218 protein-coding genes, 1 tRNA gene and 1 pseudogene (1 of these 220 running past the window's edge) are annotated in these 223985 nt (G+C 62.8%); 113 read left to right on the top strand and 107 right to left on the bottom strand.

The genetic code is table 11. The features are described from left to right. The 5 genes from AC1RT2_RS17425 to vapC all read left to right on the top strand — a co-directional run. A protein-coding gene (locus tag AC1RT2_RS17425) for a DUF2339 domain-containing protein (protein ID WP_493103836.1) crosses the window boundary here: on the top strand, positions 1–1469 show its 3' portion. The gene continues 1420 nt to the left of window position 1, outside the view; 1469 of the gene's 2889 nt are visible here — the last part of the coding sequence; its start codon lies beyond the left edge, outside the window; its stop codon occupies positions 1467–1469. 17 nt (positions 1470–1486) lie between these two features. Continuing rightward, positions 1487–2140 (top strand): HD domain-containing protein, encoded by a 654-nt coding sequence (locus AC1RT2_RS17420; RefSeq protein ID WP_493103834.1) that lies wholly within the window; start codon positions 1487–1489, stop codon positions 2138–2140. 79 nt (positions 2141–2219) lie between these two features. Then, complete coding sequence (locus AC1RT2_RS17415; RefSeq protein WP_493103832.1) at positions 2220–3065, top strand: MOSC domain-containing protein; 846 nt, start codon at positions 2220–2222, stop codon at positions 3063–3065. 81 nt (positions 3066–3146) lie between these two features. Beyond that, on the top strand, positions 3147–3380 hold the full coding sequence (gene vapB, locus AC1RT2_RS17410) for a type II toxin-antitoxin system VapB family antitoxin (protein WP_493103829.1): 234 nt from the start codon (positions 3147–3149) through the stop codon (positions 3378–3380). Next, a complete protein-coding gene (gene vapC, locus AC1RT2_RS17405; RefSeq protein ID WP_069059313.1) occupies positions 3380–3778 on the top strand; it encodes a type II toxin-antitoxin system tRNA(fMet)-specific endonuclease VapC in 399 nt (132 codons plus the stop codon). Before vapB ends, vapC begins: the two co-directional genes overlap by 1 nt. A 35-nt stretch (positions 3779–3813) precedes the next feature. Here the strand turns inward: vapC and AC1RT2_RS17400 are convergent, their stop codons facing one another. After that, the gene (locus tag AC1RT2_RS17400) at positions 3814–4806 is read right to left on the bottom strand and encodes a magnesium transporter CorA family protein (protein ID WP_069059312.1); all 993 of its coding nucleotides are present in this window, start codon (positions 4804–4806) and stop codon (positions 3814–3816) included. A 299-nt stretch (positions 4807–5105) separates the two neighbouring features. Between AC1RT2_RS17400 and AC1RT2_RS17395 the strand changes: the two genes are divergently transcribed. The 5 genes from AC1RT2_RS17395 to AC1RT2_RS17375 all read left to right on the top strand — a co-directional run bounded on the left by AC1RT2_RS17395 (position 5106) and on the right by AC1RT2_RS17375 (position 10809). Continuing rightward, the gene (locus tag AC1RT2_RS17395) at positions 5106–6341 is read left to right on the top strand and encodes an MFS transporter (protein WP_493103826.1); all 1236 of its coding nucleotides are present in this window, start codon (positions 5106–5108) and stop codon (positions 6339–6341) included. Positions 6342–6510: 169 nt separating this feature from the next. Continuing rightward, positions 6511–7590 (top strand): quinolinate synthase NadA, encoded by a 1080-nt coding sequence (gene nadA / locus AC1RT2_RS17390; protein ID WP_493103823.1) that lies wholly within the window; start codon positions 6511–6513, stop codon positions 7588–7590. A gap of 87 nt (positions 7591–7677) precedes the next feature. Then, positions 7678–9276 (top strand): L-aspartate oxidase, encoded by a 1599-nt coding sequence (locus AC1RT2_RS17385; protein WP_493103821.1) that lies wholly within the window; start codon positions 7678–7680, stop codon positions 9274–9276. A gap of 39 nt (positions 9277–9315) precedes the next feature. Further along, positions 9316–10221: a carboxylating nicotinate-nucleotide diphosphorylase gene (nadC, locus tag AC1RT2_RS17380; protein ID WP_493103820.1), complete on the top strand. Its 906-nt coding sequence runs from the start codon at positions 9316–9318 to the stop codon at positions 10219–10221. Positions 10222–10290: 69 nt separating this feature from the next. After that, positions 10291–10809 carry a superoxide dismutase family protein gene (locus AC1RT2_RS17375; protein ID WP_493104022.1) on the top strand — a complete coding sequence of 173 codons (519 nt, stop codon included), beginning with the start codon at positions 10291–10293 and terminating at the stop codon, positions 10807–10809. On the opposite strand, the gene AC1RT2_RS17370 is transcribed toward AC1RT2_RS17375, so the two are convergent. The 5 genes from AC1RT2_RS17370 to ygfZ form a co-directional block, all read right to left on the bottom strand. After that, positions 10810–11652: a mechanosensitive ion channel family protein gene (locus tag AC1RT2_RS17370; RefSeq protein WP_493103818.1), complete on the bottom strand. Its 843-nt coding sequence runs from the start codon at positions 11650–11652 to the stop codon at positions 10810–10812. Between the two features lie 106 nt (positions 11653–11758). After that, on the bottom strand, positions 11759–12736 hold the full coding sequence (locus AC1RT2_RS17365) for an NUDIX hydrolase (protein ID WP_493103815.1): 978 nt from the start codon (positions 12734–12736) through the stop codon (positions 11759–11761). Continuing rightward, positions 12733–13266 (bottom strand): tyrosine phosphatase family protein, encoded by a 534-nt coding sequence (locus AC1RT2_RS17360; protein WP_493103813.1) that lies wholly within the window; start codon positions 13264–13266, stop codon positions 12733–12735. Before AC1RT2_RS17360 ends, AC1RT2_RS17365 begins: the two co-directional genes overlap by 4 nt. 2 nt (positions 13267–13268) lie before the next feature. Further along, entirely contained in the window at positions 13269–13898 is a 630-nt protein-coding gene (locus AC1RT2_RS17355) for a YfbR-like 5'-deoxynucleotidase (RefSeq protein ID WP_493103811.1), read from the bottom strand. Beyond that, on the bottom strand, positions 13895–14740 hold the full coding sequence (ygfZ, locus tag AC1RT2_RS17350) for a CAF17-like 4Fe-4S cluster assembly/insertion protein YgfZ (RefSeq protein ID WP_493103809.1): 846 nt from the start codon (positions 14738–14740) through the stop codon (positions 13895–13897). The genes AC1RT2_RS17355 and ygfZ overlap by 4 nt, the downstream gene beginning before the upstream one ends. 216 nt (positions 14741–14956) lie before the next feature. Between ygfZ and AC1RT2_RS17345 the strand changes: the two genes are divergently transcribed. Next, positions 14957–15559 (top strand): nucleotidyltransferase domain-containing protein, encoded by a 603-nt coding sequence (locus AC1RT2_RS17345; protein WP_493103807.1) that lies wholly within the window; start codon positions 14957–14959, stop codon positions 15557–15559. Between the two features lie 2 nt (positions 15560–15561). On the opposite strand, the gene AC1RT2_RS17340 is transcribed toward AC1RT2_RS17345, so the two are convergent. The 4 genes from AC1RT2_RS17340 to AC1RT2_RS17325 form a co-directional block, all read right to left on the bottom strand. Next, on the bottom strand, positions 15562–16341 hold the full coding sequence (locus AC1RT2_RS17340; protein WP_493104020.1) for a hypothetical protein: 780 nt from the start codon (positions 16339–16341) through the stop codon (positions 15562–15564). A gap of 58 nt (positions 16342–16399) precedes the next feature. Continuing rightward, positions 16400–16669: a hypothetical protein gene (locus AC1RT2_RS17335; RefSeq protein ID WP_150129906.1), complete on the bottom strand. Its 270-nt coding sequence runs from the start codon at positions 16667–16669 to the stop codon at positions 16400–16402. A 92-nt stretch (positions 16670–16761) separates the two neighbouring features. Next, positions 16762–17187, bottom strand: coding sequence for a TIGR02301 family protein (locus AC1RT2_RS17330; RefSeq protein ID WP_493103804.1), 426 nt, complete (start codon positions 17185–17187; stop codon positions 16762–16764). Continuing rightward, a complete protein-coding gene (locus AC1RT2_RS17325) occupies positions 17184–17618 on the bottom strand; it encodes an NUDIX domain-containing protein (RefSeq protein ID WP_069059300.1) in 435 nt (144 codons plus the stop codon). The genes AC1RT2_RS17330 and AC1RT2_RS17325 overlap by 4 nt, the downstream gene beginning before the upstream one ends. A gap of 60 nt (positions 17619–17678) precedes the next feature. On the opposite strand from AC1RT2_RS17325, the gene AC1RT2_RS17320 reads away from it, so the two are divergent. Then, positions 17679–18443: an SOS response-associated peptidase gene (locus AC1RT2_RS17320; RefSeq protein ID WP_493103802.1), complete on the top strand. Its 765-nt coding sequence runs from the start codon at positions 17679–17681 to the stop codon at positions 18441–18443. A 30-nt stretch (positions 18444–18473) separates the two neighbouring features. Here the strand turns inward: AC1RT2_RS17320 and AC1RT2_RS17315 are convergent, their stop codons facing one another. Both AC1RT2_RS17315 and AC1RT2_RS17310 read right to left on the bottom strand, forming a co-directional pair. Further along, positions 18474–18656 carry a hypothetical protein gene (locus tag AC1RT2_RS17315; protein ID WP_069059298.1) on the bottom strand — a complete coding sequence of 61 codons (183 nt, stop codon included), beginning with the start codon at positions 18654–18656 and terminating at the stop codon, positions 18474–18476. A gap of 183 nt (positions 18657–18839) precedes the next feature. After that, positions 18840–18998: a hypothetical protein gene (locus AC1RT2_RS17310; protein ID WP_444797651.1), complete on the bottom strand. Its 159-nt coding sequence runs from the start codon at positions 18996–18998 to the stop codon at positions 18840–18842. A gap of 302 nt (positions 18999–19300) precedes the next feature. Here AC1RT2_RS17310 and cysS point away from each other — a divergent pair, with 302 nt between their 5' ends. From cysS to rarD, 7 genes are all read left to right on the top strand, one after another. Continuing rightward, positions 19301–20734, top strand: coding sequence for a cysteine--tRNA ligase (gene cysS / locus AC1RT2_RS17305; protein WP_493103800.1), 1434 nt, complete (start codon positions 19301–19303; stop codon positions 20732–20734). After that, positions 20731–21213 (top strand): GFA family protein, encoded by a 483-nt coding sequence (locus AC1RT2_RS17300; RefSeq protein ID WP_493103799.1) that lies wholly within the window; start codon positions 20731–20733, stop codon positions 21211–21213. The genes cysS and AC1RT2_RS17300 overlap by 4 nt, the downstream gene beginning before the upstream one ends. Then, a complete protein-coding gene (locus AC1RT2_RS17295; RefSeq protein WP_493103798.1) occupies positions 21210–21701 on the top strand; it encodes a GFA family protein in 492 nt (163 codons plus the stop codon). Before AC1RT2_RS17300 ends, AC1RT2_RS17295 begins: the two co-directional genes overlap by 4 nt. A 2-nt stretch (positions 21702–21703) precedes the next feature. Next, positions 21704–22177, top strand: coding sequence for a GFA family protein (locus tag AC1RT2_RS17290; RefSeq protein WP_493103796.1), 474 nt, complete (start codon positions 21704–21706; stop codon positions 22175–22177). Then, the gene (pip, locus tag AC1RT2_RS17285) at positions 22174–23133 is read left to right on the top strand and encodes a prolyl aminopeptidase (protein WP_493103795.1); all 960 of its coding nucleotides are present in this window, start codon (positions 22174–22176) and stop codon (positions 23131–23133) included. The genes AC1RT2_RS17290 and pip overlap by 4 nt, the downstream gene beginning before the upstream one ends. Positions 23134–23136: 3 nt before the next feature. Beyond that, complete coding sequence (gene cimA / locus AC1RT2_RS17280) at positions 23137–24753, top strand: citramalate synthase (protein ID WP_493103794.1); 1617 nt, start codon at positions 23137–23139, stop codon at positions 24751–24753. Positions 24754–24864: 111 nt separating this feature from the next. After that, positions 24865–25809, top strand: a complete 945-nt coding sequence (gene rarD, locus AC1RT2_RS17275) for an EamA family transporter RarD (protein ID WP_069059291.1) — start codon at positions 24865–24867, stop codon at positions 25807–25809. Positions 25810–25872: 63 nt separating this feature from the next. Here the strand turns inward: rarD and AC1RT2_RS17270 are convergent, their stop codons facing one another. Further along, positions 25873–26493 carry an LOG family protein gene (locus AC1RT2_RS17270; protein ID WP_069059290.1) on the bottom strand — a complete coding sequence of 207 codons (621 nt, stop codon included), beginning with the start codon at positions 26491–26493 and terminating at the stop codon, positions 25873–25875. Between the two features lie 158 nt (positions 26494–26651). Between AC1RT2_RS17270 and AC1RT2_RS17265 the strand changes: the two are divergent. After that, positions 26652–27803 (top strand): annotated as a pseudogene (locus tag AC1RT2_RS17265) (hypothetical protein); the annotation flags it as partial. 1392 nt (positions 27804–29195) lie between these two features. After that, positions 29196–31088, top strand: coding sequence for an ABCB family ABC transporter ATP-binding protein/permease (locus tag AC1RT2_RS17260; RefSeq protein ID WP_493103792.1), 1893 nt, complete (start codon positions 29196–29198; stop codon positions 31086–31088). On the opposite strand, the gene AC1RT2_RS17255 is transcribed toward AC1RT2_RS17260, so the two are convergent. Then, positions 31089–31736 carry a VOC family protein gene (locus AC1RT2_RS17255; RefSeq protein ID WP_493103791.1) on the bottom strand — a complete coding sequence of 216 codons (648 nt, stop codon included), beginning with the start codon at positions 31734–31736 and terminating at the stop codon, positions 31089–31091. A gap of 152 nt (positions 31737–31888) precedes the next feature. Between AC1RT2_RS17255 and AC1RT2_RS17250 the strand changes: the two genes are divergently transcribed. The 6 genes from AC1RT2_RS17250 (at position 31889) to AC1RT2_RS17225 (ending at position 37485) form a co-directional block, all read left to right on the top strand. Beyond that, positions 31889–32398: a hypothetical protein gene (locus AC1RT2_RS17250; RefSeq protein ID WP_493103789.1), complete on the top strand. Its 510-nt coding sequence runs from the start codon at positions 31889–31891 to the stop codon at positions 32396–32398. Positions 32399–32504: 106 nt separating this feature from the next. Further along, complete coding sequence (locus tag AC1RT2_RS17245) at positions 32505–33203, top strand: phosphatidylserine decarboxylase (protein WP_493103787.1); 699 nt, start codon at positions 32505–32507, stop codon at positions 33201–33203. Between the two features lie 111 nt (positions 33204–33314). Beyond that, entirely contained in the window at positions 33315–34166 is an 852-nt protein-coding gene (pssA, locus tag AC1RT2_RS17240; RefSeq protein WP_069059285.1) for a CDP-diacylglycerol--serine O-phosphatidyltransferase, read from the top strand. Positions 34167–34301: 135 nt separating this feature from the next. Next, positions 34302–34757, top strand: coding sequence for a MarR family winged helix-turn-helix transcriptional regulator (locus tag AC1RT2_RS17235; RefSeq protein ID WP_069059284.1), 456 nt, complete (start codon positions 34302–34304; stop codon positions 34755–34757). A gap of 110 nt (positions 34758–34867) precedes the next feature. After that, entirely contained in the window at positions 34868–36442 is a 1575-nt protein-coding gene (locus tag AC1RT2_RS17230) for an MFS transporter (RefSeq protein WP_493104018.1), read from the top strand. Positions 36443–36447: 5 nt separating this feature from the next. Further along, positions 36448–37485: an HlyD family secretion protein gene (locus AC1RT2_RS17225; RefSeq protein ID WP_069059282.1), complete on the top strand. Its 1038-nt coding sequence runs from the start codon at positions 36448–36450 to the stop codon at positions 37483–37485. Between the two features lie 89 nt (positions 37486–37574). Here AC1RT2_RS17225 and AC1RT2_RS17220 read toward each other — a convergent pair whose 3' ends face one another. Further along, a complete protein-coding gene (locus AC1RT2_RS17220) occupies positions 37575–38681 on the bottom strand; it encodes a branched-chain amino acid ABC transporter substrate-binding protein (protein ID WP_493103784.1) in 1107 nt (368 codons plus the stop codon). 302 nt (positions 38682–38983) lie between these two features. Here AC1RT2_RS17220 and AC1RT2_RS17215 point away from each other — a divergent pair, with 302 nt between their 5' ends. Beyond that, the gene (locus AC1RT2_RS17215; protein WP_493103782.1) at positions 38984–39556 is read left to right on the top strand and encodes a transglycosylase SLT domain-containing protein; all 573 of its coding nucleotides are present in this window, start codon (positions 38984–38986) and stop codon (positions 39554–39556) included. A gap of 129 nt (positions 39557–39685) precedes the next feature. Here the strand turns inward: AC1RT2_RS17215 and AC1RT2_RS17210 are convergent, their stop codons facing one another. From AC1RT2_RS17210 to alr, 5 genes are all read right to left on the bottom strand, one after another. Beyond that, positions 39686–40426, bottom strand: coding sequence for an SDR family NAD(P)-dependent oxidoreductase (locus AC1RT2_RS17210; protein ID WP_493103780.1), 741 nt, complete (start codon positions 40424–40426; stop codon positions 39686–39688). An 11-nt stretch (positions 40427–40437) separates the two neighbouring features. Continuing rightward, positions 40438–41931 (bottom strand): amidophosphoribosyltransferase, encoded by a 1494-nt coding sequence (gene purF, locus AC1RT2_RS17205; RefSeq protein ID WP_493103778.1) that lies wholly within the window; start codon positions 41929–41931, stop codon positions 40438–40440. A 188-nt stretch (positions 41932–42119) separates the two neighbouring features. Then, positions 42120–42749 carry a CvpA family protein gene (locus AC1RT2_RS17200; protein ID WP_069059277.1) on the bottom strand — a complete coding sequence of 210 codons (630 nt, stop codon included), beginning with the start codon at positions 42747–42749 and terminating at the stop codon, positions 42120–42122. Between the two features lie 131 nt (positions 42750–42880). After that, on the bottom strand, positions 42881–44284 hold the full coding sequence (gene radA / locus AC1RT2_RS17195) for a DNA repair protein RadA (protein WP_069059276.1): 1404 nt from the start codon (positions 44282–44284) through the stop codon (positions 42881–42883). Positions 44285–44355: 71 nt separating this feature from the next. After that, positions 44356–45525, bottom strand: coding sequence for an alanine racemase (gene alr, locus AC1RT2_RS17190; RefSeq protein WP_493103775.1), 1170 nt, complete (start codon positions 45523–45525; stop codon positions 44356–44358). Between the two features lie 101 nt (positions 45526–45626). Here alr and AC1RT2_RS17185 point away from each other — a divergent pair, with 101 nt between their 5' ends. Then, positions 45627–46229, top strand: coding sequence for a hypothetical protein (locus AC1RT2_RS17185; protein WP_493103773.1), 603 nt, complete (start codon positions 45627–45629; stop codon positions 46227–46229). 194 nt (positions 46230–46423) lie between these two features. On the opposite strand, the gene AC1RT2_RS17180 is transcribed toward AC1RT2_RS17185, so the two are convergent. The 6 genes from AC1RT2_RS17180 to rpsF form a co-directional block, all read right to left on the bottom strand. Beyond that, on the bottom strand, positions 46424–47923 hold the full coding sequence (locus AC1RT2_RS17180; protein WP_069059273.1) for a replicative DNA helicase: 1500 nt from the start codon (positions 47921–47923) through the stop codon (positions 46424–46426). A gap of 186 nt (positions 47924–48109) precedes the next feature. Next, positions 48110–49396 (bottom strand): cyclopropane fatty acid synthase, encoded by a 1287-nt coding sequence (locus tag AC1RT2_RS17175; protein ID WP_493103771.1) that lies wholly within the window; start codon positions 49394–49396, stop codon positions 48110–48112. Positions 49397–49604: 208 nt separating this feature from the next. Next, positions 49605–50180, bottom strand: a complete 576-nt coding sequence (gene rplI, locus AC1RT2_RS17170; protein ID WP_069059271.1) for a 50S ribosomal protein L9 — start codon at positions 50178–50180, stop codon at positions 49605–49607. Between the two features lie 22 nt (positions 50181–50202). Further along, on the bottom strand, positions 50203–51177 hold the full coding sequence (locus tag AC1RT2_RS17165) for a YybS family protein (RefSeq protein WP_493103769.1): 975 nt from the start codon (positions 51175–51177) through the stop codon (positions 50203–50205). 209 nt (positions 51178–51386) lie between these two features. Beyond that, positions 51387–51635 (bottom strand): 30S ribosomal protein S18, encoded by a 249-nt coding sequence (gene rpsR / locus AC1RT2_RS17160; protein ID WP_069059269.1) that lies wholly within the window; start codon positions 51633–51635, stop codon positions 51387–51389. A gap of 24 nt (positions 51636–51659) precedes the next feature. After that, entirely contained in the window at positions 51660–52121 is a 462-nt protein-coding gene (rpsF, locus tag AC1RT2_RS17155; protein WP_069059268.1) for a 30S ribosomal protein S6, read from the bottom strand. A 345-nt stretch (positions 52122–52466) separates the two neighbouring features. Between rpsF and AC1RT2_RS17150 the strand changes: the two genes are divergently transcribed. After that, positions 52467–52832 carry a hypothetical protein gene (locus AC1RT2_RS17150; RefSeq protein WP_493103766.1) on the top strand — a complete coding sequence of 122 codons (366 nt, stop codon included), beginning with the start codon at positions 52467–52469 and terminating at the stop codon, positions 52830–52832. A 294-nt stretch (positions 52833–53126) separates the two neighbouring features. After that, complete coding sequence (locus tag AC1RT2_RS17145) at positions 53127–54515, top strand: nucleobase:cation symporter-2 family protein (protein ID WP_493103764.1); 1389 nt, start codon at positions 53127–53129, stop codon at positions 54513–54515. 42 nt (positions 54516–54557) lie between these two features. Here AC1RT2_RS17145 and AC1RT2_RS17140 read toward each other — a convergent pair whose 3' ends face one another. Further along, positions 54558–55601 (bottom strand): aldo/keto reductase, encoded by a 1044-nt coding sequence (locus AC1RT2_RS17140; RefSeq protein ID WP_493103762.1) that lies wholly within the window; start codon positions 55599–55601, stop codon positions 54558–54560. 192 nt (positions 55602–55793) lie between these two features. Between AC1RT2_RS17140 and fabD the strand changes: the two genes are divergently transcribed. The 10 genes from fabD (at position 55794) to gmk (ending at position 66080) form a co-directional block, all read left to right on the top strand. Further along, positions 55794–56738, top strand: coding sequence for an ACP S-malonyltransferase (gene fabD / locus AC1RT2_RS17135; protein ID WP_493103760.1), 945 nt, complete (start codon positions 55794–55796; stop codon positions 56736–56738). A gap of 25 nt (positions 56739–56763) precedes the next feature. After that, positions 56764–57501 carry a 3-oxoacyl-[acyl-carrier-protein] reductase gene (fabG, locus tag AC1RT2_RS17130; protein WP_069059262.1) on the top strand — a complete coding sequence of 246 codons (738 nt, stop codon included), beginning with the start codon at positions 56764–56766 and terminating at the stop codon, positions 57499–57501. A gap of 283 nt (positions 57502–57784) precedes the next feature. After that, on the top strand, positions 57785–58021 hold the full coding sequence (locus AC1RT2_RS17125) for an acyl carrier protein (protein ID WP_018327362.1): 237 nt from the start codon (positions 57785–57787) through the stop codon (positions 58019–58021). Between the two features lie 112 nt (positions 58022–58133). Next, positions 58134–59393 (top strand): beta-ketoacyl-ACP synthase II, encoded by a 1260-nt coding sequence (fabF, locus tag AC1RT2_RS17120; protein WP_069059261.1) that lies wholly within the window; start codon positions 58134–58136, stop codon positions 59391–59393. Between the two features lie 224 nt (positions 59394–59617). Further along, positions 59618–60799 (top strand): endolytic transglycosylase MltG, encoded by a 1182-nt coding sequence (gene mltG, locus AC1RT2_RS17115; protein ID WP_493103757.1) that lies wholly within the window; start codon positions 59618–59620, stop codon positions 60797–60799. Between the two features lie 235 nt (positions 60800–61034). Further along, positions 61035–62618, top strand: coding sequence for an amino acid adenylation domain-containing protein (locus tag AC1RT2_RS17110; protein WP_493103755.1), 1584 nt, complete (start codon positions 61035–61037; stop codon positions 62616–62618). Beyond that, the gene (locus tag AC1RT2_RS17105; RefSeq protein ID WP_493103753.1) at positions 62615–64099 is read left to right on the top strand and encodes a hypothetical protein; all 1485 of its coding nucleotides are present in this window, start codon (positions 62615–62617) and stop codon (positions 64097–64099) included. Before AC1RT2_RS17110 ends, AC1RT2_RS17105 begins: the two co-directional genes overlap by 4 nt. A 1-nt stretch (position 64100) precedes the next feature. Beyond that, complete coding sequence (locus AC1RT2_RS17100) at positions 64101–64352, top strand: phosphopantetheine-binding protein (protein ID WP_493103751.1); 252 nt, start codon at positions 64101–64103, stop codon at positions 64350–64352. Between the two features lie 177 nt (positions 64353–64529). Next, on the top strand, positions 64530–65417 hold the full coding sequence (locus tag AC1RT2_RS17095; RefSeq protein WP_493103749.1) for a YicC/YloC family endoribonuclease: 888 nt from the start codon (positions 64530–64532) through the stop codon (positions 65415–65417). Between the two features lie 3 nt (positions 65418–65420). After that, the gene (gene gmk, locus AC1RT2_RS17090; RefSeq protein WP_493103747.1) at positions 65421–66080 is read left to right on the top strand and encodes a guanylate kinase; all 660 of its coding nucleotides are present in this window, start codon (positions 65421–65423) and stop codon (positions 66078–66080) included. A gap of 23 nt (positions 66081–66103) precedes the next feature. On the opposite strand, the gene rsmA is transcribed toward gmk, so the two are convergent. The 6 genes from rsmA to lptF form a co-directional block, all read right to left on the bottom strand. Continuing rightward, positions 66104–66931, bottom strand: coding sequence for a 16S rRNA (adenine(1518)-N(6)/adenine(1519)-N(6))-dimethyltransferase RsmA (gene rsmA / locus AC1RT2_RS17085; protein ID WP_493103745.1), 828 nt, complete (start codon positions 66929–66931; stop codon positions 66104–66106). Continuing rightward, positions 66931–67965 (bottom strand): 4-hydroxythreonine-4-phosphate dehydrogenase PdxA, encoded by a 1035-nt coding sequence (gene pdxA / locus AC1RT2_RS17080; protein WP_493103743.1) that lies wholly within the window; start codon positions 67963–67965, stop codon positions 66931–66933. The genes rsmA and pdxA overlap by 1 nt, the downstream gene beginning before the upstream one ends. Positions 67966–68023: 58 nt before the next feature. Then, the gene (locus AC1RT2_RS17075) at positions 68024–68962 is read right to left on the bottom strand and encodes a peptidylprolyl isomerase (protein ID WP_493103741.1); all 939 of its coding nucleotides are present in this window, start codon (positions 68960–68962) and stop codon (positions 68024–68026) included. 136 nt (positions 68963–69098) lie between these two features. Beyond that, positions 69099–71450: an LPS-assembly protein LptD gene (locus AC1RT2_RS17070; RefSeq protein ID WP_493103739.1), complete on the bottom strand. Its 2352-nt coding sequence runs from the start codon at positions 71448–71450 to the stop codon at positions 69099–69101. Next, positions 71450–72529, bottom strand: coding sequence for an LPS export ABC transporter permease LptG (gene lptG / locus AC1RT2_RS17065; RefSeq protein ID WP_069059250.1), 1080 nt, complete (start codon positions 72527–72529; stop codon positions 71450–71452). Before lptG ends, AC1RT2_RS17070 begins: the two co-directional genes overlap by 1 nt. Then, a complete protein-coding gene (gene lptF, locus AC1RT2_RS17060; RefSeq protein WP_493103736.1) occupies positions 72526–73707 on the bottom strand; it encodes an LPS export ABC transporter permease LptF in 1182 nt (393 codons plus the stop codon). Before lptF ends, lptG begins: the two co-directional genes overlap by 4 nt. A gap of 267 nt (positions 73708–73974) precedes the next feature. On the opposite strand from lptF, the gene AC1RT2_RS17055 reads away from it, so the two are divergent. Then, positions 73975–75465 carry a leucyl aminopeptidase gene (locus AC1RT2_RS17055; RefSeq protein ID WP_493103734.1) on the top strand — a complete coding sequence of 497 codons (1491 nt, stop codon included), beginning with the start codon at positions 73975–73977 and terminating at the stop codon, positions 75463–75465. A gap of 16 nt (positions 75466–75481) precedes the next feature. Here the strand turns inward: AC1RT2_RS17055 and AC1RT2_RS17050 are convergent, their stop codons facing one another. Together AC1RT2_RS17050 and AC1RT2_RS17045 are read right to left on the bottom strand one after the other, a co-directional pair. Beyond that, the gene (locus AC1RT2_RS17050) at positions 75482–76144 is read right to left on the bottom strand and encodes a hypothetical protein (protein WP_493103733.1); all 663 of its coding nucleotides are present in this window, start codon (positions 76142–76144) and stop codon (positions 75482–75484) included. Continuing rightward, positions 76145–76444 carry a hypothetical protein gene (locus AC1RT2_RS17045; RefSeq protein WP_493103732.1) on the bottom strand — a complete coding sequence of 100 codons (300 nt, stop codon included), beginning with the start codon at positions 76442–76444 and terminating at the stop codon, positions 76145–76147. A gap of 113 nt (positions 76445–76557) precedes the next feature. On the opposite strand from AC1RT2_RS17045, the gene AC1RT2_RS17040 reads away from it, so the two are divergent. Beyond that, positions 76558–77007, top strand: a complete 450-nt coding sequence (locus tag AC1RT2_RS17040; RefSeq protein WP_493103730.1) for a DNA polymerase III subunit chi — start codon at positions 76558–76560, stop codon at positions 77005–77007. A 132-nt stretch (positions 77008–77139) separates the two neighbouring features. Continuing rightward, complete coding sequence (locus AC1RT2_RS17035; RefSeq protein WP_493103728.1) at positions 77140–77877, top strand: hypothetical protein; 738 nt, start codon at positions 77140–77142, stop codon at positions 77875–77877. Here the strand turns inward: AC1RT2_RS17035 and AC1RT2_RS17030 are convergent. Further along, positions 77847–78170, bottom strand: coding sequence for a hypothetical protein (locus AC1RT2_RS17030; protein ID WP_493103726.1), 324 nt, complete (start codon positions 78168–78170; stop codon positions 77847–77849). The genes AC1RT2_RS17035 and AC1RT2_RS17030 overlap by 31 nt on opposite strands. A 131-nt stretch (positions 78171–78301) precedes the next feature. Between AC1RT2_RS17030 and AC1RT2_RS17025 the strand changes: the two genes are divergently transcribed. Beyond that, a complete protein-coding gene (locus tag AC1RT2_RS17025; protein WP_493103724.1) occupies positions 78302–78745 on the top strand; it encodes a DUF4826 family protein in 444 nt (147 codons plus the stop codon). Positions 78746–78780: 35 nt separating this feature from the next. Next, positions 78781–79614 carry a DUF2199 domain-containing protein gene (locus AC1RT2_RS17020; RefSeq protein ID WP_493103721.1) on the top strand — a complete coding sequence of 278 codons (834 nt, stop codon included), beginning with the start codon at positions 78781–78783 and terminating at the stop codon, positions 79612–79614. A gap of 16 nt (positions 79615–79630) precedes the next feature. On the opposite strand, the gene AC1RT2_RS17015 is transcribed toward AC1RT2_RS17020, so the two are convergent. From AC1RT2_RS17015 to AC1RT2_RS16985, 7 genes are all read right to left on the bottom strand, one after another. Continuing rightward, entirely contained in the window at positions 79631–80557 is a 927-nt protein-coding gene (locus AC1RT2_RS17015) for a Gfo/Idh/MocA family protein (protein ID WP_493103719.1), read from the bottom strand. Positions 80558–80652: 95 nt separating this feature from the next. Continuing rightward, positions 80653–82101: a TRAP transporter large permease gene (locus tag AC1RT2_RS17010; protein ID WP_493103716.1), complete on the bottom strand. Its 1449-nt coding sequence runs from the start codon at positions 82099–82101 to the stop codon at positions 80653–80655. Next, positions 82098–82706, bottom strand: a complete 609-nt coding sequence (locus tag AC1RT2_RS17005; RefSeq protein WP_069059240.1) for a TRAP transporter small permease subunit — start codon at positions 82704–82706, stop codon at positions 82098–82100. Before AC1RT2_RS17005 ends, AC1RT2_RS17010 begins: the two co-directional genes overlap by 4 nt. A 158-nt stretch (positions 82707–82864) precedes the next feature. Continuing rightward, complete coding sequence (locus AC1RT2_RS17000; protein WP_069059239.1) at positions 82865–83974, bottom strand: TRAP transporter substrate-binding protein; 1110 nt, start codon at positions 83972–83974, stop codon at positions 82865–82867. A gap of 228 nt (positions 83975–84202) precedes the next feature. Further along, the gene (locus AC1RT2_RS16995) at positions 84203–86092 is read right to left on the bottom strand and encodes an ABC-F family ATP-binding cassette domain-containing protein (protein ID WP_069059238.1); all 1890 of its coding nucleotides are present in this window, start codon (positions 86090–86092) and stop codon (positions 84203–84205) included. Positions 86093–86191: 99 nt separating this feature from the next. Continuing rightward, positions 86192–87271: a GGDEF domain-containing protein gene (locus tag AC1RT2_RS16990; protein WP_493103713.1), complete on the bottom strand. Its 1080-nt coding sequence runs from the start codon at positions 87269–87271 to the stop codon at positions 86192–86194. 185 nt (positions 87272–87456) lie between these two features. Beyond that, complete coding sequence (locus AC1RT2_RS16985) at positions 87457–87753, bottom strand: hypothetical protein (RefSeq protein ID WP_069059236.1); 297 nt, start codon at positions 87751–87753, stop codon at positions 87457–87459. Between the two features lie 397 nt (positions 87754–88150). Here AC1RT2_RS16985 and AC1RT2_RS16980 point away from each other — a divergent pair, with 397 nt between their 5' ends. Further along, on the top strand, positions 88151–88387 hold the full coding sequence (locus AC1RT2_RS16980; RefSeq protein ID WP_069059235.1) for a hypothetical protein: 237 nt from the start codon (positions 88151–88153) through the stop codon (positions 88385–88387). Positions 88388–88424: 37 nt separating this feature from the next. On the opposite strand, the gene AC1RT2_RS16975 is transcribed toward AC1RT2_RS16980, so the two are convergent. Then, positions 88425–88937 (bottom strand): DinB family protein, encoded by a 513-nt coding sequence (locus tag AC1RT2_RS16975; RefSeq protein ID WP_069061449.1) that lies wholly within the window; start codon positions 88935–88937, stop codon positions 88425–88427. Positions 88938–89068: 131 nt separating this feature from the next. On the opposite strand from AC1RT2_RS16975, the gene AC1RT2_RS16970 reads away from it, so the two are divergent. Beyond that, a complete protein-coding gene (locus AC1RT2_RS16970; protein ID WP_069059234.1) occupies positions 89069–89758 on the top strand; it encodes a glutathione S-transferase family protein in 690 nt (229 codons plus the stop codon). Between the two features lie 106 nt (positions 89759–89864). Next, positions 89865–90287, top strand: coding sequence for a nucleoside-diphosphate kinase (gene ndk / locus AC1RT2_RS16965; RefSeq protein ID WP_069059233.1), 423 nt, complete (start codon positions 89865–89867; stop codon positions 90285–90287). Positions 90288–90358: 71 nt separating this feature from the next. Here the strand turns inward: ndk and AC1RT2_RS16960 are convergent, their stop codons facing one another. From AC1RT2_RS16960 to AC1RT2_RS16950, 3 genes are all read right to left on the bottom strand, one after another. Further along, on the bottom strand, positions 90359–91774 hold the full coding sequence (locus AC1RT2_RS16960) for a hypothetical protein (protein WP_493103709.1): 1416 nt from the start codon (positions 91772–91774) through the stop codon (positions 90359–90361). A 77-nt stretch (positions 91775–91851) separates the two neighbouring features. Further along, the gene (locus tag AC1RT2_RS16955) at positions 91852–92355 is read right to left on the bottom strand and encodes a hypothetical protein (RefSeq protein WP_493103707.1); all 504 of its coding nucleotides are present in this window, start codon (positions 92353–92355) and stop codon (positions 91852–91854) included. Next, complete coding sequence (locus tag AC1RT2_RS16950) at positions 92352–92906, bottom strand: CGNR zinc finger domain-containing protein (RefSeq protein ID WP_493103705.1); 555 nt, start codon at positions 92904–92906, stop codon at positions 92352–92354. The genes AC1RT2_RS16955 and AC1RT2_RS16950 overlap by 4 nt, the downstream gene beginning before the upstream one ends. Positions 92907–93019: 113 nt before the next feature. On the opposite strand from AC1RT2_RS16950, the gene AC1RT2_RS16945 reads away from it, so the two are divergent. Further along, a complete protein-coding gene (locus AC1RT2_RS16945; RefSeq protein ID WP_493103704.1) occupies positions 93020–93916 on the top strand; it encodes a branched-chain amino acid ABC transporter permease in 897 nt (298 codons plus the stop codon). A gap of 4 nt (positions 93917–93920) precedes the next feature. Here AC1RT2_RS16945 and AC1RT2_RS16940 read toward each other — a convergent pair whose 3' ends face one another. The 5 genes from AC1RT2_RS16940 to AC1RT2_RS16920 all read right to left on the bottom strand — a co-directional run bounded on the left by AC1RT2_RS16940 (position 93921) and on the right by AC1RT2_RS16920 (position 98149). Continuing rightward, positions 93921–94388: a molybdenum cofactor biosynthesis protein MoaE gene (locus AC1RT2_RS16940; RefSeq protein WP_493103702.1), complete on the bottom strand. Its 468-nt coding sequence runs from the start codon at positions 94386–94388 to the stop codon at positions 93921–93923. Between the two features lie 3 nt (positions 94389–94391). Next, on the bottom strand, positions 94392–94646 hold the full coding sequence (moaD, locus tag AC1RT2_RS16935) for a molybdopterin converting factor subunit 1 (protein ID WP_444797714.1): 255 nt from the start codon (positions 94644–94646) through the stop codon (positions 94392–94394). 1 nt (position 94647) lies between these two features. Then, a complete protein-coding gene (pgsA, locus tag AC1RT2_RS16930) occupies positions 94648–95232 on the bottom strand; it encodes a CDP-diacylglycerol--glycerol-3-phosphate 3-phosphatidyltransferase (RefSeq protein WP_069059227.1) in 585 nt (194 codons plus the stop codon). 104 nt (positions 95233–95336) lie between these two features. Further along, positions 95337–97388: an excinuclease ABC subunit UvrC gene (gene uvrC / locus AC1RT2_RS16925; protein WP_493103699.1), complete on the bottom strand. Its 2052-nt coding sequence runs from the start codon at positions 97386–97388 to the stop codon at positions 95337–95339. Further along, entirely contained in the window at positions 97385–98149 is a 765-nt protein-coding gene (locus AC1RT2_RS16920) for an SDR family oxidoreductase (RefSeq protein ID WP_493103697.1), read from the bottom strand. The genes uvrC and AC1RT2_RS16920 overlap by 4 nt, the downstream gene beginning before the upstream one ends. Positions 98150–98508: 359 nt before the next feature. Here AC1RT2_RS16920 and AC1RT2_RS16915 point away from each other — a divergent pair, with 359 nt between their 5' ends. Then, positions 98509–99150 (top strand): outer membrane protein, encoded by a 642-nt coding sequence (locus AC1RT2_RS16915; protein ID WP_493103695.1) that lies wholly within the window; start codon positions 98509–98511, stop codon positions 99148–99150. Between the two features lie 55 nt (positions 99151–99205). Here the strand turns inward: AC1RT2_RS16915 and AC1RT2_RS16910 are convergent, their stop codons facing one another. Genes AC1RT2_RS16910 through AC1RT2_RS16895 form a run of 4 tightly spaced genes read right to left on the bottom strand, consistent with a single transcriptional unit; the run spans position 99206 to position 101885 of the window. After that, the gene (locus AC1RT2_RS16910) at positions 99206–99796 is read right to left on the bottom strand and encodes a glutathione S-transferase family protein (RefSeq protein ID WP_493103693.1); all 591 of its coding nucleotides are present in this window, start codon (positions 99794–99796) and stop codon (positions 99206–99208) included. Between the two features lie 37 nt (positions 99797–99833). After that, positions 99834–100511: a ribonuclease T2 family protein gene (locus AC1RT2_RS16905; protein WP_493103691.1), complete on the bottom strand. Its 678-nt coding sequence runs from the start codon at positions 100509–100511 to the stop codon at positions 99834–99836. A gap of 60 nt (positions 100512–100571) precedes the next feature. Continuing rightward, positions 100572–100976 carry a hypothetical protein gene (locus AC1RT2_RS16900; RefSeq protein ID WP_493103689.1) on the bottom strand — a complete coding sequence of 135 codons (405 nt, stop codon included), beginning with the start codon at positions 100974–100976 and terminating at the stop codon, positions 100572–100574. A gap of 48 nt (positions 100977–101024) precedes the next feature. Continuing rightward, the gene (locus tag AC1RT2_RS16895; protein ID WP_493103687.1) at positions 101025–101885 is read right to left on the bottom strand and encodes a 23S rRNA (adenine(2030)-N(6))-methyltransferase RlmJ; all 861 of its coding nucleotides are present in this window, start codon (positions 101883–101885) and stop codon (positions 101025–101027) included. A gap of 85 nt (positions 101886–101970) precedes the next feature. On the opposite strand from AC1RT2_RS16895, the gene AC1RT2_RS16890 reads away from it, so the two are divergent. Together AC1RT2_RS16890 and AC1RT2_RS16885 are read left to right on the top strand one after the other, a co-directional pair. Next, positions 101971–104103, top strand: a complete 2133-nt coding sequence (locus tag AC1RT2_RS16890; RefSeq protein ID WP_493104014.1) for a molybdopterin-containing oxidoreductase family protein — start codon at positions 101971–101973, stop codon at positions 104101–104103. A 16-nt stretch (positions 104104–104119) separates the two neighbouring features. Next, positions 104120–104719 carry an NUDIX domain-containing protein gene (locus AC1RT2_RS16885; protein WP_493103685.1) on the top strand — a complete coding sequence of 200 codons (600 nt, stop codon included), beginning with the start codon at positions 104120–104122 and terminating at the stop codon, positions 104717–104719. Between the two features lie 78 nt (positions 104720–104797). Here the strand turns inward: AC1RT2_RS16885 and purN are convergent, their stop codons facing one another. Together purN and purM are read right to left on the bottom strand one after the other, a co-directional pair. Then, positions 104798–105466, bottom strand: coding sequence for a phosphoribosylglycinamide formyltransferase (gene purN, locus AC1RT2_RS16880; RefSeq protein ID WP_493103683.1), 669 nt, complete (start codon positions 105464–105466; stop codon positions 104798–104800). Then, complete coding sequence (gene purM / locus AC1RT2_RS16875) at positions 105463–106536, bottom strand: phosphoribosylformylglycinamidine cyclo-ligase (protein WP_493103681.1); 1074 nt, start codon at positions 106534–106536, stop codon at positions 105463–105465. Before purM ends, purN begins: the two co-directional genes overlap by 4 nt. 315 nt (positions 106537–106851) lie before the next feature. On the opposite strand from purM, the gene AC1RT2_RS16870 reads away from it, so the two are divergent. The 7 genes from AC1RT2_RS16870 (at position 106852) to AC1RT2_RS16840 (ending at position 115583) form a co-directional block, all read left to right on the top strand. Next, entirely contained in the window at positions 106852–107973 is a 1122-nt protein-coding gene (locus tag AC1RT2_RS16870) for an AI-2E family transporter (RefSeq protein WP_069059217.1), read from the top strand. 83 nt (positions 107974–108056) lie between these two features. After that, positions 108057–108752 (top strand): DnaA regulatory inactivator HdaA, encoded by a 696-nt coding sequence (hdaA, locus tag AC1RT2_RS16865; protein ID WP_069059216.1) that lies wholly within the window; start codon positions 108057–108059, stop codon positions 108750–108752. 190 nt (positions 108753–108942) lie between these two features. After that, entirely contained in the window at positions 108943–111105 is a 2163-nt protein-coding gene (locus tag AC1RT2_RS16860) for an RNA degradosome polyphosphate kinase (protein ID WP_493104012.1), read from the top strand. A gap of 12 nt (positions 111106–111117) precedes the next feature. Next, positions 111118–112638, top strand: coding sequence for a Ppx/GppA family phosphatase (locus AC1RT2_RS16855; protein ID WP_493103678.1), 1521 nt, complete (start codon positions 111118–111120; stop codon positions 112636–112638). A 5-nt stretch (positions 112639–112643) separates the two neighbouring features. Continuing rightward, positions 112644–113231 carry a DUF922 domain-containing Zn-dependent protease gene (locus AC1RT2_RS16850; RefSeq protein ID WP_493103676.1) on the top strand — a complete coding sequence of 196 codons (588 nt, stop codon included), beginning with the start codon at positions 112644–112646 and terminating at the stop codon, positions 113229–113231. A gap of 113 nt (positions 113232–113344) precedes the next feature. Beyond that, positions 113345–114466: a calcium-binding protein gene (locus AC1RT2_RS16845; protein WP_493103674.1), complete on the top strand. Its 1122-nt coding sequence runs from the start codon at positions 113345–113347 to the stop codon at positions 114464–114466. A 289-nt stretch (positions 114467–114755) separates the two neighbouring features. Further along, on the top strand, positions 114756–115583 hold the full coding sequence (locus AC1RT2_RS16840) for a calcium-binding protein (protein WP_493103672.1): 828 nt from the start codon (positions 114756–114758) through the stop codon (positions 115581–115583). 62 nt (positions 115584–115645) lie between these two features. Here the strand turns inward: AC1RT2_RS16840 and AC1RT2_RS16835 are convergent, their stop codons facing one another. Next, positions 115646–117004, bottom strand: coding sequence for an esterase-like activity of phytase family protein (locus AC1RT2_RS16835; protein WP_493103670.1), 1359 nt, complete (start codon positions 117002–117004; stop codon positions 115646–115648). Positions 117005–117098: 94 nt separating this feature from the next. After that, positions 117099–118001: an AraC family transcriptional regulator gene (locus tag AC1RT2_RS16830; RefSeq protein ID WP_493103668.1), complete on the bottom strand. Its 903-nt coding sequence runs from the start codon at positions 117999–118001 to the stop codon at positions 117099–117101. Between AC1RT2_RS16830 and AC1RT2_RS16825 the strand changes: the two genes are divergently transcribed. Both AC1RT2_RS16825 and AC1RT2_RS16820 read left to right on the top strand, forming a co-directional pair. Next, complete coding sequence (locus AC1RT2_RS16825) at positions 118000–118407, top strand: DUF2000 family protein (RefSeq protein WP_493103666.1); 408 nt, start codon at positions 118000–118002, stop codon at positions 118405–118407. The genes AC1RT2_RS16830 and AC1RT2_RS16825 overlap by 2 nt on opposite strands. 230 nt (positions 118408–118637) lie before the next feature. Then, positions 118638–119819 (top strand): M10 family metallopeptidase C-terminal domain-containing protein, encoded by a 1182-nt coding sequence (locus AC1RT2_RS16820; protein WP_493103665.1) that lies wholly within the window; start codon positions 118638–118640, stop codon positions 119817–119819. A gap of 38 nt (positions 119820–119857) precedes the next feature. Here AC1RT2_RS16820 and rnd read toward each other — a convergent pair whose 3' ends face one another. From rnd to gcvA, 4 genes are all read right to left on the bottom strand, one after another. Next, positions 119858–121003, bottom strand: coding sequence for a ribonuclease D (gene rnd, locus AC1RT2_RS16815; protein ID WP_493104010.1), 1146 nt, complete (start codon positions 121001–121003; stop codon positions 119858–119860). 96 nt (positions 121004–121099) lie between these two features. Beyond that, positions 121100–122485: a multicopper oxidase family protein gene (locus tag AC1RT2_RS16810; RefSeq protein WP_493103663.1), complete on the bottom strand. Its 1386-nt coding sequence runs from the start codon at positions 122483–122485 to the stop codon at positions 121100–121102. 85 nt (positions 122486–122570) lie between these two features. Continuing rightward, positions 122571–123812 (bottom strand): MFS transporter, encoded by a 1242-nt coding sequence (locus AC1RT2_RS16805; protein ID WP_493103661.1) that lies wholly within the window; start codon positions 123810–123812, stop codon positions 122571–122573. A 162-nt stretch (positions 123813–123974) separates the two neighbouring features. Beyond that, positions 123975–124898: a transcriptional regulator GcvA gene (gcvA, locus tag AC1RT2_RS16800; RefSeq protein WP_493103659.1), complete on the bottom strand. Its 924-nt coding sequence runs from the start codon at positions 124896–124898 to the stop codon at positions 123975–123977. 81 nt (positions 124899–124979) lie between these two features. Here gcvA and AC1RT2_RS16795 point away from each other — a divergent pair, with 81 nt between their 5' ends. From AC1RT2_RS16795 to creD, 4 genes are all read left to right on the top strand, one after another. Continuing rightward, entirely contained in the window at positions 124980–126224 is a 1245-nt protein-coding gene (locus AC1RT2_RS16795; RefSeq protein WP_493103657.1) for an MFS transporter, read from the top strand. 247 nt (positions 126225–126471) lie between these two features. Beyond that, positions 126472–128262 (top strand): aspartate--tRNA ligase, encoded by a 1791-nt coding sequence (gene aspS / locus AC1RT2_RS16790; protein ID WP_069061444.1) that lies wholly within the window; start codon positions 126472–126474, stop codon positions 128260–128262. A 95-nt stretch (positions 128263–128357) separates the two neighbouring features. Continuing rightward, positions 128358–128684 carry a DUF1236 domain-containing protein gene (locus AC1RT2_RS16785; protein WP_069059202.1) on the top strand — a complete coding sequence of 109 codons (327 nt, stop codon included), beginning with the start codon at positions 128358–128360 and terminating at the stop codon, positions 128682–128684. Between the two features lie 189 nt (positions 128685–128873). Continuing rightward, a complete protein-coding gene (creD, locus tag AC1RT2_RS16780; RefSeq protein WP_493103654.1) occupies positions 128874–130310 on the top strand; it encodes a cell envelope integrity protein CreD in 1437 nt (478 codons plus the stop codon). A gap of 75 nt (positions 130311–130385) precedes the next feature. Here creD and AC1RT2_RS16775 read toward each other — a convergent pair whose 3' ends face one another. Continuing rightward, positions 130386–131582 (bottom strand): aq_1923 C-terminal domain, encoded by a 1197-nt coding sequence (locus AC1RT2_RS16775; protein ID WP_069059200.1) that lies wholly within the window; start codon positions 131580–131582, stop codon positions 130386–130388. Positions 131583–131793: 211 nt separating this feature from the next. Between AC1RT2_RS16775 and parC the strand changes: the two genes are divergently transcribed. Further along, positions 131794–134046 (top strand): DNA topoisomerase IV subunit A, encoded by a 2253-nt coding sequence (gene parC / locus AC1RT2_RS16770; RefSeq protein WP_493103652.1) that lies wholly within the window; start codon positions 131794–131796, stop codon positions 134044–134046. On the opposite strand, the gene AC1RT2_RS16765 is transcribed toward parC, so the two are convergent. From AC1RT2_RS16765 to hemB, 6 genes are all read right to left on the bottom strand, one after another. Continuing rightward, positions 134047–134436, bottom strand: a complete 390-nt coding sequence (locus AC1RT2_RS16765) for a type II toxin-antitoxin system death-on-curing family toxin (protein ID WP_493103650.1) — start codon at positions 134434–134436, stop codon at positions 134047–134049. Further along, positions 134433–134654: an AbrB/MazE/SpoVT family DNA-binding domain-containing protein gene (locus AC1RT2_RS16760; protein ID WP_493103648.1), complete on the bottom strand. Its 222-nt coding sequence runs from the start codon at positions 134652–134654 to the stop codon at positions 134433–134435. The genes AC1RT2_RS16765 and AC1RT2_RS16760 overlap by 4 nt, the downstream gene beginning before the upstream one ends. A gap of 55 nt (positions 134655–134709) precedes the next feature. Then, entirely contained in the window at positions 134710–135627 is a 918-nt protein-coding gene (locus tag AC1RT2_RS16755) for a DMT family transporter (RefSeq protein WP_493103646.1), read from the bottom strand. Positions 135628–135641: 14 nt separating this feature from the next. After that, on the bottom strand, positions 135642–136412 hold the full coding sequence (locus AC1RT2_RS16750; RefSeq protein WP_069059195.1) for an arginyltransferase: 771 nt from the start codon (positions 136410–136412) through the stop codon (positions 135642–135644). A 103-nt stretch (positions 136413–136515) separates the two neighbouring features. Further along, a complete protein-coding gene (locus tag AC1RT2_RS16745) occupies positions 136516–136980 on the bottom strand; it encodes an RDD family protein (protein WP_069059194.1) in 465 nt (154 codons plus the stop codon). Positions 136981–137117: 137 nt separating this feature from the next. Continuing rightward, on the bottom strand, positions 137118–138131 hold the full coding sequence (hemB, locus tag AC1RT2_RS16740) for a porphobilinogen synthase (RefSeq protein ID WP_493103643.1): 1014 nt from the start codon (positions 138129–138131) through the stop codon (positions 137118–137120). Positions 138132–138303: 172 nt separating this feature from the next. Between hemB and AC1RT2_RS16735 the strand changes: the two genes are divergently transcribed. From AC1RT2_RS16735 to AC1RT2_RS16700, 8 genes are all read left to right on the top strand, one after another. Further along, positions 138304–138774, top strand: coding sequence for a DUF6163 family protein (locus AC1RT2_RS16735; RefSeq protein ID WP_353652372.1), 471 nt, complete (start codon positions 138304–138306; stop codon positions 138772–138774). A 130-nt stretch (positions 138775–138904) separates the two neighbouring features. Next, entirely contained in the window at positions 138905–139417 is a 513-nt protein-coding gene (gene ldtR, locus AC1RT2_RS16730) for a transcriptional regulator LdtR (protein WP_069059192.1), read from the top strand. Between the two features lie 289 nt (positions 139418–139706). Then, entirely contained in the window at positions 139707–141029 is a 1323-nt protein-coding gene (locus AC1RT2_RS16725; protein WP_069059191.1) for a L,D-transpeptidase family protein, read from the top strand. Positions 141030–141221: 192 nt separating this feature from the next. Continuing rightward, positions 141222–142520, top strand: coding sequence for a serine hydroxymethyltransferase (glyA, locus tag AC1RT2_RS16720; RefSeq protein WP_069059190.1), 1299 nt, complete (start codon positions 141222–141224; stop codon positions 142518–142520). Positions 142521–142529: 9 nt separating this feature from the next. Further along, complete coding sequence (nrdR, locus tag AC1RT2_RS16715) at positions 142530–143009, top strand: transcriptional regulator NrdR (RefSeq protein ID WP_069059189.1); 480 nt, start codon at positions 142530–142532, stop codon at positions 143007–143009. Beyond that, positions 143010–144107 carry a bifunctional diaminohydroxyphosphoribosylaminopyrimidine deaminase/5-amino-6-(5-phosphoribosylamino)uracil reductase RibD gene (gene ribD, locus AC1RT2_RS16710; protein ID WP_493103640.1) on the top strand — a complete coding sequence of 366 codons (1098 nt, stop codon included), beginning with the start codon at positions 143010–143012 and terminating at the stop codon, positions 144105–144107. Continuing rightward, positions 144107–144724, top strand: coding sequence for a riboflavin synthase (locus AC1RT2_RS16705; RefSeq protein WP_493103639.1), 618 nt, complete (start codon positions 144107–144109; stop codon positions 144722–144724). The genes ribD and AC1RT2_RS16705 overlap by 1 nt, the downstream gene beginning before the upstream one ends. 133 nt (positions 144725–144857) lie before the next feature. Then, positions 144858–145994, top strand: a complete 1137-nt coding sequence (locus AC1RT2_RS16700) for a GGDEF domain-containing protein (protein WP_493103637.1) — start codon at positions 144858–144860, stop codon at positions 145992–145994. A 6-nt stretch (positions 145995–146000) separates the two neighbouring features. Here AC1RT2_RS16700 and AC1RT2_RS16695 read toward each other — a convergent pair whose 3' ends face one another. After that, positions 146001–146504: a cupin domain-containing protein gene (locus AC1RT2_RS16695; RefSeq protein ID WP_493103635.1), complete on the bottom strand. Its 504-nt coding sequence runs from the start codon at positions 146502–146504 to the stop codon at positions 146001–146003. A 199-nt stretch (positions 146505–146703) separates the two neighbouring features. Between AC1RT2_RS16695 and ribH the strand changes: the two genes are divergently transcribed. The 4 genes from ribH (at position 146704) to AC1RT2_RS16675 (ending at position 151214) form a co-directional block, all read left to right on the top strand. Beyond that, the gene (ribH, locus tag AC1RT2_RS16690; protein ID WP_069059184.1) at positions 146704–147165 is read left to right on the top strand and encodes a 6,7-dimethyl-8-ribityllumazine synthase; all 462 of its coding nucleotides are present in this window, start codon (positions 146704–146706) and stop codon (positions 147163–147165) included. Then, positions 147162–147644: a transcription antitermination factor NusB gene (gene nusB, locus AC1RT2_RS16685; protein ID WP_069059183.1), complete on the top strand. Its 483-nt coding sequence runs from the start codon at positions 147162–147164 to the stop codon at positions 147642–147644. The genes ribH and nusB overlap by 4 nt, the downstream gene beginning before the upstream one ends. A 14-nt stretch (positions 147645–147658) precedes the next feature. Continuing rightward, complete coding sequence (locus AC1RT2_RS16680; protein WP_493103632.1) at positions 147659–148885, top strand: MFS transporter; 1227 nt, start codon at positions 147659–147661, stop codon at positions 148883–148885. Between the two features lie 193 nt (positions 148886–149078). After that, positions 149079–151214, top strand: coding sequence for a sodium-translocating pyrophosphatase (locus AC1RT2_RS16675; RefSeq protein WP_493103630.1), 2136 nt, complete (start codon positions 149079–149081; stop codon positions 151212–151214). Positions 151215–151286: 72 nt separating this feature from the next. Here AC1RT2_RS16675 and AC1RT2_RS16670 read toward each other — a convergent pair whose 3' ends face one another. After that, positions 151287–151790, bottom strand: a complete 504-nt coding sequence (locus tag AC1RT2_RS16670) for an outer membrane protein assembly factor BamE (protein WP_493103628.1) — start codon at positions 151788–151790, stop codon at positions 151287–151289. Between the two features lie 126 nt (positions 151791–151916). Here AC1RT2_RS16670 and AC1RT2_RS16665 point away from each other — a divergent pair, with 126 nt between their 5' ends. From AC1RT2_RS16665 to AC1RT2_RS16640, 6 genes are all read left to right on the top strand, one after another. After that, complete coding sequence (locus tag AC1RT2_RS16665) at positions 151917–152471, top strand: ubiquinol-cytochrome C chaperone family protein (RefSeq protein ID WP_493104008.1); 555 nt, start codon at positions 151917–151919, stop codon at positions 152469–152471. 19 nt (positions 152472–152490) lie between these two features. Next, positions 152491–153045, top strand: coding sequence for a YceD family protein (locus tag AC1RT2_RS16660; protein ID WP_493103626.1), 555 nt, complete (start codon positions 152491–152493; stop codon positions 153043–153045). A gap of 118 nt (positions 153046–153163) precedes the next feature. Next, positions 153164–154222 (top strand): phosphate acyltransferase PlsX, encoded by a 1059-nt coding sequence (plsX, locus tag AC1RT2_RS16655; RefSeq protein ID WP_069059179.1) that lies wholly within the window; start codon positions 153164–153166, stop codon positions 154220–154222. Position 154223: 1 nt separating this feature from the next. Then, positions 154224–155195 carry a beta-ketoacyl-ACP synthase III gene (locus AC1RT2_RS16650; RefSeq protein WP_493103623.1) on the top strand — a complete coding sequence of 324 codons (972 nt, stop codon included), beginning with the start codon at positions 154224–154226 and terminating at the stop codon, positions 155193–155195. A 216-nt stretch (positions 155196–155411) separates the two neighbouring features. Beyond that, a complete protein-coding gene (locus AC1RT2_RS16645) occupies positions 155412–155750 on the top strand; it encodes an integration host factor subunit alpha (RefSeq protein WP_023513396.1) in 339 nt (112 codons plus the stop codon). A 129-nt stretch (positions 155751–155879) separates the two neighbouring features. Then, positions 155880–156410: a MerR family transcriptional regulator gene (locus tag AC1RT2_RS16640; RefSeq protein ID WP_069059177.1), complete on the top strand. Its 531-nt coding sequence runs from the start codon at positions 155880–155882 to the stop codon at positions 156408–156410. 151 nt (positions 156411–156561) lie between these two features. Here AC1RT2_RS16640 and AC1RT2_RS16635 read toward each other — a convergent pair whose 3' ends face one another. Beyond that, positions 156562–156780 (bottom strand): hypothetical protein, encoded by a 219-nt coding sequence (locus AC1RT2_RS16635; protein ID WP_493103621.1) that lies wholly within the window; start codon positions 156778–156780, stop codon positions 156562–156564. Positions 156781–157413: 633 nt separating this feature from the next. Here AC1RT2_RS16635 and AC1RT2_RS16630 point away from each other — a divergent pair. From AC1RT2_RS16630 to AC1RT2_RS16620, 3 genes are all read left to right on the top strand, one after another. Further along, on the top strand, positions 157414–157626 hold the full coding sequence (locus tag AC1RT2_RS16630) for a hypothetical protein (RefSeq protein ID WP_069059175.1): 213 nt from the start codon (positions 157414–157416) through the stop codon (positions 157624–157626). Positions 157627–158188: 562 nt separating this feature from the next. Beyond that, positions 158189–158265 (top strand) — tRNA-Pro (locus tag AC1RT2_RS16625). Between the two features lie 115 nt (positions 158266–158380). Continuing rightward, the gene (locus tag AC1RT2_RS16620; RefSeq protein ID WP_069059173.1) at positions 158381–158632 is read left to right on the top strand and encodes a GlsB/YeaQ/YmgE family stress response membrane protein; all 252 of its coding nucleotides are present in this window, start codon (positions 158381–158383) and stop codon (positions 158630–158632) included. Positions 158633–158686: 54 nt separating this feature from the next. Here AC1RT2_RS16620 and AC1RT2_RS16615 read toward each other — a convergent pair whose 3' ends face one another. The 5 genes from AC1RT2_RS16615 to AC1RT2_RS16595 form a co-directional block, all read right to left on the bottom strand. Further along, complete coding sequence (locus AC1RT2_RS16615) at positions 158687–159808, bottom strand: glycosyltransferase (RefSeq protein ID WP_493103618.1); 1122 nt, start codon at positions 159806–159808, stop codon at positions 158687–158689. A gap of 29 nt (positions 159809–159837) precedes the next feature. After that, positions 159838–161085, bottom strand: a complete 1248-nt coding sequence (locus tag AC1RT2_RS16610) for an O-antigen ligase family protein (RefSeq protein ID WP_493103616.1) — start codon at positions 161083–161085, stop codon at positions 159838–159840. Then, a complete protein-coding gene (locus AC1RT2_RS16605) occupies positions 161082–162656 on the bottom strand; it encodes an undecaprenyl-phosphate glucose phosphotransferase (protein ID WP_493103614.1) in 1575 nt (524 codons plus the stop codon). Before AC1RT2_RS16605 ends, AC1RT2_RS16610 begins: the two co-directional genes overlap by 4 nt. A gap of 79 nt (positions 162657–162735) precedes the next feature. Further along, entirely contained in the window at positions 162736–163902 is a 1167-nt protein-coding gene (locus AC1RT2_RS16600; RefSeq protein WP_493103612.1) for a glycosyltransferase family 4 protein, read from the bottom strand. 5 nt (positions 163903–163907) lie between these two features. Then, entirely contained in the window at positions 163908–164456 is a 549-nt protein-coding gene (locus tag AC1RT2_RS16595) for a polysaccharide biosynthesis/export family protein (protein WP_493104006.1), read from the bottom strand. A gap of 241 nt (positions 164457–164697) precedes the next feature. Here AC1RT2_RS16595 and AC1RT2_RS16590 point away from each other — a divergent pair, with 241 nt between their 5' ends. Then, entirely contained in the window at positions 164698–166941 is a 2244-nt protein-coding gene (locus AC1RT2_RS16590) for a GumC family protein (protein ID WP_493103610.1), read from the top strand. Positions 166942–166945: 4 nt separating this feature from the next. Here the strand turns inward: AC1RT2_RS16590 and AC1RT2_RS16585 are convergent, their stop codons facing one another. Continuing rightward, entirely contained in the window at positions 166946–168211 is a 1266-nt protein-coding gene (locus tag AC1RT2_RS16585; RefSeq protein ID WP_493103608.1) for a GNAT family N-acetyltransferase, read from the bottom strand. A gap of 179 nt (positions 168212–168390) precedes the next feature. Here AC1RT2_RS16585 and AC1RT2_RS16580 point away from each other — a divergent pair, with 179 nt between their 5' ends. Continuing rightward, on the top strand, positions 168391–168843 hold the full coding sequence (locus tag AC1RT2_RS16580) for an NUDIX hydrolase (protein ID WP_493103606.1): 453 nt from the start codon (positions 168391–168393) through the stop codon (positions 168841–168843). Positions 168844–168849: 6 nt separating this feature from the next. Here the strand turns inward: AC1RT2_RS16580 and AC1RT2_RS16575 are convergent, their stop codons facing one another. Together AC1RT2_RS16575 and AC1RT2_RS16570 are read right to left on the bottom strand one after the other, a co-directional pair. Then, positions 168850–169590, bottom strand: a complete 741-nt coding sequence (locus AC1RT2_RS16575) for a metallophosphoesterase family protein (protein ID WP_493103604.1) — start codon at positions 169588–169590, stop codon at positions 168850–168852. A gap of 5 nt (positions 169591–169595) precedes the next feature. After that, a complete protein-coding gene (locus tag AC1RT2_RS16570; RefSeq protein ID WP_069059164.1) occupies positions 169596–169814 on the bottom strand; it encodes a DUF2842 domain-containing protein in 219 nt (72 codons plus the stop codon). A 260-nt stretch (positions 169815–170074) separates the two neighbouring features. On the opposite strand from AC1RT2_RS16570, the gene AC1RT2_RS16565 reads away from it, so the two are divergent. Further along, complete coding sequence (locus AC1RT2_RS16565) at positions 170075–171166, top strand: COX15/CtaA family protein (protein ID WP_493103602.1); 1092 nt, start codon at positions 170075–170077, stop codon at positions 171164–171166. Positions 171167–171172: 6 nt separating this feature from the next. On the opposite strand, the gene AC1RT2_RS16560 is transcribed toward AC1RT2_RS16565, so the two are convergent. From AC1RT2_RS16560 to AC1RT2_RS16545, 4 genes are all read right to left on the bottom strand, one after another. Beyond that, on the bottom strand, positions 171173–172015 hold the full coding sequence (locus tag AC1RT2_RS16560) for an aminoglycoside phosphotransferase family protein (protein WP_493103600.1): 843 nt from the start codon (positions 172013–172015) through the stop codon (positions 171173–171175). Continuing rightward, positions 172012–172944: an N-acetyl-gamma-glutamyl-phosphate reductase gene (gene argC / locus AC1RT2_RS16555; RefSeq protein WP_493103598.1), complete on the bottom strand. Its 933-nt coding sequence runs from the start codon at positions 172942–172944 to the stop codon at positions 172012–172014. The genes AC1RT2_RS16560 and argC overlap by 4 nt, the downstream gene beginning before the upstream one ends. A gap of 131 nt (positions 172945–173075) precedes the next feature. Continuing rightward, entirely contained in the window at positions 173076–174029 is a 954-nt protein-coding gene (gene speB, locus AC1RT2_RS16550) for an agmatinase (RefSeq protein WP_493103596.1), read from the bottom strand. Between the two features lie 105 nt (positions 174030–174134). Continuing rightward, positions 174135–174614 (bottom strand): Lrp/AsnC family transcriptional regulator, encoded by a 480-nt coding sequence (locus tag AC1RT2_RS16545; protein WP_493103594.1) that lies wholly within the window; start codon positions 174612–174614, stop codon positions 174135–174137. An 85-nt stretch (positions 174615–174699) separates the two neighbouring features. Between AC1RT2_RS16545 and AC1RT2_RS16540 the strand changes: the two genes are divergently transcribed. Then, positions 174700–175617, top strand: a complete 918-nt coding sequence (locus AC1RT2_RS16540; protein WP_493103592.1) for a DMT family transporter — start codon at positions 174700–174702, stop codon at positions 175615–175617. 77 nt (positions 175618–175694) lie between these two features. On the opposite strand, the gene rpsI is transcribed toward AC1RT2_RS16540, so the two are convergent. The 3 genes from rpsI to AC1RT2_RS16525 form a co-directional block, all read right to left on the bottom strand. Then, on the bottom strand, positions 175695–176171 hold the full coding sequence (rpsI, locus tag AC1RT2_RS16535) for a 30S ribosomal protein S9 (protein ID WP_069059157.1): 477 nt from the start codon (positions 176169–176171) through the stop codon (positions 175695–175697). Positions 176172–176173: 2 nt separating this feature from the next. Next, positions 176174–176638 carry a 50S ribosomal protein L13 gene (gene rplM / locus AC1RT2_RS16530; RefSeq protein ID WP_069059156.1) on the bottom strand — a complete coding sequence of 155 codons (465 nt, stop codon included), beginning with the start codon at positions 176636–176638 and terminating at the stop codon, positions 176174–176176. Between the two features lie 230 nt (positions 176639–176868). Continuing rightward, positions 176869–177300: a PaaI family thioesterase gene (locus tag AC1RT2_RS16525; RefSeq protein ID WP_493103589.1), complete on the bottom strand. Its 432-nt coding sequence runs from the start codon at positions 177298–177300 to the stop codon at positions 176869–176871. A gap of 140 nt (positions 177301–177440) precedes the next feature. Between AC1RT2_RS16525 and AC1RT2_RS16520 the strand changes: the two genes are divergently transcribed. Together AC1RT2_RS16520 and AC1RT2_RS16515 are read left to right on the top strand one after the other, a co-directional pair. Next, entirely contained in the window at positions 177441–178262 is an 822-nt protein-coding gene (locus AC1RT2_RS16520; protein ID WP_493103586.1) for an enoyl-CoA hydratase, read from the top strand. A 32-nt stretch (positions 178263–178294) separates the two neighbouring features. After that, entirely contained in the window at positions 178295–178495 is a 201-nt protein-coding gene (locus tag AC1RT2_RS16515) for a methionyl-tRNA formyltransferase (RefSeq protein ID WP_493103585.1), read from the top strand. 4 nt (positions 178496–178499) lie between these two features. Here AC1RT2_RS16515 and AC1RT2_RS16510 read toward each other — a convergent pair whose 3' ends face one another. After that, positions 178500–179336 (bottom strand): EamA family transporter, encoded by an 837-nt coding sequence (locus AC1RT2_RS16510; RefSeq protein ID WP_493103584.1) that lies wholly within the window; start codon positions 179334–179336, stop codon positions 178500–178502. Between the two features lie 248 nt (positions 179337–179584). Here AC1RT2_RS16510 and AC1RT2_RS16505 point away from each other — a divergent pair, with 248 nt between their 5' ends. The 4 genes from AC1RT2_RS16505 to AC1RT2_RS16490 all read left to right on the top strand — a co-directional run bounded on the left by AC1RT2_RS16505 (position 179585) and on the right by AC1RT2_RS16490 (position 182319). Then, positions 179585–180022 carry a CoA-binding protein gene (locus AC1RT2_RS16505; protein ID WP_069059152.1) on the top strand — a complete coding sequence of 146 codons (438 nt, stop codon included), beginning with the start codon at positions 179585–179587 and terminating at the stop codon, positions 180020–180022. A gap of 65 nt (positions 180023–180087) precedes the next feature. Further along, positions 180088–180516, top strand: coding sequence for a CoA-binding protein (locus AC1RT2_RS16500; protein WP_493103583.1), 429 nt, complete (start codon positions 180088–180090; stop codon positions 180514–180516). A 115-nt stretch (positions 180517–180631) separates the two neighbouring features. Then, positions 180632–181915 (top strand): O-acetylhomoserine aminocarboxypropyltransferase, encoded by a 1284-nt coding sequence (locus tag AC1RT2_RS16495; RefSeq protein ID WP_493103582.1) that lies wholly within the window; start codon positions 180632–180634, stop codon positions 181913–181915. A 59-nt stretch (positions 181916–181974) separates the two neighbouring features. After that, positions 181975–182319: a cupin domain-containing protein gene (locus AC1RT2_RS16490; RefSeq protein WP_261001534.1), complete on the top strand. Its 345-nt coding sequence runs from the start codon at positions 181975–181977 to the stop codon at positions 182317–182319. On the opposite strand, the gene AC1RT2_RS16485 is transcribed toward AC1RT2_RS16490, so the two are convergent. Beyond that, a complete protein-coding gene (locus AC1RT2_RS16485; RefSeq protein ID WP_493103581.1) occupies positions 182316–182795 on the bottom strand; it encodes a MarR family winged helix-turn-helix transcriptional regulator in 480 nt (159 codons plus the stop codon). The genes AC1RT2_RS16490 and AC1RT2_RS16485 overlap by 4 nt on opposite strands. Before the next feature lie 109 nt (positions 182796–182904). Between AC1RT2_RS16485 and AC1RT2_RS16480 the strand changes: the two genes are divergently transcribed. Beyond that, complete coding sequence (locus AC1RT2_RS16480; RefSeq protein WP_493103580.1) at positions 182905–183705, top strand: SDR family NAD(P)-dependent oxidoreductase; 801 nt, start codon at positions 182905–182907, stop codon at positions 183703–183705. A 3-nt stretch (positions 183706–183708) separates the two neighbouring features. Here AC1RT2_RS16480 and AC1RT2_RS16475 read toward each other — a convergent pair whose 3' ends face one another. Together AC1RT2_RS16475 and ggt are read right to left on the bottom strand one after the other, a co-directional pair. Continuing rightward, entirely contained in the window at positions 183709–184959 is a 1251-nt protein-coding gene (locus AC1RT2_RS16475; protein ID WP_493103578.1) for a cytochrome P450, read from the bottom strand. Positions 184960–185023: 64 nt separating this feature from the next. Next, entirely contained in the window at positions 185024–186778 is a 1755-nt protein-coding gene (ggt, locus tag AC1RT2_RS16470; protein WP_493103576.1) for a gamma-glutamyltransferase, read from the bottom strand. A gap of 275 nt (positions 186779–187053) precedes the next feature. Here ggt and AC1RT2_RS16465 point away from each other — a divergent pair, with 275 nt between their 5' ends. The 6 genes from AC1RT2_RS16465 to AC1RT2_RS16440 all read left to right on the top strand — a co-directional run bounded on the left by AC1RT2_RS16465 (position 187054) and on the right by AC1RT2_RS16440 (position 195425). Next, positions 187054–187686, top strand: a complete 633-nt coding sequence (locus tag AC1RT2_RS16465; protein WP_069059146.1) for an ATP-dependent Clp protease proteolytic subunit — start codon at positions 187054–187056, stop codon at positions 187684–187686. Positions 187687–187726: 40 nt separating this feature from the next. Then, a complete protein-coding gene (locus tag AC1RT2_RS16460) occupies positions 187727–188092 on the top strand; it encodes an MmcQ/YjbR family DNA-binding protein (RefSeq protein WP_493103573.1) in 366 nt (121 codons plus the stop codon). A 266-nt stretch (positions 188093–188358) separates the two neighbouring features. After that, positions 188359–189636 (top strand): ATP-dependent Clp protease ATP-binding subunit ClpX, encoded by a 1278-nt coding sequence (gene clpX / locus AC1RT2_RS16455; RefSeq protein WP_069059145.1) that lies wholly within the window; start codon positions 188359–188361, stop codon positions 189634–189636. Between the two features lie 417 nt (positions 189637–190053). Continuing rightward, complete coding sequence (gene lon, locus AC1RT2_RS16450) at positions 190054–192477, top strand: endopeptidase La (RefSeq protein ID WP_069059144.1); 2424 nt, start codon at positions 190054–190056, stop codon at positions 192475–192477. A gap of 205 nt (positions 192478–192682) precedes the next feature. After that, positions 192683–192958 (top strand): DNA-binding protein HupB, encoded by a 276-nt coding sequence (gene hupB, locus AC1RT2_RS16445; RefSeq protein ID WP_069059143.1) that lies wholly within the window; start codon positions 192683–192685, stop codon positions 192956–192958. Positions 192959–193229: 271 nt separating this feature from the next. Further along, positions 193230–195425 (top strand): esterase-like activity of phytase family protein, encoded by a 2196-nt coding sequence (locus tag AC1RT2_RS16440; RefSeq protein ID WP_493103570.1) that lies wholly within the window; start codon positions 193230–193232, stop codon positions 195423–195425. Positions 195426–195545: 120 nt separating this feature from the next. Here the strand turns inward: AC1RT2_RS16440 and AC1RT2_RS16435 are convergent, their stop codons facing one another. Then, complete coding sequence (locus tag AC1RT2_RS16435; protein ID WP_069059141.1) at positions 195546–196040, bottom strand: MarR family winged helix-turn-helix transcriptional regulator; 495 nt, start codon at positions 196038–196040, stop codon at positions 195546–195548. 229 nt (positions 196041–196269) lie between these two features. On the opposite strand from AC1RT2_RS16435, the gene AC1RT2_RS16430 reads away from it, so the two are divergent. The 4 genes from AC1RT2_RS16430 (at position 196270) to secD (ending at position 204204) form a co-directional block, all read left to right on the top strand. Further along, entirely contained in the window at positions 196270–197538 is a 1269-nt protein-coding gene (locus AC1RT2_RS16430; RefSeq protein ID WP_493103568.1) for a metallophosphoesterase family protein, read from the top strand. Between the two features lie 5 nt (positions 197539–197543). Continuing rightward, positions 197544–201014 carry an AAA family ATPase gene (locus tag AC1RT2_RS16425; RefSeq protein WP_493103566.1) on the top strand — a complete coding sequence of 1157 codons (3471 nt, stop codon included), beginning with the start codon at positions 197544–197546 and terminating at the stop codon, positions 201012–201014. A gap of 146 nt (positions 201015–201160) precedes the next feature. Continuing rightward, positions 201161–201574 carry a hypothetical protein gene (locus AC1RT2_RS16420; protein WP_493103564.1) on the top strand — a complete coding sequence of 138 codons (414 nt, stop codon included), beginning with the start codon at positions 201161–201163 and terminating at the stop codon, positions 201572–201574. Positions 201575–201678: 104 nt separating this feature from the next. After that, positions 201679–204204, top strand: coding sequence for a protein translocase subunit SecD (gene secD / locus AC1RT2_RS16415; protein WP_493103562.1), 2526 nt, complete (start codon positions 201679–201681; stop codon positions 204202–204204). A gap of 36 nt (positions 204205–204240) precedes the next feature. Here the strand turns inward: secD and AC1RT2_RS16410 are convergent, their stop codons facing one another. From AC1RT2_RS16410 to hutI, 9 genes are all read right to left on the bottom strand, one after another. Further along, the gene (locus AC1RT2_RS16410; protein WP_493103560.1) at positions 204241–205365 is read right to left on the bottom strand and encodes an NAD(P)/FAD-dependent oxidoreductase; all 1125 of its coding nucleotides are present in this window, start codon (positions 205363–205365) and stop codon (positions 204241–204243) included. Positions 205366–205440: 75 nt separating this feature from the next. Then, entirely contained in the window at positions 205441–206397 is a 957-nt protein-coding gene (locus tag AC1RT2_RS16405) for a LysR family transcriptional regulator (protein WP_493103558.1), read from the bottom strand. A gap of 401 nt (positions 206398–206798) precedes the next feature. Beyond that, positions 206799–207575: an ABC transporter substrate-binding protein gene (locus AC1RT2_RS16400; protein ID WP_493103556.1), complete on the bottom strand. Its 777-nt coding sequence runs from the start codon at positions 207573–207575 to the stop codon at positions 206799–206801. Between the two features lie 122 nt (positions 207576–207697). Next, positions 207698–208684 (bottom strand): aldo/keto reductase, encoded by a 987-nt coding sequence (locus AC1RT2_RS16395; RefSeq protein WP_493103554.1) that lies wholly within the window; start codon positions 208682–208684, stop codon positions 207698–207700. Positions 208685–208766: 82 nt separating this feature from the next. After that, a complete protein-coding gene (locus tag AC1RT2_RS16390) occupies positions 208767–209342 on the bottom strand; it encodes a HutD/Ves family protein (RefSeq protein WP_493103552.1) in 576 nt (191 codons plus the stop codon). Between the two features lie 2 nt (positions 209343–209344). Continuing rightward, complete coding sequence (hutU, locus tag AC1RT2_RS16385; protein ID WP_493103550.1) at positions 209345–211021, bottom strand: urocanate hydratase; 1677 nt, start codon at positions 211019–211021, stop codon at positions 209345–209347. Between the two features lie 17 nt (positions 211022–211038). Next, a complete protein-coding gene (gene hutG, locus AC1RT2_RS16380; RefSeq protein WP_493103548.1) occupies positions 211039–211839 on the bottom strand; it encodes an N-formylglutamate deformylase in 801 nt (266 codons plus the stop codon). Position 211840: 1 nt separating this feature from the next. Next, positions 211841–213376 carry a histidine ammonia-lyase gene (gene hutH / locus AC1RT2_RS16375; protein WP_493103546.1) on the bottom strand — a complete coding sequence of 512 codons (1536 nt, stop codon included), beginning with the start codon at positions 213374–213376 and terminating at the stop codon, positions 211841–211843. 89 nt (positions 213377–213465) lie between these two features. After that, complete coding sequence (gene hutI, locus AC1RT2_RS16370) at positions 213466–214689, bottom strand: imidazolonepropionase (RefSeq protein ID WP_493103543.1); 1224 nt, start codon at positions 214687–214689, stop codon at positions 213466–213468. Between the two features lie 112 nt (positions 214690–214801). Here hutI and AC1RT2_RS16365 point away from each other — a divergent pair, with 112 nt between their 5' ends. After that, positions 214802–216145 (top strand): formimidoylglutamate deiminase, encoded by a 1344-nt coding sequence (locus AC1RT2_RS16365; protein ID WP_493103541.1) that lies wholly within the window; start codon positions 214802–214804, stop codon positions 216143–216145. Positions 216146–216300: 155 nt separating this feature from the next. Further along, the gene (gene hutC / locus AC1RT2_RS16360; protein ID WP_493103539.1) at positions 216301–216987 is read left to right on the top strand and encodes a histidine utilization transcriptional repressor HutC; all 687 of its coding nucleotides are present in this window, start codon (positions 216301–216303) and stop codon (positions 216985–216987) included. Between the two features lie 166 nt (positions 216988–217153). Here the strand turns inward: hutC and AC1RT2_RS16355 are convergent, their stop codons facing one another. Together AC1RT2_RS16355 and AC1RT2_RS16350 are read right to left on the bottom strand one after the other, a co-directional pair. Next, positions 217154–217975 (bottom strand): calcium-binding protein, encoded by an 822-nt coding sequence (locus AC1RT2_RS16355; protein WP_493103537.1) that lies wholly within the window; start codon positions 217973–217975, stop codon positions 217154–217156. Between the two features lie 194 nt (positions 217976–218169). Further along, positions 218170–220137 carry a CHASE2 domain-containing protein gene (locus AC1RT2_RS16350; RefSeq protein ID WP_493103535.1) on the bottom strand — a complete coding sequence of 656 codons (1968 nt, stop codon included), beginning with the start codon at positions 220135–220137 and terminating at the stop codon, positions 218170–218172. 196 nt (positions 220138–220333) lie between these two features. Between AC1RT2_RS16350 and AC1RT2_RS16345 the strand changes: the two genes are divergently transcribed. Next, entirely contained in the window at positions 220334–220600 is a 267-nt protein-coding gene (locus tag AC1RT2_RS16345) for a hypothetical protein (RefSeq protein ID WP_493103533.1), read from the top strand. 463 nt (positions 220601–221063) lie between these two features. On the opposite strand, the gene AC1RT2_RS16340 is transcribed toward AC1RT2_RS16345, so the two are convergent. Beyond that, positions 221064–221801, bottom strand: coding sequence for a class I SAM-dependent methyltransferase (locus AC1RT2_RS16340; RefSeq protein ID WP_493103531.1), 738 nt, complete (start codon positions 221799–221801; stop codon positions 221064–221066). Positions 221802–222513: 712 nt separating this feature from the next. On the opposite strand from AC1RT2_RS16340, the gene AC1RT2_RS16335 reads away from it, so the two are divergent. After that, complete coding sequence (locus AC1RT2_RS16335; RefSeq protein WP_493103529.1) at positions 222514–223077, top strand: hypothetical protein; 564 nt, start codon at positions 222514–222516, stop codon at positions 223075–223077. A 417-nt stretch (positions 223078–223494) separates the two neighbouring features. Here AC1RT2_RS16335 and AC1RT2_RS16330 read toward each other — a convergent pair whose 3' ends face one another. Then, on the bottom strand, positions 223495–223770 hold the full coding sequence (locus tag AC1RT2_RS16330; protein ID WP_493103527.1) for a hypothetical protein: 276 nt from the start codon (positions 223768–223770) through the stop codon (positions 223495–223497). Positions 223771–223985 lie beyond the last annotated feature (215 nt).

The raw sequence follows: 223985 nt of genomic DNA, 5'->3' as shown, positions 1-223985 counted from the left end.
ACGGCGTCATTCCCGCGCCGCCGATGGCGGAGGGCACCCTGCCTGTACCGGTCCTCGGTCCGGTGCCGGTCAACCTGCTGCTGGTTCTCGCGGTCGCCTATGCCGCCGTCGCTCTTGCGGGAGTGCGCCTGCGCATGGCGGGCTCAAGCCCTTTCGCGGCGCTCTGGAGCCTGCTGGCCCCCGCCGTGCCCTTCGCGATCCTCGCCATCAGCTTCCTCAATTTCGGCAATCTCTCCTTCGACCTGAAGCATGGCCTGCTGGCCACTTTGCTTGGCCTCGTCTTCTTCGCCGCAGCGGAGGTCTTTTCGCGCGAACGAGGGGAGGAGGATGGTCTCTTCATTCCGCAATGGGCGCTGGCCGCCGGCGGCTTCGCCTTCCTCGTCCTGGCGCTGCATGCGCTGACGGATGGCCTCGCCACGACACTCGGCCTCATGGTGCTCGGCACGGCCGCCGTCTTCGCAACGCGTGTGCGTGCCTGGCCGGTCCTGCCGTGGCTCATGGCGGGCGCTGCCGCCGTCGTCGCCGGTCGTATCGCTTGGGAACCAACCATCGTCGGTGCGGCGAACCTGTCGAAGACGCCGGTCTTCAACCAGCTTCTCGCCGGCTACGGCATTCCTGCAGTGCTTCTCACAATCTCTGCCTTCGAGCTTCGTCGCTGGCCGGGCGAGCGCATCCGCAACCTCATCCAGGCACTCGCCAGCCTCTTCGTGCTGCTGACCGCGGCGATCCTCGTGCGCCATGGCATGAATGGTGGCGTGCTCGATAGTTCCGTGCCAACGCTCGGCGAACAGGCGACCTACACGCTGCTGGTCATCGGCGCCTCGGCGATCATGATGTCGCTCGATCTGAAGTCGCCAAGCCCCGTTTTCCGCTACGGCTCGATGGTGGTCGGCGGGCTGTCGGTCCTGTCGGTGCTGAGCGCCCATTTCATCGGCCTCAATCCGTATTTCACCGGCGAACTGCTCGGCAAATGGCCGGTCCTCGATCTGCTGCTGATCGGCTACCTGCTGCCCGGCGTGGCCTATGGCGGCCTTGCCTGGTATGCGCGCAACCGCCGTCCGCTGCCCTATGTCATCATGCTGGCGCTGACCGGCGTTGCGCTCGTCTTCGCCTGGGTTACGCTCTGCGTCCGCCGCTACTGGCACGGCGAGGGTATTGCCGACTGGAAGGGGTTTCTCCAGCCGGAGACCTACACCTATTCCGTCGTCTGGCTGCTGCTCGGCGTGCTGCTTTTGGTGGTCGGGTCCAAGGTCGATTCCAAGAGCATCCGCCTGGCCTCCGCAGGCCTCGTGCTGATCGCCGTGGTCAAGGTCTTCCTCATCGACATGGCGAACCTCGAAGGCATCCTGCGGGCCCTGTCGTTCATCGGCCTCGGCGCGGTGCTGATCGGCATCGGCCTGTTCTATCAAAAGATCCTCTCCGGAAAGTCCGGGACGGACGAAAAGGCGGAATTGAACGCAGAGACGTGACGGGTTAGGTGTGGCTTATGTCCTTCACCTGCCTCGCCGCCGCCTTCCAGCCTCTCGGGGGCCTTGCCGAACGCCTTCTGCCGCAGGCCTTTGCCGCCGATGACGGTTCGCACGATGCCGCCCATCTCATCCGCGTGTGGAAGAGCGCCCGCCGAATCCAGGCCGAGGAGGGGGGCGACCTGCGTCTGCTCGCCGCTTCCGTGCTGCTGCATGACTGCGTGGCGGTCGAAAAGAATTCGCCTCACCGGGCCGACGCCTCGCGCCTCGCCGCCGAAAAGGCTTCCGGCCTGCTGGCCGCCGAAGACTGGAGCGACGCGGACGTGGCAGCCGTCGCCCACGCCATCCTCACGCACAGTTTTTCCGCCAACATTGCACCGGAAACCCTGGAGGCGAAGATCGTGCAGGATGCCGACCGACTCGATGCCATCGGCATGGTGGGTGCTGCACGCTGCTTCTACATTGCCGGACGCATGGGCAGCGGTCTGTACGACCCCATGGACCCGCTGGCCGAAAACCGCCCGCTCGACGACAAGGCCTTCGCCATCGACCATTTCGAAGTGAAGCTGTTCAAGCTGGCGGATGGTTTCCAGACGGCGACGGGCGCGCGCATGGCCGGGGAGCGCACGCAGCGCCTGCGGGTGATCCGCGACATGCTGCTGGATGAAATCTGAAGAAAAACATGCTTTTGTTCCGCCGGATTGAATCGGTTCGGCAGCGCGTTGAATCGAAATTTCAGGAAAGGTCGCTGCAATGAAGGTCGAAGGCCTCAACATCCATCCGCTGAAGAGCGGCCGCGCCATCCCGGTCGAAAGCGCGAGCGTCCGCCTCGACGGTCTTGCCGGCGACCGGCGCTACATGATCGTCGAGCCCGACGGCCGCTTCATCACCCAGCGCGAACTCCAGGCGCTTGCCCGCGTCGAGGCGACGGCGGTGGGGGAAAGCCTGCACCTCGAAATGGAGGGCCGCCAGCTCTTTGCCAGCTTCGAGCCGGACGACCGCCTCGACGTGACCATCTGGGACAGCCCGGTGAGTGCTGCCGTCGCCGACGAAGCCGTCAACGAGACGCTCTCGGAGTGGTTCGTTCGTCCCGTCAAACTCGTGCACATGGATGCGGTGGCGAGGCGCGCCGAAGGCGAGGACTGGGCCGGCGAGCCGGCGCCGGTCGGTTTTGCCGATGGTTTTCCCGTCCTCGTCACGACGACCGGGTCGCTCGCCGATCTCAACAGGACGCTCGCCGCCAAGGCTCAGGAGCCCGTCGGCATGGACCGCTTCCGCACCAACATCCTCGTCACCTGCGATGAGCCCTGGGCGGAAGATCTGTGGGAGGCGATCGAGATCAACGGCATCGTCTTCGACTTCGTCAAACCCTGCGCCCGCTGCATCATGACCACGCAGGACCAGCTGACCGGCGAACGCATCGGCGGCAACCCCATCCAGGGCCTCGCCGAAAAGCGCATGTCCGCCGACCGCCGTGTGCCCGGCGTGCTCTTTGGCTGGAACGCCGTGCCGCGCGGTGAAGGCGAAATCCGGCTGGGTGATGCGGTGCGCGTGACGAAGACGCGCACAGAGCGCTGGCCGATGAAAATCAGGGCTTAACTTCCAGAGGACGTCTGTTCTTGCGTTTTTCGCCTCCGGCTCCTATGTATATCCCAATGGGATATCACAGGGAGAGGGCGCATGGCCAATTCGACCGTTTTCACCAGCAATCGCAGCCAGGCCGTGCGTCTTCCCAAGGCCGTCGCCTTTCCGGAAGATGTGCATCTGGTTGACGTCTTCAAGATCGGCCGCAGCCGCGTCATCGTTCCGCAGGGCCAGAGGTGGGACGACCTCTTCCTGAATGGGCCGCGCGTCAGCGACGATTTCATGAGCGAACGGGAGCAGCCGGCAGCGGAAGAGCGCGAAGCCTTCTGATGCTGACCTATATGCTCGACACCAACATCTGCATCTACGTGATGAAGACCTACCCGCCGGCGGTGCGCGAAAAATTCAACGCGCTCGCCGAGCAGCTCTGCATATCGAGCATTACGCTTGGAGAACTGCACTACGGCGCAGAGAAGTCCGCCCGCCGCGCTGAAAACCTTGTGGCGATCGAGCACTTCGTGGCGCGGCTGGAGATCCTGCCGTTTGCCGACAAGGCTGCGGCACATTACGGCCAGGTTCGTGCCGAACTGGAACGAGCCGGCACGCCCTGCGGTCCCCACGACATGCAGATCGGTGGCCACGCCCGCAGCGAGGGGTTGATCGTCGTCACCAACAATCTGCGGGAGTTTGTCCGTATGCCGGGTGTCAGGGTCGAAAACTGGCTGTAATCGACCCTGACACGCAGGACATGCTCTTTAAGGCGCTAAACCCAGCCGCGCCGTTTGAAATACAAGAACGGGATCAGCGCGGAGATGATCATCAGGCCGACCGCGTAGGGATAGCCGAAGTGCCATTGCAGCTCGGGCATCAGCTCGAAGTTCATGCCATAGGCGGACGCGACCAGCGTCGGCGGCAGGAAGATCACCGAGGCGACAGTGAAGATCTTGATGATCTGGTTCTGCTCGAGATTGATCAGGCCGAGCGTCGCGTCGAGCAGGAAGTTGATCTTGCCTGACAGGAACGCGGCGTGGTCGCCGAGCGAGACGGCATCACGCTGCACGAGCTTGACGACCTGCCGGATTTCCTTGGAAGGCCGGCGTGTCGGGGTTTCCAGCGCAGCATGATAGGCGACGAGGCGCGAGATGCTGACGAGGCTTTCGCGCACGCCGCTCAAAAAATCACCCTTGCGGCCGAGCTGTTCGATCAGCGCTTCCAGGTCCCGCGTCTTCTTGCGCGACGGGCCCTTCTTGCTGCGGAATACTTCGCGCGAAATGCCGTCGATCTCGTTGCCGAGCCGTTCCAGCACGTCCGCCATGCGGTCGATGACAGCCTCGATGACGCCGAGCATGACATCCTCGCCGGTCTCGTAGCTGTGGCCATTGCCGCGCAGTGCCCGGTTGCAGAAGGTGACGAAGGGCTTTGCCTCGGCATGGCGCACCGTCACCAGCGTCGGACCGCGAAGGATGAAGGTCACCGGCATCTTGGTCGGCTCGTCACCGTCGAGATTGGTCAGTGCCGTCATCGTCATGAAGGCCGCGCCATCCTCCTGGTAGAGGCGGGCGGACAGTTCGATGTCCTCCATTTCTTCCCGCGTCGGCATGGAGATGCGCAGGGCCGCCTCGACGTCCTTCACTTCTTCATTTGTCGGGCTGAGCAGGTCATACCAGAGGGCAGGGGCGATCGCCTGCTCGATGGCGGGGTTGGAGATTTCGCGCAGGCAAAAGCGGTCAGCCTTGCGGGCATAGATTTGCAGCATGTTTCGCTCCTCTGAGGGCATTCTCGCCATCCGGAGCAAGGCCGTAGCCTCCTACCGGATAGGTCGCTCGATCGCTCTCGATAGTCGACTGTCGGGGTCCATTGATCTTATCCGGGTTTAATTGGCGTCCTATGACACCGGCGGTGCACATGCGCCCAAAATGCTGTCTCGTCAAGCACATCGCGCCATCGGCGGAATCAGATTGTTTCATCAATCCGGCTGATTGCTTAGTCAATTAAATTCGCTTTTGTTAATTGATGGCTGGACATAGATTCCGGGTCCATATTTCGGAGAAGCCTATGTCCGCCCCATCCATCGCTGCGGCCCCCGCCGCAAGCCGGCCGATGCCCTGGCCCATCATCATTGCCGGCTCGTTGATCGCCGTGCTGACCTTCGGCCCACGCTCGGCCATGGGCTTCTTCCAGCTGCCGATGTTGCAGGATACCGGCTGGGACCGCACGACGTTCGGCCTCGCCATGGCGTTCCAGAACCTTGCTTGGGGCGTCAGCCAGCCGTTCTTCGGCGCCATCGCCGACAAGTTCGGTACCTGGCGCGTGCTGCTGGTCTCCGGCCTCGTCTATGCGCTCGGCCTGTTCCTGATGTCGCTCGGCACCTCGCCCCTCTGGCTACATATCGGCGGCGGCGTTTTGGTGGGGCTCGGCGTCGGTTCCGGTTCCTTCGGCATCCTGCTGTCCGCCTTCGCACGCAACGTCACGCCCGAGCAGCGCTCCATGGCCTTCGGCATCTGCACGGCGGCGGGCTCCGCCGGCATGTTCCTGTTCGCGCCGCTGTCGCAGGGCCTCATCAGCGCCTATGGCTGGTCGGACAGCCTCGTCTATCTCGGCATCCTGATGCTTCTCGTGCCGCTGATCGCCATTCCGCTGCGCGGCAATTCCTCCTCCGGCATTACGTCTGCCACGGAATACAAGCAGACGATCGGCGAGGCGCTGAAGGAAGCGCTCGGCCATCGCAGCTACCTGCTGCTCGTCGCCGGCTTCTTCGTCTGCGGCTACCAGGTCGCCTTCATCACCGCGCATTTCCCGGCCTATCTCGGTGATCTCGGCATCGATGCGCGTTATGCGGTGATTGCGCTGGCGCTGATCGGCTTCTTCAACATCATCGGCTCGCTTGCCGCCGGCGTCATCGGCCAGCGCTATTCGAAGCCGTATTTCCTGGCCTATATCTACATCGCCCGCTCGGTGGCGGTGTCGGCCTTCATCCTGCTGCCGAAGTCGCCGGCCTCCGTCATCATCTTCGCCATCGTCATGGGCCTGCTCTGGCTCTCCACCGTGCCGCCGACCAATGCGCTCGTCGCCATCATGTTCGGCACCAAGCATCTCGGCCTGCTCGGCGGCATCGTTTTCCTGTCGCACCAGGTCGGCTCGTTCCTCGGCGTCTGGATGGGTGGTTATCTCTACGACCATTTCGGCACCTATGATCCGGTGTGGTGGCTCGGCGTGGCGCTCGGCATCTTTGCCGCGATCGTGCATTGGCCGATCCAGGAAAAGAGCGTCCTGCGCCCGGCAATGGCCTGAAAAAAATGATGCCGCCGCCCGAAAGGAATTCGGGCGGCGCTTCTTGCAAACCGTCATAAAAGTTTCTAAATCTGAACCACCGGCCCATGCCGGTTTTGTTTTACAGCTATTATGCTCAGATTGAGCAAAATGGCGAGGCCGCGGGAAGGCGGCGGAAAGGGAGGGTTTCATGACCACTCTGGCCCAGAATGCGGCAGGAGCCGAAGTCGTTCGTCCGCTGACTGCTGCGGAACGCTTCGGTGTGCTCGAAAAGCCGGATCTCACCTTCACGCCGGAAATCGCCCGCGAGACAGAGCACCTGTACGAGAAGGTGAAGCAGTTCATCCCCGCCTTCGAATGGCCGATCTATGCGCCCTATGTCGCCGCCATCAACCGGCTGAAGCGCGAGCGCGGAGCCGTCATCCTGGCGCACAATTACCAGACGCCGGAAATCTTCCATTGCGTCGCCGATATCGTCGGGGATTCGCTGCAGCTTGCCCGCGACGCCGGCAAGGTCGATGCCGAGATTATCATCCAGTGCGGCGTGCACTTCATGGCCGAGACCTCGAAGCTCCTGAATCCGGAAAAGACCGTGCTCATCCCGGATTCGCGCGCCGGCTGCTCGCTGTCGGAATCGATTACCGGTGAGGACGTGCGCCTGCTGAAACAGCGTTATCCCGGCGTGCCGGTGGTGACCTATGTCAACACGTCGGCAGACGTGAAGGCGGAGACGGACATCTGCTGCACCTCGTCCAACGTGCTCGCCGTCATCGAGAGCCTGGAGAGCGACACCGTACTCTGCATTCCCGATGAATATCTGGCGATGAATGTCGCCAAGCAGACCAACAAGAAGATCCTGACCTGGAAGGGCCATTGCGAGGTGCATGAGCGCTTCACGGCGGCCGAACTGCTGTCCTACAAGGAAGCCCATCCCGGCATCGAGATCATCGGCCATCCGGAATGCCACCCGGACGTCATCGCCGTCTGCGATTTCGCCGGCTCCACTTCGGGCATGATCAACTACGTGAAGGACAACCGCCCGTCGCGCGTGCTGCTGGTCACGGAATGCTCCATGGCCTCCAACATCCAGGCGGAACTGCCGGGCGTCGATTTCATCAAGCCGTGCAATCTCTGTCCGCACATGAAGCGCATCACGCTGCCGAAGATCCTCGACAGTCTGGTGAACATGACGGAAGAGGTTCTGGTCGACCCGGCAATCGCCGATCGCGCCCGCCTCGCCGTCGAGCGGATGGTGAACCTGAAGCAGTAGGCCGCCCTCGATCTGGAGGAGGGGCCTCAATGCCCCACGGCTAGCCTCTCGGAAGGGAGGCTGGGCGGCGCGTCGGAGGAGTAAGACATGCCTATTGAAAGTTTCCGCCCGCAATCCTGGAACGGCATCGACGATATCGTTATCGTCGGTGGCGGCCTTGCCGGCCTGTTCTGCGCGCTCAAACTTGCGCCGCGTCCCGTCACCATTCTTGCTGCGGCGCCGATCGGGCAGGGCGCATCCTCTGCCTGGGCGCAGGGCGGCATTGCCGCGGCGATGAGCCCGGGTGACACGTTCGACAAACATGTTGCCGATACGCTGGAAGCCGGTGCCGGCATCGTCGACGAGAAGATGGCGCGCTTCATGGTCTCGGAAGGACCGGCGCGCATCCATGACCTGCTCGATTATGGCGTGCCCTTCGATCGCGATCTCGAGGGCAAACTCATGCTCTCCCGCGAGGCCGCTCATTCCGAGCGCCGCATCGTGCGCGTGAAGGGCGACATGGCCGGCAAGGCCATCATGGAGGCGCTCATCGCCGCCGTGCGCAACACGCCGTCCATCCGCGTGCTGGAAGGCTATGTCGTCGAGGAACTGGTGCGCGAGGGACGCTTCATCTCCGGCGTCGTGGCGCGGCCGGATGCCGGCCAGGCGAAGAACCGCGTGCATTTCCCGGCGCGCGCCGTGGTGCTGTGCTCGGGCGGCGTCGGCCATCTCTTCGCCGTCACCACCAATCCGTGGGAAGCCTGCGGTCAGGGTGTGGGCATGGCGGCACGCGCCGGTGCGATCATCGCCGATCCGGAATTCGTGCAGTTCCACCCGACCGCCATCAATATCGGCCGCGACCCCGCACCGCTCGCCACCGAGGCGCTGCGCGGCGATGGCGCCCATCTCATCAATTCCGCCGGCCACCGCTTCATGCTGGATATCCACGAGGACGCCGAACTCGCCCCGCGCGACATCGTCTCCCGCGGCGTCTTCGCAGAAGTCCAGGCCGGTCGCGGCGCGTTCCTCGATTGCACCAAGGCGGTCGGCAGCCACTTCCCTGACATGTTCCCGACGGTCTACGCCTCCTGCAAGGCCGCCGGCATCGACCCGGTGACGCAGCCAATCCCCGTCGTACCCGCCGTGCATTACCACATGGGCGGTGTACTTACGGATGCGGAAGGCCGCACCTCGATCGACGGCCTGTGGGCGGCCGGCGAGGTCACTTCCACTGGCGTGCACGGCGCAAATCGCCTCGCCTCGAACTCGCTGCTCGAAGCCGTCGTCTTTGCCGCGCGCATTGCCGAAAACATCAAGGGCATGCTGCCGGAGCCGAAGATCAACGACTGGGGCAAGAACGCCGGCGAAAGCGACGACCTCGTGACCATCGAGGACAGCTCGGCGCTGACGCGCCTGCGCCGCATCATGAGCGACCATGTCGGCGTCATCCGCACCCGCGATGGCCTCAGGGCGGCGATCCGCGAGATCGCCACGCTGGAGCGCGAAAACAGCCGCATGCGCTTCCACAACATCGTCACCACCGCAAAACTCATCGCGGCGGGTGCCTATCTGCGCGAAGAAAGCCGCGGCGGCCATTTTCGCTCGGACTTTCCCGAGCAGAAGGCAAACTGGAAGCACCGCACCTTCCTCACGCTTGCAGAGGCGGAAAAGGTGGTTGCAGAGCTTTCGGAAACGGCGGCGGCGTAACGGCGCCATTGCGATCAAACAACGAAGCAGGATAAGCCCATGACCACCCCCTATCTTCCCGTCCTCTCGCCGCTGATGTTGGAGGATCAGGTGCGTGCCGCTTTGTTGGAAGACCTTGGCCGGGCGGGTGACATCACCAGCCAGGCGACGATTGCGCCGGATGTCGTGGCGAGGGCGGAATTGAATGCGCGCGAGGATGGCGTCGTTGCGGGGCTCGATCTTGCCCGTGCGGCCTTTCGGTTGATGGATCCCGCGATCCACTTCGAGGCCTTTGTGAAGGATGGCGACCGGCTTGCTCCCGGCGCGGTGATCGCCCGGGTTTCCGGTCCCGCGCGAGCCGTGCTGTCGGCGGAGCGCGTGGCGCTCAATTTCCTCATGCATCTCTGCGGTGTCGCCACGCATACGGCGCGGTTTGCCGACGAGATCGCGCATACGGCGGCGAAGGTCTGCTGCACGCGCAAGACCATTCCTGGCCTTCGGGCGCTGGAGAAATATGCCGTTCGCATGGGCGGTGGCTCGTCGCATCGTTATGGCCTCGATGACGCGATCCTAATCAAGGACAACCACATCGCGGTCTCCCATGGGGTTGCCGGTGCCATCCGCGCCGCCCGCGCCTTCGCTGGCCACCTCGTCAAGGTCGAGGTCGAGGTGACGACGCTGGAGGAACTGGAGGAAGCGCTGGAGGCGCAGCCGGACGTCATCCTGCTCGACAATATGGGACCGGAACTGCTGCGTCGTGCCGTTGAGATCAACCGCGATTGCGCCGGCCTGACCGACGCGACCTATGCCGCCGATCCGCGTCGCGTGAAGCTTGAAGCCTCGGGCAATGTGAACCTGAAGACGATCCGCGCCATTGCCGAAACGGGCGTCGACTATATCTCGACCTCCAAGATCACCATGGCAGCACCGACACTCGACATCGGCCTTGACGTCGTTGTGAGGTGATCGGGCGGAACACGCCACGGCACGATGCGTTCCCGCTCCGTAGGAAATCAATCGGAAGGACGCATCATGTTGAAGATCGTTGCGCTCGCCGCCGCGGCGAGCACCTTTGCGGCACTGGGCGCACCCGCTTTCGCCCAGCAGGCGAAGAACACCGCGCAGGCCAATTTCGTCGACCAGTCCGGCAAGGAGGCCGGCCGTGCGCATCTGACTGCCGGAAATGACGGCGTCCTGTTCGAGGTGGAGGTTTCCGGTCTGGAGCCGCGCAAATGGGTGGCGCTTCATGTCCACGAGACCGGCACGTGCGATCATGCCGATGGTCATAAGTCAGCCGGAGGTCATTTCAATCCGGATAAGAAGGACCACGGCTTTGCATCCGCAACCGGGGCGCATGCCGGCGACCTGCCAAACCAGTATGTTTCCGAAGATGGCGTGATGCGCGCGCAAATCTACACCACCATGGTGCGCCTCGACGATGCCGAGCGCGGAATCCGCGGCCGCGCGCTGATCGTGCACGCCGGTTCGGACGACTATCGGACCAACCCGGCAGGCGGCGCAGGCGATCGGCTCGCCTGCGCCGTGATCGAATAACTACTCGGCCGGAGCCTGCATCGTGTCAGGCTCCGGTTCGCTGGCGGCAAGGCGCTGGCCGAAGGCAATGCGCACGCGGCGGTTCATCTCCTTGGTCGTCTTGAACCACTGCCGCGTCGCAACCCAGTAGCGCAGGGTCAGCACCGCGGAACTTTCTTCCAAACTGTCAACAAAGACCTGCGGCGGCGGCACGGATTCGATTGTTGGATCGTCGCTTGCAATGGCCAAGAGGCGGTCGATCTCGTCATCGATATCCAGGGCGTTCGGCACCACGACCTTGAGGTCATGTTTTCGGGTACGCTCGCGGCTATAGTTGGTAACGGGCGTGTTCCAGAGCGTCGAGTTCGGCGCAAGGCGGTAGAGACCGTCGCCGGTCTTGAGTTCGGTGGCAAAAAGCCCGACCTCGGTGATCGTGCCGGACACGTCCTTCGTCTCGATATATTCGCCCACCCGGAACGGTCGCAGCACAAGCAGCATGATGCCGGCTGCGATGTTCTGCAACGTACCCTGCAGGGCAAGGCCGATGGCAAGACCGGCAGCACCGAGTGCCGCGATGATCGAAGCCGTCTGCACGCCGAATTGGCCGAGAACGGTGACGAAGACAAGGATGAGCAGCGCATAACGCAGGATGTTGGCGAAGAAATGCGCCAGCGTGATATCGATACCACGCACGCGCGAAAGCCCGCTCAGCGCCCAGCGATGCAGCAGCCGCGAGAGAAACCAGCCGAGCACGAGCAGCAAGAGCGCGCCCAGGATAGAGAAGGAATATTGCACGGCGAGTGCGCTCGCCTGTGCCAGCGCCGCGCGTGTCGCGACGATGATGTCGGTTGCCTGATGTTCCATGGATCCTTTCCCCAATCGTTGATGCCGGTAGGGGAATGGCAGGGGCGTGGAGAAGTTCCGATTTAAGCAATGCCGATAAAAGCGCGAAGCGGTTTTGCGCCGCCCATCAGCGCATGCCGACCTTGAGGCCGGGCGCCGGGCGTTCTTCGAAAATTCGGCGCCGGAAGCGGAAAAGGGCGGCAGGGCGGCCGCCGGTGGCGGCGGTGGAGCCGCCGGTCGGCTCAACGAGTTCGGCGCCCTCCACCAGGCGGCGGAAATTCTGCTTGTGCAGATGACGACCGGAGATCGCCTCCACAGTCGCCTGCAATTCGGTGAGCGTGAATTCCGGCGCCATCAACTCGAAGATCACCGGGCGGTATTTGATCTTGCCGCGCAGGCGCGCCATGGCGGTTGCAAGAATTCGGCGATGATCGTGCCGCATGGCAATGCCGGGTGCGGTGCCGCACGATTGGGCACGGCCGTCCGTCACAGCCTCTTCGGCAAGGCCAGCCTCGTAGAGCAGTTCATAGCGCTCGAGGACGCGTTCTTCGTCCCATGGGAAATCCTCCAGGCCGAAGGCGAGGCGCATCCGGTTGCGCGGCGAAGGCAGGGGGGGAACACGTTGCGTATTGATCAGTTCGGAAGCCCAATTTTTCAGCGCCGGCAGGATCAACTGGTCGATGACCGGCGGTCGCCCCTGCCGCCAGTCCTCCCAGGGCAGATACGTGTACCAGTCGCGCCATGCCGCGCCGGTTTCGGCCAGGCGTTCGTTGGCCTCGGCGTCGGTGCGGGTGAGCGCGAGATAACCGACCGAGACCATGTGCGTGCCGGCTTCGTCCGGCAGTTTCTGGCGGCCGCGGTCGCCGAATGTGTAAAGCTGCTCGATATAGCCGAGCTTCAGCGCCGTCTGCGCCTCGACGCTGGCGCGCAGGCTCGTCTCGAAGGTGCGGTGCTGCTGCGGATCGAACGGGCCGAAGGGCAGGGCGTCGCGACCATCCGTGCCGTCGCGGCCGATCGCGAGGATGCACGGGCTGCGGCCGGAAATCGCGACGACCGCCGCATTGAGGCCGATTTCGACTGGCGGGCGGACACTGTTCTCCGTCATCGCACGACCGCCTCCGGCACCGCGGAGAAGACGAACGGGCTGTCGCCGACATAGTTCGCGCCACGGCCGATCGCCTTGACGGCGGCAATCAGCCTGCCACCGCGCGAAAGCACATGGTCGCCGATCTCGATCAGCCGGGCATTCGGCGTCGCCTGCACGGAGGCGCGGCGCAGGCGCTGTGCGAGTTCATGCTCGTCCTGATCCGGTTCCACGGCCAGCGCGGCGAGCAGCGCTGCGGCCGGCGAACGGGAGACCCCCATCATGCAATGGACCAGCAGCGGCGCCCGTCGGTCCCAGCCGCGGGCAAAGCCGACGATCGCGGTGACATGCTCTTCACCAGGCGCGACGAGGTTTCCCGTGCCGGCAAAGGCGATGTCGTTGACGCCAAGGATCATGTGGCGCTCGGCGACGATGACGGCCGGCCGGTGAAAGCCCTGTTTCGGGGCGACAAGGCTCAGCATTTCACGACAGCGGTGGCGGACGGCGAGTTCTGCAATTTTTCCAAGCGGTGCGACGACGATCGTGTCCATGGTCACACCGTCGCGGGTAGGGGGCCGCGCCCGCGGTCCAGGGCCTCGAAGCGCTCGACAAAACGGCGCTGCGCGTCGATGGCGGGAAGGGGCGCAACGTCGATCATATCGAGCGTGATGCCGCGTGGCGCGCCGAAGAATTTGACGGCCTCGGCATGGGAAAAGCCTGCCAGTTCCGTTGCCTCGAAGAAGGCGGCGACCTGGTCGGCCTTCTTGATCTTTGCCTTCAGCGCGGCGGGCGTTGATGATGGCAGGCCGAAGCGCAAATGGACGGCTGCCTCCAGCCGCTTTTCCACCGTCTTGTAGCCACCGCCGACGACGGCCTTGAAGGGTGAAATCATGTCGCCGATGACATATTCCGGCGCATCGTGCAGCAGAGCGATGAGGCATTCGCCGGCATCGCAGCGGTTCTGCTGGCGGAAGATCGTTTCCACGACAAGCGAATGCTGCGCCACGGAAAAGGCATGGTCGCCGTTGGTCTGGCCGTTCCAGCGTGCGACGCGGGCAAGGCCATGCGCGATGTCGGACAATTCTATGTCGAGTGGCGAGGGATTGAGCAGGTCGAGGCGGCGGCCGGACAGCATGCGCTGCCAGGCGCGCGGCTCCGTCTTGACGCGCGTCGCTCCGCTCATTGCGCAGGCACCTCCGAAGCCTCTTGCGGGAAGGCAAGGCCGGTCCAGGCGGGGAGTTCGAGGGTCACGGGCGCACCGTCGGCGATGATCGGCGTACCGCTCTGCATGGCGTCGGCCGCGCGGTCGATGCGCACAATGGCAAGGCCGAGCGCGCCGGAGACGCTGCCGAGCGTGCCGATCGGCTTGCCGCCGGCGAAAAGTTCGGTGCCGGTTTCGGGAAGGGCGACATCACCTTTGACGATGACGGGCCGGCGCCGGGCGGTGCCGCGATGCTGCATGCGCGAGACCACTTCCTGCCCGACATAGCAGCCCTTGCGGAAGGACAGGCCGCCGGTGAGGTCCAGGATGATATCGTGCGGGAAGGCATCGGAAAGCGCATAGTCGCGGCCGGATTCCACAACGCCTGCGCTGATGCGCAGCGTGTCGTAAAGCGCCGGATCGTGGCTTCCGCCGGCGCCCGAGCGGCGCGAGACAGCGCGGCCGGCCCCGGCGAACCGGGCGTCGCGTGGTGCGTCGGCTTCAACCTCGTCCCAGGTGATCGTCACATCGCCATCGCCGACGATGGCGAGATCGACCGCGGCGCGCAGCTTGTACATGGTGAGCCGCTTCAAAAGTGCATCCCGCTGGTCTTCGGTCGTCTCGATCAGCAAGGCGTCCGCGCCGTCGCGGCGGATCAGGAAATCGAACAGGATCTTTCCCTGCGGCGTCAGCAGCGCGCCGGGGCGGACCTCGCCGTCGGGCAGGTCGGGCAGGTTGGTGGTGATGAGTGCTTGCAGGAAGGTCTCGGCATCCTTGCCGGAAAGGCGGAGAAAGGCGCGGCCGGAAAGCGTGACGGAAGGCATGATTCGATCCAGATTTTTCGCGCACCGGCGCCAGCCGGCGGCAGGCGGTGCACCATCGCACCCGTTGAGACAGAAGTAGAATGGCCGGGCGGCTTTCGCAAGGTCACGGCGCTCTTGCCACAGCGACGGTGCCCTGCTGGTCATCTGCCCTATTCTCTTGTCCGGAACCTTGGGATGGTTATGAAGGGAGCCCCACCAGAGCGAGGCAGAGACATCATGACACCAGCGCCCCTGCCACACGACGCCTGGTCCGCCTGGCATCCGGCGGAACTCGCGCGCCGGCTTGCCGGTAGCGCGCGGCCGTGGTGCGTCGTCGGCGGCTGGGCGCTCGATCTCTGGCATGGCGTCGAGACGCGGCCGCATGAGGATCTGGAATTCACCATCCTGCGCGATGACTTTGAGCTGTTTCGCACGGCCCTGTCAGGGCTGCGTTTCCATGCGGTGGGCGATGGCCATGTCGAGCCGCTTGCTGCACAGGCGCTGCCGCCTGCCGACATCGCACAGATCTGGTGCGAGGATGTTGCAGCGCGCCGCTGGCGCGTCGACATGATGCTGGAGGACGGCACGCGGGATATCTGGGTCTATAAGCGCGATGCCTCGATCCGGCGTCCACGCAGCGAGATGGTGCAGACCAGCAGCGACGGCATTCCCTACCTCGCGCCGGAGGCGATCCTGCTTTTCAAGGCTAAATACCAGCGGGAGAAGGATGAGGCCGATTTTGCGCTCGCGCTGCCGAAGCTCGACACGGCGCAACGGCACTGGCTGAGAGCCGCAATCGCAAAGGCTCATCCAGATCACGCATGGCTGGACGTACTATAGCGTCACTCGCCGGTGACGAAGAATTTCCATTGGCCGTCCGGCGTAATACCGACGCGATAGAAATTGTAGCTGCCGAATTCCTGCATTTCGGCAAAATCGCCGGCCGTCACGATGCGCAGCAGCTCCACCTTTTCCGGCGGCGTCAGGCCGGCGAGGGGCTTTTCGGTGAAATAGGGCCAGACATACATTTCCTCCGGCGTGCCCGCGCCGACATGGGCAAAACCGGTCGCCAGCACATCGAGCAGGATTGCCAGGACCTCGATGCCTTCCGGATCGCCGGACTGGCCCTTCAGCGTCTCGACCGGGCCCTCCTCGGTCTCGACCATCGAGACCTGCGTCTCGGTCATGCCCTTGCCGAGCAGGGGGCGCAGGCGCTCGATATCGCCGGAGGCGGCAGCCTCGACGATCAGTTCGCGCATGCGGCGCACGGGTTCCGGCGCCTTGCTGATGTCGTAGATCAACTCGGCCGGCACATCCGGCTCTTCGACGGTCTTGTCGTCGATGGCGGGGTCATTGTCCGCCGGCTCGGTCACCGCCTGGTTTCGGCGAATCAGCGGGTCGGGCATCGGGAGTTCGAGCGGGCCGGTCTCTTCTTTTTCCTCGGTCTCGACCGGGGGCGCTTTTTCCCCTTCGGCCGGCTTCTGCGGCACCTGGCCCTGTTCGTCCTTCAGTTCGCTGAGGGCAAAGGCCGGGCGCGCGGTCGCGGTCAGCGCCGTCGTTCCAGAAAGCACCGACAATACGATGAGGCCGCTGTAAAACAGCTTGTTGCCGTCAGCCGACATCTGCATGACCTGTCTTCCCAGCCTGGAGCATTTTAAACGCAATTCCGCTGGAATTGCTCTATTGCAGGATGCGCTCGGGGGAGAATTCTCCGGCCAGCATGCGATCGCGCAGCGAATCAAGCATGGCTTCCGCGCCGCGTTCGCCCTGCGTGCGGATCGTCTCGCGCAGCGCAAGCGCGATGGCCGCATCGGCGATGATTTCCGGTTCGATACCGTCCGCCATGCCGTCAGCCCAGGCTTCGTTCTGGTATTCCAGAGCGGCCTGCATCTTCTCGTGTACGATCATCTCGTCGATATCGTTGAGAGTAGGTTCCATTGATCGGTCCATGCGCGGCATTCAGTTCTTACTCGACTGTTAACGACCTTAGCAGCCTTTTCCCAAAACGGCACTGGCTGCTGAAGAAAGAGGTTAATTAACCGCTAATTTCCAAATCGCGCGGTAATTTCTGTGGCAAGTGTTGCACCTTCGTTACGGTATCTCTCTTCTGCGACAACCGCCGAGTCGGTGCAAGCGGTATAGATGGCGGCAAAGGAACGGTATCCACGATTAAAGGCGGCGGTCAGTTTTTCCTGCCGCTTCGGCTCGTTTGCCGCTTCCATGTCGATCAGCCGTTGCACGGATGCCCGCCAATTGTCCTCCGCCTTGTCCATGCACAGATTGCGCAGGTAGTGGACCGCGCCGATGATTTCGGAAAGCCGCTCCAGCCGCTCGTCATAGGGCGTGGGCTTTTCCTCGACGGGGGCAGTGCTCGGCGTTTCCTTGGCTTTGTCACCGGCCGCCTGCTGGGCGAAAACCGGCGCTCCGAAGAGAAGACTGAAGAGGAGAACAAGGCGAATCACCGTCATGCACTCCGCTTCGCCCGCTCGGCTTCCAGTCGGCTGATGCACTCGCGCACGCTGTCGGGCGCGGGTAGGTTTTGGATCTCCTCTGCCGAATACCAGCCAACGCTTGCCGCATCGTCGGAGGCGACGGCGACCGCCGTCTCGTCGGCCTTCACCTTGAAGACCGAGAGGAAGAAGGACGGGCTGCCGGGGCCGTCTTCATGGCCGGGCAGGTCATAGGTCGCGAAAAGCATGGGTTTTTCGGCGCGAATGCCGGTTTCCTCATGGAGTTCGCGCAGCGCCGTTTCGGCCGGCGTCTCGCCGTCTTCGCCGCGTCCGCCGGGAAAAGCGTACATGGCGTCCGATGGCGGCTTGCTGCGCAGCACGAGCAGATAGCGCCCGTCACGCTCGATGATGGCGGAGGAGGCGGGCTGGGGCTTCTTCGATTTCTTCATCGCGGTCCGGTTCGCTTGCGCTTCATTGACCCCTTATAGGCAAAGTGCGATGACGACGCCATGTGTGGACGATTTGCATTGCTGGCCAAGGCCGATCTCATGCGCGAGTTCCTCAATGTCGTGAACATGGAGGACCCGCCGCCGCGCTACAATATCGCGCCGACGCAACCGGTGCTGATCGTCGTCGCCAGCGACAAGCACGAGCCCGGCAGCAACCTGCCGGAGCGCAAGGCGATGCTGGTGCGCTGGGGCTTCATGCCGGGCTGGGTGAAGGATCCGCGCGATTTTCCTCTGCTCATCAATGCCCGCGCCGAAACGGCGATCGACAAGGCCTCGTTCCGCGCCGCCATGCGCCACCGTCGCATTCTTATGCCTGCCTCCGGCTTTTTCGAATGGCGCCGGCCGGCGGAGAAGGGGGCGAAGTCGCAGGCCTACTTTATCCGCCCGAAGAAGGGCGAGGTCGTTGCTTTTGCCGGCCTCATGGAAACCTGGTCCTCGGCCGACGGTTCGGAAGTCGATACCGGCGCGATCCTGACGACGGCCGCGAACAACGACATCGCCCGCGTTCACGACCGCATGCCGGTCGTCATCCGTCCGGAAGACTTTTCACGCTGGCTCGATTGCAAGACCCAGGAGCCGCGGGACGTCGTGGATCTCATGAAGCCGATCGACGAAGGATTCTTCGAGGCGATCCCGGTGTCCGACAGCGTCAACAAGGTCGCCAATATGGGGCCGGATATCCTGCTTCCGGTCGAGGAAATGCCGCCGGAAACGAAAAAGGGCGCACAAGCGCCCCCACCGTCAGATCAGCTTTCGCTATTCTAGGATCAAGAAGTCCTGCTGCCTCGAAGCGGCTCAGTCGTAGAGCGGCTGAAGCACGGCCGGAATGTCATGCCCGCGGCGCTTGTCCTTGGGCTTCTGTTCAGGCTTGCACTGCGTGGCCGCCACGACGGCGCGCAGGCCGAGCGGCTTGTAGCGCTTCTGAAGGTTCTCTTTGGCTTCGGTATTCTGCACTGTTTCAGTGCGTGCGGTAGACATTGTCACTCTCCTGAAGTGTCTTTCATCGGGCGGCCCATTCGAACTTCCCCTGGTCGCGGCCCCAATGACCTATGCATTTACGGGACCTGTTCGGCCAAATTCTGCTCAAATCTTGATCGCTCTGCGGCGAATGGTCGAAAAGGGCGGGTTTTTGCGATCAACAATTGTGACTGCTGATAACATTCATTTGCGTGGCGTCTGGCGCACGCGCCCCTGAAGGAAGGCGGTGATGATGGCGCGCAGGCTGAACGGGTTTTCCTGCTTCTCGCCGGACGGCGGCCGCTCCTCGCAGCGTTCGGAATTTTCACATGTCTTGGCATCCTCGCATTTCGTATTCCTCATGGCGTTCCCCTGGTTTTCCGGCGCTTCCGGGCCGGTTCGATGGCTCCTTTCTCTCATGCGGACAGAGGGCGCCGTGTCACCGCGGTAACAGGCGGAAGCGCACAGGATTTTCGTCGGGAAAGCCATTCGCCCGCTTGACCGGACGCGTGCATGGCGCGATAAAGCAGGCCATGAAAACGGTACTCTGCATCCGCCGGAGCATTATTCGCTAGCGCACGCGCTGGCCCGGCCGTTTTCGTCCCCCAAAATCCCTGGATGACAACGACCCGGCCAGCCGGGTTTACGCCTTTTGGGAGATTTCTATGGCCGAAAAACCGGTCCTGACGCTGTACAACACGCTCACGCGGTCGAAGGAGCCCTTTGCGCCCATCGATCCAGACAACGTGCGCATGTATGTCTGCGGCCCGACGGTCTATGACTTCGCCCATATCGGCAATGCCCGCCCGGTCATCGTCTTCGACGTGCTGTTCCGGCTGCTCCGCCATGTCTATGGCGAAAACCACGTCACCTATGCCCGCAACATCACGGACGTCGACGACAAGATCAACGCCCGGGCGCTGCGCGATTTCGGCGGTGAGATCGCCAGCGGCGCACTGTCGCTCAACGCGGCGATCCGGCGCGTGACGGAGAAGACGGCGAACCAGTTCCATGCCGATATCGAAGCGCTCGGCGCCATGCTGCCGACGCACGAGCCGCGCGCCACCGAATTCGTGCAGCCGCGCAAAGACGGCAAGTCGGACATGGTCACGCTGATCGAACGGCTCATCGAGCGCGGTCACGCCTATCAGGCGGGCGGCGAGGTGCTGTTCGACACGCATTCCATGGCCGACTACGGCGACCTGTCGAAACGCAACCTCGACGAACAGCAGGCCGGCGCCCGTGTCGCGGTCGATGCGCACAAGAAGAACCCCGGCGATTTCGTGCTGTGGAAGCTCTCCTCGCCGGAAGAGCCCGGCTGGGACTCTCCGTGGGGCCGCGGTCGCCCGGGCTGGCATATTGAGTGCTCAGCCATGGCTGCCGCCTATCTCGGCGAGACCTTCGACATTCACGGCGGCGGGCTCGACCTGATCTTCCCGCATCACGAGAACGAGATTGCCCAGTCGCGTTGCGCGCATGGCACCAAGGTCATGTCGAATGTCTGGATGCACAACGGCTTCCTGCAGGTCGAAGGCCGCAAGATGTCGAAGTCCGAGGGCAACTTCTTCACGATCTCGGAACTGCTGGACGAGGAAAAGTTCGGCGGCCGCAAATGGCCGGGCGAGGTGCTGCGTCTTGCCATGCTGATGACGCACTACCGCGAGCCGATCGATTTCAGCGTGAAGCGTCTGGAGGAGGCCGAGCGCCTCCTCGCCAAGTGGCCGGCCGGCGGAAACCCGGCCGACGGTCGCGTGGATGAAAGCGTGTTGGCGCCACTGCGTGACGACCTCAACACCGTCGCGGCGGTGCAGGCGCTGCACGCGCTTGCCCAATGCGCCAACAGCGATCCGCTGATGCTCCCCGTCTTCGCCGCCAGCGCCGAGCTTCTCGGCATCGCGCCGAAGAAGGCCGAGGTGTCCAAGGCGCTGGAGGAGAGTATCGGTTCGATCATCCAGCTTCGTCTCGAAATGCTGAAGGCGAAGAACTTCGCCGAGGCCGACAAGATCCGAGACGACCTCGCCGCCAAGGGCGTCCAGCTCAAGGACAGCAAGGATCCGGAAACGGGCGAGCGCGTGACGACGTGGGAGGTGAAGAGGTGACCACGCCCTTCTACACCGGCGGATGCCAGTGCGGCTCTGTGCGCTTCCATGTCGAGGGCGCGCTCGGGGATGCATCGGTCTGTCATTGCCGGATGTGCCAGAAGGCGAGCGGCAATTTTTACCTGCCGCTGGTTTCCGTCCGGGCCGCCAAGCTGACCTGGACGCGCGGCGAGCCGAAGCGGTTCCAGTCGTCGAACCATGGTTATCGCGGCTTCTGCGTCGATTGCGGAACGCCGCTGACCTATGAGGCGCCGGACGGCGTGGCGCTCACCATCGCGTCGTTCGACGATCCGGCCGAGATCGCCCCTCGCATCCAGTGGGGCATCGAGGCGAAGTTGCCCTATGTGGATGCGATCCACGACCTGCCGGGCGAGGACACGATGGCGGACCAGGATGCCGCTTCCTTCCTCGCCGACCTCGTCTCCTATCAGCACCCGGACCATGACACCGACGACTGGTCGCCGGAGCGTAAGCCATGAGCATTTCGCGCATCTATACCGGCGGCTGCCAATGCGGCGCGGTGCGCTACCGCGTCGAGGGCACGCTCGGCGATCCGCATCTGTGCCATTGCCGCATGTGCCAGAAGGCGGCCGGCAACTATTTCCTGCCGCTCGCCAATGCGCCGCGGGAGCGTTTTTCGATGACACGCGGCGAGCCCGGCTGGTTCCAGTCATCCGAGATCGTGCGCCGCGGCTTCTGCCGGGATTGCGGCACGCCGCTGTTCTATGACGGCCTCGCCTCGGCCCATATCAACGTGACACTCGGTTCTCTCGACGATCCGGACGACGTGCGCCCGATCGCGCAATCCGGTGTCGAATCGCGCGTCGTCTGGTTTTCCCAGCTGCCGAAACTTGCCGAAAGCGAAAGCAACGAGGGCGAGGGTGGGGCGGAGCGCCACCTCACGATCCGCGACTCGAACCGTCAGCATCCCGACTACGACACCGATCACTGGCCGCCGGAGGAATAGACATGACCGAGACCGTTCGTACCGGAGGCTGCCAGTGCGGCGCCGTCCGTTTCCGCATCAAGGGTGAGCTCGGCCGTCCGTCGATCTGTCATTGCCGTATGTGCCAGAAGCAGTTCGGCGGCTTCTTCGGTCCGCTCGTCACCGCCAAGGGCGAGACGGAATGGACGCGCGAGGAGCCGACCTATTTCCAGTCCTCGATCAACATCGCCCGCGGCTTCTGCAGGCATTGCGGCACGCCGCTGACCTACAAACATCCCGGCGGGCTGGAGATCGCGATTGGCGCCTTCGACGACCGCAGCGATCTCGCGCCGCAGATCCAGGTCAATTACGGCTCGCGCCTTCCCTGGGTCGAGGCGATTTTCGCTGCACCCGTGCATGACGACCCGAACTATTACAGCCAGCAGGAGCAGATCATCTCCTTCCAGCACCCCGACCACGAGACTGAAAACTGGCCTGCCCACGGATTGAAATTATGAGTGAAGCCTTGCGGACCCTCTATCCCGAAATCGAACCCTATGCTTCTGGCCGTCTCGACGTCGGCGACGGGCACGTCATCTACTGGGAGCGTGCCGGCACGCCGGGCGCAAAGCCCGCGGTCTTCCTACATGGCGGCCCCGGCGGCACGATCTCGCCCAACCATCGCCGGCTGTTCGATCCGGCGCTCTACGACGTGACGCTGTTCGACCAGCGCGGCTGCGGCAAGTCCACGCCGCACGCGGAACTGGAGGCCAACACGACCTGGCACCTCGTCGCCGATATAGAGCGGCTGCGCGAAATGGCGGGTGCGGAAAAGTGGCTCGTCTTCGGCGGCTCCTGGGGCTCGACGCTGGCGCTCGCCTATGCGGAAAAGTATCCGGAGCGCGTCTCCGAACTCGTCGTGCGTGGCATCTATACGCTGACCAAGGGCGAACTCGACTGGTACTATCAGTTCGGGGTCTCTGAAATGTTTCCGGACAAGTGGGAGCGCTTCATTGCCCCCATCCCACCCGAAGAGCGCCACGAGATGATGCTCGCCTACCACCGCCGCCTGACAAGCGACGACAAGGCGACGCGCATCGCCGCCGCCAAGGCCTGGAGCCTGTGGGAAGGCGAGACGATCACGCTTCTGCCGGAGCCGTCGACGAGCGACAAGTTCGGCGAGGACGAGTTTGCCCACGCCTTCGCCCGCATCGAAAACCATTTCTTCGTCAATGCCGGTTGGCTGGATGAGGGGCAGCTCCTGCGCGACGCGCACAGGCTAACCGGCATTCCCGGCGTCATCGTGCATGGCCGCTATGACATGCCGTGCCCGGCCAAATACGCCTGGCAGCTGCATAAGGCCTGGCCGGAGGCGGAGTTCTACCTCGTCGAAGGCTCGGGCCACGCCTATTCCGAGCCCGGCATCCTCGACCGCCTGATCTACGCGACCGACACGTTCGCGGGGAAAGTCTGAAACATGCGCAAACACCGTATCTACCTTTTCGACACCACGCTGCGCGATGGCCAGCAGACGCCCGGCATCGACTTTTCCGTCGAGGACAAGATTGCGATTGCCGGCATGCTGGACGAGTTCGGCCTGGATTACGTCGAGGGCGGCTATCCGGGCGCCAACCCGACGGATACGGCTTTCTTCGCGAAGAAACGCACCGGCCGCGCCAAGTTCGTCGCTTTCGGCATGACGAAGCGCGCCGGCATTTCCGCTTCCAACGATCCGGGTCTTGCAGCGCTCCTCGATTCGAAGAGCGATGCAATCTGTCTTGTCGCCAAGAGCTGGGACTACCACGTGCGCGTCGCGCTCGGCTGTTCCAACGAGGAGAACCTCGAAAGCATCGCCGAATCGGTGAGGGCCGTCGTGGCCTCCGGGCGTGAGGCCATGGTCGATTGCGAGCACTTCTTCGATGGCTACAAGGCGAACCCGGGCTATGCGCTCGCCTGCGCCACCACGGCTTTCGCCTCCGGCGCCCGCTGGGTGGTGCTCTGCGACACCAATGGCGGCACGCAGCCGTCGGAAGTGCAGGCGATCGTGAAAACCGTCATCGCCGCCGGCGTGCCGGGCGAAAACCTCGGCATTCACGCGCACAATGACACGGGCCAGGCCGTCGCCAATTCACTGGCCGCGGTCGAGGCGGGCGTGCGCCAGATCCAGGGCACGCTGAACGGCATCGGTGAGCGTTGCGGCAATGCCAATCTCATAACGCTCATCCCGACGCTGGCGCTGAAGGAAGCCTATAGTGCGCGCTTCGAGATCGGCATCGATACGGAAAAACTGACCGGCCTCACCAAGCTGGCGCACACCTTCGACGAATTGCTCAACCGCTCGCCGGACCATCAGGCGCCCTATGTCGGCGCTTCCGCCTTCGCCACGAAGGCCGGCATCCATGCCTCGGCGCTGCTCAAGGATCCGCGCACCTACGAACACATTACGCCGGAGAGCGTCGGCAACCTGCGCAAGGTCATGGTGTCCGACCAGGGCGGCAAGGCGAACTTCATCAATGCCCTGAAGCTGCGCGGCATCACGGTCGGCAAGGATGACCCGAAGCTCGACCGCCTGATCCAGATCGTCAAGGATCGCGAGGCGACCGGCTATGCCTATGAGGGTGCGGATGCGAGTTTCGCGCTGCTTGCCTCCCGCACGCTCGGCACGGTGCCGGATTTCTTCCATGTCGAGAGTTTTCGCGTGATGGTCGAGCGCCGCTACGATGCGAACGGCCAGCTCAAGACAGTGTCCGAAGCCGTCGTGCGCGTCATCGTCGATGGCGAGACGATGATGTCGGTTGCCGAGGGCCACGGCCCGGTCAACGCGCTCGACCTCGCGCTGCGGAAGGACCTCGGCAAGTACCAGGCCGAGATCGCCGATCTGGAACTGGCAGACTACAAGGTGCGTATCCTCAACGGCGGCACCGAGGCGATCACCCGCGTGCTGATCGAATCGACGGATGGCACCGGCGCGCGCTGGTGGACGGTCGGCGTCTCCGACAACATCATCGACGCCTCCTTCCAGGCGCTGATGGACTCCATCGTCTACAAGCTCCTGAAGAACCGCGGGGATGCTGGCCGGGTGGCTGCGGAGTAGGGGAGCGAGGTTCAGCGTCGCTCATCCTCCCTTCACCGGAATGAATTGGTGTATTCACGTCTATTGGAGTATTTCCCTCGGAAATTCCATAAATCGACGGGAAATGACACCATGGCCGACGCGAATTCCTCTAGCGGCCTCCAAACCGGCGATTCGCCCCGCGGTTTTGCCTTTGCCCTGACCGCCTATGTGCTGTGGGGCTTCCTGCCCTTCTTCATGAAGGCCGTCGCCCACATTCCGGCTTCGGAAGTGGTGGCGCACCGCATCGTCTGGTCGGTGCCGCTGGCCGGCCTCGTGCTGATCTGGCTCGGCCGCACGGGGGATATCAAGGCGGCACTGCGCTCGCCGCGCATGCTCGCCATGGCGACGCTGACGGCCACGCTGATCACCGTCAACTGGGGCATCTATGTCTGGGCGATCGGCGCCGGCCGCACCATCGAGACGGCGCTCGGCTACTATATCAATCCGCTCTTCTCGATCTTCCTAGGCGCGGTCCTGCTGAAGGAAAAGCCGGACCCGGCGCAGATGGTGGCGATCGGGCTTGCTGCCTGCGCGGTGGCGATCCTCGCCTTCGATGCGGGCGGCCTGCCATGGGTGTCGCTCGGCCTCTGCCTGTCCTGGGGTTTTTACGCCTTCTTCCGCAAGACATTGCCGATCGGACCGAACCAGGGCTTCTTCCTCGAGGTGCTGCTGCTCAGCGTGCCGGCGACCGGCTATATCATCTGGCTGGAATCGACGGGGCAGGGCCATTTCGGCGATACCGGCATGACGGACGTGCTCTGGTTGCTCGCCACCGGCGTCATCACTGCGATTCCGCTGATGATCTACGCCAATGGTGCCAAGCTGTTGCGCCTCTCCACCATCGGCATCATGCAGTATATCGCCCCGACGATGATCTTCATCATCGCCGTCTTCGTCTTCGGCGAACCCTTCGGCACCACCAAGCTGATCGCCTTCGTGCTGATCTGGGCAGCCCTGTTCCTCTATTCCGGCTCGATGCTGCGCTCTGCGCGGGCAAGGCGTGCCGCGGCGGCGGAATTGAAGCCGGCGGAGTGACGGGCAAACAGAAAGCCGAAGGTTGCGGACCTTCGGCTTTTTACAATGCTTTAGCAGAACGCTTCAGAGGCGCGCGATAATGTCAGCTTCGCCGTCGCGGTCGACCTGTCCCGCCCAATGATCGACGAGCGCTGCGACGATCTCTTCCGGATCGTCGATGACGAGCGGCTGGACGAGATGGGCGGTATGGATGAAGCCTTCGTCCGCCATGTGACGGATGAGCTTCAGCATCGGATCCCAGAAGCCGCCGATATTGGCAAAGACCATCGGCTTGCGGTGGCGGCCGAGCTGCGCCCAGGTCATCACCTCGACGATTTCTTCCAGCGTGCCGATGCCGCCCGGCAGCGCCACGAAGGCGTCGGCGCGGTCGAACATCTTGTGTTTGCGCTCGTGCATGTCGGGCGTGATGATCAATTCGCTGAGCTGGCCCAGTGAATGACGGGTGGCCTCCATATCCACGAGGAATTGCGGTATAATGCCCGTGACGCGGCCGCCATGCGAGAGCACGCCGCTGGCGACCGCCCCCATGATGCCCTTCGTGCCGCCGCCATAGACGAGGCGCAGATGGTTTTCGGCCATCGCCTGGCCCAGACGTCGCCCGGCGGCGATATAGGACGAATCACGGCCCGGCTGGGAGCCGCAGTAAACGCAGACGGATCGAATCGGCAAGGTTTGTTCACTCATGAGGTGATTCAGCCACCCCGCCGGGAGCCCGTCAAGGATAATGACGAAAAAGCACGGGGCCGAAGCCCCGGATTGCCCCCTGAACCTTGTGTAAAACACTGCGAATCGATAGCAATTTCAGGAGGGGACCCCGGGAAACCGGGACAGAAAGAGAGTTGATGATGAAGAACAAGACGGGTCTGGTGGCCTTGATCGTGCTGGCGGCGGCAACGCTGCTCATGGTTTTCTTCGTGCTGCCCAATATGAACAAGGACAAGCCGGTGGAAACGACCGTCGCAAACCTGGTCGACAAGCCGGCCGAGGGTGGCGGTGAGACCACGACGGCCGAGGGCAAGCAGTCCCGCCCGGAGACGGCCGAAACCGCGACCAGCGGCGAGGTGACGACCGAGGTCGAGAAGCCGGCTGCCGGCACCGCAACCGGGACGGAGACCGCGACCCAGGAAACGGCCAAGGCCGAGACGACGCCGGCCGACCCCACAACCGGCTGGGTCACGCCCGCCTTCGATCTGCTGCGTGTCGAGCCGGACGGCTCCACGGTGATCGCCGGTCGCGGCCAGCCGAACACCAAGCTGGAAATCAAGAATGGCGAAACCGTCGTCGCGACGGCCGATATCGGCCCGTCCGGCGATTTCGCCGCCGTCTTCGACCAGCCGCTCGCGGCGGGGGATTACCAGCTGACCCTCAACACCAAGGACGACAAGGGCGTTGCCAAGACCTCCGAAGAGGTTGCAACCGTCTCCGTGCCGACGAACAGCAGCGGCGAGCTGCTCGCCATGGTCTCCAAGCCAGGCGAGGCAAGCCGTCTGATCACCGTGCCGGAAGCAGCCGAGAAGGCTGTTGGCGAGGCCGCCGGGGTGGCCCAGAAGTCTGTCGAACAGGCGGCCGGCGAAACGGCATCGGCCGTAGGCGAGGCTGCGACGAACCCTGAAGAGAAGGCCGCAGCTGCGACCGCTACCGATGGGCAAGCCGCGGGCACGCAAACCGCCCTTGCAACGGGCGAAGGCACCCAACCGTCCGGCGAGGCCGCGACGGCCGATACGGCCGCCACTGCGGTGGACTCCACCGACGCCGCCACGAAGGCGCAGGCCCGTGTTTCGGCCGTCGAGCTGGAGGGTGAGCGCATGTTCATCGCCGGCACGGCCAAGCCCGGTGCGCTCGTGCGCATCTATGCCGACGACACGCTTGTCGGCGAGGCGAAGGCCGACGAAGCCGGCCGCTACGTGGCCGATGGCGCGATCAACCTTTCGGTCGGCCGCCACACGGTCCGCGCCGATGTGATGAGCCCGGACGGCAGCAAGGTCGATTTCCGCGCCTCCGTTCCGTTCGACCGGCCGGAGGGTGAGCAGGTCGCCGTGGTGGCGCAGGACGATGCAACGGGCAACACCAGCCCGGCGCTCGGCCTCATCGGCGGCGGCATGTTCGACAAGCTGCGCAGTGAAGCCGACAAGGCGATCGCGCTGTTGAAGGGCTTGTACGCCAACAACAAGATGCCGACCGCCGAAGAGCTGGCTGCCGCCCGCTCTGCAACGGAAATCGCCTTGAAATCGCTGTCCGAGTTCAAGCCTGGCGCAGAAGAGGGCGAAGCGGCGCGCGAGATGGCCGCCAAGGCCTCCGCCGCGGCAACCTCTGCGCTTGCCCGCCTCCAGGCCCTGCCGAGCGATGCCTCTGCCGTCGGCGCCGCCCTGGGGTCGATCGAGACGGCCGTTGCCGATGCATTGGCACCGGCCATCGAGAAGGCTGAAACCGTGGTCAAGGCCGCGTCATCCGCTGCCGATACCTCCATCGAGGGCATGGCCGCGCAGGTGACCGTCCTGCAGCAGCAGTTCGTCACGCTGTTCTCCGAGGGCCGCAATGCGGCGCCGGCGGAGATTCAGACCGCCCGCACGGCGCTCGAAGCTGCACTCAAGGGCATCACCGGCTTTGCGCCGCCGGCCGGCGCGGCCGCGGATGTGACGGCCGCCATCGCGAAGCTGAAGGGCTGGGCCTCGACGGCACTCGATCGCCTCGCTGCCGTACCGGCCGGCGCTGGCAAGGAAGCTTATCAGCAGGCGCTTGCCGCCCTCGAAGGCATGCCCGCGCTCACCGCCGCAACGGCGAATGCCGTGGCGACCGCAACCGAAGGCGTCGGCGGCGCGCCAGTCGCCGAAACCACGACCCCGGCAGAGGACACGACGACGGCCGGCGGCACTGCGTCCGCGACCGGGAGCGAGACCGGCACGGCCGCCAGTGGCACTGGCACCGGCACTGCGGCGGGCAGCGGCGAAGCGGTTGCGGAAGAGCCCGAAACCGTCGAGCAGGCGCCGCTTCAAGCCAGCAAGACCTCGGTCATCATCCGTCGCGGCGATACGCTGTGGCAGATCTCCCGCCGCATCTACGGCAAGGGTGTGCGCTACACGACGATCTACCTCGCCAACGAGGCCCAGATCACCGATCCGGACCGCATCATTCCCGGCCAGGTCTTCGGCGTGCCGGACAAGGCGATGGAAACCGACGCGGAAGCCGAGAAGATGCACCGCAAGCACGTGCGCGGTAATTGATCCACGGCAATTTCCTGCCGGCTGTTGCGAAGCGGCCGGCAAGGACCTATCTCATGGATGCGGCGCCCAGCGGGCGCCGCATTTTCATTCGAGCAGTCCTGGAGCACCCGAAACAACCGGGACCGGGACTCTATGGGGCCGGGCAGCCGTCCCGCGGAGGCCAGCGTGGCGACGACGAAAAAGACGGTTTCGGCCGATAGCAGCAACCCCTTTCACACGCTGGTGAACCTCTGGCCCTACATGTGGCCCTCCGACCGGCCGGACCTGAAGATGCGCGTCGTCTGGGCCTCGGTCTTTCTGCTGCTGTCGAAGATCGTGCTGCTGCTGGTGCCCTATTTCTTCAAATGGGCGACCGATGCGCTGAACGGCAAGGCGGATGCCGTGGCCTTACTGCCGACCTTCCTGCTCGGCGCGGTGATGCTGGTGCTTGCCTATAACGGCGCACGCATCCTGCAGGCCGGTCTCAACCAGCTGCGCGACGCGCTGTTTGCCAGCGTCGGTCAATATGCCGTGCGCCAGCTTGCCTACCGCACCTTCGTGCACCTGCACCGCCTGTCTTTGCGCTTCCATCTGGAACGGCGCACCGGCGGCCTGTCGCGCGTCATCGAGCGCGGCACCAAGGGCATCGAGACGATCGTGCGTTTCACGATCCTCAACAGCGTGCCGACCTTCATCGAATTCCTGATGACCGCCGCCATCTTCTGGTGGGGCTACGGGCTGCAATACTTGCTCGTCACCGCCGTCACCGTTTGGCTCTACATCTGGTTCACCGTTAGGGCGAGCGACTGGCGCATCTCCATCCGCCGTTCGATGAACGACAGCGACACCGAGGCGAACACCAAGGCGATCGACTCGCTGCTGAACTTCGAGACAGTCAAGTATTTCGGCAACGAGGACATGGAAGCGCGCCGCTTCGATCAATCCATGGAGCGCTACGAAAAGGCGGCGACCCAGGTCTGGACCTCGCTTGGCTGGCTGAACTTCGGCCAGGCGCTGATCTTCGGCGTCGGCATGGCGATCATGATGGGCATGTCGGCGCTTGCCGTGCAGCGCGGCGAGCAGTCGCTCGGCGATTTCGTCTTCATCAATGCCATGCTGATCCAGCTCGCCATCCCGCTCAACTTCATCGGGTTCGTCTACCGCGAAATCCGCCAGGGCCTGACGGATATCGAGCAGATGTTCGACCTGCTCGAGGTGGAACAGGAGGTACAGGACAAGCCGGGTGCCACCGAACTCGCCGTCTCCGACGGGGCGATCTCCTTCAAGGACGTGCATTTCGCCTATGATCCGGCACGGCCTATTCTCAAGGGTATTTCCTTCGACGTGCCGGCGGGGAAAACCGTCGCCGTCGTCGGCCCTTCCGGTGCCGGCAAGTCGACGCTCTCGAGGCTGCTCTATCGGTTCTACGACGTGCAGGAAGGCGCGGTCACCATCGACGGACAGGATGTGCGCGACGTGACGCAGAAAAGCCTGCGCTCGGTGATCGGCATGGTGCCGCAGGACACCGTGCTGTTCAACGACACGATCGCCTACAATATTCGCTACGGCCGGCCGGGTGCCAGCGACGCGGACATCATGGCTGCCGCCGAGGCCGCCCAGATCGGCCCCTTCATCCGCCACCTGCCGGAAGGGTTCAAGGCGATGGTCGGCGAGCGCGGCCTAAAACTCTCCGGCGGCGAGAAGCAGCGCGTCGCCATCGCCCGGACGATCCTGAAAAGCCCGCCGATCCTCATCCTCGACGAGGCGACCTCGGCGCTCGACACCCGCACTGAGCAGGAAATCCAGGCAGCACTCGACGTGGTCTCGAAGAACCGCACCACGCTTGTCATTGCGCACCGCCTCTCCACCGTCATCTCGGCCGACGAGATCATCGTGCTGAAGGACGGCGTGATCGCCGAGCGCGGCACGCATGGCGAGTTGATGCAGCGCGACGATGGCCTCTATGCCTCCATGTGGAACCGCCAGCGCGAGGCGGTCCAGGCTGAAGAGCGGCTGAAGCAGGTGCGCGAGAGCGATGATCTCGGCATCATCGTGCGTGGTGTGCCGGCGGCCGAGTGATCAGTCGCCGGGGCCGGCAAACAGGATCAGGTTGCCGTCCGGATCGAGCACGATGAAAGTGCGCGTGCCCCAGGGCTGTGTCTTCAACGTCGCGTGGAAGGCGACGCCCGCCGCCTGATAGTCGAGGAAGAGTTGCTTGATGGCGGCTGCGCTGTCGAGCGTGATCGATGCCGACAACAGTTCCTCACGTGCGCGGATATCGCCGACGAAGACCGGTTCCGTGACCTGCCGCAGGCACAGCCGCGCGTGGTCGCGTTCGACAACGCCGTAGAAGGGCGGTTCGCCATAGGCGAAATCGACGGCGAAGCCGAGCTTCTCCGTGAAGAAGGCGAGGGCGGTGGCGAAATCGCGCACATAGAGGACCGGTTCGGCGCCACTGAGCGCGGGGCGTTCCTGTGAGGTTGCGGTGGGGTTGCTCATGCTCTGGGCTCCTGCCTTGAGCGCCGGCCAATCCGCAAAACCGTTCTGGAGAGCAACAAGCGTCTGTGCATCGGCAAGCGAGAACGGCGCATCCAGCACATTCCGGTCGGCGAGATCCTGGAACTGGGGCAGGGTGGCGCGGATGACCGCGGCCACCGGATGGTGCCGTTCACGATGCCAGCGCACATATTGCTTGGCTTGTTTCCTGAGGTTTTCGAGGTTCGGCATGGGCGCAGCTACGGTTTCGGTCGTAGGTGGGCATTGCCCCTTCGGCCTCGCCGATGCGCCCTACAGCAACGGGCAAATTGTGCCTCCGTTGATCAAATCTTGTCAACACCGCGTTAGAGGGATGTGGCACATGAGAGATGTGGAGGTCGGTGATGGACAGAATCGGAGAGGATGGCCTGTTTCGGCACCGCGTGCCGGTGCCTCTTGCCCTGCGCATCTTTCTCGTCGCTGCCGGTCTCTTCGTCATCATCATCGCGACCTGGGAGCTTTATCGCGGCGTCTGGCCGTTTAACTTCGCGAGCCCTTTCTTTCTCTTCCTCATTCTCGGCGCCTGGTCGGTTGGCGGGCCGGTCGCCTGGGCAGGCCTGAATGGTGCTTCCGGGGTCTGGATCGTCGGACCTGGCCGCATCATGATTGAGCGCAAACGCCCGTTCCTCAAGCTCCAGCAGGACGTTTTCAGGGAGGACGATGGCATGCGCCTCGACGTGGTCGAAATGGAGGCCATGGAAGGGGATTCGACCTGGTCCGTGGTACTGGTCGCCGCGGATGGCCGGCATTTCGAGACGCGTGAGCTGCGCACGCGCGCCGCTGCTGAACGGCTACGCGATCGCATCGAATCGGCGTTCACATCGACGGAACCTTTGAAGCCAACGCAGGATTGAGGGGACAGAAGCGGGCTCTCGCTGGGGGCTATTCGCCACGCCGCATTGCTCCCGCCCGGTTTTCACGCTAGGTCCATGGCGTGAAATTGTCAGGAGATGTCGGAAGATGAGTTTGGTCGATACGATACGCAGCACCCTGGTGCCGATCCATCGGGAGGGCTGGAAGTTCGTGGCCGGCTTCTTCGTCGTCTCGCTGCTGCTCGGTGCGGCCTGGGAGCCGCTGATGTGGATCGGCTTCGTGCTCACCGCCTGGTGCGCCTACTTCTTCCGCGATCCCGAACGCATGACGCCGCAGGACGACGATCTCGTAATCAGCCCGGCCGACGGCCGCGTCTCGGCGGTTGCCCTGGTGACGCCGCCGGCCGAGCTCGAACTCGGCGACGAGCCGATGATGCGCATCTCCGTCTTCATGAACGTCTTCAACTGCCACGTGAACCGCGCGCCGATGCGCGGCCGCGTCTCGCGCGTCGCCTACCGTGCCGGCAAATTTCTGAATGCAGATCTCGACAAGGCAAGCCAGGAGAACGAGCGCAACGGCCTCGTCATCGAGAGCGCGCGTGGCCCGATCGGCGTCGTGCAGATTGCCGGCCTCGTTGCGCGCCGCATCCTGTGCTGGACCTCGATGAACGACAGCCTGGAGGCCGGAGAGCGTTTTGGTCTCATCCGCTTCGGCTCGCGTCTCGACGTGTTCTTGCCGGCGGGCGTCCAGCCGCGCGTCAGCGTCGGCCAGATGGCCATTGCCGGCGAGACGGTGCTGGCGGAATTTGGTTCGGACAAGGGCCCGGTCATCAGCCGTCGGGGGTAGAGGCTTGGGCGCGGACTGCGAATAGAGCAGGTCTGAGGATGCGAACGCCTCTTCTCTATTCGCCAGCCGCTACTAATTGTTCACTCACTAAAACGAGCGAAGCGAAAAGACATGGACACTCCGTTTCCGCCCTATGAGCCGAATGGCCCGAACGACGAGGCCCGGGGACCGCGCCTGCGCGAAATCCCGTTCCGCATCATCATTCCCAATCTCATCACGGTTCTTGCCATCTGCGCGGGCCTCACCGGCATCCGGCTGGCCTTCGAGAACCGCTACGAGCTGGCCGTCGGCATGGTGCTGCTCGCGGCCTTCCTCGACGGCATCGACGGGCGTGTCGCACGCCTTCTGAAGGCAACGTCGAAATTCGGCGGCCAGATGGACTCGCTTGCCGACATCGTCAATTTCGGCGTAGCGCCCGCACTCGTGCTCTACGTCTTCATTCTCGACCAGGCGCGCTCCTTCGGCTGGATCGCGGCGCTGATCTACGCCATCGCGGCGGGCCTGCGTCTCGCCCGCTTCAATGTCATGGCGGAGCGTGAGACCAAGGCGAAGTGGCAGTCGGAATATTTTGTCGGCGTGCCGGCGCCGGCAGGCGCCATGCTGGTGCTGCTGCCGGTCTATCTCGGTTTTCTCGGCATCACTCCAAGCCCGCTCTTCGGCTTCCTGGCGTCCGGCTACACGGTTTTGATCGGCTTCCTGCTGGTGAGCCGCCTGCCGGTCTGGTCGGGCAAGTCGGAAGGCAGCCGCGTGCGCCGCGATCTCGTCTTGCCGATCATTCTGCTCGTCGTGCTCTATGTCGCCACCCTGATGAGCTTCACCTGGGAAACCATGGTGATCACCGTCGTCGCCTATCTTGCCACCCTGCCGTTCGGCGCCCGCTCCTGGCAGCGCAAGTATGGCGGCTGGAGCGCACCGACCACCCACGGCGCGAGCGAATTCCCCGAGGAGCCGGACGGCTCCTAATCGCCCGATAATCACATCCGCGTGAGCCTGACAAAAGCCCTGTCCACAGTCCGTGGGCAGGGCTTGATTTTTTATTGCATGTCGACTAATTAGTGAGAAAATAGATAGTAAGCTAATAATATTTGGACTAGCAAGATGAACGCTACCGATCCGCGCGAACGCCTCCTCGATGATCTGTCCCGCGTCCAGCGCAAGATGCGCGCTTTGTTCGACGCGCGGGTGAAGGAGAGGGGGCTGACGCTTCCCCGTGCCCGTGCGCTTTTGATCCTGGGCCGTGGCGCCGAGCTGAACCAGCGGGAACTTGCCGAGGAACTCGATATCGAGACGCCGACGCTCGTGCGCCTGCTGGACGGCATGGAAAAGCAGGGCTTCATCGAGCGCCGATCGGTCGAGGGCGACCGCCGTGCCAAGCAGATCGCCATGACGCCGCGCGGCGCCAAGGTTGCCGAAGAGGTGCTGGATCTCGCCAGGTCGCTGCGCGCCGACGTTTTGAAGAGCATCCCGACCGGCGACATGTCGACCACCGTCAAGGTGTTTGCCGTCATGTCGGAAAACATCGCCAAGAGCTGTCGCGAGAGCGTCGAGGCATGAGCACCGTTCCCGCCAACGAGCCGCGCGGGACGGAGGACGAGGCGTCAGAACCGATCGAGAGGGAGCCGGTCGAGGACAAACCGGCAGCCCCACCGCCGGCTCCACCCCAGATGGCGCCGCCCCGCGCGGCCGCCTACATGGCGGCGTCGACGCTGCTCGCCATGACGCAGGGTTTCGGCCTGAATCTCGTCGCCGCCAACATTCCGCAGCTTCAGGGGCCGTTCGGCGCGACGAGCGCCGAGGCGGTCTGGCTGATGGCCGCCTATATGGCGCTCAACGCCTCGCTGTCGATCATGCTCATTAAAATCCGAAACCAGTATGGCCTGCGCCCCTTCGCCGAACTCGGCATTGCGGTCTTCCTTGTCGTATCGGTGCTGCACATTTTCATCACGGACCTCCAGTCCGCCATCGTACTGCGCTTCTTCGCCGGCATCGCCGCCGCCCCGCTGTCCTCGCTCGGTTTCCTTTACATGCTGGAAGCCTTTTCGCCGGCGCGAAAACTGACGGTCGGCATTTCGCTGGCGTTGACCAATATCGGCCTTGCCGCCCCGCTGACGCGCCTGATCTCGCCAACGCTCATCGAACTCGGCGGGGTGAGGGCGCTCCTCCATTTCGAGATCGCGCTGGCCATGCTTTCCTTCTCGGCGATCTACCTTCTGCCCTTGACGCCGCCGCCGCGGGTCAAGGTCATCGAGAAGCTCGATATCCTGAGCTACCTCTTCATCGCCGTGGGGTTCGGGGCAGGCGCCGTCATCCTGGTGACGGGGCGAACCTACTGGTGGCTGGAAGCGCAGTGGATCGGCGAGCTGCTGGTGGTCATGGCCGGTGCGCTCACTATCGCTGCCGTGATCGAGCTCAATCGCAAGACGCCACTCATCGACCTGCGCTGGCTGTTCAGCCGCGAAATGCTGCATTTCACCGCCGTCTTGATTCTTTTCCGGCTGATGCTTGCCGAACAGACCGCCGTCGCGGGCAATTTCTTCCAGATCACCGGGCTGTCGAACGACCAACTGACCGGCCTCTATGGTTTCGTGGCGCTGGCGACGGCTGCGGGCGGTCTCGTCTGCGCGGCGATCATGAAGCCCGGCCGCGAGCCCGGCCTGCACATGGTCGCGCTGCTCCTGATCGGCTGGGGCGCCTTTCTCGACAGCCATGCGACGAACGTGACGCGACCGGAACAGATGTATCTGAGCCAGGCGATGATCGCGGCCGGCGGGAGCCTGTTCCTGCCGCCGGCCATCGCCTCCGGCTTCACGCTGGCGCTGCGCAAGGGGCCGCAATACATCCTGAGCTTCATCGTCGTCTTCCTGGTGACGCAGAGCCTCGGTGGCCTTGCCGGTTCCGCGATCTTCGGCTCCTTCATCACGCTGCGCGAAAAGTTCCATTCGAATATTCTTGCCCAGACGATGACGCTCGCCGATCCGCTGGTCGCCGCCCGCGTCTCGCAGCTTTCCGCCGCCTATGGCCACACGATCATTGATCCCGCCGTGCTCAAGGCGGAGGGCGTGGCGCTGCTCACCCAGCAGGTAACGCGGGAGGCCAATGTGCTCGCCCACAATGACGCATTCTTCGTCATCGCGCTCCTAGCGGTGGGGGCAGCCACCGCCCTTGCCATCCACAGGATTATCGTTCGTATCAGAGAGGCCAGCACCCGCATCGGCGGCGAAGCGGCCGTTGAAGGTTGACTGCCATGAAGACATATATCCGTCACACCGCCACCACGCTCGCCGTGCTCCTCGGGCTCGCCGGCATCGTTGCAGTGCTCTACGCCTGGCACCTGCCGCCCTTTTCCAGCGAGGTCCAGACGACTGACAATGCCTATGTGCGCGGATACGTAACGCTGATCAGCCCGCAACTGAGCGGTTATGTCACGGATGTACCGGTGAAGGATTACGAGACCGTCAAGGCGGGCGCCGTGCTGGCGCGCCTTGACGATCGGATCTACCGCCAAAAGGTCGAGCAGGCGAACGCCACGCTCGCCAGCCAGAAGGCGGCGCTGGCCAACTCCGAGCAGCAGGAAAATGCCGCCAACGCCCGCATCGGCGCGAGCAACGCCGCCCTCGACAGCGCCAGATATGCCAGGCGCCGGGCGGAGGAAAACTGGAACCGTATCGAGGAGCTTTCCAAAAAGGGCATCGCCACCCAAAGCGACCGCGAACAGAGCCGCACCACGTTCGACCAGGCGGAGGCCGCGGTGTCGCAGGCCGAGGCAAACCTCGAAGTCTCGCGGCAGGATCTCCAGACGATCATCGTCGGCCGCGATTCGCTGCGGGCAGCCGTCGCCGGTGCCGAGGCTTCCGTCGAGCTTGCCAAGATCGACCTCTCTAACACGGTGATCACTGCGCCGCGCGATGGTGCCGTCGGCGAGGTGGGCGTCAAGCTCGGCCAGTATGTCGCCGCCGGCACGCAACTGATGGCCGTCGTGCCGCATGACACCTGGGTCATCGCCAATTTCAAGGAAACCCAGCTTGCCTATATCCAGCCCGGCCAGAAGGTCGAGGTGAGCGTCGATGCGTTAAAGCATGCGACGCTCACCGGCCGTGTCGAACGTTTCTCCCCCGCCGCCGGTTCCGAATTCAGCGTCATCAAGCCGGACAACGCCACCGGCAACTTCACCAAGGTCGCCCAGCGCGTGCCGGTGCGCATCGCCATCGATGAAGGGCAGGACCTGGCAAAACACCTCGCACCCGGCCTTTCGGTCGTGGTGAGGACGGTGGTGGACGAGTAGGGCAATTCCAGCAAAAGCGCGTAGCGGATCTACACAAACAAAAACGCCGGGGCAAAACCCCGGCGTTCGCATTCCAGTCGCTAAAAAGCTTACTCGGCGGCGACGATCTTGCCGTCTTCCCACTTGAACAGCGAGAAGCTCTGCGAGGTCAGGTCGCCGTTTTCACCGTAGGTGAGCTTGCCGATGGCGGTCGGGACCGCTTCGCCGGACTTCAGCGCGGTGGCGACGGCAGCAGCGTCTTCCGCGCTGCCAGCCTTCTCGATGCCGGCCTTCAGCACTTCGACGGCGGCATAGGCGTTAAGCGTGAAGGCTTCCGGCGGAATGCCCTTTTCCTTCAGCACGGCGACGGCGGCCTGGGAATCGGGGCTCTTCAGCGCGTCGGACGCGTTGGTGAAGAGCGTACCGGCAGCAGCTTCGTTGCCGATTGCCCAGTATTCGCTGTTCGACAGGCCTTCGCCGCCGATGATCGTTGCGTTGACCGAAAGGTCCTTCAACTGGCGAGCGAGCAGGCCGCCTTCCGGATGGTAGCCGCCGAAATAGATGACTTCGACGCCGTCAGCCTTGAGGCGGGTCAGGAGTGCGCTGAAATCCTTCTCACCGGGGGTAACCGAATCATAGAGCGCTTCGGTGATGCCGCCCTTGTTGATCGCGGCCTTGAATGCGTCAGCCAGGCCCTTGCCGTAGGCGCCCTTGTCATGGATCACGGCGACCTTCTTGTCCTTGAACTTGGCAAGAACGTAGGCAGCGGCGACATCCGCCTGCTGGTCGTCACGGCCGCAGGTGCGCAGCACGTTGGTGAGGCCACGGGCCGTCAGGTCCGGTGCGGTTGCCGTCGGGGTAACCATCAGGATGCCGTTTTCAGCCAGCACGTCGGAGGCCGGGATGGCAACGCCGGACGTGACCGGGCCGACGACGAAGCGGATGCCTTCGCCGACGATCTGGTTGGCGGCCGAAACGCCCTGCTTGGGTTCGCCGCCGTCATCCGCCAGCTTCAGCACGACCTGTTCGCCGAGGATGCCGCCGTTCTTGTTGATCTGGGCAACGGCAGCTTCCGCGCCGTTCTTGACCTGGTCGCCATAGGCGGCGACCGGGCCGGTGAGCGGCGCAATGAGGCCGATGACGATGTCTGCGTGGGCGAGTGGCGCGAAGGCGACGGAAGCCGCGAGCAGGGCTCCGGCGAAAATTGGCTTCTTCATGATCTCTCTCCTGAGCTTGGGCCTTGGGGAAAGGCCCGGTCGCAAACGCTCACGCGCCCGGACGGCGCTGCCGTATTCCGATGCGGAGCGGGTTCTTTCACGGTCCGGAACAATCATGCGCGAAGGCCCGGCGTGCTGCAGATTGATTAGGCCGTAAGGCCAAAAAGCGCAACAAAATAATGCATTTGCATATTTGATGGGCGGATCACCGGCGTGAATGAGAGGCGCTATCCGGCATTTGAATCAAAACGGATTGTTAAGATTTACGATTTATAAATATTCGCGAATTCTGAGGAACTGCGATGCGTTGCGTATTGATCGTCGTCCTCCTGCTGCTCGCCGGATGTGCGTCCGTGCCCCGCCAGACGCGGGACGCCTGTGCCATCTTCGAGCAGCGCGACGGCCTATTCGATAATTGGCGGCGAGCCGCCAACCGTGCCGAGCGGGAATACGGCGTGCCCGTTGCCGTGCTTATGGCGACGATCTACACGGAGTCCGGCTTCCGGCATAACGCGCGCCCGCCGCGCACAAAACTCTTCGGCTTCATTCCGTGGAAACGCCAATCGACGGCGCTGGGCTTCTCCCAGGCGCTGGACGGCACCTGGGCGCGCTACAAGCGCGAGACGGGCCGCTGGATGGCCAAACGCACCGATTTCGGCGATGCGATCCGCTTCATCGGCTGGTACCACAGCGAGAGCCACCGCAAGAACGGGATAGCCCTTAACGACACCTACCGGCTCTACATCGCCTATTATCACGGCCATGCCGGCTACAAGCGCGGCAACTGGAGCGGCACGGCGAAAACGGGCGGGAAGCGGGCGGCGGATATGGCCGCCTTGTATACGCGCCAGCTCAAGAACTGCGGTTCCTGGTAAGGTCAGGCACCCGCATCGTCGTTCGGCGACTGCGAAGGCGGATGGAAAATCCCGTAAACCAAAGAGGCCTGGCTCGATTTCCCGAGCCAGGCCTTTTTGGTTTATGAGTGAGGGGTCGCGCGCTGTCGGTCACTCCGGCAGGCGGTAATCCAACAGGCGGCCCTGTCGCATGTCGAAGAGCTTGCCGGTCTCGGCATAATCCGCGGCGACGAGCGGCAGAATGGCTTTCGCCACATCCGACGGATGCTGCACCGTTGTCGGGTCTTCACCGGGCACGGCCTGCGCGCGCATGGCGGTGCGGGTGGCGCCGGGATCGACCGAGGTGATGCGCAGTGCCGTGCGCTGCGTCTCGCTGGCCCAGGTGCGGGCCAGAGCCTCGACGGCCGCCTTGGAGGCGGAGTAGGGGCCCCAGAAGGGCTTGCATTTGTGCGCGGCGCTCGACGACAGGATGACGGCGCGGCCGGCGTCGGATTTCATGAGCAGCGGCTCGACCGAGCGGATCAGCCGCCACGTCGCGGTGACGTTGATGGTCATCACCTTCTCGAAAACCTTCGCCTCGACATGGCCGATCGGCGAGATCGTGCCGAGCACGCCGGCATTGGCGACCAGGATGTCGAGCTTGCCCCAGCGCTCGAAGATCGAGCCGCCGAGCTTGTCGATCGCTGCCATGTCGGCGAGGTCGAAAGGCACCAGCGTCGCGGAGCCGCCGACGGCCTTGATCGCATCGTCCAGTTCTTCAAGTCCACCCACGGTGCGGGCGCAGGCGACGACATGAGCGCCGGCCTTGGCCAGTTCGAGGGCAGTGAAATAGCCGATCCCGCGCGACGCGCCGGTGACCAGCGCGATGCGGTCTGTGAGGTCGATGCTCATGCTGCTGTCAATTATCCGTTGCTTGCCATTACCGAAATCTTCCGTCCCATCGTCTCGCCTTCCTTGTCAAGGAGGCGCGTCGGATAGTCGCCGGTGAAGTAGTGGTCGGTAAACTGCGGACGGGCGTTGTTGCGGTCTTCGCCGCCGACGGCGCGGTAGAGGCCGTCGATGGAGATGAACTCCAGCGAATCCGCACCGATATGCTTCGCCATCGCCTTGACGTCGTTGTACTGGTTGGCCAGCAGCTTGTCGCGGTCCGGCGTGTCGATGCCGTAGAAGTCCGGGTAGAAGATCATCGGACTGGCGACGCGGATATGCACTTCCTTGGCGCCTGCATCGCGGATCATCTGCACGATCTTCAGCGACGTCGTGCCGCGCACGATGGAATCGTCGACGAGGATGACGCGCTTGCCGTCGATCATCGCACGGTTGGCGGAGTGCTTCAGCTTCACGCCGAAGGCGCGGATCTGCTGCGTAGGCTCGATGAAGGTGCGGCCGACATAATGGTTGCGGATGATGCCGTATTCGAACGGGATGCCGCTCTGCTGGGCATAGCCGAGCGCTGCCGGTGTACCGCCATCCGGAACCGGCACGACGACGTCGCCGTCGACCGGATGCTCCTTGGCGAGGTTGATGCCCATGTTCTTGCGCGCGACATAAACGCTGCGGCCGCCGACGACCGAATCGGGACGGGCGAAATAGACATATTCGAAAAGGCAGAGCCGTTCCGGCTGCGCATTGCCCGACTTCTTCGCCTCGATGGTGATCGAGCCGTCCGACTGGATTTCGCAGACGATGATCTCGCCGTTCTCGACGTCGCGGATGTATTTCGCGCCGATGATGTCGAGCGCGCAGGTTTCCGAAGCGAAGATCGGCTTGCCGTCGAGTTCGCCCATGACGAGCGGGCGGATGCCCGTGGGATCGCGGGCGGCGATCAGCTTGGTGCGGGTGATGCCGAGCATCGAATAGCCGCCTTCCATCTGGCGGATCGCATCGATGAAGCGGTCCGTCGTGGAGGTGTAGCGCGAGCGGGCGATGAGGTGGAGCACGACTTCCGTGTCGGAGGTCGACTGACAGATGGCGCCGCCGGCAATGAGCTGGCGCCGCAGCGTCAGGCCGTTGGTGAAGTTGCCGTTATGGGCGACGGCAATGCCGCCGACTTCCAGTTCCGCAAACAACGGCTGCACATTGCGCAGCGCGACTTCGCCGGTGGTGGAGTAGCGCGTGTGGCCGATCGCCATGTTGCCGGGCAGCTTCGCGAGCGTTGCCGGGTTGGTATAGTGGTCGCCCACGAGACCCATATGCTTTTCGGTGTGGAACTGCTTGCCGTCGAAACAGACGATGCCGGCTGCCTCCTGGCCGCGATGCTGCAGCGCGTGCAGGCCGAGCGCCGTCAGCGTCGCGGCTTCCGGATGGCCGAGAATGCCGAAGACGCCGCACTCTTCATGAAGCGTGTCGCCGTCGAGATCGTCGTCGTGGCGGCCGGGAAACAGGAAATCGCTCATTGCTGCAAGCCTTTGCTCGGGACCATAGGAGGTTGCACGGTCTTCGTTGGGTCCGGCCACGCCCATATGGGTATTGCCGAAAGCATTTGCCACCGAGGCCCGGAAGCGTCAGTGGCTGATATCTCATCCTACCAAAAAATCGGGGAGCCTGCCTTCATCAATTCTCGTGAGGCGGCTCCCCTGATCACTTATCCGTTCGTTGCCGGAACCTCTTCGGCCGGCGTCTGGCCCGTACCTTGGCCCGTGCCGCCGGTGGCTGCATCCGGATCTTCCGCGCCGCCCTCGGCCGGCGCTCCTTCGGCCGGTTTGCCGCGCAGGCGATCGATGATCGTCGCATCGGCATCCTCCGGCAGGAGCGCCACGAGGCGCGAGCCGAGATTGTCGAGCAGCGGCTTCGATTTCGCCGTGGTGACCCAGCCCGGCTGCTGCTGCGGTGCCACCAGCCAGTTGAAGAACAGCATGGCGACGACGACAAGCAGGATGCCGCGGGCGGCACCGAACAGGAAGCCGAGCGTGCGGTCGAGCGCGCCGATGCGGCTGTCGATGATGAAGTCCGCGATGCGCATGGTGATGAACGAGATCACGATGAGCGCAACCAGGAAGACGGCGGCGGCGGAGCCGACCATCGCGACCGTGTCACTCGTCGTGTAGTCCTTCGCGTAGGGCAGCAGGACCGGATAGAGGAAATAGGCGGCTGCCGCGGCACCCACCCAGCTTGCGACGGAAAGCACTTCGCGCGAGAAACCGCGCACCATCGCCAGCACCGCCGAGAACAGCGCGACACCGATGACGATACCGTCGAGAATTGTGATGGGCATATTCGTCCTACTCCAAACCCGAAATGTCGCCGGGCCCCATATCCGGGTCGGGGCACCTTAGCGGAAGGCGTGTTCACCGTCTCAGTTCGGCACGCGTTTCCCACAGGGCTTTGTCCACGCGCCGGAGGGCGTCAAACGTCCTCGTCTTCCCGCTGGAGGGCGCGCTTCGATCCGGCAATGCGCGCCACCAGATCCGGCAGGCTGTCGATCTCGTTCCAGCGGCCGCCAGCGCCTTTCGGCAGATCGGCGGAACCGGCGGGGAGCACGGCCTGCGAAAACCCCAGTTTTTCCGCCTCCTTGAGGCGCTGGGCGGTGTGCGCCACCGGGCGAATGGCACCCGACAGGCTGACTTCGCCGAAATAGACGCAATCGGCGGGAAGGGCAAGACCGGCGAGCGACGAAACGAGCGCAGACGCAACGGCAAGGTCCGCCGCCGGCTCCGAAATGCGATAACCGCCGGCCACATTGAGGTAAACATCGTGTTGCCCGAGCCGGACGCCGCAATGCGCCTCCAGCACCGCCAGGATCATCGACAGCCTTGCCGAATCCCAGCCGACGATGGCGCGGCGCGGCGTGCCGAGCGAGGTGGGGGCGACCAGCGCCTGCACCTCGACAAGAACGGGACGCGTGCCCTCCATGCCGGCGAAGACGGCGGCACCCGGCGACTTCGCATTACGCTCGCCGAGGAAGAGTTCCGATGGATTGGAGACTTCGCGAAGCCCCTTGTCGGACATTTCGAAGACGCCGATCTCGTCCGTCGGGCCGAAGCGGTTCTTGACGGTGCGCAGGATGCGGTAGTGATGGCCGCGGTCGCCTTCGAAATAGAGCACGGCATCGACCATGTGCTCGACGACGCGGGGGCCTGCTATCTGGCCGTCCTTGGTGACATGGCCGACGAGCACCATGGCCGCACCCGTCTGCTTGGCGAAGCGGATCATCGCCTGCACGCCGGTGCGCACCTGCGTCACCGTGCCGGGCGCTGCCTCCGCCGTGTCGCTCCACAGCGTCTGGATCGAATCGATGATGACGAGGTCCGGCCGCTTGCCTTCGCCGATGGTGGCGAGAATGTCCTCGACATTGGTTTCGGCGGCGAGCAGCACGTCGGTCTCGGCTGCTTGCAGGCGTTGCGCGCGCAGGCGCACCTGCGCGACGGCCTCTTCGCCCGAGACATAGATGACGCGGTGGCCACCACGGGAGAGGGCGGCCGCGGCCTGCATCAGGAGCGTCGACTTGCCGATGCCCGGATCGCCGCCGATCAGCACCGCCGAGCCGCGCACGAAGCCACCGCCGGTCGCCCGGTCGAGTTCGGAAATGCGGGTGTGGATGCGCGGCGCTTCCTCAATTTCGCCCGACAGTGCCGTCAACGCGACCGGCCGGCCCTTCTTCGGCACCTTGCCGGGTCCGGAGCCGATGCCACCCATCGGGTCTTCCTCGACGACGGTGTTCCACTCGCCACACCCCTCGCACTTTCCGACCCAACGGGAATGCGCGGTGCCACAGTTCTGGCAGATGAATTGCGTGCGGGCTTTCGCCATCAGGTCTTGCTTTCCGGAACACGTCTCAGGGATTCGTTCCGGAAGCCATTAGCACAAAGAGGGAACATGTCCTACTTTTTCGCCGTCTCGTAGCGTCGTTCGTAACGTCCGCCCAGACTGGTCAAGAGCTCGTAGTCGATGGTGCCGCCAGCGCGCGCCACATCGGCAATCGGCATGTGGTTTCCGAAAAGCTCGATGAAGTCGCCGGCGCGCACACTTCCAGCCGGCAGGTCCGTCACGTCGAAATGGGTGAGGTCCATGGTAACGCGGCCGATCAACGGCACGGGGCGGCCATGCAGCACGCCGCTGGCGCCCGGAATGTTCGCGGTGCGCAGCGGCACGCCGGAGCCCGAAAGACTGCGCATGTAGCCGTCCGCATAGCCGATCGCCGCGACCGCGATGCGAGTGTCACGGGTAAACACCATCGAAGCGCCGTAGCTGACGCTTTCGCCGGCCTTCGCCTCGCGCACCTGAAGGATGCGCGCCTCGGCGGTGACGACCGGTTTCATCGGGTTCGGCACGTCGTTGACGGCAGCACCACCGTAGAGCGCAATGCCGGGACGGGTGAGGGTGAAGTGATAATCCTCGCCGAGGAAAATGCCGGCCGAGTTGGCGAGCGTCGCATCGATATCGTCGAAGGCCTCGACGACGCTGCGGAAGCGCTGGAGCTGCTGACGGTTCAGAGGATGGCTCGGGTCGTCGCCGCAGGCCAGATGGCTGAGCAGCATGATCGGCGAGAAGCTGGCCGGCCGCGCGGTGTCGCTGGCCAGCGCCAGCGCATCCTCGACGCGCAGGCCGAGCCGGCTCATGCCAGTATCGACATGCAGAACGCAGGGCAGGTCGCCGCCATCGGCGACGGCCGACATGAAGACGACGAGCTGCTCTTCCGAGACGATGACCGGCACCAGGTCGAATTCGAAGAACAGCCGCTCGGAGCCTGCCCACATGCCGGACAGCACATAGATGCGGACATCCGGCAGCACGCCGCGCAGCGCTGCCCCCTCGGCAGGCGTGGCGACGAAGAAATCGCGCGCACCGGCCTGATGGAAGCTCCGCGCCGCCGGTTCCAGACCGATGCCATAGGCGTCGGCCTTCAGCACTGCCGCCGTGCGGGCAGCACCCGAGCGTCGGGCCATGGCGCGCCAGTTGTCGGCGAGCGCCGAAAGGTCGATCGTCAGGCGGGCGTGATCCTCGCCGGCGACGGGCAGGGAGGAACGGGTGGAGGTATGGTGCGTGCTCATGGCTCTTGAGATACAGCCTGTGGACTATGGCGGCAATACGCTCGTCCGTCGCATTGCCGCCGGAAGGGGGCATCTCTATGGTGCGGAAAAAAGGAAAGACCATGCGGCGCGCAGTAGCAGCGACCATTGGGGCGATGGTGCTCGTCCTGGCCAGCAAGGCCGCAACTGCCGCGCATGACCTGCCGACGGATGCCGAGATGCGCGCGGCGCACGCCGTGCTGCTCGGCCTTGCCCAGGATGGTGCCGAGCCGGAGCGCGACAAGGGCGGCGACGTCTACTACTCGATCGTCGAAAACCCCAATGCGCCGCGGCTGGTGACGCGGCTCGAAGTCTCCGGCGCACCCTGTCGCGCACGCACGACCTCTGCCCTGCAATTTCCGGAACAGTGGGCGACACTGACGCTCGGCCTCGTCGATTTGAGCCGGGTCGCCACGGTCGCCGCTTATGCATCGGTCGACGACATGATTGCCGAGACGAACCCGGTCCCCTTCGATTCGCCAGAGGCGGAGCAGATCGTCCTGACGGGCGAGGGCCTTTATTGTTCGAGCCGCATGTCGCTGTCCGGCCAGAGCAATGCGTCGGACGATATGTGCGCCGACAGGCTCGACCTGCCGATGATGGACGAGGCACAGCGGTCGCGTGCACAGCGTGCGCTCGCCATCGTGGCACACTTCTGCAAGGCCCCGGCATTTGTGAAGAAGTAAGATCGGCACTGGCTCGGTTGCCGAAAAATCGAAGCTTTAAGTATCCCCCTCATCCGGCTGCCGGCACCTTCTCTCCGTCAGGGAGAAGGGGAAAACGAGACGTCACAATCCTTCCCTTCTCCCCAGCGGGGAGAAGGTGCCGGCAGGCGGATGAGGGGGGCCTTGCCTGGCAAGCTTGAGCAGGTGAACCCTGCCTAGTGCTCGTACTGCGTGAACGACGGGTCGGCGAGGTCGGTGAAGCGGGTGAATTCCGACTGGAAGGCGAGTTTTACCGTGCCGGTCGGTCCGTGACGCTGCTTGGCGATGATGACATCAGCCGTGCCCTTCACCGCTTCGAACTTCATCTTCCACTCTTCGTATTTCGGGTCGAACTCGTCGCGCGGCTCCATGTTCTTCACATAGTATTCCTCGCGGAACACGAAGAGCACGACGTCGGCGTCCTGCTCGATCGAGCCCGATTCGCGAAGGTCGGAGAGCTGCGGGCGCTTGTCCTCGCGGCTTTCCACCTGACGGGAGAGCTGGGAAAGCGCGATGATCGGTACGTTCAGTTCCTTGCCGAGCGCCTTCAGGCCCGTAGTAATCTGGGTGATTTCCTGCACGCGGTTATCGCTGGATTTGCCCGAGCCGGTCATCAGCTGGATATAGTCCACCACGAGGCAATCGAGGCCGCGCTGGCGCTTGAGGCGGCGTGCACGGGCGGATAGCTGGGCAATCGAGATACCACCGGTCTGGTCGATGTAGAGCGGCACTTTCTGCATCATCTGGCTGCAGGCGACGAGCTTTTCGAAGTCGGTCTCGGAAATGTCACCGCGGCGGATCTTCGACGAGGAGACTTCCGTCTGCTCGGAGATGATACGGGTGGCGAGCTGTTCGGAGGACATTTCGAGCGAGTAGAAGCCGACGACGCCGCCGTTCTTCGCCTTATAGGACCCGTCCGCCTGGATTTCCGGTTCGTAGGAGGCGGCGATGTTGTAGGCGATGTTGGTGGCAAGCGAGGTCTTGCCCATGCCGGGGCGTCCGGCAAGCACGATCAAGTCGGAGCGCTGCAAACCGCCCATGCGGCCATCGAGCGAGTGGATGCCGGTGGAAATGCCGGACAGCGAGCCGTCGCGCTCAAATGCCTGGCCGGCCATGTCGATTGCCAGCGCCACCGCGTCGTTGAACGACTGGAAGCCGCCGTCGTAGCGGCCGGTTTCGGCCAGCTCGAAGAGGCGGCGCTCGGCGTCTTCGATCTGGGTCTGCGGCGGCATGTCGAGTGGCGCGTCATAGGCGATGTTGACCATGTCCTCGCCGATATTGATCAGCGAGCGGCGCAGCGCCAGGTCATAGATCGCGCGGCCGTAGTCTTCCGCGTTGATAATCGTCACGGCCTCGGCGGCAAGGCGCGCGAGATATTGCGGGATCGTCAGGTCGCCGACCTTGCTGTCGGTGGGCAGGTGCGTCTTCAGCGTGATCGTGGTGGCGATCTTGCCCATGCGGATCGTATCGCCGGCAAGCTCGTAGATCTTGCGATGCAGCGGCTCGTTGAAGTGGATCGGCTTCAAGAAATCCGAGACGCGGTAATAGGCGTCGTTGTTGACGAGAATGGCGCCGAGAAGAGCCTGTTCGGCCTCGACGTTGTTCGGTGCCTCGCGGTGGTGCAGCTCCGCATTCTCGCGACCGGCCTGGTTGAGCTTGCGCACGGCGTCGTTCATCGTCCCGAATCTCCCGTCCCTGTTTTAGAAGGTCGCTGGTGTCGTTCCTTTGCTGTCGGGGGTCAAGCGCTTCCGGCCCTGGCCATGCTTTAGGCCCAGTCTTAGACTTTTCCACAGGCGGCCAGGACACGGCAAGCCCGGATTCCGCCGGGCCTGCTCGCTTTCGGTTGACTCATGCGCCGAATCTCACAGCGACGCCTCCTGCGGGAACTGGCGCGCGCCGCGCCGATCGCCCTTCGGGTTGCCCTCATGCGCCCTGAGGCAATCCTCGCCGCGCCCGATATATTCGCGCGTCAACGGCACAGCCTCCTGATCATGTGCGAGCTGGAGCTGGAAGACGACGAGGTTCTGCCAGCGGAAGGCGCTTTCGGATGCGGCGAGGTAGAACTCCCAGATCCGGCAGAACTTTTCGTCGTACAGCGCCTTGGCCTCCTCGCGCCTTGCCATGAAACGTTCGCGCCAGTGGCGCAGCGTCTCGGCATAGTGCAGCCGCAGGATCTCCACGTCCGTTACCGCAAGTCCGCTCTTTTCAACCGCCTGCATGACCTCGGAAAGGGCAGGGATGTAGCCACCGGGAAAGATGTATTTCTCGATGAACGGGTTGTTGGCCGAGGGCTGGTCGGTGCGGCCGATCGTGTGCAGCAACATCACGCCGTCGCGTTTCAACAGCGACGCGCTCTTCTTGAAGAAGGTGAGGTAGTTCGGCCGGCCGACATGCTCGAACATGCCGACCGAGACGATACGGTCGAACGGGCCTTCCGTGTTGCGATAGTCCTGCAGCAGGAATTTCACCGCATCGGAAAGTCCGGCCTCGTTCGCCCGCTTTACCGAAAGCGCGTGCTGTTCGTCGGAGAGTGTCACGCCCGTCACCTTGGCGCCGAGCTGGCGCGCAAGATAGAGCGCCATGCCGCCCCAGCCGCTGCCGATATCGAGCACGCTTTGGCCCGGCCGGTTGATGTTGAGCTTGGCGGCGATGTGCCGCTTCTTGGCAAGCTGCGCCTCGTCCAGCGTCTGGTCCGGCTGCTCGAAATAGGCGCAGGAATACTGGCGGTCCCGATCGAGGAAGAGATCGTAGAGCGCGCCGGTGAGATCATAGTGGTGCTGCACGTTCCTGCGCGAACGCATGACGCTGTTCTGTTCGCGCGCCCAGCGGAAGAGATAACGCACCCGCTCCAGAAGGTGGTTCCAGCGGGAATCGTAGTATTTGAAATCCGGGTTGCCGGTAAAGACGGTTTTCAAGAGGCCGTACATGTCGCCCTCGATGATATCGATATCGCCGGTGCCGTAGTGATGCCCGAGATAGTAGGCGGGATCGAGTGCGATGCCCCAGACCGCTTTGCGGGTGTTGAGGCGCATATGGATGGGATTGCCGGTGCCATCGCCAAAAGCCTGGATGGATCCGTCCGGGTAAGTGATCTTCAGATTTCCGGTCTCGACGAGGCGGGAAACGAGAGCCTGTACAATGAACTTCATTCGCTAAACTCCGTCGCGCTTTAAAAAGCGGCGGAACGGGTCGTGGTCGGAAACCGGCCTGGGAAGCGGCCCGACCGCCAATCCAGTCTAACGACATATAAATATTGATGCGAAAAACCGGATTTCAAGATGTGCTTTTTAGCCCTTGAAACGGCAACGGGCCGGCAGAGCCGGCCCGTCGTAGACGTTATTTGCTTAGAAGCCGATATCAGGCGTCTTCGTCTTCGCCTTCAGCTTCCGGATCGAAGAAGTCTTCCGGCTTCAGGGCGTCTTCGTCAACGCCGTAGATGGCGTCGGCCGACGTCAGGCTTTCGCCCTTCGTCTGGCGCTCGGCTTCATCGGCGGAGCGGGCAACGTTGACGACGATGCTGATCTCGACTTCGGCATGCAGGTGCAGCACGACCTTGTGCAGGCCAATGGCCTTGATCGGCGTGTTGAGCTCGACCTGGTTGCGGCCGACGTTGAAGCCTTCCGAAGACAGCGCCTCGATGATGTCGCGGGCGGCGACCGAACCGTAGAGCTGGCCGGTTTCGCCGGCGGAGCGGACGATGACGAAAGTCTTGCCGTCGAGCTTTTCGGCAACCGACTGGGCTTCCGACTTGCGCTCGAGGTTGCGGGCTTCGAGCGTCGAACGCTCGGATTCGAAGCGCTTCTTGTTGGCTTCGTTGGCGCGCAGCGCCTTGCCGAGCGGCAGCAGGTAGTTACGGGCAAAGCCGTCGCGAACCTTGACGATTTCGCCCATCTGGCCGAGCTTGGCGATGCGTTCGAGGAGAATGACGTTCATTTTCGAGTTCCTTTCTTGACGTTCAGGTATTCTGGTTTTTCTTCTCGGCCGGGCTGGCGGGTGTCAGCGCGATAGTGCGCCGCGTGTCCATCATGCCCAGTATGAGGATGGCGAAAATCGGTATCGTGAGAAGCAATACCGAGAGATAGGCGAACCACAGGGCAAAAAGCCGCCACGGCTTGCCGCGCGTCCTGAAATGCAGGCTCGCGAAGCCGGCAAGCACGAAACCGGCCCCGAAGGTGCCGCAGACGAGCGCGCCGATGATCGCCGGCACGCCGCCCAGGAAGGTGCTGACGAGACCGGCGAGAAAGATGAAGATCGCATTGCGGTGCATGCGCAGCGTCGACGGCATGTCTTCGCGCGGGCGAAGGCCCTTGCCAGACAGGCGGACGATGAAGCTTGCAATGTAGTAGGCGGCAAACAGCAGGAACACCCAGAGCGCGCCCTGCACGAGTGGCAGCGCCAGCGCAAAAATGGTCTTCATCTGCGCGATCGACGCCGCATCCGGATTGTAGAGCGGCTCCTGCGCCTTCAGCGTCTGGATGACGATATCGACGAGCTGGCTGGCCATCGCGCTGTCGTAGCCGACGATCGCGCCGACCGCGATCATGCCGAGCGTCACCATGAGCGCGAGATGGACGAGGATGTTGGACAGCGGGTACCAGGCGAGCGCGCCTTCCGGGCCGCCGAGTTCGGAGGCGGGGCGCGCGAGGTTGGCCAGATTGCTGAGCCAGCCGGCCGGAATGAGCGTGATGATGACGATCATCAGCGCGAAATAGGAGGAGACCAGAGCGGACGCGACGGCGCCACCGGCAACGACGGCAATCAGCGCGCTGGCATTGCCCCAGCCGAGGCCTGCAATGAGAATGGGAAGCGCGGACGCAGCGTAAAGCACGATTGCAAACGACGACTGTGCGTTCGCGCTCAGCGAAAGCAGAGCGGCGGTCACACCGGCAATCAGGCCGGTCGCAATCGATGTCGGCGTCAAGGTCTTCACGGTTCGCTGTCCTGTCTGTTCAGACAGTTAGAGGAGTTTCCTGACACAGTGATTCAGGACCGTCTCCCCAACATGGGATTTTGGTCTCCAGGAGACCGGCGGCTCCGATCCGCGCCCAACGCGGAAGGGAAATGGGGAAGGCGGCAAACCGTCTTCCCCGGAGTCAGGTGTCTCGGCCCGACGTCGAGTCAGGCCGCAGAGTCACTTGCTTACGCTACGACGTAGGGCAGCAGGCCGAGGAAGCGGGCGCGCTTGATCGCCTTGGCGAGTTCGCGCTGCTTCTTCTGGGAAACGGCCGTGATGCGGGACGGAACGATCTTGCCGCGCTCGGAGATGTAACGCGACAGAAGACGGACATCCTTGTAGTCGATCTTCGGAGCGTTTGCGCCCGAGAAGGGGCAGGTCTTGCGGCGGCGGTGGAACGGACGGCGTGCCGGAGCGGAGGAAGTATCAGCCATTGTCTTAGTCTCCTTCTGCTTCGATTACGCGCGGTCTTCGCGGGCCGGGCGGTCGCCGTCACGGCGCGGCGGACGATCGCCGAAGTCGCGGCGCGGGCCACGATCGCCGAAATCGCGGCGCGGGCCGCGGTCGTCGCCATCACGACGCGGACGGTCGTCACGGTCGCGCTTCTGCATCATTGCCGACGGGCCTTCTTCGTGGGCTTCGACAGCGATGGTCATGTAACGAAGAACGTCTTCGTTGATGCGCATCTGGCGTTCCATCTCGTGGATGGCAGCAGCCGGGGCATCGATGTCCATCAGGGCATAATGCGCCTTGCGGTTCTTCTTGATGCGGTAGGTCAGGGACTTGAGGCCCCAGTTTTCGATACGGCCGACCTTGCCGCCGAGCGATTCGATCACACCCTTGTACTGTTCGACGAGAGCGTCGACCTGCTGGGCGGACACGTCCTGGCGGGCCAGGAATACATGTTCGTAGAGAGCCATGTGGCTTTGCCTTTCTTGCGTTTACACCCGAAACCGGCGCCAAGCCTCAACGACAGTTCTTAAAGGCGCCAGGCCCGAAGCAAGAAAAGCGTTAATCCAGACGGTCGAGAGCGGAGACACGGGAGGCTGGAGCCCTTGGCTCCAAACGGCGTTCCTACAGGATCACCGGCCCTCCGTTCAGCCACCAGCCGATTGACCGGGTGTGTTGAACAGCGCGCTTATACGGATTTTTCGCCGGAACGCAAGGGCGGCCGGCAAATGCGCCTGCCTCATAATGCAACAGCGTTGGAACCAAACGGCAAAAGCCGCGTTCTTCTGTCGATCCAACCATATGGAGTGACCGACATGCAAGACCCGAACCTTGTCAATCGTCCCCCGGAAGATCGTTATACGCCTCCGGTGGATGATCGTGGCCCGACCGTCGTCAATCAGACGACCGGCGGCAGTGGCACCGGCGGCTGGGCCGTCGCCGTGATCCTCGCTGTGCTCGTCGCCGTGGGCATCTTCTATTTCGTCGGCAGCGGAACGCCGGGTGACGGCGTCGATCCGAACGCCAATACATCGGCGATCGGCACGACCGATACGGCTCCGGCCGGTGGCGCCGCCACCGATGGCCAGACGGGCGGCGCGACTGGCGGCGCGCAGCCGCTGGAAGTCCAGCCGAATGGCGGCCAGACCGAAGGCGGTGGCGCAACCACGACCACCCCGTAACCATCGTCACCCAGCATGGGGCCCTGAGAAACCCGCCGTTTCGGCGGGTTTCTTTTTGCGTCAAGCCAAGCGCCAAACCCTTGCTATCGAGCGAAACTCTTTCGGGATTTTTTGAAGAAACCCCGGCGGCGAACTCGGCTAGCTTCTCCTCCCCGAAGTGGAGGCTTCGGATCGCCGCGTTCAAGCGGCATCAACCACGCCGGGAGGAGAAGCCATGGCAAACCATAGCGTTCGTGCGCAGGCACGACGGAGCGCGGCTGCGCTTAAAAGCGAAAACCGGATCGAGGCGCGCGCATGAACGCCCATACGCATCCGGATTTGCCGACCTCAACGACAAACGACCTGGTTTTCGCGCTGGAGGACAAGCCGAAGCCGCCAATCGCTCTGTTGGCCGCGATCCAGCACCTGCTCGCCATCATCGTCCCGATCGTCACGCCGGGGCTTCTGATCTGTCAGGCGCTCGGGGTTTCGGCACGCGACACCAACATGATCGTTTCCATGTCGCTGGTCATTTCAGGCATCGCGACCTTCGTGCAGTGCCGGCGGTTCGGCCCGCTGGGTGCCGGCCTGCTGATCGTCCAGGGCACCAGCTTCAACTTCGTCGGCCCGCTCATTGCGGGTGGCGCGCTCATGGTGCAGCAGGGCACGCCCGTCGAGGCGGTCATGGCCTGCATCTTCGGGGTGGTGATTGCCGGCTCGTTCATCGAGATGGGGCTTTCCCGTATCCTGCCCTTCGTCAGGAAGCTCATCACGCCGCTGGTGACGGGGATCGTCGTTCTGATGATCGGCCTTACGCTGATCAAGGTCGGGCTCATCAGTATGGGCGGCGGCTTCGGCGCGATGAAGACCGGCACGTTTGCAAACGGCGAAAACCTCCTGCTGTCTGGCACCGTGCTCGCCCTGATCATCGGCCTCAACCGTGTCCAGATCGTCTGGGTGAGAAGTGCCGCGATCATCATCGCGCTTGGCGTCGGTTATGCGCTTGCCGCCGCGCTCGGCCGTCTCGATTTCGCGGGCGTTCATGAGGCCGCCTGGTTCCAGGTGCCGACGCCGCTGCATTTCGGGCTCGATTTCTCCTGGTCGCTGTTCGCGCCGATGGTGGTGATCTATCTGGTGACGTCGCTCGAAGCGATCGGCGACATCACCGCCACCAGCAAGATTTCGCGCCAGCCGGTCGAAGGCCCGGTCTGGATGGAGCGGGTCAAGGGTGGCGTGCTGGTCAACGGGGCGAATTCGTTCCTCGCCGGCATCTTCAACACCTTCCCGAGTTCGGTCTTCGCGCAGAACAACGGCATCATCCAGCTGACCGGCGTCGCAAGCCGCCATGTCGGCGTCTATATTGCAGGTGTGCTCGTGCTGCTCGGCCTGTTCCCGACCACGGCCGGCATCATCCAGGCGGTGCCGGAACCGGTTCTCGGTGGCGCAGTGATCGTGATGTTCGGCGCCGTTGCCGCTTCCGGCATCAACATCCTCGCCGGCATCCAGCTTGACCGGCGGGCATTGCTGATCATCGCGATCTCGCTGGCCCTCGGTCTTGGCGTGTCGCAGGTGCCGGAATTCGTTTCGCACATGCCGCGCTTCCTGAAGGACGTGCTGGAATCGGGCGTTGCGACGGGCGGCCTTTGCGCCTTGCTGCTGAACTGGCTGCTGCCGGAAACGCAGGAGCCCAAACCCGTCCATTGATCGACAGTCCGGGCGGCCGAATGCTCGGCCGCCCGGCTTGGCTTACATCGGCGCCGGATAGAGCCGGTGAATGCGGCGAATGCCGTTCATCACGTCGGCCGAGAGCGTGAGATCCGCCGCCCCGATATCCGTCTTCAACTGCTCCATCGACGTTGCGCCGATGATGGCGGAGGCCATGAAGGGCCGCGTCAGGCAGAAGGCGATGGCCATTTGCGCGGGGTCGATCCCGTGTTCCTTTGCAAGTTCCACATAGGCGCGCACCGCCGGCTCCTGAAGCGGCTGGTAGCGGCCGCCGAGGTCGCCGTTCTTCATCAGGCGCGAGCCTTCCGGCTTGGCGCCATCGAGATACTTTCCGGTCAGAAGACCGGCAGCGAGCGGCGAATAGGCCAGCAGCCCGATATCCTCGTGGTGCGACAGTTCTGCGAGATCGAGGTCAAAGGTCCGGTAGAGCAGGTTGTACTCGTTCTGGAGCGACGCGACGCGCGGCAGGCCCTTGTCCTCGGCGAGCTTCAGCATGCGCATCGTGCCCCAGGCCGTGTCGTTGGAAAGGCCAAGCGCCCGCACCTTGCCGGTCTTCACGATATCGCCGATGGTTTCGAGGATTTCCGCAAGCTCCGCGGTGACCTTCTCGCGATCCTGCTTCGATGGCTCGTAGCTCCAGGCGTTGCGGAAATGGTAGTGACCGCGGTTCGGCCAATGCAACTGGTAGAGGTCGAGATAGTCGGTCTTGAGGCGCGACAGGCTGTTGTCGATCGCTTCGAGAATGCCGGCGCGGCTGATCGGAGCGCCATCACGTATATAAGGACGGCCGGGGCCGGCGACCTTGGTGGCGAGCACGACCTTGTCGCGGTTGCCGCGGGCCTTCATCCAGCTGCCGATGAAGCGTTCGGTGTCGCCGTAGGTTTCGGGGGAGAGAGGGGTGGTTGGATAGAGTTCGGCCGTATCGATAAAGTTGACGCCCTGGGAGAAGGCGTAGTCGAGCTGGTCGTGCGCGTCCTGCTCGCTGTTCTGCGAGCCCCAGGTCATGGTGCCGAGGCAGATTTCCGACACGCTGATGCCGGTCCTGCCGAGCGGATGATATTTCATGGGAGGAAAAATCCTGTTGTGGGAACGGCGCGAATGTAGGCTAGCCGTCGTGAAGTGCAAGACGGAATAGGGCGATTCCCTGTGCGAAGGCCTTGGAAATGGCTGTTCTGGCGACGTTGGGTCTGGTTCAGTGCCTTGACTCGGCCGACCGGAATGTGAATGGAAAAGAAAACAGAAGATGGGAGACCCCCTATGAGCGTAGCATTCACCTTTCCCGGCCAGGGCAGCCAGGCCGTCGGCATGGGCAAGGATCTCGCGGAAGCCTTCCCGGAAGCGCGCGCCGTTTTCGCGGAAGTCGACGAGGCCCTCGGCCAGAAACTGTCCGACATCATGTTCGAAGGCCCGGAAGAGACGTTGACGCTGACGGCGAACGCCCAGCCGGCGCTGATGGCGGTGTCGATCGCCGTGATGCGCGTGCTCGAAGCGCGCGGCCTGTCGCTGAAGGATCAGGTCTCCTACGTTGCCGGTCACTCGCTCGGTGAATATTCGGCGCTCTGCGCCGCCGGCACCTTCTCGCTTTCCGATACCGCGCGGCTCCTGCGCATCCGCGGCAATGCCATGCAGTCGGCCGTGCCGGTCGGCGCAGGCGCCATGGCCGCAATCATCGGCCTGGAGCAGGCGGATGTAGAAGCCATCTGCCAGGAAGCCTCCAGCGGCGGTTCGTGCCAGACCGCCAACGACAATGGCGGCGGCCAGCTGGTCATATCCGGCTCCAAGCCGGCCGTCGAAGTGGCCGCCCGGCTGGCGACGGAAAAGGGTGCCAAGCGTGCGCTGATGCTTTCCGTCTCCGCCCCCTTCCATTCCGCCCTGATGGGCCCGGCGGCCGATGCCATGCGCGAGGCACTGGCCGGTGTCACGGCGAAGACGCCTGTCGTTCCGCTCATTGCCAATGTGCGCGCAGCACCCGTCACCGATCCGCAGGAAATCGTACGCCTGCTCGTCGAGCAGGTCACCGGCCAGGTGCGCTGGCGCGAGACGGTGGAATGGTTCGCAAAGAACGATGTCACCACGCTTTATGAAGTGGGATCCGGCAAGGTGCTGACCGGCCTTGCTCGCCGCATCGACAAGTCCGTCACCGGCATCGCCATCAACACGCCCGCCGATATCGACAGCGCGCTCGCTGCGCTCATCGGCTGATTTCTTTCACCAAAGGAACGGAACCATGCTTGATCTTACCGGCCGCAAGGCCCTCGTTACCGGCGCTTCCGGCGGCATTGGCGAAGAGATCGCCCGCATCCTCCATGCCCAGGGCGCCATTGTCGGCCTGCACGGCACGCGCGTCGAAAAGCTGGAAACGCTTGCCAACGAACTTGGCGAACGCGTCCATATCTTCCCGGCCAACCTCTCCGACCGTGCCGAAGTGAAGGCACTCGGCGAGAAGGCGGAAGCCGAGCTTGGCGGCGTCGACATCCTTGTCAACAATGCCGGCATCACCAAGGACGGCCTGTTCGTGCGCATGAGCGATGACGACTGGGATGCGGTCCTGGAAGTCAACCTGACGGCCGTCTTCCGCCTGACGCGCGAACTGACGCATCCGATGATGCGCCGCCGCTACGGCCGCATCATCAACATCACCTCCATCGTCGGCGTTACCGGCAATCCGGGCCAGGCGAACTACTGCGCCTCCAAGGCCGGCATGATCGGTTTCACCAAGTCGCTGGCGCAGGAAATCGCCACCCGCAACGTAACCGTCAACTGCGTAGCACCGGGTTTCATCGAAAGCGCGATGACCGGCAAGCTGAACGACAAGCAGAAGGACGCCATCATGGGCGCCATTCCCATGAAGCGCATGGGCACCGGCGCGGAAGTTGCATCGGCCGTCGCATACCTCGCTTCGTCGGAAGCCGCCTACATGACGGGCCAGACGCTGCACGTGAATGGCGGCATGGCGATGATCTGAGGATGGGCCAAGTGCCCGACGGAACGGCATGAATTGCATGTTGACCGCTGGAGCACCGGCCATTTTCACACTTTGCGACAGACTTAAACCGTGTTAATCGGGCCATGACTGTCAGCAGTCGGCCGGCAAAGGCCTGAGCGATCAGGCGGTACGGGAACCGTATCGCCGTTGCCGCATTGCCGGTTGAAGGGTTTGCCGGATGTGTTCTTGAGGCACATCGGGCGCGTTGAGTGTCCGGTGCCGTGACAGGCACCGATCAAAAACAAAGGTCGAGGAATCCGACATGAGCGACGTAGCAGAACGCGTAAAGAAAATTGTCATTGATCATCTGGGCGTTGACGCCGAAAAAGTCAGCGAAGGCGCAAGTTTCATCGATGATCTTGGCGCGGACTCGCTCGACACCGTCGAACTGGTCATGGCGTTCGAAGAAGAGTTCGGCGTCGAGATCCCGGACGATGCCGCTGACTCGATCCTGACGGTCGGCGACGCCGTCAAGTTCATCGAGAAGGCCCAGGCCTAATCATTGATGCCGGGATGGGCTGCTTTTCAGCGGCCCGTCCCAGCCTCCCCTCCAGGAGGCCTATCTCCTCATGGAGAAACGACATAGAATTCTATAGGGTGGATTACGAACGATGAGGCGTGTCGTTATCACTGGTACCGGCATGGTATCTCCGCTTGGCTGTGGCACCGAAGTGACCTGGAGCCGGCTTCTCGAAGGCCGAAGCGGCGCCGCCAGGGTCACCACCTTCGAGGTCGACGATCTCCCCGCAAAGATTGCCTGTTCCATTCCGCTCGGCGACGGTTCCGATGGCACCTACAATGCCGACCAGTGGATGGAACCCAAGGAACAGCGCAAGGTCGATCCGTTCATCGTTTATGCGGTGGCCGCTGCCGACATGGCGCTTGCCGATGCAGGCTGGCATCCGAAGACCAATGACGACCAGATCGCGACCGGCGTGCTTATCGGCTCCGGTATCGGCGGTCTCGATGGCATCGTCGAAGCCGGCTATACGCTGCGCGACAAGGGTCCCCGCCGCGTTTCGCCCTTTTTCATTCCCGGCCGTCTGATCAACCTGGCCTCCGGCCATGTCTCGATCAAGCACAAGCTGCGCGGACCCAACCATTCGGTCGTCACGGCCTGTTCGACGGGCGCGCACGCCATTGGCGATGCCAGCCGCCTGATTGCGCTGGGCGACGCCGACGTCATGGTGGCGGGTGGTGCCGAATCGCCGATCTGCCGCATCGCGCTTGCCGGTTTTGCCGCCTGCAAGGCGCTGTCGACCGACCGCAACGACGACCCGACCGCAGCCTCGCGCCCCTATGACAGGGACCGCGACGGCTTCGTCATGGGCGAGGGCGCCGGCATCGTCATTCTGGAAGAACTGGAACACGCCAAGGCCCGCGGCGCGAAGATCTATGCCGAAGTCGTCGGCTACGGTCTCTCCGGCGATGCCTTCCACATCACCGCGCCGTCCGAAGATGGCGACGGCGCGTATCGCTGCATGCAGATGGCGCTGAAGCGCGCCGGCATTCCGGCCAGCGAACTCGACTACATCAATGCGCACGGCACCTCCACCATGGCCGATACGATCGAGCTTGGTGCGGTGGAACGGCTTGTCGGCGATGCGGCTTCGCGCGTTTCGATGTCATCCACCAAGTCGGCGATCGGCCATCTGCTTGGTGCTGCCGGTGCCGTCGAGGCGATCTTTGCAGCCCTTGCGATCCGTGACAATATCGCGCCGCCGACGCTGAACCTCGACAATCCCGCCGTCGAGACGGCGATCGACCTGGTGCCGCACAAGGCCCGCAAGCGCGAAATCAACGTGGCGCTGTCCAATTCGTTCGGTTTCGGCGGAACGAATGCATCGCTGGTTCTCAAGCGCTACGCTTGACCTGGTCCGGGGCTTTGGCCCCGGCGCGCAGCACACACCCAAGCGAGAAGAGCGGGTTCATCCTGCTTTTGCCGTATTGCTCTGCTGAGAGACGACGACAGCGCCGCGTTATTCGTGACGCGCAAGACACGCTGTAGCATTTTAAATTTCTGCCGAATTCGTTAAACCGGTGTCGATTTAACGCGTTATGCAGGGGCAATGCCCGAACATGATGAGGACAGTCCGTGAGCGACACGAACGATTCCGGCGAGACGCAGTTTGGCCGCGGTGAGACATCCGGCCAGCCGCGCATCATCCCCAAGTCCGCCAACGAGGCCCTTCGGCCGGAACAGGTGCCGCAGCCGCCGAGCCGCCGCCGCTCGCGCAAGGCACGCAGCCAGCTCGTCATCTTCCTGAATTTCGTCATGACGGTGGTCGTCTTTGCAACGATCATCGGCGTCGGCATCTTCTACTACGGCGTCAAGAGCTACGAAGAGCAGGGGCCGCTGACCGCCAACACGAACTTCATCGTGCGCGCCGGCGCCGGCACCAACGAGATCGCCGCCAATCTCGAGCGCAACAACATCATCACCGACAGCCGCGTCTTCCGCGTGCTGTCACGCGTCTATCTCGACGGCCAGACGCTGAAGGCCGGTGAATACGAGATCAAGTCCGGCGCCACGATGCGCGACATCGTCGAACTGCTGAAGTCCGGCAAGTCGATCCTCTACAGTGTTTCCGTACCGGAAGGCCTGACCGTCAAGCAGATCTTCAAGCGCCTCAAGGACGATCCGGTTCTCGAAGGCGACCTGCCGGTCGATCTGCCGGTCGAGGGTACATTGATGCCCGATACCTACAAGTTCTCGCGCGGCACCAAGCGCGCCGATATCCTGCATCAGATGCAGGATGCGCAGAAGGCGCTGATCGACCAGATCTGGGAGCGCCGCGACGACGATCTGCCGATCGCGACGCGCGAAGAGTTCGTCACGCTGGCCTCGATCGTCGAGAAGGAGACGGGCAGGGCCGATGAGCGCTCGCGTGTCGCCTCGGTCTTCCTGAACCGTCTCGACAAGGGCATGCGCCTGCAGTCCGACCCGACGATCATCTACGGCATCTTTGGTGGCGACGGCAAACCGGCCGAGCGGCCGATCTACCAGTCGGACCTCGAAAAGCAGACGCCCTTCAACACCTATGTCATCAAGGGCCTGCCGCCGACGCCGATCGCCAATCCGGGCCGCGCGGCACTCGAAGCCGTCGCAAACCCTTCGCGCACCACCGACCTCTACTTCGTTGCCGACGGTACGGGCGGCCACGTCTTTGCCGAGACGCTCGACGAGCACAACCAGAACGTCCGCCGCTGGCGCAAGCTGGAAGCGGAGAAGGCTGCCGAGGCTGCAAAAGCAACGGGAGCCACCGGTTCGCAGTAACGGGCTCTCCGGCAGCGGATTGATCTCATAAGCCTCACGCATCGCAAAACATGGCACACGGCCCTGGCGAAAACCGCCGGGGCCGTTTCGTTATCAGCGGCGTTAAAGAGTTGGAAAGCCTGATGCGAAGCTGATCCTGAACAGGGCTGGATTTCGGGTGTTTTGGGAGGCGAATGTAAAGAAATAAGGCCTACAACCGGCGGATGCGATCAATCGACGGGGTTCGAAATACCCGATGCCTGCTGCGATGAACATTGCCAGCCACGTCTTCCGGCACAGCCATGCGTGTCCGAATGCGCTCGCGCTTTCCGTGGCGGGCGTGGACCTATCCTATGAGGCGCTCGCGGCCCTGTCCCGTCGCATCGCTGGCTGCCTTGCGCCCGCCCGGCGTACCGGCCGCGTCGGCATCCTGGCCTCCCGCAGCCTCGCGGCCTGCTCCGGCATTCTGGGCACGGCCTGGTCCGGCGGCACCTATGTTCCGCTCAATCTGAAACTCCCGGAAGAACGGCTCGTCCAGCTTCTCGACACGCTCGATCTTGATGCGCTGGTGGTGGATGCGCGCGGCGCGGCGATGCTGACGCCGGGTGTGGAGGAACACCTTCCGGCAACGATCCTGCTTGCGGCGGATGCCCGTCTGCCCGCTGCCCCGGACGGCCGAACCGTCCTCCGCCTCGACGCCCTGCCGGATGGCGGACCGGCCGAGCCGGTGAACATTCCCGACGACCACCTTGCCTATATCGAGTTCACCTCCGGCACGACGGGCGTTCCGAAGGGCGTCATGGTGCCGTCGAGCGCCGTCAACCACTACCTCGCGGTCATGCAGGCCTGGTTCGGCTTCACGCCGGAGGATCGAGCGGCGGAAACCTGCGACATCACCTTCGACCTCTCGGTGCACAACATGTTCCTCGCCTGGCAGGCAGGCGCCTCGCTGCATGTGATGACGCCGCTCCAGATGGTGGCACCGGCGCGCTTCATCCGCGATCGGCAGATCACCACCTGGCTTTCCGTGCCGTCGGTCATCGCAATGATGCGGCAGAACCGGACGCTCCAGCCAGCCTCGCTGACGAGCCTGCGCATCTCGATGTTCTGCGGCGAGCCGCTGCCGGTGGGCGCTGCGCGCGCCTGGGCGGAGGCAGCACCCAACAGCATCGTCGAGAACATCTATGGTCCGACCGAAGCCACCATCGCCTGCCTGCGCCAGCCGGTCGTCGAACCCGTCGTCGTGACGCCCACACGCGAGATCGTGGCGATCGGCTACGCCTATCCCGGCATGCGGGCCGCGATCCTCGACGCAGGCCTGAAGCCGGTCGCAATGGGGACTGCCGGGGAAATCGCGCTTTCCGGCAAGCAGCTTGCGCACGGTTATTTCGGGCAGGAAGAGCTGACCGCAGCGCGCTTCCCGCTCATCGATGGCGAACGCTGGTATCTGACCGGCGATCTCGGCATGGAGGCAGAGGACGGCACGTTCCACCATCTCGGCCGCATCGACAATCAGGTGAAGGTCATGGGCAACCGTGTCGAGCTGGAGGAGGTGGAAATGCATCTGCGCACCGCCTCCGGGTCGGATCACGTCGCCGCCGTCGCCTGGCCCGCGAGTGCCGGCTCGGCCAGCGGCATCGTCGGCTTCGCTGTCGGCGCGGCGCTGGAAGGGCCTGCGATCCGTGACGCCCTGCGGGCGAAACTCCCGGCCTACATGGTTCCCTCCGCGATCCACCTCATCGAAGCCCTGCCGCTGAACAGCAATGGCAAGGTCGACCGCAAGGCACTCTTCGCCGACCTCGACGCGGGCCGCTTTGCCACGCGGGAGGACGCGGCATGAGCGAGACCGCGTCGTCGCAGGGTCACGTCCGCCCCGGTACTCTCGGGCAGGCGCTGGCGCTGCGTGCCGCCTGGCTCGGCATGGACAAGGCGCCCGCGGCCATCGCCTTCGCGACGAGCATGAAGGGCATCGTGCTGCTGCATGTCGCGGTCTTTCTGGTGTTCTGCACCACGCGGCCCGGCCCCGGCAGCATGCTGATCGTCGCCCTCGGCCTTGCCGGTTGCGCTGCCTTTCCGGCCCGGCGCACGCTGGTCATCGGCCTCACGACGCTGTTTTTCATCATGCTGCGGCCGACGCGCTCGGAGGAGCTCAGCGATTTCCTGCGCCGGGAGATGGATCTGGTCGGAACCATCGACCAGCGCATCCTCATTGCCGGCGCGGGCATTGCCTTCCTCGCCTTCGGCATCGCGGCGCTGCGCCTGCAATCGACCTTTCGCACGACGGCGCCGGGCCGCCATCCCGTCCTGACGATGATGCTCGTCTTCTTCGCTATCCTGGCGGTGCCGCTCTCCGGTCTTCTGCCCGTGAAGTTCGCGGCGGAGGTCTGGCTGTTCCTGGCGGCGCTCGCCTCCGGCTTCTGGTGCATCGCCTATGCGCTGGCCGACCAGAAGGTGAAGCAGACCACCAATCCGCTTCCGCGCGTCGCCTTCTTCCGGCCGTTCTGGGAGGGACCGACGCTGCCGATCGGCAAGGGTGCCGGTTTCCTCGCGAAATTCGAGGCGAAGGACGAGACCGCACTCGCCGTTACCCGCCTCAAGGGGCTGAAGCTTATCGTCTGGGGCGCGCTGCTGGCCGGCGCCGATGTCGCGGCCCGCAACGTTCTGAACACAGAAGCCGGCGTGCCGGTCCTGGCCGATGCCATGGCCGCCGCCGCCAAGGGCGCGCCGCTTCCGGCCGCCCTGTCCTGGGCCGCGCTCGTGGTGCACTATCTCCTCGATATCCTGCACCTTGCAGCCTGGGGCCATATCGTCGTGGCGCTTATCCGCGTCGCCGGCTACGGCATTCCCCGCAATACCGTGCGCCCGCTCGCCGCGCGCAGCCTGGCGGAGTTCTGGAACCGCTACTACTTCTATTTCAAGGAACTGCTGGTCGATTTCTTCTTCTATCCGGCCTTCCTGCGCTGGTTCAAGAAATACCCGCGCCTGCGTGTCGCTTTCGCCACCTTCTGCGCGGCGTGCTTCGGCAACTGGCTTTTCCATTTCATGGGCCGCATCGACATCCTCGCGGTAAACGGGATTCTGCCGGGCCTGCGGGCCTTCGAAAGCTATCTTCTCTACTGCGTCGTACTGGCCGGCGGGCTGATCGTGTCACAGCTTCGCAACCGGCGGCCGAAGCCGGAAGACGGATTTCTGCGCTACGATGTCCTGCCCCGTCTTCAGGTCGGCCTGTTCTTCTGCCTGCTCACCATCTTCAACGAACCCATCGACGCGTTCACCATCGGCGAACGCTTCGCCTTCCTTTTCAGCCTGTTCGGAGCCTGACATGAGCCTTTCCACCGTGGAACGACTTCGCACCGCCGTCACCGGCCTGCTCGCAGCCCGCGGCGACCGCGATCCTGTGCGCGACGACGAATCCCTGTTCATCACCGGACGGCTGGATTCGCTGGCGGCGACCGAAATGATCATGCTGCTGGAACAGGATTTCGAGCTGGATCTCGCCAGCGCCGATTTCGACGTCTCCGCCCTCGACACGATCACCGACATCACCGATCTCATTTCCCGCGCCCGCAATTGACGCCGCGGCGGCTGGCAGCGTCGCTTTGATGTGGATCGCTGTCGTTCCGTCGGTTCTTGCCGTTTCCAACCCCGCGAAAGTGCTTCACTTTGGGGGATGAATTCGCGCATCGCGCGTTCCGGCTGACCCATTTCCGATTTGATTCATACCGCGGTGGGGCGCCGACTGGAGGATGACATGACATTACAATCGATGACCGGCTTCGCACGGGTCGAGGGAACGAGCGGACGCAGCCGCTGGGCGTGGGAGCTGCGCTCGGTCAATGGCAAGGGCCTCGATCTTCGACTTCGCCTTCCCCCCGGCCTCGAAGCGCTGGAGGCCGATGTGCGCCGGCTTGCCGGCGAAGCCTTTTCGCGCGGCAACGTGCAGATCGGCCTTGCGACGAGCGTCAGCGAAGCACAGGTCGAGGCCGTGGTGAACCAGGGTGCGCTTGCCGCCGTGCTGGCATTGCGCGACCAGCTTGCCGGCATCGTGGATCCGGCGCCGCTGAAGCTCGACACGCTGCTCGCCGTTCGCGGCATCGTCGATTTCCGCGAGGCGGAGGAAAGCGAAACGGAGCGGGCCGCGCGCGACAAGGATATCAAGGCAGGCCTTGCCGAAGCGATCCGCTGTCTTGCCGACATGCGTGGCAAGGAAGGCGCCGCACTCGCCGAGGTCCTGCTGGGTCAGGTTGCGCGCATCGAGGCGCTGACGCAGACCGTCGAGGCTGATCCTTCGCGCAGCGTGGCGGCGATCGCCGAGCGGCTTTCTGCGCAAGTGGCGGTGCTCATGCAGGGCACGACGGCGCTTGATCGTGACCGGCTGCACCAGGAGGCGGCGCTGCTCGCCACCAAGGCGGACCTGCGCGAGGAGGTCGATCGGCTGAAGGCGCATGTCGCGGCCGCGCGCGAACTCATCGCGGAAGGCGGGCCGATCGGGCGCAAGCTCGATTTTCTCGCACAGGAATTTAACCGGGAATCGAATACGATCTGTTCCAAGTCGAACGCTGCTGCTGTAACGGCTGCAGGTATCGAGCTGAAGGTCGTCATCGACCAGTTCAGGGAACAGGTCCAGAATCTGGAGTAGGCCATGGCCGAGCCGTCGAAACATATCCAAATCGAACGTCGCGGGCTCATGCTCGTCATCTCTTCGCCGTCCGGGGCCGGCAAGTCGACAATCGCCCGCAACTTGCTGGAGGCAGATCCGGGCCTCAGCCTCTCGGTGAGCGTGACGACGCGCCAGCGCCGCGCCAGCGAGATCGCCGGCCGCCACTACCATTTCATCAACCATCGCGAATTCGAGCGCCTACGCGATTCCGAGGCGCTGCTGGAATTTGCAGAGGTGCACGGCAACTTCTACGGCACACCGCGCGAGCCGGTCGAGGAGGCCATGTCCACCGGCCGCGACATGCTCTTCGACATCGATTGGCAGGGCGCTCAGCAGCTGCAGGAAAAGATGCCGGCGGACGTCGTCTCCATCTTCATCCTGCCGCCGTCGATGACCGAACTGCAATCGCGCCTGCATCGCCGCGCCGAGGATACGGAAGAGGTCATCCAGACGCGCCTTGCCAATTCCTGCGCCGAAATCGAGCATTGGCGGGAATATGACTATGTCATCCTCAACGACGACCTCTCGGTGGCCTTCGACGCCGTGCAAAGCATCGTCAAGGCCGAACGCCTGCGCCGCGACCGTCGCCACGGGCTCTTCGAGTTCGTGACCAAGCTGGTGACGGAAAAGCCTGTTCTATAGGTGAGGAGAGGCGGGCGCCTCGTTCAGAGCGCGTTCGCCAGCCGCACGAATTCTTCCACGTTCAGCGTTTCGGCCCGCCGCTGGGGGTCGATATCGGCGCGTGCAAGCAGCGCCTCGCCGCCGAGCGATTTTACGCTTTGGCGCAGCATCTTGCGGCGTTGGCCGAAGGCGGCGTGGGTGACGCGTTCCAGCGCGCTGACATCGCAGGCCAGGGGATTGGCAATGGGCTCCAGGTGCACGACGGAGGAGGTCACCTTCGGCGGCGGCGTGAAGGCCTGCGGCGGTACGTCGAAGGCCATGCGTGCGTCTGTACGCCAGCCGCAGAGCACGCCGAGGCGGCCATAATGGTCGTCATTGTCCTCAGCGACGATGCGAAGGCCGACCTCGCGCTGGAACATCAGCGTCAGTGAGTCCCAGAAGGGTGGCCAGGTCTTCGGCAACAGCCAGTTGACCAGCAACTGCGTGCCGACATTGTAGGGCAGGTTGGCAATGATGCGTACGGGCTCGCCCGGCGCCAGCACCTCGAAGTCCGTCTTCAGAGCATCGCCTTCGATGACCGTCAGGCGACCGGGATAGTGGTCCGAGATTTCCGCGAGCGCCGGCAGGCAGCGGGCATCGCGCTCTATAGCGATCACCCGCTTGGCGCCGAGCGCAAGGATCGCGCGTGTCAGACCACCGGGGCCGGGGCCGACCTCGATGACGGTATGGTTTTCGATGGGGCCGGCCGTGCGGGCGATCTTCTGCGTCAGATTGAGATCGAGCAGAAAGTTCTGCCCGAGCGCCTTCTTCGCGTCGAGTCCATGGCGCTGGATGACATCGCGTAGCGGCGGCAGTCCATCGAGTGCGGCCATTATGCGCGTTCCCTTGTCGTCCGCTCGTGGGTGCCAAGCGCGTGGGCGAGCCGGATGGCGGCCAGCAGGCTGTCCGGCTTGGCAATACCCTTGCCGGCGATCGCGAAGGCGGTGCCGTGGTCCGGCGAGGTGCGGATGAAGGGCAGGCCCAGCGTCGCATTGACGGAATCGTCGAAGCCGAGCGCCTTAGCCGGGATCAGCGCCTGATCGTGATACATGCAGATCGCAACGTCATAGGTCGCGCGGGCGGCATCGTGGAACATCGTGTCGGCGGGCAGGGGGCCGACTACGTCGATGCCGGCAGTCTTCAGCCGCTCGACGGCCGGGCGTACGATTGCCTCGTCTTCCAGCCCGATGGTTCCGGTTTCTCCGGCATGCGGATTGAGTCCTGCAATGGCGAGCCGCGGGCGGGCAATGCCGAAACGCTGGCGCAGGTCCCGCTCGGTGATCGTCGCGGTTTCGACGATCAGTTCCTGTGTCAGGGCCATCGGGACGTCCTTCAGCGGGATGTGAATGGTAACGGGCACGCTACGCAGTTTTGGTCCGGCCAGCAGCATGACGGGAAGCGCCGCCTTGCCGGTCGCCTTCGCCGCGAGATCGGCCAGGAATTCGGTATGGCCGGGAAAGCCGAAGCCGGCGTCATAGAGCACGGCCTTGGCAATCGGGTTGGTCACGATTGCGGCCGTGCGGCCGGCGAGCGTCAGCGCGACTGCCGTTTCGATGGCGCCTGTAATGGCCGCCGCATTGCGGGAATCCGGTCTGCCCGGTGTGACGGCTTCGCTGCAATCGCAAGAAAGGACAGGCAGCGCGTCGGAAAACAGCCGGATGGCCTCTTCCGGCGTTGCGCTCGCGACAGTGATGTCGAGACCGAGCGCTGTGGCGCGCTCACGCAGCACCTGCGCATCACCGACGAAGAGAAAGGGCGGCAGCGAGAGGGCATGACGGTTCGACCAGAGGGCGAGCATGATATCCGGTCCGATCCCCGCCGGATCGCCCATGGTGAGCGCCAGCGGAGGCATGTTCGTCATCGTCATGGGACCTTGCCGTCAAGCGGTTGCGAGGGGCGGCGGGTGGCCGCCCGTCAAGTCGGGATCAACGTTCGGTGATGGTCGCCTTCTTGCGCAGGTCGGCGAGGTATTTTTTGCTGTTTGCGTCTTCTTCGCCGCTTTTCTCTTTGCCGATGTCCTCGGCGCGGAAGACCATTTCGGCAGCCACGTCGTCATTGACCTCCCGCTTCTTGCAGATCGCGAGATATTCGACGCCACGTTCCGTAACGCGGGTGCCGGTCGTCATGCCGTCGGTCTTTTCGATGAGCGGCTTCCAGTCGGCGGGCATTTCAGGTGCCAGAACGCGGCCGAGGTCACGGATCGAAACATCCCGCATCGTTGCGGCAAAAACCTTGGCCTGGTCGCAGCCCGGGAATTTTGAACGTGAGGCTTCCGCCTCCTGCTTGCGCTTGCCGAGAATGGCGTTGCGCTTCTTCTCCGGCACGACGAAGATCACCTGCTTGAGGAAGTACTCGGTAGTGACAGGCTTCTTGCCGCCATTTTCCTGCATGCGCTGCATCAGCGTCTTGCTGTCGGCGCCGGAGCCGTAGCGGGCATTGACCAGGCGCGGCCAGCTCATCTGCACGGCGATATATTGCTTGAAATGGTCGACGCCGACGCCAGCCTGATTGAGGATCTTCGCCATCTGCTCCGGCGACATCTTGTTGGAGGCCGCAAAACGCGCGAAGGCGGTGTCCACGTCGCTGGTGCTGACGGAGGCCTTCGCACGCAGAATTTCACCGCGCTTCAGAGCGTCGTCGATCATCTGCTCGCGGGCCAATGCACGCACATTGCCCTTGGTACGTTGCAACTTCAGAAAGTTGGCGCGGCTTTCGACGTCGCCGGAGGTGATCGGCGTGTTGTTGACGACTGCGACGACCGAGCTTGCGGCCTGGACGGTGCCGGCCGGAAGCGTCAGCGTCACGGCAGCGGCCAAGGCCACGCCCATCATCATGGAACGTACCAGAGATTGTCTGCCCATCATGCCAGTCCCTTTCCCAAACCCGTTTCCACAGCCGTCGGTCTGCGTCCGCTCTGCACGCGCACGTTTTCCCGGCAGTGACTCTCCCGGATGTGCATAATACATGCGGCCAAACGATGACAAGAGCGGAGCGATGCTCTCACTCGAAGCCGGTCAGCGTCGTATCGCCGACATGGATGTCACCCAGTGTGCGGAACATCAGGCGCGCGCCGATCGACCAGTCGTTTGCCGTGCTGCTGGATTTATCGCGTGTCTGCTCGTAGACGATCGAGAAAACGGTGTCCCGGTCGTCATAGGAAAAGCCGATGCCATTGCGCGACAGGCTCTTGCTCTTGAGGTCATAGGTGAGCGAGCCGAATACCGACCAGTAGTCCTTGAATTTGAAGGCCGCAGCGCTCTGAAGTTCGCTGGCGTTCTTCGCCAGGCCGTAGTCCGGCTGTGCGGCGATTCGCGTATAGGTGAGCTCGGTCTCGAAGCGGGCACCATCGAAGCGCAGCGACGTATCGGACCGGCGCACCGACAGGTCGTCCTTGTCAAGCCGCGCGCTGGATGCAACCGAAAGGCCGTTCGGCAGGTCGATACCGGCCATGCTGACATAGTCGGACGTGTCGGTTTCGAGGCCGGAATTCGCGCCGGCATTCACCAGGTCGTCGGTTGCGAACGAGTTCACGCCGCCGAGATGGAAGGACTGGCCGATGATGCTGCGCAGGCGCACGCCATTGTCGAATGTGCCGGTGTAGCGCAGGCCAAGATTGGCGCGCGATCCACCCTCGATACGGTCGAAGCCGGAGAACTTGTCGCGCTCGAACAGATTGGTGGCGTCGAAGACGAAGCTCTGCGAGTCCTCGTTCGGAAGCGCCCCGGCAAGGTCTTCGTCCGGTCGAGCATAGATCTGAGCGATCGGCTCGAAGAGATGCGTGCTGTAGTCAGTCGTCGCCAGGATCGGGTAGCGTGCTTCGAGGCCGGCGGTCAGCATAGCGCGGGTCGCGCTGTTGTCGCCTTCGTAGTCGCCGGAGTAACCCTTGGGCGACGTCATATCGAGGCGCAGCATATCTCCCCGCGCCGCCAGCATCGGGGTCAGCACGAGGCCGCCGGGCACGATAAACTGACGCTTCCATTCCACTTCGCTGCTTAGCCGCGTCGTACCGCCGGCAAGCCCGCGGAACCGATCGCTGCCAGGTTTGCTATCGGTTTTGCCCACGTTGTAGAAATCTTCGAGATCGCGCTGAACGTTGGTGATGTTGGTCGTAATGCTGAGTTCACCGCCAAGCACTGACTGCGGCACGATATATTCGTGGTCCAGCGTCTGGGCAATCGCCTGCTTGCGCTCCAGCTTGTCCACTGGATCCGCATCCTGCACGTCGAAATAGAAGGCGCGCAGGTCGAAGCTGTTGCGGCTGCCGAGACCGGACAGGTAGAACTGGTTGGTGTGGATACGATCGTCCAGGCCATCCAGGTCATAGGTGCGCGAGAAATTGTTGTCGGTCTGCACCATCACATCCCAGCCGAACGCCCAGCGGGGATTGATCTTGAAGTTGCCCTGCGAGGCGACCATGCCGCGGAAGTCTTCGTACCGGTCGCTCGTACCACCCGTAAAAACGCTGGGGTTCGTTTGCTGGATGCCGGCGGCGCGCAAAGTCACCTGGCCGTTGTGAAAACGCTTGCGGAATTCGCCTTCGAGCAGAAAACCCTGGCGGGTCAGCACGGTGGGCGAGAGCGTCGCATCCATGTCCGGTGCGATGGCGAAGTAGTAGGGTGTCGTAACGCCGAAACCGAGCTTCTGCTCATAGCCGAACTGCGGAAACAGGAAGCCGCTCTTCCGCTTGACCGTATGGTCCGGCACTTCCAGCACCGGAATATAGGCGATCGGCCTGCCGAACATCTCGAAGCGGGCACGCTCGAGCCGGATCGTCTTGGTCCGGCCGTTCTGCACGACGCGCTCGGCCTTGATTTGCCAGAGCGAGCGATGCGTCGGGTTCGTGGCGCAGGGCGTGCATGCGGTATAGACGGCATGGTTGAGGATCATTTCCTCGCCGTTGACGCGCTCGCCGCTGGTCGCCGCAAGTTTGGTGAGGTCGGTCGTCTCGATGCGCAACGCATTGACGAAGCCATTGGCGAAATCGTCCGACAGGTCCATCTCATCGCCATAAATCCGGTTGCCGGTCGGTTCGATGAGTTCGATATTGCCGTGTGCCGTCAAGCGGCCGGTGTTCTGATTGTATTCGACCTGGCGGGCGACGAGCCTGTAGCCGCCATAGTTGATCTGCACCGCGCCGCGGGCGATCACCTTTTCCGTATCGTTATTATAGACGAGTTCGTTGGCAGCCAGGATGAGCTTGGCGTCATCCGGAATGTTCGGTTCCATCGTCCGGATGTCGGGTGCCTGGGCCTGCGCGGGCAGGACAACGGCGGACACGAAGGCGCCCATGGCCGCACCTGCAAGCAGGGCGGCTTTCGACCACCAATTCGTTTTGCGGGCGCCTGCCGCCACTAGCCGTCCTCCTGATGCAGAAGAATAGTCGCACCCAACGACATTGCGACGACCACTGGGAGCCAGGCCGCAACAAACGGAGGAACAACACCGCTGCTTCCAAATGCCTTCACAAGCACGGTGACGACATAAAGCATGAAGCCAGACAGGATTCCACCCAGAATCACCGCACGCGATTGATTAAACCGGCTAAATTTCAATGACACACAGGCCGCGATCAGCGTCATCGCAACCAGGAGAAGCGGCAGCGACAGCATGGAGTGGAACTGCGTTTCCATGGCGTTTGTGGGGAAACCGAACGACTTCGCCGCCTCGATCTTCCGTCCAAGGCTCAAAAATGGAATGGATTCAGGCTTTTCGAGGCTTTCCTGAACGAATTCCCGTTTCAGGTTGGTACGAAGTTGCGCCTCCTTGAGACGGACCGGCAATTCTCCGATCCGCGTTTCGTTGACGTTGTTAAGCAGCCAGTAACCATCTTCCAAGGTTGCCGATTCGGCATCCTGGCGAAGTGCGATGCGGCCATCGGTATCGAAGTGGATGACGGTGACGTTCAAAAGCCGCGTGCCGTCGTCGAGCAGCGCCTTGGCGCCGATGATCGCCTGGTCGTCGCCGTAGATCTGGCGGATCCACGGCACGGCGTTTTCCGTGCGCGAGACGGTGGCGCCCCAGCTTGCCTCCACTTCCTGTGCCTTCTTGCTGCCCCAGGCGGCGATCGGACTGATGATCAGCACCGCCAACACCCCGAACAGGAAGGCGCCGACGACGAAGGGACGCAGGAACTGCCAGACGGAAATGCCGGCAGCGCGCGTGACGACCAGTTCGTAGCGCCGGTTCAGCGAGATCAGCGCCGCCATGCCGGCAAAGAGCGCCACGAAGGGCACGGTCTGCATCAGGATCATCGGAATGCGCAGCGCCGTGACGAGCAGGCCGCTGGTCAGCGTATAGCCCGGCAGCGAGCCGATGCGGTTCGACAATTCGCTGAAATCGATGATGAAGATCAGCGAGAAGATGCCGAGCAGGAACCAGATGGTGGTCACGATGTAGCGGCGGAAGAAGTAGAGGCCGAGGGTCGGGATCATGGCTGGCCGCCTCCGGTGGGTGTTGAGCCCGCCCGCGTGAAGCGCGCCAGCACCCGGTCGCGCATGTCCGTGAGCCGTTCGCCCAGCGTCATCGGGATGTCGAGGCTCTTGTTGCGGCCAAGGAAGCGGATCGCCAACGCCGCGGTGACGATTGGAATGAGATACATGATGGGTATGAAATAGACGGACTCTTCGGCGTTGTTGGATGCGTAGAAGCTCAGCCAGCGCACGAAGAGTGCCGTCAACAACGCCGTGAGCATCGGATGCACCCGCGCCTCGCGATGCGAGCGGGCATCGGCGCTGACGACGAGCGCGATCAGGCCGAAGACGGCGGGCAGGAGCCATTCCGTGAAGCGGCGATGCAGCTCGGCGGTAAAGGCGCCCGGATTCTTCTCGAATTGCGGATCCTTCGGATCTGGATCCAGCAGGTAAAACAGGTCGCGATCCTTGGCGCGGATGTTCGATTTGCCGAGGCTCTGCGTAAGGTCGGTGAGGTCGAAGGCATAGGAATCGAACTTGATGATCGAGACATCGCCGTCCGGCAGCTTGCGATGCACCTCGCCGTCCTTCATGACGAGCGCCGAGCTGTTTTCGTCCACCGCACCTTCGCGGGCATAGTAGACGAGTTCGAAGCGCGGATCACGGGTATCGGCAACGAAGAGGCCGCGCAGCACGCCGCCGTTGCGGCGCTCCGCCACCTGCACATAGAGGCCGTCGGCAACCTTGCGGAAGGTATTTTCCTGCACGACGGCGGAGAGCATGTCGGCATGGGCTGTGGCGATCATCTTGCGCACAGCGACACGCGAATAGGGTTCGGCGAAGTTGTCGACGGCGAAGGACACGAAGCTCATCGCGATTGCGAGGATCATGACGGGGCGGATGATGGTGACGCGCGAGGCACCGGCCGAATTCAGCACCGTCAATTCCGAATCGGAATTCATCACGGTCAGCGTCTGCGACACGCCGATGACGAGCGCGAAGGGCAGGATGATCGGGATGACCGAGGGAATGATCAGCGTCGCGAGCTTCAGGAAGGCGAAGATCGACTGGCCGCTGTCCGTAACGAGGTTGACGCTGGCCAGCGCCTGCGTGACCCAGACGATTCCGAGCAAGGGCACGAGCGTGGCGACGAACATGAGCGACGCCCGCCGCAGGATATAGCGCTCGATCAATTTCATCGTTTCGTCCGCGTTTCCGACAAGCGGCTCCGGTGTCGTGCTAGGGCACCCGTCGGAACAGCCATGGGCATATAAGCTTTCTTCAGCCGGATGCTATAGCCAGGAGTCTCCACTCCGATGGAAAATTTATGGCGAACAAGCATGCTTAACCTTCTGTAAACAAGGTGACGCATCTTGCCAAGCGCCGCAAAAGCGACAAGGAATTGATGCGATTTGCGGGCTCCCAGGCGGGATGACAGACCCGCCGGCTGACATTCGGAGTAAGTCATGGCTTCCAGGTTCGACATCGGTTTCGCAAAGACGGCACGCGCTTCGGGCGGCCTCGCGATTCTTCTGCAGATTGCCGGCGGTGAGGCGGCCGGTGTCGGTGAGGTCGACCCGGAAGGTGTTGTCGCGCGCGCTGCAGCGGTCGCGAAGTTCACCGGCAAGGCGCTGAAAAGCCTCGACGTGTTGGCGCCGCATGGTGCGCCGGTGGATCGTATCCGCATCCTCGGCCTCGGCGAGGCCGACAAGCTCATTGCCCATGACTGGCTGAAAGCCGGCGGAGCCGCGGCTGCCAAGATCGCCGGTGTGGACAAGGCGGTGATCTACCTCGATGCGCCCGGTATCACCGTAACGGCGAAGAATGCCGCCGACTTTGCCCTCGGCATGCAGCTCGGCGCCTACAGCTTCGATATCTACAAGACGAAAAAGGGCGAGGACGACGAGGTAAAAGCCGGCAAAGCGACCAAGGTGACGATCGTCACCGCTACCGCCGCGGCCGCAAAGAAAGCGAACGACATTTCCGATGCCATTGCGGAGGGCGTGATTCTCGCGCGTAATCTCGTCAACGAGCCCGCCAACGTGCTCGGTCCGGTCGAGTTCGCCGACAAAGCCAAGGCTCTGGAAAAGCTTGGTGTCGAGGTGGATATTCTCACCGAGCGCGAAATGAAGAAGCTCGGCATGGCGGCATTGCTCGGCGTCGCGCAGGGCTCCGTGCGCCCGCCGCGCCTCGCGGTCATGCACTGGAAGGGCGGCAAGGAGAAGGACCGCCCGATCGCCTTCATCGGCAAGGGCGTCGTCTTCGACACCGGCGGCATTTCCATCAAGCCGGCGGCCGGTATGGAGGACATGAAGGGCGACATGGGCGGTGCCGCCGCGGTCATCGGCCTGATGCACACGCTCGCCGCCCGCAAGGCAAAAGCGAATGTCGTCGGCATCCTCGGTCTTGTGGAAAACATGCCGGATGGTAATGCGCAGCGCCCCGGCGACATCGTCAAATCCATGTCCGGCCAGACCATCGAGGTGATCAACACGGATGCCGAAGGCCGTCTCGTGCTCTGCGATGCACTTTGGTACTGCAACGAGACCTTCAAGCCGCAGTTCATGGTCAACCTCGCGACCTTGACCGGCGCGATCACCGTGGCGCTCGGCAGCCACCATGCCGGCCTGTTCTCCAACGACGACACGCTCTCCGCGCGCCTCACCGCCGCCGGCCTTGCCACGCACGAGCGCCTGTGGCGCATGCCGCTCGGCCGCGAATACGACAAGATGATCGACAGCAAATTCGCCGATATGAAGAACACCGGCGGCCGTCTTGCCGGCTCGATCACCGCTGCGCAATTCCTGCACCGTTTCGTCAAGGACACGCCCTGGGCCCATCTCGACATTGCCGGCACCGCCATGGGCTCGCCGACCGACGAGATCAACCAGTCCTGGGGCTCCGGCTTCGGCGTGCGCCTGCTCGACGAACTGGTGCGCGCGAATTACGAGGGGTAGGTCACGAGAAACCGACCTACTCGGCCGGTTTCTCCTCTTCCTTGGGTTTGCCGCTGTCCGCTTCCCCGCCCTTAAGGGGAAGACCTGCCTTTTTGCGCAGGATGTCTGCGTTGATCGGCAGTTCTATTTTCTCGTAGGCAAGCAGCCACTCCTGGTATTTGCGGTCGTTCTCCTCGGCGACCGCACGGATCGAGGAGCCGAAGAATGCGCCACCGCCGCTTGCCAGCGTCAGGGCGAGGATACCGGCCGGAATGAACTGAACCCGGCCGAGAATATCGTTCAGCGCTTTCTGCTTGGCTTTTGTGATCTTGGGGTTGTTCTCGTCCGTGAGGGAACGCAACAGGTCTTCTCCACGGGCCTGCGCTTCCTTGCTCGGCTTTTCCTTGGCGTAGAGATAGGCCAGAAAGGTCGAGACGAGTGTCAGCAAGGCTGGGAGCGCGACGTGGGTGATCGGCGACCGGGAGGATCCGATCATCAGGCCCGCCGTGGCGCCGACGACGGCAAAGGCGATGATGGCCCGTCGGTCGACGATGCCGGCATTGCCGGCCGCAAACCGGATGGCGAGCCATCCGATGGGTAGTCCGATCACGGCGATCGGCAACAGGCCGAAGAAGAGGCTCGACATCAGGTGATGCCCGAAGCCCATGGCCATTTCGATAATACTGGTCAGGGCGCCCATCTATTTCGCCTGCATTTTCGTTGCCGCGTCCAGGCCTTCCTGGCCCTTCTGCCGATCGGGCAGGTCGTCTCTGTTCGTTGGTGTCGGGTCACCGCCAATGCGGTCCGGCTTCCGGCATTTGATCAACCCCTCGGCCGTCATCTCGCATGTGACCTCGCCATCCGCCGACCGGGCTGGCATTGCATGAGATAAGAAGAGACACGCAGTGGTGAGGAAAAGGACGATTGGTCCGGGACGGACGGCGCCCGACAGGTCTCGGCGCATGCAGGGTTGCGATGTTCTCGGCACGACGTCGATCATGGCGCACCTCTTGGTGGAGTATGGATCATCCTGCAACTTTGCTGAAAAGGAAAGGGTATTCTCGCAGGCGCAGGCGATGACGTGCCCCGGGAAATCCCCTATAGAACAGCACTATGAGTGAAGTCCTCTTCTACCACCTGACCGAATCGAAGCTCGAGGACGCGTTGCCGCCGCTCCTCGACAAGAGCCTCGAGCGCGGCTGGCGCGTCGTCGTCCAGGCGGGCGACGCGGAGCGGCGCGATGCGCTCGACACGCATCTGTGGACCTTTCGCGAGGACAGTTTTCTGCCGCACGGCACGGACGAGCAGGCCTTTCCCGCCGACCAGCCCGTGCTGCTGACGACAACGCCGGACAATGCCAATGCGGCCAATGTCCGCTTCCTGATCGCCGGCGCCGAACCGCCGCCGCTCGATGCCTATGAACGCGTCATCTTCATGTTCGACGGCTACGACCAGGCTGAAGTGGAGAGGGCGCGCGAACACTGGAAACGCCTGAAAGGCGAGGGGCATCAGCTGACCTATTGGCAGCAGAACAGCGACGGCCGCTGGGTCAAGAAGGCCTGAGACCCTGCGACCGGCAGTGCAGGCAATTGGCGCTCCTCCCTATTTTTCCGGCAAGCCGGGACGCGCCCCATCCGCAAAATTAACCCGTTTTCGCTAACTACGGTGCCTTCGGGAGTGATGAGGTGATCGCCAATGGCGGAATACCGGATCGCGGATGCGTGTGAACAACTAAGCCTGACCATAAAGGCCGAAAGCGACGCCAGACTGCGCATGCGCCAGTGCCGGCAGGCGCTTGGGCTGGGCAGGCAGGCGGTTCCGGGCGCCGCGCGCCTCACGGATGCGGACATACAGGCCCTCCAATCGGTGCTTCGCCTTGCCCGGCGCGCGAGCAACGGTTTTTGCGACACCAATACCCTCATGACGCAACTCGCAGCGATCCGCATGGATCGGCTTAGCTTTTCCAAGCTTCCCGTCATCGGGGAGACGAAGGCGAAACGTGTGCGAACCGAAACCGCGTCGCTTGCCGTTGCCGACGGGGCGTTGCCAGAAGGCTGGTGGGACATGCAAGCCGCCCTCGATGCTGCCAATGCGGGCCGCTATCTCATCGCGGGAACCGGCACTGATGGGCCCTGTTCCGTGGCCTTGCGGCACCTGGATTGCGACGAACCTTTCCTGGTTCCGCAGGAGTACAAAAGGGTCATGGAGACGCTGCCGCCTTTCCGGTTGACGGTCGCCACGGGGCGCGTCCTTTTCGGCGCGGCGGACAACCTCGGCGCTGGGGTGACGTTGCCGATCGGGAACGGGACCTATCTTGGTCAGCTCGTTTCGCTGCGGTCGGGCGGCGGCCTGAAAATTGTCGCGACATTCGTCCGCGACAGCGGCCCGGTCGATCCGTTTCATCAACTGCCGGAATTTCGGGAGGTGTCGTGATGCCCCCGGCGCAAAAACCCGTGCAGGCGCAATCGGCCTATCTGCATCCCTATGCCTGCTTTTCCTGTCGCGTGAGCTTCAAGCGATCCAGTAAAGCTGCCGCCGTTCTGCCTTGTCCAAGTTGCGGCGGCCCAAGCATAGGGCTCGCCCGCAAGTTCAGGCCGCCCAAGCGGTCCGATGTCGGGCAGTGGGCCAAGGTCGAAGCCCTGGTCGGCCACGGCTTCCTGTTTTGGAGCCTGGGCGAGCCCTATCCGGAAACGTTGAAGGATGTTGCGGCATTCGCCGACAGGCATGCGGACTTCCTGCGTCGCGAGCGTGAGTGCGCGCCCGAAGCATTCGCCGAGATCGATGCGGCCCTCAAGGCTTCCGTCGAGAAAAAGATAGGCATTCGACCCGCGGGGCGGAAGGATCGAAGAGGGTCGGGATGGATGAGGACGAGCAGAAGTTCGAGCTTTGGTGTGACAGCCAGCGAAGAGGCGTGCTCGACTATCTGGGTCGCCAACGCCTCGCACACGGCGAGGTCGGCGAATGGCCGGCATGGGACGTTTATCCGCACGCCGCGCTGTGGGCGGTGGAGAGCCTCAAGCGACCAGGCTTCGTCGGCTGGTGGGCGATATCCGGCGACGACGTGCCGAACGACTACGTTACCTGCGGGCCGCAGCGCCACCCGCGCGAAGCGTTGCGCGACATCGGCAACCGCTGGCTGGCCGCCGCCGTGACCCTGCTCGACGGACGACAGCCGGAGAGCTTCACCCTGGGCTTGCCCGACGCTCTCCCGAAAGCCGACCTTGCCGCGCTTCTCTCGTTGAGGGGCGGGATGCTGCTGTCCTTCGCCGATGATGACGATATGTGGCGCGAGGAGCCGTGATGCGACCTGCCCCCTGTCTTTCTAGGAGCGATGAGATGAGCGGCCATTTTGTTTGCGCCACCTGCGGGCAGTCCCACGACGGGCTTCCGACGGATTGGGCGTTCAAGCTTCCCGACGATGTCTGGGCGATACCAGCGCCCCGGCGCGAAGAGACAGCCCGCTTCACGGATGACTTGTGCCAGTATGGCGAACGGCATTTCATTCGTGGGCTGTTATCGGTGCCGTTGCCGGACATGGGGAGCGATTTCGGCTGGGGTGTCTGGGCCGAGGTCGATGTCGCGGTCTTCCAGCGCTATCTCGAATTTTTTGATGCTGACGGTTCGTCTGAACCGCAATACTCAGGAACGCTGGCCAACAGCTTGCCCGGCTATGTCTCGTCGCTGCACGCGCCGGTCGACATCCAGTTTCGCAACGCGACGCAGCGCCCGCTCTTCAGGCTTTCGGAGCGCGACCAGAGCACGCTCGCGATCGAGCAGCGCAGCGGCATCGGCAGTGCCCGATACCACCAGATTCTGGATGCGTTGCCAGCGTATGATGCGGCGTCCCGCCTCGGGGAGCAGGAGGAGCGGGAAGGTGCTGCGCCGGACCGAAGCACCCTGTGCATTTCCTGCAGGCATGTCGTTGAGGATGGCGACAGCGTGCTGGTCGTGTCTCGCAGCGGCGGCGATTGGGTTTTGCTGTGTGGCCATACGGATCACAGCCACGATGAAGACGACGAGGCGCTGCGCATCCTGCACTGGCGGCATCTCGTGGACCGCGATCCCTCCCTCGAGGACGTCATTCCGGCCCTCGAGGTCGATTACTCCGCCGAGCGAACTGCGGTTGGTGGGGAATGGCGCAAATTCTTCGATCCGGATACGGATGATTGAACGTGCGCGCCCGACCTCAATCGTGAAATGCCTCGACGAACTTGCGCCGTCCCAGCATGAAGGCATCGGCGACATGGCGCAGCGGCGCGAGGTCGACGTCGGATTTACCGGCCTTCACGATTTCGGCGAAGCGCTTGTAGAGCATGGGATATTCTTGCTCCGGCTCCTCGTGCACCAGCTTGCCGTCGATGGAGAGTTTCGCGCCGCCTTCGGACAGCACCATCTCGCCCGCTTCGGTCTGGGCGACGATGTCCCAGCTCTGCTTGCCCGTCTGGCGCCAGTCGAAATCTGCCTTGAGGTCGAGGCCCTTGGCATCGGCGAAGGTGATCGAGGCGGCGATCGGCGCGTCGCGGTTTTCCGGGAATTCCAGCGTGGCGGCGGTGATGAAGGCCGGGCGCGGCAGGATGTGGGTGACGATCGACAGCGCATTGATGCCCGGATCGAACACGCCGAGACCGCCGGCCTGCCAGATCCATTCTTGGTTCGGGTGCCAGTGGCGCACGTCTTCCTTCCAGATCACCTGCATGGCGCGGATCGTCGTGCCGGCAAGGAAGGTTTTGGCGGCCTCCACGGCCGGTGCGTAGCGTGAATGCCAGCTCGCGAAGAGCGAGAGCCCCTTCGAATCAGCAAGCGCTTCGAGATCGGCGACTTCGGAGAGGGTCGCGCCGGGCGGCTTTTCGAGGAAGACATGTTTTCCGGCGGAAAGCGCCTTCTCGGCGGCTTCATAGCGATATTGCGGCGGCATGCAGAGCGATACGGCCTCGATATCAGGCACCGCTGCCAGCATCTCGTCGATCGACTTGAAATTGTCGATGCCATCGACCGTGCCGTGGCGGCTCGCCGCGGCGATCAGCCTGTAGTCGCTGTTCTTTGCGACGGCCGGAAGATGCTGGTCGCGCACGATCTTGCCGACGCCGACGATTGCGAGATTGATCGGGGACATGGCTCCACCCTCATTTGTATGATGATTTACTCCTCTAGCACAAACGGCGCCGCTGGCAAGCGGCGCCGTTTGTCTGGGGCGCGGGGTGAGGGGCGTTACTGCCCGAACTGCGGCGGTGAATCGAGGCCGAAGCTCGGAGCGCTGTCGAGCCCGTTGCCGCCTTCCGTGCCCGGCACCAGGATCTGGATGCTGTCGAGATCCTGCACCACGTCCTTGTCGAGGAAGTAGGTCACCATTTCCGGGAAGGCGATCAGCAGACCGACGAGGATGAGCTGCAGGATCAGCCAGGGGATAGCCCCCATATAGATATCCCGCGTCTTCACCGTCTTCGGCGCGATGCCCCGCAGGTAGAACAAGGCAAAGCCGAAGGGCGGGTGCATGAAGCTCGTCTGCATGTTGGCGCAGATCATCACGCCGAGCCAGATCAGGTCGATGCCGAGCGCCTGCGCGGCGGGCGCAATCAGCGGCACGATGATGAAAGCGATCTCGAAGAAATCGAGGAAGAAGGCGATGATGAAGATGAAGATGTTGACGAAGATCAGGAAGCCGACGACGCCGCCCGGAAGCGAGGTCAGCATTTCCTCGATCCAGTGGCTGCCGCCGACACCCTGGAAGACGAGCGAGAAGACGCGCGCGCCGAGCAGGATGAAGACCACCATGGCGGTGAGCCGCATCGTCATGTCCATGCCCTGGTAGATGAGCTTCCAAGTCAGGCGCCCATTCATCCAGGCGAGCAGCATCGCGCCGACGACGCCCATGGCGCCGGCTTCCGTCGGCGTGGCAAGCCCCATGAAGATGGTGCCGAGCACGATGAAGATCAGCGCCAGCGACGGCACCATGCCGCGGATGCACTTCCAGTAGAGCGGCCAGCCGCGCAGCGTGCGGGCTTCCGGCGGAAGGGCCGGAACATAGTGCGGCCGGAAGATGCTGAGGATGAAAACCCAGCCCATGAACAGCAGCACCTGCACGATGCTGGCCCCGGTCGCACCGATATACATGTCGCCCGGCGAGCGCTGGAGCTGGTCGGCAAGAACGATCAGCACGAGCGAGGGTGGGATGAGCTGCGTGATGGTACCCGAGGCCGCGATGACGCCGGTGGCGTGGCGGATGTTGTAGCCGTAGCGCGTCATCACCGGCAACGAGATGAGGCCCATGGCGATGACGGAGGCGGCAACCGTGCCGGTGATGGCGCCGAGCACGGCGCCAACGAGGATGACGGCATAGGAAAGGCCGCCGCGCACGCCGCCGAAGAGCTGGCCGAAGCCGTCGAGCAGGTCCTCCGCCAGCCCGCACCGCTCCAGGATCACACCCATGAAGGTGAAGAACGGGATGGCGAGCAGCAGGTCGTTCGAAAGCACCGAGAACAGCTGGTAGGTGAGGTTGCCGAGGAAGTCCGGCGCGATCACCCCGAGTTCGATCGCGACGAGGCCGAAGAACAGGCCGACCGCCGCGAGCGAGAAGGCCGCCGGATAACCGATGACCATGAAGAAGATCAGGCCCACGAACATCATGGGCGCCATGTAGTGGATGATGAACTGGATCATTGCAGCGGCTTCTCGTAGGCGAATTCGCGGACGTAGCCGTGCGTGAACACGAGAACGCATTTGATGATTTCGGCGACACCTTGCAGGCCGACGAGAGCGAAGCCGAGCGGGATCATCAGCTTGGCCGGCCAGCGCGGCAGGCCGCCGGCATTGTTGGAGCCTTCGTTGGTCACCCACGAATCGACGAACCACGGCCAGGTGAAGTAGATCATCAGCGCGCACATCGGCAGCAGGAAGAAGACGCCGCCGAGCAGGTCGATCCAGGTGCGCGTGCGCTCGCTGACCGAACCGTAGACCAGGTCGACGCGCACATGCTCGTTGACCTTCAGCGTCCACGCGCCGCCGAGCATGACCATGCCGGCGAACATGTACCACTGTGCTTCCGACAACGTATTGGAGTTGTTGCGGTAGAGGTTGAGCATGAATTCGAAAATGCCGACGCCGCCGACATTGCGCTCCATCCAGAGGATGCCGTCGGTGGAATAGCGGAAGATTGCGTTGAAGGCCGCAGTCAATGACGAAAACAGCACGAGCCAGATCGCGATGATCGAAACCCGCCGGCTCAGTTCGTCGATGACGCCGGTGATACGTAAAGCGAGAGCCAAGTTCCCCTCCCTCCGTTTTCAATGAACGGATTGTCCGGTGCCGGAGCCTGCAGCGCTTCGCGTCCTTGATGCGCGACAGTCGCTGCAGAATGATGCATTTTTGCTCCGGATGAAACGAAGACGGCGGGATCATGGATCCCGCCGTCTGGAATGCCAGCTCAGCCGAGCTTGCCGGCGCGCTGTAGCTGCATCATGAAGGTGTCGTTGGTGTACTCCGCCACCTGCTGCCACAGGAAGGTTTCCTTGCGGAAGGCCTTGATGGAATCCCAGATCTTCTTGAAGTTGGCGTTGCTGCCTTCGATCTCGGCATAGGTCTTTTCCGACTGCTCGAAGCAGGCGGTCAGGATTTCCGGGGTGAAGGGGCGCAGTTGTGCGCCCGAGGCGACGAGCTTCTTGATCGCCGTCGGGTTCAGGTAGTCGTACTTCTGGAGCATGTTGGCGTCGGTCGCCTGCGCCGCCGTGCGCATCAGCGACTGGTAGTGCTTCGGCAGCTCGTCGTACTTCGCCTTGTTGAACATCAGGTGCACGGTCGGGCCGCCTTCCCAGAAGCCCGGATAGTAGTAGTAGGGCGCGACCTTCTGGAAGCCGAGCTTCTCGTCGTCATAGGGACCGACCCATTCGGCGGCGTCGATCGTGCCCTTTTCCAGCGCCTGGTAGATTTCGCCGCCGGCGATCTGCTGCGGGATGACGCCGAGCTTGGCGACGATTGCACCGGCAAAGCCCCCGATGCGCATCTTGAGGCCCTTGAGGTCTTCGACGGTCTTGATTTCCTTGCGGAACCAGCCGCCCATCTGCACGCCGGTATTGCCGCCGGGCAGGGCGTAGATGTTCTGCGTGGCGAAGAATTCGTTGCAGAGGTCGATGCCGCCGCCATGGTAGTGCCAGGCGTTCATGCCGCGCGCATTGAGCGCGAAGGGAACAGCGGCTGCGAGCGCCCAGGTGGGGTCCTTGCCCCAGTAATAGTAGGCGACGGTGTGGCAGGCCTCGACCGTGCCGGCGGAGACGGCGTCGGCGGCCTGAAGGCCGGGCACCAGTTCACCGGCCGCAAAGGGCTGGATCTCGAAATTACCGTCGGTCGCTTCGGAAAGGTATTTCGCGAAGGTCACCGCGCCGCCATAGATCGTGTCGAGCCCCTTGGGGAACGACGAGGTCAGGCGCCAGGTGATCTTCGGATTGGTCTGCGCAATTGCCGGCGCTGCAAGTATGGTCGCGGCTGCACCGCCCACGCCGGCAACACCGGCCTTCTTGATGAATGAACGACGATCCATAGATTTCCTCCCAATGGCGAGCAGGGCTCCTCTCCCTGCTCTCGTGTCATCACGCGGGAGCTAATCATGTCGGGTTAGGGGTTTCAAGCCAAGGAGGGAAAGAACGGGCAAAGCCTTCCCTACGACTTTCGTCTTAGGGAGCGTTTTCAGCTATCTGCCTGTTTTTTGTGCGTTTCTTGAATTGGAGCGACGGGTTTCGCTGCCGCGATAGCGCCTGGCCGAGATTTGTTACCCGGCCATCGCCTCTTCGTATTCGGCCGACAGCTCCAGCCATTGCTCCTCGGCGTCGTTCAGCTTGTCGACGGCCATGGCGCGAAGTTTTGCCTTCTCGGCGGCCTTCGCCGGGCTCTTTTCGTAGAGCACCGGGTCCGCAAGTTCTGCGTCAAGAAGCTGAATCTGCTTGTGCAGTTTTGCCGTCAGCGATTCGATTTCGTTGATCTTTTTCTTGAGCGGCGCGAACTGGGCGCGGCGATCCGCATTGGCCTTGCGCTGGTCCGCCTTGTTGGCCGTATCGCCGCCGTTGGAGGCTGCCTTGTCCTTGTCGTCCTTCTTGCCCGACTGGACGATGATGCTGCGATACTCCTCCATGTCGCCATCGAAGGTCTTCACGGTGCCGTTGTTGACCAGCCACAGCCGGTCGACGGTCGCCTCGATGAGGTGGCGGTCATGCGAGATCAGGATGACGGCGCCTTCGTAGTCGTTCAGCGCCTCGATCAGCGCGCGGCGGCTGTCGATGTCGAGATGGTTCGTCGGTTCGTCGAGGATCAACAGGTTCGGCGCGTCGAAGGCGGCAAGGCCCATCAGCAGGCGCGCCTTTTCGCCACCGGAAAGGTCCTTGGCGGGCGTGGACATCTTTTCCGTTGCAAGACCCATCTGCGCGACGCGGGCGCGCACCTTGGCCTCCGGCGCCTCCGGCATCAGCCGGCGCACATGTTCGACAGGCGACTGCTCGGGCACGAGGTCGTCGAGCTGGTGCTGCGCGAAGAAGCCGATCTTGAGGCTTGGTGCGCGCTTGACAGTGCCCGATTCGGCCTCCAGCCGGCCCGAGATGAACTTGGCGAAGGTCGACTTGCCGTTGCCGTTCGAGCCGAGCAGCGCGATGCGGTCGTCATTGTCGATGCGCAGGTTGATCTGCTTGAGGATCGGCTGGCCCGGCGTGTAGCCGACGGCACCGCCTTCGATGGCGACGATCGGCGATGCGGGCTGCTTTTCCGGTTCCGGAAAGGTGATCGGCTGCACATGCGTCTCGATGACGGCGGCAACCGTGCCCATGCGTTCCAGCGCCTTGACGCGGCTCTGCGCCTGCTTGGCCTTGGTGGCCTTCGCCTTGAAGCGGTCGATGAAGCTTTGCAGGTGTTTGCGCGCGGCCTCGTTCTTGGCCTTCGCCTTCATCTGCAGCTCGTCGTTCTCGGCCTTCTGCCGCTCGAACTGGTCGTAGGAGCCACGATAGAAGGTCAGCTTCTGCTGGTCGAGATGAACGATGGCGTTGACAGCGGTGTTGAGCAGGTCGCGGTCATGGCTGATGATGATGACGGTGTGCGGATAGCGCCGCACATAGTCTTCCAGCCACAGCGTGCCTTCGAGGTCGAGATAGTTGGTCGGTTCGTCGAGAAGCAGCAGGTCCGGCTCGGAAAACAGCACGGCCGCCAGCGCCACGCGCATGCGCCAGCCACCCGAAAAGCTCTTGGCCGCGCGCTGCTGCGCCTCGTGGTCGAAACCGAGGCCGGCAAGGATGCTTGCGGCCCGCGATTCGGCCGAATGGGCGCCGATATCGGTGAGCCGCGTCTGGATTTCGGCAATGCGGTGCGGGTCGGTCGCGGTTTCCGCTTCCTTCAGCAGGGCGGCGCGCTCCTTGTCGGCGGCCAGCACGATCTCGATCAGCGATTCGTCCGTGCCCGGCGCTTCCTGTGCCACCTGGCCGATGCGCGCATTCTTCGGCAGCGAGATGCTGCCGGCCTCGGAGGCAAGCTGGCCGGTGATGATGCGAAACAGCGTGGACTTGCCGGTGCCGTTGCGCCCGACGAGACCCACCTTCACGCCGCTCGGCAGCGAAAGGGATGCGTTATCGATGAGGAGCCGCCCGGCAATGCGGGCGGTGAGGCCGGAAATCGTGATCATGCCGGGTCTATAGAGCAATTCCTGCAAAAGTGCGAAGCGGTTTTGTGCCCGCAATCGCGTCAAAAAGGCTGGGGTCGGGTGGCCCCCGAAGGCAAGCCTTCAGGCGGCGGAATTGCGATAGCCGCGACCAGCCCGGTCTGCCACCTCTGCGGAATAGATGCGCAGCGCAATATCCGTCTCCGCGGCATAGGCGAGCGCCTGGTCGGCCTGATCGTAGAACATCATCGGTGAATTGGCCGAATCGCTCATGGAAATGCCGGCCGTCAGCGTCAGGAAGCCAGCAGGCAACTCGCGGTTCATGAAGGGAAACGGCTTTTCCGCAACGCTGCCCGCGATGCGCCGTGCGATGGTGACCGCAATCTCGCGGCTGACATCGGAAAGCAAAAGACAGAACAGGTCCGGCCCGGTGCGGGCGACGAAATCGTCCTTCTTGACGGAGCGGCGGAAAATGGCGGCAAGCCGCTTCAACGTCTTTTCAGCGGCACCCGCCGGGTGCGTCTCGCCGAATTCCCGCAATTGCTCGACGCGGAACAGGAGGAGGGCAGACGTGCCGTCGGCGGCTTCCGCCTGGAAAAACACCTTCAGCCGCCCGAGCAGCGCGGCGTGGTTGGCAAGGCCCGTCACCGGATCGTGCGTCAGCGCCTCGCGGCTGACGGCGAGGCCGGAACGCAGGCCGTCGAGATGGGCTTGCAGGTCTTCGATCCGCGTCGCGGCGGAGCGGTCGGTGCCCAGAATATCGCGCAGGATGGACAGCAGGCGGACCGTGTCGCTGGCGAAATCCGAAATACCAAGCACGGGATCCTTGCCCATGCGCGCAGCGATCTCTTCCAGTTCCTGCATGGCGGCCGCGCGCTGCCGGCGGCTCGACTCGGTGGTTTCCGCGACTTCGGAGAGCACCCGCACGGCCTCGCCCGCGGCCTGGCCGGCGGCGAGCACATTGTGGCTCGGCAACGAATGGCGCAGCGCAATCGAATCGAGCGCAGCCTGCTCCGGCGCCTTGCCGAGTGCCGCGATCTCGCGTGCGACGCCGGCGTTGCCGCTCAGCGCCTCGAACAGCAGTTCATAATTCCGCGGCAGCCCGGCAATGCCGAGATTGGCCATGACATGCGCAATGCGCGCCGTGATCGGCGGAACGGTCGCCTGCGGATCTTTCGGGGCGGAGGTGGGTTTGCTGCTCATGAAACGCCGTTACATGGAGCGCAGCGGTGGGTGCGTGCGCTCGGGTTGTGTCAATCGGCGTAACTATCGGATTGCGCGGTTAATTTTGCGTGTGCTGAAAGAAGATTGAGCCGGAGTGGACAAAGCGCAAGGCGCCTGTCGCTCCGGCGTGCGGCGGCGCGCATCCCTGCCGCCGCCAGAATTGGTCAGGCCGTCCGGCGGGCGAGCGGGATGACCCGCATCATCTGCCCGATCATCGTTGCGCGCGCAGGCTCCCGGGCAGGCTCCTTGGTGCGCGGCGCGCGGTTCTGCTGAAGCTCGCGCATGGCGGCCGCATAGCCCTCGGCGCGCGCCTCCTTCAGCGCCACCTCGAAGGTCTTCTCGATTACCGGATAGCACTCCTCCGGCAGATAGGCATTCGGGGCATCGGTGCCGTAGACCCGTGCCATCTTGCAAAGCGTACTGCCGAGCAGGGCTGCCCACTCTTCGGTCGTTCTTGCCATTGTTTTTCCTCTCTCAGGTGAGGCCGGCGCCGTTCGGCGTTAGCCCCAATGGCAGCGACTATCTCATCACCGATCGCCCGTGCCTGTCACTTTGGTAACAGGACGAAGCAGCCCCCAAGATCGATGCCGAGCGCTTCCATATCATGCGACTGTATCACTCCTATTGCAGGAACCGGAAGTACCACTCGCCCTAAAATTTAGGGGGTGTTGTACTTTCGGTTGCGCGCGAAGAATCATCGGCGCGCGGTGCAGGGTGGCCGCAATCACGGCTTTTTCACCGTCTGGAGGCGGAAGTTCCGTCTTTGTTCGTGGTTGGGGCGAGAGATTGAGGGTTTTGGCCCTATCTACCCGGCCCACATTGGAGTAGCACGACGGAAACATCACTGGAGAGCGACCCATGACCCCCGACGAGAAGAACCAGATCATCGTCAATGCTTTCCACAATCCGCGCTACGGAATTTCCCCGACTGCCACGCGCGGTGCCGTCGAAAGCCATTCCAAGAAGCACGGCCTTGCCGGCCAGGAATACAAGGACGCCCTGGCCGCCGCCATGGAAGCCGGGCTGATTGCCCAGATGGCCGACTCGGCCCTGTCCATCCGCAATGCCGGTCGCGCCATGCTGCCGAGACGATAGTCGACAGACGCGACAGCATACGACCTTTCGGCTGGTCCTATTTCAGGAAAGCCGCGCCCTCGGTGCGGGCGAAATAGATCAGGTCCAGCGTAATGCTTGGCCCGCCGACCGCCGTCAGCATGCCATGACACTGACCCCGATGGTGGGTCTGGTGGTTGAAGAGATGCGCCAGCGCCGGGCCGAGCGGATGGCGAACGATCGCCGGGTTGGTGAGCGGGCTGTAGGTGAAATCGGCCGCGATCCTTTCCTCCGTCAGCGAATCGGCAAAGGCTGACAGCCGCGCATCCTCCACCTGCCGCGCCGCCTGCAGGCCCGCGAAATCCTCGTGCAGGATGGTGTCGAGGCTGCTGGGCGCATCGCCTTCCCCGGTAAAACGCTTCATCCAGATACGGTCTGCGGTCAGCAGATGGTTCAGCGTACGGTGCAGCGAGCCGAAGAACGCGCCGAGATTCTGGCGATAGGCGGCATCGTCGAGCTTGCCGACTTCTTCGTAGAGGACGCGGTTGGCCCAGGCATTGTAGGCGGCAAGCAGGCGGTAGTGGTCGCGCATTGAGGTCTCCCTGATCGCTGGACCATAGCGGAAACCCGCATCGGCGGCGTGAATGTCATCCATGAAATTATCTGATTTGCACAGTCGGCCGCGCTGCTTTTCAATAGACGAAAGCAAATGAAGAGGCCCTGATGACCCGACTGCTCTATGCGCTCTCCGGCGCCGACAGGACACGCCAGTTTTCACCCCATGTCTGGAAGACGGTGATGTCGCTTGCGCACAAGGGCCTCGACTACGAGACAGTGCCGGTCTGCTTCACCGAGATCCCGGCCATCGAGGGCGGCGGCGCGGCGACGGTGCCGCTGCTGCGCGACGGCGAGCGGCTGGTACACGACAGTTTTGCCATCGCGCTCTATCTCGACGAGGCCTATCCCGACCGGCCGTCGCTGTTCGGCGGTGAAGGCGGCAAGGCGATGGCCCGTTTCATCGAGAACTGGTCGCAATCGACCCTGCACATGGCCATCACCCGCATCGCCATCCTCGACATCCACAATCTGCTCGGCCCGACGGACCAGGCGTACTTCCGTCGGAGCCGGGAGGAGCGCCTTGGCGCCTCGCTCGAGGACATCGCCGCTGCCGGCAAGGCGGAGATCGCGGATTTTGCCAAAAAACTCCAACCATTGCGCAACATGCTGAAGATCCAGCCCTTCATCGGTGGCGAAAGCCCGCTTTTCCCGGACTACATCGTCTTTGGCGCGCTGCAATGGCTGCGCACCACGGCAGGCACCAGCGTGCTCGCCGAGGATGACCCGGTGGCGGACTGGTTCCGCCGCTGCCTCGATCTGCACGATGGCGTCGGCCATCGTGTGACGGCTGCGTGAAACTTTACCCCTGACATTGCCAATCACCGCTCCCCCCTTGTTTTGCCGGGCGTTGGCGGCTATGGAACCGCCACTTTCACCGGACAAAACCAAGGGAAATGTGAAAATGGCGATTGAACGCACCTTTTCGATGATCAAGCCGGACGCAACGAAGCGCAACCTGACCGGCGCCATCACCAAGATGCTCGAAGATGCAGGCCTCCGCGTCGTTGCTTCCAAGCGCGTCTGGATGAGCACGCGCGAAGCCGAAGGTTTCTACGCCGTTCACAAGGAACGCCCGTTCTTCGGCGAACTGGTTGAAGGCATGACCTCCGGCCCGACGATCGTCCAGGTTCTCGAAGGCGAGAACGCGATCCTCAAGAACCGCGAAATCATGGGCGCCACCAACCCGGCCAACGCCGACGAAGGCACGATCCGCAAGACGCATGCGCTGTCGATCGGCGAAAACTCGGTTCACGGTTCCGACGCTCCGGAAACCGCTGCCCAGGAAATCAAGTACTGGTTCTCCGACACCGAAATCGTCGGCTGAATCGGATTGTCCGGCCACGGTCGGAACGCATTGAAATGATTCTGGAGCCGGGGCCGCAAGGCTCCGGTTTTTCATTGTGCGGGATCGAACTTGAAGATCGGTTGGCCGGACAGCAGCATCGCCTCCGCCGGATGATGCAGGACGCTCGCGCAGGTTCGATCGAGCCGCATGGCAAGATCCGTTGCCAACGCCAGCCTGATCTCCACCGGCTCCGTGGTGAGAACGAAATCGGCAAGCCGCGCAGGATCGCCGGCTGCAAACAGCAGTTCGGCGACGACGGGCGCCTTGCCGGCGTCCTTTGCGAAAGCTGCCAGCGGTGCGGTTTTCAAGGCCCCGGCCAGTTCCAGCCAGAGTGGCCATTCCGTTCGAAATTTCGCGCTCAGCTCTGCCGGCATATCCGGTACGGCGTCGGCGTCACCCTTTACAAAGGGGGTGAGCGTCTCGATCGCAATCAGCCGGTCGATCATGTCACGCACCGAAACATCACCGGACGGACGCTGGGAGCGCACGCCATAAAAGGGGATGCTCGCGAGCCCCTCATCGAGCGCGTCGGTGTTTTCCGAGGCTGCCCGGAGTGCGCGGTATGCCGTCAGCCAGGCCGCATCGAGCGTGTCGTCCGGCTTGATGCGCCCGGTATCGATGTCCGCGATAAGAGCTTGTGCCGCTTTCACCGTGGCGGCGACGTCGCCGGACTGGTTGAGATGGGTCATGAGGAAATCGCGTTCCGGTTCCCGGGCCGCGGCAATCGATACGATATGGATGTTTCGCCGCATGGCCTCGGATGCGGCATCCAGCACCGGAACGCGCGGCAAGGCCATGTTACCCACCAGGGCAGGCGCCCAGCTCCATACCTGCGTCAGATCCCGCAATTTCGTCGGTTGCGCGAAGCCGGCCACGAAGGTGGACCAGGCGGTGCGGTCGCGCTGCATCGCAACGAGCCCGGCCTGGAGGAAGAACAGGCCATGGCGACCCGCCGATGCGGCAAGGGCGGCCTTCTGTTCATCCGGCCAGTCCACGATCGCCGGTACGATCGGCTGGCTGATGCGGATTTGCCTCTCGGGTGGCAGGGCGGCGATCATGGCAAGCAGTTTCTCCCCGTCGCCATGCAGGAGGATCGCGCGCAGGGTGGAGATCTGCGCGCCGAGTTGGGCGGGGTCGCCGGCATCCTTCGAGACCGCATCGAAACCGCCCCGCACGGCATCGATTGCGCCGGCGAGATCGACCGCCTCGCGCACACCGGCATCGTTGAGGTCATGGGCGAGTTTGGCTGCGGCGTCCATGGCAAGGCCGCCATAGCGGATCTTGAGGTAGGCTGCCTCGGCCCCCACGCCTCGTGCTTTCAGCCGCGACAGTTTCTGCCGGTCGGTGAGCACCGTGTCCGCAAGCGTCAGGATCGCGGCTCTTGCCGGGCAGGCGGGCGGTTCTTCGGCCCGGACCGCCAGTGGCAGCAAGAAGAGACCGATCGCCAGAGCAGGCAGCAACCTCATGCGCGTATCCTCCCGGTCGGAACCGTTTCAGACGGGACGCGTGAGCTTTGCCGAATATTCGTCAGGCCCAATATTCATTAGGTTGGGCAGGTCGCCATTTCAAAATGCTCTGGCGCCTTGCCGTCCTTGAAGACCTCCGGATTTTTCTCGTAGCCGGGGCCGATGACGAGCGCTTTGGCCGGCAGGATGCTCTGGTCGGCGCTGGAGGTCACCTGTGTCTCCAGCGATTGCAGCCTGCCGCCGTCGGGACCGATAACGGCGATAGTGACCTTGTAGGGCTGGCCTTTTTTCACACAGGTGATGTCCGGGCTTTCCAGTACGACCCTTGGCAGGTTGGGGAAAATCTTGCGCTCCAGCGTCAGCGGTGCACCGCCGGCCGGGTTCTCGAATTCGGCCTTCACGACGGAGCCTTTCGGCAGGGGCTCGGTCTGTTCCAGCGTGACGAGATAAGTCGCATAGGCGAGACGGTAGTTGAAGACGAACATCTTTCCGGTGAGCTTCAGCGGATCCTGCCCCGTCTCGCGCTGGCAGGCAGCGAGAAGAAGAACGAGCGGCAGCGCGATCAGCAAAGACGTCCTCATGACCGTGGCTCCTCGCGGGTGCGGTGATAATGGCGGCTGGCCTTCGCGCGGTTGCCGCAGACCGCCATGTCGCACCAGGCGCGCGAACGGTTGCGGCTGCGGTCGAGAAAGAGCCATTGGCAGTTCGGGCAGATTTTCAGCCGCTCCGGCTCCGGGCGCGCGACCAGCAGGAGCGCGGAGCGGGCGGTCGCGGTGTCGAGCGCCTGCGGGCGCATGCCGGATAGCCGCAGCGACGCCGAAATGGCGTCCAGCAGGTCGGCAAGCAATGTGGGCATACCGGTCCCCAGGATTTCGGCGCGAAAATGCCGGTCGATCGCTTCGCGCAGGTCGATCAGCCCCGTGCGGGCGGGCGCGCTGACCGGCTCAAGCGCGCCGAAGACATCACGCTCACCCCCATGCCTGTTTGCCCCGGCGGGAAAGGCGTCCATCACGACGGGGTCGGCGAAGCGATCGATCCGCCGCTCGGGATCGGCGCGCAGCACGACAGAGTTCGCCACATCCAGCGCAAGTGCGCCGCCGGAAAAACGATGCGGGGTCCAGGAAAAGGTCATAAGCATATTCTAACTGGTAAAAGACGTTTTGTCAGTTATATATTCAGCGCACGAAAGAGATGCAAAGATCGCTCTCTGCGAAGTTGCGTGAACGCGGAAGGCATCCGGACCCGATGGCCTATTTCCTGCAGCAGATCGCCAATGCGGTGCCGGTCGCCGCGCTCTATGCGACGCTTGCCTTCGGCTACTCGATCGCCTTTGCGGTGACGCGCCGGGCGGATATCGCCTACGGTGCGCTCTTCGCTTTTGCCGCGCAGATGTTCGTGCTGTTTGCCGGTTTCGGCTGGACGCAGCTCTGGCTGGTTTTGCCCGCCGCGCTGGCCTTTGGTGCCGCGGTCGCCTTGTTTTACGGTGTCGGCGCCGGCCTTGTCATCGGGCGTCACGTCATGCGGCCGCTTGCCTTTTCTTCCGACAACACTGTTGTGGTGGCGGCGCTTGGCGTCGTACTGGTGCTGTTGGAGACGGCGCGGCTCGCCTCCGACACACGCAGCCTCTGGCTGCCTCCGCTGCTTAGCACGCCGGTGGTGTTCTGGAACGATCCCGCTTTTCCGGTCGTCTTGACCGTGTTGCAGCTGGCAAACACGCTGGCCATGGTGGCAATCGTCATCATCGGCCACGCGTTTCTCGCCCGCTCCGCCTGGGGCCGCCGCTGGCGGGCGGTCTCGGAAGACCGGCTGGCGGCAGAGCTGTGTGGCGTCGATGCCGCCGGCGTCTATCTCTCCGCCTATGCGGGAGCGGCGCTGATCGCCAGTCTCACCGGCATTCTCGCCGTCTCCTATTACGGCAACATGGATTTCGGCGCCGGTCTGGTCTTTGGCGTGAAAGTGCTGTTCATCGCCGCGATCGGCGGGGCAGGGGCGCCGCTCTTGTCAGCGCTTGGCGGTGCGGCGATGGGGCTCGCGGAAACGCTGTGGGGCGCTTATGGAGATTTTCTCTGGCGGGACCTAGTGATCTTTTCCGCGCTCGTGCTGCTGCTGGTGATCTTTCGGCGCGAAAGGCCGGTACCGTAAGGTCCTACGACCACTTCGCCAGCGCCCGGTCGTCGCTGTCCTTGGCGTCGACCCAGCTGCCGGTGCGACCGTCGGCAAAATGCTCTTTCTTCCAGAACGGCGCAGACGTCTTCAGGTAATCCATGACGAAGGATGCGCCGTCGAAGGCAGCGTGGCGATGGGGGGCAAGCGCGATGACGAGCACGATGTTTTCGCCAGGCTGGATCTTGCCGACCCGGTGGATGGCGGTGAGCCCGAGAAGTGAAAAACGCGCCACGGCCTCTTGGCAGATCTGGCCGATCTCGGCCTCGGCCATGCCCGGATAGTGCTCCAATTCCAGTGCCGCAAGCCGGCCGCCTTCGTCGCGGCAAAGCCCGGTGAAGGTCACGATAGCACCGGCATCCGCCCGACCGACGGTGAGATGCGCGGTTTCAGCCGCCACGTCGAAATCCTCCTGCTGAACGCGGACGATGACCGGTGCCGCGGTGGCCACGGGTTAGCCCCCCGTCATCGGTGGGAAGAGGGCGATCTCGCGCGCACCAACGATCGGCTCGTCGTGCTCGACATGCTCCTGGTTGATCGCAATGCGGATGACGTTCTCATGCTCCAGCGCATGGGCATAGTCGTCGCCGAGCGTCTTCAGGTGCCGGAGAAGATCGCTGCCGGTCTTGACGGAGGCCGGCAGGTCGATCTCTTCCTCGCCCTTGCCGATCCGTTCCCGCACCCAGGCGAAATAGACGAGCTTCGTCATCTCAGTCGTCCACGATGTGCTTCAGGCCGGCGCGGAAATAGTCATAGCCGGTATACATGGTGATGAGTGCCGCGATCCACAGCATGCCGATGCCGATTTCGGTCGTGTAGGGCAGCACCTTGTCGCCGGCGGGGCCGGCAAGCAGGAAGCCGATCGCCAGCATCTGGATCGTCGTCTTCCACTTGGCGATGCGCGTCACCGGCACGCTGACCTTCAGGTCGGCGAGATATTCGCGCAGGCCCGAAACGAGAATCTCGCGGCACAGGATGATGATCGCAGCCCAGATCGTCCAGCCGGCAATCGTGCCATCGGCGGCCACCAGCAGCAGCACGGAAGCGACCAGCAGCTTGTCGGCGATCGGGTCGAGCATGCGGCCGATATTCGACGTCTGGTTCCAGATCCGGGCGAGATAGCCGTCGAGGTAATCCGTGATCGACGCCACGGCGAACAGGCCAAGCGCCGTCCAGCGCGCAAAGTCCGACGATTGCAGCCGGCCTTCGATGAAGAAGCAGAGCACGATCAGCGGAACCGCCAGGATACGGGCGTAAGTGAGGAGATTCGGGATGTTGTATGCGCGGGAGGCCATGGATTCTTCAGTCTCGACTGTGTTGCCGGCTAGATGAGGTCTTTGTGACAGCGCCGTCAACCTTGTTTCCGGCAATTCTTGGCGAATTTACGGTGGCGGCCTTACTATCCCGCCGCATCGTCGTGGAAGTGGTTGTAGACGAGGCGGGCGACGCTTTCGGAAATGCCTTCGACGGCCATCATATCCGTCATCGCGGCGCGTGAAACGGCCTTGGCGGTGCCGAAGTGCTGGAGCAGGGCGCGCTTGCGTGTCGGGCCGATGCCGGCGATCTCGTCGAGCGGGTTTTTCACCATTTCCTTCTTGCGCCGTGCGCGATGCGAGCCGATGGCGAAGCGGTGCGCCTCGTCGCGCAGGCGCTGCACGAAATAGAGCACGGGATCACGCGGCGGCAGCGAGAAATCCGGGGTGCCGCGCATGAAGAAGCGCTCGCGCCCGGCCTCGCGGTCAGCGCCCTTGGCGACGCCGATGGCCACCACCTGGTCGGTGATGCCGAGGTCTTCGAGGATGGCGCGCACCGCCGTCATCTGGCCCTGGCCGCCGTCGATGAGGATGACGTCCGGCCATGCGGGAAAGGGCAGGTCCGCGGCTTCCGCGCCGGTATCGGTAGCGCTGCGGTCCGGCAGGCCCTCTTCCTTTATCAGGCGGGCGAAGCGCCGGGTCATCACTTCCTTCATCATGCCGAAATCGTCGCCGGGCGTGATGTCGGTCGATTTGATGTTGAATTTTCGGTATTGCCCCTTCACGAAGCCTTCCGGCCCCGCCACGACCATGCCGCCGACGGCATTGGTGCCCATGATGTGCGAGTTGTCGTAGATCTCGATGCGGCGCGGCACGGTGGGCAGCTTGAAGGTTGCGGCAAAGCCTTCCAGCAGGCGCGACTGCGAGGCGGTCTCCGCCAGCTTGCGGCCATGCGCCTCGCGGGCATTGGCCACCACATGGTCGACGAGGTCCTTCTTCTCGCCGCGCTGCGGCACGGAGATCGTCACCTTGTAGTTGGAGCGCTCGGAGAGCGCCTGTGCCAGCAGGTCCATTTCCTCGACCGTCTCCGACAGCAGGATCTGCCGGGGACAGGGCTTGTCGTCATAGAACTGCGCGAGGAAGGCGTTGAGCACTTCGGCGCCCGTCAACTGCGGGTCGGCCTTCGGGAAATAGGCGCGGTTGCCCCAGTTCTGCCCGGTGCGGAAGAAGAACACCTGGATGCAGGATACGCCACCCTCATGATGGATGGCGAAGATGTCCGCCTCCTCGACGCCCGCGGGATTGATGCCCTGGTGGCTCTGCACGTGGCTGAGTGCGGCCAGACGGTCGCGATAGACGGCGGCGCGTTCAAAATCGAGGTCCTCGGCGGCAGCGTTCATGGCCTCCGCCATATGCGCCTTGACCTTCTGGCTCTTGCCGGAAAGAAAGTCCTTCGCCTCCTGCACCAGTTCGCCATAGTCCGCGTCGCGGATCTCGTGCGTGCAGGGACCGGAACAGCGTTTGATCTGGTAGAGCAGGCAGGGGCGCGTGCGGCTTTCGAAGACGCTGTCGGTGCAGGTGCGCAGCAGGAAGGCGCGTTGCAGCGAGTTGATCGTGCGCCCCACCGCACCGGCGGAGGCGAAGGGACCGAAATAATCGCCCTTGCGGCTGCGCGCGCCGCGATGTTTGAAGATCGCCGGTGCCCGGCTGTCGCCGGTGAGAAGAATATAGGGAAACGACTTGTCGTCGCGCAGAAGCACGTTGAAGCGCGGGCGCAGGCGCTTGATGAGGTTGGCTTCGAGCAGCAGCGCCTCGGTTTCGGTGCGCGTGGTGACGAACTCCATGTTCGCCGTCTGGCGCACCATCTGGGCGATGCGGTTGGAATGGACGCGGCCCTGCGCATAGTTCGTCACGCGCTTCTTCAGGCTGCGCGCCTTGCCGACATAGAGCACGTCGCCGTCGGCATTGAACATGCGGTAGACGCCGGGGCTGTTCGGCAGGCGCTTGACGAAAAACTCGATCAGCTCGGCGCCGAGAACACCTTCCGGCACGTCGCCGCCTTCGTTCCAGTCGATGCCCGGGGTGGCGATGACGGGCGCGACGGCAGCTGCCGCCGGGCTTTCTAGAAGCTCGTCCTCGTCGTCTGTTTCGGTCTCGTCATAGAGGATGCCGCCATCCTCCACCTTCCGGCCAGTCATTCCGCGATCTCCGCGACATCGGGGGTTTCCCAGGCGAGATGCTGCCCGCCATCGAGGGCTATCATTTGCCCCGTTATGGATGGCGTGTCGAACAAAAAGCGAACTGTGCGGCCGAATTCCGAGAGATTCGGCCCGCGGCGCAGAATGAGGCCCTCCACCTGCGCCTGGAAATCGGCGTCGTCCTGGCGCTCGTTGGGGAGGGAAGGGCCAGGACCGATGGCGTTGACGCGCACGCGCGGCGCAAAGCTCTGCGCCATGGTGCGCGTCGCCATCCACAGCGCCGATTTGGAAAGCGTATAGGAATAGTAGCGCGGCGTCGGGTTCCAGACCCGCTGGTCGATGATGTTGACGATCGAGCCGGCCATGCCCTCCGGAAGCTGGCGCACGAAGTCGCGCGCAAGGATCGACGGCGCCTTCACATGCACGGCGAAATGCCGGTCCCACAGTGCGTCGTCGAAGGCCGTGACCGTATCGGGCTTGAAGAGGGAGGCATTGTTGACGAGAAGGTCGAGCGGGCCGATTGCTGCAATGGCCGCCGCAATAAGCCTGCCCGTTGCCGCGCCGTCCGAAAGGTCGCATTGCACGACAGCGGTCGTCACGCCCTGCGCGCGCAGGTTGCGGGCCAGTGCCTCGGCGTCCTCGAGGGATTCGTTTGCATGGATGGCGACGGCAAAACCGTTCGCCGCCAGATCGTCCACGATGGCTTTGCCGATGCGTTTTGCGCCGCCCGTCACCAGGGCCGTCTTCAAGGGCTTTTTCAACAAAAATCCATCCTGCCGATTCATTTGATTAACCGGCCAAAGATATAGCCATCCTTGCGCAGGCTTAAACTCCCCCGGACAATTGATTGCGGAAAAATTAACCGCAAAGGCGACTTCAAAGTAATTTGAAGTACATTTTACTGAATTTCCGACTAGTTGAAATCATGGTTAACGAATGCCCTGTTGTGCAAATGGCACATCCAAATTGTGCCGCGGCCATGCCACAATGATTTCACATTTTGGCTCTTTCAATTCCTCAATCTTTATTCAATTTCACCTCAACCGGGCGGGACTGAATTAGAAATGACGATGCCCGAACGCCTCCCAAGGGAGGGCGTCGTTTAGTATAGGAGAATATCATGCGTACACTCATCGCCACCCTCATTGCTTCGACCGTTTCGATGGTCGCTTTCCAGGCCGCTCACGCTGCTGATGCCATCGACGATATTCCGCAGGCTCCGGCTGCTGAATATTCCGAGCCGGTTGCAACCGGCAACTGGGCCGGCGCCTATGCCGGTGGTACGGCCAGCTGGCAGCGCGGTGACTTCAACCACCAGGGCAAGGCCAAGGCCAACGGTTTTGGCGGCGGCGTCTATGGCGGCTACAACATGCAGCAGGGCCAGCTGGTTTACGGCGGCGAAGCCGACCTGAACTATTCGGGTGTTGACTCCAAGCACGGCGGCACGACTGCCAAGCAGGGCGCCAACGGTTCGATCCGCGCTCGCGTCGGTATCGACCTGAACCCGGTCCTGCTCTACGGCACCGCCGGTATTGCCGGCACGAATGCCGAGATGAAGAACGCTGCCGGCAAGGACGACCGCAGCATGGTTGGCTGGACGGCCGGCGTCGGTGCCGAAGCCTTCGTGACCAACAACATCACGGCACGCGTCGAATACCGCTACAGCGACTACCAGAAGAAGAACTTCAACCTCGGCGGTACCAAGGTGAAGTCCGGCTTCGAAGACCAGAGCGTCCGCGTCGGTCTCGGCGTGAAGTTCTAAGCCAGACAGCTTTGAAATTGGAAAGGCCGGGCGAAAACCCGGCCTTTTTTTGTGATCAGTCCTTGAACTGCGCGTAGTCCGGAAACACCGCTTCGAAGCGTGCGAGATAGCGCTTCAGCTTCGGGCGGCCACGCTGCCACTTTCCGGCAAAACGCAGTTCGATGTAGCGCAGCAGGGCGGCAAGGGCGAAGTGGCCGGCATTCGGCTTCTTGCCGAGCCGTGGCATGTTGGCTTCCAGGTGATCGAGCCCGCGCTCCGCCTTCTGCCACTGCCGGTCGATCCACGGCTGATGGACCTTTTCTTCCGGCCGCGAGCGCCGCTCATAGACGATGGCGAGCAGGCAGTCGCAGATACCGTCCGCCGCCGCCTCCAGCACATCCACCTCGGTACGCTTGGCGGCATTGCGCGGATAGAGCGTGCCGCGCGTCTGGCGGTCGATGTAGTTCATGATCGCCCGGCTGTCATAGACTGCAAGTCCATCATCCGTCAGCAGCGCCGGGATCTTTCCGAGCGGGTTGGCGGCCAGCAGTTCGGCCGGGTCCGCGTTGGTGTCGACGGCCACCAGTTCCGCGGGCAATCCGGCAAAGTGCGCGGCCATGCGCACCTTGGTGGAGTAGGGCGACGTGGTGGAATAGAAAATCTTCATGGCATGGTCCTGTGTTCTTTGGATTTAAGGGGTCACGCTAGCGGATGGGCGGTTGTTCGATGGACTTGGCGCGGCAGGATGCGCGGTCGACTTCGGGGCAGGGGCGGAGCGACAGGTCCGGGTTCATGCAGATGCGGACCTCTTCGAGCCGCCCGTCCTCGCAGGTGACGGCAATGCCCTTGCGCTCGAGGCCCGGATTGGCCGCGATGAAGGCCTGTTCCACCGCATCGGGTGTGAGGCGGTTACCGTCTCGGCGGGACTCCAGTTCGGCCGGAACCGTAATGCGCTGCCGGGCTGCACGAACGACAGCGAAATAGTCCTTCTGGCTGAGACCCGAACAACTGCCGTGTTTACGCCACTGGTGGCCGATCAGGCCCATCGACGGGATGATGTCGAGCACGGTGCGGCCAAGCCCTTCGGGCACGCGGTCAGGCTCGCGGGTCGGACAGAAGTCCGGGTAGCCCCGGTCGTTCTGCGGCCAGAGACCGTGCACGATGAAACCGTTGTTTTCGCCCCGGCGGCATTGCTGCGTCCGCCCGCCGGCATCGTTTCCGGCACACCAGGTCGGCGACCAGGAGAGGGAGAGCACGTAGAAATCAAAACCCTTGCCGAGCGGAATGTGCGCCGGCGTCTCCGGCACCTTGCTGCTGGCTTCCGTCCTGCTTTTTTCCGCTGGCTTGTCGTCGCTGCAGCCGGCGACAGCCAGCGCCGCCATCCCGGCGCAGAGTAGCGCTAACGTTCGAAGTCGCGAGGGTTTTGCGGAGGGCATCATCGCTCAACGCAGCGAGCGGCAGTCGGCGCCATAGACATGCCAGGGGTCAAGGCCGGAAATGCAGAAGTCGATCTTGTAGCCGCTGCCGGCAAATCCCAGGCCCCATTGCACGACATACCAGAGATCGCGCTGCTGGCCGTCGGTCAGCGAGACCTTGGCGTGGCAATATTCCCGCTCGACGGAGGAGATATCCGCGGTGCGCGGCTGGTAGCGGCTCATGCGCGTGCTGTGGATCCTGGCGATGTCCGCATCGGTCTGCAGGAAGGGCGCCGTCTTGTCCCGGAAGGTCTTGGTGATGTGGTTCAAGGTCGAGGGGCGCCGGCAGGCATCATGCGGGCTTGCCGCGGCATGGCCGGCCAGCAGCGCCGAAAACGTCACCCCGAGCGCGACTGCGAGAAAAGGCTTCATCATGGTCTCCCGATTCCCGGCGAGATTGTTGTCGCCGGCAGGCAAAGGTCAAGGGGTCTTCGCTTCGCCGGAAAGCCAGAAAGCGCGTGCCGAGGCGAACCGGTCCTGCGCCAGCCGCTCCTTCAGGAAGGGCAAGAGCACGTCGAGTTCCTGCTTCAGCGTGAAGGGCGGATTGACGACGATGAGGCCGGAGCCGGTCAGGCCTGTCGTTTCCCGGTCGCTCCGGACCGTGAGTTCCGCACAGAGCATTTTCGGGATTCCCGTCTCCTTCAGCGCCTTGTGGAAGGCCGCGATGGGGGCGTTCTTCTTCAACGGATACCAAAGGCAATAGACCCCGCCGGCAAAACGCCGCACGGCCTTTTCCAACCCGTCCACCAGCCGCTCATATTCGCCCTCGATCTCGTAGGGCGGATCGACCAGCACGATGCCGCGCTTTTCCTTCGGCGGCAGGTGTGCGCCGAGCGATAGCCAGCCGTCGAGATGGGTGATGCGGCTCTGGAAATCGCCGTCGAACAGGCGATGCAGCGTCTCGTAATCGTCCGGGTGCAGCTCCATCGCGGACAAGCGGTCCTGCGGGCGAAACAGCATGCGCGCCAGTTTTGGCGAGCCGGGATAATAGGTTAGCCCGCCATGTGGATTCAATTCGTGAACGGCCTTCAGGTAAGGCGCGAGGATGTCGGCGACCGCAGGCGGCATGTCGGTGTCGAGCAGCCGGCCGATGCCATCAAGCCATTCGCCGGTCTTCTGCGCCTCTTCGCTGGAAAGATCGTAGAGCCCGATGCCGGCATGGGTGTCGAGCACGCGGAACGCCTTGTCCTTCGCCTGCATGTAGGTGACGAGGCGGGCGAGCACGGCGTGTTTCAGCACGTCTGCGAAATTGCCGGCATGGTAGATGTGGCGATAGTTCATGCGGGTCCCCGCGGCGATCAAACGCCCTGATGCGACGATGAATTGTTGCGATGATAGAATGATTTGCCTTTAGGCCATCCAAGCTCTGCAATATAGAAAAGCCATGAACGTTGCGACCCCCCATCTCGGAAAACCGCGCATCGGCCATTCGGCCTGTCCGCATGACTGTCCCTCCACCTGCGCGCTCGATGTCGAGATCGGCGCCGACGGCCGCATCGGCCGCGTCAAGGGGAGCGCGGACAACAGCTATACGGCCGGCGTCATCTGCGCCAAGGTCGCGCGTTATGCCGAGCGTCTCTATCATCCCGACCGGCTGATGAAGCCATTGGTGCGTAAAGGCGAAAAGGGCAGCGGGGAGTGGACCGACATTTCCTGGGATGCCGCGCTCGACACCATCGCGGAAAACTTCGTTAAGGCCGAACAGGCGCATGGCGTCGAAGCCGTCTGGCCCTACTATTATGCCGGCACGATGGGCCTCGTGCAGCGCGATTCCATCGAACGCCTGCGCCACGCGAAACGCTATTCCGGCTTCTTCGATTCCATCTGCACCAATCCGGCGTGGACCGGCTTCACCATGGGCGCCGGCACCTTGCGCGGTCCCGATCCACGCGAAATGGCGAAGTCAGACTGCGTGGTCATCTGGGGCACCAATGCGGTCTCCACGCAGGTCAACGTGATGACCCACGCGGTCAAGGCCCGCAAGGAGCGCGGCGCCAAGATCGTCGTCATCGACATCTACGACAACCCGACGATGAAGCAGGCGGACCTCGCGCTGAAGCTCAGGCCCGGCACCGACGCGGCCCTTGCCTGCGCCATCATGCATGTCGCCTTTCGCGATGGTTACGCCGACCGCGCCTATATGACGAAATTCGCCGACGATCCGGCTGGTCTCGAAGCCCATCTGGCGACCCGCACGCCGCACTGGGCTGCCGATATCACCGGCCTTACCGTCGAGGAGATCGAGACCTTCGCTGCCCTCGTCGGGCGCACGAAAAAGAGCTACTTCCGTCTCGGCTACGGCTTTACTCGCAGCCGCAACGGCGCGGTGTCCATGCACGCCGCGCTCTCCATCGCCACGGTGCTCGGCTCCTGGCAATATGAAGGCGGCGGCGCGTTCCACAGCAATTCCGGCATCTTCCACCTGCGCAAGAGCGAGTTGATGGGCATGAAGCTCATCGATCCGGATATTCGCATGCTCGACCAGTCGCAGATCGGCCGGATTCTCACCGGCGATGCCGTGGCATTGCGCGATCGCGGCCCCGTCACGGCCATGCTCATCCAGAACACAAACCCGGTCAACGTCGCGCCGGAACAGCGCCTCGTGAAACAGGGTTTTCTCCGCGATGATCTGTTCGTCGCCGTGCACGAGCAGTTCATGACCGACACGGCGAAGCTCGCCGATATCTTGCTGCCGGCCACCATGTTCGTCGAGCACGACGACGTCTATCGCGGCGGCGGACACCAGCACATCCTGCTTGGTCCGAAACTCGTCGAGCCGCCGGCTACGGTGCGAACCAACCTCTTCGTCATCGAGGAACTGGCAAAGCGTCTCGGTGTCGCCGACCTGCCGGGCTTCGGCCTGTCGGAGCAGGAGCACATCACCCGCATGCTGCCCTATTACGACACGGACTTCGACGGTCTGAAGGAAAACAAGTGGATCGATTGCCAGCCGGATTTCGACACGGCGCACTTCTCGAAAGGTTTTGGTTTCCCGGACGGAAAATTCCGCTTCAGCCCGAACTGGACGAACACGCCCGCGCCCAACAAGCCGCCGAAAGTGCTCGGCGCCTTCGGCCCGCATGAGGCGCTGCCGGCCTTCCCGGATCATGTCGACATCATCGAGGCGGCGGATGAGGAGCACCCGTTCCGGCTCGCCACGTCACCGGCTCGCATGTTCCTCAATTCGACCTTCACCGAGACAAAAGGCTCGCGCGACCGCGAGGGCCGGCCGGAAGTGATGATCCATCCGCAGGATGCGGCGGCCAACGGGCTTGAGGAAGGCGATATCGTTCGCCTCGGCAATGTCCGCGGCGATATCCGCCTGCATGCAAAGATCACCGACAGCGTGAAGCCCGGCGTGCTGATCGCCGAAGGCATCTGGCCGAATTCCGCCCATCTCGACGGCGAGGGCATCAATGTCCTGACGGGGGCCGACCCCGTCGCCCCCTATGGCGGCGCCGCCTTCCACGACAACCACGTCTGGCTGCGCAAGGCCTGACGCCGAAGGATTTTTCATGCTTGCAGAAGCCCCGTCGCCCATCCGCATCGTCGACCAGACCACGGTGTGGAAGCGTTTCATCCACCTGCGCACGCTCGTCGTCGAGCAGACCCGCGCAGACGGCCGTGTCGAGCGGCTCGACCGCGAGGTGCACGACCACGGTGCCGCCGCGACCGTGCTGCTCGTCGATCCCGTCCGGCAGTCCGTCATTCTCGTGCGCCAGTTCCGCCCCGGCGCCTTCCTCGGCGGCCACCCGGACGGTTTTCTGCTCGAAGTTCCGGCCGGTCTGCTCGACGACGACAGCCCGGAAGAGGCCGTCAGCCGCGAGGCGATGGAGGAAACCGGCTACACGGTCCGCGACGTCCGCCACCTTTTCGACATGTATTCCAGCCCCGGCACCCTGACCGAACGCGTCAGCTGCTTCGCCGCCCATATCGACGCCTCCAAACGCGATGGCAACGGCGGCGGCGTGGAAGGCGAGGGGGAGGACATCGAGATCATCGAAATGCCGATCGACGAAGCCTACGGCCTGATCGCCACCGGCGGCATCGTCGATGGCAAGACAATCATGCTGCTGCAATGGCTGATGCTGAACAGGGCCGCGTTCGGCGGTTGATCGTCGCTCTGTGGGTCGCGACGACGAATGCACCACGGATGCCGGCGCAAGGCCGGCATAGCGGGCGAAAAGGCTGCTTTAGATCGCAGCAGGCGAAATCAGGTGCGCGCCGTTCAACTGTGGCAGGTCGCCGGCGGAAATGGTCTTTCCACCCTCCATCCGCACCTTGCCTTCCGCGACAAGCCGCAGCGCCAGCGGATAACTCCGATGCTCCACCGTCAAAACACGGGTCGCCAGCGTGTCGCTGGTATCGCCCGGCACGACGGGCACCGCGGCCTGTACCACGACCGGTCCCTCATCCATGCCCTCGGTCACGAAATGCACCGTGCAGCCGGCAATGCGCATGCCGGCGTCGATGGCGCGCTGGTGCGTGTGCAGGCCGGGGAAGAGCGGCAGCAGGGAAGGGTGGATGTTGAGGATGCGGCCTTCATAGCGGTTGATGAAGGTGCCGGAGAGCAGGCGCATGTAGCCGGCAAGGCAGAGAAGGTCGGGGGCAAGCACATCGAGCGCGTCGAGGATTGCGGCCTCGTGCGCGTTCTTGCTGGCAAAATCCTTGCGCAGGAAGCTGCGGGTCGGAATGCCAAGCGCTTCGGCCTTGGCAAGCCCGCGGGCATCCGCCTTGTCGGAGAAGACCGCGACGATTTCTGCCGGGAAATCCGGTGCTTCGCAGGCCTTCGCCAGTGCCAGCATGTTGGAGCCGCCGCCGGAGATGAAGGCGACGACGCGCTTGCGTCCAGATTGGCTCATAGGGCGAGCGTACCCTTGTAGATCGTGCCGGCGGCGCCTTCGTCGCGGGCGACCATGCGGCCGAGGCGGAAGGCGGTCTCGCCTTCACGCGACAGAACCGCAATAACCGCATCGGCCTTGTCGGCCGGTACGACCGCGATCATGCCGACGCCGCAGTTGAAGGTGCGCAGCATTTCCTTGGCTTCCACACCGCCGCTGCGGGCGAGCCAGGAGAACACGGCCGGCGCCTTGACGGCATCGAGGTCGATTTCGGCGGCGAGATGTTTTGGCAGCACGCGCGGAATGTTTTCCGGAAAACCGCCGCCGGTGATGTGGGCGAGTGCCTTGATCGAACCCGTTTCGCGGATCGCCTTCAAGAGCGGCTTCACGTAGATCTTGGTCGGCGTCAGCAGCGCTTCGCCGAGGCTTTTTGCAGCGTCGAACGGTGCTTCGGCATCCCAGGCGAGGCCGGAGAGCGAAACGATCTTGCGCACCAGCGAATAGCCGTTGGAATGCACGCCGGAGGAGGCGAGGCCGAGGATGACGTCGCCTTCCGCAAGGTCGCCGGCCGGCAGCAGTTCTCCACGCTCGGCGGCACCGACGGCAAAGCCCGCGAGGTCATAATCGCCATGCGAATACATACCGGGCATTTCGGCGGTCTCGCCGCCGATCAGCGCGCAACCGGCCTGGCGGCAGCCTTCGGCAATGCCTTCGACGATGGCCGCACCCTGATCCGGATCGAGCTTGCCGGTGGCGAAATAGTCGAGGAAGAAGAGCGGTTCGGCGCCCTGCACCACGAGATCGTTGACGCACATGGCGACGAGGTCGATGCCGACCGTGTCGTGGCGGTTGGCGTCGATGGCGATCTTGAGCTTGGTGCCGACGCCGTCATTGGCGGCGACCAGCACCGGATCGGTGAAGCCTGCGGCCTTAAGGTCGAAGAGGCCGCCGAAGCCGCCGATCTCGCCATCCGCGCCCGGGCGGCGCGTCGAGCGCACGGCCGGCTTGATCTTCTCGACCATCAGATTGCCTGCGTCGATGTCGACGCCCGCATCGCTGTAGGTCAGGCCGTTCTTTTCCGACTGGCTCATGCTCTCGTCTCCGGCGTTAGAGCATCTTGCAGGCAGGTGGGTTCCCCTGCCGTCGCACAAATGCGGCAAAACAAATAGGCAGAGCAGATGAGCGAACGAATATGAGCCCATATGCTCTACGCTGATCGCGCCCGATTGGCATGCCGGGGCGGCAAGTGCAAGACGAATGCCGGAAAAGCCGGGGTTTTTTCACCGATTTACCCGTGATGCCTGCGCACGGGCCCGTCGAGCCTTGACCTTTCTCTGCCACGCATCCTATCTCCATCGGGTAACGGCGGCGGCCCTTCTTCGGGTCAGAACACGGGAAAGAGCACGATGGCAGCCCATATCAGTGGTGCGGGATTGAAGCGGCAGGTGGTCTTCTGGCTCATCGCGCTCGTCTTCTTCGTGCTCTTCCTCATGGTGTTCAGCGATATCCTGCTGCCCTTCATCGCCGGCATGGCGCTGGCCTATTTCCTCGATCCGGTGGCTGACCGGCTGGAGCGCTGGGGCTTGAGCCGCATGATGGCGACGGTGGTGATCCTGATCGCCTTCGTCATCCTCTTCGCGCTCTCGCTGATGATCGTCATTCCGCTGCTAGCCACCCAGGCCGCGGATTTCCTGCAAAAGCTGCCGGGCTACGTCACGCAGCTCCAGGAACTGGTGGCAAACTTCAACCCGAACCTGCTGCCGACCTGGATCAGCAGCCAGATGGGCACGATCAAACAGAGCTTCTCGACCATTCTTGCCGAGGGGGCGGGCTTCCTCGGCACAGTGTTCAAGCAGGTCTGGAACTCCGGCATGGCGTTGGTCAACATCGTCTCGCTGTTCGTCATCACGCCGGTCGTCGCCTTCTACCTGCTGCTCGACTGGGACCGCATGATCGCCAAGGTAGACAGCTGGGTGCCGCGCGACCACGTCGCCAATGTCCGTCAGATCGCCGCGGAAATGGATGCGGCGATTGCCGGCTTCGTGCGCGGGCAGGGCTCGATCTGCATCATCCTCGGCCTGTTCTACGGCATCGGGCTGTCCTTTGCCGGCCTGAATTTCGGCCTGCTGATCGGCCTTTTCGCCGGACTTATCAGCTTCATTCCCTATGTCGGCTCGCTGGTTGGGCTGGTGCTCGCCGTCGGCGTGGCGATCGTGCAGTTCTGGCCGGAATACTGGATGGTCGTGCTCATCGCCGCCATCTTCTTCGCCGGCCAGTTCGTCGAGGGCAACATTCTGCAGCCGAAGCTTGTCGGCTCGCGCGTCGGCCTGCATCCGGTCTGGCTGATGTTTGCGCTGGTCGCCTTCGGTGCGCTGTTCGGTTTCGTCGGTCTGATGATCGCGGTGCCGGCAGCGGCAGCGGTTGGCGTCCTTGCCCGCTTCGGCATCAAGCGGTATCTTGATAGCGACCTGTATTACGGGGCGAGCAAGCCCGTTCTGCTCGAAGAGAGCACGCCGAACGACGAATAGACGGCGGTGCAATTCCAGGAAGAACGTGCGCGGTTTTCCGTTCGGAATTGCGTTAAACGAAGAGATAGTACCTGAGTAAAAACATGACATCGCGCAAGACCGCCGAACAGCTGCCGCTGGCCTTCGGGCACGACCCCGCGACGGGACGCGACGACCTTTTGCTCGCGGAACCTGTCAATGCCGCGGTCGCGATGATCGACGCCTGGCCGCATTGGCCGTCGCCCGTGGTCATTATCGCGGGGCCGGTCGGTTCGGGAAAGTCGCACCTCGCGGCCATCTGGCGTGAGAAGGCTGCTGCCGAGACAATCGAGGCGAAGGCGGGGCAGGGCGCGGAAGAGGCCGCCGAACACGGTCCCGTGCTCATCGAGGACGCGGACCGCAACGGTTTCGACGACCGCACGCTCTTCCACATCATCAACAACGTCCGTCAGAACGGCCATACGTTGCTCATCACCAGCCGGCTCTGGCCGATGTCGTGGCCGGTCGACCTGCCGGACCTGCGTTCGCGTCTCAAGGCGGCCACCGTGGTCGAGATTGGCGAACCGGACGACGAACTGCTGTCACAGGTCATCGTTAAGCTCTTCGCCGATCGCCAGCTTTTCGTGGATGATCGGCTGGTCGCCTACATCGTGGCGCGCATGGAGCGTTCGCTGGAAGCGGCGCAGACGCTTGTCGAGCGTCTCGACCGTCTGGCGCTCGCCCGCGGCAGCCGCATCACGCGGGCGCTGGCGCAGGAGGTGCTTGGCGAAATGGTCGGCGGGGACGATTCCGCCAGCTAGTTTTGCCGCAAGGATTGACTGTCACAGTTCTGTCGTCAAACTAGGCTAAGCGCTTCGAGGAAAAGTGAAAATCGGTTTTCCGTTCGGGCCAGCGTCAGGCATGCGGCCGATCCGGCGACAAAGTGGGGCGGACTATCCAATGGATACAGCGACTTCGGACCTTTCTCAGGAAAAACCAGTCGAGACCGCGCTGCCCGAGGGGGCGACGGTCAATGTCGAAGCTCTGATGGCGAGCCCGGAACGTTTCATCAATCGCGAATTTTCCTGGCTCCAGTTCAATCGCCGCGTGCTGGAAGAGACGCTGAACACCGCCCACCCTCTGCTTGAGCGTGTGCGCTTCCTGTCGATTTCGGCAGCGAACCTCGACGAGTTCTTCATGGTGCGTGTCGCCGGCCTCGAAGGCCAGGTGCGCCAGGGCGTCGGCATCCGCAGCCCGGACGGCAAGACCTCTGCCGAGCAGCTCAACGACATCCTGAAGGAGATCGACAATCTCCAGATGGAGCAGCAGGCCTCGCTTGCCGTGCTCCAGCAATATCTCGCCAAGGAAGACATCGTCATCATCCGCCCCTCGGCCCTGTCGAGCAATGACAAGGTCTGGCTGCAGCAGGAATTCACCCAGTCGATCTTCCCGGTGCTGACGCCGCTTTCCATCGACCCGGCGCATCCGTTCCCGTTCATCCCGAACCTCGGCTTCTCGATCGGCCTTCAGCTCGACAGCACGCTGGGTAAGGAGCCGATGACGGCGCTGCTCCGCCTGCCGGTGGCGCTCGACCGTTTCATCCGCCTGCCGGATGCCGATGGCACGATCCGCTACATCACGCTGGAAGACGCGGTCGGCCTGTTCATCGGCAAGCTTTTCCCGGGCTACATCGTGCGCGGCTCGGGCACGTTCCGCATCATCCGAGACAGCGATATCGAAGTGGAGGAAGAGGCCGAAGATCTGGTTCGCTTCTTCGAGACCGCGCTGAAGCGCCGCCGCCGCGGTTCGGTGATCCGCATCGAGACCGATTCGGAAATGCCGGAATCGCTGCGCCGCTTCGTCGTCGGCGAACTGGGCGTACCGGATAACCGCGTCGCCATCCTGCCGGGCCTGCTCGCGCTCAACATGCTCTCCGAGATTACAAAGGCGCCCCGCGACGACCTGCGGTTCGAGCCGTACAATGCGCGATTTCCCGAACGCGTTCGCGAACACGCCGGCGACTGCTTCGCCGCCATCCGCGAAAAGGACATGGTCGTCCACCATCCGTACGAAAGCTTCGACGTGGTGGTCCAGTTTCTTCTCCAGGCTGCGCGCGATCCTGACGTTCTGGCGATAAAGCAGACGCTCTACCGCACCTCGAACGACAGCCCGATCGTGCGTGCGCTCATCGACGCGGCCGAGGCCGGCAAGTCGGTGACGGCGCTGGTCGAACTCAAGGCCCGCTTTGACGAAGAGGCCAACATTCGCTGGGCGCGCGACCTGGAGCGCGCCGGCGTGCAGGTCGTCTTCGGCTTCATCGAATTGAAGACCCACGCCAAGATGTCGATGGTGGTGCGTCGCGAGGAGGGCAGACTTCGCACCTATTGCCACCTCGGCACCGGCAACTACCACCCGATCACCGCGAAGATCTACACCGACCTGTCCTTCTTCACCTGCAACCCGACGATCGCCAGCGACATGGCGAACATCTTCAACTTCATCACCGGCTACGGCGAACCGGAAGCAGGCATGAAGCTCGCCTTCTCGCCCTACACGATGCGCCCGCGAATCATCCGCCACATCGAGGAGGAGATCGCGCATGCCAAGAACGGCGCGCCGGGCGCGATCTGGATGAAGATGAACTCGCTCGTCGATCCGGACATCATCGACGCGCTCTACCGCGCCAGCCAGGCCGGCGTGGAGGTCGATCTTGTGGTGCGCGGCATCTGCTGCCTGCGCCCGCAGGTGCCGGGCCTGTCCGACAATATCCACGTCAAGTCGATCGTCGGCCGCTTCCTCGAGCACTCCCGCATCTTCTGTTTCGGCAATGGCCACGGGCTTCCATCCGACAAGGCGCTGGTCTATATAGGCTCCGCGGATCTGATGCCGCGAAACCTGGACCGGCGGGTCGAGACACTTGTGCCTCTGATCAACCGGACTGTGCATGAGCAGGTTCTCTCGCAGATCATGTTGGGCAATCTCATCGATAACCAGCAGAGCTACGAGATTCTTGCGGACGGAACGTCCCGGCGCATGGAAGTGCAGCCCGGTGCCGAGCCGTTCAACGCTCAGCACTACTTCATGACCAACCCCAGCCTGTCCGGCCGGGGCGAAGCCCTGAAGTCCAGCGCACCGAAGGCGATCGCCGGCTGGCAAGGCCGCCGGAAGAAGTAAAACTGGATATGCATGGTTGAATCTGAAGCCCAGGGGCGTTTGCCTGGAATTGCCCCGGTGTCAGTCGTGGATATCGGTTCGAACTCGATTCGCCTCGTCATCTACGAGGGAATGAGCCGTTCGCCGGCCATGCTGTTCAACGAGAAGGTCATGTGCGGTCTCGGCAAGGGGCTCGCCAGGACCGGCCGCATGGACCAGGCGAGCGTCGATCGCGCGCTCGCATCGCTCCATCGTTTCAAGGCCCTTTCCAAACAGGCCCGCGCCTCCACCATGTTCGCGCTCGCGACGGCGGCTGCGCGCGAAGCGGAAAACGGTCCCGATTTCATCCACCAGGCGGAAATGATCCTCGGCCAGAAGGTCCGGGTGCTGACCGGCGAGGAGGAAGCCTATTTCTCCGCACTCGGCATCGTCAGCGGCTTTCATGATCCCGACGGCATCGTCGGTGACCTCGGCGGCGGCTCGCTCGAACTGATCGACGTGGCCGGCGGCATGATCGGCAAGGGTATTACGCTGCCGCTCGGCGGCATCCGCCTGTCGGAAGCCTCCGGTGGTTCCGCCGCACAGGCCCGCATCGTCGCCCGCAAGTACCTGCGCACCGCCAACCTCCTGAAAAACGGCACCGGCCGCGCCTTCTACGCCGTCGGCGGCACCTGGCGCTCCATCGGCAAGCTGCACATGGAAGTGCAGAACTATCCGCTGCACATGATGCAGGGCTACGAACTCGGCTTCGCCGACGCGATGGATTTCCTCACCGATATCGTCACGGCCAAGGACCCGAAGGATCCGGCCTATGCGGCGATCTCCAAGGGCCGTCGCAACCTCTTGCCCTTCGGCGCCGTCGCCATGCAGGAGACGATCGCCATCATGAAACCCTCGCGGGTCTTCTTCTCCGCGCAGGGTGTGCGCGAAGGCTATCTCTATTCCCTGCTGCCCGACCGGGAAAAGGCGCGCGACCCGCTGCTCGCTGCGGCCAGCGAACTCGCCATCCTGCGCGCCCGTTCGCCGGAGCACGCCCGCGAGCTTGCCGAATGGACCGGCCGCATGATGCCGCTGTTCGGCATTACCGAAAACGACGAGGAGCGCCGCTACCGTGAAGCTGCCTGCCTGCTGGCCGATATCAGCTGGCGCGCGCATCCGGACTACCGTGGTCTCCAGGCGCTGAACCTCATCGCGCACGGCACCTTCATCGGCATCACCCATCCTGGCCGCGCCTTCATCGCGCTCACCAACTACTACCGCTTCGAGGGCCTTAACGACGACGCCGTCAGCAGTTCCCTGGCTGGCATTGCGACACCGCGCCTGCGCGAACTCGCAAAGCTCGTCGGCGGCCTGTTGCGCATCCTGTACCTCTTCTCCGCCTCGATGCCCGGCGTCGTGCCGCATATCGTTTTCCGCAAGGCGAGCGGATCGGAGACGGATCTCGAGCTGATCGTGCCGTCGGACTATTCCGAACTTGCCGGTGAACGCCTCGACGGGCGCCTCCAACAGCTTGCCAAGCTGACCGGCAAGAAACTCGCCTTCCGTTACCAGTGAGGCCGATGATGCGGATCGTCTCCCTCCTCGCCGCCGTCTTCCTTGCGACAGGTGCCGCGGCACAGGATTGGCGGGCCGTGGAGCGGGTCGTGCCCTATTCCGTGCAGGGCACGACGGGTCTGGAAATCTATCAGTCGATCGGCGCGCGGGGCCCGCAGCTCGGCGTCGCCCGCGTTATCGCCCATACCGGTTTCAAGCTCACCTGGACGCGCAAATACGAGCGCCAGGGCGATGCCTGCACCATCACGGTCAACAAGCCGAAACTCGTCATCACCTACACGCTGCCCAAGCTGAAATCGAAGCTTTCCGGGCCGCTGAAGGATCGCTGGGACACTTTCATCTCCGGTGTGACGGCGCATGAAAAGGTGCATGGCGACTTCATCAAGGACATGGTGAAACAGATCGAGGCGATGAGCGTCGGCATGACGGTCGAAAACGATCCGAACTGCCAGAAAATCCGCCCCCAGCTCCAGGCCCGCCTCAGCGAGCTCTCGCAGGCCCAACGCGCCCGCAGCCGCGATTTCGATCAGGTCGAACTGAACGATGGCGGCAATGTACACCAACTGATTCTGCAGTTGGTTGACCCGAGATAGTCCGGTCGAACGGCGCTTCAATGCGCGAATTTACTTGTTATTTAACACCGCTTCTTGTCTTATTCCTGATAGCAGGGCCAAGTGTTGCTGGCCTCTATTAAGGGAGAGATCGCATGGCTATTTTGAAGATTCAGCCCTTGGGGAATAAGGGCCTCGATGTAAACGACATCGATATCAGGCTGCTTGGTGACTATGATTTTGCGAGTACATCCGCGACGAGCGCAAGGTTCTTCGCCGATGACGACAACTATGCCCTCTTCCAGGGCCGCGGCTTCACATACAAGAAAGCGGGCTCTACAGTCATCGATATCACAGGCGGCACAGTTGAGAAGTTCTATCTTTCCATCGGTGGGGTGAAAGTATTCGCGCTCACCGGGCTTTCGCTCTCCGCATCCAAGCTTTTCGACTTCTTCGTCGCCGCTGATCCCGTTGGAGCATTCAACTACATCTTTGCTGGCAATGACACGATCTACGCGACGAAGTTTGCCGACATTCTCGCCGCAGCAGGCGGTGACGACACGATTTATGCGGGCGCCGGCAACGACAAGGTTCTCGGCGGCTCCGGCAATGACCTGCTGCAGGGCGAGGCCGGCAACGACGTGCTTTCCGGTGGCTCGGGCAATGACAAGGTCTTTGGCGGTGACGGGGCCGACTCCCTTTCAGGCGAAAGCGGCAACGACATGCTCGAAGGCGGTGCCGGGGTTGACAAGCTTTCCGGTGGAGCAGGCGCCGATAAACTCTATGGTGGCGACGGCAACGACATACTGAAGGGCGATGCCGACAATGATCAGCTCTTTGGCCGCCTTGGCAATGACGTGCTCGAAGGCGGTGCGGGCAACGACACGCTGAACGGCGATAGCGGCAACGACAGCGTGAACGGTGGGGCCGGCAGCGACAAGCTCTCCGGCGGCGCCGGTGCGGACATCTTCGTCTTCAAGTCCGCTTCGGACTCCACGGTCGCTGCGACTGGTCGCGACATGATCCTCGACTTCAAACAGGCGGATGGCGACCGCATCGATCTTAAGGCGATCGACGCCAACGCCACGCTCGGCGGCGATCAGGCCTTCAAATTCATTGGAACGGCGGCGTTCCACAAGACGGCCGGCGAACTGCGCTACATCAACTCGAATGGCGACACTTTCGTTCAAGGCGATATCAATGGTGACGGCAAGTCCGACTTCATGATCGCCATCGACGCGAACCTTGCGCTGAAATTGGCCGATTTCATCCTCTAAGCAGCATTGCTGTATAGTGAAAAGGGGGGCTGCTGCCCCCCTTTTTTGTGGGCACGACCTGGCTATGTGGTTCGCAAATTCCAGACCGGCTAAAATTGGGACATGTGCCATATCCGCACGCGTGTGGCTCTGCTTGCTTGTGGCAAGTATGTGCCGTTCTGGCCTGCGTTAACCATGTCTTTGAGTTAAGGAAGTACTAAAGCACCCATCGCTTGCCTTCCTCATATTCAGAAGGCTCATTCCTGCCACTACGACGCATTGAGACGTCGATGAACAGGAGAGATCAGGCATGGCAACCGTTAAGACGCAGCCGGTGGGAAATCAGGGTGTAAACCTTTCGCTGCTCGATATTCGCGCGCTTGCCGCATATGACCATTGGCAGTTGACGCCCTCGAGCATCAAACTGCATGACGCGAGCGGCGCAAACTATGCGCTCTTCAGCGGCTCGAATTTTTCCTTTAAGACGAACGGCAACACGATTGAGGATGTCCTGAGTGGCACGGTCACGAAACTCGATATCGGCCTTGGCGGCGTCGACCAGATCGCTTTCAGTAACCTCAATCTCTCGGCCAAGACGTTCTTCGACTACTTCATGGCTGCCGACACGAAGGGCGCCTGGGACTACCTGTTTTCCGGCAATGATTCGATCGTCGGCACGCAATATGCAGACTATCTCTTCGGCGGCGCCGGCAACGACACTGTTTCGGGCGGTGCCGGCAACGACGCCATCGAAGGCAATGCCGGCCATGATGCGCTTTATGGTGGCACAGGAGCCGACAAACTTGTTGGTGGTAGTGGCGCGGACGCGTTCGTCTTCAAGTCAATATCGGATTCGACGGTCAGCGCCTCTGGCCGCGATACGATCTCCGACTTCAGCCGCGCACAAAAGGACAAGATCAGCCTGTCCGCAATCGACGCGAACACCAAGGTCGCAGGCAACCAGGCCTTCAGCTTTATCGGGACGGAAAAATTCCACAGCGTCGCCGGCGAACTGCGCTACGAGAAGGTTAGCGGCGATACGCTCATCCATGGCGATGTGAACGGCGACGGCAAGGCCGACTTCTCCCTTCTCGTCGATGCCACCATCGACTTCAGAGTGGGTGATTTCATTCTCTGAAACCGGCGTGTCGGACGGAAAAAGGGGGCGCCACTGGTCGCCCCCTTTTTCATTTCAGCGGATCACTCGGCCTTCAGAAACTCGCTCACGTCCAGCAGCACGAACTCGTTGTCGTCAGCCTTGTCGAGTGCGCGGCCGGCGGAGAAGGGCAGGTTGTTGTCGTTGCCGACGATGATATGGGTCTCGTCCACGCGGTCGACATTCTCGATCGTCACGAACGGCATGTCGTAGAAGCCTTCGCCGCCCCCCTGGCGCTTCTTGTTGTCCGGGTCGGCGATCTTCAGAAGGTCGATATAGCCGATCTTGCGGACGGCCTTGCCGACATTTTCATCGGTCATGGCGATCTTGTAGATGCGCTTGACCTTGGATGCGGTGGCAAAGCAATCCGGCTTGGCATCCTTCGGGTCGGCGCAGGCCTTGTCGGCCGTGCCGGCACCGTTGTCGCGCTCGATCACCAGGGCGGTGGTGGCGTCCAGCATGTTGAAGTCGCCGATCGCTTCGCCGCCTTCGGCAAGCGGATAGAGCCAGCTGCGGCCTGTCCAGTCCTTGGACGCGACGTCGAGTTCGATGATGCGCAGCGCCGGGCGGCCGTCCGCCTGTTCGACCGATTCGCTGTCGACCCAGAGCGGGCCTTCCAGCAGGCCATAGAGCTTCGCGCCGTCCTTCGACATGGCAAGGCCTTCATAGCCGCCGGAGCGTTTCACGTTGAAGGCCGGCATCTTCTTGGAGGGATCGGCTTGTACGGCGAGCGTCGGGTTGTCCGGCGAGGTGACCGGCTTGCCATCGACCTCTGTCGCGATCACGTCCGTCAGCTTGCCGTCCAGATCGAACTTCAGGACGTAGGGGCCGAATTCTTCGCCGATCCAGAAACCATCGGCTGTTGGCTGGATGGATTCGACGTCGAAGTCGCCGCCCGTCAGGTAGCGCTTTTCCGCACCTTCCATGACGATCGGGAAGGGTGCCTTTTTATCCGGGTCGGAGAGGAACACGGTCTTCACCGGTTCAAGCGTGCCCTTGTCCCAGTCGAAGCGCACATTGTGGATCATCAGCATGGCGTCGGTGGAGTTCAACTTGTTGCCGAAGCCGTTGTCGGAGAGCGTCCAGAACGTGCCGTCTTCCATCGTTTTGATACCCGAAAAACCCTGCATCGGCTGGCCGTCGAAGGGCAGCGCAAGACCCGTCTCGCGCACTCCGTCCTTGCCCATGACACTGCCGAGTGTGTCGACGCGCTTACGGTCTGCGGTCGAAAACTTGCCGGAGGTCTTCAGGTAGTCGGCAGCATCCGCCGGGGCGGCGATGATCGTGTTGGCCGGAAGGACCGCGTGGGCCTTCAGGGTTGCGGGGAATTCCTTGTCGGCAGCGAGTGCCGCGGTCGTCATCAGAAGCGAAAGAGCGGCGGTGGTGAAAAGATGTTTGGTCATAATGGGTCCCATGGTTCGGCAAACGATGCCAGTTGATAGGCGCCGCGCATGACCGCTGCTTGACAGTTCCTTATCGCTTTCGTGACGGTGCGGGTTAGCCTTGGCGACCGCCGGCGAGCACCGCAAAACGCCCCGGCGTCATGCCGAGCGCCTTCTTGAAATGGCGATTGAGGTGCGCCTGGTCCGCGAAGCCGCTGGCAAAGGCGACCTCGGCAAGGCTCTCGCCAGCGATAATCAGGCTCTTCGCCCGCTCCAGGCGGCGCATGACGAGGTAGCGGTGCGGGCTGGTGCCGAGCAACTGGCGGAACTGCCGGGCGAGGGTGAAACGGTCCAGTCCCGTCACCGCCTCCAGTTCCGTGGAACTTACCTGTTGCGACAGGTTTTCCCGCAGGAAATCGCAGGCCCGCAGCACCTCCGCGCGGGCGAGCCTTCCTGGATGGGCTTGCGGTAGACCAGCATGGTCGAGCAACGCGGCGGCGATCTCTTCGACGATCTCGTCCAGCTTGAGTGGTTCGATCGCCGCGTCCATGCTGCCGATAGCTTCGAGCAAAAGCCGGGCCAATCGCGGATCAGCGACGATCGGCGAAGCGACAAAGGGCAATGTACGACCGCGCTCTGCCGTCACCGGCAAGAAACGCTCGGGCGGGATGTACATCATGCGATAGGTCAGCCCGTCATCAGTGCCGGCGCCGCCGTCATGCATCTCGTCCGGGTGGAGAACGATGACATTGCCGGGGAGGCTGAAGCGCGCTTCGCCGCGATAGCGAAAGGTCTGGATGCCGGCCATGGTGACGCCGAGCGCATAGGTATCATGCCGGTGTGGCTCGAAGCCCTTGCCGCGGAACCGCGCCTCGATGCGCTCGATGCCGGCAAGCTCCGGCGCGATGACGATGCGGTCCTTCTCCGCGCACAAACGTTCAAGCGGCGCATCGACGGCGCCTGCTACCGCATTGGCCGCGGAGTGGTCCGCAGCCTTTTTTCGGGAGTATACCTGCATGTTCGATACCAAGTTTGCCGTCATCCTGCGCGAGGATCTGGAAGTCTGGCAGAAGTTGAATGTCACCGCTTTTCTGTCGAGCGGCATCATCGGCCAGAAGCCGGAGCTGATCGGCGAAGCCTACCGCGATGCCGCCGGCAATGTCTACAACGCCTTGAGCGTCCAGCCGATCATCGTGCTCGCGTCAGACGGCGCGACGCTGTCGAAGATTCACGCACGGGCGCTGGAGCGCGAGGTCCCTGCCGCCGTCTACATCGAAGAGATGTTTTCCACCGGCCATGACGCGGCCAACCGCGCCGTCTTCGCCATGTTCGGCCCGAGTGACGCCAAGATCGTCGGTATCGCGCTGCATGCCGACAAGAAGATGGTGGATCGCATCACAAAGGGGGTGAAACTGTACGCGTGAGTTCTACGATGGAAGGAGCTTGCTTTTTTAGGAAAAGCTTGTTCAATCCATGATGGAATGCGCAAGGCGTTGCCGGGCAAAGCCCGGCACGACTGGTTGTTCGTCACAGCGAGTGGACAGGCGTCGGGACCGGGCCGCATGTTTCGCTCGTGCGTACCGTCGCGAATTGATCCGGCACTTTAAATCAGAGTTTCAGAGCCAGCCCAAGGCAAAGGGCCTCCGGCGCGGTCTTGAACCATCGGGACAAAGGGGAAACGGACGTGAGCACGATCACTTCGAATATCAGCAGGACACTCAATGGCTCGACGGCATTCAGCGTCGGCGGGGACACCTATACATGGTCCAACCGCTGGCTGGACATGCTCGCGATATGGGCACCCGACAACGCGCCGCTGCGCACGGTAAACCTAACGCTCAGCAGCAAGTCATGGGGTGCGGACGTGCTGCGCTTCGCCGGAAACGCCAGCGTGACCATCAACGATGCAACGACCGGTGTTGGCGATAACGACCGCGTGTACATAAGCTACATTTCTCTTGGCTCCAGCGGAACGAGCACCGTCACCCTGAAGAATGCCGAAGTGGAAACCCTGGTTGGCAGTAAGGCCTCCCAGAACGTGACCATCGGCTACTGGGCGAGCTATATTGGCCTGAACCGGGGCGACGACACGGTTACAGTGGTTGGCGTCGGCGAAGTTGGCAGCATGGACCTCGGCCGGGGTAATGACAAGCTGACGACGACCGGCAATGCTTGGGTCGGAACGGCCTATATGGGGCGTGGCAATGACATCGTCTCGCTCGGGGCGGGCGGCGCTCACTTCATTCATCTGGGGCAGGATGCGGATATCATCAAGTTCAGCGCCAATGCCCAGAGCGCGATCGTCCATGGCGGCGAAGGCATATCCGACGATCTGGTGGGAGCCAAGGACTCCGATACTGTCGACTTTTCGGCGTTTACCAGCGGGTTGGTTATCGATCTGAATGGTCGATCCTATGTCGAGGGGACGAACGGCGACTATCTTATCTCCAATTTCGAGAATGCGACGGGGGGCAAGGGCAAGGACACGATCATCGCGAACGGCGAGGTCAATGTTCTCAAGGGCGGCGCCGCTGCCGACACCTTCGTTTTCGAAAGCAAGGCGGCCGCCCATGGCGACAAGATCCTCGACTTCAGCCAGACGGAGAAGGACAAGATCAGCCTCTCGGCCATCGACGCCAACACCGTATTGAGTGGCAACCAGGCCTTCACCTTCATCGGCACGGCAGCCTTCGGCGATAAAGCGGGCCAGTTGCGCTATGAGCTGAAATCGGGTGACACTATCATCCACGGCGATATCAACGGCGATGGCGTCAGGGATTTCTCCATCATTCTCGACGCCAGCGTCGCTCTCAAGGTGGGTGATTTCATTCTCTGAGGAGAGGCTTGAGAGGAGGGCCGAAATCCTCGGCCCTCTTACAGTTCCACCGCTTCGATCTTCTTGTCGACGAAGCGCAGCGCCACCTTGCCGCCGATCAGGTTGAGGGCGGTATCGCCGAAAAGCTCCCGGCGCCAGCCATGCAGTGCCGCGACATCGGCTGTTTCGCCCTCGGCGGCGATCTTTTCGAGATCGTCGGTGTTGGCGATGATCTTGGCGGCGACGCCCTCGCGCTCGGAGACGATCTTCAACAGCACCTTCAGCATTTCGCTGGCGGCGGCGGCGCCCTCCGGTACATGGTTCTGGCGCGGCAGGCGCGGCAGGTCGGCCTTCGGAATGGCCAGCGCCTCGCCGATCGCTTCCAGAAGCGCGCCGCCGGACTGCGAGCGTTCCCACCCCTTCGGGATGGTGCGCAGGCGGGCGAGTGCCTCGGCATCGACCGGCTGCTGCTGGGCGATTTCATAGATCGTGTCGTCCTTCAGGATGCGCGAGCGCGGCACGTTGCGGGCGCGTGCTTCGCGTTCGCGCCAGGCGGCGACCTTCTGCAACACCGCAAGCTCGATTGGCTTCTTGACGCGCATCTTGAGCCGCTTCCAGGCATCGTCCGGATGCAGGTCGTAGGTTTCGCGCGATTCGAGAACCGCCATTTCCTCGGTCAGCCACAACGAGCGTCCGGCCTCTTCCAGCTTTTCCTTGAGGGTCAGGTAGACGTCCCGCAGATGCGTCACGTCGGCCAGCGCATATTCGAGCTGCTTGTCGGTCAGCGGCCGGCGGCTCCAGTCGGTGAAGCGCGAGGACTTGTCGATATGTACGCCCTTGATCTTCTGCACGAGCTGGTCATAGGAGACGCTGTCGCCGAAGCCGCAGACCATGGCCGCGACTTGGGTGTCGAAGATCGGGTGCGGGATTAGATTGCCGCGGTTGAAGATGATTTCGATATCCTGCCGCGCGGCATGGAAGACCTTCAGCACCGCCGTGTTGGCCATCAGCTCGAAGAACGGTGCCAGATCCAGGCCTTTGGCGAGCGGATCGACGATGACCTCAAGCTCGGGGCCGGCCAGCTGAACCAGGCAGAGTTCCGGCCAGAAGGTCGTCTCCCGCAGGAATTCCGTGTCGATCGTCAGATACTCGGAACGGGCGAGTGTCTCACAGGCTTCGGTTAGGGCTGCGGTGGTCTCGATGATCTGCATGGGCTCGGGCGGACTTTTCTCGAATTTTGGATCGGGCAGCTTTAGACGTTCCACGGTTTTGCCACAATCGAAAACTTGGCCGCTGAAATCTCAGGTTACACGCACATAACTCGTCATGCCGGTCTTCTGGTGTTCGATGATGTGGCAGTGGAACACCCAGTCGCCCGGATTGTCGGCGACGAGCGCGAGCTGCACCTTTTCATCCGGCAGGATGAGGTAGGTATCGGAAAAATGTGGGCGGATCGGCTGCTTGTTCGAGGTGATCGGTCGGAAGGCCAGGCCATGCAGGTGGAGCGGATGCACCTGCGGCGTCGGGTTCTCGACATTGAAGATATAGGTCTTACCCACCTTCATCTCAGCGAGCGGTGCGGTCGGGTCGCCCGTATCGTCCGCCCACGGCACCTTGTTGATGGCCCAGAAATTATAGCCGAGCGAACCGCAGATGCCGTCCTTCGGCCGCTCTTCGGCAGACGCGCTGAGAACGAAGGGGATTTCTGTTGCCGCCGACAGGTCGGGCTCGGGCAGGGGGTTGGCGGCAAGTGCTGGCAGGTCGACGATATTGCGCTTCAGCGAGGCGCCGACCGCGCGGAACGTTGCGAGTGTGGCGGGCTTGGTGCCGCGCAAATCCTTCAATTCGGCGATGGCGCCTTCGGTGTCTGGCATGCGCAGGGCGAGGTCGAGACGCTGGCCGGGGCCGATCATCAGGTGGTCGAGCACAAACCGTTCCGCCACTGGATTACCATCGAACGCGACCACCTGCGCTTCGGCGCCCTCGACCGAAAGCGCAAGGATGCGCGTGACGTCCGTCGCAGCAAGCCGCAGGCGCACGAGCCCGCCGGCCGGCGCGTCATATTGTGGCGACTGTCGCCAGTTGGCTGTGCGCACAGTGCCGAATGTGCCGGCACGCGCGGCATCGCGCGGCTTGAACTGCGCGATGAACTGACCGTCGCCGCCGAGGCGCCAGTCGCGCAGGTTGAGCACGATTTCGGCGTCGAAGACCGGATCCGCCGGATCTTCCACGATGATCACGCCGGTCAGCCCGCGGCCGATCTGCTCCAGCGTGTTGCAATGGGGGTGATACCAGAAGGTGCCGGCATCGGGGGGCGTGAAAGCATAGTCGAAGCTGTCGCCGCCATAGACATAGGGCTGCGTCAGGAAGGGCACGCCGTCCATCCTGTTGTCGATGCGCAGGCCGTGCCAGTGGATGGTCGTCGGCTCGTCGAGCCGGTTGTCGAGCCGGAGCGAAAAGGCCGCGCCGCGCTGCATGCGCAGCACCGGCGGCATCTCGCCGTCGCCATAGGTCATGACGCCCTTCGTCGGCCCCTTTTCGGTGATCATCGCTTCGCCCATGCGTGACACAAGCGACGTCGCCGCCTGCGCGCTCGCCAGCCCGGCAAAGCGCCCCGCAAGACCGATGCCGCCCGCATAGGCCCCGGCGACGAGTGCGCCCTTCATCAGCGTGCGGCGTGTCAGCATGGCAGTCTCTCCGGATGCGTTATCCGCTTCTAAACCTGAGGCCACAGCTCAGCAATAAGCGCCCCGCGTCCAGATTGCCGCAGTGTCATCGCTCGCCGTTGCGGTCCTTCTCGGAGGCGGCGAGCTTGTTGAAGAAGGAGGAGGTGCGCAACAGGTTGCGGAAGCGGCTGTGCCGCGCGCCGGCGGGCACCGCCGGCCGGGCGCTCATGCGCAGCGCCGTATAACCCATGAATGAGACAAGGATGACGGCGGTATAGAGGAAGAGCGCCTGCGGGCCGAAGAACTGTAGCAGCACTGAGGCGAAGAGCGGACCGATGATCGCGCCGCACGACCAGAAGAACAGCATGCCGGCCGACACGAGCGCATGTTCGCCTTCGCCGGCATGGTCGTTGGCATGCGCCGAGCAGAGCGAATAGAGCGGCATGGCAAAGGCGCCGAAAACGAAGATGCCAACGAGGTTCTTCAGTTCATTGCCGCCCGCGAAGAAGGCAAGGTAGAGCGCCGCGCAGGCCGAGCCGAGGGTCGCGAGCAGGATGATCAGCCGCCGGTCGAGCCGGTCGGAATAGATCCCGAGCGGATATTGCAGCACCACGCCGCCGACGATGCCGGCGCTCATGAAGTTCGCGATAGCCGTTACGGAGAGGCCGATATCATGCGCGTAGATCGGCCCAAGATTGCGGAAGGCCGCATTGGTGAGGCCGACGACGATGCAGCCGACGGTGGCGAGCGGCGAGATGTTCCAGAGTTTTCTGACGTCGAAGCGGATCGCCTCCGGTACGGTCGGGCTGGAGCGGTCGGCGAGCGAAATCGGCACGAGCGACAGCGACAGTGCCATGGCGACGATGGCAAACAGCTCGAACCCGCCGATGCCGATGCCCGGAATGAGATATTGCGCCGCCGTCACCGAGCCGAGGTCCACGACGCGGTAGACGGAAAGCGTGCGCGCCCGGTTGGCATTGGTGACGGAGGCGTTCAGCCAGCTCTCGACGGTGGCAAACAGGCTCGCAAAACAGATGCCGGCGACGAGCCGCATCACGAACCAGAAGATCGGATCGATCACCAGCACCATGGCAATGGCCGACGCCGACGCGATCGCCGCCATGGCCGAAAACGTCCTGATATGCCCGATCGCTCGCAGCACGCGCGTCACATAGATACAGCCGATCGCAAACCCGATGCTGTAGCCCGCCCCGACAAAACCGATGACGGAGGTCGAAAACCCTTCCTGCGAGGCACGCAGCGCAATGAACGTGCCCTGAAGGCCATTGCCCCCGATGAGAATGCCGGCGGTGATGAGAAGGGGAATCAGGGGGCGAATCGTGGACATGCGGGCACTATGGGGGAGGATTTGAGGAATGGCAGGGGGAAGTTGGAAAGATACCGGGAGATTACTATACGATATCGATGATCATTTGAATTCCGCAAAAGCGCCGTTTCGACTCCCGCGAAAGGGCATGCAAACCATCGCTCCCAGGGGGGTGCTTGCGGGCTACGGCAAACGCATGGTTGCCGCTTCGGATAACAGCCATGCCCTGAAGCCACGGATCAAGGGGTCAGCCATCGTCTCAAGTGGCGACACGACAAAGTAGGCGAAGCTTGGCGGGCCGCCAATCGACAGATCGAATGGGCGCACGAGGCGACCGGCCGCAAGGTCATCGGCCACGAGGGCTTCATCGCCAAGGGCAATACCTTCGCCTTCGATCGCGGCTTGGACGGCAAGATGGGTGTCCGTGTAGTGAAGCCCCGGCTCGAAGTCGAAATCAAAGATCCCGGCCGCCTGCAGCCATTGCCGCCAATCCGGCCAGACAACGCCTCGTCCGCTCCAAGATTGATGAATCAGCTTGCGGCCTCGAAGGTCGCGGGGATCGACCATAGGCCGCTCACCTTTTAGCAGACGGGGGCTGCATACCGGGAAAATGACGTGATCGAACAAACGATCGGTATGGAGCCCGACGTCCTGGGGGCCGAACCTGATCGCGAGGTCGATATCGTTCTGGCGAAAATCCTGTATCTGGCAGGTCACGTTCAGCCGGACTTCGACGTTTGGCTCGATTTTCTGGAACCGGTCGAGCCGTGGGACCAGCCATTTCGCCGCGATCGACGTCGAAACAGAAACATTGAGACGCGTGCGTTCCTGGCCGGAAAGCCGGCGGGCTTGCGCGACGGCATTGTCGAGGTTCGCCAACGCCTCCTGGGTTGACCGGTGGAGAGCCTCACCGGCTGTTGTGAGGCGCAAGGATCGGTTCGCCCGAATGAACAACGCAAACCCGAGCTGCGCCTCCCATTCCTTGATCTGGTGGCTGACCGCCGCCGGCGTGAGATTGAGCTCCGCGCCGGCCCGGGTGAAATTGAGATGTCTTCCGGCCGCCTCCAGCACCCTCAGAGATCTAACGCCTGGAGTTCGCGGTCGCATCGGCCACCTTCAAATTTTTCTATCAGATCGCCAACAAGGCTATTTGCTTCCTAACCGGTGTACAATCGCGATGATGTTGGCGTGATCAAATATTCTTTGAAGTCCTGCTTCATGCCATCTCCGTCAAATCAGCACTTTCCGCTTGCCTTTACCGCCGCCTGCGTCGCGATGACCAGTGTCACGTACGGAATGGGGCGGTATGCCTACGGGCTGTTCCTGCCGTCGATCGGAGCGCAGCTCGATCTCACGACGTTCGATCTGGCGCTCATCGCAAGCCTGAATGCGATCCTCTATCTGGTCGCAACCATTGTCGCATCGGCCATGGCCATCCATTTTCGGCCGCGAACCTTCATCCTTCTTTCAGGCGTAACAACCACGGCCGGATTGCTGCTTGCAGGGATGGCGACGAGCGTTGCCGTGGCGACTGTGGGCATCGTACTTGCCGGGGTAGGCGCAGGCATTCTCTCGCCGGCGATGTTCGAGGCAATCGAAGCCTGGTTGCCGGCCCCGTGGAAACCCCGGGCAATCGGCGCGGTCAATGCCGGCGCGGCACCGGGAATCGTTCTGACGGGTTTGGCGGCCTATTGGCTGCAATCATCCTGGCAGCAGGCATGGATCGTCATGGCCGCGATCGGGCTGGTCGTTACCCTCTGGCATTTCTGGCTTATACCGACGGCCCGGTTGCCACGTCCTGCTTCGGGCGTGGCCTTGCCTCTCGGTTTCAGCCTGTTCACAAGACGCGCTTGCATGCCTCTGTATGTTTCCGTCTTCGTGTATGGCCTGCTTCTCAGCATCTATCTGACGTTCGCCGTCGATTTGGTCCTGTCCACCGGCGGCATGGCGTTTCCCATGGACCGGCTGTTCTGGGTTCTGCTTGGCCTTGCGGGCCTGCCTGCAATGCTGACGGGGGCGGCAGTCCTGCGGCTGGGCGTGAGGGGCCTGTTGGCGATCAGCATGCCGGCATGTGGGCTGTCCTATGCCTTGCTCGCCCTGGCGCCAGGCAATCAGCTTGTCGTCCTCACGTCGGCCATCCTGTTCGGCGTGGCGTCCATTGCGCCAGGAAACGGCTTTCTTGTCTGGGGTATCTCGCTCTTCAGGGAACGGCCTTCGATAGGCTCGGGAACCGTGTTCGTCGTGCTCTCGATCGCCATTATCATAGGCCCGATCCTGTTCGGCATCATAGCCACGCAGATAGGTTCCCAAGGGTTCTTTCTGGTCATGGCGGTGCTTTCGATTGTCATTATCCCGCTGTTTCCTCGCGCAATCTTCACCACGGGACGTGCAGGCGATCAGGCTTTGTTGGGCAATTCGACTGCTGATTTTTAAGGATGTGCACGAATCGCTGTTTCGAGCCCTTTTTTCACGTGGGGAAGGGGATACGCGACGTCCGTTTTCCGCTACCGTCAGGAAAGATGCGCCGAGCGCTCAGGAGCGGGTGAAGGGCGCCCTGTCGGTGCTTGCCACCCCGCAAGCCTTGACAAATCGGCCCCGCCATGCGCTTTTCCGCCCGATTTTTCTTGGTCGCCGCGCCGGGTTCTTCCCGCGCGGCCTTTCAGCATTTCAGGATACCACGATGCACCCTTACCGCAGCCACACCTGCGCCGCTCTCCGCAAGTCCGATGTCGGCGGCACTGTCCGCCTTTCCGGCTGGGTTCACCGCGTTCGAGATCATGGCGGCGTGCTCTTCATCGACCTGCGCGACCATTACGGCATCACCCAGGTCGTTGCCGACCCTGATTCTCCGGCCTTCAAGATGGCCGAGACGGTACGCGGCGAATGGGTGATCCGCATTGACGGCCGCGTCAAGGCGCGCACCGAGGATACGGTCAACAAGACCATGCCGACCGGCGAGATCGAGCTTTACGCGCTGGAGATCGAAGTGCTTTCGGCTGCCAAGGAACTGCCGCTGCCGGTCTTCGGCGAGCCGGACTATCCGGAAGACGTGCGCCTGAAGTACCGCTTCCTCGACCTGCGCCGCGAGACGCTGCACAAGAACATCGTCAAGCGCACGCAGATAATCTCCTCCATGCGCAAGGGCATGGGCGAGGCGGGTTTTGCCGAATACACGACGCCGATCCTGACGGCTTCCTCGCCGGAAGGTGCGCGCGACTTCCTCGTGCCGTCGCGCATCCACGAGGGCAAGTTCTTCGCGCTGCCGCAGGCGCCGCAGCAGTACAAGCAACTTCTGATGGTTGCCGGCTTCGACCGCTACTTCCAGATCGCGCCGTGCTTCCGCGATGAAGACCCGCGCGCCGATCGCCTGCCGGGCGAATTCTACCAGCTCGACGTCGAGATGAGCTTCGTCACCCAGGAAGACGTCTGGGACACGATGGAGCCGATGATGACGGCCGTCTTCGAGGAGTTTGCCGAAGGCAAGCCCGTGACGAAGAACTGGCCGCGCATTCCCTATGACGAGGCGATCCGCAAGTATGGCTCCGACAAGCCGGACCTGCGCAACCCGATCGTCATGCAGGCTGTGACCGATCACTTCGCCGGCTCCGGCTTCAAGGTTTTCGCGAACATGATCGCGTCGAACCCGAAGGTTCAGGTCTGGGCGATCCCGGCCAGGACCGGCGGCAGCCGAGCCTTCTGCGACCGCATGAACGCCTGGGCGCAGAGCCAGGGCCAGCCGGGCCTCGGCTATATCTTCTGGCGCAAGGAAGCCGACAAGATCGAGGGCGCCGGTCCGCTGGCGAAAAACATCGGCGAGGAGCGCACGGAAGCCATCCGCACGCAGCTCGGCCTCGATGACGGTGACGCCTGCTTCTTCGTCGCCGGCGATCCGGCAAAGTTCTACAAGTTCGCCGGCGAAGCCCGCACGCGCGCTGGCGAGGAGCTGAACCTCGTCGACCGCGAGCGTTACGATTTCTGCTGGATCGTCGACTTCCCGTTCTACGAATACAACGAAGACGAAAAGAAGGTCGACTTCGCGCACAACCCCTTCTCCATGCCGCAGGGTGGTATCGACGCGCTCGACAACAAGGACCCGCTGGAGCTCAAGGCCTACCAGTACGACGCGGTCTGCAACGGTTTCGAAATCGCCTCGGGCTCGATCCGTAACCAGTCGCCGGAGCTGATGGTCAAGGCGTTCGAGAAGGTGGGCCTCAGCCAGGCCGACGTGGAAGAGCGTTTCGGCGGCCTCTATCGTGCCTTCCAGTACGGTGCACCGCCGCACGGCGGCTGCGCATTCGGCATCGACCGCGTCGTCATGCTGCTCGTCGGTGCAAAGAACCTGCGCGAGATTTCGATCTTCCCGATGAACCAGCAGGCGCAGGATCTCCTGATGAACGCGCCGAGCCCGGCAACGCCGGCACAGCTGCGCGAGCTCGCACTGCGCGTCGTGCCGACGCAGAAGAAAGACTGATCGTCTGACAGGGCGAAAGCTGCTTGCGGCTTTCGCCCGTCGGAACACTTGCCCGTCCGGGCCGTTCTCTTCCCGTCAAGCAGAGGAGAATGAACATGCGAAACACGCTTATTCTTGCCACGACGGCCCTTCTGACGCTGTCCGCATCGGCCTATGCCCAGAGCACGGTTATCGTCGAAGAGACCGATCCGGTCATGACCGAATCCACCGTCGTCGTGCCGGGCGAAGTCCGCACCTATGTGCTGGAACAGCAGGTTCCGTCCGTCGCCTATGAGGGCGATGTGCTGATCGGCAAGGTCATCCCCGATACCGTGGAAGTTCATCCGGTCGATGGTTATGGCGACTATGCCTACACGGTCGTCAATGAACGCCGGGTCATCGTGAACCCGCAAACCCGGACAGTTGTCCAGGTTCTGGAATAGCCCTGATATCCCGCGAGAACCCGGCGCGTTGCGTCGGGTTCAGCCGCGAACCCCGGGTTTCGCGAAAAGACGTCACAATGCCGTGAATTCGCCGCGAGTCGAGCCCAATTCCGCGCACAATCAGTCCAAATGCACCCCTAGCGTGAAGTTGCGCCCAGAAGAGGCGATTCATGACTGGAGGGACTTTTCATGACAGCGACCGAAGCGGACGATCCCGTCCCGACGCCACCCCGGCATTCCCATTACCCAGAGCCACGCAGCAACGTCGCCACTTTCCTGCGCTCGCCCGGCGTAAAGTTCATCATGATCGGCATCATATCCGTGGCGCTGCTCGTGCCGCTGCTGCTCGTCTGGGGCCTGACGGAGGAGCGGGCACAAAGGGCTGCCGATGTGTCCCGCCGCATCGCCAACGGCTGGGGTGGCGACCAGGCGATCAACGGGCCGTATCTGGCCGTGCCGTTCGAGGTGCAGCGCAGCCGCGAAGTGGATGGCCGCACGATCGTCGAGCAGACGACCGAATGGGCACTCGTCATGCCGGAAACACTGGATGTCACGGCGGATCTGAAGGCGGAGGAGCGCAGGCTCTCGATCTATACGCTGCCGGTCTACAATGGCGCCCTGACATTGAAGGGTCGCTTCGCCAACAACATCCTTCAGGATCTCGCGCAGTTCTCCGGTACGCCGCAGCTCGATCGCGCCATCCTCGTGCTCAACATCAACGACATTACCGGTATCCGCTCCGATGCCGGCGTTAAGATCGACAACGGCGCGGTGCGGCCGTTCGATCCCGGCATGCGGCAGATTTCCGCCATGACCGTTGTCGGTGCCGATGGGTATGCCACGCCGCAATCCAGCACCGGCGTGCACCGGCCGATCGAAAGGCCACTCGTCGAAAGCGGCTTTGCCTTCGAGATCGCCCTGTCGCTCAACGGCTCGCGCAGCTTCGCCGTCGCGCCCGCCGGCCAGACGACGAGTTTCGCGGCGAAGGCCAATTGGCCGCATCCGGGCTTCGAAGGTCTCTTCCTGCCGGAGCAGAAGACGATCACCGCATCGGACTTCACGGCCAAGTGGACGATCCCCTATCTTGCCCGCGGCATCGACCGAGTCGCAGCCGGCTCGACGCTGCCCTTGTCGGGCAGCATGATGTCGATCAACCTCGTGGAACCCGTCCAGTTTTACCAGGTCATCTCCCGCACGCTGAAATACTCGATCGGCTTCATCTCGCTCGTCTTCCTCGCCGTCTTCGTCGTCGAGCTGAAGGGTGGTCGCATGGTGCACTGGATCCAGTATGTGCTGACGGGCCTGGCGCTGATCGTCTTCTACGTGTTGCTCCTGGCGCTGGCGGAGCATACCGGCTTCACCATCGCCTACGTCATTGCCGCTCTCGCGACGACACTCCTGATCGCTGCCTATCTTGGCAGCGCGACGGGCAGCCGCAAGAACGGGCTGTCGCTCGGTGCCGTGCTGCTCTCCGCCTACGGCGTGATGTATCTCGTGCTGCGGGAAGACGAATATGCGCTGCTCGCTGGCGCGCTGATTTCTTTCGTCACCATCGCGGCTACCATGTATGCGACGCGCCGCGTCGAGTGGTCGGCGCCGGTACCGCAGGCGGCAGACGCCCGCTGACGAACGTCACCTCAAAAGCAGAAAGCCCGGAGCTATGCTCCGGGCTTTCTTTTCAAGCGGGTTGCCGAACGCGGCTTACATCTCGTCGTTGGCCGTGACGGTGACGCCCAGGACCTGCGGGATGGTCTGCGGTGCGCCCATGGCGGCACCCATGATCATCGGGAACGGAACGGGTTCCTTCGGCTGTGCGCTGATCGTCAGGCTCTTCGGGTCGTCAAGGTAGGTGTTGACGGCGGCCGAGATCTGGTTCTGCAGGTCAGGCATGTTGAGCTGGGCGATCATGATCGGAACCAGGCCCTTCAGCGACTGGGCCATCTGGTCGCCCGTGACGCCCTGTTCGCTGCCGGCGAAGTCGAGCAGCTTCTTGGTGATCGAGGCGTCTTCGAAGGAGATCGAGGCGCTGTTGAAGGTCAGCTGCTGGACGAGGCCCATCATGGACATGCCCATGGCGGCGTTGGCTTCTTCCTTGTTCGGGTTGGCTTCGGCGGCCTTCATGGCCTCCTGGATGCCCTTCACGAAATCAAGCGTGTAGCCGGAGATTTCCAGCCCGATGTTGAGCCGGCCGACATCCTTGAAGTCGAAGGCGTATTCATCGACGGCCATCTTGCCGCTCGCCAGCTCCCAGCTGCCGGACATGGAGACCTTGCCTTCCAGCGTCTGCATGTTGAGCTTGGCCAGCGCGTCCTTGGCTTTCGGGTCCTCGACGGCGGTCAGGTCGGCCTTGAGGTCGGAAAGCGTCGCGTCGAATTCGAGGCCGGCATCGGCGTCCATGCGCGTGATGTTCGCCTCCATGCCGGACATGGAGAAGACTTCCTTGCCCTTGGCGGTAACGCTGACCGGGCCGGCCGTGGCCGATTCGTACATCATCAGCGATTCGAGCGTGCCGGAAACCACCGTGCCGGGAATGGACACGCCGTTGAGCGCGATATCCTTGGCGGAAACCGACGTTTCGCCTTCCGTGGCATTGATGTCCTGGAAGGCGACGGTTTCGATCGTGTAGCCGCCTTCGCCGTCTTCTTCGACACCTTCCATGGTGACGGTGCCGAGCTTGATCGGTGCCTCAGCACCAGTCGCCTTCATTTCGGTGCCTTCGAGGGTGACGGTCGAGCCGTCAACGGCGACGTTCGACGAAGTGACGGTCACGCCACTCGTGGCATAGGTGGCATTCAGCTTGGCCAGCAGATCCGCGCCATCAAGCGCGAATGCAGGGCTTGCCAGGGTGGCGAGCGCTGCGCCGGCGAGGAGGGTGCGGAAATGGGAGGTGCGCATCATGGATTGGCTCTCTTTCTGGATTTTTGGACGGCTGCCTTGCCGTTTACCGCTCATTGACGTGCGGCGCGGCGACTATATTCGGGCCGGCGCAACTTTCCATGGAATTCTCGATCTGCGGCCGTATTTTCGCGGCAGGCTTTACAAACTGCTATCCACAGCTGGATCGCCCGGATTCCTTGCCGCGAATCGGTAGGACCGCTAGTCAAGGGCCATGGGACAAAACACTTTGCCGCCGGATGGCGGAGACGACAACATCCTGCCGGTCGACCTCAAGGCGGCGCTGGAAGAGCGCTACCTTGCCTATGCGCTGTCGACCATCACGCAACGCGCGCTGCCGGATGTCCGCGATGGCCTGAAGCCGGTGCATCGCCGCATCATCCACGCCATGAGCGAAATGGGCATTCGTGCCAATTCCTCGTTCAAGAAATGCGCGCGTATCGTCGGCGACGTCATCGGTAAGTTCCATCCGCACGGCGACCAGTCGGTCTACGATGCGCTGGTGCGCCTCGCTCAGGATTTCTCGCAGCGTTATCCGATCGTCGACGGCCAGGGCAACTTCGGCAATATCGACGGCGACAATGCGGCTGCCTATCGATACACCGAAGCGCGCATGACGGATGTCGCGACGCTGCTGCTCGAAGGCATCGACCAGGATGCCGTCGACTTCCGCCCGACCTACAACGAGGAAGACGAGGAACCGGTCGTCCTGCCGGGCGCCTTCCCGAACCTGCTCGCGAACGGTTCGTCCGGCATCGCCGTCGGCATGGCAACGTCCATTCCCTCGCACAATGTGCATGAACTCTGCGACGCGGCACTGCACCTGATCCGTCAGCCTGACGCGCCGGTGGAAAAGCTCGTCGAATTCGTGCAGGGCCCGGACCTGCCGACCGGCGGCATCATCATCGACAGCCGGGAAAGCATCCTTGAGGCCTACAGGACGGGGCGGGGCGGTTTCCGCGTGCGCTCCAAGTGGCAGACGGAGGATCTCGGACGCGGCGGCTACCAGATCGTCATCACCGAAATTCCCTACCAGGTGCAGAAGTCGCGGCTGATCGAGAAGATTGCCGAGCTGCTGATTGCCCGCAAGCTGCCGCTGCTCGAGGACATCCGCGACGAATCGGCGGAAGACGTGCGCATCGTGCTGGTGCCGAAGAGCCGCACCGTCGATCCGACGATTCTGATGGAATCGCTCTTCAAGCTTTCGGAACTGGAAAGCCGCATTCCGCTCAACATGAACGTGCTGTCCATGGGGCGCGTGCCGCGCGTCATGGGTCTCCGTGACGTGCTCGTCGAGTGGCTCGCCCACCGGCGCGACGTGCTCCAGCGCCGTTCGCGCCACCGGCTGGCGGCGATCGACCGCCGGCTTGAAATTTTGGGCGGGTATCTTGTCGCCTATCTCAACCTCGACGAGGTGATCCGCATCATCCGCGAGGAGGATGAGCCGAAGGTTTCCTTGATGGAGACCTTCTCGCTGACGGACGTGCAGGCCGAAGCGATCCTCAACATGCGCCTGCGCTCCTTGCGCAAGCTGGAAGAGTTCGAGATCCGCACCGAATTCGACACCCTGTCGAAGGAGAAGGCGGAGATCGAGGCATTGCTCGCCTCTGATGAGAAGCAGTGGCAGACCGTCGCCTGGGAAATCGGCGAGGTTCGCAAGAAATTCGCCAAGGCGACCGAGCTCGGCCGTCGCCGCACCCAGTTCGCAAGCGCGCCGGAGGCCGACGTCGAGGCGATCCAGCAGGCGATGATCGAGAAGGAGCCGGTCACGGTCGTCATCTCGGAGAAGGGCTGGATTCGCGCGCTGAAGGGTCATATGGCCGACACGTCCGGCCTGCAGTTCAAGGAAGGCGACGCGCTGAAAGTGGCCTTCCCGGCGCAGACGACGGACAAGGTTCTGATCGTGACGACGGGTGGCAAGGTCTTCACGCTCGGCGCCGACAAGCTGCCGGGCGGCCGCGGCCACGGCGAGCCGCTGCGCATCATAGTCGACATGGAAAACGACCAGGCCGTGTTGACCGCCTTCGTGCACGATGCGTCGCGCAAGGTCATCATCGCCTCGCAGGCGGGCAATGGCTTCATCGTTTCGGAAACCGAGATGGTCGCCAATACCCGCAAGGGCAAGCAGGTGATGAATGTCGGCATGCCGGATGAGGCGAAGCTCGTGGTGCCGGTGCGCGGCGATCATGTCGCCGTCGTTGGCGAGAATCGCAAGATGCTGGTCTTCCCGCTGGCGCAGATGCCGGAAATGTCGCGCGGCAAGGGCGTACGCCTGCAGCGCTACAAGGACGGCGGCATTTCCGACCTGCGCTGCTTCGCACTCGCCGACGGACTGACCTGGGACGACAGCGCCGGCCGCAATTTCGTGCGCACCAAGGACGAGCTCGCCGAATGGCTCGCCGACCGCGCGACGGCCGGCCGTACCGTGCCGAAGGGTTTTCCGCGGAGCGGCAAGTTCAGCGGCTGATCAGCCGGAATAGGCGACGCTGACGTCGCGCAGGAAGCGGGTCGCACCCTCTTCGTCGATCTCCCCGGCGGCGACGGCGAGCACGAAAGTGTAAAGCGTCGCGTCGTCTGTTGCGATCTCGTAGCCGTTGTCCATCAGAAAGACGGCCGCAGCGACGATCGCGATGCGTTTGTTGCCATCGACGAAGGGGTGGTTCCTTGCCAGCCCGAAGACATAGGCTGCGGCGAGTTCGAATATGTCCTCGCAGCCGTAGTATGCCTTGTTGACGGGCCGGGCTAGCGCCGATTCAAAGGCGTTTTCGTCCCGTAGACCAGTTGCTCCGCCGAACCGCTGGATCTGAATGGCCTGCAACCGTTCAACGAGAGGACGTTCGAGAAAGATGATGCTCATTCAGCGAGCTTCTTGAGCGCCACCTTGTAGCGGTCCATGAATTTCTCGGCGTGCCCGAGCTGCCGGTCGAAATCGCCGTCGGCCGCAGTGAGAATGAGCTTTCCGCCTTCGCTCGTCATCGTAATCTCGTCACCCGCCTTGACCCCCATGCGTTCAAGGACGTCTTTCGGGATAATGATGCCTTCGGAATTGCCGATCTTGCGGATGGTAATGTTCATGGTTTTTACCTCAGTTATAACTTAGTTATAACATCCGCTGTCATCTACCACAAGCTTACCCCGTGAACGGAAATTCCGCCGCCGCATCGCCGGCCCTGGCGGCGCGGGCTTTTGAGCGCATCTGCCAGAAGGAATGGGCAAGCAGCGCGAGGATGAGGATGGAGCCGCCGATCAGGGTTTGCGTGGTAGGGGTTTCGGCGAAGACGATCCAGACCCAGATGGGAGCGAGCACGGTCTCGACCAGGTAGAACATGCCGACTTCCGGTGCCGAGAGGTAGCGTGGGCCGGTGGCGAGACACCAGAAGGCGAGGGGCAGCAGCACGAGGCCGTTGAAGAGGATGTAGACGGGTTCGGCGACCGTCAGGCCGGCGGAGGGAAGACAGAACAGCGCGACGACGCCCGAGAGCACGGCGGCAACGAGCGGCACGAAGCCCATGTCGGCGCCGCTTCTGCGGCTGAGCGTCAGGGCGATCGCCAGCAGAAAAGCCGAACAGGCGGCCATCGCGTCGCCGAAGACGTTTCCACTCGAAAGCCCGTCATGCACGATCAGCAGCACGCCGGCGACCATGGTGGCCATGGTCAGGAGTGTCGCGTTGCTCGGCCGCTCGCCCAGAAAGATCCAGGAGAGGATGGCGGCGAACATCGAGGTGAAGGCGAGGATGAAGACGACATTGGCCGTCGTCGTGTTGAACACCGCCAGCATGAAGGTCAGCCCGTTTATGCCATAGACCAGGCCGATCAGCAGGCCGATGCGGCCGGGAATGAGCACCGTCTTGCGGCGGAAAACGAAATTCAGGACGGCCCACAGAGCGAGCGCCATCACGAAGACCGATATATTGCGCAGGACGACCATCGACCAGACGTCACCGTCGGCGGAGCGGATCAGCGGAATATCGAAGGAGAGGGCAAGACCACCTATGGCGGTGATGAGAAGCCCCTTGCGATGAAGGGCCGGGTCATTCTTCTGGGACAAGGCGGGAATCGATTCTACGGCTGGGTTTCGGTATTTTCCCCATCATAGCGTTCCCAACCCCGCGGCATCAGGTGTTCCTGCGGCAAAAACTTTGTTTTGTAGTCCATTTTGCGCGATCCCTTGACCCAATAGCCAAGATAGACATGCGGCAGGCCGAGCGCCTTGGCGCGACGGATATGGTCGAGGATCATGAAGGTGCCGAACGAGCGGTCGGCGCGCTCCGGATTATAGAAGGAATAGACCATCGACAGGCCATCGCCCATGCGGTCGGTGAGCGCCACGGCCAGAAGCTCGCCCTGCGGCCGCTCCTGAAGGCCGGCACCCTCCTCGCGCAGGCGGTATTCGATGATCTTCGTGTTGACGTGGGTGTCTTCCACCATCATCGCATAGTCGAGCACCGACATGTCCGACATGCCGCCCTTCTGGTGGCGGGCATCGAGATAGTGGCGGAAGAGGGAATACTGCTCGCTCGACGGCTCGGCCGGATATTCGTATGCGATGAGATCGGCATTCGTTGCAAGCACCCGGCGCATGGAGCGGCGCGGTTTGAACTCGTTGACGAGGATGCGCACGGAAATGCAGGCGCGGCAGGTTTCGCAGGCCGGGCGATAGGCAATGTTCTGCGAGCGGCGGAAGCCGCCCTGGGTCAGGAGATCGTTCAGCTCCGGCGCGCGTTCACCCACCAGGTGGGTAAACACCTTCCTCTCCATCTCCTGCGGCAGATAGGGGCAAGCCGCCGGCGCGGTGAGATAGAACTGCGGGGAGGATGTTGCCTGCGTATTCATCGGCCGTGAGGCGACTCCGTCGTGTGACACTTCTATGCCAATACCATGGCCTAGTTCAAAAAAAGGTCAACCGGAGGATTTCGCCTGCCCGTTTTGGCTGTTGTCAATAACGGTCGCGGCGAACCACCACGGTGCCGAGCAAAAGGTCATGCAGCAGGCGGCCGCGATCGGTGAAGAGGCCGACGAGCACGACGAACGGTGTAAGAAGCGCATTGCCGATCCAGAAGAGCACGAGATGCACGATCGCTGTCAGGAAATCGACGGGGCGGCCATCGACGCGGGCAAGTGCAAGACCCATGACATTCATGCCGGCGCTCGCCTGGCTGGGACCGCCCATGGTCAGGCCGAAATAGAGCATGGCGACGATGGCGAAAAGCGCGGGATAAAGGAAGAAACCGAGGCCGAGCGTCAGGATGCCGAGGAAGAAGACCACGACAGCAGCCGGAATCCAGAGCAGCGCGACGATCGCATAGTCGATCAGAAACGCGAAGATACGGCGCGACAGCACGCCGCGATAGGCCTGCCAGTCCGTCGTCGGAACCCGCGTTTCATTGAAATCGGCACTCATCTCGTTGTCTCCCGAATGGAACATGCCACTGATATGGGGATGCTCTGATGGAAAACAACGGGTGAGTCAAAGGCAGAAACGTTCCCCGTCACGGCGGCCCGGGGGCTCGCATGACGGGGGAGGAGCGTGTTTGGAGTTCAACCCTTGCGGGCGAGATGCCGTGCGACGTCCATCGCGAAGTAGGTCAGGATACCATCGCAGCCCGCACGCTTGAAGGCGAGCAGGGTTTCGAGCATGACGCGCTCGCCGTCGATCCAGCCGTTCATCGCGGCGGCCTTGATCTGACTGTACTCGCCAGAGACCTGATAGGCGAAGACCGGCAGGCTGAAGGCCTCTTTCATGCGCCAACAGATGTCGAGATAGGGCAGGCCGGGCTTGACCATCAGCATGTCGGCGCCTTCCTCGACGTCGAGCGCTGCATCGCGGATGGCCTCGGTGCCGTTGGCCGGATCGATGTAATAGGTCTTCTTGTCGCCCTTCAGCAGGCCGCCGGTGCCGATCGCATCGCGATAGGGGCCGTAGAAGGCAGAGGCGAACTTCGTCGCATAGGACATGATGCCGACATTCTGGTGCCCGGCGTCATCGAGGGCGCGGCGGATCGCGCCGACGCGGCCGTCCATCATTTCCGAAGGGGAGATGATGTCGGAGCCGGCATCAGCCTGAATGACGGCGGCCTTCGCAACGAGTTCGACCGTCTCGTCATTGGCGATGACATCGCCGCGCAGCACGCCGTCATGGCCATGGCTGGTGAAGGGATCGAGCGCGACATCGGTGATGACGCCGATGTTCGGCACGGCCTTCTTGATGGCGCGGGTGGCTTCATTGATGAGGTTGTCGGCGGCGAGACAGTGGGAGCCGGTCTCGTCGCGCAGCGACATCTCGATATTCGGGAAGGTGGCGAGCGCGGGAATGCCGAGGTCGGCGGCCTCTTTCGCCGCTTCGACGAGCTTGTCGATGCTCATGCGGTTGACGCCCGGCATGGCGGCGACCGGATCGACCACGTTCGTGCCCGGCACGATGAAGACCGGCCAGATGAGATCGTCGACCGTCAGGCGGTTTTCCTGCACGAGGCGACGCGTCCAGTCGGCCTTCCGGTTGCGCCGCATGCGGCGGCTGCCGGTGATGTCGTCGACAATGGTTCTGCCGGTCATGTTGCCTTTTCCTCTGCACGATCCGATTGACGCCTCCTTATCACGCTGGGTCCGGCAATCAAATCACCAGCACAGGGGAGGCCTGCGGCATATGGCCGTGCAGGCGTTCCTCCGCATTATGTGTGCAAGGCCATATGCTCCCGTCTTGCTGCTAAATGCACGGGCGGGCTTTATGCCGGCTGGCCTTGCCCTTAGTGTCCGCGCCATGGTTGCTGATTCTGCCAAGGGCCCCAGGCCGAGCCTGACCGAAACGCTGTTTATGCTGTTCCTGCGCCTGGTGGCGGTGGGCTCGCTGTGGTTCGCGCTGCAATATTGGGCGATGCTGACGGGCTTCACCTTCAACGGGCAGGGGCGGTTCGATCTGTTGCCGCCGGCATGGAAGGCAGCCTATACGGCGCTTGCCGTGCTCTACCCCGTGGCCGCCGTCGGCCTCTGGCTTCTCGTGTCCTGGGGACCGGTGATCTGGCTCCTGGCGGCAGCGACGGAGGTCGCCATGCACGAGGTCTATCCATCCATTTTCGGCATCGACCGACTGCTTGTTTTTGCGCATGGCGCGGTGGCTATCGTCTTCGTTCTTTTCCAGGCGGTGCTCTTCATTCAGCGGCGCCGGCAAACCCGCCCGGTAAGAACTGATTCACCCTGAGACAGAGTCGCCTTCCGGTAAGGCGCTGTTAAGCCTGCAGTTTAAGTAGAATTTTAGATGCATTCGTTAGGTTCTCACTCAAGGCGGGAAAACAAACCACACCGCCAAACAAAACAGTGAGGCAGTAACCATGAACACCAAGATGAAGCCGCAGCAGGCCCCCGTCGTCGACCCGCAGGAAGACGCGATCCGCAACCTCTATCTGGAATCCCTCCACCTCGTCGAGCGTCTGCACCGTCGCCTGCTCGATGTCATCAAGGACGAGTTCGACCGCGCTGGTCGTTCCGACGTCAACGCCGTCCAGGCGCTGCTCCTTTTCAACATCGGCAATTCCGAGCTCACCGCCGGCGAACTTCGCTCCCGCGGCTACTATCTCGGCTCGAACGTCTCCTACAACGTCAAGAAGCTGGTCGATCTCGGCTTCATCAACCACCAGCGCTCGCGCATCGACCGTCGCTCCGTCCGCATCAGCCTGACGGAAAGCGGCCAGGAGATCGCGGAAACCGTCGCCAAGCTCTACGAGCGCCACACGGGCTCGATCCAGAAGGTCGGCGGCATCGGTGAGGGCGAATTCAACCAGATGAACAAGCTGCTCCAGCGCCTCGACCGCTTCTGGAACGACTCGATCCTCTACCGCCTGTAATTCCAGGCGCAATTTCCGACCTCCTCCTTAAAAGCCGGCCGCGTTCCCTGCGCGTCCGGCTTTTCGATTCGTCTTTGGCCCCTCCGCGCGGGCGGTGTGTGAGGCCCCGAGACACGAATTGGCCATATTGCTGTGACACCCGAACGTGGGGCTTAAGGTATGCGCGAGTGGCAAGGCCGGTTTGCGTTTGTTAACCCTGTTCGTGATAGCTGCATCGGGTATGGACCTTTGGTCGATGTGCCGCGTGCACTTCGCCGCCCGTTGCGGCGCTCAGGAGATGGTAGGATAAATGTCTCGCAAACCCGGATTTGATGTGTTCTCGCGCCGCGCCTTCCTGCGCTCCGCCGCAACCTTCGGTGCCGCCGCCCTGGCTGGCCCCGCGCTCGCCCAGACAGCGCTCGACGACATCCTCAATACTCCGCGCCGCGGCAACTGGGACGACCAGTTCGATGCCGAAGCCTCGCGTACCGCCACTGCCGTGGTCTCCAACAACCCGATCTTCGGTTCCGGTACGTCCGGCTACCTCCAGCAGGCGATTGTCGATTACCAGAACATCGTCTCCACCGGCGGCTGGCCGTCGGTCAACACCCAGCAGAAGCTTGAAATGGGCGTCTCCGACCCGGCCGTGCAGCAGCTGCGTCAGCGCCTGATCATTTCCGGCGACCTGCCGCGCTCCGCCGGTACGAACGGCGCCTTCGATTCCTACGTGGACGGCGCCGTCAAGCGCTTCCAGGCGCGTCACGGCCTGCCGTCCGACGGTGCCGTCGGCGAATATACGCAGAAGGCCCTCAACGTCACCGCCGTCGTTCGTCTCGGCCAGCTCCAGACGAATCTCGTGCGCCTCCAGGCGATGTCCGGCGATCTCGGCCGCCGCTATGTCGTGGTCAACATTCCGGCCGCGTACATCGAGGCTGTCGAAAACGGCCGCGTCGCTTCGCGCCACACCGCCATCGTCGGCAAGATCGACCGCCAGTCGCCGGTGCTGAACTCCAAGATCTACGAAGTGATCCTCAATCCCTACTGGACCGCGCCGCGCTCGATCATCCAGAAGGACATCATGCCGCTGATGCGCAAGGATCCGACCTACCTCGCGCGTAACTCCATCCGCCTGTTCGACGGTTCGGGCGGCGAAGTTTCGCCGGAAACGGTCGACTGGAATGCCGAAAAGGCACCGAACCTGATGTTCCGTCAGGACCCGGGCAAGATCAACGCGATGTCGTCGACGAAGATCAACTTCCACAACGAGCATCAGGTCTACATGCACGACACGCCGCAGCAGGGCCTGTTCAACAAGCTGATGCGTTTCGAATCGTCGGGCTGCGTGCGCGTTCAGAACGTGCGCGATCTCTCGCTCTGGCTGCTCAAGGATACACCCGGCTGGTCGCGCTCGCAGATGGAAGCGACGATCAAGAGCGGCGTCAACACGCCGGTCAAGCTTGCCGAGGAAGTGCCGGTCTTCTTCACCTACATCACCGCCTGGTCGGCCAAGGACCGTGTCGTGCAGTTCCGCGACGACATCTACCAGAAGGACGGCGCAACCGAGCTTGCCCTCCAGACCGGTTACAACCAGGAAGGCGGCCAGGCCGTCGACAGCGACCTTCTGCCGCAATAAGGCAAATTGTCTGATTTTTTCAAAGGCCTCGCATTCCACGGGAATGCGGGGCCTTTGTCGTTTCGGCTTTTTGCACCTTGTCGTTTTTATCGCATAAGGCGCGTGGAAATGGCGCAAACCGTGGAGCGGATATTGCCCTTGCCATGCGAGGACGTTAAACACCGTGCCACCCACCCTTAAGGAGCCTCGAGGATGAGCCAGTCTTCCGCCACCGAAGTTTTCTTCACGCGTTCCCTTGCCGATACCGATCCGGATATTTTCGGCTCCATCGAGAAGGAACTCGGTCGCCAGCGCCATGAAATCGAGCTGATCGCCTCCGAGAACATCGTTTCGCGCGCCGTGCTCGAAGCCCAGGGCTCGATCATGACGAACAAGTATGCCGAGGGTTATCCGGGCAAGCGCTATTACGGCGGCTGCCAGTTCGTCGACATCGCCGAAGAGCTTGCCATCGAGCGTGCGAAAAAGCTGTTCGGCGTCGACTTCGCCAACGTCCAGCCGAACTCCGGTTCGCAGATGAACCAGGCCGTCTTCCTCGCGCTGCTGCAGCCGGGCGACACCTTCATGGGCCTCGACCTCAATTCGGGTGGCCACCTGACGCACGGTTCGCCGGTCAATATGTCAGGCAAATGGTTCAACGTCGTGTCCTACGGCGTGCGCGAAGGCGACCACCTTCTCGACATGGACGACGTTGCCGAAAAGGCGCGCAAGAACAAGCCGAAGCTCATCATCGCCGGCGGCACCGCCTATTCCCGCATCTGGGACTGGAAGCGTTTCCGCGAGATCGCCGATGAAGTCGGTGCCTACCTCATGGTCGACATGGCGCACATTGCCGGCCTCGTTGCCGGTGGCCAGCATCCGTCGCCGTTCCCGCATTGCCATGTTGCGACGACCACGACGCACAAGTCGCTGCGCGGCCCGCGCGGCGGTGTCGTTCTGACGAACGATGCGGATATCGCAAAGAAGATCAATTCGGCCGTCTTCCCGGGTCTCCAGGGCGGCCCGCTGATGCACATCATCGCCGCCAAGGCCGTTGCCTTCGGCGAAGCGCTGCAGCCGGAATTCCAGGATTACGCCGCGCAGGTCGTCAAGAACGCCAAGACGCTGGCCGAGACGCTGAAGGCCGGCGGCCTCGACATCGTTTCGGGCGGCACCGACAACCACCTGATGCTGGTCGACCTTCGCAAGAAGAACGCCACCGGCAAGCGGGCGGAAGCAGCACTCGGCCGTGCCTACGTCACCTGCAACAAGAACGGCATCCCGTTCGACCCTGAAAAGCCGTTCGTCACCTCCGGTGTCCGTCTCGGCACCCCGGCCGGCACGACCCGTGGCTTCAAGGAAGCGGAATTCACGGAAATCGGCAACCTGATCGTCGAGGTTCTCGACGGCCTGAAGGTCGCCAATTCCGACGAGGGCAATGCAGCGGTCGAGGCGGCCGTGCGGGAAAAGGTCGTCGCGCTGACGGGCCGCTTCCCGATGTACCCTTACATGTAAGGAACGAGAATGCGCTGCCCCTATTGTGGTTCGGAAGATTCGCAGGTGAAGGATTCCCGTCCCGCAGAGGACGGGGCCGCCATTCGCCGCAGGCGCATCTGCCCGGATTGCGGCGGTCGGTTCACGACCTTCGAACGGGTGCAGCTGCGCGAGCTGATGGTTGCCAAGAAGACGGGCCGCAAGGCCCCCTTCGATCGCAACAAGCTCGTGAAATCCTTCGAGATCGCGCTTCGCAAGCGGCCCGTCGACCGGGACCGCATCGAACGCGCGGTCTCGGGCATCGTCCGGCGCCTCGAAAGCTCCGGCGAGACGGAAATCTCGTCCGAAGAAATCGGCCTCCAGGTGCTCGAAGCCCTGAAAGCTCTCGATGACGTGGGCTTCGTGCGCTACGCCTCGGTCTACCGCGACTTTTCCCATGTCGACGATTTCGAGAAGATCCTCTCCGAAGTTGCCGCCAAGATCGCCCGGGATCCGGGCGCGGACGGCTAGATGTCCGGCCTGGCCGAAGACGAACGCTTCATGGCAGCGGCGATCCGCCTCTGCCGCCGCAATCTCGGGCTTACGTCCACCAATCCTTCCGTCGCCTGCCTGATCGTCAAGGACGGCGTGATCCTCGGCTCGGCCGTGACGGCACCGGGTGGCCGGCCGCATGCGGAAACGCAGGCGCTCGCGGAAGCGGGCGAAGCGGCTCGGGGTGCTACCGCCTATGTGACGCTCGAACCCTGCTCGCATCACGGCAAGACGCCGCCCTGCGCCGATGCGCTGATTGCCTCCAGTGTGGCACGCGTCGTCGTTTCGGTGACGGACCCGGACGAGCGGGTAGCGGGCAGGGGGCTTTCGATGCTGCGGGATGCCGGCATCGCGGTCGAGACGGGCGTTCTGGAGGCGGAAGGCCGCGCGGCACTCGCGGCGTACTTGAATCGCCAGACGAAGAAGCAGCCTTATGTGACTCTGAAACTTGCCGTTTCTGCCGATGGCATGCTCGGCCGGCTGGGGGCAGGGCAGGTGGCCATAACCGGTCCCGTTTCGCGCGGACAGGTGCATGTGCTGCGCGCCGAGACGGATGCCATCCTGATCGGCATCGGCACGGCGCTCGCCGACGATCCCGAACTGACCTGCCGCCTGCCAGGGCTGGAAGCGCGCTCGCCGGTCCGCATCGTGCTCGATCCACGCCTGGAACTGCCGCCGACATCAAAACTCGCCGGGACGGCGCGCGCGGTGCCGGTCATCGTGGTGACGGCGAAGGAAAGCATGGATGACCCGGCCCTCGCTCTTCGCCGCGAGGCACTCGAGGCGCTCGGCGTCGAGGTGCTGATCTGCGATCCGCGCCGGCTCGATGCGCTGCTGACCGCGCTCGCCACGCGCGGCATTTCCTCGTTGCTGGTCGAAGGTGGCGCACGGGCGGCGCGGTCTTTCCTCGACGCGGGCCTGGTCGATCGCGTCCTGCTGTTCAACGGCACCGGCACCATTGGCAAAGACGGCGTCGCATCCCCATTTGTGTCGGAGCGGATGCCGGACGGGTTTTCGCTCAGCCACACGGCCCGCTATGGTGCGGATGTTTTGCAAGATTACGAAAGAGACGAGTGATGTTTACCGGCATTGTCACGGATATCGGAACGGTCGAGAAGATTGAGCCCATGAACGAAGGCGTTCGCCTTCGCGTGCGCACCAACTATGACCCGGCCACCATCGACATGGGGGCGTCGATTGCCCATTCCGGCACCTGCCTCACCGTCACCGCGCTTCCAGAAGAGGGGGCGAATGCCCGCTGGTTCGAGGTCGAAGCCTGGGAAGAGGCGCTGCGGCTGACGACGATCGCCGGCTGGAAGGCCGGCACCAAGATCAATCTGGAACGCTCGCTGAAGATCGGCGACGAACTCGGCGGCCACATCGTCTCCGGCCATGTCGATGGCAAGGCGGAAATTCTCTCGGTCGAAGCCGAGGGTGATGCCACGCGCTACCGCATCCGTGCGCCGGAAGGCTTGGAGCGCTTCGTCGCGCCCAAGGGCTCCATCGCGCTCGATGGCACCTCGCTCACCGTCAACGCGGTCGATGGCGCGGTCTTCGACGTGCTGCTTATCCGCCACACGCTGGAAGTGACCACCTGGGGTGAGCGCAAGGCGGGCGACTTCGTCAACTTCGAGGTCGACACCATGGCGCGCTATGCGGCGCGGCTTGCGGAGTTTCCCGCACCCAAGGCGTGACGTCGGCGTGACAGTCGCCGGCGTTGTCACGGAGCGGGACAATCGTCGATAAAAAACCAACGGTTGCGGTAACGATATCGATACCTCTCCCTCCCTAGGGTGCGCGCATCGGATCGCTGGAGACCGTTGCCGCATGGCGCCTCACTACCACACTCTTTTGCTGGCGATCGGCCTTGCAGGCTTCTGCCTGTCGGCGACGCTCTTTGCTTCGTGGATGTCGGCGCGGGTCGAGCGTTTTCTCCTGTCCTGGTCGATCGGCATCGGCTTCATCGTGCCGGCCGTCATCGTCTACAGCGTCTATGTCGAGCGCCCGACCGTCGCGGTCGCGTGCCTAGCTTTCGTGCTGCAGTTCCTGGGATTCGCCTTCATCTACGGCGCCGCCTACCGGTTCCGTTCCGGCAAGAGCGGGCGCCAGCGCATCGCTGTTGTGTTTCTCGCCTGCTCGGCCATTGCACTGCCGCTGCTGGCCGCAGGTTTTGATGGCCTCGGCTTCATCGCGCTCAATCTGCTGCTGGCCGGCTGCCTCTCCGCGACAGCACGCGAATACTGGCAGGGCCGTGCGGAGGCGCCGCTGCCGCTGACCGGCATCGTCATGCTCTACCTGCTGACGGCTGTTTCATTCCTGCTTTGCGCCGGCGTGCTGCTCCATGACGGGCAGTGGGTGATGGGGCACGCGCCGGAAAACTGGGCGGAAAATCTCAACCTGATTGCCGCGATCATCGGCATTACCGGCATCGGCGCCATGTCGCTTGCCCTCAACCAATGGCGTGTGGCCGGCAACCACCAGCGCGCCGCCATGACCGACGCATTGACGGGCCTCCTGAACCGCCGCGCCCTCTTCGACACCTATGGCGGAGAACCGGTCAGGACGCACACCGCGGCCATCGCCTTCGACCTCGACAGTTTCAAGTCGGTCAACGACCGCCACGGCCATGCCGCCGGTGACGCGGTGCTGAAAGCTTTCGCCGATGTTCTGCGCGATGCCTGTGGCGCGGGCGCCTGCGTCGCTCGTCTCGGGGGCGAGGAGTTCATCGTCGTGCTCGACCGCACCGTGCCGGATCGCGCCCAGCACATCGCCGAACGCGTCCGCATGGATTTCGCAGTAAAGCTCATCCCCATCGGTGGTCGCTCCATCACCTGCACCGTCAGCGCCGGCATCGCCTTGGGCGGTGAGGACTGTGTGAACTTCGATTCCCTGCTGAGCAATGCCGACAAGGCGCTCTACATATCCAAGCGGAACGGCCGGAACCGCGTCTCGCTGGCCGCCTGACCTGCCCTAAGCGCCGGGTTCGCCCTCCCAGTAGTCGATCTCTTCGCCCATCCGCCGCATGGCGCTGTATTCCGTCCTGCCGCCCATCGCGACCCGTGTCTTGGCAAGGAGCTTGCCGGAATCGGGATATTCGCAGATTTCCGTGGCCGCCATGGAGGAGATGGAGAGATATTTGAGCGGGACCGTACCGGTGTTGATGATCTGGTGCGCGGTTTCCGTGCCGCCGGCCGGTGCGCCCAGTACGTCGCCCGGCCCGACGAGATACCGCTCGGTGCCAAAGCGGTAGGTGCCGTGGCCTTCCAGGATGACGAAAAGCTCATCTTCGACGTGATGATTGTGGAAGGGACAGCCGGATTTTCCCGGCGGCACCTCGCCATAACCGATGCCGAGGTCCTTGAGGCCGAGACGGGCGCCAAAGGATGTGTCGCGGGATTCGTAGAGCGTGCCTTGGCTCCAGTGTTCGAGTTCCAACCCGGCTATGCTGACGACCGGGGATTGCTGTTCACTCATGTCGGTTTCCTCCTACCGGGAATTGACATATCGTTCTTATTTTGTTCCGATATGTCAATCCTGTTTCAGGCGGTGGGCCTTTGCCGGGGGCCGAAATCGCCGCACGGGGCGGAAAATGCTTGCCAAGCACCGTCGGGCGTGGTTTGACCGCCGCCTCTGCCCGCAGATGCGTGGCTTGCTTCCAATTTTCAGGTGATTTATGGCCAACACCGATAATCCCCATCTCCTCATCGTTGAAGCCCGCTTCTACGATGACATGGCCGATGCGATGCTCGACGGCGCCAAACATGCGCTCGACGCCGCTGGCGCCACCTATGATATCGTGACCGTCATGGGCGCGCTCGAAATCCCCGCGGCCGTCGCCATGGCGCTCGACGGTGCGGAAAACGGCGGCACCTGGTATGACGGTTTCGTCGCGCTCGGCATGGTCATCCGGGGTGAGACCTATCATTTCGACATCGTCGCCAACGAATCCAGCCGCGCGCTGATGGACCTCGCCGTCAGCGAGAGCCTGCCGATCGGCAACGGCATCCTGACTGTCGAGAACGACGCGCAGGCGTGGGCGCGCGCGCGCCGCTCCGAAGGCGACAAGGGCGGTTTTGCCGCCCGTGCGGCACTCACCATGATCGAGCTGAAGAAGAAACTGGGCGGCGAACAGTGACGACGGACAAGGACCAGCAGCCGGTAAAGCCGGCCAACCAGCGCGGCGCAGCGCGGCTTGCGGCCGTGCAGGCGCTCTACCAGATGGACGTCGGCGGCGCTGGCGTGCTTGAGGTTGTGGCGGAATACGAGGCGCACCGCCTTGGCCAGGAACTCGACGGCGACACCTATCTCAAGGCCGACGCCTCGTGGTTCCGCTCGATCGTCTCGGGGGTCGTGCGCGATCAGCGCCTGCTTGATCCGATGATCGGCGCAGCGCTTCAGGATGACTGGGCGCTTTCGCGGGTCGATTCCACCGTGCGCGCCATCTTGCGCGCCGGCACGTTCGAACTGAAGGAACGCAAGGACGTGCCGATCGCCGTGATCGTCACGGAATATGTCGAAATCGCCAAGGCGTTCTTCGAAGACGAGGAACCGAAGCTGGTGAACGCGGTGCTCGACCGTATCGCCAAGCAGGTCCGGACGGATATCCGCAAGTAGATTGGTAGAATGGCATGAGCACGGGTACGGTCGAAGGTCTTGAACGGGAACTTTCGGCCGCGCGCCGCAACGTGTTCCTGCTGACATTTGCGCAGGCCCTGCTTGCCTCGGCCGGCCCCATCGCCTTTTCGATCGGCGGCCTCGCCGGCTACAACCTGCTCGGCGAGGACAAATCCCTTGCCACCGCCCCGCTGACCGGCTTCAACATCGGTGTCGCGCTTGGTGCAGTTCTGGTCGCCATCGCGGCGCGCTTGCTCGGCCGAACCCATGGTTTCATTGTCGGCGCGCTGCTGGGGGCCTCGGGGGGGCTCATCGCGGCCATCGCGCTTTTCCGCGGCGATTTCTGGCTCTTTGCCTTCGGCTTCGTGTTCATCGGCATATCGGGTGGTTTTGCGCAAAAAATCCGCTTTGCGGCCGCCGATGCGTCGCCCTCGTTCTACAAGCCGCGTGCCATTTCCTGGATTCTGGCCGGCGGCGTGATTTCGGCCGTGCTCGGCCCGCAAGTGGTCATCTTCACCAAGGATCTGTTCGAGCCGGTGCTGTTTGCCGGCGCCTTCGTGGCGCTGCTGCCGCTCTGCCTTGCTGCCATCCCGCTCTTCCTGTTCCTGCGCCTGCCCGATCACAAGGCCGCGGGAACCGCGAGCGGCCAGGCCGCGCGGCCGCTGAAGGAAATCGTGCTGACCCAGCGTTTCCTGACGGGTATGTTTTGCGGCATTTCCTCCTACGCGCTGATGACCTTCATGATGACCGGCGCGCCGCTCGCCATGGTCATCGGCTGCGGCTTCTCGCCGGAACTCGCGACGCTCGGCATCCAGTGGCATGTGCTTGCGATGTTTGCGCCGAGCTTCTTCACCGGCATCCTGATCCAGCGTTTCGGTACGGAAAAGGTGGTAGCCGCCGGCCTCATCATTCTCATGGCCTGCGCGGGTGTCGCCCATGCCGGCATCGAGCTCTGGAACTTCTGGGGTGCGCTGATCCTGCTCGGCCTCGGATGGAACCTCGGCTTCATCGGCGCCACCGCCATCGTCGCCTCCAGCTACCGGCCGCACGAAGCCGACAAGGTGCAGGGTTTTCACGATATCGTGCTGTTCGGTGCGGTGGCGCTCGCCTCCTTCTCCTCTGGCAAGGTGTTCAACGCTTATGGTTGGCAGGCGATCAACCTGATGTTCTGGCCGATCACCGGTGTGAGCCTCATCCTCGTTCTCCTTCTCATTTTGCGCACCCGCCGCGCCACGGCCTGAGCACCTCCAACGGTCGACGCCGAAAAATCCAGCGCTCAGCACGGCTTGCCGCAGTGCGGCGGCTTGACGCAGCCGATTCGCAAACGCACTCTGGCCCCGCGCCGGCCCCCGCCTTGTGAGGAGGCAAACGGGAGCGGGCGCGTATTCGGCTATGGGGAGAGGACCCCGTGGTCTTCAAGGAGGACAGAGCGAAATGACCATATTGCTGGGCGTTATCGCATGCGGGTTGCTCTCGGTGGTTTATGCCATCTGGGCGACGAGGTCGGTGCTTGCCGCCGATCAGGGGAATGCCCGCATGCAGGAAATTGCAGGTTATATCCGGGAAGGGGCACAGGCCTATCTCACCCGGCAGTACAAGACCATTGCCATTGTCGGGGTTGTCGTCTTCGTCGGCACCTGGCTTCTGCTTTCCGCAACGGCTGCCATCGGCTTCCTGATCGGCGCCGTGCTTTCTGGCGCCGCCGGCTTCATCGGCATGCACGTCTCCGTCCGCGCCAATGTGCGCACGGCGCAGGCCGCGTCCGTCAGCCTGTCCTCCGGCCTCGACATCGCCTTCAAGTCGGGCGCGATCACCGGCATGCTTGTTGCCGGTCTCGCGCTCCTGGGCGTTTCGATCTACTACGGCTATCTCACCGGCGTTCTCGGCCTGGATCCTGCCTCGCGTGAGGTCATTGATTCGCTCGTCGCGCTCGGCTTCGGCGCTTCGCTGATTTCCATCTTCGCCCGTCTCGGTGGCGGTATCTTCACCAAGGGGGCCGACGTCGGCGGCGATCTCGTCGGCAAGGTCGAAGCCGGCATTCCGGAAGACGACCCGCGCAACCCGGCAACCATCGCCGACAATGTCGGCGACAATGTCGGCGATTGCGCCGGCATGGCCGCCGACCTGTTCGAGACCTATGCGGTGACCGTGGTCGCCACCATGGTTCTTGCCGCGATCTTCTTTGCCGGCACGCCGGTTCTCGCGAGCACCATGATTTATCCGCTTGCCATCTGCGGTGCCTGCATCATCACCTCGATCATCGGCACTTTCTTCGTGAAGCTCGGCTCGAACGGCTCGATCATGGGCGCCCTCTACAGGGGCCTGATCGTCACCGGCGCATTGTCGATCCTCGGACTTGGGGCTGCAACGTCGCTCACGGTCGGATGGGGCCCGATCGGCACGGTGGCAGGCAAGGAGATCACCGGTACGAACCTGTTCATCTGCGGCCTGCTCGGCCTCGTGGTGACGGCACTTATCGTGGTGATCACCGAGTACTACACGGGCACCAACAAGCGCCCGGTAAACTCGATCGCCCAGGCCTCCGTCACCGGCCACGGCACGAATGTCATCCAGGGCCTTGCCGTTTCGCTGGAATCGACGGCGCTGCCGGCGATCGTCATCGTCGGCGGTATCATCGCGACCTACCAGCTTGCCGGTCTGTTCGGCACCGGTATTGCCGTCACCGGCATGCTCGGCATTGCCGGCATGATCGTCGCGCTCGACGCTTTTGGCCCGGTCACCGACAATGCCGGCGGCATCGCCGAGATGTCGCACCTGCCGCCGGAAGTGCGCAAGTCGACCGACGCGCTCGACGCGGTCGGTAACACGACCAAGGCCGTCACCAAGGGCTATGCAATCGGCTCCGCCGGTCTCGGCGCGCTGGTGCTGTTTGCTGCCTATTCGAACGACCTCGCCTACTTCGCGGCAAATGGCGACAAATATCCGTACTTCGCGGATATGGGGCCGGTCTCCTTCGACCTCTCCAACCCCTATGTCGTCGCCGGCCTCATCTTCGGCGGCCTCATCCCGTATCTCTTCGGCGGCATCGCCATGACGGCCGTCGGCCGTGCGGCAGGGGCCATCGTGGAAGAAGTGCGCCGGCAGTTCCGCGAGAAGCCCGGCATCATGGCGGGCACCGAGCGTCCGGACTACGGGCGTGCCGTCGACCTGCTCACCAAGGCGGCGATCCGCGAAATGATCGTGCCGTCGCTGCTGCCGGTCCTGGCGCCGCTCGTCGTGTATTTCGGCGTGCTGCTGATTTCCGGCTCCAAGGCCTCGGCCTTTGCGGCACTCGGCGCGTCGCTGCTCGGCGTCATCGTCAACGGCCTCTTCGTGGCGATTTCCATGACCTCCGGTGGCGGTGCGTGGGACAATGCCAAGAAGAGCTTTGAAGACGGCTTCGTCGACAAGGACGGCCAGCGTCACATGAAGGGCTCCGACGCCCACAAGGCGTCCGTCACCGGCGACACCGTCGGCGATCCCTACAAGGACACGGCCGGCCCTGCAGTGAACCCGGCGATCAAGATCACCAATATCGTGGCGCTCCTGTTGCTCGCCGTTCTCGCCTGATCGGAAGACCGGCAAAAAAGAAACCGCGGGGAGCGATCCCCGCGGTTTTTTGTTCGGGAATGTCGGTGCGACCTACCTCGACGTGTTGCCGAAAACGTTCTGCAGCGCCGATCCGGGATTGGCGCCGCCGCCGCGCAGCAGCTGTCCAAGGAAGGTGAGTTCCTTGCCGCCGGTCGGCGTGATTCGGGCGATCATGTCGAAGACCCTGCCGTCCTTCAGCGTGTAGTGCGCGAGACGCTCGACCACGCCGTCCTTGTCGAAATAGACGGCGAGCACGCTCTGCTCGATGAGCTTCGGTTTCATGAAGGCTGCGGAACGCTTGCGCGTCTGCGAAACGTAGTAGAAGACCTCGTTGTCGAAGGTCGCGGTTGCGGACGGCGAGCCGAGGGAAAGCAGAACCTGTTCGCGCGACGACCCGACGGGGGCGAGGGCCAGTGTTTCCTGGTCGACGACATAACCCTGGTGCAGAATTTCGCTCGGGCCCTGGCAGGCGGCGAGAACAGACGCGGAGAGGGTGACGGCAACGGCGGCGTTACGCAACAGTTTCATGTTCAGGGCATCTCTCTTCAACGACATCCACAGGACTGTGATGGCCGCGCAGCCATTGCAATTCATGCCTGCTTCGGTAAACCAGCTTCGACCGTCATGCAACATGACTTGCGACGGCACCATGGTTTGAATCGGGCAAAACTAGGCTTTATGATGATTTTCGGCCTGTTCGGCAAAAAAAACGGCAACCGGCGTATCGTCGAAAAGCAGTATGCGACGCTCACAAAGGCGGCGCGGCATCCCTATCTCTATGAAGTGCTTGATGTTCCTGACACGGTGATGGGTCGTTTCGAGATGCTCTCGGCGATTTTGATCCTCTACTTCCGGCGCACCCGCAAAAGCGACACGTCGGGCCAGGAGATCGCTCAGGAGATCGTGGACGCCTTTTTCGAAGACGTCGATCATTCGATTCGCGAGCTTGGCGTGGGCGATGTCGGCGTGCCGAAGCGCATGAAGAAATTCGCCGGCATGTTCTATGGTCGGCTCGAATCCTATGCCGCGGCGCTCGATTCCGCTGATCGGGAAGCCTTGGCTGCGGCACTGCGGCGCAATATCTATCCGGAGGGGGGCGAGACTGCCCCAGCCATGGATGGGCTTGCCGGCTATCTCTTTGCGGCCGAGGCAGCGCTGATCGCCGCCAACGAAGATGACATCAGGATCGGTGCGCTCACCATAGCGGAACCCGATCGCGAAGGACGCGCTGCCTGAGGGCAGGGAAGGCAAGACGATGAAAAACGATGACGACATTCCGTTCTCCTATGCGGTCAAGGTGGGGCGCATTTCGGCCAATCCGGTCGAGGTGACGATCAGCGCCGATGCCGAGGAACGGTCAGGGCTGGCAAAGCTTTGGTCCGTGCTGGAGGTGAAGGCGCTTTCGGCGACCTTCACGGTGCAGCGCTGGAAACGCGACGGCGTGCGCCTCAGGGGCCGCGTCACGGCGGATATCGTGCAGGCCTGCGTTGTCACGCTGGACCCGGTCGCGGCCCATATCGACGAGCCGGTCGAAGTCGTTTTCGTGCCGGAGGGCTCGAAACTCGCCCGGCCTGTGGTCGCGACGGAAAGCGGCGAAATGTTGCTTGACCCCGAAGGTCCCGATGCGCCGGAAATCTTCACCGGCGATACGATCGATGCCGGTGTGGTCGCGGCCGAACATGTGGCGCTCGCCATCGATCCCTATCCGCGCAGGGCCGATGTCGCCTTTTCGGGTCATATCGAGAGCACGGACGAGGACGACAAAAAACCGTCGCCTTTTGCCGTTCTGAAGGACTGGAAAAAAGACTGAACCGGCTCGCAAGCGTCGGATAATTCAGTTGTGCACCCCGCGAAAAGCGGTATTTTGGCCGAATTCGGCCACGGTGGCTTCTCCGCCGCTGGAAAACAAGAATTAAGGCAAGACACGCGTGGTCAGAATTTCCATCGATGTCATGGGAGGCGATTTCGGTCCGAAAGTCGCTATCCCTGGCGCAGCCAAGGCTCTCGAGCGCCATCCCGACATCCGCTTTGTGCTTTTCGGCAATGCCGCCGAATGCGAGCCGATTCTGGCGCAACACCCCAAACTGAAGGCTGCAAGCACCTTCCATCATTGCGACGTCGCGGTTGCCATGGACGAAAAGCCAAGCCAGGCGCTGCGCCGCGGCCGTGGCAAATCGTCCATGTGGCAGGCGATCGATGCGGTGGCGAAGAACAACGCCGACGTGGCCGTTTCCGCTGGCAATACTGGCGCGCTGATGGCGATGTCGAAGTTCTGCCTGCGCATGATGGCCAATATCGAACGCCCGGCGATCGCCGGCATCTGGCCGACCCTGAAAGGGGAGAGCATCGTGCTCGATATCGGTGCAACGATCGGCGCCGACGCCAACCAGCTCTTCGATTTCGCGCTGATGGGCGGCGCGATGGCGCGTGCGCTGTTTGAGATCGACAAGCCGACGCTCGGCCTGCTGAATGTCGGCGTCGAGGAAATCAAGGGCCAGGAAGAGGTCAAGGCCGCGGGCCAGCTCATCCGCGAGGCCAATTTCGACACGATTGACTATTATGGCTTCGTCGAAGGCGACGATATCGGTCGCGGTACGGTGGACGTCGTGGTCACGGAAGGTTTTGCCGGCAATATTGCGCTGAAGGCGGCCGAGGGCACAGCGCGGCAGATCGCGGAATATCTGCGTGCCGCCATGACACGCACGTGGCTTGCCAAACTCGGCTACATTCTCGCCAAGAGCGCGTTCGACCGGGTGCGCGAGAAGATGGATCCGCGCAAGGTGAACGGTGGGGTGTTCCTCGGTCTCAACGGCATCGTCATCAAGAGCCATGGCGGCACGGATGCCGAAGGGTTCGCGGCCGCGGTGGATGTCGGTTACGACATGGTCCGCAACGGCCTCAAGGAAAAGATCGAAAGCGATTTGCAAAAATATCATGCCGGCCGCCCCGTCGAGGGCGCCGTACAAGGCATGACAGACGAGGTATAGAATGATCCGATCAGTGGTCCGCGGCTTCGGAACGGCGCTTCCGAAGCGGGTACTCACCAATGCCGAACTGGAAAGCATGGTCGACACGTCCGATGAGTGGATTGTGCAGCGGACCGGCATCCGCCAGCGCTACATCGCCGGCGAGGGTGAAACGACCGCCTCGCTGGGTGAGGCCGCGGCACGTGCGGCGCTCGACAAGGCCGGCCTGACGGCCGCCGACATCGACCTGATCATCGTTGCGACCTCGACACCGGACAACACGTTCCCGGCGACCGCCGTCAACATCCAGAACCGTCTCGGCATGCATCACGGCTTTGCCTTCGACGTGCAGGCCGTGTGCTCCGGCTTCGTTTATGCGGTGACGACGGCGGATGCCTATATCCGTGGTGGCCTCGCGAAACGTGTCCTCGTCATCGGTGCGGAAACCTTCTCGCGCATTCTCGACTGGACGGACCGCACGACCTGCGTGCTGTTCGGCGACGGCGCCGGCGCTATTGTGCTGGAAGCCCAGGAAGGGACTGGCACCGTTGCTGACCGCGGCGTGCTGACGACGCAGCTTCGTTCCGACGGCGCGCATCGCGAAAAACTCTATGTCGATGGCGGCCCGTCCACGACGGGTACGGTCGGTCATCTGCGCATGGAGGGCCGCGAGGTCTTCAAGCATGCGGTGGGCATGATCACCGACGTGGTCGTCTCCGCCTTCGATGCGACCGGCTTCACCGCCGACGACATCGACTGGCTGGTGCCGCACCAGGCCAACAAGCGCATTATCGACGGTTCGGCCAAGAAACTCGGTATTCCGCTCGAAAAGGTCGTCGTCACCGTCGATCTGCATGGCAACACCTCTGCCGCCTCCATCCCGCTCGCGCTGGCCACTGCAGCGCGTGACGGGCGAATCAAGGAAGGCGATATCGTTCTGCTGGAAGCCATGGGTGGCGGCTTCACTTGGGGCGCGGTCCTTCTGCGCTGGTAGAACCTCTTCGTTTGAACGCTTCTTATGAGATGGCTTGTTCGGCGCCCGCATCGGAATATGCGGGCTCTCGTCTCGCTGTCCTTGTGGGGCAGTTTCCGGCGGGGTGAGTGGGGAACGGTTAGGGTTGGCCCTCAGGGCCGCTTGACCGCGCGGGGGAAGGGCAATAGTCTCCCACCACTTAACCATGCGCTTTCAATAAGAAATTGGTGAGGGACGATGAGCGGGAAGACGGTGACACGCGCAGATTTGGCCGAATCGGTTTTCCGGAAGGTCGGCCTTTCCAGGACCGAATCCGCAGAGCTTGTCGAAACCGTCATTGACGAGATCTGCAATGCCATCGTCCGGGGCGAGAGCGTCAAGCTTTCCTCCTTCGCCACCTTCCAGGTGCGCGACAAGAACGAACGCATCGGTCGCAATCCGAAGACCGGCGAGGAAGTGCCGATCTCGCCGCGCCGAGTGATGACCTTCAAGGCATCGAACGTATTGAAGCAACGGGTGCTGAAGTCGCATCTCTCGCGCAAGGCGAAACAGAAGCCGGCTTCGCCCGCTTCCTGAGCGATTTTCACATCATTGTCGCTCCATCAGCAATTTGAAACTTGAATATCGTCCGACAACTCGCTGAAATGAATACGAATCGGTGGCGTTTATCGTATGCTGCCGCCGTGAGCTTTCATCGAGGATAGAATGGACAAGAGTCCGGACGCGTTCCGTACCATCAGCGAAGTCGCAGACGATCTCGACCTGCCGCAGCATGTGCTGCGCTTCTGGGAGACACGCTTCGTCCAGATCAAGCCGATGAAACGTGGCGGGGGACGCCGCTATTACCGCCCGGAAGACGTGGATCTCCTGAAGGGCATTCGCCATCTGCTCTATGACCATGGTTATACGATCAAGGGCGTGCAGAAGCTGTTGAAGGTCAACGGCAACAAGTTCGTCGCGGCGATCGCGAGCGGCGACCTCGCCACGGTGGAGGCGCTTGCCGCCGCAAACCATGAGGACCCGACGCCGCCAAAGGCAGGCAGCGACGACGACCAGATCGTCGGCCGCGCCAAGGCCCCGGCCAGCCGCCGCTTTTTCTCCTTCGTCGGTGGCACTGACGATCCGCCGGAAATCTCGATCGGCAAGACCAGCGTCGGCAAGGAAGATCGCGCACTGCTTCAGGAAGCGCTCTACGATCTCCTCGAGTGCAAGCGCCTGCTCGACCAGGTGCGTTGAGCCAATCGATGGGTGGCTGTGGAGGCGGGGCCGCCTTTGTGCCGCCCATGGCGTCACTAGCCCGCTTCCGGTGTCACCTGTGAGTGCATGAAGCGCATCGGCCTCTGCTCCCCTGCGGAAGAAGGCCTTCTCTTCGCGCTTACCCTTTCCGTCAATCGCGTTGCTGCATGGGTTCCCAGCCTCGCACGAAGCCGTGTCCCATCGCCGCTCGGGTCAGGTCGAGCTGGCGCCGGAGGTGGGCGCAGTCGGCAAGCAGCGTCGCGCTCGTCGCCTGTGCATCTCCGTCATGCCAGGCAAGGGCGGCGCGTACGGCATCCCCCTGATTGTCTGCCGGCCCAGCCGGCGCTTCGTACTCGGGAAGCGATCGCACGTCAGCATTCTCCTGTGGGGACACAGTCGTCTCTGAGAGTAAGGAACAAGGAAATCCGTTTGGATGCGTTCTTATTATGTTCCGTTTTGGCGAGGAGTCAACAGTGCGCTGGTGGCCGCAAAACAAGAAAAAGCCCCGCACGGTGGCGGGGCAAACAGGCGTCACGCTTGGCTCTCCGTGACGCGGGGGAGTGCTCGCAAATGACAAGCGAGCGAGGCAACTCTACGACTTTCGTCTAATGCCGGGGAAGGTCTGAATCGGCGATTCCGGTACGGTTGTGAAAAGAAAATGAGGGGCAGTGGACATGCGGGTAGCAGCTCAAGAGCATGTCATTGAACTAAAACCCATAGCAGCCGAGACGTGGCGCTCGAAACTCGCGAGCGTTGGGCTTGATGTCACCGGGCTTGCCCCAAGTCCCTGGGTGTGAACCTTCAGGGGGTCTTCTAACGGAAAAAATGCGGAACAGATTTTGTTAACGATTGTCAAATAGCGCGTTTACAATTGGTTGCATTCGATGAGAGATTCTCATATGCGGTGTAATATTTCATCGGTTATTAATAAGTATTGCCGAAAGTCAGCCGTGGAGTACCGTCTGAGTTGCAACCAGCAATCGATTAAGCGGGGATAACTGACATGGCAATCAAGCATCTTCCCAAGGTGAAACCGGGATTCACGCAGGGCTCGGAAGCGGACGAAACAGTCGCCTACATCAGACAGATGCTGAAGGAACTCCATAAGGCCGCAGCGGACGTCGATTGGTATCTCGCCTACTTGACTGAAATGGCCTTGTTGGACGCGGGCGATATTCTGGCAGGGCTGCGGCCTATGAAAAGGGACCGGGGATAGGCCTCAGGTCGCCAGTTACTCCGACAACCGTCGCGAGTGGGTCGCGGCTTCCAAGCCCGTGTCCTGATTTTCTCGGGATGTCTGCGAGTGTTCTAAAGCGTCAACCGTCGCCATATGCTGGTGGAACGCACGCAGGCCTTCCTGACCATCGCCGCCTTGAAGCGCCGCGACGCGCACCACTCTCATAGCCATTCGCATTTGGGCTTCATGCTTGCTACGGTGAGGCATCTGGGTACCGTCTTGTCACAGATTAAGGCTCCCTAACGTTGGGTTAGATTCTAAATTTAGTCAAGTATGTTTACTTATCAATCAATCTTGATGATCACGCAGTCTATCGGCAGCAACTAGTCTCTCAGCGGTCTGTCGGGGAGTCGGTTGACTGCGTTCACTGGCCCTTCCCAAACCAACCGCCCGTTGCTCCTTGCTGAGAAACACTCAAGGAGCACCCGGTGAGGCTTTGGTTCCGACGCTCTCATTTCGGCTCCTTTTGTTCCTTTTTTGCGATTGCCGTGATTTTCCCCCTTGCATCGAAAACCTTGAGACTATAGGGGTTTCGGCGGTCCGGAATGTAGCGCAGCCCGGTAGCGCACTTGACTGGGGGTCAAGGGGTCGTGGGTTCGAATCCCGCCATTCCGACCAATTTTTCCTCACTGTTACAAGCGTATTCGCAAGTCCCCTCGGAACTTTGCGGGCGTTTCCACGTTTCCCTGCCGCCGGTCTTTTGCCGGTGTGTCAGGAGCTTGAGGAGACGCGCATGGAAGACGCAGGTATCGGCTGGATCGCAGCCATTATTGTCGGCGGGATTGCCGGCTGGCTCGCCGAGATGTTCATGAAGAGCAATATGGGCGTGCTGATGAACATCGTTCTCGGCATTGTCGGCGCGGCCGTGGCCAATCTTCTGCTCGGGCTGATCGGTGTTTCGCTCGGGGGCTGGATCGGTTATCTGGTCGCGGGCTTTATCGGTGCCTGCATACTGATCGCCCTGGCGCGCGCGATCAGGCGCTAAAACAGCTATTAGGCTTCAAGGCCGTCTCTCCGGGAGGAGGGGCGGCCTTTGGCGTCAGGCGACCAGGCCGCGATAGATCGCTTCCGTCTCGCCGATCATGCGTTCCAGACTGTAGTCACCGCTGCGGGCGCGGGCGGCGGTCGTGTGGCGGGCGAGGCGATCGGGGTCGCTGAGGCGGATCATGGCGTCGGCGAGGCGTTTTGGATCGTCGTCGTTTTCGACGAGCACGCCATTGACGCCATCCTTCAGCACCATGGAGGCGCCGCCGACATCGGTCAGCACCATCGGTTTTCCGGCCGCCGCAGCCTCCAGCATGACATAAGACATGGCCTCGTAGCGGCTCGGCATGACGAGCACGTCGATCGCCGCCATGGCTTGCGGGCCGCTGAAGCGTGTCGTGAGGTGGACGCGGTCCGCGTGTCCGCTGGCCGAGATCTGGCGGTTGACGGCGTCCTGCATCTCGCCAGTGCCGATCATCACGAGATGGGCGTTCGGGACGCGTTCAGCCACGCGCTGGAAGGCCGCAAGTAGCCGCTCGGGCGCCTTCTGATGGCAGAGCCGGCCGACAAAGCCATAGAGCAGGGCATCGGCCGGGATGGCAAGTGCTGCACGCACTGTTGCGCGCGAATCCGCCGGCGGTGTTTCGACGCCATTGACGACGATCGACAGCTTGTTGCGCGGCATGCCGAGTGCCCGGGCATGGGCGTATTCATCGGCGGAGACGCAAATCAGGCGTTCGGTAAACCCGCGGGCGAGCAGCTTTTCGATTGCGCCATAAATCTTGTGGCCGAGCGCGCCGAGACCGGGATCCATCGTGCGGAAGGCGTGCGGGGTGTACACACGGGGCACATGGTGGCCGGGAAAGCGCAGGCGCGAAAGGGCGCCGGCCTTGGAGCTATGCCCGTGAATGACGTCGAAGGGACCCGCCTTGCGGATGACCGCGCGCAGCGCATGCCAGGCGGGCAGGTCCGACGGGCCGGGCGAGCGGGCCATGGCGACGATGTGCACGCCTGCCAGATCGAGCGACGTCAGTTCCTCGACGAAACGGCTTTCCGCGCGCACCGGCGAATAGACGGCGTGCACTTCGTGGCCCCGTGCCTTCATGCCCTGGCAAAGATCGATGAAATGCCGGCCCGAGCCGCCGCCGCTCGGTTCCAGCACCTGGAGAAGACGCATTCGTCGTGGATTCTTTTCCAGGGAGGGGGTCATGATGGGGTGCGGCCCGATGCGGTCTGCCGGTTGTGGCGCCGTTCGAGCGCGATGCAGCCCCAGACGATCCCCAGCAAGAGATAGAAATGGCGCCAATGATCCGTATCGATGACGAAGCCGATCGCGGTATGGCCGACAAGCGTGATGAAGGAGATCATCAGGAAGGGCTGCCAGGTCCGATTGCGCAGCAGCGCCTTGAAACCGGCGAGGAGCGTCCAGATGATGAGGGCGAAGTAGCAGGCAAAGCCGAGCCAGCCATAGCTGGTCAGCGATTTCAGCCAGATATTGTGCTCGTCTTCCGGAAAGATCGTGCTGAACACCATGGGGCCGATGCCGAAGGGTTTTTCCATGGCCATCAGAAAGCCGATGCGGTGGCGCTCGAAGCGGCCGAGGTGCCCGCCGTCATATTCCTGCACCAGCTGGGTTCGGCTGGAGAACAGATCGGCCACCTTGTCGAATTGCAGCGCGATGATCAGCGCGACGATCAACAGGGCGGCGGCCGACAGACTGAGCACGAGGATTTTCAGCCGGAACGCGCCCGTGCGCTCCTTGAGCAGCATGACGAAGACGAGTGCCACCACCGAAAACAGGTAGAGCGCCCAGGCGGCGCGCGAGAAGGACAGGAACAGGCCGAGCGCCAGGATGAGCACACCGATGACCTTCAGCGGGGCGCCGAGAATGCGGCCGGCAAGCAGCCCGTGCATCAGGTAGAGCGAGGGGGCGACGAGGAACGGGCCGAAGACGTTCGGATCCTGGAAGGCGCCCTTGGCGCGGTCATAGAGCGTGAAGGCCTCGGCGCCCGGAAAGGCGTGGAAGTAGCCGAGGATGCCGAGGATGGAGGTGATGAGGGCGCTCGCCACCCAGGCGCGGAAGATCAGTTCGAGCCGTGCGGGCTTGGCCTCGATGATGGCGGCGAAGAACACGCTGGAGAGTGCCAGGAACAACGAGACGGCGATGTACATCGGGCCGACGGAGAAGTCGTCGAGCACGGTGAGCGACAGCATGCCGCCGACGTTGAAGAGCACGAGCAGGATCAGCAGCGGCGCGATGCCCCGCGAGATGCGCAGGCCGATGATTGCCCAGAGGCCGATGAGGCCAGCCATGAAGACTTCGTAAGGTGCTGGCTCGCTGATGACGAAGCCCGACAGGAAGACACCGACGGCCACGAGCATGGAACCGATAATGCCAACGGCCGCAAGACGCGGCCGGAATGGCGGAGCATAGGGGAGAGCCGCGTCGCTCAATACGCGTTTTCCGTATTGAGCAGGCGGAAGGGCGTCAGGAACAGGATCTTCAGATCCAGCCAGAGCGACCAGTTCTCGATGTAGTAGAGATCGAATTCGGTGCGGAAGCGGATCTTGTCGTCATGGTCGATCTCGCCGCGCCAGCCGTTGATCTGCGCCCAGCCGGTGACGCCGGGCTTGACGCGATGGCGGGCGAAGTAGCCCTCGACGACGTCGACATATTTGCGGTCGTGCGACTGGGCCTGGATGGCGTGCGGACGGGGACCGACGAGGGAAAGCTCGCCCTTCAGCACGTTGAAGAGCTGCGGCAGTTCGTCGATCGAGGACTTGCGCAGGAAGCGGCCGACGGGGGTTACGCGCGGGTCGCCCTTCGTCACCGCGGCCTTGGCCGTCGGGTCGGACATGTTGGTGAACATCGAGCGGAACTTGTAGACCTCGATGACCTCGTTGTTGAAGCCGTGGCGCTTCTGCTTGAAGATGATCGGGCCGGCCGAGGTGAACTTTACCGCAATGGCGGCGCCGATCAGCACCGGCCAGAGCAGCACGAGCGCGAGGACGCTGAAGAAGATGTCGAAGATGCGCTTGGCGACATTGTCCCAGTCGGCGATCGGCTTGTCGAAGATATCGAGCATCGGCAGGCTGCCGATCTGCGAGTAGCTGCGCGGCCGGAAGCGCAGGCCCTTGGCGTGCGCGGCAAGGCGAATATCAACCGGCAGCACCCAGAGCTTCTTGAGGAGCGACAGGATGCGCGCCTCCGCCGAAAGCGGCAGCGAGATGATGAGCATGTCGATGCGGGCAAGCCGGGCGAATTCGACGAGTTCGGCGACCGTGCCGAGCTTCGGATAGCCGGCGACGATCGAGGGCGAACGGCGTTCGTCGCGATCATCGAAGATGCCGCAGATGCGGATATCGTTTTCCGGCTGCTGCTCGAGCGTGCGGATGAGTTCCTTTGCCGGCTCGCCGCCGCCGACGATGACGGCGCGCCGCTCCATCGTGCCGTTGCGGGCCCAGCGGCGGATCGAGTAGGCGATCACCTGACGCTCGATGACGAGGTAGACCGCGCCGGTGGCAAACCAGGACGCGAACCAGACGCGGGAATATTCCTCGCCGGATTTGAAGAAGAACACGACGAGCGCCATTGCGCCGAAGGCGATCGCCCAGGCCGCGAGGATTCTCGGCGTCATGCGCCAGGGCGACCGCAGGGCCGGCACCTGATAGGCATCGGCAAGCTGAAGCAGCAGGACGCCCATCGCCGCGCCGCCGACAAGCACCGACAGGTAGAATACGGTTACGCCCATGCCGGGCGTGCTGACATAAAGGAGATGAATGCCGTAGCCGATCGCCAGCAGCGCCACGAATTCGAAAAGGCGCAGCAGCCCGATGATCATGCTCGGGGAATAGGTATCGGCGCGGAACTGCTGCGCGATCTTCTGGGCAAGCGGGTTGAGATCGACCGTCTTGCCGCCGTCGTATTCTTCCGACGGCGAACCGGCTGTGATCGTACGGATCTCGGAAGCTTTTCGTCTCAGAGCTTCAGGATCGAAGGAGTCGGGCTTGTCGACATGGTTCATGGCACGCACCTGCAGAGGCTTTGCACCGGAGATAGCACGAAGCCCCTAAGAAACGTTTACGTGGTGGGTGATCGTCGGATCAGGAAGCGTGCCGATTTCCGCCATTCTGCTTGGCGAGAATATCGCGGTAGAGGCGCAGCAGCGACGAGGACATGACCGAGGCGGAAAAGGTTTGCTTGAAGGTGGCGGAGTCCGGCATCACCTTGGCGAACCACGCGGGATCGCTGACAGCGTCGACCATCACCCTGGCAAGCGCGTCCGCATCGCCGGGGTCGGCAAGCGCGATGCTGTTTGGCCCGAGCACTTCGGGAATGCCGCCGACGCGACTTGCAATGACGGGCTTGCGGGCGGCAAGCGCTTCCAGGACGATATAGGGCATCGCCTCGGCGCGCGACGGCACGACGACGTTGCGGGTCATTGCGAAAGCATCATGCGCCTTCATGGCGGGCAGCAGGCCGATACGGCGGCCAAGCCCCCAGCGCAGCATCATCTTCTGGTATTTTTCCCTGTCCGGACCATCGCCGATCATCAGGGCGGAGAGCGGCCGGCCGACGAAGCGTTCGGTGCGGGCGAAGGCGTCGACGAAGACGTCGGGTCCCTTCAGGTCGCGCAGCATGCCGATATAGAGGAAGTCGACCGCGTCTTCCCGGGCGTAGACGGTCTCGAAGTCGCGATCGTGGATACCGTTATAGATGCGCTCGGCGCGAATGCGCGGCTTGCCTACGCGGGCGAGATAGGCGTCGCGCTCGAAATCGCAGACGAAGACGAGCGCATCGCCCAACCGTTCGAGCATCCGCTCGGCGGCGAGGATCGAAAAACCGGCCATGGTCTTTCGATCATAGTGCAGGCTGCCGCCGTGCGGCGAATAGAGGCGGGCTACGCAATACCTGTTCACCCGCAGGGCTGAGCCGATGAGACGGGCAATGGCGCCACCCTTGGCGCCGTGCCCGTGCAGGACATCCGGCTGCAAACTTTTTATTTCACCGTAACATTTCCAGAAGGCGCCGATATCCCGCGGGCCGACGGCGCGGCTGATCGGCACACGAATGAGGCCGAGCGAAAGATAGGGACGGATTTCATCGAACAGCGAATCCTCGAACGAGCCCCCGGTGAGGCTGTCGCAGACGATGCCGACCTCATGGCCTGCCTTCGCATGGAACTCGGCCAGATCGCGCACATGGCGGAAGATTCCACCGATGGGCGACCGGAAACAATGAATGATGCGCAGAGGACGTTCGTCCGTCATGTTTTTCAGAACAGCCGTTCGCGGACATAAATCGTGTCGCCGGCCAGGACCGGATCGGAAATCGATACACGGCCCGTAATGATCTTTCCGTTAATCTTGCGCGTCACATCGACATCGCCCTGGTTGGCGCGCGGCGAGAAGCCGCCGGCAACGGCAATGGCGTTCTGGATGGTCATGCCCGCGACATAGCTGTACTGCCCGGCCTGGCCGACTTCACCCATGAGATAGATGGAACGGTAGCGATCGACCTCGATGGAGACGTCGGGATCGCGCAGATAGCCCTGGCGCAGTTTTGCAGCGATGATGCTTTCCAGTTCCTGGAGCGTCTGGCCGCGTGCCGGCACCCCGCCGATCAGCGGGAAGGCGACATAGCCGGCCTGGTCGATTGTATAGGTGTTGCTGAGCCCTGGCTGTTCGAACACCGTGACGCGCAAGCGGTCGCCGCTGTCGAGGCGATAGGGCTGGATGGTCGCCTCGTGGAAGGCCTTGGGGGCAGGGCGGTAGCCGCTGCAACTCGAAACGGCCGGCACGATGAGTGCCAGCGCGAGCAGCATGCCCTTGTTGATCGTTGCGAACGCCATTCGCTTTCCCAATCCCGGAAATCAGAAGTCTGATCTTCGTTATCGATCCGTTAGGGTTAATGGCTGGTAAAGGACGGGGGTGGATAAGGGCGGGAAATGCAGATTTTTTCACGCCGAGCGCGTGATCCAGCGACCGTTCTACTCTTGGTGGTTAACGCTTAGGTTACCATGTTTGTTTACGGTGCGGGCAATTCGTCGCGTTCGGAGTAGGGATATGTCAGGCGTTCAGGGAAGCCAGCAGGATGTCGATATCGACCTTGGCGGTCTTTTCGGCGCAATCTGGCGCAACCGTATGCGTGTGCTCATGGCGACCGTGGTCGGCGCGGGGATCGCGTTCGCGGGCGCGAGCCTGATCACGCCCAAATACAAGAGTGAAGCCCGGCTCCTCATCGAAACGCGCGAACCCGCCTTCACGACGGGCACGGACCGGACGCAGAGCCGGGAGCAGCCGCCCTTCGACGAACTTGGCATTGCCAGCCAGGTTCAGCTCCTGAAATCCGCCGACCTCATGAAACAGGTCGCGCGGAACTTGAAGCTGTCGGAGCTGGAGGAATTCGACCCGACCGCCCAGCCATCCGCTGTCTCCGACCTGCTCGTCGTCTTCGGCCTAAAGAAGAACCCGCTCGATCTCGCGCCGGAAGACCGTGTGCTGAAGGAATTTGCTGAAAAGCTCACCGTCTACCAGGTGGAACGCTCGCGCGTTGTCGCCATCGAGTTCAGCTCGAAGGATCCGCGCCTTGCGGCTGCGATTCCAAACGAGATGGCAAAGGTCTTCCTGTCGCTGCAGAGCGGCGCCAAGCTGGACACCAATTCCGAGGCGACGCGCTGGCTGGAGCCGGAAATCGCCAACCTGCGCGAAAAGGTGCGCGAAGCCGAACAGAAGGTTGCCGAATACCGTTCGCAATCCGATCTCCTGCCGACAGGGGAGAATGGTACGTTCGCCGTGCGGCAGCTGACGGACATTTCGGCCGAAGTCACCCGTGTGCGCGCCGAGCGTGCCAATGCGGAAGCGCGGGCGGAAAGTGTGCGCGCCGTGCTGAAGAATGGCGGCGCGCCGGACACGCTGGCGGATGTCGTTGGCTCGCAGATGATCCAGCGGCTCAAGGAAAGCGAATCGCAGATCCAGGGCCAGATTTCCGATCTTTCGACGTCGCTTCTCGACGGACATCCGCGTCTCAAGGGGTTGCGTTCGCAGCTCGTGGGCATTCGCACGCAGATCAAGGCGGAAACCCAGAAAATCCTTGCCAGTCTCGAAAACGAGGCCAACACGGCGCGGCTGCGCGAAGCCCAGCTTGTCCAGCAGCTCAACACGCTGAAGGCCGACAGTGCGCGTGCCGGCGAGGACGAAGTCGGTCTCAAGGCGCTGGAGCGCGAGGCAACGGCCCAGCGCCAGCTGCTCGAAACCTATCTCGCCCGCTACCGCGAGGCGACGTCGCGTACCGACAGCGGCTCGACACCGGCCGACGCGCGCATCATTTCCGCTGCCGCTGAGCCCACGGAAGCTGCCTTCCCGAAGGTCCTGCCGATCACCATCGTCGGCGGCGTCGTCGGTTTCACCTTGAGTTCTATCGCCATCCTGCTCTCCGAGCTTTTCAGCGGCCGCGCGCTGAAGCCGGTCGGCGCGGCGGCCGTCGTGCCGCATCGGCGCGAGGAAGAGATCGACGAGGATGTGGCGGAGACCGTCGTGGTCGAGCCCGTCGCCAAGCGGGTGCCGTTGGTGCGCGAGGATCCCGGCGTCGTGAAAGACATCCATGCCCCGGCAAAATCCCTGCTGTCGAGCATTGAACCTGAAGACGAAGACGAGGAAGAAGAGGAGCAGAGCATGCGTCCTTCCCTGATTGATATGCCCGCCTTCGAAGACGAAGGCGATTTTTCGGTCGCGGCCGTTGCCCGGCACATGATCGAGAACAATGTTTCCGTTGCGATTTCCGTCTCGCCTTCCGGCGACCGCGGCTCGACGGCGACGGTGATGCTGGCCCGCCGGATTGCCGAAGATCATCGCAAGACGCTTCTGATCGACCTGACCGGTTCGGCCTGCCCGACGCGGCTGATGGCGCAATCGACCCAGGTGCCGGGTATCACGGACCTTCTCGTCGGCGATGCCGCCTTCGGCGACATCATCCACGGTGACCGTCTTTCCAGCGCGCATATCATTCCGCGTGGCAATGCCAACATCAAGCGCGCAATGCGCGGCATCGACCGGCTGGCCATGGTGATCGATTCGCTCGCCGACGCCTATGACACGGTGATCGTGGAGTGCGGCCCGGCCGAGGTCGAGGGCGTGCGTCGCCTGACGCGGGGAGAGGAGACGGACATCATCCTCTCCATTCCGGGCGCCGAAGAAGATGAGATCGTCGACCTGATCAGCGCCTTCGGTGAGGCCGGTTACAGCGAGATCGTGCTGATGACGGGCGAGGGGGCAGAGCCGCCCCGGCGTCCCCGCCGCCGCGCTGCCTGACGGTTCAGTCCGCGCCTTCGCCGGCGCGGACGAATTCTGTCTTGCCGGAGCGCATGCGCTGCAGGAAGGCGTAGACCTGCGGGTTCTGTTTGATGAGGCGCTTTGCACCCGCCTTTGCCCGATGCACGGCGGCAACCACGCTGCCAGCAACCGTCGTCGGCCAGAGCAGGTCGTGCTGCGGCGTCTCGATCGTGCACCAGGAGCGCTTGTACGCCTGGTCGCCGATGCCGAAATCGAACAGGCGAACACCTTCGCCGCACAGCTTGTGGATTGCCAGATAGAACAGGAATTCACCGGGGCTGGCATCCGCCGCGATGCTCTCGTCGATCGAGCCGAACTGGCAGATCACATGGTCGCCCTTACGCGATAGGCCGGCAATCGCCACGATATGTCCTTCATGCTCGCCCTTGAGGCGCACGGCATGAAGCTGCAGCGGATAGGTGTCCGCGTCGCTTTCGACGGCGACCAGCTTGCGGAAGAAGTTTCGCGTTTCCTCGTCGCGAAAGACGTCGGGCAGACGCATCGTGTCGAAACGAGCGGCTTTCTGGAGGAAGAAGGTTTCCAGCAGGAGGCGGCCCTCTTCGGCCGTGTCGGCGACGACGTGTTCGTAACCGCCAAGTGCTTCGACGCGACGTTCGGAATTGCGGAATTTTTTGCGGCGACGCTTGGCATTGACCTGTGCCAGCGTGCGTTCGAAACTCTCGAACAGTTCGAGCTGGAAGGCGGCGTTCTGGTTCAGCACCGACGGCAGGTCGGCAAAGGAATTCGTCTGGCCGCGCCAGTCGAGCGGCACCTTTTCCAAAAGGAAGAGGTCGAAGTAGCGGGCGAACTGCGCGCGCGCCTGCTCGAAAGCCTGGCGCAGCCGCGGCGGTGCCGCAAGAAAACGGAATTCTTCGGTATAGAGGCCCGTATTGATGTTGCTGAACGGGGTGGCGAGGAAGCGCGCTGTGCGCACGGGGCCATGGCGCACGATTTCCAGCGGTAAGATAAGGTGCGTTTTTCCGCCGGAAAAACCTTCGACGATCAAGAGCTTGCAGGCGTGCGTTTCGGCCCAGGCGCGGCACCAGTCGTAGCTCTGGTGAAGCGAAAGATTGTTGTCGGCTTCAAGGGCCCGCCAGCGGGTTTCCAGCGTTTCCATGCGGTCATGCAGGCGGATGGACAGAGGCACGACCGAGGGCGTGCGCCCCTCATCGGCAACCGACCCCAGGTATCGGACCGCGAGCTCGCGCTCGGATGGCATGACCTGGAAATTGAGTTGCATCGCTCCCATGGGCTCGACCCTTATGCCTCTGGCTAGCGGCCGCACCGCCGCGAAAACACCATAGGCATGAGGTTTAGGAAAAGAGTTTAAATCCACTGACCGTGCCGGGTATGCCCGGAGAAATTGGCCGGCGCGGTTAGCAATTTCATAACGAAATCCGACAAAAGCCGACGGGATAGGAGAGAGATATGCAGACATGGCGTCCGCCGCAGAAAATCCACGTGAAGGTGCTAGGCCTCGCCTGGCACGACGGCCGCCTGCTGGCGGCGGAAGTGACGCGCGATGACGGCACCGTGAAGGGTGTTCGCCCGCCCGGCGGCGCTATCGAGTTCGGCGAGACGCGGGAGGAGGCGCTGGTGCGGGAGTTCCAGGAGGAATTCGGTTGCGGCATCGCGATCGAAGGGCCTTGGGCGACCTTCGAGAACCTGTTCTGGCACGAGGGCGCGCAGGGTCACGAATTCATCTTCGCAGCCAATATCCGTCTGCTCGACGAAAGCCTCTACCAGCGCTCCGAAATCACGCTTGTCGAACACGACCGTTCGGTCTGGACGGCGCGCTGGTTCATGCCGCATGCGCTTCCGGATGGCGTGGAGCTCTACCCTAGCGGACTTTCTGCGCATCTGGTGCGAGTCAATCGGTGATAGGTTTTATCGAAGCCAGCCGGTGGAAAGAGCACTCGCCCATTCATGCTGGCTGCGGCTCTCTGCAAGCCGGGCCATCGCCATGTGATCGTAGCTTACAAGATGGAAGGATGCGTCCCACGTGCCGCCACGCTTTTCGATGATGGCATAGCGTGCATGCGGCGAGCCGGTCTCCACCTTGTGCGGCAACGGCTCGTCATCGTCGTAGGCTGGCGAGCCCACGCTGCCAGGATTGACGACCAGCCGGCCATCACGCAGGCGGACCATGCGGGCGAGATGCGTGTGGCCGCAGAGCAGGACAGGATAGTCATTGCCTTCTGCCAGGGACTCGATGCGCTCGATCGATGAAAGTCGCATTCCGCCCTCGAATGCTTCGTCCAGCCAGTAGACCGTGTCTGTCTGCGGTGTTCCGTGGCAGAGGAAGATTTCGTCGTGAAGGACCGCCGTTGCCGGCAGCTGCGCCAGCCAGTTCAGGTGATGCACCTCCAGTTGCGCATGCGCTATGCGGTCCCAGCTTCCCATCGCCGCCCGTTCTTTCTCGACGAGCCAGCGGTCATGATTGCCGCGAATGCAGACGATGTCCGGCCGTGAAAGCAGGATATCGGCCGTGCGGCTCGCATTCAGCGCGCCGCTCAGATGATCGCCGAGATTGACGATTTCGGTGATGCCCCGGCGCTCGATGTCCGCAAGGACAGCGTCCAGTGCGAGATCGTTGCCATGAATATCGGCGATGACGGCGATCCGCATGACGTCTACTCGTCGCGCGGCTTGCCCGGCTTTTCCATCCATTTGATGATGAACATGGCCGGCAGGATCCACAGCACGCCGGTGACCGTGAAATAGAGCAGGTGGATGTACCAGGGCGATTGTCCCAGCGTGGCAACCGCGACGGTGGTCGCGACCAGCGCATAGACGAGGACGAGGATGATGATCAGTACCGTGCCGATCAGTTTTCTGAGGCGAGGGGGCATTGTCGGTCTTTCAATCTCAAAGCATGTCGCGCAAAAGTGTGGAGCGGTTTTGCGATAACGACATGCGCAAAACAAGAGGTCAGGCGGCAAGGGCGCGACGGCATGCCGCAAAGCTTCGGGCCTTGTTTTGCACGGGCTGGTCAGGCAAATCAACGCCAGAGCAGGTCCGGTAAAAGCGCGCGAGCGGTTTTGCGTCCGGAACTGCGCAAATTTAGCCAAAGCGACAGCCTAACCGACGCTTTGGAAAAGGAGCCGATGGAATGAGCGCCATGACCGCGACTGCATATCGCAGCCAGAACGACACGGACAGGACCGAACGCAATCGCCGACAGGTCCGCCGCTGGCTGGGCTTCGTGCTGTTCACGCTGTTCGTGCTGGTGCTCGTCGGTGGTGCAACGCGACTTACCGAATCCGGCCTCTCGATCACCGAATGGAAGCCGATCCATGGTGTCATCCCGCCGATCACGGCTACGGAATGGCAGGAGGAATTCGACCTCTACAAGCGCATTCCGCAATACGAGCAGATCAACAAGGACATGACCGTCGAGGAGTTCAAGACGATCTTCTGGTGGGAATGGGCACACCGGCTGATCGCGCGCTCCATCGGTTTCGTCTTCGCCGTGCCGCTCGCCTTCTTCTGGCTGACCGGCCGCATCGAAAAGAAGCTGCGCTGGCCCCTGGTCGGCCTTTTGGCGCTCGGTGGTTTTCAGGGCTTCATCGGCTGGTGGATGGTCTCCTCCGGCCTGGCGGATCGCGTCTCTGTCAGCCAGTACCGGCTGGCAACCCACCTCACCATCGCCTGTCTGATCTTCGCCTGGACGACGTGGCTGATGCGCGCACTTTCGCCGCACAGCGACGATCCGGCGCCGACCGCGACCTCGAGACGCATGGCCGGTATCATCGCCTGCATGGCGATCTTCCAGATTTATCTCGGCGCGCTCGTCGCCGGTCTCGACGCCGGCCTCACCTACAACACCTGGCCGTTGATGGACGGTGCCGTGGTGCCGGGTGGCCTGTTCGTGCAGCAGCCCTGGTGGATCAATCTCTTCGAAAACCCGAAGACCGTGCAGTTCGTCCACCGCATCGGCGCCTATGTGCTCTTCGCGCTCGTCGTCATTCACATGATCTCGTCGCTTCGCGCCGCCCCCGAGACAACGCATGCCCGCCGCGCGCTCGTACTCTTCGGCCTCGTCTGTCTTCAGGCGACGATCGGCATTCTGACGCTGATCTGGCAGGTGCCGTTGGGTTGGGCGCTCGCCCACCAGGGCGGTGCGCTGGTCGTGCTCGGTTTTGCCATGGCGCATTGGCGCGGGTTTTATGGAGAATATCCGCGGGCCATGGCGGACGACTGATCGCGATCAGGTGCGCATGAGGACGTTGCGGACCGCCGCGGCAACGGCAAGTTCGTCGTCACGATCTTTTTCGTTTCCGTCTTCCTCATGCCACGCTGCCGACAGGCAGCCATAGGCAAAGCCGTAGCGCAGTATGGTGCGGACATCACGGCCGAGCGTTTCGGCGAAGATATCCGCCATCGCCGCGATTCTCTCCTCGTCGCGGGTGAGGTCGAAACGGTCGAGTGGGTTGGAAAACATGTTGGCGACATCGAGCGCCGGGTCGCCGATCAGTCCCGCCGGGTCGATGATGAGCCAGCCGCGCGGGCCGGACACGATGTTCTCGTGGTGAAGGTCGCCGTGTAGCGGCTTGATATCCCGCTGGCCGGCGATCAGCGCCTCGGCGATGGCCGCCGCCTCCGAATACGGACCTTTGACGCCCTCCCGGTGATCCCGTTCGGCCTTGTCGAACAGGCTCGAGAAATAGCGCGGGAGCGTAAGCAGGCTTGCCGGCGGCGGGGTGTCGGACGGACGATGATAGTCTCGCAACACCGCGGCGGCGATGCGCGTCGCGTCCGCGTCGCCGTGGGAAAACAAATGATCCCGCAGCGTCGTCGTGCCGGCATGTTCCATCAGCAGCATGTCGTCGGAGCGGGCAAGGAGCCTCACGCAGCCGACACCATCCCGCCAATCAAGGAAATCCGCACCACGTAGGCTGTCTTCCAGGACCTTCGGTTTCAGATGCTTGACGATCGCGCGCGTGCCATCTGCAAGCGTCGCGTCATAGACGCTGCCGGCAGGAGTGTCGGCGATAAGACCGGCACTTTCGATGCGCCACGCGATAGGGAAGACCGGATGTTTGCCCGTCATCCCTTCAGCATCAGATCCATGTTCTGCACGGCCGCACCCGAGGCGCCCTTGCCGAGATTGTCGAGCAGGGCGACGAGATTGACGTGGGGGCTGCCTGCGGTGCCGAAGACGTAGAGCTTCATGCGATCCGTATCGGCGAGTTCCACGGCGTTGACACGGGCGAGGTTGGCGCTTTCCTTGAGATCGACGACCTCGACGATGTCCTGGTCGGCATAGTGCTCGGCCAGCGCCTCATGGATGGAGCCGAGCGAGGCGTGCTCGTTGAGGCCTGCCAGATAGAGCGGAACCTGCACGATCATGCCCTGCGCGAACTTGCCGACGGAGGGCGAGAAGAGCGGTGCGCGCGACAGCATGCCGTGCACCTGCATTTCCGGCACATGCTTGTGCTTTAGCGGCAGGCCGTAGAGGAAGTGCGGCGAATCGATATGCTCCGGGTGCCCGGCATCCTCCATCTGCGCGATCATCTGCTTGCCGCCACCCGTGTAGCCGGAAACGGCGTTGACCGTGACCGGGTAGTCCTCCGGCAGGATGCCGGCGAGCCGCAGCGGCCGCAGCAGGCCGATCGCGCCGGTCGGATAGCAGCCCGGATTGGCGACATAACGCGCATCCGCGATCTTCTTCGGCTGGTCGTGGTCCATTTCGGCGAAGCCATAGGCCCAGTTCGGGTCGACGCGGTGCGCGGTCGAGGTGTCGATGATGCGGACGGAATTGTTGCCGGAAACCATGGCCACGGCTTCCTTGGCCGCATCGTCCGGCAGGCAGAGGATCGCGACATCGGCGCTGTTGAGCAGGTCTTCGCGCAACGTCGCATTGCGGCGCTCGGCTTCCGGGATGGAAAGCAGCTCGACATCGTTGCGGCCGGCCATGCGCGTGCGGATCTGCAGGCCTGTCGTGCCGTGTTCGCCATCGATGAAGATCTTCGGTTTCATCTGCAATCCAATCCTGTCAGAGCTTCCAGCATTCCAGCAAAACTATGCAACGGTTTTGCGTCCGGACGTGCGGAAAAGAGATTTCGCGGCCCGATATAGACCCTCGACCTGTCGCATTCAATGCCGCGCCGTCAGCGTCGCTCCGCCAGCGTCTCGGCGTGAAGGCCCAGCATGTACATGGCGATGTTGGAGGCGGCGATGGCGGTGATATCCGCGTGGTCGTAGGCGGGCGCGACCTCGACGACGTCCGAGCCGACGATGTTCAGCGCGCCGAGCTTACGCAGGACCGAGAGGATGCGGGCGCTCGACGGGCCGCCGGAGACCGGGGTGCCGGTGCCGGGCGCGAAAGCCGGGTCGAGGCAATCGATATCGAAGGTGAGGTAGGTCGCCCTGTCGCCGACATGGTGGACGATCGCATCGGCGATCTCGGCGGCGCTCATCTCTTCGACATCGTAGCCATAGAGAATGCGGATGCCGCAATCCTCCGGCGCATGGGTGCGAATGCCGATCTGGATCGAGGTCTCGGCATCGATCAGGCCTTCACGCACGGCAGTTCCGACGAATGAGCCGTGGTCGATACGGCCCTTTTCATCGGCCCAGGTATCCTGGTGGGCATCGAACTGCACGAGCGAGAGGGGACCGTATTTTTCCGCATGCGCGCGCAAAAGCGGCAGCGTGATGAAATGGTCGCCGCCGAGCGTCAGCATATAGGCGCCGGATTTCAGGATCTTCTTCGCCTCGCGCTCGATCGTTCCCGGCGTCTTCTGGTGGTTGCCGTAGTCGAGCAGGCAATCGCCATAGTCGATGACGGCCATATCCTCGAAGAGGTCGCGCTCGAAGGGATATTGTGGATCGTTGTCCATGATCGCCGAGGCGCGGCGGATCGCCTGTGGCCCGAATCGCGTGCCTGGGCGGTTGGAGGTCGCGGCATCGAAGGGAATGCCCCAGACGACCGCATCGACATCCTTCAAGACCTTGCTGTAGCGCCGGCGCATGAAGGAGAGAATGCCCGCATGGGTGGGGTCCGAGGCAGCGCTCTTCAGCGTCTTGGCAGTGATGGCATGATCGATCGTCTTGTTGGCCACGATGAGGTTCCCGGTTGCTGTCGCCCTTGGAGGGATATGCTGTTTCAGCAAAATGCCGGCACGACGGCAAGCCCCGTCACAGAAAAGAAAAGAGGGTGGCCGTGGTCACAGGGGTGGCAGGCGCCTAGCGACGGATGTTCCCTTGATGACGGCCGTGCTGGTCACGGCATGGTCCGAAAGAGCCTCCAGGACGTCGTCCATTTCCTCTATCGAATGAACGACGAGGCGAGCGAGAAACGGGTCGTCGCCGGTGATCTTGTCGCATTCTATGAATTGCGGGGTGTCCTGGATCAGTTTCTCCACCACGTGCAGCTTTCCGGGCAGCGGCCGGATGCGCACCATGGCCCGGATCTGATAACCGAGGGCGCGCACGTCCACGTCGAGTGTGAAGGACCGTATGGCGCCGCCGGCCTCCAGCTTGCGCACCCGTTCCGACACGGCGGGCGCGGACATGCCGACGAGCCGGGCCAGCTCGCTCATGGACAGCCGCGAATCGGCGTCGAGCGCAGTCAGTATGCGGGAATCGGCCCCATCAATCTGAGACTTTCCAGATTGAAGGCCATTTGAGGTTTTAGAGCTGGACATGATGCCATGATAGCCATTTCACCTTTGCTTATCCATGGAATTCGTACCTTTCACCCTCCATGATCGTGCGTCATAGGAGTGACCCATGCTGATTGGTATTCTTGCCGGCCTCACAACATGCGCGTTGTGGGGATTGACGTTCATTGCGCCTCGCGCCGTGGATCCCTTTTCCACCTTCGACCTGACGGTCGCACGGTACGGGATATTCGGCATGGCTTCCGTGCTGCTTATGCTTCACCCGCGCTTCCGGCCGCGCGGTCTTACGGCGAGGCGCTGGCTGGTCGGCCTGCTACTGGGCGGTGTGGGATATGTGGGATATTTCGTCGCCGCTGCCTATGCGGTGAAGCTGGCGGGGGCGGCTGTTCCACCGCTCGTTATCGGCACCATGCCGGTGCTGTTGGCGCTCATTGCGAACTGGCGGGATCGCTCCGTCCCGTGGCGCTCGCTCGCTTCTCCCCTGGGGTTGATCGCCGCGGGCGTGGCCGTCGTCAACATGTCGGTGATCGAGGCGGTCGGACGGGAGGGGCGCGACGCCATCCTGCTCGGCGTCCTTGCCGCATCAATCGCGCTTGTGGTCTGGATCATCTACGGCCTCGCCAATGCGGCCGTCATGTCCGCCCCGGATGCGCCCGATGGTTTGCACTGGACCGGCGTGCAGGGGATTGGAGCGGCGATCGGCAGCATGATGCTCCTGCCGTTGACGTCGTTCTCGACGCAGGACATCGCAAGTGCCGAGATGGCAAACTTTCTCGCCTGGGCTTTGCTGATGGGCCTTGCGGGATCGTGGGTCGCCACGTTTTGTTGGGTCATCGCTTCAGGCAGATTGCCGCTAGCACTCGCCGCACAACTCATCGTCGCGGAAACCGTGTTCGGTCTGGCTTATGGCTTTCTGTTCGAAATGCGCTGGCCCGATGCGGCCGAATGGACAGGAGCGCTGCTGCAGCTTGCCGGTGTCACGGCAGCAATTCTTCTCTTCAGCAGGCCGCGCGTTGCTTGCCCGTAGCGCCGGGAAACCTGGCCGAAAAACGAAAAGGCCGGGGCGAACCCCGGCCTTTCCTGAAGAACAAGTCTTCCGAGCGATTAACGCTTGGAGAACTGGAACGAACGGCGTGCCTTCGCACGGCCGTACTTCTTGCGCTCGACGACGCGCGAGTCGCGGGTCAGGAAGCCGCCCTTCTTGAGGACCGGACGCAGGCCCGGCTCGAAGTAGGTCAGTGCCTTGGAGATGCCGTGACGAACGGCACCGGCCTGGCCGGACAGACCGCCGCCAGCGACGGTCGCGTCGATGTCGAACTGGCCATCACGGGCAGCCGCGATGATCGGCTGCTGCAGGATCATCTGCAGAACCGGACGGGCGAAGTAAGCTTCGAACGACTTGCCGTTGACGGTGATCTTGCCGGAACCCGGCTTGACCCACACGCGGGCGACGGCGTCCTTGCGCTTGCCGGTGGCGTAGGAACGGCCCTGGGCGTCAACCTTCTTGACGTGAACCGGGGCGGAGGCAGCGGGAGCTGCGGCAGCGACGCCGAGGTCCTTGAGCGAGGAGAGGTCGGCCATTATCAGGCGCTCCTTGTGTTCTTGCTGTTCAGCTTGGCGACGTCGAGGGTGACGGGCTGCTGGGCTTCATGCGGGTGGTTGGAGCCGGCGTAGACACGCAGGTTCTTCATCTGGCGACGGCCAAGCGGGCCGCGCGGAACCATGCGCTCAACAGCCTTCTCGAGAACGCGCTCCGGGAAGCGGCCTTCGATGATCTGGCGAGCCGTGCGCTCCTTGATGCCGCCCGGGTAACCGGTGTGCCAGTAGTACGTCTTGTCGGAGTACTTCTTGCCGGTGAAGACGACCTTGTCAGCGTTGATAACGATGATGTTGTCACCGTCGTCGACGTGGGGCGTGAAGGTGGCCTTATGCTTGCCGCGCAGGCGGTTTGCGATGAGGGTAGCGAGGCGACCGACAACGAGGCCTTCGGCGTCGATGAGGATCCACTTCTTCTCTACCTCGGCGGGCTTCTGTACGAAGGTTCCCATGGGAGTAGCTCTTTCTTTAGAGTCCCGAAGCCTTGTGGGGCTTGGGCGTTTCTTGTTGCTTGGTTTGGCCCCTTGCGGATGCCAAAAATCGAACGCGGCCCCTGAGGACCGCGATCTGGAGCGGCTTATAAGCGAGAGCCGATAGGGCGTCAAGGGATGCGATTTGGCTGGCGCTAAAGATAAATAAGCAAAAACAATGCGTTACGAAAGAGGTATTTTAATACCACACATTATCGCGGCGGAATCGAATAGGTCGCGGTGGCATGGGCCACCAGATCGTCGCCATCTTCGTCGAAAATGGACGCCTCCACCACTGCCAGCCGTTTGCCAAGCTTGAGAATCCGGCAGGTGCAGGAGAGGGGGCCGGGTTTGGGTTTGCGCAGGAAGTTGATGTTGAGGTTGGTGGTGACGGCAAGCGCCACCGGCCCGATATGGGCGAGCACCACGCAATAGGCCGCCACGTCGGCAAGGGCGAATAGGGTGGGGCCGGAGATCGTGCCGCCGGGACGCAGGTGCCGCTCGTTTGGAACGAGCCGCATGACGACCATGCCGGGGCCGACCGTGTTGACGTCGAAGACCTTGCCGTCGGTATGAATTTGCGGAAAATCGGTTTCAAGGAAGCGGTTTAGCGCTTCCGCATCCATGACCGGCGTCAGTTTCATTGGCTCTCGTCTCCTGTCGTGGGTGTTACAGACCGATTTGCTGGCCGCGGCAAGCCCTCTCAAAGTCTATGCTGCCGCGCTTGAAACCATCTGCGGCCGGGCGTAGGACCAAGGAAAGAGAGCAGCGAAGGAGGCCGGTCATGGCGGATGTGGTATCGTTCAGGAAAGAGGAGCCGGCGGGGCTGTTGCGGGTCGAGCGTTACGAGCCGATCCTGCGGATCACACTCAACAATCCGCCCGCCAACGCCCTCTCCATCGCCGTCATGGAGGCGCTGGGGGAGGCGCTGGACGCCGTCGCCAATGACGAGGCCATTCGCATCGTCGTGCTGGCCTCGACGGGAAAAGTCTTTTCCGCCGGCCACGATCTCAAGGAAATGACCGCACGCCGTAGCGACGCAGATGGCGGCCGCGCCTTCTTCGAGAAGACCATGCGCATGGCGGCGGATATCATGCTGAAAATCGCCGCGCAGCCGCAGCCGGTGGTGGCGGAGATCGACGGCCTAGCGACGGCTGCGGGCTGCCAGCTCGTTGCAAGCTGCGATCTTGCCATCTGCACCGACACCTCGACCTTCTGTACGCCGGGCGTCAATATCGGCCTGTTCTGCTCGACGCCGATGGTTGCCGTCACCCGTGCCGCCCGTCCCAAGCAGGCGATGGAGATGCTGCTCACCGGCGAAACGATCGACGCCTCGACCGCCAAGGATTTCGGTCTCGTCAACCGCATCGTGCCGCAGCAATATCTCCGTCAGGTCGTCGACAAATACGCCGCCGTCATTGCTTCGAAGTCACCGCAAGCGCTTCGTATCGGCAAGGCCGCCTTCCGCACCCAGGCCGGCCTGCCGCCGGCGGAGGCCTACGACATCGCCGTCGCGACGATGGTGGACAACATGTTCGCCGACGACGCGCAGGAGGGCATTGGCGCCTTTCTCGGCAAGCGCATGCCGGAATGGGGGCAGACATAATGGCGAGGATTGCACGTTTCCAACGAGATCAAATGGACCGTCTTCAGCTTCACGATGAGGTTGAGGCCAAGCTGTTTGTCCAAGACTATGATGGGCGAAGATTGTTACAGATCTCGACCTATGGTCGACCGGACCGCCAAGAGGTGGGCAAGTTGAGCCAGACGATCCAGTTGGATGAAATGGCTGCGCGTCAGCTGTTTGATATCATGAAGACAGAATTCGGCTTCAAGTAACCGCTTACGCCAGCTTCAGCACCAGCACGCCCGCTGCAATCACCGCACCGGCAATGTAGCGCCAGATGCTGGCCTTCTCCTTGAGGATGAAGACCGAGATGAGGAGGGCGAAGAGGATGGCGGTTTCGCGCAGCGCGGCGACGGTCGCGACGGGCGCCTTGGTCATCGCCCAGAGCGCGAGGCCATAGGAAGCGATGGAGCCGGCGCCGCCGAACAGGCCGCGTGCCCAGTTGTGACGGACATGGTTCCAGACCGGGCGGCTACCGCGCCGAAGGATTGCCCAGCTGAAAAGCAGGATAGGGGGCAGCAGCGACATCCACAGCGTATAGGAGACAGCGTTGCCGGAGACGCGCGCGCCTGCGCCGTCCACGAAGGTATAGGTGGCGATGACGGCGGCGTTCGCCAGCGCATAGACGATGGCGCGCCGGCTGCCGTGGCGCGACTCGAAGGCCAGCGTCAAAACGCCGGCGGAGATGACCAGGACGCCAGCCATGGCGGTGGGCGTGAGATGTTCGCCAAGAATGAAGCCGCTCGTGGTGGCGACCAATAGCGGTGCAGCGCCGCGCATCAGCGGATAGACGAGGCCGATGTCGCCCGCCCGGTAGGCGGCCGCGACGAGCTGGAAATAGGCGAACTGCAGGACGGCCGACGTCAGGATGAACGGCCAGGCATCCGGATGGGGCAGCGGCACGAAGGCAAGGAACGCGAGGCCCACCATGCCGCCGCCGAGCGAGACCATCGCGGCATCGAGCGACTTGTCCGTGCCGGATTTGACGAGGGCATTCCAGGTCGCATGCAAGGCCGCGCCGAACAGCACGAGAAAAAGAACGTCTAGCGGCAATCTGGAACCTCGAGGAGGAAGGCACAGGCGGAAGAAGCGCCCTTCATCTGCCCAAAGGCCGGGATTTGCAATCGGGATTTCCAGCAAATCTTGTGATCTGGACGGCAAATTCCGTGATAACTGGCCCGAAACGGAACAGTTTCTCCCCGGGGCCGCGTATAAACACAGTCGTCTTCTTTAAGGTTCTGCGCTAGACTACAACTTGCAAGACAAGTGAGAGACGGTCGCGAACGCCGGAGGAGGCAGCGATGAACCACGATCACTATGCCGACAGCTATATCCGCCACATCCTGAAATCGGTTCACACGATCGCCGTACTCGGCGCATCGCCGAACGACGGGCGCCCGAGCCACGGCGTGATGGGCTTCCTGCTCGGCAAGGGCTACCGCGTCATTCCGGTCAATCCGGGCCATGCCGGCAAAACCATCCTCGGGCAGACCGTCTATGCCCATCTCGCCGATATTCCCGAACCGATCGATATGGTCGATGTCTTCCGGGCTGCAAACCAGCTGGGTGCGGTGGTCGACGAGGTTTTGGCCCTTCGCCCGCTGCCCTCCGTACTCTGGGGCCAGTTCACCGTGCGTGACGATGCGGCTGCCGCCCGCGCGGAAGCCGCCGGCCTGCAGGTCGTGATGGATCGCTGTCCGGTGACGGAGTATCCGGTGCTGATGCTCAAGGCGTCCTGACGGTCGTCAAACATTGACTTCACGTTGCGTTACCCCAATTCTCCACCGAGAAACGGGAAAGCACCATGAATCACGATTCCTATCCGGACTATTATATCGCCGACATCCTCCGTTCGACGAAGGTCATCGCGCTTGTCGGTGCATCGCCGAACCCGGAACGGCCCAGCCATCGCGTCATGGCTTTCCTGTTGCGCAAGGGCTACCGCGTCATTCCGGTCAATCCCGGCCAGGCCGGCAAGGAAATCCTTGGCCAGCCCGTCGTCGCCCGCCTTGCCGATATCGTCGAGCCGATCGATCTGGTCGACGTTTTTCGCGCGGCGGATGCGCTGCCGTCGGTTGTCGCAGAGGCGCTGGCACTCGACCCGCTGCCAAAGGCGATATGGGGGCAGCTCTCCGTGCGTCACGATGCGGCTGCCGCAACAGCGGAGGCGGCGGGCGTCAAGGTGGTGATGGATCGTTGCCCGGCCATCGAATATCCGCGCCTCGTCGCGTGAGGTTTTCCGGCGCGCAAGACGGATTGTCGCTGCTGCCCATTTCCAGAAAATCTTTCTTTGACCGGCTCTTATCGCTCTGAAATAGTGCGCCGACTTTAGCCAGGGAGGCCATTTCATGACGAAGAACAAACCCGGATTTTCCACGCTCGCCGTCCACGCCGGCGCACAGCCGGACCCGACGACCGGCGCGCGCGCGACGCCGATCTACCAGACCACCAGCTTCGTTTTCAACGACACGGACCACGCCGCCTCGCTGTTCGGCCTGCAGGCTTTCGGCAATATCTACACGCGCATCATGAACCCCACGCAGGCCGTGCTGGAAGAGCGCGTCGCGGCGCTGGAAGGCGGCACGGCAGCACTCGCCGTCGCCTCCGGCCATGCCGCGCAGCTCCTGGTCTTCCACACGATCATGCGTCCGGGCGACAATTTCATTTCGGCCCGCCAGCTCTATGGCGGCTCGATCAACCAGTTCGGCAATGCCTTCAAGAGTTTCGACTGGCAGGTGCGCTGGGCCGATACCAGTGACCTTTCCTCCTTCGAAAGCCAGATCGACGACCGGACCAAGGCGATCTTCATCGAGAGCCTGGCCAATCCCGGCGGCACCTTCGTCGACATCGCAGGCATCGCCGAAGTGGCGCACCGCCACGGCCTGCCGCTCATCGTCGACAACACGATGGCGACGCCCTATCTCGTTCGTCCGCTGGAGCATGGTGCCGATATCGTCGTGCATTCGCTGACCAAGTTCATGGGCGGCCATGGCAACTCCATGGGCGGTGTCATCGTCGATGGCGGCACGTTCGATTGGACGGCTTCCGGCAAGTACCCCGCGCTGTCGGAGCCGCGGCCGGAATATGGCGGCGTGGTGCTGCATGCGACCTTCGGCAACTTCGCCTTCGCCATCGCTTGCCGCGTCCTTGGCCTGCGTGACTTCGGTCCCGCCATTTCGCCCTTCAATGCCTTCCAGATTCTGACCGGTATCGAGACGCTGCCGCTCAGGATGCAGCGCCATTGCGACAACGCATTCGCCGTCGCCAAGTGGTTGAAGGCGCATGACAAGATCTCCTGGGTCACCTATGCCGGCCTCGACGACGATCCGAACCACGCCCAGCAGCAGCGCTATTCGCCGAAGGGCGCGGGTGCCGTCTTCACCTTCGGCCTGAAGGGTGGCTACGAATCGGGCAAGCGCTTCGTCGAAGGGCTGGAAATGCTTTCGCACCTGGCCAATATCGGCGACACCCGCTCGCTGGTCATCCACCCGGCCTCCACGACCCATCGCCAGCTCACCGAGGAGCAGCAGGTGGCCGCCGGTGCCGCTCCGGATGTCGTGCGGCTGTCGATCGGCATCGAAGACGTCGCCGACATCATCGCCGATATCGAACAGGCGCTGGCCAAGGCCTGATCCCTTTCCGGGCGGCCTTCATCGGTCGCCCGTTCTTCCTTCATTGAACGGACAAAAACATGAGCAAGGCGCAACCCTTCGACATTGCCGGCATCGAACCCGAAGTGGGCAAGCCGGCCGCGGACCGGCTGATTTCCGGCGATCCGGTCTTCACCAGCTGGAACATCGAGGAGGCCGAGGGCGGCATCTATTCCGGCATCTGGCAGTCGACGCCCGGTAAATGGCGCATTCAATATGACGAGTGGGAGTATTTCCACATCCTCGAAGGCCATTCGATCGTCACCTCGGACGAAGGCGAGGTCTTTGTTCTCAAGGCCGGTGACCGTCTGATCCTGAGACCCGGCTTCAAGGGAAGCTGGGAAGTCGTTGAAACGACTCGCAAGGATTACGTCATCCGTCTTTAAGTTTCGGCTTTCGGTTTCGTCGCCCGGAAGGCTTTTGCAAAGTCGGGCGACGACACGAACCCGAGCAGGCTGCGCATTTCGGCCGACCGTTCGGCGCCGAAAACCGCGTCGAACCGCTCCTGCGCCTCGCGCCAGAGCCCCAGCGCTTCTTCCTGTCTCCCGGCACCGAGCGCCGTCAGCCTTGCGCGCCGGACACGGCCATCGGTTTCGTCGGGGATGAGTTCGACCAGCCCGTCGCGGGTCAGTGGCTTCAGCGTGTGGCCAAGCGCGGACAGGTCCATCACGAGCGCTTCCGCCAAAGGTTTCAACGGCGTGCCATTCCTGCCGGAACGCGCGATCTGCGACAGCAGGGAAAACTGCGTGCCCTTGAGGCCGCTCGGTTCGATTACATCATCATAGAGTTGGCCAAGCTGCCGCGCGGCGCGGCGGATCGCGCTGTTCGTGCAGTGCTGCCAGACGCCGTCGGTTTCGCTCATCTCTCACCTCGCTTCTTTCTCGATAAAAATCGTGCGTGCCACTTGCAAGCTGAAATGGGCCTCACCCATATAATGGTATATGCCACTAAATTCAAACCGGAGACCTGACATGACCCGCATTGCAAACCTTGGAACCGCCGTTGTTACTGGCGCATCGGCCGGAATCGGCGCCACCTATGCCGACCGGCTCGCCCGCCGCGGCTATGATCTCGTGCTCGTAGCGCGCGATGAAACGCGGCTTTTGGCGCTTGCCGAGAAACTGACGGAACAATACGGCGTTGCAGTTGATGTGCAGCGCGCCGACCTTTCGGCGTCCGCCGATGTCCGCACCGTCGAAAAGCGCATCCGCGATGATGCGGCAATCACGCTTCTCATCAACAATGCCGGTATCGGGCCAAAGGGTGCGCTGCTGGCCGACGACATCGACTATCTCGACACGATGATCGCCCTCAATGTAACCGCCGCCAACCGCCTCGCGGTGGCCGCCGCGCAAACCTTCGTCGCGCGCAAAAAGGGCACGATCGTCAACATCGCCTCAGGCGTCGCCATCATCCCGGAACTGTTCAACGGCGCCTATAGCGGCACGAAAGCCTTCGTGCTCGCCTTCACCCAATCACTTGCCCGCGAACTGGATGGCACGGGCGTGCGTCTCCAGGCTGTGCTGCCGGGCCTGACGCGCACCGAAATCTTCGACCGGGCAGGGGGCTCGATCGATAACCTCGATCCGAGCCGCGTCATGGATGTCGCCGATCTCGTCGATGCTGCTTTGGCGGGGCTGGATCAGGGTGAACTCGTCACCATTCCGTCGCTGCCGGAAAAGGCCGATTGGGAAAAGCTGGAAGCCACGCGTCTTTCGCTCGGCCCCAACATTTCCCACAACAAGCCGGCCGCGCGTTACGCGACGGCCTGAGCATCACCAGGTCAGGTCCAGCGTCTCGAGCCCGTGGAAATGGTAGACATCCTTGACCACGGGCTTTTTCGCGATCTTGAGCCCTGGCAGGCGCTGGAAGAGGATCGGCAGCGCGATGTTCAGCTCCAGCCGGGCAAGCGGCGCACCGATGCAGAAATGGATGCCGGCACCGAAGGAGAGGTTGGCGCCCTCGTTGCGATCCGGCTTGAAGGTGAGCGAATCGGAAAACTTCTTCGGATCGAGATTGGCGGCGGCGAGGATCATCGCCACCTTGTCGCCGCGCCGGAACTGGATGCCGTCGAGTTCGACGTCCTCCAGCGCGAAACGATCGAAGATGTGCACCGGGGCGGAAATGCGCAGGCATTCCTCCACCGTGCGTTCCGTTGCCTTCTCGTCGGCAAAGAGCAAAGCCGGGTCGGCATTGTTTTCGAGGATGGTGCGCACGGCATTGCCGATCTGGTGCACCGTCGCCTCGTGACCGGCATTGAGCAGCACGATGGTGGTGGAGATCAGCTCGTCCTCGGTCAAAAGCTGGCCGCGGTGCTCGGTGTGCACCATGTGCGAGAGCAGGTCGTCGCGTGGCTCTGCCCGGCGCTCGGCGATCACGCTGCGCACATAGTCGGAAAATTCCTGCGCCGCCTTGTCGGCGTTACGTTCGTCCTCCGGCGTGCGGCCGAACATGTACATGCGCACATAGGCATGCGACCATTTCAGCAGCTGCGGCCCCATCTCGTCCGGAATCCCGATCATGCGGGCAATCATCGTCACCGGCAGGATATCGGCGAAGGCGGATAGCAGTTCGACCTTGCCGTCCTTCTCGAAACGGTCGATCGCCTGGTGGCAGAGGTCGGTGATTTCGGGCGTCAGCCGGTCGATTATGCGCGAGACGAAGGCGCGGTTGACGAGCGTGCGCAGCCGCGTGTGTTCCGGCGGTTCAAGCTCCAGCAGCGACCAGGCTTCCGCCGCATCGAAATGCGCAAGATGGGCCTGCGGCTCGGGCATGCCGAGTTCTTCGCGCGTCGCCACATGCAGGATCTGCCGGCCAAAACGGCGGTCGCGCAGCAGGCCGTTCACATGGTCGTAGCCAGAGAAATACCACATCTTCTGCTCTTCCCACCAGAAGGTGGGACAGCGCGCATGCAGCGCCGCATAGACCGGGTTCGGATCGCGGTAGAAATCAGGATTGCGGCCGTCGAGGGAGACGCGGCGGCTCGCGGGATCGATGGAGAGGAAGGGAAAATCTGTCGTCGTCATGGAGATGACCTAGCGGATTTCGTCGCGCCGTGAAAGCGCGACGATCTCGTGGTCAACAGCCGCATCATTTTCCGATGGCGATACCTTCACGGCGCGGATCGGCGGCCCCCTTGAGGCCATCTGCGGAAAGTTCGATGGCGTGCAAGCCGGAATTCATCTCGCCTACCTTCACCTCGTAGCCGAGTGCCTTCAACGGTTCGGCGAGTTTTTCGGCGTCGGTGCCGGCTTCGAGGTCGTAGGGGCCGAAACGGTTGATGAGGTGCGGCATGGCGACAATCTCTCCGACATCCATGCCCCAGTCGATATGGGCGATCAGTGCCTGCGCGACATAGCCGATGATCTGGCTGCCACCGGGCGAGCCGATGGCCAAAAGCGGTTTGCCGTCCTTCAGCACGATCGTCGGCGACATGGAGGAGCGCGGGCGTTTTCCCGGCTCGACACGGTTGGCAACGGGCACGCCGTCGTCATGGGTCTTGAAGGAGAAGTCGGTGAGTTCGTTGTTGAGCAGGAAACCACCGGTCATCAGCCGTGAGCCAAAACCGTTTTCGATGGTCGTGGTCATCGAGACGACGTTGCCTTGCCTGTCGACGATGACGAAGTGGCTGGTGGAGGGCAGTTCGATGGCCGCGTCGCGGCCGAAATTGAAGGCGTGGTCCCATTCCGGTTTGCCTGATGTCACCGCATCGTCGCCAAGCGCCTTGTCGCCATCGAGCAGTTTGGCCCGTTCGCCGAGATAGGTTTTGTCGATGAGCCCCTTGACCGGGATGGGCACGAAATCCGTGTCGGCGAGGTAGCGTTCGCGGTCGGCGAAGGCCAGGCGCTGGGCATCGCCGATCAGCCGCCAGCTTTCCGGATTGTCCCTGCCGAGCGCCTTCAGGTCGAAATTCTCCAGCATGCCGAGCATCTGGCCGATGGCGACCGCACCGGAGGAGGGCGGTCCCATGCCGCAGATGTCGAGTGCGCGATAGTCGATGCAGACGGGGCGCCGTTCCTCGACGCGGTAATTGGCGAGGTCGGCGAGCGAGAGCACGCCGGCATTCTTGCCGGACATGCGCACCGTATCGACGATCGCATCGGCAATCGGGCCGGTGTAGAACGCCGAAGCCCCGCCTTGCGCAATTGCAGAGAGCGTTTCGGCATAGGCGGAGTTCTTGAGGATGGTGCCGGCCTTCAATGGCGCGCCGTCGGCGCCGAAGAAATAGGAGGTCGTCGTTTCGAAGGTCTTCAGCTTGTCGCCTTCCGCGGCGATCAGTTTGGCAAGGCGCGGCGAGACGGCAAAGCCATCGCGGGCAAGCCCCTCTGCCGATGCGAAGAGACTTTTCCACGCCTTGCGGCCCCAGCGGTTGTGCGCCTCCTGCATCAGCATGACGGTGCCGGGCGTGCCGACCGAACGCCCGCCGACGACGGCATCGAAGAATTTGAGGGGCTGGCCCATCTCATCCAGGAAGAGTTTCGGTGTCGCCTCCATCGGCGCGGTCTCGCGGCCATCGAGTGTCGTGATGCGCTTGGCGCCGGCATCGTAATAGAGAAGGAAGGCCCCGCCGCCGAGGCCGGAGGACTGCGGCTCGACGAGGCCGAGCACGGTCTGGACGGCAATCATGGCGTCGATCGCGCTGCCGCCTTCGGCAAGGACCTTTTCGCCGGCCTCCGCCGCCAGCGGATGGGCGGCCGCCACCATATGCTCCTTCGCCGTCACGACTTTGGCGGCGGCGAGGCCGGTTGCGCGCTCGGGTGCAACGCTATCCGAGGCCTGCTGGGCTGAAGCGCCCGTCGCGGTCAGGAAAACAAGCCCGAGGGCTGCAAGAGTTCGTAGTGTCATGGTTGCCTCCGATAGGTGGAGAATATAGTGCGGGCATTCGAAAACGGCAGATGCGGGGCAGCGCGGGATTCACGCTTTCTTTACCTTGCCGGCAGCGCGGTTGTGGAAATCATGGCTCCACGTCGCACCGATTAACCGCATTCTGGCATAGAGCGCCGCAAAACGCGCGTCCGTCTTGAAGTCCGCTACCCTGACACTCTATGTAGGGAAGATGAAACTTGCTGATTCCCAACGCTTGGCGAAGGGGTTCAGGGCCACACCGATGAAGGATTGATATGAGAAATCCCGTAGATACCGCCATGGCTCTGGTGCCGATGGTCGTCGAGCAGACCAACCGCGGCGAGCGTTCCTACGACATTTATTCGCGTCTCCTCAAGGAACGTATCATCTTCCTGACGGGTCCCGTCGAAGATCACATCGCGACACTCGTCTGCGCACAGCTGCTTTTCCTCGAGGCCGAAAACCCGAAGAAGGAAATCGCGCTCTACATCAACTCGCCGGGCGGCGTCGTCACGTCGGGCATGGCGATCTATGACACGATGCAGTTCATCAAGCCGGCCGTGTCGACGCTCTGCATCGGTCAGGCCGCATCGATGGGCTCGCTGCTGCTCGCCGCCGGCCACAAGGACATGCGCTTTGCCACGCCGAACGCCCGCATCATGGTGCACCAGCCGTCCGGCGGGTTCTCCGGTCAGGCGTCCGACATCGAGCGCCATGCCCGCGACATCATCAAGATGAAGCGCAAGCTGAACGAGATTTACGTCAAGCATTGCGGCCGCACCTATGAGGAAGTCGAGCAGACGCTGGATCGCGACCATTTCATGAGCGCTGACGAGGCGAAGGACTGGGGTCTGGTGGACCGCGTCATCACGAGCCGCGAGGCGATCGAGGGCGCGGAAGGGGCGTAAGCATCGCGGTTCGATGCAACGCTCCACGCGGCGGGATGCCATGACGCTCGACGAATACAACGCCTTCTGCGCTTCGCTCCCTGCCACGTCACATGTCGTGCAATGGGGCGGGGCGCATGTCTGGAAGGTCGGCGACAAGGTTTTTGCCGTCGCCGGATGGAGCGAAAAGGAGTTGCTGGGGGTCACCTTCAAGGTATCGGAGCTTGCCTTCGATATCCTGCGCGAGCAGCCGGGGTGCCGTCCGGCACCCTATCTCGCTACTCGCGGAATGAAGTGGATTCAGCGGCAAACGGGCGAATCAGTGGACGACGCGGCCTTGTGTGACTATCTAAGAGAAAGTCACGGTTTGGTTGCGGCCAAGTTGACGCGCAAGGCGCGCGCTGATCTTGGCTTAAAGCGCGAATGAACGCAATCGTGTGATTTGTAATGATCGCGGGGCTTTATCAGCGCCATAAAGCCGGTAATATTGGCCGTTAATGCTATGTTGATTTGTGACAGTCTAGCATTCGGTGTTTAAGCGGGGAATGCGTTGCGACCGGTTTCACGGGCTTGGTCCCGGTCCGGTCAGTGCCCCTGGAGCCTTTGAAGAGCGCGCAAGCGCTATCTGTAAGGGCGGTTTGAGTGGTCCGGCCATCTTCCGGGAGATGAGCGGCGTGCTGGAAGGAAAGTGATATGAGCAAGGTCAGCGGCAGCAACGGCGGCGACTCCAAGAATACCCTGTATTGCTCTTTCTGCGGAAAGAGCCAGCACGAAGTCCGGAAACTCATCGCCGGACCGACCGTATTCATCTGCGATGAATGCGTCGAATTGTGCATGGACATCATCCGCGAAGAGAACAAGACCTCGATGGTCAAGTCCCGTGACGGCGTTCCCACGCCCCAGGACATCATCAAGGTCCTCGACGAATATGTCATCGGCCAGCAGCAGGCGAAGCGCATCCTGTCGGTCGCGGTGCACAACCACTACAAGCGCCTGGCGCATTCCGCCAAGGGCTCGGACGTGGAACTGGCGAAGTCGAACATCATGCTGGTCGGCCCGACCGGCTGCGGCAAGACCTATCTTGCGCAGACGCTCGCCCGCATCATCGACGTGCCCTTCACCATGGCAGACGCCACGACGCTGACCGAAGCCGGTTACGTCGGCGAGGACGTCGAAAACATCATCCTGAAGCTTCTGCAGTCGGCCGACTACAATGTCGAGCGTGCGCAGCGCGGCATCGTCTATATCGACGAAGTCGACAAGATCTCGCGCAAGTCCGACAATCCGTCCATCACCCGTGACGTTTCGGGCGAGGGTGTGCAGCAGGCGCTGCTGAAGATCATGGAAGGCACGGTCGCTTCCGTACCGCCGCAGGGCGGCCGCAAGCACCCGCAGCAGGAATTCCTGCAGGTCGACACGACGAACATCCTGTTCATCTGCGGCGGCGCGTTTGCCGGCCTCGACAAGATCATCTCGGCGCGCGGCGAAAAGACCTCGATCGGCTTCGGCGCACAGGTTCGTTCGCCGGAAGATCGCCGCGTCGGCGAAGTGCTGCGCGAACTCGAGCCGGAAGATCTGGTGAAGTTCGGCCTCATCCCGGAATTCATCGGCCGTCTGCCGGTTCTGGCGACGCTGGAAGACCTCGACGAGGATGCACTGATCCAGATCCTGTCCGAGCCGAAGAACGCGTTGATCAAGCAGTACCAGCGCCTGTTCGAGATGGAAGACGTGGAACTGACCTTCCACGAGGACGCGTTGCGCGAGATCGCCAAGCGCGCCATCATCCGCAAGACCGGTGCGCGCGGCCTGCGCTCGATCATGGAGAAGATCCTGCTCGACACGATGTTCGAGCTTCCGACGCTCGAAGGCGTGCGCGAAGTCGTCATCTCGGACGAAGTGGTCAAGGGCTCTGCCCGCCCGCTGTACATCTACTCGGAGCGCTCCGACGAGAAGGCCAACGTCTCGGCCTGATCGTGTCGCCTCTGTCGCTTCAGGAAGGACCCGCCCCGGCGGGTCTTTTCGTTTGTGGTCAACTCGCGACATTTCGTGACTGGCCGCTGGCGGGTGAAGGAGGCATGATGCCGGACCTGCCGTGTATGTAAGACGTTGCGAAACGATGCGTTGCGGGCGAAGATGGAAGACTTCGATTCTGTTTTGCGTATGCTCCGGCGACAGGCCGGGGGAAGGCCGCAAGTTCCGCAACAGCGCGGAAGACTACACTTCCTTCCGTTGGTTCGTCTGGCCCGACACGGGGTGGGGCACTCCGTTGCCGGGCTTGAAAAAGTGTTAACCGCACGCCACTTGTGGATGGAAAAGATCGCCGGCCCGTTATGCTTTTAGCGCCGACAGGACCGGTTCCCGGAAACGGGACGTTTGAAAGGAAATGACATGACGAAAAAGACGTCTGCGCCGCACGATTCCACGGCCTTCCCGGTCCTGCCCCTGCGCGACATCGTGGTGTTCCCGCACATGATCGTTCCGCTGTTCGTCGGCCGCGAGAAGTCGATCCGCGCGCTCGAGGAAGTCATGGGCACCGACAAGCAGATCATGCTTGCGACCCAGATCAACGCTTCCGACGACGACCCGGAAACCGACGCCATCTACCGCATCGGCACCGTCGCCAACGTTCTCCAGCTCCTGAAGCTGCCCGATGGTACCGTCAAGGTGCTGGTCGAAGGCCGCGCGCGTGCCGAGATCGACGGCTACACCGAACGCGAAGAGTTCTACGAAGCGCTGGCCCATGTGCTGGCCGAGCCTGAAGAGGACCCGGTCGAGATCGAGGCGCTGTCGCGCTCCGTCGTCTCCGAGTTCGAGAACTATGTGAAGCTCAACAAGAAGATTTCGCCGGAAGTCGTCGGTGCCGCGAGCCAGATCGAGGATTACTCGAAGCTCGCCGACACGGTCGCCTCGCACCTCTCCATCAAGATCGTCGAGAAGCAGGAAATGCTCGAGACGACGAGCGTCAAGCTACGGCTTGAAAAGGCGCTCGGCTTCATGGAAGGCGAAATCTCGGTTCTGCAGGTCGAAAAGCGCATCCGCTCGCGCGTCAAGCGCCAGATGGAGAAGACCCAGCGCGAGTACTACCTGAACGAACAGATGAAGGCGATCCAGAAGGAACTCGGCGACGGCGAAGACGGTCGCGACGAGATGGCCGAACTGGAAGAGAAGATCGTCAAGGCCAAGCTCTCCAAGGAGGCCCGCGAAAAGGCGGATGCCGAGATGAAGAAGCTGCGCCAGATGAGCCCGATGTCGGCGGAAGCCACCGTCGTGCGCAACTATCTCGACTGGCTGACCGGCATTCCGTGGGGCAAGAAGTCGAAGATCAAGACCGACCTCAACGCCGCGGAAAAGATCCTCGACGAGGATCATTTCGGCCTCGACAAGGTCAAGGAGCGCATCGTCGAATATCTCGCCGTGCAGGCCCGCTCGACCAAGATCAAGGGGCCGATCCTGTGCCTCGTCGGTCCCCCGGGCGTCGGCAAGACCTCGCTCGCCAAGTCGATCGCCAAGGCGACCGGCCGCGAATATATCCGCATGGCGCTTGGCGGCGTGCGTGACGAGGCCGAGATCCGCGGTCACCGCCGCACCTATATCGGCTCGATGCCCGGCAAGGTCATCCAGTCGATGAAGAAGGCGAAGAAGTCCAACCCGCTCTTCCTGCTCGACGAGATCGACAAGATGGGCATGGATTTCCGTGGCGACCCGTCGTCTGCTTTGCTCGAGGTGCTCGATCCGGAACAGAACTCGACCTTCATGGATCACTACCTGGAAGTCGAATACGACTTGTCCAACGTCATGTTCGTGACGACGGCAAACACGCTGAACATTCCGGCACCCCTGATGGACCGCATGGAAGTGATCCGCATTGCCGGCTACACGGAAGAGGAAAAACTGGAAATCGCCAAGCGGCACCTGCTGCCCAAGGCGATCCGCGACCACGCGCTGCAGCCGAAGGAATTTTCGGTCACCGACGGCGCGCTAATGGCGGTCGTCCAGCAGTACACCCGCGAGGCGGGCGTGCGTAACCTCGAGCGTGAACTGATGAAGCTCGCCCGCAAGGCGGTGACCGAGATCATCAAGGGCAAGTCGAAGAATGTTGAAGTCACGGCGGAGAACATCCACGACTTCCTCGGCGTCCCGCGCTATCGCCACGGCGAAGCCGAGGGCGAGGATCAGGTCGGTGTCGTCACCGGTCTTGCCTGGACGGAAGTCGGCGGCGTGCTGCTGACCATCGAAGGCGTCAGCCTGCCGGGTGGCAAGGGCCGCATGACGGTGACCGGCAACCTGAAGGACGTGATGAAGGAATCGATTTCGGCGGCGGCCTCCTACGTCCGCTCGCGCGCCGTCGATTTCGGCATCGAGCCGCCGCGCTTCGACAAGACTGACATCCACGTCCACCTTCCCGAAGGTGCGACGCCGAAGGACGGCCCATCGGCTGGTATCGCCATGGCAACCGCCATCGTCTCCATCATGACCGGCATTCCGGTCTCGAAGGATGTGGCGATGACCGGTGAAGTGACGCTGCGCGGCCGGGTCCTTCCGATCGGCGGCCTGAAGGAAAAGCTGCTTGCAGCGCTTCGCGGTGGCATCAAGAAGGTGCTGATCCCGGAAGAGAACGCCAAGGATCTGGCGGACATTCCGGACAACGTGAAGAACAGCATGGAGATCGTCCCGGTCTCGCGCATGGGCGAGGTCATCAAGCATGCGCTCGTGCGTCGGCCCGAGCCGATCGAATGGGACGGAACCGCCGAAGCGGCCAAGGTTCCGGCGGTCGAATCGACCGAAGATGCCAACGGCGCGATCGCGCATTGAGCCTTAATGCCGGCTAAGCAATCCGGCGTTTTGGAGTGAAACTGGAAAAGACCGGCCTTCGTGCCGGTCTTTTTCGTTGAAAAACGTGTGTAAACCCCGGATTCTCAGGGGATTGCGACGAAATTTTCTTGCGAGGCGAAGGCCGATGCGTATTCTGCCCCCGACTTGTATGAGTCGTTTCAAACCGTAAGAAAGGGGTGGAAACATGAACAAGAATGAACTCGTATCCTCGGTCGCTGAGAAGTCGGGCCTGTCGAAGACGGACGCAGCATCTGCTGTAGACGCCATTTTCGAGACGATCCAGGGCGAACTCAAGAGCGGCGGCGACGTTCGTCTCGTCGGTTTCGGCAATTTCTCCGTGTCGCGCCGTGAAGCTTCGAAGGGCCGCAACCTTTCGACCGGCGCCGAGATCGAGATCCCGGCCCGCAACGTGCCGAAGTTCTCGGCCGGCAAGGGTCTGAAGGACGCCGTTAACAGCTGATCCGCTGCTGCTGCATCCGTCCTTTGGCCGGTTCGGCTTGAGGGCGCATTCGGCTTTCAAAGGCCTGCAGGGTCCTTGCGTGTCATGCGCGACGCTGTGGGGGAGGGCGGTTACCCACTCCGCCGCCAATCCTGAATTTCAGGGTCGGGGTCCGGTTCATCCGGGCCCCCTTTTATTTGCGGGGAATGGTCCGCGGCTGTAGTCGAATTGTCATCGGCCTGTAACACGAAAGCCTCAGAACCGCCGGGTTCCTTTTGACCCGGAGGCTTTCATGAAAACCCGTTCGCTCACTGCTGCCCTGGCAGCGGTCCTCGCCGCATCGGTGGCCCCTGCCGCCAGCGCCGAGCCTGTATTCAATCGCATTGCATCCTTTGCCGTTGCCGACAACCTGCCGGAAGGCAAGGACAAGGCAACACCGACCTCCTCCGAAATCATTGCTGCGTCCGAGGATGGCAACACGCTCGTCTATTCCGACAGCCCGAACAAGGCGATCGGCTTCATCGACATTACCGATGCGAAGGCGCCGAAGGCCGGCGGCACCGTCGCCTTCGAAGGCGAGCCTACCTCGGTAACGATTGCCGGCGGCAAGGCGCTCGTCGCGATCAACACTCGCGAAAGCTTCGTCAAGCCGTCCGGCGTCCTTGCCCAGGTCGATGTGGCCTCGAAGGCCATCGACACGACCTGCGACCTTGGCGGCCAGCCGGACTCGATTGCCCTCAACAAGGACAAGACGATCGCCGCGATCGCCATCGAAAACGAGCGCGACGAAGAGGTCAATGATGGCGCCATTCCGCAGATGCCGGCCGGCGATCTGGTGATCCTGTCGCTTAAGGACGGCATCGTCGATTGCGGTTCGATCAAGCACGTCACGCTGACCGGCCTTGCCGACGTCGCCGGTGACGACCCGGAGCCCGAATTCGTCGCCTTCAACGGCCTGGACGAGATCGCGCTGACGCTGCAGGAAAACAACTACATCGTCATCATCGACGGCAAGACGGGTGACGTGAAAAGCCACTTCTCGGCTGGCACCGTCAACCTCGAAGGCATCGACACCAAGAAGGACGGTGCGCTGAAGTTCACCGGCGAGATGAAGGATGTCGCCCGCGAGCCCGACGCCGTGAAGTGGCTGGACGACAACCGTTTCGTCGTTGCCAACGAAGGCGACTGGGAGGGCGGTGCGCGCGGCTTCACGATCTTCGACAAGACCGGCAAGGTCGTTTACGAGAACGGCGCCGGCTTCGAGCGCGAGATCGCCAAGATCGGTCACTACCCGGACAAGCGCAACAAGAAGGGCGTCGAACCGGAAGGCCTGGAAGCCGCCAAGTTCGGTGACGACAACCTGTTCTTCGTGCTCGCCGAGCGTGCTTCCATCGTCGGCGTCTACAAGGACACCGGTGCCGAGCCTGAGCTTCTTCAGCTTCTGCCGTCGGGTGTCGGTCCGGAAGGCGCCGTCGCCATTCCGAGCCGCAACCTCTTCGTGACCGCCAACGAAACCGACCTCGTCGAAGACGGCGGTGCCCGTTCGCACGTCATGATTTATGAGCGCGCGGAAGGCGAAGCCGCCTATCCGCAGATCGTCTCCACTGAGAAGGAAGGCGAGCTGATCGGTTTTGGCGCGCTTTCGGGCCTCGCTCCGGTCAAGGACAAGCCGGGCATGCTCTATGCCGTCAACGATTCCTTCTACGCTTCGCAGCCGACGGTCTTCACGATCGACGCAACCGCCAAGCCTGCGAAGATCGTCGATGCCCTGCGCATTACGCGCAATGGCGCTGCCGCGCAGAAGCTCGACAGCGAAGGCCTGACGCCGGATGGCGAGGGCGGCTTCTGGCTCGTCAATGAAGGCGATGCCGACAAGCTGTACAGCCACGCCATCATCCACGTGAACAAGAAGGGCGAGATCGAGAAGGAAATCGCCATTCCCGCCGAGCTGCGTGCCGGCGAGAAGCGCTTTGGCTTCGAAGGCATCACCAGCGTTGGCGAAGGCGATGACCAGGTTCTCTGGATGGCCATGCAGCGCGAATGGGGTGATGACGAGAAGGGCTTCGTGAAGCTCGTTTCCTACAAGCCGTCGTCGGAAGAGTGGGGCGCCGTGCGCTATCCGCTCGAAAAGACCGAAGCCGGCTGGGTCGGCCTTTCCGAAATCACGGCTAGCGGTGACTACGCCTACATCATCGAGCGTGACAACCTGATCGGCCAGGCTGCCAAGCTGAAGAAGCTCTACCGCGTGGCGCTTGCCGACCTGAAGCCGGCCAAGCTTGGCGGTGACCTGCCGGTCGTCAAGAAGGAAGAGGTCCGCGACCTCATTCCCGACCTGAAGGGTGCCACCAACGGCTTCGTCGTCGACAAGGTCGAAGGCTTCACCATCGATGCTGCCGGAAACGGCTTCGTCGTGACGGACAATGACGGCGTCGACGACTCGTCCGGTGAGACGCTGTTCTTCGGCATCGGCCCGATGAACGCGATGTAATAAACACCGGAGTGCGGCGTCTCATCCTCCTGGGGGAGACGCTGCATCTGGCACATTGCCAAACTGAAAAGGCCGGAATCTCGCGATCCCGGCCTTTTGTCATTCATGGTGTCGGCGGGCTTAGCCGACGGCTTGCAAAGGGCGAACGGGCGCCGCGTCGGCGCCACCTTCGGTCTTGTCTCTTTCCCGCTGCAGCGCGTCTGTCTTCTCGCTGAGACAGCCGATAATGCCCTTGAGCTGCTGCTTCTGTTCCTCGGTGAGGACGTTGAAGATCGCCTCGATCATTTTGTGCTGCGGCTGCTGAGCGGCGGAGATCACCGTCCGGCCGGTATCCGTAATCGAAACGATCTTGGCTCGACGGTCTTTCGGATCCGGCTCGCGCTTGACCAACTTGTCACGTTCGAGACCATCGATCGCTTCCGTCACCGTGCGGGGGGCGAAACCAAGCGCGCAGGCAATATCCGTCGACCGCTGCGGGCCCTGACATTCCAGAAGAAGCAGGAACTTGCTGCGCGCGAGCGATACGCCTTCGTCCATCATGCACTCATTCACCAGGCGGCTGACCTGATGGTAGAGTTTGAACATGCCCTGGGAGATTTCTATCGTGCTACTCATGAGGGGAAATATAGGTATTATGAGGGACCATGTCAAATGATTGTGAAGGTTTTCAGATAATTTGATCATAGATATTGAACGATGCGTGTAAATGCGAACGGTCAGGGAACGGGCTTTTTTCCTGTTTCTTCTCCGGCCTTTTCAGGAGGGATCGATTTCTTTCTTGCATAACCCGGCGGACGTTACTGCAAGCATTGACCGGCAGGAGGGCTGAGGTGATTGTCCGGCCATGCCTTTCCGCTTCATCCATACCGCAGACCTCCACCTCGATTCGCCGCTCACATCGCTCGCTTTGCGCAACGCCGAACTCGGCGATCTCGTGCGCGGCGCGACGCGCAAGGCGCTGGAGCGCATCGTTGATCTCGCCATTTCGGAGGAGGTCGACGCCGTCATCATCGCCGGCGACCTCTATGACGGCTCGCAGACCTCGATGGCGACGGCGCTCTTCCTGATGGGCCAGATGCGCCGGCTGGAGGCGGCCGGCATTCGCGTCTTCCTCATCCGCGGCAACCACGATGCGCAGTCGCAGATCACCCGCGAACTGACCTTTCCGTCGAACGTGCACGTCTTCGACGGTCGCGGCAAACCGGTGAAAGCCGGCGCGCTCGACAGCGGCCGGGAGATTCACATCCACGGCGTCAGCTTCGCCCAGCCACATGCGCCCACCTCGCTGCTGCCGACCTATCGCGGGCCGGTGGCGGATGCCGTCAACATCGGCCTCATGCACACCAGCCTTGCGGGCGCGAGCAGCCACGATCCCTATGCGCCCACGAGCATCGCCGACCTCTCCGCCCACGGGTTCGACTACTGGGCGCTCGGCCATATCCACCAGCGCCGCGTGCACCTGGAAAAGCCGTGGATCGTCATGCCCGGCAATCCGCAGGGCCGTGACATCAATGAGGGCGGACCGAAAGGCGTGACGCTCGCGACCATCGCGGAAGATGGCACGATCATCTGCGAGGAGCATGGGGTTGCGGTTGCCGTGTTCGAGCGGCTGACGCTTGATCTTGCCGGTATCGACGACTGGCGCGGCATGCTCGACCGTGCCGAGACCGTTCTGGTGCGGGCGAGGGAGGCCGCCGCCGGCGCGCATCTGGTGGCACGCCTACTCCTGACCGGCGCCACGCCGCTCGCCTGGCGCCTGCGCCGTGATGAGGATCTGTTGCTGGGCGAATTGCAGAACCTCGCCGCCTCGCTTGGCGAATGCTGGATCGAGGCGGTGGAGCTTGCCGTTTCCCTGCCGCTGGCGACGAGCAATGCCGATGCGGGGCCGGTCACCGAGCTTTCGCGCCTGATGCATGAGGATGTGGTGCAGAGCCATGCGTTTCGCGAGGAACTGCGCGAGACCGTGACCGACCTTCTGCGCCAGTTGCCTAAGGAGGCGCGCAGCCTGCTGGCAGCGGATGAAATGGCGGAGGAAGCGTTGCTCTCTGAACTCGCCCTTCAGGGCTCCGATACCGTGCTCGCCCGCCTTGGCGGCGACAGCGAGAGGACGTAGACGCCATGCGTCTCGATCGCCTCGACCTCGTCCGCTATGGAAAATTCACCGATCGCAGCCTCGATTTCGGCACGGTGCGGCCGGGCAAGCCGGATTTCCACCTCGTGCACGGCCCCAACGAGGCCGGCAAGTCGACGCTGTTCTCCGCCTATCTCGACCTGCTCTTTGGTATCGAAAAATCGAGCGCCTACGGCTTTTTGCACCCCTATTCGCTGATGCGCGTCGGCGGCCGGCTTTCCATCGGCGGTGAGCACCACGACGCCTATCGCCTCAAACGCAACCAGGCTTCGCTCGTTTCCGTCGATGACCGGCCACTGCCGGAGACGCTTTTCGCTTCCGTGCTCGGCGGCATGGACCGCAACGCCTATCGCACCATGTTCTCGCTGGATGACGAAAGCATCGAAAAGGGCGGCGAGGACATCCTGAAGAGCGAGGGTGAACTCGGCTCGATGCTGTTTTCCGCCAGCTCCGGCCTTTCGGACATGGCTACGGGGCTTGCCGCGCTGAAATTGGAAGCGGACGAATTCTATCGTCCATCGGGCCGCAAACACGGCCTCTCGACACTGAAGGCCGAGATCGAGGCGCTGGCAGCGGAGCGCAAGGCCTTGGACGTTGCCGCCCGCGACTACGGCATTCTGGTGCGCGAACGCGACGCCGCCGCCCATCGGCATGAGGAGGTGACCGCCGCCCGTTCCGGCATGCGCGCTGCCCTCGCGCAGGTGGAGCGCAGCCTCTCCGCACTGCCCTATCTCCGGCGCTTGCGCGCCCTGCGGGCGGAACTCGGGGCCTTCGATCTGGGCGATTCCCCGCCAGCGGCCTGGCGGTCTCTCACTGGCGAACTGGCGCGCGAGGAGGCCGAAATCGCGGCGCGGGCCGCGCGCGTCGAAGCCGAGCATGAACGCCATGTCGGGGAGCGCGCGGCGCTTTCCGAAGACGATGCCGTCCTCGCGGCCGAGGCGGACATTGCGGCTCTTGCCGGCTCCGCTCTCGAAGCCCGCTTCCGGACTGCGGCGATGGACCTGTCCTCCCGCGAGGCGGAGCGCGACCGCGTCGTCGCAACGATTGGCGCGGGCATCGCCGCGCTCGGCCTTTCGCCCGATGCCGATCCCGCGGGAACCCTGCTGCCACCGGGTCTCGGTGAAAAGCTCGCGGCCCTCCTGTCACGGCGAACGGCGCTTGTCGAACGCTCCGAAGCAGCCCTTCGGGAGCGTGCCGAAGCGGAAAAGGCACTGGCTGCCACCGGCAGCAAGGCCGGCGCAGTTTCGGAGGAGGATGCGGGCAGGGAACAGGAGCTTGTGTCCACCCTCGGCGCGGTCGTGCGCGCCGCCCGTTCCGGCGATCTCCTGGCACGCCTGCGAGAAGCCCGTCGTCTCGTCGCCCTTGCCCGGCAGGAGGCGTTCGGTGCGATGGCGCGTCTTGCGCCCTGGACCGGCACGGCAGTGGCGCTGGAAGGCCTGGCCGTCCCGGCGGCGGCGGAACTGGAAACCCTGCGCAAGCGATACGACGCGGCAACCGAGGCCTTGCATCGGCAGCAGGAACAGGTCACGGCGCTTGAGCTTGATGTCACGTCCAGCAAAACCATGCTGACGGCTCTTCAACAGGAGACCGGTGTGGTTGGGCAGGATGCCGCTGGACAACTGCGCTCGGAACGCGAGTCGAAATGGCAGTCGCATCTGGCACAGCTTGATAGTGGGACGGCGGAGATTTTCGAGGAGAGCATGCGTCGGGATGACCATGCCAGAGATGTCCTCCTTCGCAATGCCGATCGCCTTTCGGAGATGCGTATCCTTGAACGCAGCCTGGTAGAGGCCATCGCGCGCGTTCATGCACTGGGTGCCGACGTCGCGCGGCTGGAGCAGGTCAGGGCGGAAATCGATGCAGAGGTGTCATCGCTCGCCAGTTCCATGGGGTTGCCTGAAGAAACGTCACTTGCGGAGATGAGCGGCTGGCTTGAGCGGCGCTCGATGACGCGGGAGAAGCTCGGCGGCGTTGCGCAGCAGAGGATCGAAGCCGATCTGGTCGAGGCGGAGGCTGGCACCTTATATGCCCGGCTCCATGCGCTCCTTGGCAGCCAGTCCGACGGGGATGCAACGCTCGACGAAACATTGTTCGTCGCCGAGGATCGTCTGGAGGCCATGAAAGCGGCGCGTACGCAGCGGCTTGCCGCTGTCGAGCATCTGGCACGCGCGCAGGCGGATGTGGACATGCGCCGGAAGGCGGCAGAGGAGGCTGCCTTGGCGCTCGCAGCGTGGCAGGAGGGCTGGGACAGCGCGATTGCCGGCAGCTGGCTTGCAACCGAGAACGCGCCCGCCGAGCCGGAGCGCCTCGCATCGCTTCTTCCGACCTTGCAAACGCTTGCCCAGAATGTCGAGCGGCGGCGTGACTTCGACCATCGCATCGCCGGAATGCGCCGTGACCAACAGGAATACGGCAGCCATACACGTCGTCTTGCCGAACGGCTTTCCGAGCCGTTCCATGCGGACGACCCGCTGTCTACCGTCGCCGCCCTTGCCCTGCGGCTCGCCGCCGCCAAGATCGTGCGCGAACGGCGGGAGGCGATCGATAAGACATTGGTGCGGCTTGACGAGGAGGAGAGGGGGCTGGACGAGCGCCGCGCCGTCCTGACGTCACGGCTTGCGGAAATCTTCACCTTCCTCGGTTGCGACAGCCTCGCGGAAGCCGATCTCCTGCTTGAAGCCTATCGCAAGCGCGATGATGTTCGCGGGCGCATCGAGGATGCGGTGCGCGATCTGGAGCAGCAGATGCGCACCGAAACGGTCGAGGAGGCCGAGGCGCTGCTTTCGGCGGTTGACGACGACCAGCTGGCGGCGGAGAGGGCGGATCTCTCGACGCAGCTCGAAGGCCTCGATCAGGCGGTCGAGGAGCAGCATCTGGCGCGGGCGCGGGCACAGGAGGCCCTGTCGCGGGTCGCCGGCAGCGATGAGGCGGCGGTGCTGGAGGAGCGGCGGCGCACGGCGCTGATTGAGCTTGCGGAAAAGTCGCGACGGTATCTGGCGACACGCGCCGGCATCCTGGCCGCGGAGCAGGCGTTGCGGCTCTACCGCGAGCGCCATCGCAGCGCCATGATGGAGCGGGCCTCAAAAACGTTCCGCGACATTACCGGCGGTGAATATGCCGGGCTTTCGACGATGCTGGAAAAGGACGGCGAGTACCTCGTCGTCAATGCCGCCTCCGGTGGCTCGAAGCTCGCCAAGGACCTTTCCAAGGGCACGCGCTTCCAGCTCTATCTGGCGCTGCGCGTCGCCGGCTATCATGAGATTGCTGCCAGCCGCGAGATCGCGCCCTTCATTGCCGACGACATCATGGAGACTTTCGACGATCGCCGCGCGCTGAATGCGCTGCGCGTGATGGGTGAGATGGCGAAGGGCGGGCAGGTGATCTACCTGACGCACCACCAGCACCTGCGCGATCTGGCGCTGGAAGCTTGCCCGGACGTCACGCTGCATGAATTGTAAGGGCTGAAACGTTTGGTTCCCTAGGCAGGCATTGCCGCCCGGAACTTGACTCGCCGGGCGGTAAGTGGTTCTTGGCGCACCATCTGCACCGCCGCGAAGACTGCTTCGCGTGGCGCTCCGCCTTCGCAAAACGGACAGGCATGACGATGAGGACCGGGAAAGAGGCGAGCATGTGGGAGCGGGGTTTTGCACCCGTCGGCTTCCTCGTGCTGCTTGTTACCCTGTTCCTCTCGCAATTCTCCCTGCCGGATACGACGCGCCCGGCCGGCCACCCGGACCGCGCGGCCGCCGAAGGCGGCGTTGCGCCGTCGCCGCTGTCTACAGCCGACGATCTATGGTTCCCGGCAAGCGGCCATGCCGAGCGTCGTACCGCGAAGGCTAAGGCCGGCCTGCCGGAAGGCGATTCCGGCGGCAAGGCGCTCGTTGCGGGTGCCGGCGCGCTGCTTTACCCCTTTGAAACCGCCTTGGCCGAGGCCTTTTCTGCTGCCGATGATGTGGCGCCGGTGCTGTCCGGCCCGGCATCCTTCCGCAGCCGCGCGCCTCCGGCTCTTGTTGCCTGAGGCCTTGTGGCGCTTCCGCGCCGCGCCATTCGATTGAAATTCCGATCCCACGGACGGCGCCGGCAAACCTGTCGCGCCTTTCCGGCAGTTAAGTGGAACATCCCATGAAAACCTCCAAATGGGCATTGTTTGTCTCCGCCATTATCATCCTGTTCGGGATGTTTGCGGCGGTGCCCAACGTGCTGACGCCTGAGCAACAGGCGAAATACGGGCGCTACCTGCCTGCCAACCCGGTCACCCTCGGTCTCGACCTGAAGGGTGGTTCGCACCTCGTGCTCGAGGTGGATTCCGCAGCACTGCGCAAGGCGCGCATGGATTCGCTGCTCAACGACACGCGCGCCATCCTGCGCACGGCCGGCCAACGCGCCTCGGCGGCACGCCTCGCCGGTACGACGCTGACGGTCACGCTCCCCGACCAGGCCGCACTCGACAAGGTTCTGCCAGAGGTGCGCAAGCTCGCGACGCCGACCACCACGCTCGGCTTCAGCGGCGGCTCCTCGGATATCGACGTCGCCACCAGCGGCCTCGTGATCAACGTCACGCTGACGGAAGCCGGCATCAACGAACGCATGTCGGCTGCCGTCGAGCAGAGCCTTGAAATCATCCGCCGCCGCGTCGACCAGGTCGGCGTGGCCGAACCGCTTATCCAGCGCGTCGGCGGCGATCGCATCCTCGTGCAGCTGCCGGGTCTTCAGGATCCGACGCGCCTGCGCCAGCTGCTCGGTTCGACCGCGCAGATGAGCTTCCACATGGTCGACCAGACGGTGGACCCGAACAGCGTCGCCCCGCGCGGCGTGATGATCCTGCCCGGCGCCAACGACCCCGGCAAATACGCCGTCGAAGAGCGCGTCGCGATCTCCGGCGACCGCCTTGCCGATGCCAAGGCCGGCTTCGACCAGCGCACGAACGAGGCGATCGTTTCGTTCAGCTTCGACTCCACCGGCGCGCGGCAGTTCGCGGAAATCACCCAGGCCAATGTCGGCAAGCCCTTCGCCATCGTTCTCGACGGCAAGGTGCTGACGGCACCGGTCATCCGCGAGCCGATCATCGGCGGCCAGGGCCAGATTTCCGGCAACTTCAACCCGCAGGAAGCGACCGTTCTTTCGGCGCTGCTGCGCTCTGGTGCGCTGCCGGCACCGCTTACCATCATCGAAGAACGCACCGTCGGCCCGAACCTCGGTTCGGACTCGATCCGCATGGGCCTCTATACCGGTCTCGCCGGCCTCGCCGCCGTCGTGGTGCTGATGCAGGTGCTGTACGGCTCCTGGGGTCTCATCGCCAATCTCGGCCTCGTGTTGCACACGATCCTGACGATCGGCCTGCTCGGCATCCTGGGCTCCACACTTACCCTTCCCGGTATCGCCGGTATCATCCTCGGCATCGGCATGGCGGTCGACGCCAACATCCTCATCAACGCGCGTATCCGTGAAGAGACGGCGGCGGGGGCGGGGGCCATCAAGGCGCTCGATGTCGGCTTCAACAAGGCCTATGCGACCATCGTCGACGGCAACATGACGACCATGGTCGGCATGATCCTGCTCTTCATGTTCGGCTCGGGCCCGGTTCGCGGCTTCGCCATCACCATGATCATCGGTCTGGCGATCTCGATGTTCACCTCCATCACCTTCGTGCGCTTCCTGATGCGCGAAGTGGTTCTCCGCCGCAAAATGAAGAAGATCGACATCCATTCGATGTTCGGCCAGGTCTGGAGCATCCCGACCTTCTCCTTCATGCGCGGTCGCTATATCGCAATCGCCATGTCGGCCTTCATTTCGATAAGCTCGATCATCCTGTTCTTCACGCCAGGCCTCAACTACGGCATCGACTTCGTTGGCGGCATCCAGGTCGAGGCGACGTCCAAGACGCCGATCAACCTCGCACCGCTGCGCGAAAAGATGGAAGGCTTGAACCTCGGCGAAGTGGCGCTGCAGGAATTCGGTCAGGGCACGTCCGTGCTCGTGCGCGTCCAGCGCCAGCCGGGCGGTGAAGAGGTGCAGACCGCGGCCCTCCAGAAGATCCGCGACGGCGTTGCCGAAGTGATCCCGGATGCGAGCTTCGAGCGCACGGAAGTCGTCGGCCCGACGGTCAGCACGGAGCTTGCCCGCTCCGGCTTCCTGGCTGTCGGCCTCGGCATGCTGGCGATCCTGATCTACATCTGGTGGCGCTTCGAATGGCACTTCGCCGTGGGCGCCATTGCGACGCTGATCCTGGACATTACCAAGATGATCGGCTTCTTCTCACTGATGCAGATCGACTTCAACCTGACGGCCATCGCCGCCGTGCTGACGCTGATCGGCTATTCGGTCAACGACAAGGTGGTGGTGTACGACCGCATGCGCGAGAACATGCGCAAGTACAAGTCGATGCCGTTCTCCGATCTCATCGACCTGTCGATCAACCAGGTGGTCATGCGATGCATCTTCACCTCGGTCGCCGTGGCGGTCTCGTTGCTGCCGATGGCGATCTGGGGCGGCGATACGGTCAAGCCGTTTGCCTGGCCGATGCTGTTCGGCGTCATCGTCGCGACGACCTCGTCGATCTATATCGGCGGCCCGATCCTGCTCTTCCTCAACCGTTACTGGAAGGATCGCGCCGTCGCCACGCCGGGCGCGCCGGCAACGGAAGCGTGAAAACAGAACGGGCGCCCTTGAGGCGCCCGTTTCGTTTCAGGAGAAGCGTGCGGGGCTGAAGGTTTCAGCCCCGATGCCCTCGCGAGCGAGTGGCTCAGGCACGGGACTGCCGGCGAGGAGGGCAGCGGCAAGGCTACCAAGTGCTGGCGACGTCAGGATGCCGTAGCCGCCCTGGCCGGCGAGCCAGAAGAAGCTCGGCTCGTCCTGTGCGGGGCCGATGACGGGCAGACGATCGGCGGAAAAGCTGCGCATGCCGGCCCAGCTCTTGAAGACGCGGCGCACGTTGAGCGTTGTTGCTTCTTCGACGTAATGGGCGGCATAGGCGATATCGAGTTCTTCCGGCTGCATGTCCGCCGGCTCGCACGGCGTCGCATCGGCCGGCGAGGCGAGCAGGCGGCCGCCTTCCGGCTTGAAGTAGAAGATTTCCTCGATCTCGTTGATTTCCGGAAGGCGGCCGGCATCCACGCCTTCAGGCAGGTCGACGGTGATTGCGGTGCGACGGTGCGGCACGATGCCCACGGGAGCGACGCCGGAAAGGGTTGCGACCGTGTCCGCCCAGCCGCCCGCCGCATTGACCAGAACCCCGGCGGCGATCGTCTCCTCGTTCGTCTCGATCAACCATTTCTCGCCGACGCGCCGGGCGCCGGCAAGCCGGCGGCTTTCCAGGATGTGCGCCCCGTGACGCCGCGCATGGCGGGCATAGGCCTGCAGCAGGGCGTCGACCTCGATGTCCCAATAGTCGGGATCGAAATAGGCCGCGGCAGTGTAGGCGGGGTTCAGAATGGGCACGCGGGCCAGCAATGCGGCCTCGTCGAGCCACTCCACGGCAACGCCGAGTGCCTTGGCCTGTTCGAAGCGCTCGCGCACCTGCGCCTCCTTGCCATGGGTGCCGAAGAGGATACTGCCGCGAGGGATAAGAAGAGGTACGCTGGCAAAGCCCTCCGGCGGCGTGGCCAGGAAGGCATGGCTGGCGCGGGCAAGCGCATTCACCAGAGGCGCGTTGTCACGCAGCGTGAATTCCGCGGCAGAGCGGCCGGTGCTGTGATAGCCGAGTGCCGGTTCCTGCTCCAGCACGACGACGGAACGGTGTGGGCTGAGGAAGTATGCGAGCGAAATCCCTGCAATGCCGCCGCCAATGATTGCGATGTCGAACGTCTGCATGGCCGCCTCCCTATGATGGTAAAGCCGTACGAAAGCTTTCGGCATTCTTCAAATTTATAGGGATGAAGGTCGATATTAACCGGATTGATGTGGCTCGCCCCAGCGCCATGCCGGTACGTCGGCCATGTGCGCGAGGAAAGCGCGCTCCGCCGGATTGAGTGCCGAGCCGGGATTGGTGATGCGGAAGGTTTCGGCGATCGGCAGGTCTTCATAGGGCGGCAACTGCCAGAGTTCGCCGGCCGCCAAGGCCGCTCCTGTGAGATGCACCGGCAGCATGCCAATGCCCGCATTGGCCACGACCAGCCGAAGCACCTCCTCCACATTGAAGGCCAGCGCCCGCACCTGCTGGCCGAAGGACCCGACGGCACGCACGGCTGTTACGGGTCCCATATGCGGCCCACCGAGGACATCGGCGAGGAAGCTCACATAGGGCTCCCCACGCAGGTCCTGCGGCCGGGCATCCAGCACGCCGAACAGCCGGTGCCCGCGGCCGCAATAGAGCGCGTAGCGTTCGTAGCAGAAAGGCACCCTGTCCAGCCCCTCCGGAATGATGCCGTCCGAAAGGCCGAGCGTCGCGACACCGCGCTCCACCGAGCGGATGACGTCCGTCGTCGTCTCGACCGTGACGCCCACGGTGACGCGCGGATGCAGCCGGAAGAAATCCGCGATCGCCCGGTCCCAGGCGGGGTTAAGGGCGTGGCTGACAGAATGGAGCGTGATATGCCCGGCAATATCCCCGCCGGAGGGCTCCATCGCCTCTGGAAGACGCACGATTGCCGAGAAAATATCATGGCAGAGGGCGTGCAGCCGCTCACCGGCCTCCGTCAGTTCGAAGCGGCCGGGGCTGCGATCGATCAGTCGATGGTCGACCGATTGCTCCAGCCGCTTCAGCGCCATGCTGACAGCCGGCTGTTGCAAGAGCAGCCGGTTCGCCGCCCGCGTGATCGAGCCTTCTTCCACCACGACCACGAAGGTGCGCAGCAGGTTCCAGTCGAGGTTGTGCGCAAAGCGTTCAAGGCGATTTATCGGCATGCGTGTAGTTAGAATGGCAGCTCAATGAGAGGCAAGGGGAGGCGGTCCGAGACTGCGAAAAATGTGAGCGGCCGGTGGGTTTTTTGGCGGAACCAATTTCGTTTCCAGCGCATTGGGCACCCTGAAAGAAGGGGAAATACCATATGTGGGAACGGTTTAGCACCAGCGGACTCGCGGGGTCCTATGTTGATGAGCTTTTGGCAGCGGGCGTCGAAGCCCATATGGAATTCCGACCGCGGCGGGCATTCGACCCGTTTCCGTTTCTCGTCAGCCCGATCGAAAACGATCCGAGCGAACTGGCCCCTTCGACCGCTTATCGCGGAACAAAACCTGTTGGGGATACGCAGCGCGGTCCTTGATGCCTCAAACGAAAAGGGGCGGCCGAAACCGCCCCGAGAATCCTACTTCATCGTGTAGATGTCGATGGAGAAGTACTTGTCGTTGATCTTCTTGTAGGTGCCGTCTTCGCGAATGGCCTGCAGCGCGGCGTTCAGCTTTTCACGCAGGTCGTTGTCTTCCTGGCGCACGGCGATGCCGACGCCTTCGCCGACGAATTTCGTGTCGGTGATGGGCTCGCCGATCAGTTCGCAGCACGTTTTGCCATCGTCGTTCTTGGTGACCCAGTCGAGCAGCGGGATCATGTCGCCGACCTGCAGGTCGAGGCGGCCGTTGACCATGTCGAGGTTCACTTCATCCTGTGTCGGATAGAGCTTGATGTCCGAATCCGGATAGACCGCTGCGGCATAGTCAGCCTGCGTCGTGCCGGCCTGCGCGCCGATCGTCTTGCCCTTCATGCCTTCCTTGGTGAAGTCGGTAATGCCAGCACCCTTCGGTGCGGCATGCGTCATGGCGGCGAGATAGTAGGGGTCGGTGAAGTTGACCTGCTTCTTGCGCTCCTCGGTGATGAACATCGAGGCAATGATCATGTCGTATTTCTTGGCGACGAGGCCGGGAATGATGCCGTCCCAATCCTGCGCGACCACTTCGCACTCGGCCTTCATCTTCTCGCAGAGCGCCAGGCCGATCTCGACGTCGAAGCCTCCGAGTTTGCCGGCGGAATCCTGGAAGTTGAAGGGCGGGTAGGCGCCCTCCGTGCCGATCTTCAGCGTTTCGGCTGAAGCCGCCGTGGAAAGGAGGCAAGAGCCTGCGAGAGCAAGTGCGGCAAGCATTCTTTTCATGGTCGTTCCCCTGTTCTGATTATGACCGAGGAAACGGTAGCGCGGGCGAGTGCATAAACGAAATAGATAGCCATGATGTTGGCTATCATTTCAGTTTATGCACCCGCCCTTCCCGGATTGTCTTACCAGCGGTCGTGCACATGGGGCGCGACGAGGCGGTAATAGACCTCGCGGGTCGCTTCCATCACGGCATCCGGAATGGCCGGCAGGCTGGCGGCGATCGCATTGGCTTTCGCCTGCTCGGCATTGCGTGCGCCGGGAATGACGACGCTGACGGCGTCCGCCATCAGGATCCAGCGCAGCGCGAAGGCCGCCATGGTGGCGCCCGTCGGCACGAGCGCGCGGATCTCCTCCACGGCTTGCAGTCCGGTCTCGAAGGGCACGCCGGCAAAGGTCTCGCCAACGTCGAAGGATTCGCCGTGGCGATTGAAGTTGCGGTGGTCATCGGCTGCGAAGGCGGTATCGCGGTTGATCTTGCCGGAAAGCAGGCCGCTCGCCAGCGGCACGCGGGCGATGACCGCGACCTGCCGACGGGCAGCCTCCTTGAAGAACAGCTGCGCCGGGCGCTGGCGAAAAATGTTGTAGATGATCTGCACGCTGACGACGCCCGGGTACTCGATGGCCTTCAGCGCTTCCTCGACCTTCTCGACGCTGACACCGTAATTGGCGATCTTGCCGGCGGCCTTGATCTCTTCCAGCGCATGGAAGACCTCGGGACGGTAGTAAACCTCCACCGGCGGGCAATGCAGTTGCACGAGATCGAGGCGTTCGACGCCGAGGTTCTTCAGGCTGCGGTCGATGAAGCCTTCGAGATTTTCCTTGTTGTAGCCATCGGCCACATGCGGAGAGAGCCGGCGGCCGGCCTTGGTCGCCACCATCGGGCGCTGGCCGCCACGATCCTTGAGAACATCGGCGATAATCTTTTCCGAACGGCCGTCGCCATAAACGTCTGCTGTGTCGATGAAGGTCATGCCGGCGTCGAGCGCGGCGTTGAGGGCGGCGCGGCCATCCGCCTCGGTGACGTCGCCCCAGGCGCCGCCGATCTGCCAGGCGCCGAAGCCGATATCGGTGGTGGTGAAACCCGTGCGGCCGAACTTGCGATGTCTCATGAAAATATCTCCCGGCAAATTGATGTGCCGGGAGGTAGCACTCCGCTCAAGCGCGGACAAGGAAATCGCTTCCGCCAATGGCTCAGGCGGGAGTGATTTCTACCAGATAGAAGACGGCACTTTCACCGACAGACAAAACCTCCGCCTTCTCCGAGCCGTCAAGCACGAGGGCGTCGAGCGGCTGGAGACCGATGAGCCCCTCGGCGGTGGAAACGCCAAGCGGCGACAGCGCCAGCAGGAGCCGTTCGCCAGCGGAATCGCGAAGCACCTTGGACCCTTCCGCGATGTGGTGCGTGAGCGAATGCCGGAAAGCACCCCGCCGCGTCATCACGTTGAGATCAGTGATCGGTCCGCCCGTCAGCCGGGCGGTCGTCGGTGCATCGGCCGGAAAGGCGAGGGGTGCGCAGACCGGCGTCAGCAGCTTGTCGCCGAGCCCTTCGATGGACAACGCCATGCCATCGCCCGACAGCACCGCCAGCGTGCGGTCGATACCGGGGAAGACGGAGAACGGTCCATCGCTCGCCACCGTCGCCATGCTGACGCGCCAGCCGAAATCCGAAAGGCTTGCGCCTTCCGGAGTGACGATTACCTCGACCGTCTCGCCGCCGCCGTTCTTCCACGGCATGCGGCGATGGTCGCTGTTGCGAAGAAGTCGCATCCTCAGTTGCCGAGGATGCCGGGCAGGCGCAGGCCCTTTTCCTTGGCGCAATCGATAGCGATGTCGTAGCCGGCATCGGCGTGGCGCATGACGCCCGTCGCCGGGTCGTTCCACAGCACGCGGCTAAGGCGCTCGGCTGCCGCATCCGTGCCGTCGGCGCAGATGACGACGCCCGAATGCTGCGAGAAGCCCATGCCGACGCCGCCGCCGTGATGGAGCGACACCCAGGTGGCACCCGAGGCAGTGTTGAGCAGCGCGTTGAGCAGCGGCCAGTCGGACACGGCGTCGGAGCCGTCCTTCATCGATTCCGTTTCGCGGTTCGGCGAGGCGACGGAACCCGAGTCGAGATGGTCACGACCGATGACGATGGGCGCGCTCAGTTCGCCGTTCTTGACCATCTCGTTGAAGGCGAGGCCGAGGCGATGACGATCCCCGAGACCGACCCAGCAGATGCGCGCCGGCAGGCCCTGGAAGGCGATACGCTCGGCGGCCATGTCGAGCCAGTTGTGCAGGTGCTTGTTGTCCGGCAGCAGTTCCTTGACCTTTGCGTCGGTCCTGCGGATGTCCTCCGGATCGCCGGAAAGGGCCGCCCAGCGGAACGGGCCGATGCCGCGGCAGAACAGCGGGCGGATATAGGCCGGCACGAAGCCCGGGAAGGCGAAGGCGTTTTCGAGGCCTTCTTCCTTGGCGACCTGGCGGATGTTGTTGCCGTAGTCGAAGGTCGGGATGCCCATGTCCTGGAAGGCGATCATCGCTTCGACATGCTCGCGCATCGAGGCGCGGGCGGCCTTTTCGACGGCCTTCGGGTCGCTTTCGCGCTTGGCCTTCCATTCGGCCATCGTCCAGCCCTTCGGCAGGTAGCCGTTGATCGGGTCGTGGGCAGAGGTCTGGTCGGTGACCATGTCCGGGCGGATGCCGCGGCGGACCATTTCCGGCAGGATTTCGGCGGCGTTGCCGAGCAGGCCGACGGACTTGGCCTCACCGGCCTTCGTCCAGCGGTCGATCATCGCGAGCGCCTCGTCGAGCGTTTCGGCCTTTTCGTCGATATAGCGGGTGCGCAGGCGGAAATCGATCGAGTCGGGGTTGCACTCAACGGCAAGGCACGACGCGCCGGCCATGACGGCGGCGAGCGGCTGGGCGCCGCCCATGCCGCCGAGGCCGCCGGTCAGAACCCACTTGCCCTTGAGGTCGCCATTATAGTGCTGGCGGCCGGCTTCCACGAAGGTCTCGTAGGTGCCCTGAACGATGCCCTGGCTGCCGATATAGATCCACGAACCGGCCGTCATCTGGCCATACATGGCAAGGCCCTTCTTATCCAGTTCGTTGAAGTGGTCCCACGTCGCCCAGTGCGGCACGAGGTTGGAGTTGGCGATCAGCACGCGCGGCGCATCCTTGTGCGTGCGGAAAATGCCGACCGGCTTGCCGGACTGCACGATCAGCGTCTCGTTCTCTTCGAGATCGCGCAACGAGGCGACGATCTTGTCGAAATCGGCCCAGGTGCGGGCGGCGCGGCCGATGCCGCCGTAGACGACCAGTTCATGCGGGTTTTCCGCAACATCGGGGTCGAGATTGTTCATCAGCATGCGCAGCGGCGCTTCCGTCATCCAGCTCTTGGCGGTGAGTTCGGTGCCGCGGGCAGCGCGTACTTCGCGGATGTTGTGGCGGGGATTGGTGGTCATTGGCTGGTTCTCCCGGATCAGCGTGGAAGGGTGGAGGCAAGCGCCTCGAGACGGGTCAGGATGTCTTTCAGGGGTATGCGGAGCCGTGCGGCCTTCTCCTCGTCGAGATCGAAGGGCGGGACTTCCGTGGCGAGATGGCTGACTTGTGCCAGTTCCATCTGGATGGCGTGCACGCCGGTTTCCGGCTTGCCGTAGTGGCGTGTTGTCCAGCCACCCTTGAAGCGGCCGTTGAGGATGCTGGTATAGCCCTCGGCTGCGGCGCAGACCTCGAACGTGGCCGTTTCGATGGCCTTGTCGCAGGTGCGGCCCATGTCGGTGCCGACGTTGAAATCCGGCAGCCGGCCTTCGAACAGGAAGGGGATCAGCGAGCGGATCGAGTGGCAATCATAGAGGATCGCCACGCCGTGGATCGCCTTGACGCGCTCGATCTCGGCGGCAAGGGCCGCGTGATAGGGTGCGTGGAAATTGGCCAGCCGATAGGCGATGTCCGCCTCGGTCGGCGCTTCGCCGTCCTTCCAGATCGCCTTGCCGTCGAAATCCGTCTCCGGAACGAGGCCCGTCGTGTTCTGGCCGGGATAGAGGCTGACGCCGGCCGGATCGCGGTTGGCGTCGATGACATAGCGGTGGAACGTGGCGCGCACCGTCGTGACATCAGGCAGAAGACCGTCATAGAGACGCTCGATATGCCAGTCCGTATCGGCGAGGATGCGGCCGTTGCCGTTGAGGCGCTCCCAGATATCGGCCGGGACATCCGTGCCGGTATGGGGGAAGGCGAGGATGACGGGCGAGGTGCCCTGGTGAAGTTCGAACAGCGCCATCTTACGCCTCCAGCACCGGCAGGATGCCCTTCGTTACGGAAGCAGCGAGCGCGCCCGAGGAGACGAAGGTGCTGGCGGCGGCAAGATCCGGCGCCATGTAGCGGTCTTCCTCCAGCGTTGCCACGACGGTGCGCAGCGCTGCCACGACCTTCTGCAGCTCCGGGCTGGTGGTGAGCGGGGCACGGAAATCGATGCCTTGCGCGGCCGTCAACGCCTCGATGCCGATAATGGCGAACAGGTTTTCCGTCATGCGCAGCAGGCGGCGCGCACCATGGCAGGCCATGGAGACGTGGTCTTCCTGGTTGGCGGAGGTCGGCGTCGAATCGACCGAGGCCGGATGCGCCATCTGCTTGTTCTCGCTCATCAGCGCGGCCGAGGTGACTTCCGCGATCATCAGGCCGGAGTTGAGGCCGGGCTTCTTGGCGAGAAAGGCCGGAAGGCCGAAGGAGAGGGCGGGATCGACCAGAAGCGCGATGCGCCGCTGGGAAATCGCACCGATCTCGCAGACCGCAATGGCGATCTGGTCGGCGGCGAAGGCGACAGGCTCGGCGTGGAAGTTGCCACCGGAAACGACGCTGTTGTCCGACAGGACGAGCGGGTTATCGGTCACGGCATTGGCTTCGATTTCGAGCGTGTGGGCGGCGGTGCGCAGGACATCGAGGCAGGCGCCATCGACCTGCGGCTGGCAGCGGATGCAGTAAGGATCCTGCACGCGCTCGTCGCCGGTGATGTGGCTTTCGCGGATGACGGAACCGGCAAGCAGGGCGCGCAGCGAGGCCGCCGCATCGATCTGGCCCTTGTGGCCGCGCAGCGTATGGATATCCGGATGGAAGGGCGCAGACGAGCCCATGGCCGCATCGGTGGAAAGCGCACCAGTGGCGAGTGCTGCCTGTGCCGCACGGTGGGCGCGGAAGAGGCCGGCGAGCGCCAGAGCGGTCGAAACCTGCGTGCCATTGATGAGGGCAAGGCCTTCCTTGGCGGCGAGCACGACGGGCGCAAGGCCGGCCTTGGCGAGCGCTTCACCGCCGCGCAGCCGTTCGCCGGCATAGAAGGCTTCGCCTTCACCGAGCATCACCGCCGTCATATGGGCGAGCGGCGCGAGGTCGCCGGAGGCGCCAACGGAACCCTGTTCCGGAATGACCGGGATAACGCCCTTCGCCTGCATGGCTTCGAGGAGGCGCACGATCTCGATGCGCACGCCGGAAGCGCCGCGGCCGAGCGAGATCAGCTTCAGAGCGATGATCAGGCGCACGATGTTTTCGGCAAGCGGTTTGCCGACGCCGCAGCAATGCGACAGGATCAGGTTGCGCTGAAGCGTCGCCACGTCGGCGGAGGCGATCTTGATCGAGGCGAGTTTACCGAAGCCGGTATTGATGCCGTAGACCGGTTCGTCGCCGGCGGCGATTTCCGCGATGCGGGCGGCAGCCTTCTGGATGCCGGCATCGAAGGACGCGTCGAGCTTGGTCGCCTCTCCGGTCCAGTAGATGGTTTCAAGGGTCTTGAGAGGTACGGAGCCCGGGTGAAGGGTGATCGTCATGATTGATTTCCCGATGCAGCACGCGGCTGCGCAAAGATCGAATTCGAGCACATCCGGCAAAGCACGTTGGGCTTTGCGGCGGGACGTGTTCAGTGTCCGCTGCGGATACGGGCAAACATGGGGTTGAAGCCCATGCGATAGACCAGTTCCGCCGGCCGGCCGATGTCCCAGAGGACGAAATCGGCCCATTTTCCGGCTTCGAGCGTCCCCACTTCATCGACCAGGCCCAGCGCGCGCGCAGCCTCGCGCGTCGTGCCGGCAATGCATTCCTCGACGGTCATGCCGAAGAGGGTTGCAGCCATGTTCATGGTCAGAAGCAGAGAGGTGAGCGGCGAGGTGCCGGGATTGCTATCGGTGGCAACGGCCATTTTCACGCCGTGCTTGCGGAAGAGATCGACCGGCGGCTTCTTCGTTTCGCGGATGAAATAGAAGGCGCCCGGCAGGATGACGGCGACGGTGCCGGCCTTGGCCATGGCGGCCGCGCCCGCATCGTCGGTATATTCGAGGTGGTCGGCTGACAGCGCACCATAGGAGGCAGCGAGTGCCGCGCCGTGTAGGTTGGAAAGCTGGTCGGCATGAAGCTTCACTGGCAGGCCATGCGCCGTGGCGGCGTCAAAGACCCTTGCCATCTCGTCGGTAGAAAAGGCGATGCCCTCGCAGAACCCGTCGACGGCATCGGCAAGCCCCTCGGCTGCGATGGCCGGCAGCATCTCGTTCACGACCTTGTCGACATAGGCGGTCTTGTCGCCGTTCATTTCCGACGGCAGCGCATGGGCGCCGAGGAAGGTGGTGCGCACGGTGACGTCGCGCTCTTCGCCGACACGGCGGGCAGCACGCAGCGACTTCATCTCGTTTTCGGTGTCGAGGCCGTAGCCGGATTTCAGCTCCACGGTCGTCACGCCCTCGGCGATCAGCGCATCGAGGCGGGGCAGGGTCTGGCGCACGAGGTCGTCTTCGCTTGCCGCACGCAGCGCCTTGACGGACGAAACAATGCCGCCACCGGCCCGCGCAATTTCCTCATAGGAGGCGCCGGCAAGGCGAAGCTCGAATTCGTGGGCGCGGTCGCCGGCATGCACGAGATGGGTATGGCAGTCGATAAGGCCCGGCGTGATCCAGCGGCCTTCGCAATCGGTCGTTTCCGCAGCGGAGAATTCGGCCGGCAGATCGGCTTCAGGACCGGCAAAGGCGATGCGGCCGTCGCGCACGGCAATGGCGCCATTTTCCACGATGCCGAGCCCCGGCAGGCTTTCCTTGAGCGTCGCCAGTCGCGCATTGCGCCAGACGCGGACCGTGTCCTTTTCCGTTGCCACCATGGTGATTGCCTCTTCCCTGCGATGAATATAATGTATATACATAATCGCAATCGACGCAAGAGCCATTTTGAAATTCGGCGTCGAACAGGCACACCGGGAGAGGAGACACGCCGTGGGCGTCATTCATGCAAGGCAGGGGCTGCTGACGGGCGGCTGGGCGAGCAATGTCCGCATTCGCATCGAGAGCGGTCGCATTGCCGAGGTCGAAACGGGCGTTGCCGCCGCACCCGGCGATGAGCGCCACGACACGATCGTCGCTGGCATGCCGAACCTGCACAGCCACGCCTTCCAGCGCGGCATGGCGGGCCTGGCCGAAACCCGCGGGCCGGGGAACGACAGCTTCTGGAGCTGGCGCAACGTCATGTATCGCTTCGCGCTTTCCATGACGCCGGACGATGTCGAGGCCGTCGCCGCCCAGCTCTATGTCGAAATGCTGGAGGCCGGCTTTACCCGCGTCGGCGAATTCCACTACCTGCACCACGACAAGGACGGCGGGCACTATGCCGACATCGCAGAGATGGCCGCGCGCATCGCGTCGGCTGCCTCCGAGACCGGCATCGCGCTCACCTTGCTGCCCGTCTTCTATGCCCATGCGGGCTTTGGCGGCACCGCGCCGGGCGAGGGGCAGCGCCGCTTCATCAACGATCGGGATTCCTACGCGGCCCTCTTGGAGCGCTGCCGTGCGCTCACCGACGCTCTGCCCGAAGGGATCACCGGTGTCGCCCCGCACAGTCTGCGTGCCGTTACGCCGGACGAGCTTTCCGCCGTCGTTGCCATGGCTGGCGACAAGCCGATCCATATCCACATCGCCGAACAGGTGAAGGAGGTCGAGGACAGCATCGCCTGGTCCGGTCGCCGCCCGGTGGAGTGGCTACTCGACAATCAAAAGGTGGATGGCCGCTGGTGCTTCATCCATGCAACGCACATGACGGACGCCGAGACGCGCGGCATGGCCGAAGCCGGTGCCGTTGCCGGTCTTTGCCCGATCACCGAAGCCAATCTCGGGGACGGCACGTTCCCGGCGGAGTTCTTTGTCGCCGATGGCCGCTTCGGTGTCGGTTCGGATTTCAACGTGCTGATCGGCCTGCCGGACGAGTTGCGCCAGCTCGAATATTCTGAGCGGCTCGCCCATCGCGCCCGCAATGTGCTGGCCGCACCCGGTGGTTCCACTGGCCGGGCGCTGTTCGACGGCGCGGTTGCCGGCGGCGCGGCAGCACTCGGCGTCGAAGCCGGACTTGCTGCGGGACGCGCCGCGGACTTCGTCAGCGTCAAGGCCCGTCACGGCCTCGACCTTGCCGGCGACATGCTGCTCGACGGCTGGATCTTTGCCAATGGTGCCGAGGTCGATTGCGTCTGGGTCAATGGCCGCAAGCAGGTCGAGGGCGGGCGTCACGTGACGCGTGAGGCGATAGGCCAACGCTTCACCAGGACAATGCGGGCGCTTGCCGAAGCCTGAGGATGTATTGAAAGGCTTTTCGGCCTTTCCTATGACATTTTAAAGCCCGGGCGAATCTGCGCCCGGCAGCAGCGGAGGCGACCATTTCCACCGAAGAGGACAAGACGCGCCCCGATGCAAAGGAGCCCTCGCTGCACCGCCGCATCCTCGAAGAGGTGGAGGGCAAGATTCTGTCGGGCGAATGGCCGCCCGGCTACCGCATTCCCTTCGAGCACGAATTGACCGAGCAGTACCAATGCTCGCGCATGACGGTGAACAAGGCGATTATCGACCTGGTCAAGCGCGGCCTCATCGAGCGCCGCCGCAAGTCCGGCAGCTACGTCACCCACCCGCATGCCCAATCCGCGGTGCTGGAAATCCATGACATCCGCCTGGAAGTCGAATCGCTCGGCCTGCCGTATCGCTACGAGCGCCGCACACGCGTCGATCGCCCGGCCAAGGCCGCCGACCGGCGCCTCATGGAGCTTGGTGAATCGGCGCGGCTGGCGGAGATTTCGGCGCTGCATTTTGCCGGCTCCCAGCCGTTCTGCCTGGAGGATCGCCTGATCAACCTCGCCGCGGTGCCCGAGGTCACGGACGAATCGTTCGACGCGATCGCCCCCGGCGCCTGGCTGATGAGCCGCGTTCCCTGGAGTGCTGCCGAACACCGCATCCGCGCGGTCGGTGCCGATAGCCGCACCGCCGGTTTCCTGGCGATCGCGCCCGGCACACCCTGTCTCGTCGTCGAACGCCGAACCTGGAGCGGCGGCGTCTACATCACCCACGTCCGCCTGACCTATCCCGGCGAAAAACACGAACTCGTCGCTGAATTCGCACCGACTCACCCGAAGCAGTCCGCCTGACGTCACGCGCCGGCGGAAAACCGTTCTGTACGAATGGTTTTGTTCCAAGCTTCCGGCGCAAGAAGGGGCTCGCGTGGTGCATGCGCAGCCTTTACCCATTCGGTGGGTCAAAGGCGGATACGAGGCGATGCTCATCGTATAGAGCAACGTCTCGTTTTTACGCGGTTCAGATAATGAGGAAGTCTGACGCGGTGAGATTGAGGCCGCTCTGGAGTTTGGCAAATGCCATCGGGCCGCTCCCGCCCACGCCGTCGGCATCGTAGAGAAGCAAACCAGAACTCTTGTTGTAGATGATACGGTCTTCGCTGTCGGCCGCCACTATGCCGTTGGCCGATGACAGGAAAGCATCCGCATTCAGCGCGCCGCTCGCGCCGAGGGCTTTGAAGACAACATTGTCCAGTCGGATAGTGTCGTTACCGTTGTTGAAATCCGAAATGAAATCGATATTTGACGAGCCGAGCGCGGTATTAAATACGAAGCTGTCATTTCCTGCCCCGCCGGTCAGAATGTCGGCGCCAGTTCCACCGAACAGGAAATCATTGTTGGAGCCCGTGTGGATCGTATCGGAATGGTCACCGCCATAAGCCCAATCCTTCGTGGAACCAGTTATGATCTTGTCGTCACCGCCAGCGCCGTAAACCGAAATCTTCCAAGATACCCCGGGCGCATAAGAATCCCGAAGGCTCTTAATTTGCTCGAAAAATGACCAATCAAGGCTACTTGCTGCAGAATCGTCATTGTACAGTGAAAGGTTCGATGGGGTGAAAACACTCGGTCCCATTCCCGTTAGGAAATCTGTCGCGTTAATTGTAGACGGAAATCCTGGGCCATCATAAATCCAGCCACTGTAAAAGGTTGAAAACGCATTTTGATAAGGGGAATCGATATCTAATACTTCTCCACCGGAAAGCAATATACGATATATATTTAGATTGTGATCATAATGAATTTTCTTAAAAGATCCGCCAATAGACTTTGTGAAGTTCATTTCACCCTCGAAATTATGAAGATGTGCATATCTAGAGGGGATGGATAAATAAATCAATTATGTATCCAGTAATAACTAGTGAATTTTTATACTTTTTTGTTTAAAAAATTACTTTAGTTGATGATTTCCCCCGGAAAACCCCGCGATTTTTCCAAAAATCGGGAAATATCGAAAATCGCTAAATGTATCCGATGTTAAAGATTCTTATGCTCCGCCCGCGAGCTATCGGTCCGCACTGTTTCGTAGTAGGCAGCGAGTGCGGGATTTTGCCGCGCTAGGTTGCCAAAGGCAGTTTCGTTGGCTGTAAGGCGGCCCACATATATGTCTTCTACGAGTCGAGCATGCAGCGTCTTGATTTCCTCCGGCAGGCTGCGCACGACGGTGTAGACGGGCGCCGCCGTCGTGCGGCCTTTCACCGTGATGCGATCCAGTTCCAGCACCGCGAAATCCGCCTCGGCAAACCGCGCCGTCTGCTCGCCGATCAAGAGCGGCACGCCATACAGCTTCGAAGCGCCCTCGAGGCGTGAGGCGAGGTTCACCGCGTCGCCCAGCACGGAATAATCGAATCGCTGCAGGGAGCCCATGTTGCCGACCACGCAATCCCCCGTGTTGATGCCGATGCCGATTCGCAGCGGATGGTAGACAGTGCCGCTGGCGGTCGCTTCAGCGCGCAGTTCAGCATTGAGTGCCGCCATGGCATCCAGCATGTCTAGCGCGGCGGCGACGGAATGATGGGCGTGTTCCGGATCGTCGAGCGGTGCGTTCCAAAAGGCCATCAGGCAGTCGCCGATATATTTGTCGATCGTGCCGCCATGTTTGAGCACGATGTCGGAGAGCGGCGTCAGCAACCGGTTGATCAGGGCGGTCAATTGCTCCGGATCGTCTTTCAACGCCTCGGCGATGGTGGTGAAGCCGCGCACGTCGCAGAAAAGAATCGAGAGCGTTCGGCGCTCACCGCCAAGCTTCAACTGCGATGGATCGCGCGCCAGACGTTCCACGAGGGCAGGGGAAAGGTATTGCGAGAAGGCGCGCACGATCTCGCGCCGCCGTCGCCGTTCTTCCGCATAGTCGAGCGCCGTCTGGCCGGCCGCGACCAGCAGCAGGGCGATCGTCGGACCGATCGGTGAAACAAAGACATTCGCCGTGCGAATGAGCGCAAAACTGACAAGACCGATCGCCACCACCGCAAAAAGGCCAAGCGCAATAGTCTCCCAGCGGGTCGCGTTGCGTACAATGGCGGCAGAAAGCAGGGCCGCAAGCGCAACGGCACCGATGGCGACGGGCGTGCCGGCGCGCGTAATCGCGACATCCGACGTCAGATTGTCGAAAATCGTCGCCTGGATCTCTGCGCCGGGCACGAGTTGGCCGGTATGAAGGGTGTAGGACGTCGCAAAGGCATCCGCCCCGCCGGAATTGAGGGCCGGCGCGTTCTGCAGGCTGAGGCCGACGATCACCACCCGTCCCTTGAACGTGTCCTTCGGCAACATGTTTTCCGGATCGAGCGCCTGATAATAGGAAACCGTCGGATAGCTGCGCGATGGGCCGAAGGATTGCAGCAGTTTATCAGCCGGCGGCACTGTCTCTTTCCCAACAATGCGGGCGAGCGCCATGGCGAAGCCGTCATCATAGCCCGGCAGATCGCGGAAAACCCCGTCACCGCCGAGCGCAATGGAGGCAATGCCCGTCACCGCGCCGGCCTCGGTGAAGGCCGGCAGCGGCGTGGTGCGCAGAAGCTGATCGGCCTGCGGCGTGACGATCAGGCTCTCGTCGCCCGCAAGCACGACATCCGACCCGAGCACCCTGGCCAGCGCATCGTCGGAGGCCGGGTTGGAGGGTTCCGCGAAGATGATATCGAGGCCAATCGCCTTGGCACCGGCCTTGCGCAGGCTTTCGACCAGCCGGGCGTGCAATTCGCGCGGCCAGGGCCATTGCGCATTGATATCGGCCAGCGACGGCTCATCGATTGCCACGACAACAGGGCCGTCGGCGGGCGGTCGGGGATCGTCGATCGTGGAGAGATAGTCGAAGGCACGCAGATCGGCGAGCGACCAGGCCGGGAATTGTGCCAGGCCCGAAACCAGAACGGTGACCGCGAAGGTAAGGGCCGCCAGCCGCCGCGAACGCCGGGACCATAGACCGGGATGGGGGAAGGCGAGGGTCATGCGGCGGCTCCCAGACGAACAGGCCGAGGGGCGGATGGAGTCTCGCCGAAGGAAGACAGGACGTTGCGCATGTCTCCATGCACGTGTCATCCCCCTGAAAAAGTCAAGCGGCCGGCACCGCTAATGTTGCTTTCCGGAAGCGCTTCGCTACCAAGGGAAGAAAGGAAAAGGACGGGAGCATGGCAAAGGCAGAGGAATGGGGGTAATCCTCGATCCGGCACTCGGCAGTCGGGACGGCGCCGCGCTCGAACATTTCGACCATATCCGCTGCGTCAACGATGCCTTCTACGACCAGGTGAAGCTTTTCGGCCAGAAGGCCGCCTATATCTTCACCTTCATGCCGGCTCTCCTCGTCACCTCTGCGGAAAGCCGAGCAACGGGTCGTGCCATGCCGAGGGCGACTGGACCTCGGACATCTTTTTCGGCCTTCCCGCCCTTGCGTTGGTCTTTTCCATCGTGCTGAGGATTCTCGTGGTGCTGCCCCGCCGTGTCGACAATTCCACCTCGCTCTTCTAGGCCTCCAGCCGGCTGCACCGCGTAGACTTCCGCAAGGCAGCAGAAATCCGTGGTTTTGACTACCTTTTCGAGCAATATATGCAAAACGCCGACCCTATGGTCATCATCGCCCACGAAAAGTAATAATTCGTGGGCTTCGCCTTCCGGGGACTGCTGGTGATACTGTCCTATGCAGCACAATTGGTGATGGGGTGACATCGGCAGCCATTTCAGGTGGTCTGTGCCGCCAGATGGTCAAGCAATGCGTATCGCGGTCAAGTTTTGAACGCAGAATATTTACTTGAAGGTATTCTCAGTCTGATTTCCACCTAATCATTTTGAATGAGCAGGGGTTTAGAATATAACCGTCGCACGAAGTATTTCCAAAATTAATATTTATGCCTTATCTTTTACGTATTTCCGTGACTTTCCTAGCATCTCTGGAATGTGAGCCGATTGCCGTCGATTAAAATGCCATCCTTATCAGTTGAACCATAGTAGACTGTGTTGGTGAGCGTCATAGGAGCCAGCCAGCGTACATAGTGCTCGATTGTCCACGCCCAGCCGGACGTCTGAAATCGGACAGGTTCAGAATGGGTGGTGACGTTTAGTAGCAACCGTGCGCCAGGTTTGTGGCAAATTGCTTTCAGATTCTCGATGTAGCTATCCTGTTCGTCCGGGTGGATATGTGAGGCAACGTTGAAACTGAAAGTCACATCGACTGCGGCATGAATCACGTCAAGGAGTTTGTCTTCTATCGTGCCGATGACGGGGTTCTTCTGTTGGATGAGTTCAGGCCCCACCAACTCAATTCCTTCGGCTATCAGATAGTCCGATGGGTCTATCCCGAAATAGTTGCCGCTCGCCTGCCGCTCCATCACATGCACCCCGACCCGAAGACTACCGCACCCATAGTCGCATATCTTGGTTTGGGACGTGATGTCGCCGAGGTCGTAGATGAGTTGGGTGTTGCTCACACCGTCAGCTTTCCAGTCATTCCCATTCTTTAGGTTTCTACCAAGCGTCGCGTGAGATCGCCCCTTTATCAAGTTATCGCGGAGAACGCTCACGGAGAACGTGGAGAACTTTCCAGTAGGGTTCTTCAAGAGCCACCGTTCAAACTCGGCGTCGAATTCTGCAATTTTCTTGTCGAAGAGTCTTATGGTCAAATCAATGCTCCCACAACGGCGGCTTTGGCTGTGATGAATAGCAACTCTCGACCGCAGATAAAAGTAATTTTTGGGGGTCGAGCCGATGTTGCTACTTTGAAGCGGTTCTGTTGTGTGTTCTCTTTCTAACTCAGATTAGATAGCAAGAAGTTGTTCGCGCTCTGACGGGAAACTGGCTGATGCCTCTTCGGTTTGTTTTGCGCACCACGTTGTCGGAGGCGGCGCAACATAGTTCGAAGAAGCCGCTGCCACCTAAAATAAAAGGAGGCTTACTTGGCGTGTCCGCCTCGGATGGGGCCATTGGCCCAATTCAAGGTGCAGGGCTTTGATTTTAGGAGATGAAGTGGTGGCTATGTTCTCAAACCAGAAAGGGCGCCTGCTCGACGCCGGGGAGATGTGCGCCATGCAGGGTTCTTGTCAGTCTGTGCGTTCCGGTCGTCAAGCCCGACGGAAAGCCGGTTGCTCAGCGCTCTACCCGGTCGACGGTGGTGCCAACGAAGCCTGATGCCGATGTGTTGTCGCGTTCCAGAGACCCGAAGAGGATTGCGTAGGAGCGCATGCGGGCCGCACGAACGCGTGATTTTTGTCGCCAGTTTCCTGTAAAGCCTGCGAGAGCTGCGTGCCAAGGTCGCGGCACTTCGCCCAGGCAGCCCAGTGCTCGGGGCTTGGGTCTTTGAGCATAGCATCGTTCCCGGCTGGAGACGGTCCGTTCATGATCTTTCTCCAATTTTCCTGTTTGGTGCTACCGGCTATAGCCGGTCTGTCATTCCGGGATTGTCTTCGCGGTGAAGAGAACCGAGGTCGCCACTTGGGCGACGACCTTGAGTTCAATGGGGTCCAGCGCAGCGAAGTACGCCTGGAGGCAGGGAATGATGTATTTGAGTGCACATGGCATTTATTGTCGTTGAGCGTCTGGATGATGCGATTACCGGTCGACGGAGACCATTTGGTGGGTTTCCAGCTCGCCGCTGCTGCGGAATTCCTCGGGTGCCAGATCGATCGACTTGACGAAAGTTTCCATTTCGTCGCGCGTCAACGTCGAGGGATCTCGGCCGGTAGCAGTGATGACAGCAATGGCAGCTCCGGTGTTTACTCGATCGAGGCTTCAATTTCGGGTTGGGAAATTTGCGTTCGGTCATGGTCTTGTTCCTCTGGTGAAATTGGTGGGGTGAAATCTCAAGCACTCCTCATATATGCTGAGATCACGGCCCGCAGTTGGGACTGGAGTCGTGCAATACAGCAGCGAAACCGCCGATCTCCCAAGAAAAAGCAATGAATGAAACGAACGCTTTGCCGCTGGATTAAAAAATGGCTGCACCATCCGGTTTGCATGCGTGGTCGCGACCTGAAAACATTCCTGCATTTCGGCCAACGACTTACCCAGGCGGCACGCAACTCAAGTCCGGGCTATCCGGCCGGCCGGTTGGATGGCCTCCGCGCTTGTCAACCCGAACGAGATTAGGGTTCGCCTATAGCGGCGGCGAGGAGACGTAGGGCTATGGTCGTAACGGGTGAGGGTCCCGTCCCCTGTTGAGATTGGGAAGGCCGGGTCTGTCGAACGCTCGCGCTATCAGGCAAGGATATCGACTTAGACGGCCTGGCCGCCTTCCCGGTGCAAATGCCGAACAGATGCCAGCCCGCAGGACAAACGGCAAGTCACCGATCTTATACTTCGGAAGTACCGAGGTAGGGATTATTGCCCGATGTTTGCGCGGACCCAGGCGGTGACGGCTTCATGCAGTTTCACACCAGCCCAATCGCTCGAAGGCTTGATCTCGCAGACGAAAAGTCCGTCATTACCGCCGATCAGGGCCCTGAGCCTCTCGCGGATTGTCAGGGCATCGCCATTCAGGTTTCCAAACCACAGCGATTCCAAGGGCCGGACACAGTTCCATTCGCTCAACTGCTGGGTCAGCGCGTCGTAGTTCTTGGCCGTCCGGGGGTCGTAGCCAATCATATAGGCGGGCATGGTGCACTCCTTTTTGCTACAACGGACCGACGACGAATTCTATTCTCCGCCAACATCAGCTGGGTGAAGGTTTGGGACGGCGGCGCTGAAGAAAGTACAGACGTGATAAGCAATCTCCCCGCCTGCGGGTAGCCTTCTGGTAATCCTCCCGCGCACTAATCGGGTTCAAAAGTAGAATTTTCTCGGCAATATGCATGAGGAGATTTTGATGAAGA

It is taken from the genome of Shinella sp. GW821-FHT11G07 (assembly GCF_058808115.1).
This window is presented reverse-complemented; position numbering and strand designations above follow the sequence as displayed.

Bases quoted from the DNA above. Each gene is read 5' to 3' on its own strand.
- parC (WP_493103652.1), top strand. From the start codon at position 131,794: ATGGGACAAAACACTTTGCCGCCGGATGGCGGAGACGACAACATCCTG.
- AC1RT2_RS17140 (WP_493103762.1), bottom strand. From the start codon at position 55,601: ATGAAATATCATCCGCTCGGCAGGACCGGCATCAGCGTGTCGGAAATC.
- AC1RT2_RS16605 (WP_493103614.1), bottom strand. From the start codon at position 162,656: ATGAACCATGTCGACAAGCCCGACTCCTTCGATCCTGAAGCTCTGAGA.
- moaD (WP_444797714.1), bottom strand. From the start codon at position 94,646: ATGACGAAGCTCGTCTATTTCGCCTGGGTGCGGGAACGGATCGGCAAG.
- AC1RT2_RS16485 (WP_493103581.1), bottom strand. From the start codon at position 182,795: ATGAGCGAAACCGACGGCGTCTGGCAGCACTGCACGAACAGCGCGATC.
- AC1RT2_RS17045 (WP_493103732.1), bottom strand. From the start codon at position 76,444: ATGATCGACGTCGTGCCGAGAACATCGCAACCCTGCATGCGCCGAGAC.
- AC1RT2_RS16590 (WP_493103610.1), top strand. From the start codon at position 164,698: ATGTCAGGCGTTCAGGGAAGCCAGCAGGATGTCGATATCGACCTTGGC.
- nrdR (WP_069059189.1), top strand. From the start codon at position 142,530: ATGCGCTGCCCCTATTGTGGTTCGGAAGATTCGCAGGTGAAGGATTCC.
- AC1RT2_RS16970 (WP_069059234.1), top strand. From the start codon at position 89,069: ATGACCCGACTGCTCTATGCGCTCTCCGGCGCCGACAGGACACGCCAG.
- uvrC (WP_493103699.1), bottom strand. From the start codon at position 97,388: ATGACTGGCCGGAAGGTGGAGGATGGCGGCATCCTCTATGACGAGACC.
- fabG (WP_069059262.1), top strand. From the start codon at position 56,764: ATGCTTGATCTTACCGGCCGCAAGGCCCTCGTTACCGGCGCTTCCGGC.
- cimA (WP_493103794.1), top strand. From the start codon at position 23,137: ATGCGCAAACACCGTATCTACCTTTTCGACACCACGCTGCGCGATGGC.
- ribH (WP_069059184.1), top strand. From the start codon at position 146,704: ATGGCCAACACCGATAATCCCCATCTCCTCATCGTTGAAGCCCGCTTC.
- AC1RT2_RS16805 (WP_493103661.1), bottom strand. From the start codon at position 123,812: ATGTCCACGATTCGCCCCCTGATTCCCCTTCTCATCACCGCCGGCATT.
- AC1RT2_RS16840 (WP_493103672.1), top strand. From the start codon at position 114,756: ATGGCAACCGTTAAGACGCAGCCGGTGGGAAATCAGGGTGTAAACCTT.
- AC1RT2_RS16895 (WP_493103687.1), bottom strand. From the start codon at position 101,885: ATGAACTATCGCCACATCTACCATGCCGGCAATTTCGCAGACGTGCTG.
- AC1RT2_RS16985 (WP_069059236.1), bottom strand. From the start codon at position 87,753: ATGGCAAGAACGACCGAAGAGTGGGCAGCCCTGCTCGGCAGTACGCTT.
- pgsA (WP_069059227.1), bottom strand. From the start codon at position 95,232: ATGGCCTCCCGCGCATACAACATCCCGAATCTCCTCACTTACGCCCGT.
- purM (WP_493103681.1), bottom strand. From the start codon at position 106,536: ATGAGCCAGTCGGAAAAGAACGGCCTGACCTACAGCGATGCGGGCGTC.
- AC1RT2_RS17225 (WP_069059282.1), top strand. From the start codon at position 36,448: ATGAAGACATATATCCGTCACACCGCCACCACGCTCGCCGTGCTCCTC.
- nadA (WP_493103823.1), top strand. From the start codon at position 6,511: ATGACCACTCTGGCCCAGAATGCGGCAGGAGCCGAAGTCGTTCGTCCG.
- AC1RT2_RS16440 (WP_493103570.1), top strand. From the start codon at position 193,230: ATGAAAACCCGTTCGCTCACTGCTGCCCTGGCAGCGGTCCTCGCCGCA.
- AC1RT2_RS17245 (WP_493103787.1), top strand. From the start codon at position 32,505: ATGAGTTTGGTCGATACGATACGCAGCACCCTGGTGCCGATCCATCGG.
- AC1RT2_RS17400 (WP_069059312.1), bottom strand. From the start codon at position 4,806: ATGCTGCAAATCTATGCCCGCAAGGCTGACCGCTTTTGCCTGCGCGAA.
- AC1RT2_RS16495 (WP_493103582.1), top strand. From the start codon at position 180,632: ATGACGAAGAACAAACCCGGATTTTCCACGCTCGCCGTCCACGCCGGC.
- vapB (WP_493103829.1), top strand. From the start codon at position 3,147: ATGGCCAATTCGACCGTTTTCACCAGCAATCGCAGCCAGGCCGTGCGT.
- pip (WP_493103795.1), top strand. From the start codon at position 22,174: ATGAGTGAAGCCTTGCGGACCCTCTATCCCGAAATCGAACCCTATGCT.
- AC1RT2_RS17270 (WP_069059290.1), bottom strand. From the start codon at position 26,493: ATGAGTGAACAAACCTTGCCGATTCGATCCGTCTGCGTTTACTGCGGC.
- AC1RT2_RS16870 (WP_069059217.1), top strand. From the start codon at position 106,852: ATGGCAGCCCATATCAGTGGTGCGGGATTGAAGCGGCAGGTGGTCTTC.
- ygfZ (WP_493103809.1), bottom strand. From the start codon at position 14,740: ATGCCTTCCGTCACGCTTTCCGGCCGCGCCTTTCTCCGCCTTTCCGGC.
- ndk (WP_069059233.1), top strand. From the start codon at position 89,865: ATGGCGATTGAACGCACCTTTTCGATGATCAAGCCGGACGCAACGAAG.
- AC1RT2_RS16785 (WP_069059202.1), top strand. From the start codon at position 128,358: ATGCGAAACACGCTTATTCTTGCCACGACGGCCCTTCTGACGCTGTCC.
- AC1RT2_RS17030 (WP_493103726.1), bottom strand. From the start codon at position 78,170: ATGCCTGTCGGCGAATGCCGCAACATCCTTCAACGTTTCCGGATAGGG.
- AC1RT2_RS17330 (WP_493103804.1), bottom strand. From the start codon at position 17,187: ATGACGGTGATTCGCCTTGTTCTCCTCTTCAGTCTTCTCTTCGGAGCG.
- hutU (WP_493103550.1), bottom strand. From the start codon at position 211,021: ATGACCACCAATCCCCGCCACAACATCCGCGAAGTACGCGCTGCCCGC.
- rsmA (WP_493103745.1), bottom strand. From the start codon at position 66,931: ATGGCCGCACTCGATGGACTGCCGCCGCTACGCGATGTCATCCAGCGC.
- AC1RT2_RS17315 (WP_069059298.1), bottom strand. From the start codon at position 18,656: ATGTCTACCGCACGCACTGAAACAGTGCAGAATACCGAAGCCAAAGAG.
- AC1RT2_RS16575 (WP_493103604.1), bottom strand. From the start codon at position 169,590: ATGCGGATCGCCGTCATCGCCGATATTCATGGCAACGATCTCGCACTG.
- AC1RT2_RS16945 (WP_493103704.1), top strand. From the start codon at position 93,020: ATGGCCTATTTCCTGCAGCAGATCGCCAATGCGGTGCCGGTCGCCGCG.
- vapC (WP_069059313.1), top strand. From the start codon at position 3,380: ATGCTGACCTATATGCTCGACACCAACATCTGCATCTACGTGATGAAG.
- AC1RT2_RS16580 (WP_493103606.1), top strand. From the start codon at position 168,391: ATGCAGACATGGCGTCCGCCGCAGAAAATCCACGTGAAGGTGCTAGGC.
- AC1RT2_RS16745 (WP_069059194.1), bottom strand. From the start codon at position 136,980: ATGAGTGCCGATTTCAATGAAACGCGGGTTCCGACGACGGACTGGCAG.
- AC1RT2_RS17095 (WP_493103749.1), top strand. From the start codon at position 64,530: ATGACATTACAATCGATGACCGGCTTCGCACGGGTCGAGGGAACGAGC.
- AC1RT2_RS16995 (WP_069059238.1), bottom strand. From the start codon at position 86,092: ATGATCACGATTTCCGGCCTCACCGCCCGCATTGCCGGGCGGCTCCTC.
- creD (WP_493103654.1), top strand. From the start codon at position 128,874: ATGACAGCGACCGAAGCGGACGATCCCGTCCCGACGCCACCCCGGCAT.
- AC1RT2_RS16395 (WP_493103554.1), bottom strand. From the start codon at position 208,684: ATGAGACATCGCAAGTTCGGCCGCACGGGTTTCACCACCACCGATATC.
- AC1RT2_RS16330 (WP_493103527.1), bottom strand. From the start codon at position 223,770: ATGCCCGCCTATATGATTGGCTACGACCCCCGGACGGCCAAGAACTAC.
- AC1RT2_RS16725 (WP_069059191.1), top strand. From the start codon at position 139,707: ATGTCTCGCAAACCCGGATTTGATGTGTTCTCGCGCCGCGCCTTCCTG.
- AC1RT2_RS17355 (WP_493103811.1), bottom strand. From the start codon at position 13,898: ATGAGCGGAGCGACGCGCGTCAAGACGGAGCCGCGCGCCTGGCAGCGC.
- AC1RT2_RS17310 (WP_444797651.1), bottom strand. From the start codon at position 18,998: ATGAGGAATACGAAATGCGAGGATGCCAAGACATGTGAAAATTCCGAA.
- AC1RT2_RS17020 (WP_493103721.1), top strand. From the start codon at position 78,781: ATGAGCGGCCATTTTGTTTGCGCCACCTGCGGGCAGTCCCACGACGGG.
- AC1RT2_RS16570 (WP_069059164.1), bottom strand. From the start codon at position 169,814: ATGCCCCCTCGCCTCAGAAAACTGATCGGCACGGTACTGATCATCATC.
- AC1RT2_RS17175 (WP_493103771.1), bottom strand. From the start codon at position 49,396: ATGAAGTTCATTGTACAGGCTCTCGTTTCCCGCCTCGTCGAGACCGGA.
- purF (WP_493103778.1), bottom strand. From the start codon at position 41,931: ATGAGCGATTTCCTGTTTCCCGGCCGCCACGACGACGATCTCGACGGC.
- AC1RT2_RS16960 (WP_493103709.1), bottom strand. From the start codon at position 91,774: ATGAGGTTGCTGCCTGCTCTGGCGATCGGTCTCTTCTTGCTGCCACTG.
- AC1RT2_RS17040 (WP_493103730.1), top strand. From the start codon at position 76,558: ATGAGTGAAGTCCTCTTCTACCACCTGACCGAATCGAAGCTCGAGGAC.
- AC1RT2_RS16630 (WP_069059175.1), top strand. From the start codon at position 157,414: ATGGCAATCAAGCATCTTCCCAAGGTGAAACCGGGATTCACGCAGGGC.
- AC1RT2_RS17025 (WP_493103724.1), top strand. From the start codon at position 78,302: ATGGATGAGGACGAGCAGAAGTTCGAGCTTTGGTGTGACAGCCAGCGA.
- radA (WP_069059276.1), bottom strand. From the start codon at position 44,284: ATGGCGAAAGCCCGCACGCAATTCATCTGCCAGAACTGTGGCACCGCG.
- AC1RT2_RS17335 (WP_150129906.1), bottom strand. From the start codon at position 16,669: ATGGACCGATCAATGGAACCTACTCTCAACGATATCGACGAGATGATC.
- ggt (WP_493103576.1), bottom strand. From the start codon at position 186,778: ATGACACTACGAACTCTTGCAGCCCTCGGGCTTGTTTTCCTGACCGCG.
- AC1RT2_RS16420 (WP_493103564.1), top strand. From the start codon at position 201,161: ATGAGGACCGGGAAAGAGGCGAGCATGTGGGAGCGGGGTTTTGCACCC.
- AC1RT2_RS17145 (WP_493103764.1), top strand. From the start codon at position 53,127: ATGAACGCCCATACGCATCCGGATTTGCCGACCTCAACGACAAACGAC.
- hemB (WP_493103643.1), bottom strand. From the start codon at position 138,131: ATGACCGGCAGAACCATTGTCGACGACATCACCGGCAGCCGCCGCATG.
- AC1RT2_RS17200 (WP_069059277.1), bottom strand. From the start codon at position 42,749: ATGCCCATCACAATTCTCGACGGTATCGTCATCGGTGTCGCGCTGTTC.
- AC1RT2_RS16775 (WP_069059200.1), bottom strand. From the start codon at position 131,582: ATGATGCGCACCTCCCATTTCCGCACCCTCCTCGCCGGCGCAGCGCTC.
- AC1RT2_RS16355 (WP_493103537.1), bottom strand. From the start codon at position 217,975: ATGAACTTCACAAAGTCTATTGGCGGATCTTTTAAGAAAATTCATTAT.
- AC1RT2_RS16735 (WP_353652372.1), top strand. From the start codon at position 138,304: ATGCCGGCTGGCCTTGCCCTTAGTGTCCGCGCCATGGTTGCTGATTCT.
- AC1RT2_RS17035 (WP_493103728.1), top strand. From the start codon at position 77,140: ATGGCGGAATACCGGATCGCGGATGCGTGTGAACAACTAAGCCTGACC.
- AC1RT2_RS16390 (WP_493103552.1), bottom strand. From the start codon at position 209,342: ATGCGACTTCTTCGCAACAGCGACCATCGCCGCATGCCGTGGAAGAAC.
- lptG (WP_069059250.1), bottom strand. From the start codon at position 72,529: ATGATCCCGACCCTCGGCCTCTACTTCTTCCGCCGCTACATCGTGACC.
- AC1RT2_RS16825 (WP_493103666.1), top strand. From the start codon at position 118,000: ATGTTCGATACCAAGTTTGCCGTCATCCTGCGCGAGGATCTGGAAGTC.
- AC1RT2_RS16885 (WP_493103685.1), top strand. From the start codon at position 104,120: ATGCTTGCAGAAGCCCCGTCGCCCATCCGCATCGTCGACCAGACCACG.
- AC1RT2_RS16520 (WP_493103586.1), top strand. From the start codon at position 177,441: ATGGCGGATGTGGTATCGTTCAGGAAAGAGGAGCCGGCGGGGCTGTTG.
- hutH (WP_493103546.1), bottom strand. From the start codon at position 213,376: ATGACGATCACCCTTCACCCGGGCTCCGTACCTCTCAAGACCCTTGAA.
- ribD (WP_493103640.1), top strand. From the start codon at position 143,010: ATGTCCGGCCTGGCCGAAGACGAACGCTTCATGGCAGCGGCGATCCGC.
- rplM (WP_069059156.1), bottom strand. From the start codon at position 176,638: ATGGGAACCTTCGTACAGAAGCCCGCCGAGGTAGAGAAGAAGTGGATC.
- AC1RT2_RS17290 (WP_493103796.1), top strand. From the start codon at position 21,704: ATGACCGAGACCGTTCGTACCGGAGGCTGCCAGTGCGGCGCCGTCCGT.
- AC1RT2_RS16350 (WP_493103535.1), bottom strand. From the start codon at position 220,137: ATGACCCTCGCCTTCCCCCATCCCGGTCTATGGTCCCGGCGTTCGCGG.
- AC1RT2_RS17325 (WP_069059300.1), bottom strand. From the start codon at position 17,618: ATGAAGAAATCGAAGAAGCCCCAGCCCGCCTCCTCCGCCATCATCGAG.
- gcvA (WP_493103659.1), bottom strand. From the start codon at position 124,898: ATGCGACCGCGAACTCCAGGCGTTAGATCTCTGAGGGTGCTGGAGGCG.
- rplI (WP_069059271.1), bottom strand. From the start codon at position 50,180: ATGAACGTCATTCTCCTCGAACGCATCGCCAAGCTCGGCCAGATGGGC.
- AC1RT2_RS17055 (WP_493103734.1), top strand. From the start codon at position 73,975: ATGGCTTCCAGGTTCGACATCGGTTTCGCAAAGACGGCACGCGCTTCG.
- AC1RT2_RS16950 (WP_493103705.1), bottom strand. From the start codon at position 92,906: ATGACCTTTTCCTGGACCCCGCATCGTTTTTCCGGCGGCGCACTTGCG.
- AC1RT2_RS17360 (WP_493103813.1), bottom strand. From the start codon at position 13,266: ATGGACACGATCGTCGTCGCACCGCTTGGAAAAATTGCAGAACTCGCC.
- AC1RT2_RS16410 (WP_493103560.1), bottom strand. From the start codon at position 205,365: ATGCAGACGTTCGACATCGCAATCATTGGCGGCGGCATTGCAGGGATT.
- AC1RT2_RS16545 (WP_493103594.1), bottom strand. From the start codon at position 174,614: ATGTCCAGCTCTAAAACCTCAAATGGCCTTCAATCTGGAAAGTCTCAG.
- AC1RT2_RS17110 (WP_493103755.1), top strand. From the start codon at position 61,035: ATGCCTGCTGCGATGAACATTGCCAGCCACGTCTTCCGGCACAGCCAT.
- AC1RT2_RS16430 (WP_493103568.1), top strand. From the start codon at position 196,270: ATGCCTTTCCGCTTCATCCATACCGCAGACCTCCACCTCGATTCGCCG.
- rarD (WP_069059291.1), top strand. From the start codon at position 24,865: ATGGCCGACGCGAATTCCTCTAGCGGCCTCCAAACCGGCGATTCGCCC.
- AC1RT2_RS17185 (WP_493103773.1), top strand. From the start codon at position 45,627: ATGCGGCGCGCAGTAGCAGCGACCATTGGGGCGATGGTGCTCGTCCTG.
- alr (WP_493103775.1), bottom strand. From the start codon at position 45,525: ATGAGCACGCACCATACCTCCACCCGTTCCTCCCTGCCCGTCGCCGGC.
- secD (WP_493103562.1), top strand. From the start codon at position 201,679: ATGAAAACCTCCAAATGGGCATTGTTTGTCTCCGCCATTATCATCCTG.
- AC1RT2_RS16980 (WP_069059235.1), top strand. From the start codon at position 88,151: ATGACCCCCGACGAGAAGAACCAGATCATCGTCAATGCTTTCCACAAT.
- nadC (WP_493103820.1), top strand. From the start codon at position 9,316: ATGACCACCCCCTATCTTCCCGTCCTCTCGCCGCTGATGTTGGAGGAT.
- rpsR (WP_069059269.1), bottom strand. From the start codon at position 51,635: ATGGCTGATACTTCCTCCGCTCCGGCACGCCGTCCGTTCCACCGCCGC.
- AC1RT2_RS16765 (WP_493103650.1), bottom strand. From the start codon at position 134,436: ATGAGCATCATCTTTCTCGAACGTCCTCTCGTTGAACGGTTGCAGGCC.
- AC1RT2_RS16810 (WP_493103663.1), bottom strand. From the start codon at position 122,485: ATGCTGACACGCCGCACGCTGATGAAGGGCGCACTCGTCGCCGGGGCC.
- clpX (WP_069059145.1), top strand. From the start codon at position 188,359: ATGAGCAAGGTCAGCGGCAGCAACGGCGGCGACTCCAAGAATACCCTG.
- purN (WP_493103683.1), bottom strand. From the start codon at position 105,466: ATGAGCCAATCTGGACGCAAGCGCGTCGTCGCCTTCATCTCCGGCGGC.
- AC1RT2_RS16480 (WP_493103580.1), top strand. From the start codon at position 182,905: ATGACCCGCATTGCAAACCTTGGAACCGCCGTTGTTACTGGCGCATCG.
- AC1RT2_RS16990 (WP_493103713.1), bottom strand. From the start codon at position 87,271: ATGAGCAGCAAACCCACCTCCGCCCCGAAAGATCCGCAGGCGACCGTT.
- gmk (WP_493103747.1), top strand. From the start codon at position 65,421: ATGGCCGAGCCGTCGAAACATATCCAAATCGAACGTCGCGGGCTCATG.
- fabD (WP_493103760.1), top strand. From the start codon at position 55,794: ATGAGCGTAGCATTCACCTTTCCCGGCCAGGGCAGCCAGGCCGTCGGC.
- AC1RT2_RS17010 (WP_493103716.1), bottom strand. From the start codon at position 82,101: ATGATCCAGTTCATCATCCACTACATGGCGCCCATGATGTTCGTGGGC.
- AC1RT2_RS16835 (WP_493103670.1), bottom strand. From the start codon at position 117,004: ATGACCAAACATCTTTTCACCACCGCCGCTCTTTCGCTTCTGATGACG.
- AC1RT2_RS17255 (WP_493103791.1), bottom strand. From the start codon at position 31,736: ATGCCGAACCTCGAAAACCTCAGGAAACAAGCCAAGCAATATGTGCGC.
- AC1RT2_RS16660 (WP_493103626.1), top strand. From the start codon at position 152,491: ATGAAAAACGATGACGACATTCCGTTCTCCTATGCGGTCAAGGTGGGG.
- AC1RT2_RS17385 (WP_493103821.1), top strand. From the start codon at position 7,678: ATGCCTATTGAAAGTTTCCGCCCGCAATCCTGGAACGGCATCGACGAT.
- AC1RT2_RS17230 (WP_493104018.1), top strand. From the start codon at position 34,868: ATGGCGCCGCCCCGCGCGGCCGCCTACATGGCGGCGTCGACGCTGCTC.
- pdxA (WP_493103743.1), bottom strand. From the start codon at position 67,965: ATGACGATGACGAACATGCCTCCGCTGGCGCTCACCATGGGCGATCCG.
- AC1RT2_RS16900 (WP_493103689.1), bottom strand. From the start codon at position 100,976: ATGAAGCCTTTTCTCGCAGTCGCGCTCGGGGTGACGTTTTCGGCGCTG.
- AC1RT2_RS16515 (WP_493103585.1), top strand. From the start codon at position 178,295: ATGGACCGTCTTCAGCTTCACGATGAGGTTGAGGCCAAGCTGTTTGTC.
- AC1RT2_RS17370 (WP_493103818.1), bottom strand. From the start codon at position 11,652: ATGGAACATCAGGCAACCGACATCATCGTCGCGACACGCGCGGCGCTG.
- hdaA (WP_069059216.1), top strand. From the start codon at position 108,057: ATGACATCGCGCAAGACCGCCGAACAGCTGCCGCTGGCCTTCGGGCAC.
- AC1RT2_RS17075 (WP_493103741.1), bottom strand. From the start codon at position 68,962: ATGATGGGCAGACAATCTCTGGTACGTTCCATGATGATGGGCGTGGCC.
- AC1RT2_RS16490 (WP_261001534.1), top strand. From the start codon at position 181,975: ATGAGCAAGGCGCAACCCTTCGACATTGCCGGCATCGAACCCGAAGTG.
- AC1RT2_RS17340 (WP_493104020.1), bottom strand. From the start codon at position 16,341: ATGTCGGCTGACGGCAACAAGCTGTTTTACAGCGGCCTCATCGTATTG.
- AC1RT2_RS16345 (WP_493103533.1), top strand. From the start codon at position 220,334: ATGGGGGTAATCCTCGATCCGGCACTCGGCAGTCGGGACGGCGCCGCG.
- AC1RT2_RS16955 (WP_493103707.1), bottom strand. From the start codon at position 92,355: ATGAGGACGTCTTTGCTGATCGCGCTGCCGCTCGTTCTTCTTCTCGCT.
- AC1RT2_RS16435 (WP_069059141.1), bottom strand. From the start codon at position 196,040: ATGAGTAGCACGATAGAAATCTCCCAGGGCATGTTCAAACTCTACCAT.
- lon (WP_069059144.1), top strand. From the start codon at position 190,054: ATGACGAAAAAGACGTCTGCGCCGCACGATTCCACGGCCTTCCCGGTC.
- AC1RT2_RS17125 (WP_018327362.1), top strand. From the start codon at position 57,785: ATGAGCGACGTAGCAGAACGCGTAAAGAAAATTGTCATTGATCATCTG.
- AC1RT2_RS16640 (WP_069059177.1), top strand. From the start codon at position 155,880: ATGGACAAGAGTCCGGACGCGTTCCGTACCATCAGCGAAGTCGCAGAC.
- hutG (WP_493103548.1), bottom strand. From the start codon at position 211,839: ATGGCGCTGTTCGAACTTCACCAGGGCACCTCGCCCGTCATCCTCGCC.
- AC1RT2_RS16910 (WP_493103693.1), bottom strand. From the start codon at position 99,796: ATGAAGATTTTCTATTCCACCACGTCGCCCTACTCCACCAAGGTGCGC.
- AC1RT2_RS16600 (WP_493103612.1), bottom strand. From the start codon at position 163,902: ATGACGGACGAACGTCCTCTGCGCATCATTCATTGTTTCCGGTCGCCC.
- AC1RT2_RS17050 (WP_493103733.1), bottom strand. From the start codon at position 76,144: ATGGGCGCCCTGACCAGTATTATCGAAATGGCCATGGGCTTCGGGCAT.
- cysS (WP_493103800.1), top strand. From the start codon at position 19,301: ATGGCCGAAAAACCGGTCCTGACGCTGTACAACACGCTCACGCGGTCG.
- AC1RT2_RS17235 (WP_069059284.1), top strand. From the start codon at position 34,302: ATGAACGCTACCGATCCGCGCGAACGCCTCCTCGATGATCTGTCCCGC.
- hutI (WP_493103543.1), bottom strand. From the start codon at position 214,689: ATGGTGGCAACGGAAAAGGACACGGTCCGCGTCTGGCGCAATGCGCGA.
- AC1RT2_RS16905 (WP_493103691.1), bottom strand. From the start codon at position 100,511: ATGGCGGCGCTGGCTGTCGCCGGCTGCAGCGACGACAAGCCAGCGGAA.
- AC1RT2_RS16695 (WP_493103635.1), bottom strand. From the start codon at position 146,504: ATGAGTGAACAGCAATCCCCGGTCGTCAGCATAGCCGGGTTGGAACTC.
- AC1RT2_RS16855 (WP_493103678.1), top strand. From the start codon at position 111,118: ATGGTTGAATCTGAAGCCCAGGGGCGTTTGCCTGGAATTGCCCCGGTG.
- AC1RT2_RS17220 (WP_493103784.1), bottom strand. From the start codon at position 38,681: ATGAAGAAGCCAATTTTCGCCGGAGCCCTGCTCGCGGCTTCCGTCGCC.
- AC1RT2_RS16615 (WP_493103618.1), bottom strand. From the start codon at position 159,808: ATGCGTCTTCTCCAGGTGCTGGAACCGAGCGGCGGCGGCTCGGGCCGG.
- AC1RT2_RS16915 (WP_493103695.1), top strand. From the start codon at position 98,509: ATGCGTACACTCATCGCCACCCTCATTGCTTCGACCGTTTCGATGGTC.
- AC1RT2_RS16335 (WP_493103529.1), top strand. From the start codon at position 222,514: ATGATCTTTCTCCAATTTTCCTGTTTGGTGCTACCGGCTATAGCCGGT.
- AC1RT2_RS17345 (WP_493103807.1), top strand. From the start codon at position 14,957: ATGACACCAGCGCCCCTGCCACACGACGCCTGGTCCGCCTGGCATCCG.
- AC1RT2_RS16705 (WP_493103639.1), top strand. From the start codon at position 144,107: ATGTTTACCGGCATTGTCACGGATATCGGAACGGTCGAGAAGATTGAG.
- AC1RT2_RS17215 (WP_493103782.1), top strand. From the start codon at position 38,984: ATGCGTTGCGTATTGATCGTCGTCCTCCTGCTGCTCGCCGGATGTGCG.
- AC1RT2_RS16670 (WP_493103628.1), bottom strand. From the start codon at position 151,790: ATGTCGTTGAAGAGAGATGCCCTGAACATGAAACTGTTGCGTAACGCC.
- AC1RT2_RS16675 (WP_493103630.1), top strand. From the start codon at position 149,079: ATGACCATATTGCTGGGCGTTATCGCATGCGGGTTGCTCTCGGTGGTT.
- AC1RT2_RS16505 (WP_069059152.1), top strand. From the start codon at position 179,585: ATGAACCACGATCACTATGCCGACAGCTATATCCGCCACATCCTGAAA.
- rpsI (WP_069059157.1), bottom strand. From the start codon at position 176,171: ATGGCCGACCTCTCCTCGCTCAAGGACCTCGGCGTCGCTGCCGCAGCT.
- AC1RT2_RS16645 (WP_023513396.1), top strand. From the start codon at position 155,412: ATGAGCGGGAAGACGGTGACACGCGCAGATTTGGCCGAATCGGTTTTC.
- AC1RT2_RS17000 (WP_069059239.1), bottom strand. From the start codon at position 83,974: ATGGATCGTCGTTCATTCATCAAGAAGGCCGGTGTTGCCGGCGTGGGC.
- AC1RT2_RS16680 (WP_493103632.1), top strand. From the start codon at position 147,659: ATGAGCACGGGTACGGTCGAAGGTCTTGAACGGGAACTTTCGGCCGCG.
- AC1RT2_RS16525 (WP_493103589.1), bottom strand. From the start codon at position 177,300: ATGAAACTGACGCCGGTCATGGATGCGGAAGCGCTAAACCGCTTCCTT.
- AC1RT2_RS16560 (WP_493103600.1), bottom strand. From the start codon at position 172,015: ATGACGGGCAAACATCCGGTCTTCCCTATCGCGTGGCGCATCGAAAGT.
- AC1RT2_RS16845 (WP_493103674.1), top strand. From the start codon at position 113,345: ATGGCTATTTTGAAGATTCAGCCCTTGGGGAATAAGGGCCTCGATGTA.
- AC1RT2_RS17415 (WP_493103832.1), top strand. From the start codon at position 2,220: ATGAAGGTCGAAGGCCTCAACATCCATCCGCTGAAGAGCGGCCGCGCC.
- AC1RT2_RS17015 (WP_493103719.1), bottom strand. From the start codon at position 80,557: ATGTCCCCGATCAATCTCGCAATCGTCGGCGTCGGCAAGATCGTGCGC.
- AC1RT2_RS16475 (WP_493103578.1), bottom strand. From the start codon at position 184,959: ATGACGACGACAGATTTTCCCTTCCTCTCCATCGATCCCGCGAGCCGC.
- glyA (WP_069059190.1), top strand. From the start codon at position 141,222: ATGAGCCAGTCTTCCGCCACCGAAGTTTTCTTCACGCGTTCCCTTGCC.
- AC1RT2_RS17180 (WP_069059273.1), bottom strand. From the start codon at position 47,923: ATGAACGACGCCGTGCGCAAGCTCAACCAGGCCGGTCGCGAGAATGCG.
- AC1RT2_RS17100 (WP_493103751.1), top strand. From the start codon at position 64,101: ATGAGCCTTTCCACCGTGGAACGACTTCGCACCGCCGTCACCGGCCTG.
- lptF (WP_493103736.1), bottom strand. From the start codon at position 73,707: ATGAAATTGATCGAGCGCTATATCCTGCGGCGGGCGTCGCTCATGTTC.
- AC1RT2_RS16465 (WP_069059146.1), top strand. From the start codon at position 187,054: ATGAGAAATCCCGTAGATACCGCCATGGCTCTGGTGCCGATGGTCGTC.
- aspS (WP_069061444.1), top strand. From the start codon at position 126,472: ATGCACCCTTACCGCAGCCACACCTGCGCCGCTCTCCGCAAGTCCGAT.
- AC1RT2_RS16830 (WP_493103668.1), bottom strand. From the start codon at position 118,001: ATGCAGGTATACTCCCGAAAAAAGGCTGCGGACCACTCCGCGGCCAAT.
- rpsF (WP_069059268.1), bottom strand. From the start codon at position 52,121: ATGGCTCTCTACGAACATGTATTCCTGGCCCGCCAGGACGTGTCCGCC.
- AC1RT2_RS16760 (WP_493103648.1), bottom strand. From the start codon at position 134,654: ATGAACATTACCATCCGCAAGATCGGCAATTCCGAAGGCATCATTATC.
- fabF (WP_069059261.1), top strand. From the start codon at position 58,134: ATGAGGCGTGTCGTTATCACTGGTACCGGCATGGTATCTCCGCTTGGC.
- AC1RT2_RS17105 (WP_493103753.1), top strand. From the start codon at position 62,615: ATGAGCGAGACCGCGTCGTCGCAGGGTCACGTCCGCCCCGGTACTCTC.
- AC1RT2_RS16405 (WP_493103558.1), bottom strand. From the start codon at position 206,397: ATGCCGATAAATCGCCTTGAACGCTTTGCGCACAACCTCGACTGGAAC.
- AC1RT2_RS17210 (WP_493103780.1), bottom strand. From the start codon at position 40,426: ATGAGCATCGACCTCACAGACCGCATCGCGCTGGTCACCGGCGCGTCG.
- AC1RT2_RS16400 (WP_493103556.1), bottom strand. From the start codon at position 207,575: ATGAAAAGAATGCTTGCCGCACTTGCTCTCGCAGGCTCTTGCCTCCTT.
- AC1RT2_RS17250 (WP_493103789.1), top strand. From the start codon at position 31,889: ATGGACAGAATCGGAGAGGATGGCCTGTTTCGGCACCGCGTGCCGGTG.
- hupB (WP_069059143.1), top strand. From the start codon at position 192,683: ATGAACAAGAATGAACTCGTATCCTCGGTCGCTGAGAAGTCGGGCCTG.
- AC1RT2_RS16975 (WP_069061449.1), bottom strand. From the start codon at position 88,937: ATGCGCGACCACTACCGCCTGCTTGCCGCCTACAATGCCTGGGCCAAC.
- pssA (WP_069059285.1), top strand. From the start codon at position 33,315: ATGGACACTCCGTTTCCGCCCTATGAGCCGAATGGCCCGAACGACGAG.
- AC1RT2_RS17395 (WP_493103826.1), top strand. From the start codon at position 5,106: ATGTCCGCCCCATCCATCGCTGCGGCCCCCGCCGCAAGCCGGCCGATG.
- AC1RT2_RS16500 (WP_493103583.1), top strand. From the start codon at position 180,088: ATGAATCACGATTCCTATCCGGACTATTATATCGCCGACATCCTCCGT.
- AC1RT2_RS16750 (WP_069059195.1), bottom strand. From the start codon at position 136,412: ATGAATACGCAGGCAACATCCTCCCCGCAGTTCTATCTCACCGCGCCG.
- AC1RT2_RS16540 (WP_493103592.1), top strand. From the start codon at position 174,700: ATGCTGATTGGTATTCTTGCCGGCCTCACAACATGCGCGTTGTGGGGA.
- AC1RT2_RS17320 (WP_493103802.1), top strand. From the start codon at position 17,679: ATGTGTGGACGATTTGCATTGCTGGCCAAGGCCGATCTCATGCGCGAG.
- AC1RT2_RS16425 (WP_493103566.1), top strand. From the start codon at position 197,544: ATGCGTCTCGATCGCCTCGACCTCGTCCGCTATGGAAAATTCACCGAT.
- AC1RT2_RS17295 (WP_493103798.1), top strand. From the start codon at position 21,210: ATGAGCATTTCGCGCATCTATACCGGCGGCTGCCAATGCGGCGCGGTG.
- AC1RT2_RS16585 (WP_493103608.1), bottom strand. From the start codon at position 168,211: ATGGGAGCGATGCAACTCAATTTCCAGGTCATGCCATCCGAGCGCGAG.
- AC1RT2_RS16595 (WP_493104006.1), bottom strand. From the start codon at position 164,456: ATGCTGCTCGCGCTGGCACTCATCGTGCCGGCCGTTTCGAGTTGCAGC.
- AC1RT2_RS16565 (WP_493103602.1), top strand. From the start codon at position 170,075: ATGAGCGCCATGACCGCGACTGCATATCGCAGCCAGAACGACACGGAC.
- ldtR (WP_069059192.1), top strand. From the start codon at position 138,905: ATGAACACCAAGATGAAGCCGCAGCAGGCCCCCGTCGTCGACCCGCAG.
- AC1RT2_RS17365 (WP_493103815.1), bottom strand. From the start codon at position 12,736: ATGACGGAGAACAGTGTCCGCCCGCCAGTCGAAATCGGCCTCAATGCG.
- argC (WP_493103598.1), bottom strand. From the start codon at position 172,944: ATGAAACCGAAGATCTTCATCGATGGCGAACACGGCACGACAGGCCTG.
- AC1RT2_RS16620 (WP_069059173.1), top strand. From the start codon at position 158,381: ATGGAAGACGCAGGTATCGGCTGGATCGCAGCCATTATTGTCGGCGGG.
- AC1RT2_RS17420 (WP_493103834.1), top strand. From the start codon at position 1,487: ATGTCCTTCACCTGCCTCGCCGCCGCCTTCCAGCCTCTCGGGGGCCTT.
- AC1RT2_RS17150 (WP_493103766.1), top strand. From the start codon at position 52,467: ATGCAAGACCCGAACCTTGTCAATCGTCCCCCGGAAGATCGTTATACG.
- AC1RT2_RS16850 (WP_493103676.1), top strand. From the start codon at position 112,644: ATGATGCGGATCGTCTCCCTCCTCGCCGCCGTCTTCCTTGCGACAGGT.
- AC1RT2_RS16700 (WP_493103637.1), top strand. From the start codon at position 144,858: ATGGCGCCTCACTACCACACTCTTTTGCTGGCGATCGGCCTTGCAGGC.
- AC1RT2_RS16460 (WP_493103573.1), top strand. From the start codon at position 187,727: ATGACGCTCGACGAATACAACGCCTTCTGCGCTTCGCTCCCTGCCACG.
- AC1RT2_RS16665 (WP_493104008.1), top strand. From the start codon at position 151,917: ATGATTTTCGGCCTGTTCGGCAAAAAAAACGGCAACCGGCGTATCGTC.
- AC1RT2_RS16650 (WP_493103623.1), top strand. From the start codon at position 154,224: ATGATCCGATCAGTGGTCCGCGGCTTCGGAACGGCGCTTCCGAAGCGG.